Consider the following 223,138-nt stretch of genomic DNA (forward strand, 5'->3'; position numbering starts at 1 on the left):
TGACTTCGACAAGCCGGTGCTGCTGGCGTGGGCGGCGGAGGACCATGTCTTCCCGCTGTCCCACGCCCGCGGCTACGCCGAGACGCTCGGGGCCCCGCTGCACACCATCGAGGACAGCTACACCTATCTGTCCGAGGACCAGCCCGAGCGCCTCGCCCAGGTGCTGCGCGCCTGGCTCGACTCGCCCGACGCCAAGCCAAGTTGACGCATCGTCAGCGCACCGGGATGTCGACCGGCGCGCCGAGCAGCGGCAGCACCAGCTCGCAGTCGGGCCGGTGCGCGGTGGCCGGGTCCAGGGCGTTGAGGATGAGCTGGAAGGCGACCGGGTCGTAGGAGATGGCGCCGTGCTCGGCGAGGTCGGCGGGGCAGATGTCCTGGATGGTGAAGTTGTTCACCTTCGCGCCCGGTCCGGCCTTGAGGTACTGGTGGTCGTAGGGGGTGACCACCTCGTCGAGCCGGGTGACGATGTTGGTGTACTCCACGCCGGGCCGGGTGTCGCCGAGCCGGTCGAGTTCGTAGTTGAAGCGGTCGCCCTGGGTGACCTCCTCGATGGCCCGGCCGGTGATCGGGCGGGTGGCGCGCATGACGCCGAGTTCCTTCACCAGCAGCCCGGGGCCGAGGAACGTGGTGCCGTGGTTGCCGGGCGAGAGGGCGATGAGCCGGCGGACCTTGTTGCGGGCCGGGTTTCGGGGGTCGGCGCCGCCCTCCCAGTTGATGTACCAGCGCGGCAGCGCGCCGCCGCCCTGCGAGTGGCCGACCAGGTCGACCTGGCGGGCCCCGGTGGCGGCCCGGACCCGTTCGACGTACCGGGCCAACTGGCGTGCGGAGAACGGGATGTGGCGGGTGGCCTTGAAGATCTCTCCGGGCGGGGCGCCGAGGTTGGGGGTGAAGACGCAGTAGCCGTGCCGCTTGAGGACGGGCGAGAGGTAGTTCCAGTTGTCGAAGGCGTTCTCGTAGGTGCCGTGGATGAGGATCACCGGGCGCGGGTGGCGCGGGGTGGGGCGGCAGTGCCAGTCGTCGGCGCCGGGCGGCGGGGCGTCGGGGTGCGGGACGGAGGCGACAACGGCCAGCGGGAAGGTGGTGATCCCCGGGCCTGAGGTGACCGGGCCGGTGGGCGGCAACAGCGCGCGGCGCGCGTCCGGCGTGGCCCGGTGACCGGCCGACGGTTCCGGCGCGGCCGGCTGGGCGGCGGCGGACGGCACCGTGGCGCAGGTCAGCGCGGTCGCCGCGGCGACGCAGACCGCCGAGACGAGCGAACGCACCGAGCGCCGGCGGGGCGTACGTCCGGCGGTGGGGCGACGGTGGGATGTCAGGGCACGCTGCCTTTCCATGGGCACGCTGCCTTTCCGTGAGGTGGGCGACACAACGGCCTTGCGGCGACGGCCATTTGACCGCCTCGCCTTCCTCGATCTTCATAACATCGCCCGTTTTAACCTCATTTCACCTTCTTTATTGCACTCATTCGGAGTAGGCAGCCAGTTCCCGGATCGTCCCCCGTGCGCCTCCAATGGGTGAGCCGTCGGCTGATTCCACTATTGCGCTCCGATCCCGTCGCATAAGAGCATGATCGGGCCAATCCATGGATCAGCAGGGAGAAGTCCAGTCCTATGCGGGACACCATCAGACGCCGCAGGTGGGTACGGGCGGTACTGCCCGCCGCGGCGCTCAGCGCCGCGCTGCCGTTCGTCGTGTCGCCCACGGCGACGGCATCGGTTCCGGCCGCCTCACACGGGGCGGCCGACACCCGCTCCGCCGACGCCCGGCAGATACACGCGTTGCAGAACCAGGAAGTGCTCGACCGGATCGCCGGTCAGATCACCGAGGGCCTCCCGGAGGCCGAACGGGCCCGGATCCCCGGGTTCTCCGAACTCCAGGTGGACCCCGACGCCAACAAGCTGCGGCTGTACTGGAAGGGCGCCCTGCCTCAGCGGGTCCGCGCCCTCCTCGCCCACCTGCCGCACGGGGTCACCGTCGAGGTGCACCAGGCCCGTTACTCCAAGGCCGAACTCCACGCGGCCCGGCAGAAGTTGCTGCCGGACGGCAAGCCGCAGCCGCTGCGGCTCGCCGCGGTCTCCGCGCCACTGCGCATCACCAGCATCGGGCTCGCCCCCGACGGCAGCGGTCTGCAGATCGGCTACGACCATGCGCCCGGCTCGGGGATGCAGGACTTCGCGGCCCCGCTCACCGAGTCGGCCCGGCCGGACCGTCCGAACGCCGTCAAGGCGCTCACCGACGTGCTCACCGGGGTGCACACCATCCCGGTCCGCCAGCCGATCAGCATCGACCTGGCCGGCTCCCGGCCGCACGACAAGTCGCCGTGGACCGGCGGCGCCGCGCTCAACATCCCCGGTGGCGGCATTTGCTCGGCCGGGTTCAGCGTCAAGGACCGCAAGGGGTCCTACCTGCTCGCCGCCGCCTACCACTGCGGCAGCGGCAGCAAGTCGCAGTGGCGGACCTGGTGGGGCAACCAGCTCATCGGCACCACCGACCGGACGCAGATGAGCGCCACCGACGACGTGCTCGCCATCCGGCCGGCGTCCAAGCGCACCCGCGGCTACCTGTACGACGGCCCGGCCAGCCGCACCGACGGCTACGCCAAGCCGATCGTCGGCTACGGCCACAACAACGTCGGTGACTACGTGTGCACCGACGGCGCCAACGGCGGCGTCCACTGCGGCGTGCGGATCGCCCAGACCGACATCGGGGTCACCGGCCCCAACGGGGTCTACCGCCCCGACGTCGACCTGGCGTACGCCACCTCCTCGACCCCCGGCGGGGTGGCGGCGGTCAACGGCGACAGCGGCGGGCCGGTCTTCGCCAGCGTCCGCAACCACACCGCGGACGAGGCCCGCGGCATGATCACCGCGCTGGCCCGGACGGTCTCCTGCCCGGCCCAGTACAACAAGAAGACCGTCCTGGACGGCACCCGGCGCACCCCGTGGTGCCTGGCCGGGGTCTACTACGTGCCGATCTCCAAGACGCTCAACGACATGCACTGGACCCTGGTCACCAAGTGACCCCGGGCGAGCCGGGGTTCCGGTGAGCCGACGGCCCGGCGGGCCGACGTTCCTGACGGGGCGTCAGCTCGCCGGGCCGTCGTCCGAGACGGGCCCGGCGGCCTGGCGCAACGCGTCCAGCAGCGGCCGGATCAGCGGATGCTCCTCGGCACCGCGGCGTACCGCGGCGAAGACCCGGCGGGTGGCCACCACCCCGTCCACCGGACGCACCACCACCCCGTCCAGCAGCACCCCGCGCAGCGCGGAGCGGGGCACCAGCGCGACGCCGGCGCCGCTGCCGGCCAGCGCCGCCACGGCCCGGAAGTCGTCCGAGGAGTGCTCCAGACGCGGCTGGAACCCCGCGTACTCGCAGGCCAGCATCACCACGTCGTGGCAGGGGTTGCCCGGGTAGGGGCCGATCCACGACTCGTCGGCGAGGTCGGCGACGGCCACCCGTTCCGCGCCGGCCAGCCGGTGGCCGACCGGGAGGACCGCGTCGAACGGTTCGGCGTACAGCGGGATGCGGGTCAGCCGCTGGTCGTCCTCGCGGGGGCCGCCGCGGTATTCGACGGCCACCGCCAGATCGGCCTGGCCGTCGAGGACCATCGGCAGGCTCTCGTCGCCCTCCACGTCACGTACCCGCACGCTGATGCCGGGCGAGGTGCGGGCCAGCCGGGTCAGCGCGGGGGCGAGCACCAGCACGATGCCGGTGGCGAAGCAGGCCACGGTCAGCTCGCCGGCGTCCCCGAAGGCGTAGGCGGCCAGCTCGGCCTCGGCGCGTTCCAGCTGGGCGAGGACGGCGTTGGCGTGCTTGAGCAGTATCTCGCCGGCCTGGGTGAGCCGGATGCCCCGGCTGTGGCGTTCCAGCAGCCGGTGGCGGGTCTCCGCCTCCAGCGCGGCGAGCTGCTGGGAGACCGCGGAGGGGGTCAGGTAGAGCGCGGCGGCTGCGGCGGTCACCGTCCGGTGGTCCGCCACCGCCCGCAGTATTCGCAGCCGTCGCGCATCGATCACCCGGTCATCCTGCCAAAGCCTGCCGCGCGGCGACGAACGCGGCCACCGCCTTCTCCACGTCCTCGGTGGAGTGGGCGGCCGACAGCTGGACCCGGATCCGGGCCTGGCCGCGCGGCACCACGGGGTAGGAGAAGCCGATGACGTAGACGCCCTGCTCCAGCAGCAGCTCGGCCATCCGCCCGGCCGTCGCCGCGTCACCGATCATCACCGGGGCGATCGGGTGGTCGCCGGGGAGGATCTCGAAGCCCTCCTCGGTCATCCGGGAGCGGAACAGCGCGGTGTTCTCGGCCAGCCGCTCCCGCAGCCCGGCCGAGGTCTCCAGCAGGTCGAGCACCTTCAGCGAGGCGGCGGCGATCACCGGGGCGAGCGAGTTGGAGAACAGGTACGGCCGGGAACGCTGGCGCAGCAGCGCGACGATCTCGGCGCGGGCCGCCACGTAGCCGCCGGAGGCGCCGCCCAGCGCCTTGCCGAGGGTTCCGGTGACGATGTCGACGCGGTCGGTGACGCCGTGCAGTTCGGGGGTGCCGCGTCCGCCGGGGCCGACGAAGCCGACGGCGTGCGAGTCGTCGACCATCACCATGGCGTCGTACCGGTCGGCCAGGTCGCAGATCTCCCGCAGCGGTGCCACGTAGCCGTGCATGGAGAAGACACCGTCGGTGACGATCAGCCGGCGGCGGGCGTCGGACGCCTCCTTCAGCCGCTCCTCCAGCTCGGTCAGGTCGCAGTTGGCGTAGCGCAGCCGGCGGGCCTTGGACAGCCGGATGCCGTCGATGATGCTGGCGTGGTTGAGGGCGTCGGAGATGACCGCGTCGCGTTCGTCGAGGAGGGTCTCGAAGACACCGCCGTTGGCGTCGAAGCACGAGCTGTACAGGATGGTGTCCTCGGTGCCGAGGAACCGCGACAGCCGCGCCTCCAGCTCCTTGTGCACCTCCTGGGTGCCGCAGATGAAGCGCACCGAGGCCATGCCGTACCCCCACCGGTCCAGCGCCTCCTTGGCGGCGGCGGTCACCTCGGGGTGGTCGGCGAGGCCCAGGTAGTTGTTGGCGCAGAAGTTGAGCACCTCGCCGGGCCGGCCGCCCCCGGTGACCGTGACGGCGGCGCTCTGCGGGGTGCCGATGACCCGCTCGGGCTTGTGCAGTCCGGCGGTGCGGATCTCGTCGAGGGTGGCGCGCAGGTCCTGGCGCACGGAGTCGAACATCTGGGGGTTCTCCCGGGGTACGTGGGCGGTCGGGGCGGTGGTGCGCGGCGGGGTCAGGCGGTCCAGTCGAGGATGACCTTGCCGCAGCGTCCGCCGGCGGCGTCGTCGAAGGCGGCGTCGAAGTCGCGGTACGAGTAGCGGCCGGTGATCACCGGGCTGAGGTCGAGGCCCCCTTCGAGCAGCACGGACATCGCGTACCAGGTCTCGAACATCTCCCGGCCGTAGATGCCCTTGAGGGTGATCATGGAGGTGACGATCCGGGCCATGTCGACCGGGAACTCCTCGGAGGGCAGGCCCAGCATGGCGATCCGGCCGCCGTGCGTCATGTTGGCGATCATGTCGCGCAACGCCTCGGGGCGGCCGGACATCTCCAGGCCGATGTCGAACCCCTCGCGCAGTCCGAGGCGGCGCTTGCCGTCCTCGATGGATTCCCGGGCGACGTTGACGGCGAGGCTCACCCCGACCTTTTCGGCGAGTTCCAGCCGGTAGTCGCTGACGTCGGTGATGGCGACGTTGCGGGCGCCGGCGTGCCGGGCGACGGCGGCGGCCATGATGCCGATCGGGCCCGCCCCGGTGATCAGCACGTCCTCGCCGACCAGCGGGAAGGAGAGCGCGGTGTGCACCGCGTTGCCGAACGGGTCGAAGATGGCCGCGGTGTCCAGGTCGACCGGGCCCCGGTGCACCCACACGTTGGAGGCGGGCAGCACCACGTACTCGGCGAAGGCACCGTCGCGTCCCACGCCCAGCCCGATGGTGTTGCGGCACAGGTGGCGGCGGCCGGCCAGGCAGTTGCGGCACTTGCCGCACACCAGGTGGCCCTCGCCGCTGACCAGGTCGCCCACCGCGATGTCGGCCACGTCGGCGCCGGTCGCGGCGACCTCGCCGACGAACTCGTGGCCGACCACCAGCGGTGTGGTCACCGTCTGCCGGGCCCAGCCGTCGTAGGCGCGGATGTGCAGATCGGTGCCGCATATCCCCGTGCGCAGCACCTTGATCAGTACGTCGCCGGGGCCGGGGGACGGCTCGGGGACGTCCGTCAGCCACAGTCCCGGTTCTGCCTTCGCCTTGACGAGCGCCTTCACGGCTGCGCCTCCTGGGGTGCGGTGGGCGGGCCGTGCCGGGCCGCGTGGTCGACGCGACGCGGGCAGGCCGGGGAAGCCCCGCACGGCGCACCGGGCGGGCGCCTGGTGATCACCGCACCGGGACAACAGCAATGTGCCCACTGCCGGGCGCCACGTCCATCGAGGTTTTCTTAACCGCGGCCACAGACCGGCTTCACGCGGGTCACGTGCCTGGTCCGGGCCGGGCCGTCGGTCAACCGGCGACCAGCGGCCGGTAGCCGTGGTCCGGCGGCGCGGACCACCGGGTCCAGGAAGTGTTCCGGGCGCCGCCGGCAGGCGGTCCGGAGACCGTCGGTGAAGTCGTGCGGAACGGGGAACGGCAGCACGGTGTGGGCGCCCAGCGCCTCGACCAGCCACAGCCGGGGCAGGTGCTCCGGGTCCCAGGTGAAGACGCCCCGCCGACGGGCGACGCGGCGCGGTTCACGCGGGCCCCGCCGCGGGTCCGTCCGGTGGTGGACGGTGAGGACGGCCATCGCGGCGTCGAACGTGCCGTCCGCGAACGGCAGTTGCTCGGCGCGCGCCTCGACCTTGCGGTCCCCGGGGTGCTGCTGGAGCAGCACGGCGGACGGGTCGACGGCGGTGACCTCGGCGTCCGCCGGTTCGTACGAGCCCGCGCCGGCGCCGACGCTCACCACGGTGCCGCCCCGGCCGGCGCGCGGCCGATCAGCGCGGCCGACCAGGGGCCGGGACGGCGTACCCGGTGGTAGCCGATCCCGACGCGGTCGTGGACGGCGGGGGCTTCCCCGGCGGAGGCGGAGTTCATGGACCGCGTTCCGGCGGAGCCGGGCGGCGGGCCGGAAGGGCGGCGCCGGCTCAACCGGCCGGCGCCGAGCGGCAGTCGGGGGTGTGACCGGTGGGGCCGGTGGGGCCGCCGTGAGGCGGTGAACACCGGGCGGCCCGCTCGCGTACCGGGGTGCGTAGGATCGGAGAAGACTGTCCAGAACCGTCCAGACCGGACGTGCCGGTTCCCGGCGGTCGGTCGGCGCCGTTCGGGGAGGGCCGGTACGGGAAGTGAGGTCCCGATGCGCATCCTCACCGAGCGTCTACGCGCTTCCCCCGAGGCCCGCGCCGCCCCGTCCGGGCGGGGGCGGCCCACCGCGGCCGACTGCGGTCTGCTGCTGATCCGGCTCGTGTTCGGCCTGCTGATGGCGGGGCACGGCGCCCAGAAGCTCTTCGGCCTCTTCGGCGGCCAGGGGCTCTCCGCCGTCGCCAAGGGATTCGCCGCGCTGGGCTACCGCCCGGGCATGGTGTACGCGGTGCTCGGCGGCGCCTCGGAGTTCCTCGGCGGCCTCGGCCTGGCGCTGGGGCTGCTCACCCCGCTCGCGGCGGCGGCGCTGATCGGGGTGATGATCAACGCCATGGTCACCGTGACCGCGGCGCACGGGCTGTGGGATTTCCAGGGCGGCGTGGAGTACAACGTGTGCATCGCCGCGGTGGCGCTGGCGGTCGCCGCGATCGGGCCGGGCGGGCTCGCGGTGGACCGGTGGTTCCGCTGGGGGCGCGGCGGTTGGCCGCAGGCCGCGGTGGCGTTGCTGCTGGGCGGGGTGGGGGCGGCGGTGGTGCTGGCGCTGTAGGAGGGCGTCCGCCGCTGCACCGAACTCGTCGCCGGCTTGAACTCGCCGCCGAGGAGGGCCGTCCGGCGCCGGACGCGGCGACGGTGCGCGACGCGGTGGCCGAGGCGTTCGGGGCGGTCCCGGCCGGGTGAACGAAAAACGATTCGGCAGATGAAGAAAAACGGTTCGGCATCCCGGAATTCACCCGAACCAGTTTCCCTCGGCACGGTTGAGAACCGGATTTCCGGTAACGCGGCTCGTTCGTCCCGTGCCGTGCCGCACAATGTCCCTGCCGAGCCGGGCCCCGGCCCGGTCGGTGAAATCGGCGGCGGTCACCGGGGATTCGGTCACCGAAGGGGGACGGTCGGTCGCGGTGCATCCGAACGACGGCGTGCGCGTGTCCGCGGAACACCCCGGACGCGACGGGTTCGACGAGGTCTTCTGCGAACTGCTGCCCCGGCTCTACCGGCGGGCCGCGATGCTCGCCGGGGAGAGCGCGCAGGACGTGGTGCACGAGACCTACCTGCGGCTCGCCGCTCGCCCGGAACGCCTCACCGCCCACCCGGTGCCGTACGCGTACGCGTTCCGGGCGCTGGTGAGCACCATCCGCGACGACGCGCGCCGGCGCCGCCGGCAGGTGCTCACCGGGCAGCCGCCGGAGGTGCCGAGCGGCGGCGGGGTGCTGGAATTGCGCGAAGCGGAATGGCAGGTCCGCTGGCTGTTGCGGCAATTGACGCTGAAACAGGCCGCCGCGGTGGTGCTGGTCGATCTGGACGCGCATACGATCGACGAGGCCGCCGAAATTCTCGGCGTCCACCGCGGCACCATTTCCCGGGCCCGCGCCCGTGCGCTGGACGCCCTCCGTACCCTCACCAAGGACCCGACCGCATGAGGCAGGACGCTGCGCATCCGGACGGCGACCCCGCCGCGCCGTTGAGGTCGCTGCTGCGACGCGCCGAGGAGTCCATCGAGGTGCCGGACGGGCTGTGGGAGCGGATCGCCGCGCCCGCCGCCCGTCCGGCCCCGGCGCCCGGCGCGCGACGGACGGCCCGCCGGTGGCCGCGGCTGCCGGTCGTCGTGGCGGCCTGCGTCGCCGCGCTCGTCGTCACGGGTGCCGCGCTGCTGACCACGATCGTCCTGCGCCCCTCCGCCCGGCACGCGCTGCCCGCCGAGGGGCACCACGCGGTGGCGCTCACCGTGTACAACGCGGAGCCGGCGTGCCGCCCGCTGCGCACCCTGGAGTGCTCGCTGGCCGTGCTCCCCGATCCGTACGCCCCCTGGGGCGGCCGGCGTACGGTGGGCCGGGTGTGGCACGGGGACCGCGTCACCGCCGACTGCGTGGTGGCCGACGCCACCTTGGTCACCGACGAGGCGGGGGTCACCTCGCAGCGCTGGTACCACGTCACGCTCTCCGACGGCACCGTGGGCTGGCTGCCGGGAGTACGCACCCGCAACACCACCGAGGTGCCGCAGTGCCCGGCCGCCTCCGGTTCCCCCGGCTGAGGCGGCCGGGCGCCTCCGTGCTCAGGCGCAGCCGCGTTCGCCGGTGGTCTTCTTGAGCTGGTTGATCGCGGTCATGGCGTTGGGCCAGCCCGCGTAGAAGGCCAGGTGGGTGATGGCCTCGGACAGCTCCGCCACGCTCAGCCCGTTGTCCAGGGCGACGCCGAGGTGGTGGCCGAGCTGCTCGCCGCGGTAGAGCGCGGTCAGCGCGCTCACCGTGACCAGGCTCCGGTCACGCGGTGAAAGGCCGGGACGCTCCCAGACGTCGCCGAAGAGCACGTCGTCGGTGAGGTCGACGAGCTTGGGGGCGATCGTCCTCAGTTCCCCGGGGGCGGACTGCTTGGGCATGGGGTGACTCCTTCGCGGTGCGGGGGTGGTCGGTGCCGGGGTCAGGGCTTGAGCAGCGCCTTGACGGCACGGCGTTCGTCCATGGCCCGGTAGCCGTCGGCGACCTGGTCCAGGGGGAGGGTGAGGTCGAAGACCTTGCCCGGGTCGATCCGGCCGGCCAGCACGCGGTCGATGAGGCCGGGTCGAGCGCAGGGCCTGCCGCACGGCCTGGGCGGTGCCGACGCACTCCAGCACGCTGTCGGCGCCGATGCCGCCGGTCAGGTCCTTGATCCTGGCGACGCCCTCGTCGCCGCGCTCGGTGACGATGTCGGTGGCGCCGAACTCCCGGGCCAGTTCCTGGCGGGGTTCGTGGCGGCTCATGGCGATGATCCGCTCCGCGCCCATCTCCTTGGCGGCGATCACCGCGCACAGGCCGACCGCGCCGTCGCCGACCACCACGACGGTCGAGCCGGGCCGCACCTCGGCGGCGTCGGCGGCCCACCAGCCGGTGCCCATCACGTCGGAGACGGCCAGCAGGCCCGGCCAGAACCCCTCGTCCGGCACCTCGTCGGTGGCGACCAGGGTGCCCTGGGCGTTGGGGATGCGGACGTGGTCGGCCTGGCAGGTGCTCATGAAGTCGCGGTGCAGGCAGTTGGACGGGAAGCCGTTGCGGCAGTTGGCGCACGTGTTGTCGGAGGTGGCGAACGAGCCCACGACGAACTGCTCGGGCTTGACGGTGGTGACCTCCGAGCCGACCTCCTCGACGAAGCCGACGTACTCGTGCCCCATCGGATGCGGATCGCCGATCGGCTCCAGGCCGCGCCAGGGCCACAGGTCGGAGCCGCACACACAGGTGACGGCGGTGCGTATGACGGCGTCGGTGGGGTGGAGGATCTTCGGGTCGTCCAGCGTCTCGAAGCGGACATCGCCGGGGGCGTGGATGACTGCGCCGCGCATGAGAGGGGTTCCTTCGCGTGCCGAGGCGCCCGGCAAGAGGTGCCGTCGCCGAGTGCGGGGGGCGGACCGGTCGCGGAGGACCGGGGGCGGGCCGTCCGCCCGGTCCGCGTGCACGGTCGGGCGGGGAACGCCACGTCGTCCAGGCAACCCGCTCCCGGCGCGCGCAGCGAGTCACCGGCGAGAGGTGTACCGGCAGTACATCCCTCCGGGCGGGCACGGGACGTACCGTCGGAGGTGTGGACAACCGAGCCGAGGTCCGCGAGTTCCTCACCTCGCGGCGAGCCAAGATCACCCCGGAGCGGGCGGGCCTGCCCTCGGGCACCTGCCGCCGCGTGCCCGGCCTGCGCCGCAGCGAGGTCGCCGCCCTCGCCGACATGAGCGTGGAGTACTACGCCAAGCTGGAGCGCGGCAGCCTCGCGGGCGTCTCCCCGGCCGTCCTGGAAGCCCTCGCCCACGCCCTCCAGCTCGACGACGCCGAGCGCGCCCACCTGCTCAACCTGGCGCAGGCCGCCGACGGCTCCCAGGCCCTCACCCGTCCCCGCCGCCGCGCCACCCGGCAGTGGACGCCCCACCGCAGCCTGCAGTGGACCCTGGACGCCATCACCGCCGGGCCCGCCTTCGTCCGCGACGGCCACATGGACATCCTCGCCACCAACCAGCTCGCCCGTGCCTTCTTCGCCGACGTCTACGCCACCCGCGGCAACGAGGCCAACCTCGCCCGGTTCCAGTTCCCTCGACCCCGCCTCCCGCCGCTTCTACCCCGACTGGGACCAGGCCGCCGACGTCACCGTCGCCATCCTGCGCACCGAGGCCGGCCGCAACCCCCACGACAAGGACCTCCACGACCTCGTCGGCGAGTTGTCCACCCGCAGCGACGACTTCCGCACCCGCTGGGGCGCCCACAACGTCCGCCGTCACCGCACCGGCACCAAGCGCTTCCACCACCAGGCCGTCGGCGACCTCACCCTCGCCTACGAAGGGCTGGAGATGGCCGCCGAACCCGGGCTCACCCTCACCGTCTACACCGCCGAGCCCGGCTCCCCCTCCGAGGAGGGCCTGCGCCTGCTGGCCTCCTGTGCCGCGACGCGGGAAGCCGCCGCCTGCGTCCCCGGTACGTCCCCGGCCGGCTGACCGTTCCCGCGCGGACGCGGCCGGCGCCGTTCACCCCGGCGCCGGCCGCGTCCTCCCCCGTTCCCCCGTATCCCCCGTATCCCCCCGGTCAGTGGCTCATCGGTTGGTCCACAGCACCCAGAACACCCTGCCGTTGGCGCACTGGTACTGGTCCCACGCGCCGCGGCCGATGCCCTGCTGGCCGGCGCTGTTGCAGCCGTCGAACGTCCAGTACTTGTCGCGCAGCACCCAGCCGGCCGGCGGGTCCTGCGGTGCCGCGTGAGCGGGCGTGGCCAGGACGGCGAGCCCGGCGGTGAGCGCGCCCGCGGTCACCACGGCGACCCTGGAGACGAGTGCTCGTGTCATCGGTTTCCTCCCGTTGATGGCGGCACGGCCCCGATCCACGTCCCGCGGCGGCGCCCTGTGCCGTTGTCGCCCCCTACACGCACCGGACGGGGTCGCCGTATGACACGGGCGGCAAGATTTTTTCCCGACGCCGTGGTCAGTCCCGGCAGACCGTTCCGGCGGCCGGGGCGTCGGTGGTGACGAGGTAGTCGGCTTCGAGCTCGCGGGCGCAGGAGGAGTGGTAGAGGGCGGTGTGGCCGTCGCCGTCGTAGGTGAGGAGGCGGCTGCCGTCGATGTGGGCGGCGAGGGAGCGGGCCCAGGCGTAGGGGGTGGACGGGTCGTAGGTGTTGCCGACCACGAGGATGGTGGGGACGCCGCTGATGTGTTGCGGGCGTGGCGGGTTGGCCGCCTTGCCGGGCCAGCCGGCGCACCCGGTGGTCCAGCTCCAGAACTCCGAGTAGCGCCACATGTGCGGGGCCGCCCGCTCGACGGCCGCCATCCGGTCGCGCAGGTCGGCGTAGCCGCGCAGGGCGGGCGGGAAGTCCTGGCAGCCGATCGCCCGGTACGCGGTGTAGCCGGGGTCCGTGGCGGGGAGCGCCTGGTCGAGGAGGGCGGGGTCGGAGGGGGTGCGTTCGGCGGCGGCGAGGGCGGTGGCGAGGTGGGGCCACAGGAAGCGCAGCGCGAGGTGGTTGTAGGCGGCCGAGGTGACCTCGGCGGCGGAGACCCGGCGGCCGAGGGTGTGGTCGGTCACCTCGCCGCGGTCGGCCCGGGCGAGCAGGGCGTCGAAGTCACCGGCGATGTCGCGGTCGTGCAGCGGGCAGTCGGCGGTACCCCGGCACCAGGCGGCGAACCGGCCGAACTCCCGCTCGATCGCGGCCGATTCCTCCACCGCCTGCCGCGCCATCGAACGGCTGTGGTCGACGGCCCCGTCCAGCACCATCGCCCGCACCCGGCCCGGGAACAACTCCGCGTAGGCGGCGCCCAGTTCCGTTCCGTAGGAGACCCCGAGCCAGGAGATTTCAGGGGCGCCGAGGGCGGCGCGGACGGCGTCGATGTCGCGGGCGGCGCTGACGGTGTCCACGTGGCCGATGAGGGGGCCGGTGGCCTTGGCGCAGTCGAGGCCGTGGGCGCGGCTGTCGGCCACCATGCGCCGGTACTGCGCCGGGTCGGCCGGGAGGGTGGGCGTGGCGGGGTCGTAGACCGGGGTGGAGCAGCGGACCGGGGTGCTCTCCCCGACGCCGCGCGGGTCGAGTCCGATGATGTCGAAGTGCTCACGCAGTGGCTTCAGGTCCGGGATGCCGAGGAGCATCCCGCCCTGGGCGACGACCGCGGTGCCGGAGCCGCCCGGGCCGCCGGGGTTGACCAGCAGCGGACCGACCCGGTGCGCCGGATCGGTGGCCGGCAGCCGGTCGAGGGCGAGCTTGATCTTCGGCCCGTCCGGACGCGACCGGTCCAGCGGCACGTCGAGCGTGGCGCACTCCAGGGACGCCGGGGTCTGCGCGGTGTGGCAGTCGTGCCAGGCGAGTGCGGGCGGGGTGCCGGCGGCGGCAGCGGGCGCGACGGCTACGGCGGCCCCCGTCGCGGCGGCGGAGAGCACGGCGTTCGCGGCCAGGGCCAGGGAGATCGACGGTCGGCGTTTCAAAGGGCCTCCAGGGCACGGCACTTCGCGGAGGTGTCCGCGTGGCCACCATCGTGCCGGTCGGCCGGTGGCGACACGTCGTCCCGCGGAGGGAGCCGTCCCGGAGATCACCCTGTGGTCTCCCGTAGGGGACGCGCCGGTCAGAGGATGGGGCGCCCCCCGGTGACGGCGACGCGCGCCCCGGAGACGTAACTCGCCTCCGACGAGGCGAGTTACGTCTCCGGGGCGCGCGTCGGCGGGCTGGCCGGGGCGGCCCAGCGGGACGCCCTTGCCGAACTCGGCCACCTGTTCCGGCGGCATGGTGGCCGGGATCAGCGGGGTCCAGATGGGGCCGGGTGCGACGCTGTTGGCCTGGATGCCGCGGTCGGCGAGGAGCTGGGCGAGGGCGGCGGTCGTGTTGGCGACGCCGGCCTTGGTCACGTCGTAGGGCAGCAGCGTCGGCACCGGGCGGAAACGGATCACCGCGCCCGGCGCGGCCGGGTCAGCCGGAGGCCGCCAGGGCGAGGGCCGTCCGGATCGCGGCCTCCACCGGGGAGAGCGGGCCGTCGGTGCGGTACGGGTCGCAGGGGACGGCCGGGTGCAGCGGCGGCTGGGCCATGAAACGGGGGCGGGTGCCGTGGTGCGGCTGCGCGGCGTGGACGAGGAAGGGGTGGCACAGGTAGACGTCCCCGGGGCGGCCGGTGGCCCGGACCACCGGGCGGTGCGCGCTGACGCGTTCGACCTCCGCGGCGATCTCGAAGATCGACACCCCGGCCTCGCCGTACCGGTTCAGCACCGGCGGCACGTCGAGGTGGGAGCCGACCCGGATTCGGGTGGGCGCGTCCGCCTCGCCGGTCTCGGTGAACAGCAGGAGCATCAGCAGCGCCCGGTCGCGCGAGCGGACGTTGGCGTGGAACCCCCGGGCGCCGTCCGGCAGGTAGCTCCCCTCGATGTGCCACCCCGCGTCGTCCGGTTCCTCGGGGTGCGGGAACCGCAACGGGAACGTGCCGAGCGAGCCGCGCGCCACCCAGCGTCCCGGGCCCACCAGCCGGTCGAACGCGGCGTGCAGCACCGGGGTGTTGGCGGCCCGGACGAAGGGTTCCTGGGCCATGTCGTGCACCCGGACCACCGGCCGCGTCCAGGTGGCCGGGTCGTCCGGGTCGTACCCGGTCTCGGCCCACAGCAGGGCGGCGCATTCGCGCGCGGTGGCCTCGTCGAAGGCACCGGTCAGCTTCACGAAGCCGTCCCGCAGGAACCGTTCGGTCGTCTCGTCGTCCACCCCGGCATTGTCTCCGGGGCGCGCGCGGGGCGCCGGTGGTTTTCCGTGTCACACCCCGTCAGCGGGCCTTCGTGCAACCTGTTCCGATGTGGCGTCCCGCACCGCGGAACCGGACGGTGGCCGGTGTCCGGGACCCGTAGACTCGGCCACCGACCCGAGCCCCGGCGCCGCGCGGGGGCAGCCGTCTGGAAGGACAGCGTTCACCGTGAGTGGTACAGAACGATCCGACGCGCCGATCTACGCCCGGCTGGTGCAGGAGCGCGGCGACGTCCCCGCCGAGGTACGTCGGACCGCCGAGCAGACCCTGCGGGAGCTGGGGCGGGCGATGGACTTCCGCACCGGGCGCGGCCCGCTCGGTTACCGGTAGCCGCGCCGCCGTCGGGCCCCGAGGGGTTCCGGCGGCCCGGGCGGGCGGTGGCCGGTGGTGCCCGGGGGCCCCTTGTCGCGTCGGGGACGCCCACGGGATATCTTGATGTCAAGCAAAGTGCAGACGTGGAGCGGAGCACCCGGTGACTGACTCGACCATCATCTATACGCACACCGACGAGGCCCCGGCCCTGGCGACCTATTCGTTCCTGCCGGTGGTCGAGGCGTACGCCTCGAAGGCCGGGGTCACCGTGGAGACCCGTGACATCTCCCTAGCCGGGCGGATCCTCGCCGTCTTCCCCGAGTACCTGGAAGAGGGCCAGCGTATCGATGACGCGCTCGCCGAGCTCGGCGAGCTGGCCAAGACGCCCGGCGCCAACATCATCAAGCTGCCGAACATCTCGGCGTCGATCCCACAGCTGAAGGCGGCCGTCGCCGAGCTGCGGGAGCAGGGCTACGCGCTGCCGGAGTACCCGGACGACCCGAAGACCGACGAGGAGCGGGAGATCCGCGCCCGTTACGACAAGGTCAAGGGCAGCGCCGTCAACCCCGTGCTGCGGGAAGGTAATTCGGACCGCCGGGCGCCCGCCTCGGTGAAGAACTACGCCAAGACCCACCCGCACCGCATGGGCGCCTGGACGGCCGACTCCAAGACCAACGTCGCCCACATGACCGGTGACGACTTCCGCTCCACCGAGAAGTCCGCGGTCGTGGCCGAGGCCGGTTCGCTGCGGATCGAGCTGGCCGGGGACGACGGCACCACCACCGTGCTGCGCGAGTCGGTGCCGGTGCTGGCCGGCGAGGTGGTGGACGCCTCGGTGATGCGGGTGGCGGCGCTGCGGGAGTTCCTGGCCGCGCAGGTGGCCCGGGCCAAGGCCGAGGGCGTGCTGTTCTCGGTGCACCTGAAGGCCACCATGATGAAGGTCTCCGACCCGATCGTCTTCGGCCACGTGGTGCGTGCCTTCTTCCCGAAGACCTTCGCCAAGTACGGCGAGGTGCTGGCGTCGGCCGGGCTCACCCCCAACGACGGCCTGGGCGGCATCTTCAAGGGCCTGGAAGGGCTGCCGGAGGGTGCCGAGATCAAGGCGTCCTTCGACGCGGAGCTGGGCGAGGGCCCGGCGCTGGCCATGGTCGACTCCGACCGCGGCATCACCAACCTGCACGTACCCAGCGATGTCATCGTGGACGCCTCGATGCCGGCCATGATCCGTACCTCCGGCCACATGTGGGGGCCGGACGGCAAGGAGGCCGACACCCTCGCGGTGCTCCCGGACAGCAGCTACGCCGGTGTCTACCAGGCCGTGATCGACGACTGCCGGGCCAACGGCGCCTTCGACCCGGCCACCATGGGCTCGGTGCCCAACGTCGGCCTGATGGCGCAGAAGGCCGAGGAGTACGGCAGCCACGACAAGACCTTCGAGATCCCCACCACCGGTACGGTACGGGTGGTCGACGAGGCGGGCGAGGTGGTGCTCCAGCAGACCGTGAGCGCCGGTGACATCTTCCGCATGTGCCAGACCAAGGACCTGCCGGTCCGCGACTGGGTCAAGCTCGCCGTCACCCGCGCCCGGGCCACCGGCGACCCGGCGGTCTTCTGGCTGGACGAGACCCGCGCGCACGACGCCCAGCTGATCACCAAGGTCGAGGCGTACCTGGCGGAGCACGACACCGAGGGCCTGGACATCCGCGTCATGTCCCCGGTGGAGGCCACCAAGTTCTCCCTGGAGCGCATCCGCCGCGGTGAGAACACCATCTCGGTCACCGGCAACGTGCTGCGTGACTACCTCACCGACCTCTTCCCCATCCTGGAGCTGGGCACCAGCGCCAAGATGCTGTCGATCGTGCCGCTGATGGCGGGCGGCGGCCTGTTCGAGACCGGGGCCGGCGGCTCCGCGCCCAAGCACGTCCAGCAGCTGGTCAAGGAGAACTACCTGCGCTGGGACTCGCTCGGTGAGTTCTTCGCGCTGGTGCCGTCGCTGGAGCAGTACGCCAAGACCACCGGCAACACCCGCGCCCAGGTGCTGGCCGACACCCTCGATCGCGCCACCGCGACCTTCCTCGACGAGGACAAGTCGCCGACCCGCCGCATCGGCGGCATCGACAACCGCGGCAGCCACTTCTACCTGGCCATGTACTGGGCGCAGGAGCTGGCCCGGCAGACCGAGGACGCGCAGCTCGCCGAGGCCTTCGCCGACCTGGCGCGGACCCTCACCGAGCAGGAGTCCACCATCGTCGACGAGCTCAACGCCGTCCAGGGCGAGCCGGCCGACATCGGCGGCTACTACAAGCCCGACCCGGCCAAGGCCGCCGCGGTGATGCGTCCCTCGGAGACCTTCAACCGCGCGATCGCGTCGCTCTCCTGACGCATCGCCACCTTTTCCAGCACGCCGCCCCGGCCGGACCCCCGGCCGGGGCGGCGCCGTTCGCCCGGCCCGACGGCCCGAGTTAAGGAGCATCGCCTTGGCGGAGGAGACGGCCTACGGGCCGATGACGGTACCGGTCACCACCGAACGGCTCGTGCTGCGGCCGTTCACCCGTGACGACGTGGACGACATGTACGCCTACCAGGGGCTGCCGGGCGTGGCCAAGTACCTCTACCGGCCGCCGCGCACCCGGGAGCGGTGCGCCGAGGTCGTCGCCGAGCTGGCGGACGGCCCGGTGCGCTGGCAGGAGGTGGACGACTCCGTGGTGCTCGCGGTCTGCCGGCGCGGCGAGCCCGGGGTCGTCGGCGAGGTGATGGTCAAGCTGGCCAACGTACGCGCCGGGCAGACCGAGATCGGCTGGGTCTTCAACCCGGCCCACGGCGGCCGGGGTTACGCCACCGAAGCGGCCCGCGCGCTCGCCGCGCTCGCCTTCGACCGGCTCGGCACCCACCGCCTCTTCGCCCGCCTCGACGCGGAGAACACCGCGTCGGCCCGGGTGTGCGAACGGCTGGGGATGCGCAAGGAGGCCCATCTGGTCGAGAGCGACCTGCGTGGCGACGAGTGGGGCAGCGAGCTGGTGTACGCGGCGCTCGCGCACGAGCTGATCCGCTGACCCTCCCCGGTCCGGCACCGCGTTTCGGCACGCGTGCGCCGGGTACCCGGGGCCGGTGCTGCTGCGACTGCCCGGGGTCTACCCCCCGCAACGCGATACCTGGCTGCTGGTCAGGGCGCTGCGCGCCGCCGCGCCGCCGCCCGGGGCCCGGGTGCTGGACGTGTGTTCCGGCACCGGAGCGCTGGCGCTGGCCGCCGCCGCGGCCGGGGCGGGCCCGGTCACCGCGGTGGACGTCTCGCGGCGGGCGGTGTGGGCCGCCCGGGCCAACGCGGCGCTGCGGGGCAGACGGGTACGGGTGCTCCGGGGCGATCTGCTCACCCCGGTCGGCGGTGAGCTGTTCGACGTGATCGTGGCCAACCCGCCGTACGTGGCGGCGGGCGCCCCCTTTCCGGCCCGGGGCGCCGCCCGTGGCTGGGACGCGGGCGCCGACGGCCGCGCCGTGCTCGACCGCATCTGCCGCCGCGCCCCGGCCCTGCTCGCCCCGGACGGCACCCTGCTGCTGGTGCACTCGGCGCTTAGCGGCACCGGACGCACCCTGGCGATGCTGCGGTGCCGTGGGCTGAAGGCGGCGGTGGTGGACCGGGCGACGGTGCCGTTCGGCCCGGTGATGCGTTCCCGGGCGCCCTGGCTGCGGGAACGCGGCCTGATCGACGCCGGGACGCGGACGGAGGAACTGGTGGTGATCCGTGCCGACCGGCCCGCACGACGCTGACGACCACACCGGCGAGGAGCGCCCGGACGGCCGGGAACCGCGCCGGATCACCGTGGTCCGCGACGGCCCCCTCCTGGTGGAAGGCCCGGTCGAGGTCGTCCTGCCGGACGGCACCACGGCGTCCTCCGACCGCTTCCTCGTCGCCATCTGCACCTGCCGCCGCAGCCGCGCCTACCCCTGGTGCGACACCAGCCACCGCCGCCGCGCCCGCTGAGCCCGCCGGGGTTACGCGGGCGGCCCGGCCGCACCCCTCAACTCGCCCCCGGCAAGGGCTCCCGCAGCGACGTCACCCCTCGGCGCCAGTGGTCCAACAGGTGCCCGCCCAGCCGTTCCTCCAGCACGTTGGTGGCCTGGATGCCGAAGACGACGTCGGCGGCGAGGTCGGGCTCGTCGGTGAGGAGGCCGCCGATGACTTCGTGGCGCATGACCTGTTCGTGGACGGCGTCCGCCTCGATGTGTTCGCGGTAGAAGCGGCGGCACGGTTCGGGCGCGGCGAGCCGGTCGAGGGCGCGGACGAGTCGCCGGGCGCTGGGGGCCGTGGTGATCTCGGCGGCCGTGAAGTGGCCGACGAGGGCGCCGCGGAGCGCGCGGTGCAGTCCGAGGCAGGACATCAGGTTGACCGGGGCCAGCGCGACCGCCGGGGCCACGGGGACGTACCCGCCGTAGCCGGGGTCGAGGCCGGCGGCGGCCAGCAGGTCGGCGAAGAGCGTGGCGTGCACCCGTTCCGCGCGTCCGCCGCCGTACTCGTCGAACTCCACGGCCACCAGCGCCGCCTTGGCCCGGCCGCGCAGCCGCGGGATGACCCAGGCGTGCGGGTCGGCCTCCTTGAGGTGGTAGACGGAGCGGTGCGCGAAGAACTCCCGCAGGTGTTCCCAGGTCCCCTCGCCGACGAGGTGGTGGCTGACGCCGGTGCCCTCCACGGGTTCGGTCAGCAGCGCGGACAGCTCGCCGTCCAGGTCGGTGCCGCCCGCCACCTCGTCGCGCAGCGCGCGCAGGAAGACGTCCTCCAACGCGCCGCGCAGGCGCAGCAGTTCGGGGTCCCACTCCCAGGCCGGGTCGGTGCCGGCGAACCCCCGGTAGTGGAGTTCGTAGCACAGGTGCAGGGCAAGCTGGAGGTCGTCGCCGTACGGGTCGGCGCGGGCGGCCTCGTCGCAGGGGAGCGGGCCGGCCGGGGGCGGCCGGCGCAGCGCCGCGGTGATCGCCGCCGACACCGGTCCGCGCGGGGCCGGCGGTGCCGGGACGGCGCGCGGGGTGGCGGGGGCGGCGGTGGTGGTCATGGTCCCTCCCGGGTCCGTCGGGTGCGGTGCCGGTACGGGTGCGTTCCGGCGGCCCGTCCGGCACGTCCTCCGTTGCGGGTACCCGGTTCCGCGCGGTTCTCCCGTCCGCCCGCACCATGGGCTTACCGTGGGTAACATCCATCACCGCGAGCCCGGGAGGAACGTCCGATGCCCGAACCGTCCGCCGCACCGCCGAGGATTGCGCCGCTGCTGCCCGACCTGTGGGAGCCGGGGTTGCGCGACCGGTTCACCGAGGGCGTCGGCGAACCGCCCGTACCGGTCACCGCTCGACCGCTGGGCGACCGCGCATCCGCTGCCCGGCGACCCGGGCTGAACCGTCACGCCGGACGCGCCGCGCGAAGGCCGGCCGCCGGGACCGCCGGCCCGTGCCGGTCGGGCGCGGCGGGGGCCGGCAGACGGTGGCGCAGGAAGGACGCCAGGCCGCCGGAGGCCGAGCGGGCGTACCGCGTGGCGGTCCAGCGCAGCAGCACCGACCCGGCCGGCCCGCCGCCCCCGAGGCCGCACAGCAGCACCAGGTCGTCCTCGGACAGCAGCCCCTCGCGGTGGACCTTGTCCAGGGTGAGCGGGATGGACGCCGAACCGGTGTTGCCGTGCCGGCTCAGGGCGAGGTGCAGATAACCGGCGTCCAGGCCCAGCCGCGGCCACACCGCGTCCAGCAGCGCGCCGTCGCACTGCTGCGGGACGAAGTGGCGCACCTCGTGGGGGCGGCGCCCGGACGTGCGCAGCGCCCGCTCCACCGCCTGCCGCAGCCGCCGGACGGCCACCGCGCGTCCGCCCGGCCCGGCCGTGGTCAGGTAACCGGCGTTCTCGTGCGGCGCGCGGTCCTCCGGCGCCGGCTCGGCCACCGCGCCGGATCCGTCCGCGCACCCCGACAGCACGGTGGCGAGGGTGCCCTGGCCCGCGGGGACCCGGCCGAGCACCACCGCTCCGGCGCCGTCGCCGAGGAGCGCCGCGCCGCGCGGATCGGCCGGGCCGGCCAGGCGGGAGCAGACGTCGGCGCCGACCACGAGCGCGTAGGACCCGGCCGGTTCGCCGCGCAGCATCCGTTCGGCGGCGGCGTAACCGCACAGGAATCCGCCGCCGGTGGCGTTGACGTCGAAGGCGACGGCCCGCCGGGCGCCGATCAGCCGGCCCACCACGGCGGCGGTGGCCGGCTGCGGGTGGTCGGAGGTGCAGGTCGCCACCACCAGGCAGGACAGCTGGCCGGCGGCGAGTCCGGCCTGCTCGATCGCGCGCTCGGCGGCGACCGCGGCCAGGTCCGACGTCGCTTCGTAGGGCGCCGCCCGGCGCCGTTCGCGGACGCCGGTCGTCCGCTCGATCCACTCGGCCGTCACCCCGGTGCGGGCGGCGATCTCGTCGTTGCCCACGACGGCGTCGGGCAGATGGGAACCGGTGCTGACGATGCCGATGGGGAGCCGGGTGTCCATGGTGTTACCTCCAGGCTGCGGGACGGCTCGGACGACGGGGAACCTCCCTCGTGCCGGACTGGCGCTTCCAGACCTCCACCCTGGCGCACCGACGCTGAGGCCCCGCTGAACGTCCCTGAAGGCGGCTTCAGAAAACCTGTGCCAGGCTGTTGTCCATGCGGCTGCTGATCGTCGAGGACGAGCGGCGCCTGGCCGTGACGCTGGCCAGGGGCCTGGTGGCGGACGGTTTCGCGGTGGACGTCGCGCACGACGGGGTGCAGGGGCTGCACATGGCGGCGACCGGCACGTACGACCTGGTGGTCCTGGACCTGATGCTGCCCGGCATGAGCGGCTACCGGGTCTGCGCCCGGCTGCGGGTCGACGGCGACACCACGCCGATCCTGATGCTCACCGCCAAGGACGGCGAGTACGACGAGGCGGAGGGGCTGGACACCGGCGCCGACGACTACCTGACGAAGCCGTTCTCCTACGTGGTGCTGCTGGCCAGGATCCGGGCGCTGCTGCGGCGCCGTACCCGGGGCGGCACCCCGGTGCTGCGGCTGGGCACGCTGACCGTGGACCCGGCGGCCCGGCGCTGCTTCCGGGAGGACCGCGAGGTGCCGCTGACCGCCAAGGAGTTCGCGGTGCTGGAGCATCTGGCGGTCCACGCCGGCCAGGTGGTCTCCAAGGCCGAGATCCTCGACCACGTGTGGGACTTCGCCTACGACGGCGACCCCAACATCGTCGAGGTGTACATCAGCGCGCTGCGCCGGAAGATCGACGCGCCGTTCGGCCGCCGGTCGATCACCACGGCGCGCGGCGCCGGGTACCGGCTGGCGGCCGACGGTGGCTGACCGCCGCGCCGGGCGGGAGCGGCGGCGCGCGCCGCGCTGGCGGGGCTCGGTACGGGCCCGTACCACCGCGGCTTCCACGCTGGTGGTGGCGGTGGCGCTGGTGGGCGCCGGCGGCGCGGTGCTGGCGGTGCTCCACCGCAACCTGGTGGACGCCACCAGCCTCCAGGCGGAGGTGACCGCCCGCGAGGTGGCCACCCAGATCACCAACGGCGCGGAGTTCTCCTCGCTCGCGCTGCCCAACGCCGAGAACCAGCCGGTGCAGGTGGTCAAGTCGGACGGCACGGTGCTGGCGGCCGGGCCCCGGCTGCGCGGGGCGCCGCCGTTCGCCGGCTTCGCGCCCGCGCCGCGCCAGCCGCGCCGCCCCGCCGACCCGGACGACCGGGTGTACGTGCCCGGTTCGGCCGCCACCACGGTGCGCTTCGACACGGTGCGGTTCCGGTTGCCGGGGGTCGCCGACGCCCGCCCGTACCGGGTGGCGGCGGTGTACGCGGCCACCGCGCGCGACCACATCGTCACCGTGTACGCCGGTGCCTCGCTCAACACCGAGCGGCAGGCGATCACCAGTGCGCGCAACGTGATGATGCTGGGGCTGCTGCCGCTGATCGCGGTGATCGCGCTGGCGAGCTGGCTGGTGACGCGGCGCGCGCTGCGTCCGGTGGAGGCGATCCGGGCGGAGCTGGCGGAGATCATGAAGGGTGACCTGTCGCGCCGGGTGCCGCAGCCGGACGCCCGGGACGAGGTGGCCCGGCTGGCGGCCACCACCAACGCCACGCTGGCCGCGCTGGAGGAGTCCGCCGGGCGGCAGCGGCGCTTCATCGCCGACGCCTCGCACGAACTGCGCAGCCCCATCACCAGCCTGCGCACCCAGCTGGAGGTGGCCCGCGCCCATCCGGAACTGCTGGAGATCGGCGGTCTGATCGACGACACGCTGCGGCTCGAACGCCTCGCCTCCGACCTGCTGTTGCTGGCCCGGCTCGACGCCGGTGAGCCGCCCCGGACGGAACGGGTGGACCTGGCCGCGCTCGTCCGCGAGGAGCTGGCGCACCGGGCCGCCGACCGCGTCCCGGTGACCGCCGCGCTGCCCGGCCGGCCCACCGCGGTCACCGGCAACCGGGCCCAACTCGCCCACGTTCTCGGCAACTTGGTCGACAACGCCCAGCGCCACGCCGTCTCCGCGGTCACCGTCACCGTGCGCCGCGCCGACGACCGGGTGACCCTGGAGGTCGCCGACGACGGTCCCGGCGTGCCCGCCGCCGACCGGGAACGCATCTTCGAGCGCTTCGTCCGCCTCGACGACGCCCGCAGCCGCGACGACGGCGGCTCCGGACTGGGCCTGGCCATCGTCCGCAACCTGACACACCGTCACCTCGGCACCATCGAGGTGACCGAAGCCCCCGGCGGCGGCGCCCGCTTCGTGACGACGCTCCCGGCGGCCCCCGGCTGACGGCGCCGCGACGCGGGGCGGCCCCGGCCCAGCGCACCGGGGCGCTCCCGCCCGCCCAGGCCACGGTGCGGGCGATCAGCGCTCGCCCGGGAAGACCAGCCGGGCGAGGCCGCGGCGGCGGGGCACCGAAGTCGATCAGCGCGGCGGTGAACCGGTTCCAGGCGAGTACATCGGTGTCGCGCATGGACGGCAGCGCCGCCCGCCACCTGTGACGCATCCGTCGCCGCCGTTCCCTGGGCAGGTTGTGCAACTCGTTGCATAATCGCTGCGACGACACACGGAGGTCACGCCGCGATGAGCGCCTACCCGCATCTGTTCACCCCGCTCGACCTGGGGTTCACCACCTTGCCCAACCGCGTGCTGATGGGGTCCATGCACGTCGGCCTGGAGGAGGCCGAGGGCGGCTTCGAGCGGATGGCGGCGTTCTACGCGGCCCGGGCCAGGGGCGGAGCCGGCCTCATCGTCACCGGCGGCATCGCCCCCAACGACCGGGGCCGCCCCTACCCCGGCGGTGCCAAGCTCACCACCGGGGCGGAGGCCGAGGAGCACACCCGGGTCACCGCCGCCGTACACCGCGAGGGCGGCCGGATCGCCCTGCAGATCCTGCACTTCGGCCGCTACGCCTACCACCCGGATCTGGTCGCCCCCAGCGCCCTCCAGGCCCCGATCAGCCCGCACGTCCCGCACGCCCTCACCGACGACGAGGTCGAGGAGACCATCGAGGACTTCGTGCGCACCGCGGAACTCGCCCGCCTCGCCGGTTACGACGGCGTGGAGATCATGGGCTCCGAGGGCTACCTGATCAACGAGTTCATCGCCGCCGCCACCAACCACCGCACCGACCGCTGGGGCGGTTGCTACGAAAACCGCGTCCGCTTCCCGGTCGAGATCGTCCGCCGGGTACGCGAGCGGGTCGGCCCCGACTTCATCGTCATCTACCGGCTCTCCATGCTCGACCTGGTGCCCGGCGGCTCGACGCTGGAGGAGGTGGTCGCCCTCGCCAAGGAGATCGAGGCGGCCGGGGCCACCATCATCAACACCGGCATCGGCTGGCACGAGGCCCGTATCCCCACCATCGCCACCTCGGTGCCGCGCGGTGCCTTCGCCTGGGTGACCCGCGAACTCATGGGCGCCGTCTCCGTACCGCTGGTCGCCACCAACCGCATCAACACCCCCGAGAAGGCCGAGGAGTTGCTGGCCTCCGGCCACGCCGACCTGATCTCCATGGCCCGCCCGATGCTGGCCGACCCCGACTTCGTGGCCAAGGCGCGGGCCGGCCGCGCCGGGACCATCAACACCTGCATCGGCTGCAACCAGGCGTGCCTGGACCACACCTTCAGCGGGCGGATCACCTCCTGCCTGGTCAACCCGCGGGCCTGCCACGAGACCGAGCTGGTGCTCTCCCCCACCCGGCACGCCCGCCGCGTCGCCGTCGTCGGCGCCGGACCCGCCGGGCTGGCCTGCGCGGTCTCCGCCGCCGAACGCGGTCACCACGTCACCCTCTACGACGCCGCCGACGCCATCGGCGGACAACTGCGGGTGGCCGCCCGGATCCCCGGCAAGGGCGAGTTCCACGAGACGCTGCGCTACTTCCGCGTCCAGCTGGAGGAGCACGGCGTCGAGGTACGCCTCGGCCACCGGGTGACGCCGGAGGCCTTCGCCCCCGGTGAGTACGACGACATCGTGGTCGCCACCGGGGTCACCCCGCGCGTCCCGGAGATCGACGGCATCGGCCACCCCAGCGTCACCGGCTACCTCGACGTGCTGGGCGGACGGGTGCGGGCCGGCCGGCGGGTGGCGGTCATCGGCGCCGGCGGCATCGGCTTCGACGTCGCCGAATACCTCACCGACCCCGGTGACGCGGCGAGCGAGGACCCGGCGGCGTACTTCCGGCGGTGGGGCGTGGACCCGCGGTACCGCGCCCCGGGCGGCCTGGGCCGCCCCGACCACCCCGCCGTCCCGCGCGCCGTCCACCTGCTCCAGCGCAAGCCCGGCAAGGTCGGCGCGGGCCTGGGCAAGACCACCGGCTGGATCCACCGCACCGAACTGCGCCACCGCGGCGTCACCACCCTCGCCGGGGTCACCTACCGCCGCATCGACGACGAGGGGCTGCACATCACCGTCGACGGCGAGGACCACACCCTCGCGGTCGACACCGTCGTGGTCTGCGCCGGCCAGGAACCCGACCGCGCCCTCTTCGACGCGCTACGGACCGCCGGCCACCGCGTCCACCTCATCGGCGGCGCCGACATCGCCGCCGAACTCGACGCCAAGCGCGCCATCGACCAGGGCACCCGGCTGGCCGCCACCCTCTGACCCGGCCGTCACGCGGCGGCCCGGTGCCGCCGCGTGATCCAGCACGCACCATGTCGTCCTGGACACACCGTCATCGCCACGCGGGACCGGGCGGTCCAGGGCTCGGCAGTCCTCACCGTCGCCGGCCACCCGCCACACCGACGTGGGCAAGCCCGACAAGAAGGAACTGCGCCGTCGCGCCATGGCCGAGGTCTGAGTAGCGCTCCTCGTTGAGGAACGCGTACGCGACGCGTCCGGGACGCGGCCCGGTCCGGCGTTCATGCCGTCACGGTGACGGGGTGCGGCGGGCGGCGAGGACTCCTGCGTACCGTTCGGCCGTACGGTGCGAAGGCCGCCGCGTCGGAGCAGTTCGAGCAGCGTGTCGGTGAACTGCGCGGTGGTGGCGGTGCCGCCAAGGGCCACGGCCGGGCGAGGGCCTGTCCCGGCACCCCGCTGCCAAGGCGCAGCGCCCCCGCGCCCTCCAAGCCCATCGCCATGATCCACACCGGGCGTTGCCGTCGAGTCGTCCGACCGCCCTGGCACGCGACGGGGGCGCCGCCTCCGGGCGGGCGGCGGCCGTCCGGCGGCACGACCTAGGATGCGCACCATGTCACTCCCGCACGCGATCCTCACCGCCCTGCTGGAAAAGCCGTCGTCGGGGCTGGAGCTGACGCGCAGGTTCGACAAGTCGATCGGCTACTTCTGGTCGGCCACGCACCAGCAGATCTACCGGGAGCTGGGACGCCTGGAGCAGGCGGGGCTCATCCGGGCCCTGCCCACCGCGCAGCCGGCCCGCGGGCAGAAGAAGGAGTACGAGGTCCTGCCCGCGGGCCGCGCCGAACTCACCGCCTGGGCCACCGCCGGCCAGGACCCCAAACCCATGCGCGACGCCCTGCTGCTGCGCATCCGCGCCGCCGCCGTCGTCGGCACCGAGGGCCTCGACGCCGAACTCCACCGCCACCTCGACCTCCACCGCCGCCAGCTGGGCCACTACCGCGAGATCGAGCAACGCGACTTCCCGCCGGAACGCCAGGCACCCGAGGACCGCCTGCGCCACCTCGTCCTGCGCGGCGGCATCGAACTCGAACGCTTCTGGATCGGCTGGCTGCAAGAGGCGATCAGCACCCTGCGGGAGAACTGACCGACCGGGGAAATCCGCGTTTTCTGTTATCCGCACCGGTCCCGCGGGGTCTCCCTGAACGACGAACGTACGCACCGCACCCACGGGTTGCGACCGGGAGCGAGGAGACCCCATGACGCCGGAACACGAAGCCACGGTCATCGCGACCGCGCGGGCGGGGGACGAGCGGGCGCGCGACGAACTGGTCGCCGCCTACCTGCCGCTCGTCTACAACATCGTCGGACGCGCGCTGCACGGCCACGCCGACGTCGACGACGTGGTCCAGGAGACCATGCTCCGCGCCCTGGACGGGCTGGCCGGACTGCGCGACCCGCGGCGCTTCCGGGCCTGGCTGGTGGCGGTGACCATGAACCAGATACGCCGGCACCATCGCGGCAAACAGGCCGCCGCCGCCCGCACCGGGATCGAGGAACTGGCCGAACTGCCCGATCCCGGCGCCGACTTCGCCGACCTCACCATCATGCGGCTGGGGCTGGCCGGACAGCGCCGGGAGGTCGCCGAGGCGACCCGGTGGCTGGACGACGACGACCGGGCGCTGCTGTCGCTGTGGTGGCTGGAGGCGGCCGGGGAGCTGACCCGCGCGGAGGTGGCCGCCGCGCTGAAGCTGCCCGCGCCGTGCGTCGCGGTACGGGTGCAGCGGATGAAGGCGCAACTGGAGACCGCCCGGCTGGTGGTGCGCGCGCTCTCCGCCTCCGCCCGCTGCCGGCGGCTGGAGCCGGTGGTGGCCCGGTGGGACGGTGTGCCCTCCGCCCTGTGGCGCAAGCGCATAGCCCGGCACGTACGGGACTGCCGCACCTGCTCGGGCCGGCGCCGCGGCCTGATACCCGCGCAGAGTCTGCTCGCCGGCCTCGCCCTGGTGCCGCCGCTGCTCGCCGCCGCGGGCCGGCCGGACCCGGACGCGGCGACGGTGGCGGCGTCGTTCCGGACGGACGGGGCCGGCGCCCCGGCGGGGTCCCGGCACGCGGCGCGCGGACCCCGGACGGGCGGCAGGCGGCCCGGTGGCCACCGCCGTCCCGCCGTCCGGCCGCGCGCCGCCCAACTGCTGGCCGGCGGCGCCGCGGTGACGGCCGCGGCCACCGTGATGTCCGTGGCCATCAGCTCCTCCGACGCCGCCCGGCCCACCACCACCGCCGCCCCGGCCGCCGCCCAGCCGCTCCAGGCCAGGTCGGCGCCGCTGCCGGTGCCGGCCACCGCCACGCCGTCCCACCCGGCCGCCCACCGTTCCGTACCCGCGCCCGCGACGCACCGGCCGGCCCCGTCCCGTACCGTCGTACGCCCCGTGCCCCGGCCCGCCGCCACCGCGTCGGCGGCACCGGTGCCCACCGCGTCGCCGACGCAGGGCTCCGGCCCGGTCGAGCAGGTGCTCGCGCTGATGAACCGGGCCCGCGCCGAGCAGGGGCTGCCGCCCTACACCCTCTCCCCCGGCCTCAACCGCAGCGCGGCGGCGCACAACACCGTGATGGGAAGCGGCTGCGGGCTGTCCCACCAGTGCCCCGGCGAACCGCCGCTGGGCGACCGGGAGACGGCCCAGGGCGTCCACTGGGGCGCCGCGGGCGAGAACATCGGACGGGCCACGGCCGGCCCGGACGACCAGCAGATCGCCACCGCCGCCGTCGGCCTCACCCAGGACATGCTCGACGAGCGCCCGCCGGACGACGGCCACCGCCGCAACATCCTGAGCGCCACCTTCACCCACGTCGGCATCGCCGTGCACCGCGACCCCGACGGCACCGTGTGGCTCACCCAGGACTTCTCGGACTGAACCGGACCGGTCACCGGCCGGACGGCAGCACCCGTTCCAGCGCCTGCCAGCCGCTGTCGCGGTCGCGTTCGGCCTGCTCGGCCCGGCCGCCGCCGCGCAGCCCGAACAGGCGCTTGGCGATCAGCAGATAGACCACCACGGCGATGTTGATCACCAGGGTGAGGATCTTGGTGGCGCTGACCCGTCCGGTCAGCTCGTAGACCTCCGGGACCAGCAGGATCACGGTGGCCACGAACGTCAGGTACTCCGCCCAGCGCTGGGCGAACCACAGCCCGACGGCCTCCACGCCCTCCAGCACGGCGTACCCGGCGAAGACCGCGCCGATCACCCACAGCGTCGAGGCGTGCGCGGCGAACGCCTTGTCCAGGTCGCCCAGGAAGCCGTGCCCGGAGGTGCCGCCGGTGCCGCCGACGCCGTGCTGGACGGCGTCCAGGATCCGGTAGTAGGGCCCCCGCAACCGGGCCCGGTCGTCGACGAAGAGCAGCACGGAGCCGGCGAGCACGCCCAGCACGAGGAAGTGCACCAGCCGGTCGAGGGCGATGAGCCGCAGCACGTACCGGTCGCGCAGCGGTTTGCCGCGCAGGGGCACGGTGACCTCGTCCCGGCCGGGCGGGAATTCCCGCTCCGGGTGCTCCGGCGGGCGCAGCGGCAGCCAGGCGTCGCAACGCAGACAGCGGTGCCAGCGCAGCCCGTCGCCCTCGCGGACCAGCGGCGCGTCCTCGGGGCGCACCCGGGCCGCGCCGGTGCCCGCCAGGTGGTGGCCGTGCAGGCCGCAACCGATCAGTTCGTAAGCGATCCGGCGATGGCGCGGCGGGGCGCCGGGCGGGTTGCGCGGTTCGCTGTCGGACGCCATTGCTGCCTCCGGTGAGGGTGGGTGTACGGTCCCGCGTCCTTGCGTGTGCCCAGTGTGCGCCGAAGCGTGCGTCCTCGGAGGACGAGTCGGGGGTGAGCTGGGGGTGAGCCGGGGGGGGTGAGCTGGGGTGTGAGCGCTCACAACGTTGTGGCGCGTGCCCGGCGTGCCCGACGAAGCGGGCGTTCGGGGGTGCGAGGCGCGATGTGAGCGCTCACAAGGTTCGTTTGCGTGCCCGGTGCACTGTGCAGCGCGCTCCCGACTGTGAGCGCTCACAACCGGACCGCTTTTGAACGGAGCGCTCCGCTCCGATAAGCTCCGGCCACCACGAACTCCGGAGGGGACATGACCGACACTCCCACCGCCCTGGTCACCGGCGGCAGCCGCGGCATCGGTGCCGCCACCGCCCGTCACCTCGCCGCCCGCGGCTACCGGGTGGCCGTCAACTACTTCAGCAACCGCGCCGCCGCCGACCAGGTGGTCAAGGAGATAACGGCCGACGGCGGCAGCGCCTTCGCCGTCCGCGGTGACGTACGAGACGACGACGAGGCCGCCGAACTCGTCCGCCGGGCCGCCGAGGGCGGACGGCTGGACGTGCTGGTGTGCAACGCCGCCGCCGCGCACTTCACCCCGACCCCGCTGCGCGACCTGCCGTGGGAGGACTTCCGCGGCAAGGTCACCGACGAACTGGCCGCCGTCTACCCGCTCACCCAGCACGCCCTCGCCGTCATGTCCGGACAGGGGTACGGGCAGATCGTCTACGTCTCCAGCCTGCTCGCCGAGGGGCCGTCCGCGCCCGGGATGATCGCGCACGGCACCGCCAAGGCGGCCCTGAACACCTTCGCCCAGTTCGTCGCCTGCGAGGCCGGCCCGCTGGGCGTCAACGTCAACGTGGTCTCCCCCGGCTACGTCCGCACCGAGGCCAGCGCCGGCATCCCGGCCGAGGTCCAGCGGCGGATCGCGGAACGCACCCCCTTGGGCCGGGTCGCCGAACCGGACGACGTGGCCCGGGCCATCGGGCTGCTCGTCGGCTCCGACGCCGGCTTCGTCACCGGCACCGTGCTCCGGGTCGACGGCGGCGCCGGCGCCTCCCGGATGTGAGCGCTCCCATGGACGACGGCGCGCGCGGCGGCGCCCCCCGGGGACGACGCCGGGAGGCGGACCGCAACGACGTACGGCTGATGCGGGCGGCCCGCGCCGCCTTCGCCGAACTCGGCTGGGACGCACCGGTGTCGGAGATCGCCCGGCGGGCCGGCATCGGCATGGGCAGCCTCTACCGCCGCTACCCCAGCAAGGAGGCGCTCGCGCAACGCATGCGCGTCCTGGCCATGGACCGCCTCACCGAGCAGGCCACCGCCGCGAGCGCCCGCCATCCGGACCCGTGGACGGCGTTCACCGCGTTCCTGCGGGACGCGGTGTCGGACCAGGAGCCCGGCGGTCCGCTGTTGCGGCTGCTCGGCGGCCGGCTGCCGTCCACCGGTGAAGTGGCCGCCGCCGCGGCCCGGTTGCGGTCGGCGCTGGACGCGCTGGTGGCCGCGGCGCACGAGGCGGACGCGCTCCGCCGCGACGTTGGCCCGGCCGACGTCCCGCTGCTGCTGGAACTGCTCTCGCTGCGGATCCCGGCCGGTGCGGAACGTTCGGCGGAGCTGCGCTCCCGTTACCTGGAACTCGTCCTCGACGGCCTGCGCGCCCCCGCCTCCGGCGACCCGCTGACCGGGCCGGCCCCCGAGTGGCGTGAACTCCACGCGATGTGGAACGCGTTGTGAGCCAACTCAGGCTCCGCGGCGCCGAGTTGGGGCCGTCAGCACCAACAGGGCGTCATGCCACTGAATCGTTTCCGCTCGTTGCCTTCCCATGACGGAATCACAACATTCGGCGTGCAGTGTGGTCGTCGACCGGATGTCGTCGCGTGCCCCGGAACGTTGCGTACGACCGGGGCGCGAACGAAAGGACTTGATCACATGCGTCGTCTGCTGACTGCCGCCGCCGTCGCCAGTGCCGTCGCCGCCACCGGCCTCCTCGGCGCGGGAGCAGCCACCGCGGCCGTTACCGCACCGCACACCGGTGCCGCCGCGTGCCAGCCCGGGACGCTCAAGGCCGCCGTGGACCCGAGCGGCCCCGAGCAGGCGGGCATGAACCACCAGGGCACGCTGCTGCGCCTGACCAACACCGGCACGACCACCTGTGCCTTCAGCGGTTACGCCGGCCTGGCGCTGGAGGGCGCCGGACACTCCGCGATACCGACCACCGTCCGGCACGGCAGCACCTACTTCGCCCAGGACCCGGGCGTGCGCCAGGTCACCTTGCGGCCCGGCGCCTCGGCCTGGGCCGACCTGGTGTGGACCCACGTCGGCCAGGACACCGTCCACGCCAAGTACCTGCAGATCTCCCCGACCGGCAGCAACGCGCACAGCACCGTCGCCTTCGCCCAGGACCTCGACGGCGGCCGGCTGTCCGTGACCGCCTGGTCGGCCAGTAAGCCCGCCATCGGCTGACCCGCGACTCGCCTGGTCCGTCCCGGCGGCCCGGGGCGGATCAGGCCAGCGTCTCTCCGCCGTCCACGGTGATCACCTGGCCGGTGACGTAGTTGTTGGCCATGAGGAACAGGGCCGCTGCGGCGGCTTCCTCGGCGGTGCCGAACCGGCCGAGGGGGGCGCCGGATCCGGCGGCGGCGACCGCCTCGTCCGAGTCCAGCCCCGGCAGCGACCGCAGCAGCGGGGTGTCGATCCGCCCGAAGCGGACAGCGTTCACCCGCAGCCGCGACGGGGCCAGTTCCACCGCGAGCGCCTTTGTGAGCGTTTCCACGGCGCCGACGACCGACAGCGGGACGGCCATCCCGGGTATCGGACGGACCACGAGGATCCCCGAGCTGAACGTGAGCGAGCCGCCCGCGGGGAGCCGCTTCGCCGCCGCGCGGGCGACGGCGAAGGCCGCCCACAGTCGGGAGTCCACGTTCGTGCGGACGTCCTCGGCGGTCAGCTCGGTCAGCGCGCCGGCACCGCTGATGCCGCCCGCGGTGACGAACACATGGTCGACCTCGCCGACCCGCTCGAAGACCTCGGCGAGCACCCGCTCGTCTCCCCCGTCGCCGCGGACGCCCACCACGGCGTCCTCGCCGCCCTCGGATCCCGCGCCGCGCACCCGCGAGACGGCGGCCTCCAGCCGGTCGGCGTCCCGCCCGACCAGTACGACCCGGGCGCCCACCGACCGCAGCAGGACACCGGCGGCCAGCCCGATGCCCGAGCTGCCGCCGATGAGTACGGCGGTCCTGCCGGACAGCCCGCTCGGCAGCGGCGAACGAACGGGGACGGGGACGGGGGCAGGGACGGGTACGGGGGCAGGGGTCGCGGCGCTCATGGGCGGGCCTTTCGACAAGGTGAGCCGGACGACGGCATGGAGCGGCCCGTCGGCTCAAATAAACCAGATGGTTGATTTATTGCTCCCTCGATACTGCCCCTCGCCCGGCAGCGTGTCAACCGGGTGGTTTAATTCATGCCATGGCCTACGACGCGGAAGACACCAGGCGGCGGATCTTCGAGGCCGCCGCCGCCGAGTTCGCCGAGCACGGCCTCGCCGGGGCCAGGGTCGACCGGATCGCCACCGCCGCCGACGCCAACAAGCAGGCGATCTACCTGTACTACGGCAACAAGGAGAAGCTGTTCGCCGCCGTCCTGCGGGCCAAGCTGGAGGAGATCCGCGTCTCCGTCCGCCTCGACCCCGACGCCGTGGCCGAGTCCGCCGGGCAGATCTTCGACTGGTACCAGCAACACCCCGAGTTGATCCGGCTGTTGCTGTGGGAGTCGCTGGAGGGGGGCGGCGGACTCGACGAGATCGAACGGGAACGCCGCGTGGGCTTCCGCGAGAAGGTGGACCACCTCCTCGACGGCGGCGTGGCCCGCCACCTCCCCGCCGACGCGCGCGTCCACGCCACCCAGGACCTGCTCTTCACCATCATGGGGCTGATCGCCTGGAACTTCGCCGTCCCCAGGATGTGCCGCGTCGTCCTGGACGAGGAGTCCGACCACGCCGCCCTGGCCCGCCGCCGCCGCACGGTGGTCGAAGCCGTCCGCACCCTCGCCGCCGCCCCGCCCCCGTAGCCTTGCCGACGCGTCCACGCACCACATACAACTGGCCGCATGCCACTGCACTGGAAGCTCGTCGTCGACAGCGCCGACGCCCCCTCCCTCGCCGACTTCTGGGCCGCCGCCCTCGGTTACGAGGTCGAGGACCCGAGCCCCCTCATCGAGCGCCTGCTCGCCGCCGGCCACCTCGCACCGGACGTGGTCGCCGAACACCACGGCCGCAGGATCTTCCGCGGCTACGCCGCCGTCCGCCACCCCGACGACCCCTACGACGAGATCAGCGGCACCGGCCACGGCCGACGCCTGCTCTTCCAGAACGTGCCCGAGGGCAAATCCGGCAAGAACCGCCTCCACCTCGACATCCACAGCGAACCCGGCACCCGCGACGCACTCGTGGCCCGGCTGGAGACCCTCGGCGCCACCCGCGACCGCGAGGTCGACCAGGGCCCCGCCGGCCACTGGTGGATCATGCGGGACCCGGAGGGCAACGAATTCTGCGTGGCGTAACGGTCCGGCTCCACGCCGTCCGCGTGGAGCCGGTCGAGGATGCGTTCCAGCGCGTCCCCGACCGTCGCGTCCCGGCGCGGGGATCGCGCGCCACCGGCGCGGGGTCGCCTCGCGGGGTCAGGCGAGGGCGGCGACCAGCAGGGCGAAGGCGGCGATGATGACGGCGACGCGGACGTAGTGGAAGCGGTCCCAGCGGTTCATCTGCTCCTTCCAGTCGGCGGGCCGGTTCTCGGGGGTCCACGTCTTGCCGCGGTTGTTGATCGGGACGAGCAGCAGGACCGACATGATCACGCTGAGGAGCAGCAGCGCGCCGGCGGTGACGATGAGGCCGGTGCCGTGGTGGGTACGTCCGGCGATGGCCCAGACCGCGACGAGGACGAGCGAGGTGATGTACCAGACCGGCATCACGGCTCCGAGCATCCGGCCCCCGTGGGCGCGGCCGAGTTGGCCGCTGTCACCGGGGAGTGCGTCGAGGATCCGGTTGATGACGAAGGCGACGGAGAACTCCACCCCCACCATCACGCCGACGACCACGGTGGTGAACACCTCAAGTGCGCTGAGCATGATGACCCCTCCTGGGACCTAGCATCGCTAGATGATGAGGCAAAGCTAGCCTGCCGCTGCTTGATTGTCTAGCGGTGCTAGGATCAAGCCATGTCGGTACAGGAACGCAAGCGACGCGAACGGGCGGAGCGCGAACGCCTCATCGTGGCGACAGCCCGCGAACTCGCCGAGCAGCAGGGCTGGGACGCGGTCACCACCCGCCGGCTCGCCGAGCGCATCGAATACAGCCAGCCCGTCCTCTACAGCCACTTCCGCGGCAAACGCGAGATCATCGGCGCCGTCGCCCTCGAAGGCGCCACCGAGATGGCCGTGGCGCTCCGGGTCGCCACCTCCGCCGCGGACGGCCCCCGCGCCCGGGTCACCGCCCTCGCCCGCACCTACCTCGACTTCGCCACTCGCAACCCGGCGGTCTACGACGCCCTGTTCCAACTCGACGGCGGCCTGCCCTTCGCGAACGAGGACACCCCCGAACCCCTGAAGGACGCCTTCGCCGCCCTGCTGGAAAGCCTCTCCGAGGTCGCCGGCGACGGCGTCCACCCCGGACTCTTCACCGAGGTGTTCTGGGCGGCCCTCCACGGCCTGGCCACCCTGACCCGAGCAGGACGGCTCCCCCCGGAGGACGCCGAGCGCCGACTGGAACTACTGGTGGACCGGCTCGCCATCGTCTGACACACCACCCCACCGCCGGGCACGCGGCCGGGGCCCCGGACCCCGGTCTACCGCGCCCCCATGGACGCCCGCCGCTTTCCGCGGGAGAGGCGGACACCCCGTCGGACATGACTCGTTGAGCGCGCACACGAGCGGAGTCGGCACCGGGGCTCAGCCGGCCTTCCGGTACTCCGCCCAGCGCCGGGACGCGTCGAAGACCGTGGCCGTCCATGGGTCCGGGTCCACCCCGGCGATTTCCTCCCACAGATTCGCGGTCGCCAGCGCGAAGGCCGTGACGGCTTCCGGCGCTGCTGTCCTCCATGCCGGAACACGTGCCGCCCACTCCTCCGCCGACCGGGGCTCTTGCTTGCCCGCCGCCATGAGCCACACGACCCAATGGGCGGCGTCCAGCCATGCCGCGCCCTTGGATGCCCACGCCCAGTCAACGAGATAGGCGGGACCGTTCACGAGGACGTTCTCGTTGTTGAGGTCCGTGTGAAGCAGGGAGTCACCCGCGAAGTGCGCAACGTCCGTGGGCTTGGCCGCGTACGCCGCGAGGCGCTGTTCCGCGTGCCGCAACTCGATGGGCGGGCAAGGGACTTCCCCCAGTCGGCAGAGCAGATCAGCCACCTTCGGCAGATCCGGTGAACCTGCCGAGTAGTCGGCGTGATGGCCGTCCAGGGCTTCGAAGCCCAGGAGGACCCATCCGGCGTCTTCCACCTGCCACAAAAGCGCGGGCGCGATACCGCGAAGGTACGGGTTGACTTCGGCTTCCCGGTGCTGGGTCCACACCCGCCCGTGGTCGGCTCTCAGACCTTTGATGAAGAAGGACCCGTCAGCGGTCGAGATCCGCGCCGCGATCTGACTGTTGTAGCCCTGGATTACCATCTCGGTCCTGAGAATCTCCCCGGCGTGAGATTGGACGCCGACGAGCACGGCGGGCGGTAGATCATCGAACGACATTCGCTCAGTTGCCACGGCGCCCAGACTCTCATACAGCGGCCCGTGCGGGTCCCGCGGCGCAATCGCGCCACGGAGCCCGCACGGAGCCCCACAGGTGTACCGACGCGGTTACCGGTACGGGTTGTCGTCGTTGCACCCCGGCGTGGTGCCCTCGGTCAGCGACTCGACGTCGTCCACGATGACCAGTCCGGCGGGCTCCGCGAGCTTCGGCCGTTCGGCCGGGGCCGGAACCAGACTCAGCGCGGGACGGGAGTGGGTGATCACCACTGCTGCAGCGCTCATGTGATGTGGTCTCCGTTTCCGTGTTGGCAGTAAGTGTTCAATGGTGCCTTCGCTTCCTGGTACGCCTTGGCGAGTGGACGGCATACCCGGCACGTTGCCGAGAGCCGACAGCCGCTACAGCCACCGGAGCGAAGCATTTCGGCATCTGCGATCGCGGGCAGACGCAGGAGGCCGTCAAGTCCCTCAGCCATGAGGTTGACGGGGTTCTCTCGACCTACCTTGCACATGGTGGCGAACCCGTGGGGGTCCACGTGAAAGAAGGCATGACCCGCCGGACAGCCTTTGAAGACTGTGGACTTGTCCAGGAATCCCGGAGCCTGGGCAGCCAGTGGTTCAGGTTTACCGTCGTATGTCGGGGAAATGTTCGCGTACTCGGTGTACGTGTACGCGTACTCCTCGGCAAGGTCCCGCATGGCTTCCACTTCGTGCGCGTTGTGCTTGGTGACGATCAACGCCAGTTCGAGCGGCACTCCGGCCTCTTTGGCGGCCTTGATGAGCATTCCCAGCCCGTAGGCCGTCCGATAAGAATGTGCGAAGTCCCGGTCGATGGTGGGCTCACCCCCCGTGAACTGGAGCCACAGGACTCCGGCGTCACGAAGCATGAAGAGCAGCCGATCCTTTTCTTCCCGCGACAGGCCTTCAAACTTCCGTTCGGCAAGGTAGCGGTGCTCACAGTTGAAGTTGCAGCCCTTGTTGATCTCCCACGTCGCCCGACTGTAATTCAATGAGGTGAGCGGACGAACCAGAACGGTCCTCTCTGTCGGGCACCCGGCGAGGTCGATCCCCCATGCCTGCCGTGCCGCGTCGACCAGCCACCCCGGCACCGTCTGCCTGTCGGCCACGGCATCGGAGAGTTCTTTGTACATGATGTGCGGAATGTGCATCCCTTTACGTGCACCGGGACGCGCGACGATGAACTTGTCACCCTGCGGGCTGGCGATTGCCTGGTACACAAGGCGGCCTCCGACGCGTGTGGCTCCTGGCCCTGCAACAGCGGCGGGACTTGCGAGCTTTAAGCAGCTTCAGAATGCGGGAAGTTGATGTCCAGTGGCCTGTCCGGAACCGAACGCAGGGCTTGCGCGGTTGCACCGGGAGACCGGGTGGCCATATCTCAAGAACAGTGCGGCCCGAGACCTCTTCGAGCGATGGAGTCTGGTAACCCCGGCCAGGCTGATTCCCCGTTGAACACGCGGATGTCCGTACCAGGATCTACCGCGCCCCCATGGACGCCCGCCACCTCCCTCGGGAGAGGTGGACAACCCCGTCGGGCGTCAACCGGACCCGCGCGCCGAGCAACGGCAGCGCGCCTTCCGCGTTGAGTCGGTTGCGGATGCGTTCCAGGGCGTCCCAGAGTCGTTGCGGGCCGCTTTGGTGCACTTCGGGCGGGTCGGTGCGCTCGGCGGAGGCGCGTGCCCATGAGCCGTCGGGGTGGGCCAGGTAGGCGGTGCGTTGGTGTCCGTTGGTCTCGTAGTCCAACTCGACGCCGGGGAGGGTGACTTCAAGCATGGAGCGGAGTTCCCACGCGTTGCCCACGTCCACCACGGGGTAGCGGCCGGTGCTGGTGTGTTCTCCGTGGGCTTGGCGGGCGAGGGTGAGCAGGTCGGTGAGGGCGGGCGGGTGGTCGGCGCCGGACCGGGTGGGCATGAAGCCGGCCATGTCCCGTTCCACCTGGCCGATCACGTCCCCGTGGCGGTCCTTCCAACCGGTGATGATCAGGGACGTGCGCGCGAGGGTCGTCGCGATCCGGCCTCCGTAGGCCAGCGCGCCGACCACTGGCCGGAGCCCCGGGCCGGGGGTGAGCGCGACCGTGGACACGATGCGGTCGTACGTTCCGGGGACCTCCCTGGTGGCGTCCGCGGTGATCAGTGTCGGGTAGCAGTGCATGTCGGCGAGGCGTTCCCCGGCCGCGCGGACGAGGTACGGGTCCACGTCCAGGCTGGTCACGCACGCGTCGCCGAGCCGGTAACAGGCGTACGCGGCGAGCCCGCCGGCCCCCGTGCCCAGGTCGAGGAGGGAGAGTCCGTCGCCGAGTCGGCCGTGCCGCAGCATGCGCACGACCAGGCTCGGCAGCGTGGCGGACGACGTGGGCCGTCCCTCGGGACGGTCGTCGGGTTCGGCCTGGTCGGCGTGGAGCGGGCCCACCCTGGTGACCAACGAGCGGTCCGCGTAGGCCGCTTCCGCCCACGCCTCCGGGTCGCTCGGCCCGTCACGGAGTTCCCACGCCCCGGAGCCGTCCCGTTCCCACCAGCGCGGGACCAGCTCGTGACGGGGAACGTCGGCGACGGGGACGAGCCACCGGGAATCGGGGTCGGTCACCTGGTCCGCGAGCGCGTTCGCTCGGCTGTGCCAATCCATGATGCCTTGCTTTCTTCGTAAGTCTTCGTAAGTGGGGTCACACGCTTCGGTGTTGGCGGGAGCGCACGTTGCGCCGACGCCGCGAAAGGCACAACCGTGCGCGGCTCACAGGCACTCGCCCCGGCTGCGGGCGTTGGCGCGTCGGGTCTCGGCGCGCATCCGTTGTTCGGGGCTGGCCGGGCGCACGTCCTCGGGGGCGACGGTCCACTCGATCCCGCCCGTGACGGGGCGCAGGGACCACAGCCCGCACCACTCGCCACGGAACTCGCCGACACGGTTGTGAGCGTCCACCAGGAGTATGCCGACGGGCGGCAGGCTCCGGGGTTCCTGGCGCTCCACGGGGTCGTTCTCACCGGACACGGCCACTCCTCTCCGTAGCGGTTCGACTACCGGGGTGGTTCAGCGTGACCGATACGTGGGCATCCTTCAAATTGTCAGGGGAGAACGAAAGAACGGGGGGAACGCCCTGTGAACCGCAAGGAGTTGAACCCGGAGGCTTCGCCACAGGCGGCCTACGGCGCGCGTCTGCGCAGCTTGCGCGAGGCGCGCGGCTGGACCCAGGAAGAGCTGGCCTCCCGGTTGGAATATTCCAGCGTGCATATTTCGGCGGTGGAAACTGGTCGGAAGCCTCCGACTCTCCGATTCTCGCGTAGTGCGGACCAGGCCTTCGGCCTGACGGGTTCAGCAGACGCGTTCGAACGCTACTACCGCGAGCTCAAGCACGGTGCGTTGCTGGAGGGGTTCCCGGAGTACGTCAAGTGCGAGGGCCGGGCGGTGGAGATCCGGGTCTTCGAGATCGGGATCATCCCGGGACTGTTGCAAACCCCGGAGTACGCACGGGTGCTGGCCGACAGTGCCATGCGCCGGGGAGCCATCACCCCCGAACAGGCGGAGGAACGGGTCTCGCTCCTGACCGAGCGGCAGGCAGCACTGGTACGGGACCGGCCGCCGATGGTCTTCGTGACCATGGACGAAAGCTGCATCCGCCGCCCCGTCGGCGGACCCGCTGTCATGGACGCCCAACTCGCTCGCCTGGTGGAGTTCGCTCAACTGCCCAACACACTGCTCCAGGTGGCACCGTACGAGATGGGCGAGCGCCGCACGTTCAACCTGCCCGTCTACCTGCTGACGCTGCCGGACCGATCGGTGATCTGCTACGCCGAATCGCAGGCACAGGGAAACCTGGACCGAGAAACTACATCCGTGGTGCCCATGTTGACGGCCTATCATCAACTACAGGCCGAAGCGCTGTCGCAGGCGGCGTCCGTGGCGATGATCGAGCAGGTACGAAAGGGCATCTCGTGACGACCGAATCCCCCCGCTGGTTCAAGTCCTCCCACAGCGACAACGGCGGCGACTGCGTCGAGGTCGCCACCAACCTCGTCGCCTCGCGCGGCGTGGTCCCCGTCCGTGACTCCAAGGACCCGAGCGGAGCGGTGCTGCGCTTCCCGGCCGACGCGTTCGCCTCCTTCGTGGCGGGCGTGAAGGACGGCGAGTTCGGCACCATCTGACCCGTCCGGTACCTCGTCGGCGGCGAAGGCCCCGCCACGTTCCCGTACCCGGGAAGCACGGCGGGGCCTTGGGCCGCCTCGCGGGCCGTAGGCGAACGCGTTCAGTGCACGCAGAACTCGTTGCCCTCGGGGTCCCGCATCAGGACGGAGAAGGAACCGGAGTCCTCCGCGTCCGCCAGGCAGGAGCGGGTGGCGCCCGCGGACTCCAGGCGGGCCACCTCGGCGAGCACGCGCTCCTTGCGGGTGGCGAACGGGACGCCGCGTCCTCCGCTCACGCCGAGGTCGAGGTGGAGCCGGTTCTTGACGGCCTTCGCCTCGGGCGCCTGCTGGAACCAGATGCGCGGGCCGGCGCCGTCCGGATCGACGACGGAGTCGCTGCAGTCGCCGACGCCCAGTTCCTCCTCCGGGGCGCCCTGGTCGAGCCAGTACGCGCGCCAGGTGGCGAACGGGGCGGGCGGTGGCTCGACGTGGTATCCCAGCGCGGTGGCCCAGAACGCCGCGAGCCGTTCGGGCTCGGCGCAGTCAACGGTCAGTTGGAGCGTGGGACGGGTGGTCACCGGCCAACCGTACTGTCCGTGTGGGCGCCGGGCCGGGGCGTCAGACGGCCACCTCGCCACGGAGCGTCCGCAGGGCCGCGCCGCCTCCGTCCAGTACCGGGTCGCCATGCCCGAAGCACAGGACGTCGGCGCCGAGGTCGGCGAGGGAACGGACCGAGTCGACCAGGCGGTCGCGGTCGGTGTTGAAGACCCCGAGCATCGGACGTCCCTCGGCGCCGGCCAGGGTGTCGCCGGTGAACAGCACGTCGGCGCGCGGTAGATGGAGAGCGATGCTGCCGTCGGTGTGACCGGGGACGGGCACCACGCGGGCGCCGCCGCCGAAGTCGAGTACGTCGCCCGCGTCCACCTCCTCGTCCACCGGAACGGGGTATTTCAGGCGCTGCGGCGGCACGTCCGGCATGCCCCGGGTGACCTGGTCGAACAACGGCCGTTCCCAGTCAGTGAGTACGGGACGCTGCTGGGGTGACGCGCCGCGCAGCACGGGTGCCTCCAGCCGGTGGGCGATCACGGTGGCGCCCCACGCGCGGATCTCGGCCGCCGAGCCGCTGTGGTCGGCGTGGCAGTGGGTCAGGACGAGACTGCGGACGGCCTCGGGCTCGTGGCCCCGTTCCCGCAGGGCCGCCGCGATGGCCGGGGCGGAACCGGGCGGTCCGCAGTCGACGAGGGTGAGGGAGCCGGCGTCGTCCCACAGATACGCCTGACCCACCGTGAAACGGAACATGTGCAGACATGGCAGCAACTCAACGGTTTCCACCGGAAAACCGTAGGTAGGCGCACGGATGCGAAACGCCCGGAACGCCCCGGGTGTCACGCGGGCGGCGAACGGATCACCCGTGGGCGTCAGCCACCCGTTCGACGCGGGAACAGGGGTGCCCGGCCGCCGCACACCGGCCATGGACTCTCACCGCTTGGTCGCCACGTAGATGTGGTAGCGCCAGGTCTCCTGGTGGCGGTACATCTCGACCCCGCTCATCGCGTTGACCAGCGCGTCGCCGTGGCCGACCGCGCGGGCCAGCCCGTAGGGGACGCTGCCGAGCACGCTGAAGGCACGCAGCATCGGCAGGACGTTGGGGGTGGCGTCCTGCACCGACTCCACGGCGAAGCCGGCGTCGTCCAGCAGTTGTTCCAGCCGGCCATGGGTGAGCATGAGCATGGCCGGCATGGCGGAGAGTTCGCAGACCCGGCGCAGCACCGTGTAGGCGGCGGGCGTCAACCGCCCTTCCGGCGTGCTCGAATACTCCAGCATGCCGAGCCTGCCGCGCGGTCGCAGCACCCGGTGGAACTCCGCCAGCGCCCGCTTGGGGTCGGCGGAGTGGACGAAGGACTCCATGGTGTAGAGGCCGTCGAAGGAGGCGTCCGGGAAGGGCAGCTCGTGGTAGTCGGCGGAGAGGAACCGGGTGCGTCCGCCCCCGCCGGGCGCGTCGGCCGAACGGCGCCGGGCGATGGCGATGTCGGAGGCGATGCCGTCGACCCCGGTGACCTCGGCGCCGGTGACCCGCGCCACGGTACGTGCCACGTCGCCCACGCCGCACCCCGCGTCCAGCACCCGGGACCCCGGCGGCAGCGCCAGCTTCCGCGCCGCGATCACCTCCATCCGCCGCATGGCCAGGGTGAACCGCCACGGCGACTCGCCCGGTTCGTACCAGCCGAAGTGGCGCGTCCGGCTCAGCAGCATCGCGTACCCCAGCCGCGAGCCGAGCCTCGCGTAGTAGGGCGCGACGCATCGCCGGTAGTGCCCGTCGCTCGACTCGCTCATGGCCGCCGCCTCACTCATCGTTGGGCCGGGGGTTCTTACGACGGGAACGAACGAACCTTCGTCCGCGTAACGCCCGGCGCGCGGCGGCGTCGGGCGGGGCCGGGGTGCCGAGTGGTACGGGGCCGTGGCGTGCCCCGTACGGGACCGCCGGTGATCCCCGCCGGGACCAGCGGCTTATGACATCTGTCAACTCCTGGGGTGCCAGCGGCTCCACCGCGTGGTGTGACATCTGTCCCGGGAAATCGATGACGGACGGCTCTGCCACCCCGGGGGTCGGGTGCGGCAGGCTGATCACATCGGCGGAGGACGGGCACGGCGGGGCCGGGCCGTGATCGTCGTCTCGCCGAGCCGGCGAGGCGGCCCCTCTCCGGACCGGTCGGGGGACGGTCCGGAGAGGGGGCGCCGCCGGGGCGGGCCGTGGTGTGGGGGCCCTGGGGCGTGCGGGGTCCCGGGCGGCGGCCCGTGATGTGGACGGACCTGAAAACGGACCTGGAATCAGTGAAGGGTGGTGAACGCCTGTGTGTCGAAGGGCCGCAGTTCGTCGATGCGGCCGGTGAGGACCTTCGCGGCCCACTCCGGGTCGGCGAGCAGGGCGCGTCCGATGGCGATCACGTCGAACTCGTCCCGCTCCATGCGGTCCAGGAGTTCGTCGATCCCGGCGACCCCGGCCCGCTCGCCCTGGAACGCCTTGATGAACTCGTTGTCCAGGCCGACGGAGCCGACGCTGATCGTCGCCTTGCCGGTGAGCTTCCTGGCCCAGCCGGCGAGGTTGAGGTCGGAGCCGTCGAACTCGGGCAGCCAGTAGCGCCGGGTGGAGCAGTGGAAGGCGTCGACGCCCGCCTCGGCGAGCGGGGTGAGAACGGCTTCCAGCTCCTGCGGCGTCGTGGCGAGCCGGGCCTGGTAGTCACCGCTCTTCCACTGGGACATGCGGAAGACGATCGGGAACTCCGGCGAGACGGCCCGGCGGCACGCGGCCACGATCTCGGCGGCGAAGCGGGTACGGGAGAGGAGGTCGCCACCGTAGGCGTCGTCACGGCGGTTGGTGTGGGCCCAGAGGAACTGGTCGATGAGGTAACCGTGGGCACCGTGCAGTTCGATGCCGTCGAAGCCCCGTTCCTCGGCCGCCGCGGCGGCGGAGGCGAAGGCCGCGATGACGTCGTCCACGTCCTCCAGGGTCATCGCGTGGCCGGGCTCGGAGTCGTCCAGCGGTATCCCGGAGGGGCCGACGCGCGGGGCCTCCGGCACCGGCGGGGCACCGGCGGTGCGGGCCATGCCGACGTGCCACAGCTGCGGGAAGATCCGTCCGCCGGCGCGATGGACGGCCTCGGCCACCGCGGCCCAGCCGGCCAGGGCGTCGTCACCGTGGAACCGCGGCACCCGGTCGCTGGTTCCGGCCGACGCGTGGTCGACGTAGGTGCCCTCGGTGATGATCAGCCCGACGTCGCCCGCGGCCCGTCGCGCGTAGTACTCGGCCACGTCGGCGCCCGGTACGCCGCCGGGTGAGAACTGGCGGGTCATCGGGGCCATCGCCAACCGGTTGGGGAGTGTGAGCTTCCCCACGGCGACCGGACGGCTCAGCACGTCGTGGGCACGCGTCGCCGCACTGCTGGAATTCACCATGTTCACCTTCTCTTGACAACGGCCGCACCGTCGGATGCGGCTGTCGCGTGCCAACCACCGGGCACCGTGTGCGATTCCCGGTGCGCGCGGAGACAAGGGTCACCCCGCCGGGTCCGGCCCGGCCCGGCGCTCACCGGTCGCCGAGTGACATCCACTGTTCGGGCCGGGGCAGCGGTACGAAGCCCGCCTTGGCGTAGACACCGTGCGCGTCCTGGGTGGCCAGCAGGAGGCGGCGGATGCCGTGGGGCGCGAGGTGGTCGCGGACGGCGGTGGCGAGGGCGGTGCCCAGTCCCTTGCCGCGGGCGTCGGGCGCGATGTAGACGTCGCACAGCCAGCCGAAGGTGGCCTCGTCGGTGATCACCCGGGCGTAGCCGACCTGGGCGCCCGAAACGCTGTCGTAGACGCCGAAGTTGAGCGAGCCGGCGATGGCCCGGTCCTGCTTCTCGCGGCTGCGTCCGCGGGCCCAGTAGGCGTCCTCGGAGAGCCAGCGGTGGACCAGGGCGACGTCGAGGCGGGCGGGGTCGGTGGATATCTCGTAGCCGTCAGGCAGTTGTCCGTCCATGGCGACATCCAAGCAGAGGCGGACGGCGGCCCACCGGCCGTGGGACTCCGGGGGGGCGCCGGGGGGAATCCGTGGGAAAGGCAACGGGCCGGAGGCGGCAGCCCCCGGCCCGTTCCCTCCCGCCCGGGCGTCCCGGCCCGGCGGGTTTCAGCGGCTCGACGCGGCGCGCGGCGAGACCGCCGGGACCGTCTGGACGTCGGCCGCCTTCACGTAGGCGATGCGGTGGTCGTAGCGGATCGAGTAGTAGGTGGTGGTCCCGGTGACCAGGGTGCGGTCGCCGGGCGCGCTGCCGTCGATGTTGATCGCGTTGTAGAAGTCACCGGTCACCGGGGTGGCGTCGGCGACATACACCTGGCCGGCCGGGATGGAGTACTTCGTCAGCGCGGTGACCGGCTGCGGCTGGATGGTGCTCGGGTAGGCGGAGGCGTCGGGGTACGCCCGTCCGTACACCGGGATCGAGGTCGCCCCGGCGCGGGGGGTGATCAGTTGTTGGCCGCCGCCGCTCACCGGCACGGTGTACGCGCCGCCCGGGTTGGCGAACCACGCCTTCCGGCCGCCGTACCAGATGGCCGTCCAGTCGCCCTGCTGGTCGGCGACGACGAAGGAGGTGCCGGTGACGGCCTTGTCGGACCAGTCGGCGGCGTCCGTGGTGCCGGCCGAGCCGTCGGGGTGCAGGTACGCGTCGGTGAGCAGCGGGGCGGTGTCCGACGGGGCGGTGCGCAGGTAGACGAAGTTCGCGGGCTGCGCGGGCACCTGGGTGCAGGACTTGGTGCAGTCGGTGACCACCGGCTCGTTGGCCGTGGTGAACGGCACGTCGAGCCGGACGCGTTCGCCCGCGGTGAGCGGGGCGCCGGCCGGGTCGTCCGCCCCCGGTGCGCCGAGCAGCGCCATGTAGTGGTTCCAGTCCCAGAACGGACCGGGGTCCCAGTGCATGCCGGCCACGTAGGCGTCGAGCGGGCCGGGGACGTCGTCGTGGCCGATGACGTGCTCGCGGTCGAGCGGGACGCCGAAGCGGGCGGCGAGGTACTTCACCAGCGCCGCGGAGGACTGGTACTCGGACTCGGTGTACCAGCTCGCGCCGGAGATGGCGTACCCCTCGTGCTCGACGCCGATCGAGTGCATGTTGAGGTACTTGTTGCCGGCGTGCCACGGCATGTCGGCGGTGGGCACCATCTGGGTGACCAGGCCGTCGTTGGACCGGATCAGGTAGTGCGTGCTGGACGCGGCCGTCGGGTCCTGGAACTGCTGGACCGACCCGTCGTAGCCGCCCTCGGTGTCGTGGATGACGATGTAGCGGATGGCGTCGCCGTCGGCGGGGCGGTTGGCGATGTCGTAGTCGCCGTACTTCGACTTGTCGTTGGGGTCGGTCTGCGCGTACGCGGCGGGCACGAAGTCGCAGGCCAGGCCGGACGGGCATTCGGGGGTCGGGGTGGGGTCGGCGGGGGCCTTCGCCGCCATGGCGCGCTTGGCCGTGTGGCCGGAGCCGGCCGCCGGGGGCGTGGTGCGTTCGACGGTGAGGTGCGGCCGGGCGGGCAGGGTCAGGGTCTGGCCGTCGTCGGTGGTGCGGGCACGGCCCTGGCGTATGGAGTCGTAGACGCGGTCGGCGAACTGCCGGGCGCCGGCGGTGTCGGGCGACTGGCTGTAGCGGGCGATCGCGGCGTACCAGCGGCCGGGGTCGGCGGGCAGCGCGCCGGCCGCCTGCCGTTCGTACCGCGCGAGCAGGGCGGCGCCGCCCCGGACGGACTGCCGTGTGTCGGTGCGCAGTTCGGCGGCGGGCCGGCCGATGAGCCGGGCGGCCTCGTCGAGGGTGTGCAGCGCCGGGTCGGTGGTGCGTACCGCGTCCACCGCCGCCAGCGCCGCCTTGGACGGGTGCGCCGGGCGCTGTCCGCCGTCGCCGCGTCCGTCGAGGTCACGCGTCTTCTCGGCGGCCGACGGCCGGGCGAGGTCGCCGGGGTCGACGTGGGTCAGCCCCATCACGTTGTAGTTTCCGGTGGTCGACGGCCGCCCCTGGTGCGCGTCCCAGCGGCTCTCCTGGTAGGAGACCGCCAGCAGGACGTCGAGCGGTACGTGGAACTCCTCGGCCGCGGCGGCGAATTGGTCGCGCAACGCCGTCGGCACCGCCCCGGGACGTCCCTGGGACGCGGTGCCCGACGCGACACCGACCGACCCCGCCACCGCCGCCACCACCAGCGCCGCCACCGCACTCCACGTGACCGGCGGCCTCCGCCGTGCTTTTCGTGTCAATGCCTTGCCTCAGCCCTTCCCGGCGCGCCGCGCCCGCTGGGCGCGGAGTCCGACGGATGCGAAGCGGCCCGGCGGTAGCCCGGCACCGCGTGGAATCCACCGACCCTAGCAGCACCCCGGCCGCCGGAACGGGGCCGGTGACCACGGGGGTCCGGCGGAACGCCACGGGAACGCACCACGCGGAGGCCGGCATCACCGCGGGCATCGGCGGCGCATTCCAGAGGTTGCTGACGCAACGTCAGTTAGCTGGACTCCTCGTACCGCAGCCGGCGCACCCTCGACGGGGCCGGGCCGACCGATTCGCGGGCGACGAAGGTGGTGCGCAGGGTGTGGCGGCGTGGTGGGGTGTCGGCGCCCTCGATGCGGCGCAGCAGGGTGCGGGCGGCGAGTCCGCCGAGTTCCTGCGCGGGCTGGCTGACCACGCTGAGCCGGGGGCGGATCAGCGTGGTCCACTCGGCGTCGTCGAACCCGATGACCGAGACGTCGCCGGGGATCCGCGCGGCGAGGTCGCGCAGCGCGTCCAGGGCGCCCAGGGTGGCGACGTTGTCGGTGGTGAACAGGGCGGTCGGCCGGGCGGGTCCGGTCATCAGGTCGAGCACCGCGGCGCGGGCGCCGCAGCGGCGGTAGCCGGCGTGCCGGATGAGTTCGCCGGAGCGCGGGACGCCCGCGGCGCGCAGCGCCTGCTGGTAGCCGGTGACGCGTTCGGTGGTGGTCCACACGTCGCCGCCGGTGGCGGGCTGGTCGGGGTCGCCGGTGTCGGGCGCGGAGGTGATGGTGGCGATGCGGGTGTGTCCGTGGCCGGTGAGGCGGGTGACGGCGGCGCGGGCGGCGCCGCGGTTGTCGGCCACCACGCTGTCCAGGGCGGCCCCGCGGAGCGCGCGGTCGAGCAGCACCACGGGGACCCCGGTGGCGACGGCCCGGTCGAGGTGGTCGTGGCGGGCGGTGGAGGGGGTGACGACCAGCCCGTCCACCCGCCGTTCGATGAAGAGCTGGACGGCCGCCCGCTCCTTCTCACCGTCCTCGTCGCTGTTGGCGAGGATCACCTGGAGGCCGGCTTCCACGGCCACGTCGGTGATGCCGCGTACGGCGCGGGCGAAGTAGGCGTTCTCCACGTCGGCGACGACCACGCCGAGGGTGTTGGTGCGTCCGCTGATCATGCTGCGGGCCACCGCGTTGGTGCTGTACCCCAGTTCGGCGGCGGCGGCCAGCACGCGCTCCCGGGTGGCCGGGCTCGCCGAGCCGTAACCGCCCAGCACCCGGGCGGCGGTGGCCTGGCCGACCCCGGCGTGACGTGCGACGTCGGGGATGGTGACGCGGCGCGGCGACCGTGCGGAGGGGGGCATGACGGCCATTGAACCACCCTGCGGCCCGGCTCGTCGTCTCCGGACCATTGACGTACGCCACGGGGGCGGGGGTAGGGTGCGGCGCGATTGGTAACGTTACCAATCTCCGCCGCCCGAACCCTCGGAGGTAGCACGGATGGCAGAGAGCAGACCGCCGTCGGGGCCGGAGCCGGTCCCGGCCATCGCGCTCGTCGACGTCGTCAAGGAGTACGCCACCGGGCGTGCCGCGCCGGCCGTGCGCGGGGTGAACCTGTCGATCGGCGAGGGGGAGTTCTTCTCGCTGCTGGGCCCCTCCGGCTGCGGCAAGACCACCACGCTGCGCATGATCGCCGGGTTCGAGGAACCCACCGGCGGACGCATCGAGCTGTACGGCGAGAACATGGTCGGCGTCCCCGCCAACAAGCGGGACGTGAACATGGTCTTCCAGTCCTACGCCCTCTTCCCGCACCTGTCGGTCGCCGACAACGTCGCCTTCGGGCTGCGCAGGCGGCGCGTGCCCAAGGAGGAGATCCGGCAGCGCGTCGGACGGATGCTGGAGACCGTCGAACTCGCCGACAAGGCCGACCGCCGGCCCCGGCAGCTCTCCGGCGGCCAGCAGCAGCGGGTGGCGCTCGCCCGGGCACTGGTCAACCGTCCGCGCGCCCTGCTCCTCGACGAACCGCTCGGCGCCCTCGACCTCAAACTGCGCCAGTCCATGCAGCTCGAACTCAAGCGCATCCAGCGCGAGGTCGGCATCACCTTCATCTACGTCACCCACGACCAGGCCGAGGCGCTGACCATGTCGGACCGCATCGCGGTGATGAACGACGGACGGGTGGAGCAGGTCGGCCCGCCCCGCGAGGTCTACGAGCGTCCCGCCAGCGCCTTCGTGGCCGGCTTCATCGGCACCTCCAACGTGCTGCGCGGACGCCTCACCGCCGTCGAGGCCGGCACCGGGGTCCTCGACCTCGGCGGCGGCGAGGTGGTCACCGTCGCGGTCCCCGGCGGTCTGCGACCGGGCGGCGAGGCGGAGGTCACGGTACGCCCGGAGAAGATCACGCTGACCACCGCACCGCAGGGGTCCGGCAGCCGGCTGCGCGGCACCGTGACGGAGGTCGTCTACCTCGGCACCTCCACCAGCTACACGGTACGCACCGGATCCGGCGCCGAGCTGACCGTCTTCCGCCCCAACGACGACCGGTCCGCGCTCGCCCCGGACCGCGGCGACGAGGTCTGGCTCGGCTGGCCCACCGCCCACTCCTACCTGCTCACCGGGGCCGCACACCCCGCCACCGACCCCCTCACCCCGCTGACGTGAGGTCGCAGACCATGGCCGACCCCTCCGCCGTCCCGCGTCCCGCCCGGCGTGCCCTGCTGCGTACCGCGTTCGGCGGTGCCTCGGCGCTCGCCCTGGCCGCCTGCGGGGTGCCCGGCGCCCGCAAGCCCGTGCCCTCCACCCCGGCGCAGATCGCCTCGGCGGTCCGCTCCTACTGGTCGGGCAGGCGTAGGGCCGGGCTGCTGGACATCGCCAACTACACCCAGTACATCGACGTCTCCCCCACCAACCAGGACGACCACCCGACGCTCGACGCCTTCACCCGGGAGACCGGCATCAAGGTCGTCTACAACGAACTGATCGACGACGACGCCTCCTGGTTCGGCAAGGTGGTGCCGGAACTCGCCTCCGGGCAGGGCATCGGCCACGACCTGATGGTGGTCGGCGGCGACACCTACCTCACCAAGTACATCGAGCTGGGCTACCTGGTGCCGCTGGACCACCGCAGGCTGCCCAACTTCGCCGCGCACGGCGGCGCCGTCTTCAAGAACTCGCCGTTCGACCCCGGCAACGTCTACACCGTGCCGTGGCAGTCCGGGATGACCGGCATCGGGTACGACCCGGCCAAGGTCGGCCGGCGGATCACCAGTTGGCAGGACCTGCTCGACCCCAGGCTGCACGGCAAGGTCGGGATGTGGAACGACGCGGTGCAGCTCGGCAACGTCGCCCTGCTCGCGGTGGGCGTCGACCCGGAGACCTCCACCCCGGCCGACTGGCGCAAGGCGGCCGGCTGGCTGCGCGGGCAGCGCGAGTCCGGTGTGGTGCGCTCCTACAGCACCGCCACCTACCAGTCCTCGCTGCAACGCGGCGACCTGTGGGCGTCGCTGGTGTATTCCGGCGATGTCTTCCAGGCCAACCGCGGCGGCTCCCACCTGGAGTTCGTCATCCCCGAGGAGGGCGGCCTGATCTGGACGGACAACCTGTGCATCCCGTCCTCGGCGGCACACCCGGTGGACGCCCTCACGTACATGGACTACGTCTACCGGCCCGAGGTCGCCGCCCGCATCACCGAGACCGTGCAGTTCGTCTGCCCGGTACCGGCCGCGCAGCGGGTCATCGCCGACCGGGCGGCGGCGGCCACCGGCACCGAACGCACGCTGCTGACCGCGCTGAGCACCAGTGCGCTGGTCTTCCCCACCCAGGCCGACAAGGCGAAACTGCGCCGCCTGCGGGTGCTCGACGAATCGGAGGAGAAGCGGTGGAACGCCCTGTTCGAACCGATCTACCAGGCGTGAGACGCCGCCGGTGGCCCGGGGCCGCGCTCGCCCCCTATCTGCTGGTGCTCCCCGGCTGGCTGTGGCTGGCCGCCTTCTTCGTCGCGCCGGTGCTGGTGATGGTCTCGCTGTCGTTGCAGACCGGTGACTTCATCGAGGGCTTCCGGCAGACGTTCCACTTCGGCACCTACGCCGACGTGGTCCGCGCCTACCACGTCCAGTTGCTGCGTTCGCTGCTGTACGGGGCGGTGGCCACGGTGTGCTGTGCGGTGATCGCCTATCCGGTGGCGTACTGGATCGCGTTCCGGGGCGGCCGGCACAAGTCGGCGTACCTGTTCGCGGTGTTGCTGCCGTTCTTCGTGTCGTTCGTGATCCGCACCCAGTCGTGGAACGTGGTGCTGGCCGACAACGGGGTGCTGCTCGGGCCGCTGAAGCGCCTCGGGGTGCTGCCGGGCGACTTCCACGTCCTCGCCACGCCGTACGCGGTGATCGGCGGGCTGGCCTACAACTTCCTGCCGTTCATGGTGCTGCCGGTGTACGTGGCGCTGGAGCGGCTCGATCCCCGGCTGACCGAGGCGGCGGCCGATCTGTACGCCGGGCGGGTGCAGGGTTTCCTGCGGGTGGTGCTGCCGTTGTCGCTGCCGGGGGTCTTCGCCGGGGTGCTGCTCACCTTCGTGCCGGCCTCCGCCGACTACGTCAACGCCAGCATCCTGGGCGGCCCGTCGGCCACGATGGTCGGCAACGTCATCCAGACCGAGTACTTCACCAACCTCGACTACCCGGGCGCCGCGGCGCTGTCGTTCGTGCTGATGGCGGCGTTGCTGCTGGCGGTGTTCGGGTACGCCCGGGCGCTGGGCACCCGGGACGTGCTGGAGGCGGCGGCGCGATGACCACGTACCCCGTACGACGGCGGCGGGCACCGGGCTTGCGGGTCTACACCTGGCTGGTGCTGGCCTGGCTGCTGCTGCCGATCGCCGTGATGATCCTGTTCGGCTTCAACCACACCCGCGGCAAGGTGAACTTCACCTGGCAGGGGTTCACCCTCACCTGGTACCGGCATCTGTTCGCCATCCCGGATCTGACCGGGGCCCTGGTCAACAGCGTGACCATCGCGCTGATCACCGCGGTGGTCGCCACCGCGCTGGGCACCCCGCTCGGTTACGCGCTGGGCCGCCACCGGTTCCGCGGCCGGGGCTCGGTGGACTTCCTGCTGTTCGCCGCGATCGCGGCGCCGGAGATCGCGCTGGGCGCGGCGCTGCTGTCGTTGTTCATCACGCTGGGCGTGCCGCGCGGCTACTGGACGGTGGTCGTCGCCCACGTGGCGTTCTGCGTGCCGTACGTGAGCATCACGGTGCGGGCGCGGATGGCGGGGCACGATCCGTCGCTGGAGGAGGCCGCGCGTGACCTGGGGGCGGGTCCGTGGACGGCGTTCCGGCTGGTGACGCTGCCGGCGCTGCTGCCGGGGGTGGTCTCCGGGGCGCTGTTGTGTTTCGCGCTGTCCATCGACGACTACGTGGTCACCAGCTTCAACGCCGGCCGCACGGTGACGTTCCCGCTGTGGGTGTACAGCGCCGGGCGCACCGGGGTGCCGCCGCAGGTGAACGTCATGGGCACGCTGATCTTCCTCGGCGGGCTGCTGGTCGCCGGGGTCAACGTGCTGCTCTCCCGGCGCCGTCCGGTCTGACTTCTCCCGTTCCAACCACCCATACCTGTAAGGGAATTCGATGCTGAAGTTCGACGAGTCCGAGTTCGTCCGCCAGATCGCGAGCGCGGTGGCGCTGCGTCCGCGGATCGAGGAGCTGGTCGACCGCCTGGTGGACCAGGGGTTCGACAACCTCTTCCTGGTCGGCGCGGGCGGCACCTACGCCCAGATGTGGCCGTACGAGCACCTGGCCCGGCGCACCTCGACGCTGCCGGTGCGCTCCGCGATCGCGGCGGAGCTGGTGGCCGCGGGTGACGCGGGGCTCGGCGAGCGTTCGGTCGCCGTCTTCACCTCGGTGTCGGGCACCACCGAGGACAGCGTGCGGGCGATCGAGTTCTGCCGGGCCAAGGGCGCGTACACCGTCGGCTTCACCGGCGTGGCCGACTCGCCGGTGGCCCGGGGGGTCGACACCGTGCTGCTCACCGAGCCGAAGACGTGGCCGTTCGACATGCAGTTGCTGCTGTTCATGGGCCGGCTGCTGGCGCGGCGCGGGGAGTTCGAGGGGTACGAGGAGTTCGCCGACGAGTTCGCCGCGATCCCGCGGATCCTGGTGCGGGTGGCGGAGCGGGCGGAGCCGGTGGCGTCCGCGTTCGCCGAGGCCCACAAGGACACCGACTACCACTTCCTGATCGGCGCCGGGAACCTGTGGGGTCTCACCTACCTGTACTCGATGTGCATCCTGGAGGAGATGCAGTGGCTGCGCACCACCCGGGTGCACAGCGCCGAGTTCTTCCACGGCTCGCTGGAGCTGCTGGAGCGTGACACCAGCGTGCTGGTCCTCCAGGGGGAGGACGAGAGCCGTCCGCTCACCGACCGGGCGATCGCCTTCGCCCGCCGGGTCAGCGACGACGTCACCGTCTTCGACACCCGCGACTACCCGCTGGAGGGCATCAGCGAGCGGTTCCGCCCGCTGCTGGCGCCGCTGGTGCTCGACACCGTGCTCGACCGGGTCAGCAAGCACCTCGAACGCGTCCGCGACCACTCGCTCGACCTGCGCCGCTACTACCGGGTCATGGACTACTGAGCGCGTCCGCCGGTGCGCCGGGTCAGCCACAGGAGCAGCCAATGAGAGTCCTCGGCTTCGGTGACAACACCGTCGACCGGTTCGTCGACCGCGGTATCGACTACCCCGGCGGCAACAGCGTCAACGTGGCGGTGTACGCGCGCCGGCTCGGGGCGGACGCGGCCTACCTCGGGGTCTTCGGTGACGACGCCCTCGGCGGCTTCCTGCGCACCGCGATCGCCGCCCAGGGGGTCGCCCTCGACCACTGTGTGGTCCGGCCCGGCGAGACGGGGGTGTCGACGCTGCACGTCCGCGACGGCGACCGGGTCTTCCTCGGCTGGAACGGCGGCGGGGTGACCGTGCGCGAACCGTTCGTGCTGGACGGGGCGGCGCTGTCGTACGCGGCCTCCTTCGACCTGGTGCACTGCGGGGTGTACGCGGGCACCGAGGACGAGTTGCCCAAGCTGGCCGGGGCCGGTCCGCTGGTCACCTTGGACCTGTCCAGCGAGGAGGAGTTCCGTACCCCGGGATACCTCGACCGCGTCTGCCCGTACGCGGATCTGGTGCTGCTGTCGTGTTCGCATCTGGACGAGGCGGCGACCCGGGTGGTGCTGGCCGACGCGGTGGGCCGGGGGGCCGGGCTGGCGCTGGCGACCCGGGGGGTGGAGGGCGCGGTGGTGTACGACGGCCGGGTCACGGTGTCGATGCCCGCCCGCCGGGTGGCCGCGCCGGAACGCGTGGTGGACACCATGGGGTGCGGTGACGCCTTCCTCGCCGGGTTCGCGGTGTCGTTGCTGCGGCGCGGCTGGTCGGCCGGGGGGCGGCCGGATCCGGGCGCGCTCCAGGACGCGTTGCGGGCCGGGACGCGGGAGGCGTACCGGCAGTGTTTCGTGGCGGGTGCGTTCGGGTGCGGCCGGCCGGCCGGGGAGCCGGTGGTGGACGGCGGTTGAGCGGCCGGCACCGTGCCGGGGGCGAGCCGGCCCCGGCACGGTGTCCGCCGTCGTTCCCGGCCGGTTCAGATCTCCAGTTCCTTCTCGATCCTGCGGAGTTGGAGCCGGGCCATCGCCAGGTTGGCGCGGACCTTGTCCAGCGCCAGGTAGAGGAAGAGGCCGGCGCCGGAGCGGTTCCGCAGCAGTCGTATGAGGTGGTACTGGCTGCCGAGGGTGATCAGGATGTCCTCGATCTCGTCCTGGAGACCCAGCATCTCCATGGTGCGCATCTTGGCGCGTACCACGTCGGTGTTGCCCGCGGCGGCCACGGTGAGGTCGAACTGCTTGTCGCCGCCGATCGTGCCGAGCGCCATGCCGCTGGTGTAGTCGACGAGGGCGGCGCCGACGGCCCCCTCGATGGCGGTGACGGCTTCCTTCAGCGCGGCTTCGGTGTTCATGGTGGTGCGCGTCCTTCCGGTCGGTCGGTGGTGCGGTCGGGTACGGATGCGTCAGGCGCCGGTGGGCGGGGGCGGGGTGCGCGGGCCGTCCACCAGCTCGCCGATCCGGGTGCCGGCGCGGCGTCCTTCCAGGTGCATGCGGGCGACGTTGGCACGTGGCCCGGCCAGCACGGTGAGTACGGCGGTGGTGCCCGCGGCGTAGGTGGCGGCGTAGCCCTCCGTGCCGTGGACGAGCAGTTCGCGGAAGGCGCCCGCCCCGGTGGTGCCGGTGAGCCTGCGCCCCACTTCCAGGGCGACCGCGGTGAGCGCGGCCAGGCTCTCCGCCTCGGCGGGGGCGGTGGTGTCGTGGGCGATGAGGAGCCCGTCGGAGCTGGCCGCCAGCGATCCGGTCAGGCCCGGCAGTCGGGCGCGCAGCCGGCGCAGTTCGTCGTGCACGTCGGGTCGGGCGGCCATGAGCTGTCTCCTTCCGGCACGCTGTCTCAGGGCACGCCTCATGACGGCGCGGGGGGCGTGGGGTGGGCGGTCCGGGACGTCACAGTCTCGTCTCCAAAGCGTCACGTAGCCTGCGCAGCAGCGCGGTGTCCGGGTCGCCGGCAACCGCACCGGCCCAGGCGGGGAACGGCGGTGGGGCGGTCGGGTACGGACCGCGGGGGGTGTCGAGGTGTCCCGCGGCGGTGAGCCGGCGCACGTCCACCAGGGTGTGGAACGCCGGGCGGCCCAGCAGCCGGGCGATGGCGGCGGGGGTGCGTACGCCGTCGGCGAGGTCGAGCACCGCGCGCTGGCGTCGGGTGACCGGTGGTGCCTGCGGCAGGGTGCGGCGTACCACGGGCGCGGTGTCGGTCTGCGGCACCGGCCACAGCGCGTCCAGCAGATCACGGCGGCGGCGGGTCTCGCGTTCCAGCGATCCGGCGTCCACCGGGCGTACGGTGCCGAACCAGTGGGCCGCGCCCCGCCGGAAACGGGTGGGCCCGTCCGCCGGGTCGAGCACGAAGTAGGCCGCGTCGTAGATCGCCGCCAGGTGGATCAACTCGGCCTCGCCCAGGGTGAGTTGGCCGGTTTCCACCAGGAAGGGCCCGACCCGGCGGGCGGCGCCGGCCCGGTCGACGGCCCGCCGCCAGTCGTCGGGGGTGAGGCGTCCGCACGCGGTGAGCAGGACGTCCACGCCGGGGGCGGCCGGGCTCTCGGCGTGCACCACGCGACCGCCGTGGAGGTAGAGGGTGCCGGTGTCGCACAGCAGCGCGCCGGTCGCCTCCTCGGCGGCCAGCCGGCGGAGCATCGGGGTGGTGGTGGCGCTCATGCCAGGACCAGGCGTCCGGCGAGTTCCCGCAGCCGGATGCGGGCGAGGGCCAGGTTGCCGGCGCCCCGGTCGAGCCACAGGTAGAGGAAGACACTGCTGTCGAAGCCGGTGTCGACGAAGCGCACCAGGTGGTAGCCGTCGCCGGTGGTCACCACGAGGTCCTCGACGGGCACCTGGTGGGGTGGCGTGGTGGTGGCGGGGGGCGGCGCGAAGACGGTGTTCTCGGCGGCCAGCCGCGCCAGTTCGGCGATCTCGGCGCACCCGGTCTCGTGGTCGGCGCCGGGCGGGTCGCCGTCGGCGCCGAGCGCGAGGCCGCTGGTCCAGTCGATCACCGCGGCACTGCGCGCCCCGGGCACACCCATAGCTTCCCTGACGCACTCGTCGATTCCGGGCACGCGCGAACCCCTCTTCCCTGAAGGCCCGGCAGGGCCGCCGGTCATCCGGAGGTGACAGCGAGACTACGCAACGTCCCCGGCGCGGGGGATGTTTTCGGGCAGGTTCCGCGGGAATATGCGCGCTTCTCCCAAGGGCGTTGATCAGCACGGCAGTTGTGCCGAACGGGCCGATCGTGGGTAACACACCGGTGGAGCCGGTGCGCGGCGTGGCCCGGCTCGGCGAGGGAGGCCGATGATGGGTATCTACGGGCAGGACTGGGCTTCGTACCAGTCGTCGGCGCCGGACACCTCCGGTCTGGGTTTCGTCTTCGTGAAGGTCACCGAGGGGCTGTCCTACGTCAACCCGGAATGGGTGGCGCAGCGGGACCACGCCAAGGCCGCCGGGCTGGTGTGGGGCGCGTACCACTACCCGCACATGGACAACGCGGTGGAGGCCGAGGCCGACTACTTCCTGGCTCAAGTGGCCTGGAAACCGGGGGACATGGCGTGCCTGGACTGGGAGGGGTACGACTCCGCCAACCAGGGCGTCCCGGCGTCCCGGCAACTGGCGTACAAGGAGGCGTGGCTGCGCTACGTGAAGTCGAAGCTGCCGCGGAACCCGGTCGGCATGTACTGCAACACCGACTACTGGCGGACCATCGACACCACCGGTTACTACGGCGACTTCCTGTGGATCGCCACCGCCGGCCGGGGCGCGGGCGACCCCGGGATCCAGGCGTCGTGGCTCTTCCACCAGTACAGCGAGGAGGGCGGCCTCGACCGCGACTACTGCCGCCTCGACAGCACCCAGGCCCTGCGGGACTGGACGCTCTCCTTCCAGCCCGGTCCCACCCCACCCCCCACGGAGGACGACATGCCCCAGTGGCACTCCGGCACCGTCACCCCCGGTGCGCAGCCCACCGTCGCGCTCGTGCCGCACGGCACCGCCTGGTCCGCCGCCGGAAACCGCCGGCTGCACCTGGGGATGGACCGGATCGGCGACCCCGGGGCCCGCGCGACCGTCCGCGTCGCCATCCACGACGGCCGTACCTGGAGCAGCGAGCGCACCGTCGAGGTGTCCGCCGCGGGCGGCACCGTCGACGTCGACCTGTCGCCGGACGTCGTCAAGGTGAGCCTCCAGACGACGGCCGAGGGGGTGGCGTACGCCATCGAGAGCTGGTGACCGTCGGCGTCCCGGTGATCATCGCTCGTTCGGGTGAACTCGGGCGGTGGCTCGGTAGAACGTACCGTGGGGCGAGCACAAACCCGGTATAAGCGGCCCGGTTGGAGCGGCCCCCGTCCCAGGACGGCCGCTCCACCGCATGATCCGCCGCTCCTGCACCACCGAAGGAGCGCCCGTGACCCGACACACCACCAAGCACCGGCAGGTCCCTCCGAGCCGCGACCCGCGATCGCCCGTCGCCGCCCACGACCACGCCATCACCCACCGGTACACCGTCCACTACCCCGAACACGCCCCGCGTGAGAGCGACCCCCACTTCAAGGACTTCGAGGCGTTCCGCCGTCGCACCGAGGCCACCGCGCAGTGCGCGATCGGCGTCCACCGCGGCGACATGAGCGAGTGCGACCTCACCCACCCGCTCGAACTCCACCACAGCCACGTGGAGTTCAGCCTCCAGAACGGCGTCGACCTCGCCTGGCTGGAGCACGACTACCCCGGCATCTCCGACCCCGAACAGATCGGCGCCTGGATCGAATCCGCCGACAACCTCCAGTGGCTCTGCCGCGCCCACCACCGCGGCCCCGGCGGGGTCCACACCGCGACCGCGTCCGACTACGAGGCGCAGAAGTACGTCCGCGGCCTCATCGGTCCCCCGCCCCGGAAGTAGCCCGGGCCGGGCCTGCCTCCGGCGGCGGTGGCGCGGCCGTCACCGGGTCGGCCCGTCCCCGGCGAACTCGGCGATCAAGGCGTGCACCGAGTTGTCGGCGGAGCCGGTCCCCCGGTCCTCGTCGCCGTGCAGGGCGGCGGCCTCGGCGCCGCGGGGGAACATGGCCTGCTCGTACGCGGCGAGCGCGGCCTCGACCTCGCCGGGGTGCGCGGCGAGGGCCGTGGCGAGTTCGGCCGCGTCGAGCATGGCGAGGTTGGCGCCCTCGCCGTTGGGGGCCGCGAGGTGGGCGGCGTCGCCGAGCAGGGTGACGCCCGGCACGCGGTCCCAGCGGTGCCCGGTCGGCAGGGCGTACAGCGGGCGCAGGATCGGCGCGGTGTCGCCGTCGGTGATCAGCGCGGTCAACTCCGGCGCCCAGCCGTCGAATTCCCGCGCGATCCGTGCGGCGGCCGTGGCGCCATCGGTGAAGTCGATGGCGTCGAACCACTCCCGCGGCTCGGTCAGCCCCAGGTACGCGTGGAGCGTGTCGTCCCGCTCCCGGTGGGCGAAGATCTCCCGGCCCTCGGCGGGCACGACCATCGCCCCGCTGCCGACCGTCTTGGAGGCGACCGGGTGCCGGGCGTCGGCGTCGAACAGGTAGGTCTCGACGACCGACTTTCCGGTGTACTCGGGCGTGGCGTCCGACAGCAGCGGGCGTACCCGTGACCAGGCGCCGTCCGCGCCGATCAGCAGGGCCGTGGCGATGGTGCTGCCGTCGGCGAACGTCACCTCGTGGCGGCCCCCGCCGAGCGGGCGGACGCCGGTGACCTTGTGCCCCCACCGGACGGTGCCGGCCGGCAACGAGTCGAGCAGGATCTCCCGCAGCTCGCCGCGCTGCACCTCGGGGCGTCCCCCCGTGCCGTCGTCGGCCTTGTCGAACAGGACGTTCCCGGCCGGGTCGAGGATGCGCATCGCCTGGCGGCCTTCGAGGACGATGCCGCGGAACTCGTCCATCAGATCGGCCGCTTCGAGGGCGATCTGCCCGTTGTAGTCGTGGATGTCGAGCAGTCCGCCCTGCGAACGCGCCGTCGGCGAGGGCTCGGCCTCGTAGACGGTGGCCGCCATTCCGTTGACGTGCAGGACGCGGGCGAGCGTGAGGCCGCCGAGTCCGGCGCCGATGATCGTGATGTCGGTGGTCATGGGGGCTTCCCATCTGATCGCGGACCGCTGGGCGGACGCCCCCGCCGGTCACTTCGCGGTGCCGGTGGCCCGCCGTGGCCGGCCGCCGACGAGATCCACCGTCCCGGCCGCCACCGACAGACCACCGACAGACCGCCGACGGCGCCGACAACCGGCCGACACCGGCCCCTCTCGGCGCGGTCAGGACACCGGCGCGGCCAGGTGACCGCCGTACCCCAGGGGGTGTCCCGCCGACCCGCAACCGTGTGCCCCCGGGCGTTGCACACCGTTCCGCCACCCGACCGTGACGCATAGTGGCCGAAAACGCCCAGCTCGAACAGACCGGAGCGATGCCATGGCCAACATCCCGGACCGGACACTGCGCGGCAAGGCCGCCTTCGTGGGCGGTGCCTCACGCAACCTCGGCGCGCTGATCAGCCGTACGCTCGCCGCCGAGGGCGTCCGGGTCGCCGTGCACTACAACAGCGACTCCTCGGCGGCCCAGGCCCAGCAGGTGGTGGACGACATCACGGCGTCCGGCGGTGATGCCTTCGCGCTCCAGGCCGACCTGACCCGGGTCGATCAGGTGGAGCGCGCCTTCGACCAGGTGGTGGAGCGCTTCGGGCGGCTCGACCACAGCGTCAACACGGCCGGGATGGTGCTGAAGAAGCCGCTGGCCGAGGTGGACGAGGCGGAGTACGACCGGATGTTCGCGGTCAACGCCAAGGCCGCGTTCTTCACCATGCGGGCGGCGGCCCGGCGTATCGAGGACGGCGGGAAGATCGTCACCGTGGTCACCTCGCTGCTGGCCGCCTTCACCGGGCTGTACTCGGTCTACGCGGGCAGCAAGGCACCCGTCGAGCACTTCACCCGGGCGCTGGCCAAGGAGATGTACGGCCGCAACGTCTCGGTGGTCAACATCGCCCCGGGCCCGATGGACACCTCGTTCTTCTACCCCGTGGAGTCGCCGGAGGCGATCGCCTTCCACAAGTCCTCGGCGCTCAACGGGGAGTTGACCCGGATCGAGGACATCGTGCCCTGGGTCGTCTTCCTCCTCACCGACGGCTGGTGGGCCACCGGGCAGACGTTCTTCGTCAACGGCGGTTACACCACGCGCTGACCGGCCGCACCGCCCGCGGGCCCGCCGCCGGGGACGGACCCTTCAGGACCAGACGACCAGTTCGCCGCCGGCCGTGACGCCGAGGAAGCAGGCGAGGGCGATCCGCCGCTGGCCCGGGGCGCCGGGATGGACGACGTGGTAGTTGTTCGCGTTGAACAGCAGGGCGTCGCCGGCGGCCGGGGCCACGGTGACGTACGGGTCGTCGGCGACCGCGGTGGGCTGGAAGCCGTATCCGTGCCGGCGGTTCTCGTCGGCGGGTTCCCAGCGGTGGCGCCACACGGTGGTGGTGCCGCCTTCGCGGGGAGCGGCGAGCCACGCGTTGAAGGCGAGTTGGGCCACGATCTTCTGGTCGAAGAGCCCGCCGCGGTATTCCCGGTTGATGTCGTCGTAGTGGATGAAGGTGCCGTCGTTGACCTCGCGGAGCATGCCGACGAAGGCGGGCCGGCCGCCGATGGTGGCGGGTGCGGGGCGTACGCCCCAGGCCCGGCCGAGGGCGTCCAGCGCCAGTTCCAGCGGGTCGGGTGTCATACCGATCCCAGCCCACTGCCGTCGGGCGGTGTCCGCGTCGTGCCAGTAGCGGTCGGCGTCCAGGGCGAGTTCGGGGGTGCGGTAGTCGTTGAGGGCGGTGCCGAACCGGGCCATCGGGTGGTGCATGCGGTCGAGGTCGAAGCTGACCACGGGCACCCGGTGCAGCGAGGTCAGCATGGTGTCGAGCGCCGGCCGGCCGAAGAACCCCGGCACCCGGACGGTGCCGAGCAGGCCGGCCGCCAGGTCGTCGAGGTGGCGTCGGGTGAAGGCCGCCGCCTCCACCGCCGGAAACGTCGCGTGGTGGTGTGTCGTGCCGGACATCTCGCCTCCGATACCTGAAGTCGAAGTCTCAGCAAGAGGGAACAGAGTACAGCGGCATATTCCGTCGAAGTAAGGACCGGACAGGGCGGTCCGCGCCGCCCGCCGGCGCACCCGCGGGCCCGGGCCCAGCTCGGCCGCCGTGCGGCACCGGAAATCCGGCACGGCTGGGACGCGGGTGACCCGCGGAGTCGGCCGGAAACGATCGGTTTTCCGCCCGGACAGGATGGCCGGAACTTATCTCCGGCAACGCTGGACGTCTCCTGCTGACAGAATTAACACCTGACTCACCGGGGAACCCTGGAGCGGGGGTTGTAGGCGGACCGGAATGTGCCTAGTGTGGTCGCGCACCCCTCGCCAGGCCCCCCTATGATCATTTCAGCCGACCGCATACGCGAGCATCGGAGATTCATCGTGGGCAGTAACCGGCAGGAACTCAAAGACGTGTGCGCACCCCTCGAAAAGGACGACATCCGGCGGTTGTCGCAAGCCTTCCACCGGTTCGGCATCGTCACGGTGACGGAACTGATCGAACCCCATACCCGCAAACTCGTCCGGGCCGAGGCCGACCGCCTCCTCGACCAGTACGCGGAGCGCCGGGATCTGCGGCTGGCGACCACCGACTACACCCGCCGCTCGATGTCGGTGGTGCCCAGCGAGACCATCGCGGCCAACAGCGAGTTGGTGACCGGGCTCTACGCGCACCGGGAACTCCTCGCGCCGCTGGAGGCCATCGCGGGCGAACGTCTGCACCCGTGCCCCAAGGCCGACGAAGAGTTTCTGATAACCCGCCAGGAACAGCGCGGGGACACCCACGGCTGGCACTGGGGCGACTTCAGCTTCGCGCTGATCTGGGTGCTCCAGGCCCCGCCGATCGACGTCGGCGGCCTGCTCCAGTGCGTCCCGCACACCACCTGGGACAAGGCGTCCCCGCAGATCAACCGGTATCTGGTGGAGAACCCCATCGACACCTACCACTTCGAATCGGGTGACGTGTACTTTCTGCGCACCGACACCACCTTGCACCGCACGATTCCGCTGCGCGAGGACACCACCCGCATCATCCTGAACATGACGTGGGCCGGCGAACGCGATCTCAGCAGGAAACTCGCGGCCGACGACCGCTGGTGGGACAACGCCGAAGTGTCGGCGGCACGGGCCATCAAGGACTGACGGCACGAGGGAACGGCGCCAATTCACCGCACAACGTCAGGCGAGCGCGACAGGTGAGGGAAACCAGAATGACCGACCTGAACACCCCGGAATCCACCTCGAAGCCGGTGTGGGAGCACTTCGACCACGTAGAGCCGGGAATTCGGCGGCGCATCGCCGTGGCCGACCCGGAAATCAAGGAATACCTGGACGGAATGCTGGCCCGGATCGCGTCCCACCGCGGCGTCGAGCACCCGTTCCTCAACGCCTACCGCACCACGGCACTCGACCCGGAGCAGGAACGCCACCTGTTCAGCGAGTGCTACTACTTCTTCCGGTACCTCCCCTTCTACATCACGGGGATGGCCGTCAAGACGCGGGACGAGATGATCCTGCGGGAGATCATCCTCAACGTGGCGGACGAGGTCGGCAGCGACCCGACGCACTCCACGCTCTTCGCCGACTTCCTCGCCCGGATCGGCATCGACAAGGAACACCTCGACGGCTACCAGCCGCTGGAGGTCACCCGGCAGCTCAACGACGGCATCCGGCACCTGTACACCGAGACGTCGATCAACAAGGCGCTCGGCGCGCTCTACGCCGACGAGACCATGTCCTCCATCATGGTCTCGAAGATCAACGACGGCCTGCGCAACCAGGGGTACGACGACGACCTGCGCCACTTCTGGCAGCTCCACATCGACGTCGAGGTCGGCCACAGCAACTCCGTCTTCAACGCGATCGCACCGTACGTCGGATCGAAGGCGGCCCGGGCCGAGTTCGAGGAGGGCGTCTTCGAATTCCTCGGACTGGTCGAACGCTACTGGGACGGCGTGCGGGAACTCGTGGGCATCGGCAAGTGAGCGCCGGCTCCCCGGCGGAACCCCGGCCGGTCCCCGGCTCGGTGCATTCGGTCTCCGTGTCCATCCCGGACGTGCGGTCGGTCATCGGCTTCGAATCCGGCGACCCGGCGACGCTGCGCCGCATCGCCTGGGGGTATCCGCGGTTCCGTACCCATCCGTACGTGGCCCGGGTGGCCGCCCTGGTGGCCGGGGCGGTCGGCGGGCGGGCGCAGGACCTGGTGCTCACCCGTTCCGTCCGCGCGGCCGAGGCGGCGGCGGCCTACGCCGGGCTCGCCCCGGGCGCGGTCTTCGAGGCGTCCGGGGTGCGCGGGGTGCGCGTCGCCGAGGACGATCCGGCCCTCGCCGCGGTGCGCGGCCACGTCCAGCACACCGGCGCCCACCTGACCTCCCGCGAGGCCGAGGACGTCCTGCTGGAGGCCGGGCTGATCGAGGCCCGGCAGGCCGAGGAGGCGGTCTCCGAGGAGCCCGCGGAGGCCGTCCGGTCGGCGCTCGCCACCGCGTACGGCGCCGGTGACCCGGCGGACGTGTCGCTCCACAACAGCGGCATGAACGCGGTCGCCGCGGCGGTCGCGGCGGTGACCGACCTCCAGCGCCCGGCCGGCCGCCGCCGGTGGATCCAGCTCGGCTGGATCTTCTTCGACACCATGAGCCTGCTGGACAAGCGGCTCTTCGGCACCGACCACGTCACCGTCCCCGACCCCTTCGACCTCGCGGCGCTGTCCCGGGTCGTCGCCGCGCACCCCGGTCAACTCGCCGGGATCATCGCGGAGTTGCCCAGCAACCCGAGTCTGCGCTGCCCGGACGTCCCGGCGTTGCGTGAGATCGCCGACCGGGCCGGCTGCGCGCTGGTGCTCGACGCCACCATCGCCACCCCACACAACGTCGACGTGCTCGGGTACGCCGACGTGGTCTGCGAGAGCCTGACGAAGTACGCCACCGGCTCGGCCGACGTGCTGATGGGTGCCGCTGTGGTGGGCTCCGCGTCACCGTGGGCGGCCCAGTTGCGGGAGGGGCTGCGGCGCTTCGGCGACGTGCCGTACCACCGGGACGCCGCGCGGGTGGCCGCCCGGATCCGTGACTACGGCGACCGGATGAAGCGGGTGAACGCGGGCGCCGTGGCGCTGGCCGGCTTCCTGGAGCGGCAGTCCGCGGTGCGCGCGGTGAGCTGGCCGTACGATGCCGCGTCGCAGGCCAACTACCGCAAGGTGGAACGCCTTTCGGACGCGCCGGGCGGGCTGCTCATGGTGGATCTGCGGGTGCCCCTGGAGCGGGTCTACGACCGGCTCGCGGTGGCCAAGGGGCCCAGTTTCGGCGCGGAGTTCACCATGGCGTCGCCGCAGATCTTCATCGCCCACTTCGATCTGCTCTCCACCCCCGAGGGGCGGGCCGAGCTGCGGTCGCGCGGGCTCCACCGGGACATGCTGCGGATCTCGGTGGGCGTGGAGGACCCGGAGCTGATCGCCGAGGTCTTCCGGGACGCCTTCGACGGCGCCGGCTGACCGGCGGCCTGAACGTCTGCGCGGGCCGGGCGCACCAGCGCCCGGCCCGCGCAGACGTGCGTTCCCCGGCCCGCCGCGGTCAGGCGCTGGGGTACGGCCCGGTCAGCAACGCCTGCGCCGCCCGCGAGTAGCCGTCCGCGGCCTCGGGGGAACGGGCGAGCGCGGTCAGCTCGACGAAGCCGCAGGCGTTGAGGGCACCGAGGACGTGCAGGGCGACGCCCTCGCCGGTGTCGTGGCGGTACAACAGCCCCTCCGCGCGCAGCCGTTCGACCGCGGTACGCGGGTTGAGCTTGCCGAGGGTCTCCGGTTCCAGCAGCCGTCCGTGGGTGTAGTACACCGGGCGGCCGTCGGCGCCGCGCAGCATGCCGTCCGCCCCGACCCGCGCGCCCACCAGTGCCTCGGCGTAGCGGACGACGTGGCTGGGGCCGACCTTGCGGAGGTTGATCTCGACGGCGAGCAGCCCGCGTTCCCCGGCGACCACGAAGTCGACGCCGAAGGCGCCGCGGTGGCCGAGTCCGGAGAGCACCTCGCCGGTCCGGCGCACCGCGTCGGTGATCTCCGGCCGCCACCGCTCGTCGGCGGGGAAGCGGCAGCCCCAGTACTGGCCGCCGCTGAGCACCTGGTCGTGGCAGGCGACCACGCGTACGGTGCCGTCCCGTTCGATGTGGCCGAGGCCGCTCGGGGAGTCGGTGATCTCCTCCAGGAACTCCTCGACGATGGCACCCTGTTCGGCCAGTTCGCGGCGGAACTCCTCGGCGGGGAGCCGGATCACCTCGGCCGATCCGACCAGGTCGCCGGTGTGCCGGAGTTTGTCGCGGTCGATCAGGACGTTGCCGATGGAGGCGGCCCAGGTGATGGCGTCGAGCTTGACCATGGCGCGCCGCGCGGCGGCCGTGCCGCAGGAGAGCCGGTGGATCGCCTCGACCACCTCCGCCTCGCTGCGCAGCACCTCGGAGGTGCCGCCGGGGACCGCGACCCCGGCGCGTAGGCAGATCTCCTTGCCGCCGCTCTTGCTCCCCCACCGGGCCACGAAGGCATGGTCGCCCTCCTCGGGGGTCGCGCCGGTCCGGCGGCCCAGTTCGTCCGTCGCGGGCGAGGCGGAGAAGTCCACGATGGTCCCCGCGGGCCGCTCGGCGACCGCCCGGCGCAACGTCTCGACCAGTGCCTCGTCCTCCAGGACCAGCGAGTCCAGCGGGCGGGCGGCGCGGGAGGCCGGGGTGAGCAGGGTGAGCCGCCGCCGTACGTCCGCCAGGGCCGGCTCGTCGAACCGGAAGACGTCCCGCAGATGGTAGTCGAGGGTGGCGGGGTCGACGGCCTCCGAGGTGATCACCACCAACCGGGTTCCCGGGTCACGCAGATCTCCGAGGAAACACAGACTGCGTTCGGCCGAGTACCGTAGGTAGGGAACCTCCTCCAGCATGCGGTCCGCGTAGTTGAACGCGTAGATCAGGATCTTCGTCGAACCGGGATCAGTCATATGGAAGCGCTCTGCCTCGTTCATCCGGGTGACAACGCCGGCACCGTACACATCGGATGCCGGACTCAAGGTTATGGGACCCGGTTTGCGAAGAACACCAGTGAACGTCGCCCGTTCGACTGGTTTTGGCCACCGCTTGCCGACCCGTTGTCCGGGGTCGTCGTACGGGGCGGCCGGTGAGGGGCGGCCTGCGGCCGAGCGGCCGTTCACCGCTCGATCCGGGCGCCGCGGATGCCGATGTCCGCCGTGTGAAGCTCTCCAAAGCCGTCTGGGCGCTGGTCCTCACCGTTGTCACCTGGGCTTCGGCCTTCCCCGCGATCCGGGTCGGGCTGGACGGCTACGGGGTCGCCGGGCTCTCGCTGAGCCGGCTCACCGTGGCCTCGGTGGCGTTGGCGATCGCGGCGGGGCCGTTGGGCGTCCGCCGGCCCCGGGCCCGTGACCTGCCGATGATCGCGCTGTGCGGGGCCACCGGCATGTCCGCGTACCAGGTGCTGCTCAACTGGGGCGAGGTGCACGTCCCGGCGGGGACGGCGAGCCTGCTGATCGCCATCGCGCCGGTGTTCAGCGTGCTGTTGGCGGCGGTCTTCCTCGGCGAGCGGATGACGTGGGCGCAGATCGCCGGGAGCGCGGTGGCGATCAGCGGCGCGGCGGTGATCGCGGTGGCCGGCGGGCACGCCCGCTACACCACGTCGGCGTGGGTGGTGCTGGCCGCCGCCGTGGTGCAGGGGGTGTACCACTTCGCCACCAAGCCGCTGCTCGCCCGCTACACCGGGCTGGAGGTCGCCTGCTACGCGATGTGGGCCGGGACGGTCTTCCTGCTGCCGCTCCTCCCCGCGATGGTGCACGGCTTCGCCACGGCGCCGGTGGCGGCCACGGCGTCCACGGTGTACCTGGGGCTGCTGCCGTCGGCGATCGGCTTCGTGTCGTGGGGGTACGCGGTGGCCCGGCTGTCGGTGGCCTCCTCCACCGCCTCGTTGTACCTGGTGCCGCCGGTGGCGCTGGTGGTGGCCTTCGTGTGGCTCGGTGAGGTGCCGCCGCCGCTGGCGCTGGTCGGCGGCGCGCTGGGGATCGCGGGGGTGATGCTCATCAACCGCCGTACGCTCGGCCGCCGTCGGGAGGCGTCAACTCCGGGACGTCGGTAGGACGTCGCACCGTCAGCCGCCACAACGAGGTGACCTCCGCGGCCCGCGCGGCGTGCAGCGGGTCGTCCGGGTCGGCGGCGCGCGGATGGCGTGGCCGGGTGTCGGTCCGGCCGGCCACACGCAACCCGGCCGACGCGATGGCGTCCGTCAGTTCCTGACGGGCCCTCAGCCCGAGGCGTTCGGCCAGGTCGGACAGGACGAGCCAGCCTTCTCCGCCGGGGAGCAGACGCGAGGCGAGGCCGTCGAGGAAGGCGTGGAGCATCGCGCCGCCGGGGTCGTAGACGCCCTGTTCGACGGTGGAGACCGGACGTCCGGGCAGCCAGGGCGGGTTGCACACCACGAGTGCGGCGCGGCCCGGCGGGTAGAGCGCCGGTCCGTGCACCTCGACGCGTCCGGCGAGGCCGAGGCGGGCGACGTTCTCCCGTGCGCAGGCCAGGGCGCGCGGCGCGGCGTCGGTGGCCACCACCCGTTCGACGCCCCGGCGGGCCAGCACGGCGGCGAGCACCCCGGTGCCGGTGCCCAGGTCGAAGGCGGTGCGCGGGCCCGGGCCGCCGGGGGACGGCAGCGGTGCGCGGGCGACCAGGTCGACGTACTCGCCCCGGACGGGTGCGAAGACACCGTAGTGGGGGTGGAGGCGGGCGCCGAGCGCGGGCACCTTCACACCCTTCTCGCGCCACCCCAACGCGCCGAGCACGCCCAGCAGTTCGGTGAGCGACACCACGTACGGTCCCCGGGCCGGGCCGTACGCCTGCGCGCAGGCCCGGCGGACGTCGGGGGCCCGGCGCAGCGCCAGGGTGTGGTCGCCGGCGAGGCGGACCAACAGCATGCCCAGGACGCGGGCGCGGTGGCGGCGGGCCTGGCGGTGCCGGTGGAACGCCCGCGCCGGGTCCGCATCCGGTTCCGGCGTGGGCGCGGCGCGGTCGATCCGCCGGGCCAGGGCGTGCAGCAGTTGACGGGCGTTGTGGTAGTCGCCGCGCCACAACAGCGCGGTGCCGTGGCGGGCGAGCCGGTGGGCGGTCGCCGCCTTCATGCGGTCGTCGGCGAGGACGACGCGTCGCGGTGCCGGGGTGCCGTTCTCCGAGTGCCAGGGCGCGTGGTGCGCGACGCCTTCCTCGGTCCAGGTGATGTGTTCGTTCCGGCGGTCGGTGGACACCGGGTACTCCTCGGGTGCGTGACGTGCGGGGGCACGGAACGCGCTGCGACGAGGAGTGCGTGGGCGGCCCGGGTGGTTCGGCGGATGCGGCTACCGCTCCCGCGTCGCAGCGCGGGAGGAGGCGTCGCCGAGAACCATGCCGAGCGTCACGAGGAACCCTTTCCACGACGATTTTCACTGCGAGCGGTACGTCGTGCGCCAGGCTCGCACGGCGCGTACCCCGGGGGCAAACCACGCCGGGCGCGTCAGCGCGCGACGGCCAGGGCGAGGGAGGCGCAGGCCAGCGCGAGGTAGGCGCCGGGGAAGGCGATGTTGTACAGGACGCGGGCGCGCAGGTGGGCGACGACGGCGCCGGTGAAGAACAGGACGAGTCCGGTGGCGGCGGCGACGCCGAGCGGACGGAGGCCGAGGAGTCCGAGGACGAGCCCCGCGGCGCCGGCCGCCTTGAGCACGGCGAGCCGGGACAGCCAGGAGCGCGGGACGCCGACTTCGGCCGAGTTGGCGAGGACGAACCCGGCCTTGAGGAAACTCGCCACGGCGTCGGTCAGGTTGACGGCGGCGGTGACGAGCGTGACGACCAGGTAGGCGATGGGCATGACGGATCTTCCCCCTTCGGGCCGGACGCACCGGATGCGTCGGCGGGCGGTGCCGTGGTGCACGGCAAGCCTCGTCAGGGGGGCGGGTCGGCGTCCAATACCGTCCTCCATAACCTGATCGCATGGATGTCGACACCGGGTTGCTGCGCTGCTTCGTCGCCGTGGCGCGGGAGGGGAGCCTGACCGGCGCGGCGGAGCGGCTGTACGTCTCGCAGCCGGCGCTGACGAAGCGGATCAGGCAGTTGGAGGCGGGGCTGGGGACGCCGTTGTTCATCCGGTCCCGGGCCGGGATGGCGCTGACCGAGGCGGGGCGGGCGCTGGCGGAGCGCGCGCCGGGGCTGCTGGACGAGTGGGAGCGGACGCTGCGGGAGACCCGGCAGGTGGCGGCGCGTTCGGCGCGGGTGCTGCGGGTGGGTTTCCTGGCCAGCGCGGCCAACGAGGCCACGTCTCGGATCGTGGCGGCGTTCGCCCGCCGCAGACCGGGGTGGCGGGCCGAGATGCGGCAGGCGGCCTGGTCGGACCCGTCCGCCGGGCTCGCCGCCGGTGACGTCGATGTCGCCCTGCTGCGGCTGCCGTTCCCCGGCGAGGACGCGCTGCGGGTGGAGACGCTCTTCACCGAGGCCCGGTGCGTCGCGCTGCCCGCGTCGCACCGCCTGGCCGGCCGTGCGGTGATCCCCTTCCGTGAGCTGTGGGACGAGCCGTTCGTGGCCGCCCCGGAGGAGACCGGCCGCTGGCGCGGCTACTGGCTGGCCGCCGACGAACGCGACGGCCGCCCCGTCACCGTCGGCGCCGTCACCGACCAGCCCGACGAATGGCTCAGCGCCATCGCCAACGGATACGGCATCGCCCTCGCCCCCGAGTCCGCCGCCCGCTTCTACGCCCGCCCCGGCATCGTCTACCGCCCGGTCACCGGCGTCACCCCCAGCCGGGTCGGCGTGGCCTGGTCCCCGGCGGACGACACCAACCCGGTGGTGCGCGATTTCGTCGGCTGCTGCCGCCGGTACGGGGGCGGTGGCGTAGCTTAGGCCGGGCGGGGACCGGCGAACGGCTGCCGCGTTACCACGGACGGGTGGGGCTGCCGCGTCCGGAACGCGGTGCCAACGGATACCGTCGGTACGCGGCGGGCGCGGAGGACGACGTACGACGCATCCGCGCGCTGCCGGCGGCCGGGCTCCCGACCCGGGTGATCCGCCAGGTGCTGCCGTGCACCACGGCCACCAGCGTGCTGCCCTGCCCCGGCGTGCTCGACGCGCTCCATGGTCAACTGCGGGCCCTGGACGAGCGTTCCGCGCGGATCGCGGAGGCCCGGGAGATCCTGCGCCGCACGATCAGAGCGGCGGAGTCCGGGGTGTGACCGGGGGCCGGGCCGTGGGTGGCCGGTTCTCCGCGTGGGCGGGCGGAGCGGGGTGCGGGTCGGTCGAACGGCCTCCCAACTTCTGCTTATGATCCGGGAATGCTGGACTCACGGCACCTTGCGACCTTCCACGAAGTGGTCCGCGTCGGTTCGTACTCGGCGGCGGCGCGGTCCCTCGGGTACACCCAGCCGGCGATCACCCAGCAGATGAAGGCGCTCGAACGGGCCGTCGGCGTACCGCTGTTCACCCGGGTCGGCCGGGGGCTGCGGCTGACCGAGGCGGGGGAGGCGCTCTCCCGGCACGCGGAGGTGATCCTGGGCGATCTGGCGGCGGCGCAGAAGCAGCTCGGCGCGCTGGCGGGCCTGCGTTCCGGACGGGTCCGGGTGTGCGCGTTCCCCAGCGCCAACGCCACCTTGGTGCCGGAGGCGATCGCCCGGCTGCTGGTGGACCATCCGGGGATCCGGGTGGAGCTGCTGGAGGACGAGCCGCCGGAGTCGGTGCACCGGCTGCTGCGCGGCGACTGCGACATCGCCCTGGGGTTCGGCTACCCGGGGCTGCGCACCGAGGTGCCCGACGAGGTGGTCGAGGTGCCGTTGATGGAGGATCTGCTCACCGTGCTGCTGCCGGTGGGCCATCCGCTGGCCCGGCGCCACGCGGTGCCGTTGCGCGAACTGGCCGGTGAGCGCTGGATCGCCGGGTGCCCGCGCTGCCGGGCCAACTTCCTGCACGTGTGCGCCGAGGAGAACTTCACCCCCGACATCGTCTTCACCACCGACGACAACCTCGCGGTACAGTCCCTGGTGACCGTCGGCGCGGGTATTGCGCTGATGCCCGCGCTCGTGCTCTCCTTCCTCTCCCACGCCAAGGTCACCGGGCGCGCGGTGGAGCCGCACGTCCGGCGCCGGGTCTGCGCCCAGGTGCTCCGCGAGCACCTGCGGATCCCGGCGACCGCGCTGGTGCTCGACGCCCTCAAGGAGGTCGCGGCGGCCCGGGACGGCTGCTGACGGCGTGTCGCGCGACCCATAACGGGCGGTTGGCGGGGGCCCAAGAATCCGTCGTTGGACGTGGCGGGCGGGGCGGGCCGACGGTGGCGTCATGACTACCTCCACCGCGTCCGGCGCGGTCGCCGCGAGGACCACCGAACGGATCGAGGCGCTGGTCGCCGGGGTCCGCGAGGTCGTCCGGCGCGGTCTGCCGCCGGAGTCCACCGCCCACCTGGTCGCGGAACTGCTCGCTCCGCTGCTCGGCCGGGCCGGGCTGCTCACCGCCGAACAGTGCGAGGGCGACCCGGAACGCTACCGGCAGCACGTGCTGCACAGCGAACCCGACGGCAGCTTCTCGCTGGTCGCGCTGGTGTGGCTGCCGGGGCAGAGCACCTCGGTGCACGACCACGTCTCGTGGTGCGTCACCGGGGTCCACGAGGGCCAGGAGCACGAGCGGCGCTACCGGCTGCTGACCGACGGGCGCACCTCGTGGCTGGCCCGGGCCGGTGACGTGGTCAACGGGGTCGGCGAGGTGGCCGCGTTCGCCCCGCCCGGCGACATCCACCGGGTACGCAACGGCGGCCCCGGCAAGGCGATCTCGCTGCACGTCTACGGCGCCGACGTGGCCCGGCTGGGCAGCAGCATCCGCCGGGTCTACCAGGTGCCGGAGGGTGAACGGTGACGCGGCCGCGGGAGATCGCCGTGGTGGGCGCGGGGGCGGCCGGGACGCTGACCGCGACCCGGTTGCTGCACCACGCGGCGCTGGAGGGGCACGACGACATCCGCGTCACCCTGATCGGCCCCGGCGCCGAGGGCCGCGGGCTGGCCTTCGGCACCCCGGCCGAGCACCATCTGCTCAACGTCCCGGCGCAGGGCATGAGCGCGCACCGGGACGACCCCGGCCACTTCGTGCGCTGGCTCGACGGCCGGGCCGGCCCGACCGACTTCGTACCGCGCGGGCTGTACGGGCGGTATCTCGGCGAGACGCTGGAGGCGGCGCGCGGCCTGCCCGGCGCGCCCGGCCTGCTGCGGGTTCCCGACCGGGTGACCGGCCTGGCGTACCGGCCGGGCGGCGCGGGGGCCCCGGTGACGCTGCGGCTGGACTCGGGGCGACGGATCGGCGCGGACGCCGTGGTGCTCGCGCTCGGGAACTTCGCGCCGGACCGCTCGTGGGCGCCGCCGCGGCTGCGGGACTGGCCCGGGTTCGTGGCCGACCCGTGGGCGCCGGGCGCGCTGGGCCGGGTGCCGGACGACGGTGACGTGCTGCTGGTCGGCACCGGACTGACCATGGTGGACGTGGCGTTGACGGTGCGCGGGCCCGGGCGGGTGGTGCACGCCGTCTCCCGCCACGGACTCGTTCCGCAGCCGCACGCCGACCACCCGGTGGCGCCGCACGCGGCACCGAGGCTGGACGCCGGGGCGGGGCTGACCGGGCTGCGCCGGGCGGTGCTGCGGCACGTGGCCGGGTGCCGTCGGGCGCACGGCGACTGGCGGTGCGGGGTGGACAGCCTGCGGCCGGTCACCTCGGCGTTGTGGCAGCAGTTGTCCGAGGCCGACCGGGCCCGGTTCCTCCGGGAGGACCTGCGGTTGTGGGAGACCCACCGGCACCGTGTGCCGCCGGTGAGCGCCCGGGCGCTGGCCGCCGCGGTGGACGCCGGGCTGGTCTCGGTGGGCGAGGGCACGATCACCGGGGCCGAGGTCGCCGGTGACGCGATCGAGGTGGCGCTGGCGGACGGCCGGCGGCTGCGGGTGCGTTCGGTGGTCAACTGCACCGGTGCGCAGGGCGACTTGACCCGGGTCGACGATCCGCTGGTGGTCGATCTGCTCGCCTCCGGGCTGGCCACCCCGGCGCCGCTCGGCGGCCTGGTGACCTCTCCCGGCGGCCGGGTGCACCCGGTGGCCCCGTTGTGGACCCTGGGCTCGCTGCGCCGTGGCGCCCTGCTGGAGACCACGGCGATCCCGGAGATCCGGTGCCAGGCCGACGACCTGGCGGGGTCGCTGCTGCGGGAGCGGGCGGCGGTGCCGGTGGCGTGAGGCGGGTACGGGTGGTGTTCCGGGGAGGTCCGGAACACCACCCGACCTGATGTTGTGTCAGTTCTGGTGGGCGCGCTTACGGCGGGTCAGGTAGACCGCACCGCCGCCGAGGACCACCAGGGCAGCGCCCGCCGAGGCGAGCACGGTGGTCTGCGTGGAGTCGCCACCGGTCTCGGCGAGGCTGCCCTTGGGGGTGGTGGAGACCGGGGAGACCACGGGCTTGCCCACCGGGGCGGCGGTGGAGCCGGTCACCGGGCTCACCGAGGGCGCCGGGACGCCGCCGGCCGGGACGGAGGCGCTCGGCTTGGCCGAGGGCGTGGTGGCCGGAGTCGACGGCTTGGCGCTCGGCGACGGCGAGGTGGAGGCGCTCGCCGAGGCGCTGGGCTTGCCGGACGGGGTGCCGGAGGGCGTCGGCGAGGCGCACGGGGCCGCGCCGTTCCAGGCGGTGATCAGGTCGTGCGGGAAGACACCGTCGGGGTAGTGCGGCAGCGGGTTCTGCACGCCGTCGAACTTCTTGCCGTTGTTGTACAGGTCGATCTGGCCGAAGCAGGAGACCGGGTAGGCGCTGACGTCCAGCGTCGCTTGCGTCTTCGCGCTGCTGAGGACGGTGGTGTCCCAGCCGAGGAACTTCTGCTCGCCGGAGGACTCCCAGGTGGCCCCCTGGGTGTTGTAGGCGGCCAGCGACACCGGGTACTGGCAGCCCTCGGTGACCTGGCCGGAAAGGCGTACCTGGAACGTCTTGGGGGCGGTGTCGCCGCCGACCCGGCCCTGGGTCGTCCAGGTCGCGCCGCCGTCGACCGAGTACTCGACGCCGACCTGACCGCACTCGCCGCCCGCGACCCGCTGCGCGGCCTGGGCCCCGGTCGTTCCCGCCACGGATATCGCGACCGCCAGGGCGCTCGCGCCGACGAGGCCGGACAGCTGTCTGCCGAAGGACAGTTGCACTGGGTTGTGCTCCCTGTTGCCTGGACGGCGAAGTGCGCGCGCGGGTACGGCGGGTGAGGGGATCCGTGTGGACGACGGCTCGACCCGCCCCGGCCGGCCTGCGAAGACTTCGCCGCCGAAACGTGATCCACGGCCCGTTGGCCGGGAAGGCGAGTATGAACCCGCCGGTCCGCATGTGTACAGGGCGAACGGTGCCGGGTTGGTGACGTGCGTTCACCTATGAGGTGAACTGTTCCGGAGAATTTGTGTCAGCGGTGTGGGGATGTGCCGGGGACTCGGCGAAGGCACCGGCGGCTGCCGCGCTTCTGGCCGCGCGGCCGGGCAGTCGCGGGTCGGGTGCCGTGCGGAGGAGCACCAGTTGGTGGCAGAGCGGTGCGGTGGCCGCGACGAGCAGGTGCCGGGCGTCGGTGCGCGGGGGCGGTTCGCCACGGTGGACGGCCCGGCCGACGATGACTTCGCAGCAGGCGTACCGGTCCTCCCAGAGCCGTTGTTGGGCCTGGGCGGCCTTCTCGGAGCGGAACGAGGCGGCGATCAGGGCTGCCATGACCGGTGGTTGCGCGGTCAGGGCCGCGAGGATCTCCTCGTTCGGGGCGGCCAGGTCGCCTTCGAGCGAGCCGGTGTCCGGTGACTGCCAGCCGTCGTCGGACGCCGCGTCGAGAACGTCGGCGAGCAAGGCCGCCGACGTCCCCCCAGCGCCGGTGCACCGTGGCGCGGGCGGCGACGGCGTCGGTGGTGAGCCCGTCGTAGCCGTGTTCGCCGAGTTCGGCGACGACTACTTCGCCCTCGGCCTGGTGAGCACCGCCATCGACGCCACCGAGCTGGGGCCCGCCGAACCGGGAAGCGCGAAGCCGCCTTCGCCGACGCCGGACCCGGGCTCGGCGTCGCCCACTTCACCCCGGCCCGCCCGGAGGCGCCGGGAGACACCGCCGCCGTCCCGGGCCCCGACCGCATCCGGATCCGGAGCGCCTACCTCCACACCCCCGTCCTCGATGCGTTCGACGCCATCCTGCACACCCCGACCTCCACCGTCGCCGACGACCTCATGTGAGACGGCCCGACGCCCCTCCCCCACCGCGTCCGGGGCGGGAGATCGGCGGGTGGGGCCAACCGGAACGGGCCGGGTTCCGTCTTCCGGGGCGGAACGCGGTCGTCGCGCCGCCGAGTTGGAGGAGGGCCGCATGACGCGGGGGTACACGGAGCAGGGCGGGCCGGGGCGGCGGAGCGTGCTGGCCGGGCTGGCAGCGGCGTCGTTGGCGCTCACCGGCTGCGGTGAGGTGCGGGCGGCCTCCGCGCGGACCGCGCCACGGCCGTCGCGTCCGGTGGCCGACGGCACCGTGATCATGATCATCCGGCACGGGGAGAAGCCCGACAAGCACCACCCCGGCATCGGCGACGACGGCCGGCCCGACCCCAAGTCGCTCACCGCGCGCGGCTGGCAGCGCGCCCGCGCGCTGCCGTCGCTCTTCGACCCGCCGGCCGGCCACACCCCGCCGCCCGGCATCCACCGCCCCCGTACCGTCTACGCCGCCGCCGACACCGGACCGCACGCGGGTGCGCACCGGATGCGGCAGACCGTGACCCCGCTCGCCCGCCACCTCGGGCTGCCGGTACTCACCACGTACGCCGAGACGCGGGAACGCGCCCTCGCGGCGGCGGCGTCGACGGCCGCCGCTCCGGTGCTGATCTGCTGGGAGCACTCGCGGATCCCGGACATCGTGGCCGCGCTCGGCGCCTCGGACAGCGGCGCGCCGAAGACCTGGCCCGACCGGTTCGACCTGGTGTGGGTCCTCACCCGCCGGTCCGGGGCGTGGTCGTTCCGCGAGGTGGACCAGCATCTGCTGCCGGGTGACCGCTGACCGTCAGGCCGGGCGCGGCGCCGTCCGGGGCCGCCGCACCGGGCGCCAGGTGGCCACCAGGGCGGCGGCGAGCAGCAGTTCGGCGATGTCACCGCCGTAGTACATGACCTCCGCCGCCCCGCGCAGCTGTGCCGCCGGGACGTGGACGCCGGTCCCGTAACCGCCGTACATCAGCTGGGAGATCGTGGCGTGCGCGGCGACCGCCACCCCCAGCACCCCCAGCCGCGCGGGCACCGGCGGGCGTGCCGGAGCCGGGTCGGGACCGGCGATCGCCCAGGCGAACAGGGAGCCGGCGGCCACGAAGTGGGCGTGGAGCAGCGGATGGGCCCACGGCCGCCGCGCGACGGCGTCGTACAGCGGCGTGAAGTACAGCGCGGCCAGCGGGCCGACGGTGAGCAGCAGCGCGGTGACCGGGGCGGCGAGCAGCCGCACCGGACGGCGGTGCAGCAGCCGGGTGAGCCGCCGGGCGTACCGCACCGGCAGCGTCCGCAGCCCCAGGGTGACGGGGGCGCCGAGCACCAGGGCGAGCGGGGCGTACATGCCGAGCAGCATGTGCTGGAGCATGTGGCCGCGGAAGTCGCCGTGGGCGAGCGGGGCGAGGGGCGGGCCGAGGGCGGCGGCGAGCAGCGCGCACCCGGTGAGGAAGGCGCCGGTGCGCCAGGGCGACCAGCCGAGCGCGGGGTTGCGCCGCCGGGCGCGACGCACGGCAAGCAGGTAGCCGGCGGCGGCCGTGAGCGGCACCAGCAGGGCGGGCAGCGAGGCCCAGAGCGCCTCGGGCTGCGGGTGGTGGTGGATCACGCGGCCGGCCTGCCGCCGCGCCGGAGCAGGTCGCCGACGGCCACCAGCACGGCGCCGGCGACCAGGAACGCGATGTCCCACCACAGCTGGTACGGGCCGCCGTGCACATGGTGGATGCCGAGGATCTGATGGTCGAGCAGCCCCTCGACGAGGTTGAACAGCCCCCAGCCGACGAGCACCCAGCCCCACAGCACCCGGGAGGTCCACACCCGCCGCCGGCCGTGGGTGACCCTGGAGTGGAGCACGGCGAGTCCGACGAGCACCGAGAGCCAGCACACGGCGTGGAAGACGCCGTCCCACACGGTGTTCATCCGCAGTCCGGAGACGGTGCGCGGGTCGTAGTAGCGCACGCCGATGTTGTCGGTGTCGGTGCTGCTGAGCATGTGGTGCCACTGGAGCACCTGGTGCAGCAGGATGCCGTCCACGAAGCCGCCGAGGCCCACCCCGAGGAGGATGCCCGGCAGTCGGATCGCGGTGGGTGGGGCGTCGGTCTCCGTCCAGGGGCCGGTGCGGCCCGTGGTGGTGGTCATCGCCTGTCTCTCCGTCCGGTCGGCCGAACCTCCGTCGGAACGGGGTTCCCGCCGACGGCGGTACCCTCACCCGCGCGCCGTGGTTTTCCGCCGATCGGCCGGACCGCGCGGTCAGCGGACCAGCGCGCTCACGCCGAGCCCGACGAGCGCGGCCACCTTGAGGCTCTCGCAGGCCACGTAGTACAGGTGCCCGCTGGACCGGGGCAGTTCCTCGCCGGCGAGCACGCGGTCCGAACGCCGGTTGAGCGGCGGGCGGATCACCGCGAGCTGGACGGCGAGGAGCACGGCCGCCGCCACCGCGCAGGCCACCACCGGCACCCCCGCCGAGCCGGCCACGACCGCCACCACCACGGCCACCGCCAGCACCGCCTCCACCGCGTTGAGCGCGCGGAACACCAGCCTGCCGATGCCCAGTCCGATCGGCACCGTCACCCCGGGGGCGCGGAACTTCAGCGGTGCTTCGAGGAAGGAGATGCCCAGGACCATCCCGAGCCAGACGAAGGCCACCGCGCCGGTGACGGCTGCCGCGGTCGTGTTCATGATGGTGCGTCGCCTTTCGGTGATTATGGGGGACCGCGTTACGCGGCTGCCGCCGGCTCCAGCCGGGCCAGGCAGGTGTCGGGGGTGGCGAACGGTTCCAGCCGGGCCACCCGCACGGGGGCGTCCAGTTCCGCCAACGCGCCGCGCATCAGGCCGAGATGGACCGAGCAGACCAGGGTGGCGCTCTCCTCGGCGAGTTCGAGGAACGGGCAGTGCCGCAGCCGGATCGCCTCCGGGGCCGGGGTGGCGTCGGACGGCTCGGGCTGGAAGCCGAGGCCGGCGAGGAGGGTGGAGAGGCGCGCGGTGGCCTCGGCGGCGGTGGGCCGGTGGTGGGGCGCGGTCCGGTCGACCAGGAAGCGGCCCCAGGTGTGGCCGGCCCGGCGGGCGTCGTCGTGGGCCTCGGGGCCGGCCGCGGCGAGGTGGCCGAGCAGGATGCGGGCGAGCAGTTGGTAGCCGCGCTCGCCGCCGCGGTCCATCCCCGGGCGCGGGGCGTAGACGGTACGCGGACGTCCCCGGCCGGCCGGCGGCTCCACCGTGCTCTCGACGGCGCCGTCGGCCACGAGCGCGTCCAGGTGGAAGCGGACGGTGTTGGCGTGGACGCCGAGCCGGTCGGAGAGTTCGGCGACGCCCAGCGGACCGGGGGCGGCGCGCAGCGCGTCCAGCACCGCGTGGCGGCGCGAGCGGTCCGGTGTGCGGCCCATGGCGATCACTCTCCCGGCGTGCGACGGCCCCGTGCGGGCCGGGTCCGGTGCGTCCGGCCTCGTCACGACCTTTTTCACGAATATTACATGTAATAATTGGGTGAATCCGCGAGGGGCGCGGGAAGAGGGAGAACGCCGTGACGTCGTCCGCCGAGGGCCGGGAGCCGGCCGGATCCGCCGCACCCGTGCCGCCGGTGCCGCCGGTGCCCCGTGTGCTGTGCGACACCCGGGCGCTGACCTCACCCGCCCCCGAGGCCGCCGGCGCGGTGTGGAAACTCGCCGAGTCCGGCCGCCAGCTCGACGCCAACGTCGTCCATCTGCCGGCCGGGCAGCGCGTCGCCCCGCACACCGAGCCCGACCTGGACGTCCTCCTCCACGTGCTGGCCGGCGGCGGCGCCGTGGAGACCGCCGAGGGGCGACTCCCGCTCGCCCCGGGCACGTTGTTGTGGCTGCCGCACGGCGCCGCCCGCGGACTCGTGGCCGGCGAGGCGGGGTTGTCCTACCTGACGGTGCACCGGCGCCGGCCGGGGATGGTCATCGGCCGTCGGCCGTAAGTCCCGCGCGGTCACCGTTGCGTGCGGGCGGCCCGGCGGCGGCGGTAGGCCGCGGCGCGGTCCCGGCCGCCGCAGGCGTCGCTGGAGCACCAGCGGCGCCGGCCGGGGCGGCTGGTGTCCACGAAGAGCAGGGCGCATTCGGGGCTCGCGCACGCCCGGATGCGCCCCGCCTCGGCACCGGCGAAGAGTTCTATCGCGTCCCGGGCGACCGTGCTGAGCGCGGCCCGCTGACCGCCCCGGGCGGGGGGCCGCAACGTGCGGGCGCCGGAACGCAGTACGGGGACGAGCGGCGGGGCCTCGGCGGCGGCGTTGAGCACGGCCTCGTCCGATGGCGCCGCCCGCCGTCCGTCGATCACGCTCCACGCGATGCGGTGGACGGCCTCGCGCACCGTTCGCGCCTCGGCGAGCCCGGCCGGGGTGACCGCGACCGGCTCGTCGAGCAGTCCGGCCTCGCGGTACCAGCGGGCCAGGTCGGCCGGGGTCCGCAGCCGTTCGTGGTTGCCGCGCCAGCGCTCCCCCACCGTGGCGACGAAGGCCAGACTCAGCCGCCCGGAACGGAAGTTGAACCGCGCTTCCTCGGGCGACACGGCGCCCGGCGGTGTTGCCTCGGTGTTCACATCACGAATATAAGTCGTGACGACATCACGGGTATGGGTCGTGACGCGAGGAGGCAGCACGTGACGGACGAACAGACGGCGGAGGGCGACGGCCGCCCGCCCGGCATCCGGATCACCGGGGTGGACCACCTGGTGCTCACCGTGGCCGACGTGGAGCGCACCGTGGACTTCTACCGGCGCGCCCTGGGGATGCGCCCGGTGACCTTCGGCGACGGCCGGCGCGCGCTCGCCTTCGGCCCCAGCAAGATCAACCTCCATCGGGCCGGCCGTGAGATCCGGCCGCACGCCGCCCGCCCCGTCCCCGGCAGCGCCGACCTGTGCCTGGTCACCGACGTCTCCCAGGACCGGGTCCGGGCCCATCTGGACGCCTGCGGGGTGCCGGTGGAGCAGGGCCCGGTGCCGCGTACCGGCGCGCTCGCCCCGGTCACCAGCACGTATCTGCGCGATCCGGACGGCAACCTGATCGAGGTCAGCACCTACGACCAGGCGCGGTGAACCGGCCCGGCGGCACGACTCACGGCGCGCGGTCGGCACCTCGGTCGGCGTCGCGGTCGGCGCGGGCGGCCAGCCAGCGGTCGAGCGTGGCCCGCAGGAACGGCGGCATCGGGTGGTCGTCCAGGCAGGCAGGGTCGACCAGGCGCAGCCGGCGCCCCTCGCCGAGCACCAGGTCCTCGGCGGCGCCCCGGTGGGCGAGCGCGTAGACGGTGACCAGTTGGGGCGGCGGGCCCTCGCGGTCCCAGACCCGTTCCACCAGGGACGGGTCGTCGTCCACGGTGAGCCCGGCGGCGACGAAGAGTTCGCGGCGCAGCGCCTCCGGCGGGCTCTCGCCGGGTTCAACCGGGCCGCCCAGCAGCGACCAGCCGTCCGGCCAGAGCCGGGCGTGCTCGTCGCGTTCGTACAGCAGCAGTTCGCCGGTGTCCGGGTGGTGGACCACGGCCACCACGCTCTCGGTCACCGGGCGCCCGTTGACCAGTTCGACCGCGCCGGCTCCGGCCGCCCGGGCGGCGAGGCAGGTGCGGACCCGGGGGACGAGCCGTTCCGGGAGCACCACGGGGAGTTCGGCCGGGGTGATCAGGCGCAGCGCGGGCGGTGTCCCGTCCGGCCCGGTCAGTCCGGCGAACTCGTCCTCGGTCAGCACGCCGCCGTCGTAGACGTGGATGGACTTGGCGGGCTGCGGTGGCCGGGGGATCCAGTCGGTGGCGAGGAGCCGGCCGCAGGGCTTGCGGATGCCCAGTTCGCGAAGTGCGCGTTCGGCGGCCTGCCGTGGGGTCTCGCCGGTGTCGCGCAGCGCGCCGCCGGGCAGCAGCCAGCGCTGTTCGTCGTGGCTGGGGCGTTTGACGGTGAGCACCCGCCCGGTCTCGTCGGTGACCAGCAGGCTCATCCCGGCCAGCGCCGCCGCCACCCGCACCGGTGGGGAGGCGGACGCCGCCCGGTCGTCGGCCTCCGCGGCGCCGGAGCGGCGGGCGGGCGAGGCGGGGCGCGGGACGAGCGCGGGGCCCGGCGGATCCTGCCGTGAGCGCTCGGCGGCCAGGACCCGCAGCGCGGTCGCGGCGTACGGGGCCAGCCCGTCGGGCAGCGCGTCCCCGGGCCACCACCGCCAGCCGTCGTCCTCGTGCGGGCCGGCCATCGGCGGGGTGCCGGACCAGCGGCGGGCGCGGAAGAACAGGTGGAGCCCGGGCGGACCGTCGGCGTCGGCCGGCAGGTGGAGCACGTGCGCCAGCTCCAGGTCCTCCTCGCCCAGCGCGATGCCGAGCGCCGCGCCGCACTCCCGGGCGGCGCACGCGCGGGCGCGTCCGTCCAGCACGCGCCCGGCCGGCAACCGCCACCGCCCGGCGCCGAACTCCGCGTCCGGCGTCCCACGGCCCAGCAGCACCTCCCCGTCCCGCTCCAGCACCAGGTGGGCGCCGACGACGATCGCATCAGTGGCCAACGCAGCTCCTCGGGACGGCGGTTCCGGCGACGGTCGACCGGACATGCGCCCGGAGAACGTCCGCACCCCCCGCTTCGTCACGGCGCCCCGGTCGGTCCGGCGTTCGAGCCGGCCGAAGAACCGCAGCCAGATGGGCCGTACCGGCCAGCCCGCGCCGCCCGAATCCCCCGTACGGGTGCGCTCAGGGGCGGCCGGGCGGCGCGGTGCTCTCCCGTACCACCAGCTCCGGCAGCGGCAGCCGGACGGTGCGCGGCGGGCCGCCGTCGAGCAGCGCGGTCAGCTCCCGCGCCGCCGTCCGCCCGAACGCGATGGTGTCCCGGGCGAGCGCGGTCAGCCACGGGTGGACCACGCGGCAGAGCACCGAGTCCTCCCAGGCGACGACGGACAGATCGGCGGGGACGCCGACGCCACGGGCCGCGGCGACGGCGACACCGGCGGCGGCCATCACGTCGTTGTCGTAGACGATGGCGGTCGGCGGGTCCGGTTCGTCGAGGACGCGGCGGGTGGCGGCGGCGCCCTGGGCGTCGGAGTAGTCGGTGGTCACCGAGCGGACCCCGGTGAGCCCGAGGCGTTCGGCCTGGGCGCGCAGCGAGGCGACCCGGCGGGCGGTGTGCGCCAGGTCGGGCAGCCCGGCGATGTGGGTGATCCGGCGATGGCCGAGGCCGTGCAGATGGTCCACCACGCGGGCCATCGCCCCGGCGTCGTCGGCGGACACCACGGAGAGCGCGGCGTCGTCGGGGCGTTCCGGCGCCCCGCCGACGAACACGGTGGGCAGCGCCAGGGAGTCCAGCAGTCCGGGCCGGGGGTCGGCGGAACGCGGGTCCACCACCAGGACGCCGTCCACCCGGCGCTCCGCCCACCAGCGGCGGTAGGTGGCGCATTCGGCGTCGAGGTCCTCCACCACCTGGAAGAGCAGGCCGAGTTGGCGTTCGGCGAGAACCTGCTGGATGCCGGAGATCAGCTGGAGGAAGAAGGACTCCACGCCGAGCGTCCCGGCGGGCCGGGCGAGCACCAGGCCGACGGTGCCGGAGCCGACCCCGCTGAGCGCCTTCGCCGCCGAACTCGCCCGCCAGCCGAGCTGTTCGGCCACCCGCCGCACCCGTTCCCGGGTCGCCTCGGAGACCCCCGGCCGGTCGTTGAGGGCGAACGACACGGCGCTCTCGGAGACCCCGGCGCGGCGCGCGATGTCCTTCATGGTCGCCCGCCGGGCCCGTGCGCGCCGTCCGCCCGGCCCCGGGCCGGCGTTGGCGTTCTCCTCGGGTGAAGGGGTGGCCGGCATCGTCGCGCTACTCCGTTCTTCCTTCGGCGACCGATTCGTCCACGGCCGGACTAATGCGCTTGAGCGGAAGCACTGTAAAGCGCTTTAGTCGCCTTCCGCAAGCGTTCGCTCACCCCGCCCCGCCTGCGAACTCGCGCCATCCCACGGGTAATCCGAACGGAATGTGTTGACAAGCCACACACCGTACTGGAGATTGTCCAGCGCACCGCAGCGCCTGACGTCGTCCGCCTCCCCCATCGAAGGACTGAAGCCGAGTATGGCCGCTCAGCACGGCGCGCCGCCCAGCGCGCGTTCACCCCGTTTCGGCGTCAACTACACCCCGTCGAACGGCTGGTTCCACCACTGGCTGGATTTCGATCTGGACGCGGTACGGGCGGATCTGGATTCCGTCGCCGCGCTCGGTTTCGACCATGTGCGGGTGTTCCCGTTGTGGCCGGTGTTCCAGCCGAACCGGACGCTGATCCGGCCGCGCGCGGTCGAGCAGTTGGCGGCGCTGACCGACGCGGCGGGCGAGCGCGGGCTCGACGTCAACGTGGACGGTCTCCAAGGCCACCTGTCCAGCTTCGACTTCCTGCCCGCGTGGACGACGACCTGGCACCGGCGCAACCTGTTCACCGACCCCGACGTCGTCTCCGGGCAGGCGGAATACCTGCGGACGCTGGCCGCCGCCCTCGCGGACCGCCCCAACTTCCTCGGGATGACGGTCGGCAACGAGATCAACCAGTTCTCCGGCCATCCGCACCCCGACCCCGACCGCGTCACCCCCGAGCAGGCCGGCGACTGGCTGCGCCGGATGCTGGACGCCTGCGAGCGCGGCGCCCCCGGGCGGCTCCATCTGCACGCCGAGTACGACGCCGCCTGGTACCTCGACGACCACCCCTTCACCCCGGCGCACAGCGCCCGGATCGGCGCGGTCACCGCCGTCCACTCCTGGGTGTTCAACGGCACCGCGCAGCGCTACGGCACCCGGTCCACCGCCACCGCCCAGCACGCCGCCTACCTGGTGGAGCTGGCCAAGGCGTGGGCCCGCGAGCCACGGCGCCCGGTGTGGCTCCAGGAGGTGGGCGCCCCGGCACCGCACGTCCCGGCCGAGTACGCGGCCGAGTTCGCCACCGCCACCATCGACGCCGTCCTGGACTGCCCCGAGGTGTGGGGGGTCACCTGGTGGTGCTCGCACGACGTGGACCGCCGGCTCGCCGACTTCCCGGAGCTGGAGTACAGCCTCGGGCTGCTCACCCAGGACCGCCGGGTCAAGCCGGCCGGGCGGGCGGTGGCCGAGGCGGTCCGCCGGTGGCGTACCGAAACACCGGCGCCGCGCCCGCGCACCACGGCGCTCGTGGTGGACGTCGGACCCGGCGACCAGGCGCCCGCGCGCTCCGTGTGCGCCCCCGGCGGCGCGGTCTTCGAGGCGTTCATGCGGCTGACCGCGCAGGGCGCGCGCCCCACCACGGTGCTGGCCGAACACGCCACCGATGCCGATCACCTCGCCGCACGCGGCATCACCGAGGTGGTCACACCGCACGACGTCCACTGAGAGTCCACCGTCACCCTCCTCCCCACCAGCGAGCCATCGGAGCACTGTCATGCATGACGACCGCACCCTGGTCGAAGCCCGCCTCAAGCGGGTGCTCGAGGAACGGATCCGCCCCGCCGTGTACCCGGAGTCGGTGCCGTTGGAGGTCGGGATCTGGACCGCGCCCGGCGAGCCGGTGCCGGTGGCCGAAGGGCTCGCCGCGCCGCGCACCCCGATCGCGGTCGGCGCCGCGTGGGGGGCGCCGTGGAGCACGAGTTGGCTCACGGTCTCCGGCACGGTGCCGCAGCGGTGGGCGGGGCGCACCGTGGAGGCCCTGATCGACCTGGGCTTCGACGCCAACATGCCGGGGTTCCAGTGCGAGGGGCTCGTCTACCGGCCGGACGGCACCCCGGTCAAGGGGATCAACCCGCGCAACCAGTGGGTGCCGGTCGGCTCCCCGGCCTTGGGCGGCGAGGAGGTGCTGCTCCACGTCGAGGCCGCCGCCAACCCGGTGATCCTCGACTACCACCCCTTCCTCCCCACCGATCTGGGCGACAAGGAGACCGCGGGCGACGAGCCGCAGTACAAGCTCGCGCGGATGGACCTGGCCGTCCTCGACACCACGGTGTGGGAGCTGGTGCAGGACCTGGAGGTGCTCGGTGAGCTGATGGCCGAGCTGCCGGTGGAGGGCGCCCGGCGCTGGGAGATCCTGCGCGCGGTCGACCGGGCGCTGGACGCGCTCGACCTCCAGGACGTGGGCGCCACCGCCCCGGCCGCCCGGGAGCTGCTGGCCCGGGTCCTCGCCTCCCCCGCGGAGCCGTCGGCGCACCGCGTCACCGCGGTGGGCCACGCGCACATCGACTCGGCGTGGCTGTGGCCGCTGCGCGAGACCGTCCGCAAGGTGGCCCGGACCACCGCCAACATGACCGCGCTCCTGGCCGACCACCCCGAGTTCGTCTACACCATGTCGCAGGCGCAGCAGTACGCCTGGATCAAGGAGCACCGGCCGGAGGTGTACGCCAAGGTCAAGGCGGCGGTGGCCGAGGGGCGCTTCGTACCGGCCGGCGGGATGTGGGTGGAGTCCGACACCAACATGCCCGGCTCGGAGGCGATGGCCCGGCAGTTCGTGCACGGCAAGCGGTTCTTCCTGGAGGAGTTCGGCGTCGAGTGCGAGGAGGCGTGGCTGCCGGACACGTTCGGCTTCGCCGCCGGGCTGCCGCAGATCATCAAGGCGGCCGGGGCCAAGTGGCTGCTGACGCAGAAGATCTCCTGGAGCCAGGTGAACCGGTTCCCGCACCACACGTTCTGGTGGGAGGGGATCGACGGCACCCGGATCTTCACCCACTTCCCGCCGGTGGACACCTACAACTGCTCGGTGTCCGGCAAGGAGATCGCGCACGCCGCGCGGAACTTCAAGGACAAGGGGGTGGCCCGCAACTCGCTGGCGCCGACCGGCTGGGGCGACGGCGGCGGGGGCACCACCCGGGAGATGGTGGCCAAGGCGGCCCGGCTGCGGAACCTGGAGGGCTCGGCGACCGTCGAGTGGGGCCGGCCCGCGGAGTTCTTCGCCGCCGCGCAGGCCGAGTACCCGCAGCCGCCGGTGTGGGTCGGCGAGCTCTACCTGGAGTTGCACCGCGCCACGCTGACCAGCCAGGCCGGCACCAAGCAGGGCAACCGGCGCAGCGAGAACCTGCTGCGCGAGGCCGAGCTGTGGGCCGCCACGGCCGCGGTACGCACCGGCTTCCCGTACCCGTACGAGGAGTTGGACCGGATCTGGAAGACGGTGCTGCTCCACCAGTTCCACGACATCCTGCCGGGCTCGTCGATCGCGTGGGTGCACCGGGAGGCGGAGAAGACGTACGCGGCGGTCGCCGCCGAGCTGGAGTCGGTGATCGGCGCGGCGCAGCGGGCGCTGGCCGGGGCGGCCGACGGCGGCGGTGAGGTGGTCTTCAACGCCGCGCCGCACGAGCGGGGCGGCATCCCGGCCGGCGGCGCCCGCCCGGCCGCGCCGGCGCCCGGCGGCTGCGCCGCGACGGCCCGTGCCGAGGGCGGTTTCCTGCTCGACAACGGCGTGCTGCGGGTCGTGGTGGACGGCCGCGGGCTGGTGGTCTCGGCGTACGACGTCGCGGCCGGTCGGGAGACGCTCGCCCCGGGGACCGCGGCCAACCTGCTCCAGATCCACCCCGACTTCCCCAACATGTGGGACGCGTGGGACGTCGACCAGTTCTACCGCAACAGCGTCACCGACCTGGTGGACGCCGACGAGGTGGCGCTCACCGCCGACGGCCCGGACGCGGTGGCGGTGCGGGTGGTGCGGTCCTTCGGTTCCTCGCGGGCGGTCCAGACGCTGACGCTCCAACCGGGCGCCGCGCGGCTGGAGTTCGACACCGAGGTGGACTGGCACGAGACCGAGAAGTTCCTCAAGGTCGCCTTCCCGCTCGACGTGCACGCCGACCGCTACGCCGCGGAGACCCAGTTCGGCCATCTGTACCGGCCGACCCACACCAACACCAGCTGGGAGGCCGCCAAGTTCGAGGCGTGCAACCACCGCTTCGTCCACGTCGAGGAGCCCGGCTGGGGGGTCGCCGTGGTCACCGCGTCCACCTACGGTCACGACGTGACCCGTACCGTACGCGCCGCGGAGCCGGGCACCACCACCACGGTACGGCTCTCCCTGCTGCGCGCGCCCCGGTTCCCCGACCCCCACACCGACCAGGGCGTCCACCGCTTCCGGTACGCGCTGGTGCCGGGGGCCTCGGTGGGCGACGCGGTGCGCGAGGGGTACCGCGTCGGGCTGCCGGAGCGCCGGGTGCCCGGGGACGCGGTGGTGGCGCCGCTGGTCTCGGTGGACCGGGACGCGGTGGTGCTCAGCGCCGTGAAGCTGGCCGACGACGGGAGCGGGGACGTGGTGGTGCGGGCGTACGAGGCCCATGGCGGCCGGGCCCGGGCCCGGCTCACCGCCGGGTTCACGCTGGCCGGCGCCGTCGAGTGCGACCTGCTGGAACGTCCGCTCGCCCAGGCGGCGGCGCCGGTGGTGGACGGGGACACCGTGGAGCTGACGCTGCGTCCGTTCCAGATCGTCACGTTGCGGCTGTCCCGGCGCGCGGCGTGACCACCGCTCCGCCCGGCCCTTCACGGTGCCGGGCGGAGCCACACCGTGGTGTCCGGGGGCAGCCGGTCACCGTCCAACTCGCCGCTGGCCAGCAGCACTTGGTGACCGGCGGGCAGCCGGTGGCGGCCGGCGGAGAGGTTGACCACGCACCGGGTGGTCCCGCCGCGGGTGAGATCGAGGACGTCGGCGGGGGCGTCGAGCCAGCGCAGCGGGCCGTGGTGCGCGGGGCGCAGGCGCAGGGCGGCGCGGTACAGCTCCAGGGTGGAGCCGGGGTCGCCGTCCTGGACGGAGGCGGCGAGGCGGCGCCAGGCGGGCGGCTGCGGCAGCCAGGGCGGGCCGCCGAAGCCGAGCCAGGGGCCGTCCGGGGTCCACGGCAGGGGGACGCGGCAGCCGTCCCGGCCCCGGTCGGTGCGGCCGGACAGCTCCCAGTTGGGGTCCTCCAGCAGCGCCTCGGGGAGGTCCTCCACCTCCTCCAGGCCCAGTTCCTCGCCCTGGTAGAGGCAGGCACCGCCGGGCAGCGCCAGCATCAGCAAGGCGGCGGCCCGGGCCCGGCGGCGGCCCAGCGCCAGGTCCTCCCAGGCGTCGTCCAGCTCCCCCGACTCCCGTACCGGATGCCACGGCTGGGGGCGGCCGTACCGGGAGACCTGGCGCACCGCGTCGTGGTTGCCGAGCACCCAGGTGGGCGCGGCGCCGACCCGGCCCAACGCCTCCAGCGTGCCGTCGACGGCACGCCGCAGGTGTCCGGCCCGCCACGGCGCGGTGAGGAGGTCGAAGGCGAACACCGAGTGCAGTTCGCCGGGGCGCACGTAGCGGGCGAGGCGTTCGGGGCCGTCCACCCACACCTCGCCGATCAGGAAGCGCGGCGGGGTACGGGTGTCGGCGGCGGCCCGCCAGCGCCGGTGGACGTCGTGCACCTCGTCGCGGTCCCAGTACGGGTGGCGGCCGTCGTCACGCAGTCCGGGGGCCTTGGCGATGGCGTGGGCGACGTCGACGCGCAGACCGTCCACGCCGCGGTCGAACCAGAAGCGCAGCACCTCGTCGAAGGCGGCGGACACGTCGGGGTGGGACCAGTCGAGGTCGGGCTGCTGGGGTCCGAACAGGTGGAGGTACCACTGGCCCGGGGTGCCGTCGGGTTCGGTGACGCGGCTCCACACCGGACGGCCGTAGGCGCCGCGCCAGTCGGTGGGGGGCGCGTCGCCGTGTCCGTCGTGGAAGTGGTAGCGCCGCCGTTCCGGAGAGCCGGGTCCGGCGGCGAGGGCCGCGCGGAACCACGGGTGGTCGGTGGCGGTGTGGTTGGGCACCAGGTCGAGCAGGACGCGCAGGTCCTGCGCGTGGGCCGCCGCCACCAGTTCCTCGGCGTCGGCGAGGGTGCCCAGGAGCGGGTGGACCCCGCGGTGGTCGGTGACGTCGTATCCGCCGTCGGCCCACGGTGAGGGGTACCACGGGCAGATCCACAGCGCGTCCACGCCGAGCGCGGCGAGGTACGGCAGCCGGTCCCGCAGCCCCTTGAGGTCACCGGTGCCGTCACCGTCCCCGTCGGCGAAGCTGCGGGGGTAGACCTGGTAGAGCACGGCCTGGTGCCACCACGGTGCGGACACGTGAACTCCCCTAATGCCGATGGGTGTTGTCGGGCTGGGCCGGGTCGCCGGGGTGCTCGAAGCCGGGGGCCGGGCGGACGGAGCGGGCGCGTTCCAGATCGAGCCGGCGGGCGAAGGCGACCAGGACGGTGGGGTCGGGGCGGTCCGGGCCGGGGGCGGTGAGCGGGGCGTCGGCCACCTCGACGGCGTGCACCACGTGCCAGGTCCCGGCGGCGTACACCGGCGCGCTGTGTTCTCCGGGGGCGAGCGGGCGGGCGGCGTCGGCGAGGGCGAGCGGCAGATCGGCCAGCGTGGTCCAGCCGATCGACGCCGGGCGGGCACCGGCGGCGGCCTGCGGGGTGGCCCCCTCGGCGACCGCCAGCCGCCACCGCCGTACCGCCGGCGCCACCGGGGCCGGCCGCCGCGCCACCGCACCGGCGAACGCGGTGAACAGGGCGCCCACCGCCGGATGCGAGCGCCACGCCGCGGCGTTGACGGAGCCGAGCTGCACCGCGCCGAGCGCGTCGAGCGGCGGCGGCGCGGCCCCGGTGTCCACCCCGGCGCGGCGGGCCAGCCCGGCGCACAACTCCTCGGTGAAGAGCACGTGAGCCGTCCACCGCACGAGCTGGCGGCCCTCCCCGCTGCCCGCCACCGGCAGCGCGGCGGCGCCCGGCCCGTTCCGCAGCGCGGCCAGCCGCCGGTCGAGCCGGTCCCGCCGTACCGGCCTGCCGTGCACCGTGCCGATCACCTCGGCGGTGCGCTGTGCCTGGGCGGCGGCGTGCCCGGCGCTCACCGGTGGCCGACCCGGACCGGCACGGCGGCGCTGTAGTGCACCCGGCCGAACCACATCAGCTTCACCATGGCCCACCAGTGGCCCGGTTCGGCGTCCACCGGCGGCGCGACCTCGAAGGTGATGTCGGTGGCGGCGCCGGGCGCCAGGTGGAACCCGGTGGTGTACGGCCGGATCGCCTCCCAGGTGCCCCAGGGGCTGACCACCATCGCCTCGCCGTCGACGGCGTCCGCGGCGTGGCTGGTGGCGCGGACGGTGAGCCGGGCACGTCCGCCGGGGGCCACGGTGACCTCCTCGGTGACCACGGCGAGGTCGAGGCCGAGGGGGCGGGCGGTGGCCGCGCGGGTGCCCTGGGTCTGCTCGCCGTGGTCGCGTTCGGGGCCGGGCGGCGGCGGGACCACCTCGTCGGCGGGTCCGCCGGGCACCAGCAGGGTGAGGACGTCCTCCACGGTGTCCTCGCCCACGGCCACCGAGACGCGGCCGAAGTGGAGTCCGGGGGCGGCGTCCGGCGGCGCGGTGACGGTCAGCGGGAACCGGGTGTGGCCGCCGGGCGCGAGGCGCAGCGGCCGGGCCCCGGGGTCGGCGCTCCAGCCCGCCGGTACGGTGACGCGGACCGTGGACTCCACGGCGGCGTCGGTGTGGTGGGAGGCGACGGTGACCGAGGCGGTGAGCGCGGTGCCCGCCCCGACGTGGTGCACGACGGGGTCGGCGGTGATGCTGACCGGGAGGAATCCGGCGGGGGCCGGGCCGCGGTTGTGCAGCCAGTAGCGCGCGTAGACCGGCTGGGCGGTCTCGTGTTCGCGGCCGAGCGGCCGGTCGGCCCCGGTTCCGGCCTCGGTTCCGGACCCGGTTCCGGCCTGGGCCGCACCGGCCGGGACGGCGACCACGGTGGCGATCTCGGCGCCGTCGAGCGGCAGCGTGATGTCGCGGCCGTCGAGCACGGACCCGGTGCGCCGCTGTTCCAGCAGGTCGGTGCGGTGGGCGTCGCGCCAGCCGAACGGGGTGGAGACGGTGGCCCGTACCGGGCGGCCGGTGGTCTCCACCAGGCGTACGGTGACCCCGTCGGCGGCGCGGCCGACCGTGGACGCCCCGGTGGCGTACGGGTTTCCGGCCGCCTTGACCGCCTGGACGTGCACCTGGCGTTCCGGGGTGACCCGCAGCAGCGAGTGGGTGGCGGGCAGCGGACCGGGGTGCGCGGCGACCGTCCGGGCGAGCAGCGGCGTGGTGAACTCGGCGCCGCGCGCCACCAGTTGGGCCGCCCGCCAGTCTCCGGCGCCGGAGACCAGCGCGTAGTCGAAGTCGTGCGTCCAGTGCTGGAGTTGGAAGGAGGAGCCGTCCGGGGCGCGGCGCAGCGGCGGGTCGAGCCAGACGCCGGAGGGCCAGCCGGTGCACGACCGCAGCAGGGAGAGCTGGAGGTCCCCGGCGGGGCCGACGGCGAAGCCGGGCAGGCCGCGGCTGAGCAGGCCCACGGTGTGGCCGTCCCACCGGGTCAGCGGCCCGGGGTCGGCGGTGACCGCGTCGGCGGCGCTGCCGGAGGTGAACTCGGCGGCGAGCGCGGCGATCTCGGCGGCCAGCCGTTCCGGGTCGCGGCCGGCGACCAGCAGCGTGGGCAGCGCGGTGACGTCCCGCAGGTCGGCGCCGGCCACCCAGGCGTCCTCCACCGAGGTGCGGCCGGGTACCAGCAGCCGTACCGAGCCGTGCGCGGCGAGCGCGCGGTCGAACTCCTCGGTGTGGCGGGCGCCGGCCGCGGCCAGCACCTCGCGGGCGAGCGGGTTGGTGTCGGGGCCGCCGAGCACGACGCGGATGTCGGGGAGGTTGGAGTCGGTGCGCAGGTGGCCATAGCGGGCGCCGCGGGCGGTGGAGGTGGTGGCGGTGACCCCGGCGCGGGCGAGGGCCACCACGAGGTCGCGGGCGTCGCGGGCGGCGTGTTCCGGCTCGGCGACCACGATCTCGGCGACGGCGAGGGCGGCGTCGCCGAGCGGGGCGCCCTGCGGTGAGCGCAGTCGCAGGTGGGCGGTGCTGCCGAGGGCGAAGAACGTGTTGGCGGGGTTGTCCAGGGTCCACGGTGCCTCGGCGGTGTCCTCCTCGGTGAGCGCGAAGCCGCGGGCCACCACGGCGCCGGCCACCTCGCTGACCGGCCGGGCGCCGGGTACGTCGCAGCCGAAGCGGACCCGCAGCAGCCGGTCGGCGCCGGTGAAGTCCAGTACCCGGGTGCGGAATTCGGCCCGGTCCAGGCCGTGCCACAAGGTGACGCGCTGCTCGTAGCGGACCTCGCCGACGGTGCCGGTGACCACCAGGCGCCGGCCGGCCGGGCTGTGCTCGACGTGGACCGACTCGGCGGCGGTCGCGCCGGAGGTGACCACCCGGCCGGTGGGCAGCAGGTGCCAGGGGCCCTCGCCGAACTGCGGGTGGGCCGGGTACTCGTCGTAGACCCACAGTTCGTTGCCGAGGGCTCCGGGGCGCAGCAGGTCACGGCCGGTCACCAGGTCGCGGACGGCGCTCAGCGCACCGCCACGCGCGGGGTCGGCGGTGATCTCGAAGTGGTCGCCGGCGATCCGCGCCGCGCCGTCCGACTGCCGTTCCCAGTGCGCCGGGGCAGCGTCGTCCTCCCAGGTCAGCCGCCAGGTACGCCAGCCGGTGGGGGGTACGTCGCGGGCCACGAACGCCAGCGTCAGGCAGGTGTCGTCGCCGGCCTCCACGACGCAGGGCACCTCGGCGCCGGTGTCGTCGCACAGGCGGACGCCGCCGGTGGCGGCCCGCCGGGGGACGGTGACGCGCACCAGGTCGGTGCGGTGGAAGGCGAGGGTGTTGGTGACCACGAGGGCGTGGCCGTCGCCGGTGGTGTCCACCCGGTCGAGGAGGGCGGTCAGCGCGGTGTCGCGGACCTCGGCGGCCAGGTCGTGGGCCTCCCGCCAGCCGGTCACCAGGTCGATGTAGACCTGGTCGGACTCCGAGCCGGTGATGGCGTCGTGGTGGGCGCCGTAGGCGAGTTGGCGCCACACCTTGTCCATGGTGGCGTGCGGGTAGCGGCCGGCGCCGAGCAGGTCGGCGAAGGCGGCGAGCTTCTCGGCGTCGGTGGCGGCGGTCTCGGCGGCGCGCTGGGCCTGCTTGGTGTCGATGTACGACACGTCCTTGCCGGTGTAGACGGGGTTCATGTCCCGGCTGATCGGGGTCGGCGCGACGCCCCGGGCGTCCAGCTCGGCGCGGACCGCGGCGAAGAAGTCACGCGGCAGGCCGCACACGAACCGCGGCCACAGGTAGCGGCTGTTCCAGTCGCGGTGGATCTCGGTGACCCACTTGTTGGGCGGGGTGTAGTCGGTGCCCACCGGCAGCAGCGTGTTGCGGGTGGCGGCGGCCGGTTTGACGGCGAGGAAGAGGTCGTACACCTTCTCCTCGGCCTCCGCCAGGGTGGCCGAGGAGTCCATCCACCAGCCGGCCGAGTAGTGGTTGGGCATGTAGTGGGTGAGCACCCCGCGGCCGGACGGCGAGAGCCATTCGAACTCGGCGGGGAACTGCATCACCCCGGCGTCGCCGCCGACCCCGTTCCAGGTGGTGAGGATGGGTCCCCACTGGTGGAACGGCCCGCGGGCCCAGGAACTGCTGGTCAGTCCGGCCTCGGCGACCAGTCCGGGGAACTGCGGGTCGTGGCCGAAGACGTCGAGCTGCCAGGCGGTGCGCGGGTCGGCGCCCATGATGTCGCGCTGGTAGCCGACGCCGTGGACCAGGTTGCGGATGGTGGTCTCGGAGCCGGTGAGGTTGGTGTTGGGCTCGTTGTAGGTGCCGCCCACGATCTCCACCCGGCCGGCCGCGATCAACTGCCGCAGGGTGGCCCGGTGTTCGGGGTGGACGTCCCAGAACGGCTTGAGGTAGTCGACCTCGGCGAGCACGAAGGTGTAGTCGGGGTCGGCGGCGGCCATCTCCAGGTGGGCGCGGACCAGGTTGAACCCGTTGCGTTCCCACACCGGCCGGGTGGTGCCGTCGTTGCCCTGGAGTTCCCAGGTGACGGTGTAGGCGGCCTGGGTGTTCCACCACACCGGGTCGTAGTGGAAGTGCGGGATCATGTACATGGTCCAGCCGGGTTCGGCGACCACGAGTTCGCCGGTGGCCCGTTCTCCGCCGGGCCGGACGCAGACCTCGACCGGGATCCGGGTGCCGACCGGGTGGTCCCCGGTGCCGACGGCGGCTTCGACGGTCACCTCGCCCTCGCCGGCGGGCAGCCGGGCCTCGCCGGTGACGCCGCGCCCGGTGACGGTGACCGTCCCGGGTTCGGCGAGCCGGCGGTCCACGGTGACCCGGACCACCTGGCGGGGGCGGTCCGCGGGGCCGGTGAAGCACTCGGTGGACGTCACGGAGCGGATGGCCGTCTCGGGCATGGTCAACCTTTCACGGCGCCCTCACCGACGCCCTTGAAGAAGTAACGCTGGACGGCGACGAAGAGCACCAGGATCGGCAGCAGGGCGATCATGGCGCCCGCCGCGATGGTGCGCGGATCGACCGAGAAGGTGCTCTGCAGATAGGCCAGGCCCACGGTGAGCGTGAGCTTGTCGGGGCTGTTGAGGACGAGCAGCGGCCACAGGAAGTCGTCCCAGGCGCCGATGAACGACAGGATGGCGATGACGCTGAGGGTGCCGCGGACCGCGGGCAGCCCGATGTGCCACAGCCGCTGCCAGGCGTTGGCGCCGTCGATGGCCGCCGCCGCGTCGAGTTCGGCGGGGATGGCCAGGAACGCGTTGCGCATCAGCAGGACGTTGAGGGCGCCGATCATGCCGGGCAGCGCCACCCCGAGCAGGCTGTCGGCGAGCCCGAGCCGGGTCACCGTCTGGTACTGCGAGATGATGGTGACCTCACCGGGCAGCACCAGGGTGGACAGGAAGAGCCCGTACACCAGCCGGCGCCCGCGGAACTCCAGCCGGGCCAGGGCGAACCCGGCGACCGAGGCGCCCACCACGTTGCCGCCCACCCCGAGCACGGCGACGACCAGCGAGTTGGCGGCGAAGTGCCACACCGGGATGGTGTGCGCCACCTTCTGGTAGTTGTGGAAGGTGGGGTGGGCGGGCAGGAAGCTCGGGTTGGTGGTGAAGACGTCCTCGGCCACGCTCTTCAGCGAGGTCGACAGCTCCCACAGCAGCGGTCCCACGGTGATGGCGAGCACCACCAGCAGCCCGGCGTAACGCGCGGTGATCCCGGCCGGGCCGAGCCGTCCGAAGGTACGCGAACGGCGCCGGGTGACGGGACGGGTGGCCGGCGCGGCCGGCGGGACGGCCTGGTCGCGGGTGATGGTCATGCGTCCGCCTTACGGTTGAGCCGGGCCAGCAGCAGCATCGGGGCGAGGGTGATGAGGAACAGGAGCACGCTGAGCGCGGAGGCGTGGCCGAGGCGGCCGTCGGCGCCGGCCGCGGAGTTCTGGATGAGCATCACCAAGGAGACGTCCTGTCCGCCGACCCCGCCGGTGCTGCCGCCGAGGATGTACAGCTCGGTGAAGACCCGCATCGCGGAGACCGCGACCAGCACCGAGACCAGCACCATGGTGCGGCGTACCCCGGGGACGGTCACCGACACCAGGCGGCGCAGCGGCCCGGCGCCGTCCACCGCCGCGGCCTCGTACAGGTCGCGGCTGACGTTGCCGAGCGCCGACAGGTAGACGATCATGTAGTAGCCGAGCCCCTTCCACACCGTGAGCGCGATGGCGCTGCCCAGCAGCAGCCACCGTCCGGTCAGGAACGGGATGGCGTGGTGCACCAGTCCGGCCTGCTGCGCCAGCCCGTTGACCAGCCCCCGGTCGTCCAGCAGCCACTGCCAGATCACCGCCACCACCACGGCGGAGGCGACCACCGGGAAGTAGAAGACGGTGCGGAAGAAGCCGATGAACGGCAGGTTGCGTTCGACCAGCAGGGCCAGCAGGAGCGGTACCACGGTCAGCAGCGGCACGCACACCACCATGTACAGCACGGTGTTGAGCACCGCGTCGTAGACCTGCGGGTCGTGCCAGATGGCGAGGTAGTTGGCGAGGCCGGTGAAGCGGCCACCGGTGAGGGTCCGTACGTTGGTGAACGACAGCACCCCGGTGTTGAGGGCCGGCCACAGGCCGAAGACCGCCAGCCAGACGAGCGCGGGCACGACCAGCAGCCAGGGGGTGTACCACCGGTGGTATCGCATCGTGGTTTCTCCTTGTCGCGGGGCCGGGTCCGGTACGGGGAAGGGCGCCGGACCCGGCCCGGGTCCGTCAGTCGGCGAGCAGCTGGTTGGCCCGGGCGACGGCGTTGTCCAGCGCCTGGCGTGAGGTCTCCTTGCCGGTAACCGCCTGCGCGATCTGCTGGGCGAGGTAGGTGTCCATGGCCGTGGACCACACCGGCGGGGTGAAGTCCACCGCCTTGCGCATGTCCTGGTAGTCGATGGCCGCCGCCTTCGCCTCCGGACCGCCGTTCCCGCCGGAGTACTTGGGGTCCTTGGCCGCCTCGGCGGTGCCCGGCACGAAGCCCGGGGCGTACGTGATGAAGGCGGCCTGGTTGGCGTTGTCGGTGACGTACCTGGCGAAGGCCAGCGCCAGCGGGAGGTTCTTGCTCTTCGCCGACACCGACACGCCCTGCACGTTGAGCTTGGGGGTGCCGATCGACGGCGACGGGATCATCTGCTTGGCCAGTGAGGGGTTGGTCTGCGCCACCGTCTGGATGCCGTTGCCCTGCCCGGTGGTCCAGGCGACGACCTGCTTGAGGAAGAGCGCGTTGTTGCCCTCGTAGTTCTTGTTGAGCACGTCGGCGGGGAGGTATCCGGCCTGGTACGCCGCGCGGTACTTGTCGAGCATGGCGGCGGCGGCCGGGGTGTTGAAGACGAACTTGGTGCCGTCGGCGTTCATCAGCGCGGTGCCGGTGTTGACGATGTCGCCGAGCCCGGGCGCGCTGCTCATCAGGTAGTCCTTGCCGCCGGAGCGGTCGTGCATCGTCTTCGCCTGGGCGATCAGCTCGTCCAGGGTGGTCGGCGGGTGCTCCGGGTCGAGGCCGTCCTTGAGGAACATCGCCTTGTTCCAGTAGTTCATGTCGGCCCCCAGGTACCAGGGGAAGCCGTAGGTGCCCTTCAACCTCGGGTAGGTGTACGCCTTCAGCGCGCTGGCCACGTACTCCGAGGTGATCCGCGGGTCGTTGCGGCCCAGGTCGAGCAGGCCGCCGGTCTTCGCCACCGAATACGCGATGTCGGGCGGCAGGTTGACCACGTCGGGCAGGCTGTGGCCGACGACCTGGCTGACCACCTTGTCGGCGTAGCCGTCGCCGGGCTGGTCGACCCAGTTGACGTGGGTGCCCGGGTGTTCCCGCTCGAACGACGAGATCAGCGAGGTGAAGTACGGGGTGAACGTGGGGTTCTTGAGCGACCAGGTCTGGAACGTGATGGCCCCCTTGAGCGGGGCGTCGGAGGCCACCACGGGGCCGGAGCCGTCCTTGCCCGCGGTGCCGTCGCCGACCCCGCACCCGGTCGCGGTGACGCCGAGGGCGACGACGGTCGCAGCCGCCGCGAGCGCCCTGTGCCTGCCGATAGGTCTGCCGAACATGGGGCACCCCTCCTGTCGGAGCCGGAAGGCTCACCGTAGCGCCGCGTCTTTTTTCGAAACCGTATGACTAAAGCGGTTTAGTCGCCGGGAACTATGCCCTTACCATGTGCGGGTGTCAAGAGGTCCAACGAGGCACTCTCCACGCTCGATTACTGGGTGGAAGGTTGATGCGATGAGCAGGCCCACGATCGGTGACATCGCCGCCCGGTCCGGCGTCTCCAAGGGCGCGGTGTCGTTCGCCCTCAACGGCCGGCCCGGGGTGAGCGACTCGACCCGGGCCCGGATTCTGCGGGTGGCCGAGCAGATGGGCTGGCGCCCGCACAGCGCGGCCCGGGCGCTCGGTGGCGCCAAGGCCGGCATGGTGGGCCTGGTCTCCGCCCGCCCGGCCCGCACGCTGGGCGTCGAGCCCTTCTACGCCCAGCTCATCTCCGGCCTCCAGGCGGGGCTCTCCGGCCACGGCGTGGGGCTGCAACTGCTGATCGTGGAGTCCATCGAGGCGGAGATCGAGACCTACCGCAGATGGCACTCGGAGCACCACGTGGACGGGGTGGTCCTGTTCGACCTGCGCGCCCGCGACCCCCGGGTGGCCGAACTGGAGCGCTCCGGACTGCCGTGCATCGTGCTGGGCGGGCCGGGCAAGCACGGCTCGCTGCCCAACGTGTGGGCCGACGACCGGGCCGCGATGCTGCGGATCGTGGAATACCTGGCCGCGCTGGGCCACCGCCGCATCGCGCACGTGGCCGGGCTCCCCGACTTCTGGCACACCCAGCGGCGCACCAGGGCGCTGCGGGACGCGGCGCGGCGGCTCGGCCTGACCGACGCCACCTCCTCCCCCACCGACTTCAGCGACGCGGAGGGGGCCACCGTCACCCGTACCCTGCTCTCCCGCCGACCCCGGCCGACCGCGATCGTCTACGACAGCGACATCATGGCGGTGGCCGGGCTCGGGGTGGCGATCGAGATGGGGCTCTCGGTCCCCGGCGACCTGTCGATCGTGGCCTTCGACGACTCGGTGCTCGCCCGGCTGATGCACCCCTCGCTGACCGCGCTGACCAGGGACACCTTCGCGCTGGGCGAGCTGCTGGCGGCGGCCGTGCTGGAGGCGGTGGCCGGCGGTCCGGCGCAACGCAGCGTGCAGGCGCCCACCCCGGAACTGGTGGCCCGGGAGAGCACGGCGCCACCGCGTGAGGTGGCGAGCTAAATCGGTCAAGTAGCCGCCCGCGCCGCCGAGTCGTGTCGCGACGCCTTGACAGCGCCGGGCGGGCGGAGCATAGTCCGGCGATCAGAGCGCCGCGCGGTACGGGTGTTGTCGCGTCAGGGCGCCGCTCGCCGAACGAAGACACCGGGCGGGCGGCGGCCCGTTCCGTACCGCGGACCACATCGCACCGACCGCACCACGCGACCGGTGCCGCCCCGTCGGCGCCCGGGTATCCGTCATCGGCACCGGCTCCGCAACCGCTCCGTCCGTCCCGCCCGGCCGCGGCACGTCCCGTCCCGGCCGGCTTCCGATCCCCGGAGGCATCCCATGCCGATCGCTCCAGGCCGACCGCGGGCGCTGCTGCCCGCCGTGCTGGCCGCCGTGCTGGCGTGCGTCTTCGCCGTCACCGGCACCGCCCGCGCGTCCGCGGCCACCGCCCGCCACGTCGTCGCCTACTACCAGACCCAGTACGTCACCAACGCCGACGGCAGCCAGACCTACGTCTCCCCACGCCCGCTCGGCGGCACCGCCACCGACATCGAGCTGGCCGCCTTCCACCTCAACGGCGACGGCACCATCCACCTCAACGACGACCCGCCGTCCGCCGCCAAGTTCACCACCATGTGGTCCGACCTGGCCGCCCTGCAACGCTCCGGCACCCGGGTGGAGGCCATGCTGGGCGGCGCCGCCCAGGGTTCCTACGCCAACCTGCACGCCAACTTCGGCAAGTACTACGGCCTGCTCCGCACCACCCTGCGCACCTACCACCTGAACGGCATCGACCTCGACATCGAGGAGTCGTTCTCCCTCGCCGACACCAAGCACCTGATCTCGCAACTGCGCGCCGACTTCGGCAGCGGCTTCGTCATCACCCTGGCCCCGGTCGCCACCGACCTGGCCGGCTCCTCCGCCTTCTCCGGCGGCTTCAGCTACGCCTCCCTCGAACAGCAGGCGGGCTCCCAGATCAACTGGTACAATGCCCAGTTCTACTGCGGCTGGGGCGACCTGAGCGATACCTCCTCCTACGACGACGTCGTCGCGGCCGGCTTCTCCGCCAGCCGCGTCGTCGCCGGCACCGTCACCAACCCCGACAACTGCTCCGGCTACGTCTCCCCCGACCAACTCACCTCCACCATCACCTCCCTCGTCTCCTCCTACCCCGACTTCGCCGGCGTCGCCGGCTGGGAATACTTCAACTCCCTCGGCCCCTCCGGCCCGGCGAGCTGGTTCCAGTCGGTGAAGAACGCCATGTCGTAACGCCCGATCCCTGCCGCCCCGACGCCCCGGGACCGGCCGGTGAGGTCCGGTTCCCGGGGGGTCGGGGCGGTCGGCGCGCCCGGTCTACGCACGTTCCCGTCGCGCGGCGATCCCGGGAATCCGGTTCCGGGTACGTCGTCCGTAGACTCCAGGGACTACGCGCCGACCTCGGCCCCACCAGCGGTGACGAACGGGTCGCCGAACTGACCGCCGGGATCGGGTCGTTGACCACCACGGCGTGATGAGAGGTGCACGCATGTCGCAGACCACCGGTGCGCGGTTGTTCCGGGAGGCGTGGATCGCGGGTGTCCGGGCGCATTTTCCGGGTGAGCCGAAACCCGGTTACGTCACGCCGTGGGAGGAGACGCCGGAGTGGGAACGTGAGGCCGCCGGGGCGGTGTACGAACAGGTCCGGCAGTTCCTCGACCTCAGTGGCGGGCACGCCGCGCGGCTCAGCCGTGAGCAGAAGGGCCGGTTCGTGGCGGTCTGCTGGACGGCCCAGATGTACAAGCACTTCGAGGACCCCAAGCCCGCGTACGTGGCCGACTGGCCCGACCTGCCGGGGTGGCAGCGGGAGACCGACACCGACATCTTCGAGGCGATCGAGAAGCACCACGTGTAGGACCGGGCATTCCGGCCCCCCGGTAGGGTGACCGCCATGGCAGCGGGGTGGCGGTACGTCGTCGTGCCGGTGGTGTTGCTGGTCGCGGGGGTGGGGCTGGAGTTCGCGGCGGGGCCGGGGAGCGGGGGCCGGGTCTTCACGTACGAGAGGAAGATCGACGGCAGGCTGTACGTGCGGGCGGGTGGGTGGGTCGGACGGCGGGACGCGGGTGGTGTACGACCCGGCCGGTCCGGACGACGCGGCGGGACTGTGGCATCTGCTGGCGCTGCGGTGGCTCGGGCTCACGATTGCGCTCGGGCTGCTGGGCGTCGGTGCGGCGGGGCTGGTGGCGCGGCTGCCGTTCCGCGCGGCGTCCCGGGCGTGAGGGGCGGACGGAACCCGGCCGGGTTCCGTCCGCGGGGGCGGTCAGGCCCAGCGGTGGGAACGGATCTTGTAGCTGCCGGTCAGGTTGCCCCGGCCGTTGGGCCCGGTGCTGCCGACGCGGTCGCGGAAGTTGGTGGACAGGAAGTATTCCCGCTTCCGCGGACCGTTGTTGAAGACGGAGCGCACGTTGGCGCTGGGCGCCCACGGGCACTTGACGTAGGTGTCGTAGGTCCGCGCCTCCTTCCACTTGCAGATGGAGCCCTCGCCGTTGACCCAGGAGAACTCGCAGAAGTAGCCCTCCGGGCAGCGGTCGTAGCCGCTGGTCGCGGGGGTCGCCGAAGCGGCCGGCGCCACCCCGGTGGCCAGCAGCGCGGTGGCGCCGAACGCCACCATGGCCGCACGCAGGATACGCATGGTCGTCCCTCCTCACATGTCCTGCTTGTCTGACTACTGTGAGTGATGCGGCGAGGAGAGAGGGGCGAAACATCCCGATACGTCGGCACCGTCGATCCGGCCTCGCCGCCAACAGGGCATATGCCAGTGAAATGGGCGTACGTCGCCGCCGAGTTGGCCGGATGGTCGTCCTTCGTGTGGGTGAGCTGGGGGTTCGGGCGTACGGAGGGCGCGTCGTGCGGCGGACGGGGCAGGATGGTGCGATGACCGACCTCTCCCGCGCCCGTTCGTTCGACCGGGCCGCCGCGCGGTACGCGGCGAGCCGCCCCTCGTACCCCTCCGCCGTGTTGGACGCCGTCGAGGCGGACGCCGGGCGTCCGCTCGCGGGGGCCAGGGTCGCCGACGTGGGGGCCGGGACCGGGATCGCCACCGCCCTGTTGCGCGAGCGCGGCGCCGACGTGGTGGCCGTGGAGCCCGGCGCCGGGATGGCGACGCAGTTCCGGGCGGCCCTCCCCGGGCTGCCGGTGGTACGCGGCGACGGCAACGCGCTGCCCATGACCGGCGGTTCGCTCGACCTGATCACCTACGCGCAGTCGTGGCAGTGGACCGACACCACGCGTTCCGTACCGGAGGCGCTGCGCGTCCTGCGTCCGGACGGCGCCCTCGCGGTGTGGTGGAACACGCAGGCGTCCGACGCCCCGTGGATCGCCGAGCAGCACCGGCGCGTCGCGGAGCACTGCGGGGTGGAACCGCCGGCCCGGGAACGCCCCGACGACGCCGAGGCCGTCCGGCTGGCCGGCCTCGACGGGCTGCGCGTGGTCCGCCACCGCATCCCCTGGAGCCGTACCGTCCCCCTCGACACCCACCTGGCCAACCTCGGCAGCCGCTCGGCGTTCCTGGTGCTGGACGAGGGACGCAACCGTGCCTTCTTCGCCGCCGAACGGGAGCGGCTGCGGGCGGTGTTCCCGGACGGGAGGGTGGAGGAGCGGTACGTGGTCGATCTGCTGGTGGCCCGCGGGGCGTGACGTTTCACCGCCGCTCGCCGGCAGGTCCGTCATCGGCGATCCCCGCGTCGTGGGCGAGCAGCCCGGCCTGGGTGCGGTTGACGCACCCCAGCTTGTCGAGCGTGCGGGAGACGTAGCCCTTGACCGTGGCCTCGGAGAGGAACAGCCGGGCGGCGATCTGCGCGTTGGACAGCCCCGCCCCGAGTCCGGCCAGCACCTGGACCTCCCGTTCGGTCAGCGTGCCGACCAGTTCGCGGGCCCGGTCGCGGGCGGTGAGGCCGTCCGTCGACGCCGCGACGAGCCGACGGGCGGCCGACGGCGACAGGACGGTGTGGCCCTGGGCCGCCGTCCGCACCAGCCCGATCAGCTCTTCCGGCGGGGTGGACTTGACCAGGAACCCGGTGGCGCCTGCCCGCAGCGCGCGCAGCACGTACTGGTCGGCGTCGAACGTCGTCAGCACCACGATGCGCGGCGGGTCCGCGAGCGCCGTGATGCGTTCGATGGCGGCGAGCCCGTCCATGCCCGGCATCCGCAGGTCCATCAGGACGACGTCCGGGCGGCTGCGCAGGACCGCCTCGACGCCGGCCGCCCCGTCGTGCGCCTCGCCGACCACCTCGATGTCCTCGGCCGAACCGAGAATGGTCCGCAGGAACACGCAGACCATGGGCTCGTCGTCCACCACCACGACCCGTGCCATGCTCACCCCACCGGTTCCACGGTCGGTACGTACGCGGGCAGCGTCGCCTCGACGCGGAACCCGCCGTCCGGGCCGGGTCCGGCGCGCAGCGTGCCGTGCAACAGCTCGATGCGGTGGCGCAGATGGGCCAGGCCGAGGCCGGATCCGGTGCCGGCGAGGGCGCCGGGTCCGCCGGTCGGCGCGGTGTTGCGCACCGTGAGCCGTATCCGCGCCGGGTCGTACTCGACCCGTACGGTGACCCGCGCGCCGGGCGCGTGCTTGCGCACGTTGGTCAGCGCCTCGCGCAGCACGCGGTAGGCGGTGCGGCCGACCACCGGTGAGGCGAGCGCCGGGTCGCCCACCTCGGTCAGTTCGGTCGGGACGCCTACGGCGGCGGACTCGGCGACGAGGTCCGCGAAGCCCGCGACCGAGGGCGTGCGGTCGCCGTCCGGGGCGGCGCGCAGGATGCCGACGAGGTCCCGGAGTTCGTCGAGGGCCTGGCAGCCGGCGGCGCGCAGTTCCTCCGCGGCCTGCCGGGTCGCCTCGTCCCCGGCCGTCACCCGCAGGGCTCCGGCCTGGAGCACCATCAGGCTCACCCGGTGGGTGACCACGTCGTGCATCTCGCCGGCCAGCCGGGCGCGTTCCTCGGCGCGGGCCTGTTCGGCGAGGAGATGGCGTTCGCGTTCGGCCCGTTCGGCCCGTTCGACCAGCGCCTGGACGAGTCGGCGGCGGGCGTCGAAGTAGAGCGCCAGCAGCGGGCCGAGGGCGGTGCGCAGCAGCCCGACCGTCATGACGCTGACCGACGGGTCCCACGGCCGCATGACGACCAGGGTGCACACGGCCAGGGTGGCGAAGGCGGCCGCGCGGTGGCGCCGGTGGTACAGCGGGGCGTAGGCCGCAGGCACGGTCGAGGCGGGCGCCCACATGGTCCCCGGGTGCGCCGGGGTCAGCGCGCCCCCCGGTGTGATCAGCAGCGTCAGCACGAGGGTGAACGCGCCGAGCACGCCGACCACGGTGATCGGCACGACACGGCGCAGCGCCAGCGAGGCGCAGGCCACCGCCTGTCCGCCCAGCAGGGCCCAGGCGAGCGGGCCCGGGTGCCGCGGCCACCAGCTGCCGCCGACCAGCGTGACACCGGTGTCGAGCAGCACGAAGGTGACCGCGAACGCCACGTCCACCGCGATCGGGTGCCGGCGGTGCCACGGTCCATCGGTCATGCGGCATACCGTAGGCCACCCGCGTCGCCGCTCCGCCCGCCCGGCCGGGATCGCCGACCTCCGTTCCGGGCGGACCCTACGAAAGTCGTATGCCGCCGGGGCGTCACCGGCCTTTCGTCGTCCCCGGAGCCGACCGCCCGCTCTGCCGCACGCCGGACCGGCTGCCGTGGAATGCGGGCATGGAACCCATGAGGAGACGTGACGACGGCCCGCACGGGCGCCCCCACGGGACGCCGGCGGTCGTGGTGGAGGCGCTGCGCAAGAGCTACGGCCCCGTACGGGCGGTGGACGGGGTGGACTTCACCGTGGGGCGCGGGGAGGTCTTCGCACTGCTCGGCCGCAACGGCGCCGGCAAGACCACCACCCTGGAGATCCTGGAGGGGTTCCGCGCCCGGGACGCCGGGCGGGTCGAGGTGCTCGGCCTCGACCCGGGCGACCGGGCCACCGCGCGCGTCCTGCGGGAGCGGACCGGGCTGGTGCTCCAGGATCTCGCGGTGGAGCCGTATCTGACCGTCCGCGAGACGGTCGCCCGCGACGCGGGGTACTACCCGGCGCCGCGCGACGTGGACGAGGTGATCGGCGCGGTCGGCCTCGCCGGGCTGGAGCGCCGGAGGGTCCGCGCGCTCTCCGGCGGGCAGAAGCGGCGCCTGGACCTGGCGCTGGGGCTGGTCGGCGACCCGGACCTGCTCTTCCTGGACGAGCCGACCACCGGGTTCGACCCCAACGCGCGCCGGTCCGCCTGGCGGCTCGTCCGGCGACTGCGCGACGCGGGGACGACGATCCTGCTCACCACGCATTCCATGGCCGAGGCGCAGGCGCTGGCCGACCGGGTCGCGGTGGTCTCCGGCGGACGGATCGTGGCCGAGGGCACCCCGGCGACGCTGGGCGGACGCGACACCGCGCGGGCCCGGATCCGTTTCGAGCCGCCGCCGGGGTGCCCGCCGGCCGAACTGCCGGTGGCCGCCGTGCCGGACGCGGACGGCCTGGTGGCGGTGGACTGCGCGGAGCCGACCGAATCGCTGCACCTGCTGACCGGCTGGGCGCTGCGCCGTGGCACCGTACTGGCCCGGCTGACGGTCGACCGGCCCAGCCTGGAGGACGTCTATCTGCGCCTGACCGGCCCGGACCGCGGCGTTCCGGAACCCGCCCCGGAAGGGGGCGTGCGATGAGCGCCGCACCGCGCCGGGGCGCCGCCCTGCTGTGGCACCAGATCCGCTACGAGCAGCTGACGTTCTGGCGCAACCCGCAGAGCGCGTTCTTCACCTTCGTCTTCCCGGTCGTGGTGATGGCGGTCTTCGGCGCGCTGTTCGGCGGCGTCGGGGCGACGGGGTTCTACTACGGGCGGTCCGCGCTCCAGTACTACACGGCGACCATCGCCGCGGTCTCCGTACTGGGCTCCTGCTACAGCCAGTTGGCGATCGTGCTGTCGGCGCGGCGGCAGCACGGCGTCCTCAAGCGCGTCCGGGCGACTCCGCTGCCGGCCGCGGTGTACGTCGCGGGTCTGCTGGCGCACTGCGTGCTGGTGAGCGTGGTGGACGTGCTGCTGATCGCCGGGGTGGGCCGGCTGTACGGGGTGCCGCTGCCCGCCATTTCGCGGTGGCCGGCGCTCGTCGTGGTGCTGGTGCTCGGCGCGGGCGCCTTCTGCGCGCTGGGGGTGGCGGTGGCCTCGCTGATCCGCGACGCGGAAGCCGCGCCGCCGGTCGTGCAGTTGGTGAGCTTCCCGCTCACCTTCGTCTCCGGGACGTACCTGCCGATCCACTCCGCCGCGCTGAACGCCGTCGCGGGCGCGCTGCCGGTGAAGCCCTTCAACGACGCGCTGCTGACCGCCCTGGCCTCCGGTGGCTCCGGGGTGCCGTGGCGGAGCTGCGGCGTCCTGCTGCTGTGGGCGACGGCCGCCTCGGCGGTGGCGGTCCGCCGCTTCCGCTGGGATCCCCGGCCGGAGTGACCGCGCTCAGGCCAGCTCCTCGATCACCGGTACCAGCCACCGTTCGTACGCCGCCGCGTCGTCCCGCAGGGCGTGGCTGACCAGGACGCGGGCGGCGGCGTACCGCAGGGCGAAGGCGCCGGCCAGCGGCAGCAGGATGACGTGGAGGTCGAACGGCCGCATGGCGCGGCCGAGTTGGACCGCGACCCCGCGGGCGAACCGTCCTTCGGCGCCGCGCCGTTCGCCGTGGGTCACCGCGTGGGCGTGCTCGCGTCCGCGGGCGGTGGTCCACTCCGTGGCGGCGGGGCCGCACTCGCTCAGCAGGGCGCCGAGTTCGGGCGCGTCGAAGCCGGGGTGGGCGCCGTCCGGGGCGTGCAGGGCGGCGTGCCACCAGCGGGCCCACAGCTCGGCCGTGCGGGGCGTCGCCAGGGCGGCGGGGCCGGGGAGCACGGGGACCTCGGGGGCGAGCGCGGGCACGTCGACCCCGGTGCGGGGCGGGCGCAGCCCCGCCGCGTCGCGCACGTACAACCCGGTCACCAGGGTGGTCGGGCTCGCGATCCGTATCTGCCAGCTCGGTGCTCGGGCCCTTCGCACACCTCCATCATCGTCCCGTACGGGCCGCGGGGCCACCGGTTTCCGGGCACCGGGGCGCCTGGCGCGGTACGCCCGGACCGCGCGCCCGGGGAAGGCCGGCGCGGCGTGCTTCGCCTGTCGGATCGCGGGCAGAAGAGAGCCACGCTGCCCGAGGGCCACGCCGCGGCGCCCGCGGTGCGTCCGGTGGAGGGCGGCGGTGGGGGTCCGATCCGCCGGCTACGGGGGACGGCATCGACCGACGGAGGCGATGTGCGGGTGATGGTGAACGATGACGAGGAGTTGACGCGGCGATGGTGCCGGCGCCGGTGGCCGGTGGAGCCGGACGTCCCGGCCGGGGAACATGACCAGGCGGAACGGGACCCCGTCCGGGTGCCGGGCGGACCGGCCGCCGTCGCCGGCCACGACGTGTGGAGCGCCGAGGTCGCGGTGGCCCGGATCTTCCGGATCGCGGCCGAACGGGTGCCCGGGGTACGGACCCGTGGCTGCCGGCTGTACGCGCTCGGCCCGCAGGGCCCGGACGACCACACGCATCCGTGGGACCGGCTGCCCCGCGGATCGCTGCGCGTGGTGCTGGAGTTGGACCTCGCGGCGAGACTGACCGCGAGAGAGGTGGTACCCGCCGTCCGGGAACAGGTGGCGCGCCTGTCCGGACGGCTGCTGCGCGGCATCGACCTGGCCGCCGTCGACCTGCTCGTCGTCGAGCGGACGGACGAGGGGAGCGGGCCGGTCCAGCCGGGCTGAGGTCCCGGCGCCCTCACCGGCGGCGCGCCCGGGGCTCCGGGCCCCGGGCGCGCGTCCGGTGCGGGAAGGCCGGGCGGCAGGCGCCGCGGCGGACGTACTCGGTGACCACCAGGCCGGGCACGCGGGAACGGTCGCAGGGCTCGAAGTCATGCCGCAGGGCACGCCACTTGGCGGCGTCCTGCGGGGTGTCGCCGGGGCCGGGACGGGCGGCGGGGTCGGTGACGGTGATGACCCGGGAGGTGGCGCGCATCCGTTCGCCGATGGCCCCGGCCGGCACCTCGGTGCCCACCAGCGTGCCGGAGGTCACCGCGTCACGGTCGAGCGCGAGGTCGGCCACGCCCCGGTAGTCGCGGGGGAAGGCGACCGCGGACTCCCGGCGTTCGGCGGGGATGAAGAGCACCCCCGCGCCGGGAGCGGCGTACTGGCGCACCACCCGGGCCGCCGCCGCGACGTCGTCGGTCCGGCTCTGCGCGGTACGCAACCGCACCGAGTACGGCAGCAGCGCCAGCGCCGTCGCCGCCACCACCGCCACCGGCCAGCCCCGGGGCACCCCGCGCCGTACCGCGATCCGCCGGACCGCCTCCACCGCGGCGCCCAGCAGCAACGCCAGCCCCACCTCGGCGTAGAACACGTACCGGCCCACGTACACCCGGTCCAGCAGCGACACCAGCAGCAGCGCGGCGGGCGGCACCAGCAGCAGCGGCAGCGCCACCGCGCACAGCCGGCCGATCCCCTTGACGCCCCGGGCCACCAGGGCGCACCCGAGCCCGGTCAGCGCCAGCGTGGCGAACCCCAGCAGGCCGCGCGGGCCCACCGGCGGTATCCACGCCACCTGCGCCGACTGCCGGCAGCTGACGGCGGCCAGCGGGGCCAGCCCGGCCGCGGCCACCGCCACCGCCACCCCCCACGCCCGCAGCGCCCGGAAGGGGGTACGGGTCACCGCCAACGTCACCCCGTGCGCCAGCAGCGCCAGCACCGCGAACTCGTGCAGCAGGCAGGCGACGAGCACGGTGACCGAGTAACCCGCCCAGCGCAGCGGCGAGTTGGCGGCCACCGCCCGCAGCAGCAGATGGGTGGCCGCCACCACGACCGCGCAGACCAGCGCGTAGGAGCGCCCCTCCTGCGCGTACCGCTGCACCTCGGGGATGACCGGGAAGACCAGTCCGGCGGCGAGCCCCACCCGGGGCCCGGCCAGCCGGCGGCCCAGCGCGGCGGTGCCGGTGGCGGCTGCCGCGATCGCCAGCACCGACGGCAGCCGCAGCGCCACCAGTCCGCCCGGGAACACGGTGAACAGGCAGTGCAGCAGCAGGTAGTACAGCCCGTGCACGGCGTCCACCGAGCCGAGCATGTGCCATATCTCGGCGAGGCTGCGCCGCGCGACCTCGTAGGAGGCGGCCTCGTCGCGCCACACGCTGCCGTGCCGGTCGATGCCCCACAGCCCGATCGCCAGCGCCAGCACGGCCGGCGCCGCCCGCGGCCACCACGCCGCGCGCCCCGCACGGCGCGGCGCCGTCCACCGGGTGCCCGGCCCCGCCGTGACCGGCGCCCCCGTCTCCGCCCGCAGCGTCACCATCGGGCACCGTGCGCCTTCTGCGGTCCTGCGTCGGCACGTGGCGGCGGGGGTATGACGGGGCAGGGCATGCGGCTCCGGCTTTCGGTGCGACGGGACGGGCGGGACGCGGGCGACGTGCGGAACGTTTCAGCGGCGCGGGACGGCCCGGCCGGGGCCGGCCGCCGGGGCCGTCAGCCGTTGGCCCCGCGGGCCGCCACCGGCCAGCGGTCCACGACCCCGGTGCCGTCGACGACCACCAGTTCGTCGACGAGGTTGACCGCGGCGCACACGTGGTTGGGCACCACGGCGACCAGCGAGCCGAGCCCTGGTGCCGCCGTCCCCGCCGGGAGGGTGACCGTGGCGTGGTGTTCCGACAGCGCCGTCACCGCGGCGCCGGGGAAGTCCGGGAGGTGGCCGTGGCCGGAGACCCACGGTGTGGTGTCGGCGCCGATGACCTTGCTCCCGGCGTCGAGCACGAAGCGGTCCGGGGCGGGCACGCTGACCACCGTGGCGAGGGCGTACAGCGCGATGTCGGCGGCGGCGCAGGAGCCCATGGCCAGTTGTGCCGCGTCGTTGAACACGTAGACGCCGGGCCGCAGTTCGTCCACCGGGCCGTCCGGCCGCCACCGTCCCGCGGTCGGGGTCGAGCCGCCGCTGACCACCCGGACGTCGAGGCCGGCGGAGCGCAGCGCCTCGGCGGCCTCGCCCAGCGCCCGTTCCTCGTCGCGCGCGGCCCGTTCCCTGGCCTGCGCGTCGTGTCCGTAGCCGTGTCCGGGGAAGGTGAAGACACCGGCGACGTCCAGCCCGGCGTCGGCCGCCGCGCGGGCCACCTCGACCGCGTCGGCGGGGCGCACCCCGGTACGGTGGTGGCCGCTGTCGATCTCCACCAGCAGTTGCACCGGCCGGTCGGCGCCGCGGACCGCCTCGCCCAGGCGTCGCGCGCCGGCCGCGGAGTCGGCGGCCAGCCGCAGCGCGGTGCGGTCCGCCAGCGCGCGCAGCCGGCGTGCCTTGCCCTCGTCGGCCCACAGCGGGTACCCGATGAACAGGTCGTCGGCCCCGGCCGCGGCGAAGACCTCGGCCTCCCCGATCGTGGCCACCGTCAGCCCGGTCGCGCCGGCCGCGAGCTGCCGCCGGGCGATCTGCGGGCATTTGTGGGTCTTGGCGTGCGGGCGCAGCGCGAAACCGGCGGTGCGGCCGGTCTCCGCCATCCGCGCGATGTTGCGTTCCAGCACCTCGACGTCGACCACCAGCGCGGGTGTGGTCACCGTGCCGACCAGCTCGTTCCTCATCCGTGTACCTCCAGCCGCCGAACACGCCCGGCACCCGCGGCGTGGTTCCCGGCGGCCCGGGCCGGCCCGCCACTGTCGTCGTCCATGGGCAGACAGTCTGGCAGCAGGCAGCCGGTACCGCAGCGGCAATACCGCACGGACCGGGGCGGATCACACCCGGCGGCCCGGCGGGGGAAGGCACTCGACGTCCGGGCGGGCGGTGGTTAGCATCACGATCACGGCATCGCGTGTCGGTCACCGACCGGGTGAGGCATGGAGGTGCCCGTGAGTTTGCCTTACGGAGGCATTCCACAGTGTCGGTACAGTTCAACCACACCATCGTTCACGCCAAGGACAACCGTGAGTCCGCCCGGTTCCTGGCGCACATCCTCGGACTCGAGGTCGGGCCGGAATGGGGCCCGTTCGTCCCGGTGGCCACCGCCAACGGCGTCACCCTCGACTTCGCCACCGCCCCGGCCGAGTCGATCGTCCTCCAGCACTACGCGTTCCTCGTCTCGGAGGAGGAGTTCGACGCGGCCTACGACCGCATCCGGGCGGCCGGGATCGACCACTACGCCGATCCGCACCTGAAGCAACCCGGCGAGATCAACCACAACCACGGCGGGCGCGGGGTCTACTTCATGGACCCGGCCGGGCACGGCATGGAGATCATCACCCGTGCCTACGGCAGCCACGAGCGGCCGGAGGCCGGATCTTAACCGGGTGACGGGGACGGGGTCTTCTGTTAGCGTCGCCGGTATGAAGCGCGCTGCCAACGTCACGACGACGCCGAGGAGAGTCCCGGCGCGCTGACCGTTGTCTTGAGTCGAAGCCCCGGGGCGGGTGCCCCGGGGCTTCGCCGTGTGGTCATCCGCCCTCCGTCCGTGAGGAGACCACCGTGTACGACCACCGCAAGCTCGGCCGCGAACTCGGCCTGTTCGACACCGACCCGCTGATCGGCGCGGGCCTGCCCTACTGGCTGCCGGACGGCGCGGTGATCCGCCACACCCTGGAGGAGTACATCCGCGACGTCGAGCGCCGGGCCGGCTACCGCCACGTGTACTCACCGGTGCTGGGCAAACGCGAGCTGTACGAGATCTCCGGGCACTGGTCGCACTACGCCGACGACATGTATCCGCCGATGGACCTCGGCGGCGAGCAGATGGTGCTGCGGCCCAGCCTGTGCCCGCACCACGCGTTGATCTACCGTTCCCGGGCCCGCAGCTACCGTGAACTGCCGTTGCGCGTCGCCGAGTTGGGCGGCATGTTCCGTTCCGAGCTGTCGGGCGTGCTGGGCGGGCTCACCCGGGTGCGGGCGATCCAGCTCAACGACGCGCATATCTTCTGCTCGCTGGAGCAGGTGGCCGACGAGGCCCGTTCGGCGCTGGAACTGATCGCCCGGGCCTACCGCGACCTGGGCATCCACGCCGCCCGCTACCGCCTGTCGCTGCCGGACGAGGGCGGGAAGTACGTCGCCGACCCCGCGATGTGGCGGCGTGCCTCCGCCCTGCTCACCGAGGTGCTCGACGCCTCCGGCGTGCGGTACGAGGCGGTGCGGGGCGAAGCGGCGTTCTACGGCCCGAAGATCGACGTCCAGATCGCCGACGGGGCCGGGCGGGAGGCCACCTTGTCCACCGTCCAGGTCGATCTGCACCAGCCGGCCCGCTTCGACCTGCGCTACGTGGGCGCGGACGGCGGCAGGCACCGGCCGGTCATGGTGCACCGCAGTGTCATCGGCAGCGTGGAGCGGGCCGTGGCCCACCTGGTGGAGGTGTACGGCGGCGCCTTCCCCGGCTGGCTGGCCCCGGTCCAGCTGGTGGCGCTGCCGGTCTCCGAGGCGGAGGTGCCGCGGGCCAGGGCGCTGGTGGAACGCTGCGTCCAACGGGGGCTGCGGGCGGAACTCGTCGGCCCCGAGGACGGCAGCCTGGGCGCCCGGGTGCGTGCCGCCCGGCTCGTTCCGTACCAGGCGGTGATCGGCGCGCGGGAGGCCGCCGGTGACGAGGTGGCGCTGCGGTTGCGGGACGGCCGCCGGCTGCCCGCGCTGCCGGCCGGGCGGGCGGTGGACCGGATCGCCGAGCTGGTGGCGGCGCGCGGCACCGAACTGTGGCCGGACTGACGGCGTTTCGGCCGCGTGTCTTCGCCGCGTGTCTCAACCGCCGGAAGGCAGCGGTTCGCCGCACCGGGGGCAAACGGTGGCCCCCGGCGCGTCGGGGATCCCGCCGCACTCGGGACACACCAGGTGCAGCAGGCAGGCCGGGTCGCCGCCTTCCGGCTCGGGTACGGGACCGGGCGGGCCGGCCGCCGGGCGCCGCGGGGTGAGGGAGGCGAACGCCCGGGTGCGTTCGGTGACGGCCAGCTCGGTCGGCAGGCGCTCGATGGAGGAGGCGCCGAAGAAGCCGACGACGCCCTCGGTGTGCTCCAGCACGTACCGGACGTCCTCCGGCTCGGCGATCGGGCCGCCGTGGCAGAGCACCAGGATCGCCGGGTCGACCCGTTTCGCGGCGTCGTGCATGCGCTGGACGGCCTCGGCGGCCTGGTCGAGGGTGAGGGCGGTGGCGGCGCCGACGGTGCCCTTGGTGGTCAGGCCGACGTGCGGTACGAGGACGTCGGCCCCGGCCCGGGCCATGTCGGCGGCCTGGTCGGGGTCGAAGACGTAGGGCGCGGTGAGCAGGTCACGCTCCCGGGCCAGCCGGATCATGTCGACCTCCAGCCCGTAACCCATGCCGGTCTCCTCCAGGTTGACCCGGAAGGTGCCGTCGTACAGGCCGACCGTCGGGAAGTTCTGCACCCCCGCGAAGCCCATGGCCCGCAACTCGTCCAGGAAACGCCCCATGTCGCGGAAGGGATCGGTCCCGCACACCCCGGCGAGCACCGGCACGTCGCCGATGAGCGGCAGCACCTCCCGCGCCATCTCCACCACGATCGCGTTGGCGTCCCCGTACGGCAGCAACCCCGCCAGCGACCCGCGCCCCGCCATCCGGAACCGCCCCGAGTTGTACACGATCAGCAGATCGGCCCCGCCGGCCACGGCGCACCTGGCGGTCAGCCCGGTGCCCGCCCCGGCGCCGATCACCGGGCGTCCGGCCTCGGCCTTCGCGTGGAGGCGGCGCAGGACGTCGGAACGTTTCATGGGATCTCCTCCGGCCTCGGGGAAACGTGGGTGCGGCGGTTGTCGGTGAGAACGATCACGGTCCGGCACGAGTGCCCGGAGCCGGTTCTCGTACACGCGGCGGGCCCGGCCGATGGTAGTGGTGCGCACGTCCTCGGTCCTGCCGGCCGCCACGGCGGGGCGGCGTCCGCCCTCGGCCCCGCAGATGCGCGCGGTGTCCCCGGGCCGCGCGTTGTCGAGGAGCGCGCGGAACTTCGGACGCGTCGCCTGCCTGTCGTCGAACGATCGTTGCCGACAGGCGAGACGCACGAGGCGTGGTCGCGTGCGGGGCGGGGTGGTTGACTGAACGCCTGATGCCGGAAGACCGCCAGCCCTCGTCGACGCACCCCCGTCCGCACGCGAAGCCGCTGCAAGGTGGCGCGTGGCTGCCCCACGGCTACCGACTCGCCCCCCCCCACTCGCACGCGGTGGGGCAACTCGTCTATGCCGCCGCCGGCACGCTGGCCACCGCCACCGACCGCGGAACCTGGGTCGCCCCGGCCAACCGCGTCACCTGGACGCCCCCGCGCTTCGCGCACTCCCACCGCTTCTACGGCCGGACCGACGTACGCCTCCTCCAGGTCCCGCTCGACCTGTGCGCACAACTCGTGGACCACCCCAGTGTCTTCGCCGTCAGCCCGCTGCTGCGCGAAGCGCTCCTCGCGCTCACCGACAGCCCGGAGCGGCGCCCCGGCGCCCACCGGCGACTGCTCACCGTCGTCGTGGACGAGCTGGTGGACGCCGCCGAGCACTCCCTCCACCTGCCGGAAGGCGACGACGACCGGCTCCGCGCCGCCACTGGCGGAGGTCTTGGCGGGCGACCCGGTCCCGCACAGCGCAGGCGCCTTCTACATCGACGGCCACCCGGTGCCGGTCGATGTGGACGAGGACGACAACGAGAGCCTGTTCTGCCCGCAGCAGGTCCTCGTGCACAACCTCACCGAGGTCTTCCTGCGCGAAGGCGGCGACCTGCGCTACGAAGCCGCCGACGTCACCCTGGCGAACCTCACCGAGGATCACCCCGTCGTGCGCTACCAGGACGCCGACGGAACGGCCCGGGCCGTCGACTGCGACCTCATCGCCGGCTGCGACGGCTTCCACGGCATCTCCCGCCGCAGCATCCCCACCACGGCCCTGACCGAGTACTCCCACGCGTACGGCTACTCCTGGCTCAGCGTCCTGGCCGCCACCCCGACCAGCCCGTCCGGCATGGCGATCCACGAACTGGGCCTGGCCGGCATGATCCCCCGCGGCCCCGGGGCCAGCCGCGTCTACCTCCAGTGCGCGGTCGACGACACCCCCCGAACAGTGGCCCGACGAGCGCGTCTGGAGCGAGCTGGAAGCCCGCTTCGGCACCCCGCCCTCACGCGGCGAGATCCTGTCCAAGCAGATCGTTCCGCTGCGCAGCGTGGTCTTCGACCCGATGAGCCACGGCAAGCTGTACCTCCTCGGCGACGCCGCCCACATCGTCCCGCCGATGAGCGCCAAGGGCATCCACCTCGCCCTGCACGACGCCGAGGTCTTCGCCCGCGCCGTGATCCGCCACGCGACGGAAGGCGACTCCCGTCTCCTCGACACCTACTCGGAGACCTGCCTGCCGCACATCTGGAACTACCAGGCGTTCGCCACATGGATCACCGACACCATGCACAACGCCGGATCCGCCCTTCCCGAGGGCGATTTCAAGAAGCGGATCGCCCGTGCCGAACTCCAGCGCCAGTTCGCCTCGGAGTCGGCGAACAAGCTGTTCAGCGAGCTCACCGCGGGAACCAACTAGTGCCCACCCGCGTTGGGGGTGCTTCCGCGGCGCGATCGGATCGTGGTCCACGTCGGCCGGGGAACGGAACCCCAGCGGCGATGTGGAGCGCTGTGCCAGCCGACCGCGATCCGTCTTCACCGACAACCGCTGTGGCGACGTTCCCCTGGGCCGTCCTCGGACGGGACGGGGGCCGCCGTGATCAGCTCGTGCAACCGGTCGGCGGCGGCCAGGGCGAACTCCGGGGCGTTGAGGTGGGCGTCGATCTCACGCAGCACGACGTGGCTGCCTCGGAGTACGGTACGCAGCGCCGCCAGGCCCGCCGCGTCCGCCTCCGGGTCGTGGAACGGCGCCCCCTCGGCGTCCACGGCCGACACCCCGCGCAACGGCCACCACACCTCCGCCGCCCCCCGCGCACCGGCCAGCCGCCGCCCGATCTCCGCGCCGACGCGGGCCATCTCCTCGGCGGTGGTACGCATCAGGGTCACGGTCGGATTGTGCGCGAGCAACCGCCGTCCGGCGAAGCGTTCCGGTACCGTCCCCGGCGGCCCGAAGTTGACCATGTCGAGCGCTCCCGGCGCGACCACCTGCGGGATCCCGGCCGCCCCGGCCGCGGTGAGCCGCCCCGGCCCGGCGCTCAACACCCCGCCCACCGCCTCGTCGGCCAACTCCGTCGTGGTCAGATCCAGCACCCCCGCGAAGACCCCCTCCCCCACCAGCCTCTCCAACGCCCTCCCCCCGGCCCCCGTCGCATGGAACACCACCACCTCGTACCCCAACCCCTCCAACCGCCCCCGAGCCGCCTCCACCGCCGACGTCGTCACGCCGAACATGGACGCGGCGACAACGCGGCTGCCGCCGGGGGCGGATGGCGCGCCGGACGCGAGCGGGACGGGCGCGGCGGAGTCGCCAGTTACCGGCGGGGCGCCGGAGGCAGGGGGCGCGCCCGGCACAGGCGTCGCGGCGGGCGCAGGAGAGGCAAGCGGACCACCAGAGGTGGAGTCGGGCCCGTCACCGGAAACGGACGCCGCGGCCAGAGCGCCGGAGGCAGGACTCAGCGGGACGGACCCGGCGGAGCCGCCAGTTACCGGCGGGACGCCGGAGGCAGGGGGCAGCGGGGCGCTGGGAGGGCCAACTGGGCCGGCGCCAACGGGGGACGTGGCATCCGGGGCGTCAGAAGCAGAGCGCGACGTGGCGTCGGGCGAGCCGACGCCGTCGGTGGCGGCAGGGGGCGAGGCAGGCGCGGCCGGGGTGGGGTGGGCCATGGCGGCGGTGGCGGATACGGCGTTGGCGAGGATGCGGCGGGAGATGGGGTCGAGGCCGGCGATGTCGGTCACGCTGTAGGTGAGGGTGAGGTCGCAGTCGCCCACGTAGGGGCTGACGTCGCCGGAGGCCATCGTGCTGACGAGGAGTTTGGGGACGCCGATCGGCAGGGCGCGCATGGCGTGGGCGGCGATGGCGGAGCCGCAGCTGCCGCCGGCCGCGAGGATCGCGTCGAGGCGGCCGGCGCGGTACAGGCCGAGGACGACGGAGGCGGCGCCGCGGGCCATGGCGGCGATGGCGGCGCCTCGGTCGCCGGCCGCGCGCAACGCGCGCAGTTCGCAGCCGGCGGCCCGCGCGACCTCCTCCGCGCCGACGTCCGGGACGGGAACGTCCCTGCCGGAAGCGAGGATTCCGGTGTCGACGAGGACGACGTCGCAGCCGTGGGCGCGCAACCGGTCCCGCATCCAGGCGTACACGGCGCCCTTGGTGTCCAACGTTCCGACCAGCACGACGGTCGCCATGCCCTCACGCCCCTTCAGGCACTCCGGTCCCCCGATCGTCCCGCAGGCCGCAGGCGTGGGCAACGTGCCGTCCGCGTGTCCGGAGGGCGCCGGTCAGGCGGGAGGGGACTCGCGCACGAGCCCGGTCAACGGGGCGTCGGTGTGCCAGCCGAGCGTTTCGTAGAGGGCGCGGCCGGCCCGCGTCGCGCCGAGCACACCGGTGGTGGCCCCGGTCTCGGCGGCGGCGTTGGCCAAGGTGCGCATGACGACACCGCCCAGGCCCTTGCGGCGGTGCGCGGGGGCGGTCTCCACCTGGTCGACGACGGCCGCCGTGGCGCCCGGTGGCCGGGCGATCCGGCCGCGCGCCGCGAACGCCCCGTCTGCGGCGAAGACACAGGCCTGGACGACGCCACCCCGGGCCCAGGTGCGCAACCGGTAACCGTCGGGCACGGTCACCGGCGCGGGGCTCAGCGCGGTCGACATCAGGAAGCACGGATCGTCGAAGCGCCACCCGGGGCCGACGGCGGGGGCCACCTCCTCGGCGGGGAGGAAGACCTTGAGCCAGGTGCCGGGGGCGGTGACGTTCTCGGTGAGCTTGCGTATCAGCGGCCGGTCGGTCTCGGTGAGCACATGGCGGGTCACCTGGTCGGGAAGTCCGACGTCGACCGTGTACCCCCACGGTTCCGGCCGAGGGGGCGCCGCGCCCCGCGAGACGACCCAGTCCTCGATCCAGTCCCGCACGATCCCGGCGTCCACGACACCCTCCGTTGGTAATAGGTTATTATGGACTTCGATCATTACGTACCTCGTTCCGCGCGGACATCCGGGGTGCCGTCGACAACACCGTCAGCCGAGGGTCCTCCGGTGCGGCACGGTAGGGTCGGGACCATGGCGGGCACGGGAGAGGACCCCGGGACGGGCACGGACGCGGCGTCCGGCGCGACCCGCGGCCCGGCCGGCGGCGCCGGGTCCGCGACCCCCTCGGCCCCCCGATCCGCCGCACCCTCCGGTGCCACCTCCCCCGCCTGGCGCGCGATCGGCCTGATCTGGCGCCAGGAGACGCCACTCCTGGAATGGGCCGCGCCCGCCGCACCGGCCGCATCCCCTACGCCGGCGGCACCCACCTCCCCTACCCTCGCGCACGCCACCGTACGGACGAGCCCGCTACCCCTCGGTGCCGAACCCGCCTTCACCGTCGGCGCCGACCGCCGGTGCGTCGGGGTGTGGCGGGCCGGACGCCGGGTGCCCTGTCCGGCCGGCGCTCCCGTCCCGGCGCGGACCCGGGGCGCCCAGTGCGCGACGTGCACCGCGCTCGACCGTTCGTCGTCCATCGCCGCCGACACCCGGCCCGACGATCCGCGGGCCTTCGCCGTCTACCTCGCCCATCACGGCAGCGTGGTCAAGGTGGGCATCACGGCCGAAGAACGCGGCAGCACACGGCTGTTGGAGCAGGGCGCGCTCTCCTCCACCGTCGTCTCGACCGGGACCCTGATGGCCGCGCGCCGCAGCGAACACCTGCTGACCACCGCGCTCGGCCTCCCCGACCGGGTCGCCGCGCAACGCAAACGCACCGCCCGCGCGCGACCCGGCACCCCCGGCGAACGCGCCGCCGAACTGCTCGCCACCGCCGAACGCGTCCACGCCCTCCCCGCTTGGCCGCCCATCGGCCAGACGCCCCGCGAACCGCACGTCACCGACCACACCACCGCCTACGGGCTCCCTCCCTCCGGACTCGTTCCCACCGCCGCCGTCCAACCTCTGGAACCGGGGCAGACCGTCACCGGGCGCCTCGCCTGCCGCATCGGCTCGGACCTCTATCTGGACACCGCCGCAGGGCTGGTGCTGCTGGACACCCGGCTGCTGGCCGGCTGGGCGCTGCACCCCGCGCCGGGCGACGCCGCTTTCACCGCCGGGCTGGAACCGCTCGACGACCCCCGCGAACCGCAGGCGCTCTTCTGAACCCGGCGCCTCGCGGCCCACCGGACGGCCGGGCCGCGACGGCACAGGGGTCGGTCCCCAACCGTGCGCTACGGGATCAGCGCGCCGTGAGGCGGGCGACCGCGTCCGCCCGGTCCGGTCCGGAGGTGACCAGCCACTGCGGCAGGTTGACGACGGTCGGCGCGACGAGCGACGGCTTGTTCGCCTGCTGCTTGCCCGTCTTCGCGGGGCCGCACAGTGCGCGTACCGCGAAGTCAACGAGGGCCTGGTCGATCGGGCTGGGCAGGACGTGACCGCTGGCGTCGAGCTTCTCGTACTTCATCAGGTTGTAGCCGACCGCCACCTGGCGGCTGCCGTCACCGCTGGACAGTGCGAGCGTCCCAGCACCGAAGACCGCGCCGTCGTGTCCCCAGAAGGTGCCGCACGGCAGCTCCCTGCTGTAGAGGCCCAGGCCGTACCGCATCAACTCGTTGCCCTCGGCGGCCACCGGCGTCATCATCTGCGTGAGCTGGGCGCGCGGTATCAGGCGTCCTTGGAGCAGGGCGCGGTAGAAGGTGTCCAGGTCCGAGGTGGTGGATATCACCGCGCCGGCCGTCCACCCCCAGGACATGTCGTAGGTGCTGTAGTCGCGCGGCGGGTCGATCAGCCCGTACAGCGACTCGTACATCTTGGGGTGCGGGCCGCTGATGTAGGGGGTGCGGGGGAAGTAGGTGTGGTGGAGGCCGGCCCGCTCGATGACGTTGTGGGTGATGTAGCGCACCGGGTCCTGTCCGGTGAGCCGGCCCAGGAGCAGGCCCGCGATGATGTAGTCGGTGTTGGAGTACACGAAGCGCTGGCCGGGGGCACCGGTGGCAGGCGCGTCGAGTCCGTAACGCACCAGCTGCGCCGGGGAGATGTGGCGGAAGCGGTCCTCGTCGATGCTGGCCGGGGAGAGCTTGGTCAGCGAGGGGAAGGCGCCGGCCACGTAGTCGCCGATGCCGCCGGTGTGGCTGAGGATCATGCGTACGGTGACCTGGTCGCCGCGCTTGCCGGGTATCAGCCCGGGCAGGTAGCGGGAGATCGGCGCGTCGAGGGTGAGCCGGCCCGCGGCCACCTGCTGGAGCAGCGCCACGGAGGTCATGGACTTGGTGATGCTGCCGATCCGTTGCCGCATGTCGGGGGTAACCGGCCGGCCCGTGTCGCGGTCGGCGACCCCGGCGGCCCCGCGCCAGGTGGTCTTGCCGTCGCGCACGGTGGCGTAGATGCCGTACATCCCGGCGTCGTGCACGGCCTCCAGGGACTTGGCGAGCCCCGCCGCGTCGATCCCCGGGTGCTGTGCGGCGGTGATGGCCGTGTCGGGGCGGGGTGCCGCCTGGGCCGTCTGCGGGGTGACGCCCGCCGCCGTGACCGCGGCCAGGCAGGCGACGGCCGCCGCCCACCTTCGCCCGCGTGCGGCGGACGTTCCCTTTTGCCGAAGACGCGTTGAACGCATGGTGTGGTGACCTGCTTCCGATCGATGAACGGTGGAACGATCAATGCCGCGATTCTTCTCGGCGCCGTGCTCCGCCGAATCGTGCGCGAGGACGAGCCGTACTCCCTCACCCGGCGGATCGCCTACGGCATCCGGTCAGGTGGCCGGAGCCGCCCCTCGCGGCCGGGACGGGTGCGCCGGGTGGCACGGAAGTCTCAGAGGGTCCTGAGAAGTTGCCCTGTCAGGCTGTGCTCCCCGCGCCGGGAGGCGGGCGGTGTCCGCCGTGGTGGATCTCCCTTCCGCGCGGGGTCCGCCGTCCCAGGACGGACGGGCCAGTGTCGGCCGACCTCCGTGGAGAGGACTTTCATGAGCCCCACCGTCGTGGGCGGGCTTCCCGCGCATGTGCTCTTCGTGCATCTCGTCGTCGTCCTGGTGCCGTTGACCGCGCTGGCGTTGGTGGTCTGCGCGGCGTAGCCGGTCTGGGGGCGGCGGCTCGGGGTGGTGCTGCCGTTGTTCGCCCTGGTGACGTTGGTCTCGGTGCCGCTGACCACGCACGCGGGTGAGTGGCTGGAGCGTCACGTGGGCCGGGATCCCCTGGTGCGGCGTCACGCCGAACTCGGGGACGGTCTGCTGCCGTGGGCGCTGGGCCTGTTCGTGCTCGCCGTGGTCGTGTGGTGGGCGGGCCGGCGGCATACGCCGGACGGTGCCGGGGCGTCGGGGCCGGCCTGGATCTCCTCGTGGCCTGCCCGGGCGCTGGCGGTCGTCCTCTGCCTTCTGGTCGCCGCCGGATCCGTGGTGGACGTGTACCGCATCGGCGACTCCGGAGCCCGCGCCGCGTGGCACGACAGTTTCTCCAACTCCCCCTCGGGCAGCGGCGACTGAGCGGCGTCCGCCAGGCGTCACCGTGCCGTGGCGTCGATCCCCAGGGCGCGGAAGGCTATGCGCTGGTCGAACCAGAGCAGCGCGACGGTGACCACGGCCATCGAGGCGGCCATCACCAGGTGTCCGGCGGACGAGGTGATCTGGAGACCTATCGCGCCGAGCAGCAGGTGGACCCCGACCCGCAGGGCGATCAGGCCGATGGCGATCTTGCGGGTACGGGAGTTCTTCAGCATGGCGCGGACGAGCTTGGCGCGGCGGCCCAGGACCGTGAAGCCCACCGCGATGTTGAGCGCGACCAGCGCCAGCACCACCGTCCAGGCGCCGTGCCAGGCGTGCCACAGGTCGTAGACCGCGCCCATCGTCCCCTCGAAGGCGAAGAACCACACCGGCAGCGGCCTGATGCCGTCCGTCCCCGGGGGCCGGCGCGGGTGCCGGCTGCTCCGGAGCGGCGTCCACCGCTTCGGCCGCCGGTACCGAAACCCGCTGCGCCACCGTGCCGTTCATCTCCGTACGCCCCCTGAAATCCGGATGCCGTGGTCACCGCTGCGGTGACGTTCTTCATCCTTCCGCGGCTCGCGGATCCCCGGCAGAGCCTGCCGTCATCAACCTCGCAGGACAAATGTCATACCCGGCCCTGACAAAAATCACCGTGCCGTGGTGACACCAGTTCCACCCCAGCACACCGGACCATGGCGAGCGACCACACCGCACCCCAGGGCGGAGACCCCATCATGGGGGCATGACAAGTCCCAGCAGAAGAGCAGAGTTCTTCATCGGACCCGAGGGGGACCCCCGGGTGACGACGCGGACCGTCGGTGACGAGCGGAGCATGCTCGTCGATTTCCTCGCGGCTCAGCGGGGGACACTGGAGATGAAGTGCGCGGGGCTGGGCGCCGAGTTGTCGCGGCGTTCGGTGGCGCCGTCGACGTTGTCGCTGCTGGGGCTGGTCCGTCACCTCGCCGATGTGGAACGCCGGTGGTTCCGGCAGGTCATGGCCGGTGAGCAGGCGCCGCCACGGTTCGCCTCGGCGTCCGACGCCGACCACGACTTCCACGGTGCGGTGGCCGATCCGGCGGTGGTCGCCGCGGCGTGGGAGGCGTGGCGCGAGGAGGTGGCGTTCGCCGAACGGTTCGTCGCCGACGCGCCCGACCTGGAGGTCACGGGGGACGACTCGTGGCGCGGAACGGTGTCGTTGCGCTGGGTGGTGCTCCACATGATCGAGGAGTACGCGCGCCACAACGGCCACGCGGATCTGCTGCGGGAACGGATCGACGGCGCGGTGGGGTTGTAGGCGCCGACGGCGCGATCCCGCCTGCCCGGGGCGGACCCCGGCGCCGTCCGGCGTCCGCCCCGCCACCCCGCCCCAACCCCACCCCCACCCTGCCCGGCCAACGCCCCGGCCCAGCCCGGACGCCCCCACGACAACCCCGCACCCAACCCCCCACTCCGCCAACCCCGTTCCTTCTGTACCTACTAGTATGTACACTACTTCGCCATGACAACCCTTCCGGACACCGGACACCGTCCGCACGCCCCAACCACCCCGCCCACCAGGGCCTCCGCCGCTCCCCCGGCGCGTACCCGGCCGGCGCTGGCCGCGGTCTGCCTGGGCCTGTTCATGATCCTGCTGGACGGCAGCGCGCTGAACGTGGCGTTGCCCGCGGTCGAGCGGGACGTGCACGGTTCGATCGCGGTGTTGCAATGGGTGGTGAACAGCTACACCATCCCGTTGGCGAGTGTGCTGCTCACCGCGGGCTCCATCGCGGACCGTTGGGGGGCGCGGCGGTTGTTCGCCGCGTCGCTCGCCGCGTTCACGGCGGCCTCGGTGGTGTGCGGGCTCAGCCCCGACCTGACCGTCCTGGTCGTCGCGCGGGCGGCGCAGGGTGTCGCGGCGGGCGGGTTGCTGCCCACCACGCTGACGATCATCGCCCGCACCTTCCCCGACCCGGTGGAACGCGCCAGGGCGATCACGGCGTGGGGCGCCACCGGTGGACTCGCCCTGGTGGCCGGGCCGATCGGCGGCGGGGTGCTCACCGACGTGTGGGGCTGGCGGGCCATCTTCCTGCTGAACGTGCCCGTCGGCCTGGTCACGCTGTATCTGGCGCTGCGCTACACCGCGGAGACCGCGCGCCGGGCCGCCAGGGCCGATCTGCCCGGCCAGGTGACCGCGGTCGTGGCGCTGGCCGCCCTGGTGGCCTGGCTCATCGAGGGCGGTCCGCTCGGCTGGACGGCGCCGGTGCCGCTGGCACTGCTGGCCGTCGCCGTGGCGGCGGCGGTCGGGTTCGTCGTCGTCGAGCTGCGGTCGGCCCATCCGATGCTGCCGCCGGCCATCTTCCGCCGGGCCGCGTTCACCGCGTCGGTCGCGGCCGGTTTCGCGCTCCAATTCGGCGGCTACGGGCTCCAGTTCATGCTGGCGCTCCACCTCCAGCGGAGCTGGGGGCTGGGGGCGTCGGCGACGGGGGTGTACCTGCTGCCGTTCTCGGCCGCCTGGGTATTCGGGACGATCGTGGTCAACCGCCGTCTGGTGGGCCGTGGTCCGCGGTTCCTGCTGTGGACGGGGGCGGCGGTGTCGTTCGCGGGGGCGTTGCTGTTGCTCGCCATGACGGGGCCGGGCGCCTGGCCGTGGGAGGTGGTGGGCACCGCGCTCGCCGGGCTGGGCTGCGGTGTCTTCTCCCCCAGCCTCAACGCCTCGGCGTTGCAGGCCGTGGACCCGGCGTACGCCGGTCTGGGGTCGGCGGTGCTCAACACCGCGCGGCAGGTGGGCATGGCGCTGGGGGTCGCGCTGCTCGGTACGTTCGTGGCGCTGCCGGACGCGCTGCTCGGGCTGCGGATCGACGTGGCGCTGGTGGCGTCGTGCTTCCTCGCCGTCGTCGTGCTGAGCCTGCGCTACCTCCCGCGGGGGATCGCGGCACGCCGCTGACCGGGGCCGGATCGCGTACGGAATACGACGCCGGGCGGCGGGTACCCGAGGCTCACGTGGGCGTTCAGGGGTCCGTACGCCACCGGCCGCGCGGCGCGTACGTGGCCGGGGCGGGCGGCCGGCCGTGCTGGGAGGTGGGCGGTGTCCGTGGCCAAGTGGCTGGGCGCGTTGGGGCTGGCCGCGGCCGGCGTGGGCGGGGTGTGGGCGGCGCGGCGGCTGCCGGTCGCGGCGGAGGTGTCGCGTACCGCGAGGGCCGTGGCGGCGGACGGGCTGCGGCGGATGCGTCTCCCGCGCGGTGCCGTCGGCCCCCACGCCTCGGGCCCCCGGGTCAGCCGTCCCCGTGGCCTGCCACGCCGTGCGCCCGCCGCCGTACCGCGCCCCGCTTCCGTGGCCGGGGTCTGCCTGGGCGCGCTGGCCCGCTGGGACGGGCACGCCGTACCGTCGTGCCACGGTACGGATCCGCGACGGGCGGCCCGGCTCGCCAAGGCGGCGCTGACCGCAGCGCTCGGCGGGTACGCGGCGCTGACGGCGTTCGGCAACGTCACCGATCCGGCGCCCAACCGGGAGTTCGTGCGCCACGTGCTCACCATGGACGACCGCGCGCCGGAACTGGCGGAACTGAGCCGGAACGGCTCCCGGGCGATCCACCGGCCGTGGGTGTGGCGGGCGGCCTACGGATGCGTCATCGGCGGTGAGGCGCTGGTCGGCGGGTTGTGCCTGGTGTCGTCGTGGCGGCAGGTCCGGGCGGCGGGCGCGGCGCACGACCACTTCGCACGGGCCGCCTCGACCGGGATCGCCGGGGCGGCGGGCGCCTTGCTGCTGTGGTTCCTCGGCTTCCAGACGGTGGGCGGCGAGTGGTTCGGCATGTGGATGAACCAGCACTGGAACGGCCTGGACAGCGCGGCCCGGGTGTGTGGTTACGCCGGTGTGGTGCTGCTGTTGTTGTGTCTGCCGGAGGAGGCGGACGTGCCGGGTCGTGCGGTACGGGAGGTCCGCCGGCCGTCCAGGTGAGGTCACGCGGTGCGCGTGGTCCCACCGGCTGTGAACGCCGCGCTCCCGGGCGCCGGTCGTCCCACCCGGTCAGGGGCGCAGCACGATCCGGCCGCGTACGGAGGCGTCGGCGAGCAGGCGGTGGGCGTGGGCCGCTTCGGAGAGCGGGAGGCGGTCGGTGACGCGGGGGCGCCAGGTGGTGGTGCGCAGCAGGTGGGGGACGGCGGTCGCGGCGGTGGCGAGGTCGGCGGTGGTGGCGTTGCTGATGGCGAAGCCGACGATGCGGGCGTCGCGGGTGTAGAGGGCGCCGACCGGCAGGCCCACGATGTCGTGCAGCCCGGCCATCAGCACCATGCGTCCGCCGTGCGCCAACAGCGGTACGGCGACGGCTGGTTGGCCGTGGCCGGAGGTGTCGAGGTGGACGTGGTAGCCGTCGGGCGCGGCGGTACGGAGGCGTTCGGGGAGGTCGGTGCCGTGGTAGTCGTAGACGTCGGCGGCGCCCCACGCGCGGACCCGGTCGAAGTCGTCCGGGCGTGCGGTGGCCACCACGCGTGCCCCGGCCGCGTTCGCCAGCGCGACGGCGGCCGAGCCGACGTTTCCGGCGGCGCCGCCGACGTACACCGTCTGCCCGGCGCGCAGCCTGCCGTGCCGGAAGAGCGCGAGCCAGGCGGTGGCGGCGGGGTGCGCGGCGGCGACCAGTTCCTCCGGGTCGACGTCCGGGGGCGCGGGGTAGAGGCGGTCGGCGGCCACGGTCGCGTACTCGGCGAAGGAGCCCTGGCGTCCGCCGTGTCCGAGGCTGTTGCACCACACCGCCTGGCCCGGGGTGAAGCCCACGGCGCCGGGGCCGGTGGCGGCCACCTCGCCGACCAGGTCGCGCCCGATGACGAACGGCGCGGGTATCGGCGTGCGATAGGCGCCGGAACGCACCAGGGCGTCCACCGGGTCGACGGCCACCGCGCGCACCCGGACCAGGACGTCGGTGGGGCCGGTGGCGGGCAGTGGCAACTCGCCGTAGCGGATGGCGTCCGGCGGTCCGGGCTCGGTGACGTAGGCCGCGCGCATCGTGGCGGGGAGGGAAATCCGCGCTCCCGTGGGTGGCTGGGGGACGGGGTGGTCGGCCACGATAGTGCGCGGACCGGCGGGTGGCGGGCAGCGCGGCGCCATGGGCATGTCGGATCGGCCCCGGCGGTGCGGTGCTTCAGCGGTACTTCAACGGTGCTTCAGCTGACGGGGCGTCGCCCGCGTGGTGCACCATGGTCGGGTGCCGATCATCCGACGAACGCCACTGTCGCCCGTGGACACCGACGACCCGCTGCTCGCTCTGGCCCTGGAGGACCTGGCCTGGTACGAGCGACAACGCGACCGGGCCCGCCGGTGGCACTGGGCCACCGAGTTGAGCGCCCTGGTCACCGGGGGCACCACGGTGGTGGCCGCCGGCATCCAGGCACCGGCGGCGGTCACCGCCACCATCGCCGGGGCCACCGTCTTCATCGGCGGCTTCCGCCAGGTCTTCAACCACGCGGAGCGCCACGTCGTGGCGGCCGAGGCGTGGTCCCGGCTGCGCCAGGCGGTCCGCCGCTACCAGTTGGTGCCCGAACCCCGGCGCGGCGCCGAGGTACGCCAGCGCCTGCTGGACGAGGTGGAGGCGGTGGGGTCGGCGGAGTTGGAGAACTGGGCCGCCGGCCGCCGGAGCAGGCAGTCCGCCACGCCGTCCGGCCCGCCCTCGGTGCTGGACGCGCGGTGAACGCCCTTACGGCATAGGCGAATCGGCCCCGTCGGCACCTCAGCGTGGCGGTGACCAGATGTACGGCGTCGTGGTGGTCACCGCCGTGAACCCCAGGCGGCGCAGGATGGGCGCGCTGTCGTCGGAGGCGTCCACCTGGAGGTAGCGGACGCCGCGCTCCACGGCGAGCCGGGCCCGGGCGGCGACGAGCGCGCGGTAGACGCCCCGGCCGCGCCACTCGGGGAGCGTCGATCCGCCCCACAGCGAGGCGAACGGGGTGCCCGCCCGGTGGACCAGCCAGGCGGCGCAGACCGGGTGCCCGCCGGCCTCCGCGACCAGGACGGCGATCTCCTCCGGGGCGACCGCCACCCGGCCGATCAGATCCTCCGCGAGCCAGCCGAGGTCGAGGCCCCACACGGCGGACTCCAGGGCGGCGACGCGGCGCATGTCGGCGTCGGCGGTCACGCGGCGCAGTACGACACCGGGCGGCGGCACCGGTTCCGTGGCCATCCGCTCGGCGCGGCCGATCAGCACGGTTTCCTCGTCCTCGGGCTCGAAGCCCGCGGCACGCAGCCGGTCCGGCAGGTCGGCCGGCAGGTCGTGGCCGCGGGTCTTCCACTCCACCGCCTCCCCACGGGCGGCGAAGTAGTCGCGCTGCCGTGCGATCAGCCGGTCCAGCTCGGCACCGCGCAACCCGGTGTCGCGCGGCGCGGTGACCAGGCCGCGCGGCCGGCCGACGATCCGCAGCACCGGCCCGTCCCACTCGTGGCGCACGTCCGCGGGCGGGGTGGGCGGGGCTCCACGCATGTGCTCGTCGTAGGCCGCGAGCAGGGTTTCGGCTTCGTTCACAGTTCCGCAGCCTACGACCGGGGCGCAACCGGTTTTCTCCCGTGCCCGGGTCCGTGCCTCCCGGCGTACGGCTCAGACAGCGTTGGGTAAGTGATCAACTCCGGGGTGTGCTGCCCTCGCGGTGATCTTCGCGGTCGGGGTCGGCGGAGATCACCGCCATGTGTGTCTGTTCGTGCAAGCCTTCCAGCGACTCGTCGTTGACGGACGCTCAGTGGGCGGTGATCGGGCCGCTGCTGGCGGAGCGGGATCCGTGCCGGGGCGGCCGTCCGCTGGAGTTCCCTCGCCGGCTGGTCGTGGACACCGTGCTGTACGCGCTGGTCAGCGGGTGTGCGTGGCGACTGGTTCGGCATGATCTGGTGCCGTGGGACGCGGCCTGCCGGTGGTTTCTTGCCTGGACTGTGGACGGGACCTGGGGCCGGGTCCACGACGCGTTGCGCGAGCGGGTCCGGGCGGCGGACGACCGGGACCCGCAGCCTTCGGCGGCGGTGTCGCACTCGCCGTCGGCCCGCAGCCACCAGGGCGGGCAGGCGATCGGCCACGACGCGGGCAAGCGTGTCCGGGGCCGCAAGCGGCACCTGCTCGTGGATACCTGCGGACGTGTGCTGCGTACGGTCGTGCACCCGGCCTCGATGCGCCATGGGTGGAGTCTGCTGCGCCTGCGGCCGGGCGGTCCCCTGGCTGACGGGGGCCGGCAAGCGGCTGACCGGCCCAGTCTCAACCGCGGTTTCGGGACAGCCCTTTGTTCCAGCCGCGCTGGGTGGCCTTCAGCCGGGCTCGCAGCGGCTGTCGCCGGGCCGGCACTCGTCAAACCGGTGACGGGATCAGCGCGCCGCTCGCGCGGGTGCTCGCCGCCCTGCCCGGCTGGTCCCCGGTGCCACCGCCCGGCAGCCGGTAGGCTGCGGAAGGCAGCGCGGGGGCGTCCAGAGTGGGGGAGTTGAGCCGCATGTCCCAGGAGGCGCGGGAGCGGATGGGCCTCACCGAGCCCTCCGCCGGGGAGCGGGAGCTGCGCACGCGGATGCTGGACCAGCAGCGGGCCCTGAACCGAGCCCTCGCCGAGGCCGCCCGACGCCACCGCCGCGGCCATCCCTTACCGGTGGCCGTCGACCCGGCGCGGCTGTACCCGGTGCTGCTGCCCGCCGGCGAGGAGGCGAGGGCGATCGACCCGGATGCCCCTTCGCCCACCCCGGCCCTGCGGGAGGTGCTCTGCCTGCGCTGCGAGTACGGGTTCCAGGTGCTCAACCGGGCGGACCTCACCCGTCACGGGCACGAGCCCATGCTGCGCGGCCGGGCCCTGGACAACCTCGCCGCGCTGCCCGCCGAAGGGCAGCTGATCCTCAAGGTCCGCGACGGGTACTGGCACCACGTCAGCGCAGTGAGCCCGCTGACGAGCAGTCACCTGCTCGAACTGCCCCACTACTACGAGCGGTTCAGCGGCGGCAAGAAGCTCCCGCCGGAGGGCGCCCTGGTCGTCGTCCCCGCGCCCCAGCAGATCCTCCTCTCCAGCCTCGAGCGGCCGTTCAGCTACCACATCCTCCCCGACCTGGCGGAGTACGAGCCCAGCCAGTGGGGCCAGCCGCTCGACCCGCTCTCGCCGCACGTCTACTGGTGGCTCGACGGGCGGCTCATCGAGGTCACCAAGCGGCGCGAGAACGGCGAGCTGCGCGTCGACCTCCCGGACGACCTTCGTTACCTGATCGACCGGCTGGTCGCCCCGCCCGACGTGCGGCTGATGCACTACCAGTTCGGGCACCGCACGATTCCCGATCTGGCCGTGGAGGCGGAGGGGAAGCGTGAAGAGGTCTTCAGCAAGGAGTTCGGGCTCGGCCTCCTCGGGCTCTGGCGCAGCGAGCACGGGCGGCCGCAGTACGCACCGAACCCCCTCCCCGTCGACGGACTACGGGCGGAGCTGGCCTGGCTCGACAACCGCCACCGACTGCTGCTCTTCGCCTTTCCCAAGCCGCTCCACGACAAGGAGGTCTTCTTCACCGCGCTCGCCCGCCGGGACGGAGTGGGTGAGCTGCGCTACTTCCTCCTCGAGCACAACGTGGTGGACGGCGAACAGAAGCCCCGGCTGACCGAGCGGCGGCTGGGGAGTTGGGAGGAGGTCGAGCTCCGGGTCGGAGTCAAGGCCACCAAGCGGGCTTTCTTCAACGCGATCGCCCTCCAGTTCCTCACCGAGCGCGGCCCCGGCCGGCTCCTCCGCCGATTCTTCCGCTGACCCGGGGGTACGAGCCCGTGCCGGACCGCGTCCTACTGATCGGCCTCGACGACACCCTGATCCCCGACGGCGCGGTGGACACGGTGATCGGCGCCGTCCGGGCAGTCCGGCGGGCCGGCCCGTGGCGGGCGGACCCGGAGCTCCTGCCGCTCAGTTCCTGGGAGGCGCTCAGGCCGGCCTTCGAGGTGATCCCGCTGCCGGCGGAGGCCCGGCCGGCGCCGGCCGGGCACGATCGCCGGGCCTGGCGGGCGGTCCTCGCCGCGATCGATCCTGACGCTTCCTCAGGCGCCCACCGTGCCGTCGATGCCTTCGCGCAGGAAGTCGGCGTGGCCGTTGTGGCGGGCGTATTCGAGCAGGACGTGGAGCATGACCATGCGCAAGGAGACCTCGGCGTCGTCCCAGCGGGGCTGGCGGCCGGTGATGTCGAGGGAGGCGGCGGCGCGTTCGATGCGGCGGGAGTGCTCGACCTCGGCCCGCCAGGCGGCGAAGGCTTCGGAGCGGGTGGAGTCCGCGCTGTCGTAGGCGGCTTGGAAGTCGCCCTCGTCGGACCAGACCAGCGGGACGTCCTCACCGTTGATCGCGCGGCGGAACCAGGCGCGTTCCACCTCGGCCATGTGGCGCACCAGGCCGAGCAGGGAGAGCGTGGAGGGCGGCATCGACCGGGTGCGCAGTTCCTCGTCGGTGAGGCCTTCGCACTTCATGGCGAGGGTGGCCCGGTGGAAGTCGAGGAAGGCGCGCAGCATCTCGCGTTCGTCCGCGATGACGGGCGGGCCGATACGTTCGACACCGGCGCTTTCGTCGTCGGTGCGTTCTTCGGTGGTGCGTTCTTCGGTGGTGCGTTCTTCGGTGGTGCGTTGGGTGGTCACTGTGGTGTCGTTCCTTCCCCGTTCCGGCCGCCGGGGTGTCCGGGCGGCGGGGCATCACCCTACGGCGTGGGTCGCGGCCGTGTCGTGAGGTGTGCCTGGGCCGCCTTGCGGAAGGCGGAGACCAGCGGCCTGCGGTCGCCGGCCCGGGTGACCAGGACGACGTGGGCCGGGTCGACACCGCGCAGGGGGACCGTGGTGAGGTCGGGGCGCAGGCCGTGTTCGGCGAGGCCGGCCGGGACGATGGCCACCGCCTGCCCGGCGGCGACGACTTCGAGCTTGTCCTCGACGACCTGGACCAACGGGCCGTCGGGGGCCGGGCTTCCGTCGGGCCGGGGATCGATGCGCCAGTAGGCGTTCCAGGCGGGGTCGGGCGACCGGGGCATCGGCTCGTCGGCGATGTCGTCGAGGGTGACGGACTCCCGGCCGGCCAGCCGGTGGCCGACCGGGAGCAGCAGCACCCGGGGCTCGGAGTGGAGGACGGTCACCTGGAACTGGTCGGTGGGGAACGGCAGTCGGGTCACCACGGCGTCCACCCGGTGCCCGAGCAGGGCCGCGCGGGCCTCGTTCCAGCGCAGGTGGAGGGTGTGCACCTCGGCCTCCGGGTGGCGGTCCCGCAGTTCGCGCACGGCCGGGGTGACGATGAGGTCGGTGACGTGGCCGATGGTGATGCGTCCGGAGCGGACGGCGGCCCGGGCCTCGGCCGCCGCCTCGGTGGCCGAGCGCAGCAGTGCCTTCGCGCGCGGCAGGAACGCCGCCCCGGCCTCGGTGAGCCGGGTGCCCTGCGGGGTGCGGTCCAACAGGCGCACCCGCATCTGTTCTTCGAGCCGCTGGATCTGCCGGCTCAGCGACGGCTGCGCGAGATGGAGGGCGGCGGCGGCACGGCCGAAGTGCAGGTGTTCGGCGACCACGGTGAAGTACCGCACCACACGCAGATCCAGGTCCGCCGGCGGGAGGGACGATTCGGGCACCTCTCGACTGTAGCCGCTGAAACCGCACCGACGACACCCCCTCGTACCATCGCCACCTGTGGTCATGTCTGATCGGTATCGCCCGTTGCGGAACAGGCCTTGGACGTCACGCGTCCGTTGCCCGCACTGTGGAGACACCCCGCTCGGCGGCGCTCGTCCGTACCTGGCGAGGCACCCGTGACCTGCGGCGTTATGCCACTCCGCCGCCGCGTCGGGCCACCCGGCGGAACGGCGGGGTACGCGGTGCCTTCGTCCGGCGCCGTGCCGGGTTCCGGACGGACCGGTATCCCATCGGTCCGCCACATTTACCGAGGTGATTGACTCATGCGCGTATTCGTCACCGGTGCGACCGGATTTGTCGGGAGTGCGGTCGTCCGCGAACTGCTCGACGCGGGGCACGAGGTCGTCGGCCTGGCGCGTTCCGCAGCCGCCGAGGCGTCGCTGGCGGCGGCCGGGGCGCGGGCACACCCGGGCGCGCTCGACGACCCGGTGAGTCTGCGCGACGGCGCGAAGGCGGCTGACGGGGTGATCCACACGGCGTTCGTCCACGACTTCTCGGACTACTCCGGTGCCGCCCACACCGATCTGCGCGCCGTCGAGACGCTCGGCGCCGCGCTCGCCGGATCCGGCCGGCCCCTCGTCGTCACCTCCGCGATCGCCGTGCTCACGGCGGGCCGGATCGGCACGGAGGACGACGCCCCCGACCCCACCGCGCTCTCCGCGCCCCGCATCCCCTCGGAACGGGCGGCGCTCGCGGCGGCCGAGAACGGGGTACGCGCCTCGGTGGTACGGCTGCCGCCGTCGGTGCACGGCGCCGGCGACCGCGCCTTCGTACCGACGCTCATCGGCATCGCCCGCGCCACGGGCGTTTCCGGGTACCCGGGCGACGGGTCCAACCGCTGGGCAGCCGTGCACCGTTGGGACGCCGCGCGTCTGTACCGGCTGGCCCTGGAGTCGGCCCCGGCCGGTTCCCGGCTGCACGCGGTCGCCGAGGAGGGCGTTCCGCTGCGGGAGATCGCCGAGGCCGTCGGTGGTCGTCTCGGGCTGCCCGCGCTCCCCGTGGCGGCCGAGGAGGCGGAGGGCCACTTCGGCTGGCTGACCCCGTTCGTCTCGGCCGATACCGCGGCCTCGGCGGCGCTGACCGCGCGGCGGCTGGGGTGGCGCCCGGAGGGGCCGGGGCTGGTCGCGGACCTGGCGGTGGGTGGGTACGTCAACGGATAGACAGGGGCGGGCGGCCGGACGGGGACGGCCCGCAGGGCTCAGTTGTGTCACATCGTGGGCAACCGGCGGCGAAAAGCGGGCTCGGCCCCCTGGTCGTCCGCTTACCGTGGGGCCATGATCCAGACCAACGTGCTGGGCGAGTATCTGCGCGCCCGGCGTGATCTGTTACGTCCGGAGGACGTCGGACTGCCTTCGGGCGGCCGACGCCGCGTGCCCGGACTGCGCAGGGAGGAAGTGGCGTTGCTGGCCGGGATTTCCTCCGAGTACTACCTGCGCCTGGAACAGGGGCGCGACCAGCACCCCTCCGCCCAGGTGCTCCAGGCGCTGGCCCGGGTACTGATGCTCGACGCGGACGCCACCGCACAGCTGACCCGCCTCGCCCGCCCCCGGCCGCGCCGCCCGCACCGGCGCTCCCCGGAACGCGTCGGCGACGGCCTGCGACGCCTGGTGATGGGCCACACCACGATGCCCGCCTTCGTCCACGGCCGCTACCTCGACGTCCTCGCCGCCAACCCGATGGCCACCGCGCTCTCCCCCAGTCTGCGGCCCGGTGCCAACCTGCTGCGGGCGGTCTTCCTCGACGCCGGGTTCCGCGCCCTGCACGACGACTGGCGGCGCGCGGCGGGCGACGCGGTGGCCGCGGTACGCCGGCTGGCCGGGCCGGAGACGCTGGACGCCCGACTGACCGAGCTGGTCGGCGAGTTGGCGGTGCGCAGCGAGGAGTTCCGCCGGTGGTGGGCGCGTCCGGAGGTACGGATGCGCAACGGCGGCGTGGTACGGATGCGGCACCCGCAGGTCGGTCCGCTGGAGCTGGACTGCCAGCGGCTGGCGGCCATGGGCGCCGAGGGACAGGTGCTCGTGGTGTATCACGCCGCGCCCGGCGGTGACTCGGCCCAGCGGTTGAGCCTGTTGGCCCATCTGGCGGCGGGGGACGCGCCCGTGGCGGCGGCGAGCGCGGGCCCCGCCGGCCCGTCCGCGCCGCACGTCTGACCACGTCATCCGGTGCCTGCCGGGTGACCGGCGGCCCGGCCGCTCGTCTACCATGAGCCCTTCGTCCCGCGGTACGGCCTGGTCCCGTACCCGCCAGGGGTGGGGCGGACAGCGCGGCGTGGTAAGGAGTCACCGGTGGCGGGCGGATCCCCCGACAGCTCGGAACGGAACGTTTCTGCGGAAACGGCCCCGGAACCCAACGCGCCGACCGCGCCCGACACCGGTGCCGACACCGGCGCCGCGAGCCGGCCCACCGACGCCTCCGCCGACGAGCCGCCCTCCGAGGAGAACGCCGAGCCCGCCCCCGACCCCATGCCGGAACCGGACTCCGGCACCGGCACGCCCTCGGAACCGGAGCCCGAGGCCGAGGCCGAGCCGGAACCCGAGGCCGGGACCGACGACGCCCCGGAACCGGACGTCGAAGCCGACGCCGACGCCGACGCCGAAGACACCTCGGCCCCGGACGCCGACACCGAAGACACCCCCGACCCGGACACCGACACCAACACCGAGGACGCCTCGACGCCCGAACCCACACCCGCAGCCGACCCCGAACCCGAACCCAATTCCACCCCCGAACCCGAACCCACCAGCCACTTCGTCCCCCTCAAACCGCTCGACGAGCCCCGCGGGGAGCGGGTGGCCGAGCCGGTCGGGGCGGAGGACGAGGGGCGGCCGGCGCCCGAGCCGCTGGGATTGTTCGCCGATGTCACGGTGGTGTCGGCGGCGGCGCGGTGGCGGGCGGCGGCGCGGCGGCCGTTGGTCTGGGCGCCGTTGGTCGTGGTGCTGGTGGTGATGGTGGCGTTCGTGGTGGCGCGGGTGACGCGTCCGCTGCCGGCGCCGGTGCTGTCGCAGGAGGTGGCGAAGGGGTACACCTTCCCGGGGTCGTACCGGGTGCCGTGGCCGGCCGGGGGCCAGGGGGCGGCCGAGGTCGTCGGGGTGGGCTCGCTGGGCGGTACGGGCGCGGGGACGCCGGTGCCCACCGCGAGCACCGCCAAGGTGATGACGGCCTACGTCGTCCTCAAGGACCACCCGTTGCGCGGTGGCGACCAGGGACCGCGGATCACGGTGGACGAACTCGCGGAGAAGCAGGCGACCGCCCCCGGCGAGTCCACGGTGTATCTGACGAAGGGTCAGGTCTTCACCGAGTACCAGATGCTCCAGATGCTGATGCTCAACTCCGGCAACAACGTCGCCCGGTTGCTGGCCCGTTGGGACGGCGGCGGTGACCAGCGCGCGTTCGTCGCGAAGATGAACGCCGAGGCGAAGGCGTTGGGCATGGCCGACACGGTCTACACCGACCCCAGCGGTCTGGACGCCACCACCAGGAGCACCCCCGCCGACCAGGTGAGGCTGGCCGGAGAAGTCATGCGCGACGACGTCTTCCGGCGGATCGTCGCCACCACGGACGCCACGGTCGACGGGTTGGCCCAGCCGTTGTCCAACACCAACACGCTGTTGCGGCAGGACCCCGGCGTGAAGGGCATCAAGACCGGCAACAGCAGCGCGGCGCACGGTGCGTTCGTGTGGGCCGCCTACCGGACGGTCGCGGGCCGGCCCTGGCTCGTCCTGGGCGCGCTGATGGAACAGCGCTCACCGTTGAAGGGCGTCGACTCCACCGAGGACCTGCGGACCGCGCTGGCCAACAGCAAGGCGGTCATCGACAGCATCGGCGACCACCTCACCGCCGCGACCGTGGTCAAGAAGGGCCAGGTCGTCGGAGACCTCGACGACGGGATGGGCGGCCGGGTCGCCGTGGTGGCCGCGTCGGACCTCACCGTGGCGGGCTGGCCCGGCCTGGAGCTGCGGGTCTCGGTGGACGCCGGCCGCGTCCCGCTGCCGCACTCCGCCAAGGCCGGCACCCGCGTCGGCACCATCACCGTGGGCACCGGATCCGCCGCCCACCGGGTACCCGCCCAACTCGCCGCCGACCTGCACGCCCCGTCCTTCGGCACCCGGCTCTTCGGGACCGGCTGACCCCCAGGCCCTGTCGTCAAATCCCGCCTGCCCCGCGGCGCGCGGCGCGGGAACACCTGTGGCCGGCCGGGGCGTCCCAACCGGCCACGGGTGCGGGGTGACTACTTGAGGGCGGCGACGGCCGCGTCGTAGTCGGGCTCCTCGGTGATCTCGCCGACCAGGCCGGCGTGGAGCACCGTGTCGTTCTCGTCGAGCACGACGACGGCACGGGCGGCGAGGCCGGCCAGCGGGCCGGTCTCCATGGCCACGCCGTAGTCGGTGAGGAAGTCACGGCCGCGCATGGTGGAGAGGGTGACCACGTTCTCCAGGCCCTCGGCGCCGCAGAAGCGGGCCTGCGCGAACGGCAGGTCGGCGGAGACGCAGAGCACCACGGTGTTCTCCAGGGCCGCCGCCAGCTCGTTGAACTTGCGGACCGAGGCGGCGCAGACCCCGGTGTCCACGCTCGGGAAGATGTTGACCACCTTGCGCTTGCCGGCGAAGTCGGCGAGCGAGACGTCCGCGAGGTCCTTGCCGACCAGACGGAACCCGGGGGCGGTCCGGCCGGGCTCGGGGAAGGTGCCGCCGACGGTGACCGGGTTGCCCTTGAAGCTGACGTCGGACATGGGGTAATCGCCTCCTGACGAGTGCGCTGGACCAGGACACCGGCCGTCCGCAGCGCTCGGACGGCTGTCGTGATCCTATCCGCGCGGGGCCCGCCGTCACCGTTCCGCCCGGACCGGGCGGCCGGAAGCCTGCCTGACGGGTCGTCAGGTCGCCGGAGTCCCGAACCAGCGGGAGAGCGCCTCCGGCAACTGGTGCACCGGCCTTTCCGTGGCGTCGGTGGCGGCGGCCCAGGCGACGAAGCCGTCGGGGCGTATCAGCAGCGCCGCGAGGTCCGGCCGGGCGGGGCAACTGGCGGTGACGGCGTCCACCCGGTCACCGTAGCCGTCGGCGAGGGCCTTGACGGCGGGGTCGCCGGTGAGGTCGAGCAGCAGGCCCCGGCCGCCGTGCAGCAGGTCGGCGAGGCGGCGGCCGTCGGCCAGTTCGAGGTCGGGGGCGCTCGCGCCGGTCAGCGGGTGGTCGCCGGGCAGGTCGTAGCGCTGCCAGACGCCGGAGATCCTGCGGGTGAAGTAGGAGGCGCCGGTGGTCGTCGCCACCAGGTCGCCGACGACCCGGCGCAGCGCGTCGGCACGCGGCTCGGGACGCATCAGCAGGATCTGCGCCCGCGTCCACTCCAGCACCCAGGCGCCGATGGGGTGGCGTTCTGCGGTGTAGGTGTCGAGGAGGGACGGCTCGGCCCGGCCGCGTACCACGGCGGCGAGCTTCCAGCCGAGGTTCAGCGCGTCGCCGATGCCGAGGTTGAGCCCCTGGCCGCCGAAGGGCGAGTGGACGTGGGCGGCGTCCCCGGCGAGCAGCACTCGGCCCCGGCGGTAGGAGGTGACCTGGCGGGCGTTGTCGGTGAAGCGGGTGGCGGTGTGCACCGCGGTGACGGTGACGTCCGCCCCGGAGACCCGGCGCAGGCTGGTCTCCAGTTCCGCGGCGGTGACGGGGGTGTTGCGGTCGGCCGGCGGGCCGTCGAACTCGACGGTGAGGATGCGGCCGGGCAGCGGCCCGTACGCGTAGACGCCGGTGTCGGTGCGGTTCCAGCCGGTGTTGAGCGCCTCGGCGCCGGTGAGGTCGACGAGCGCCTGGTGGCCGGTGATCAGCGGGTCGGTGCCGGGGAAGTCGAACCCGGCGAGCTTGCGGACGAGGCTGCGTCCGCCGTCGCAGCCGACGAGCCAGCCGGACCGGATCGCGCCGGCCGGACCGCCGTCGGAGGCGGCCAGGTGGACGGTGACCCCGTCGGCGTCCTCGTCGAACCCGGTGAGTTCGACGCCGCGGCGCACGGTGACCCCGAGTCCGGCGGCGCGGGCGGCGAGTATGCGCTCGATCTCCTGCTGGGGTACGAGGCCGACCTCGCCGGCCGGGCCGACGTCGGCGAAGGCCGGGTCGTCGGGGTCGACCAGGTCGGCGCGGAGCATCAGGCCGGCGAAGTGGCCGGCGAACCGCGGTGCCATCCGCACCGGTTCGCCCTTGTCGGGGGCGGCTTCCCGGCGGTCGCGGACGAAGGCGTCGAACCCTTCGAACGTGCGCCGCTGCGCCTCGGCGAGTCGGGGCAGCAGGCCGCGCCGGTCCAGGGCCTGCGCGGTCGGGATGTTGATCGACCCCGCCTTGATCGTGGGGTCCGGTTCGGTCAGCCGCTCCACCACGACCACCCGGGCGCCCCCGAGGGCGAGTTCGCAGGCGGTCATCAGTCCGGCCGGGCCGGCGCCGGCCACCGTCACGTCGTAGTCCATGCGACTCACTATAGTCACTAAAACTATGTGGTCGATATAATTTCCTCATGAGTGAGGGACGACACGACCCCGGGCGCCCCGCGGAGCGGACACCGGGCGGGAAGAAGCCGACGCTGCGCGAACGCAAGAAGCGCGAGACCCGGCAGCGGATCTCCGACGTGGCCACCGAGCTGATCGTCGAGCGCGGCTTCGACAACGTCACCGTGGCCCAGATCGCCGAGGCCGCCGACGTCTCGGCGATGACCGTCTTCAACCACTTCCCGCGCAAGGAGGACCTGTTCATCGACCGGATCCCGGAGGCGATCGAGCTGTTCACCGGCGCGGTACGCGACCGCGCGCCGGACGAGGGTCCGCTGGCCGCGCTGCGCCGCCTGGCGTGCGACCTGGCCGAGCGGCACCACCCGCTCGGCGCGGTCGACGACGACTTCCCCGACTTCTGGCGGATCGTCCTCGCCTCCCCCGCGCTGCGCGCCCGGGCCCGGGAGGCCGTCGAGGAGCTGGAGACCGCGCTGGCCACCGCGATCGCGGAGACCACCGGCCAGGCCCCCGGCTCGCCCGCCCCCGGCCTCGTCGCGGCCCTCGTCGTCGCCGCCTACCGCACGGTCTACCTGGCCACCGCCGGCCGGCTGCTCGCCGGTGAGCGCGCCGCCGACCTCGCCGACGACCACCGCGCCCGGATGCACGCCGCGTTCGACGCCCTGGAGCACGGCCTGCCCGCGCTGTAGCCGCCCGGCGCACCGCCTCATCCGTTCGGCCCAGCCCCGTTGCGCGTCCCCGGACCCCGCCGCGACCTGCCGGTTCGCCCGTCCCCGCGGCGTTCCGGCGGCCCGGACCCGGGTGCCGGGCGGCGGGCGGGACGGCAGGGTGGGCGCGGGGTTGCCGCCGGGGCGTCCGGGCGGTGTGCCCGCGGACGGCGGAGGAAGGCAGGGCCGGCATGAGGCTTGTCGTCGATCTCAACCGCTGCCAGGCGTACGCCCAGTGCGTCTTCCTGGCGCCGGAGGTCTTCTCGCTCCACGGCGAGGAGGCGCTGCTGTACGAGCCGCGGGTGGCCGAGTCCCGCCGGGAGGACGTACTGCGGGCCGCCGCGGCCTGTCCGGTGCAGGCGATCCTCGTCGACCCCGCGCGGCGGCCGGAGGAGGCGGGCTCCGATGGCCGGTGACGACGCCGTACGGGCGCTCCGCCGCGACGGCCGCATCGTGATCGTCGGCGCCTCGCTGGCCGGGCTGCGCGCCGCCGAGCAGTTGCGCGACGAGGGGTTCACCGGCTCGCTGACCGTGATCGGCGACGAGCCGTACGAGCCGTACGACCGGCCGCCGCTCTCCAAGCAGGTGCTGCTCGGCCGGGTGCGCCCGGAGGACACCGGGCTGCCCCGGCGGCGTCCGGTGGACGCCCACTGGCGGCTCGGGGTGGCCGCCACCGGCCTGGACCTGGACGGCAAGCGGGTGCTGCTCGCCGACGGTGACGCGGTGGAGTTCGACCGGCTGCTGATCGCCACCGGGGTCCGCTCCCGCCCCTGGCCGCACGAGACCGAGGCCGCGCTCGACGGGGTGCACGTGCTGCGTACCCGGGACGACGCGGCGCGGCTGACCCGGCGGCTGGCCGGACGGCCGCGCCGGGTGCTGGTCATCGGGGCCGGTTTCACCGGTTCGGAGATCGCCTCGGCGTGCCGGGAACGCGGGGTGGCGGTCACCGTGGCGGAGCGCGGCGCGGCCCCGCTGGTGGGGGCGCTCGGCGGGGTGGTCGGCGCGGTCGCCGCGGACCTCCAGCGCGACCACGGGGTCGACCTGCGCTGCGGGATCATGGTGACCGCGCTGGAGGGCGACCCGGCCGGGCGGCTGCGCCGGGCCCATCTGTCGGACGGCACGGTGCTCGACGTGGACGTGGCCGTGGTGGCCCTCGGCGCAGTGCGCAACACCGCGTGGCTGGCCGGGTCGGGGCTGGCGGCGGGTCCGCGCGGCATCGCCTGCGACGCCGGCTGCCGCGCCTTCGACGTGCACGGCATCGTCACCGACGACGTCTTCGCCGCCGGTGACGTGGCCCGCACCCCGCATCCGCTCTTCGGCTACCAGTTCATCTCGCTGGAGCACTGGGGCAACGCGGTGGAGCAGGCCGCGATCGCGGCGCACAACATGGTGAGCCCGGGCCCGGAGCGCCGGCCGCACCTGTGGATGCCGGCGTTCTGGTCCTCGCAGTTCGGGGTGAACATCAAGTCGGTCGGGGTGCCCTCGATGGCCGACGAACTCCTCGTCACCCAGGGCTCGTTGGCCGAGCGCCGGTTCGTCGCCGCGTACGGGTACCGGGGGCGGGTGATCGCGGCGGTCGGCTTCGACCACGCCAAGTGGATGGGGTTCTACGCCAAGCTCATCGAGGAGGCGGCGCCGTTCCCGCCGGAGTTCCCCGCCGTGGACCGGCGGCCGGAGGGGCTGCGGCCGGTGCCGGCCGGCTTCCCCGACCCGGCGCTGCCCACGCACGGCGCCAGCGTCACCCTGACCGGTCACTCGCCCAGCGAGCGGCGGGTCGTCTTCACCCCGTCCCGGGCCTGACCGACCATCCGAGGAGTCCGTCCCCATGCCGTCCTCCAGCCCGGTGCAGCGGATCACCGACTACGCCAACCGCGCCGACCCGTACCCGGTGTACGCCGGGCTGCGCCACACCCCGGTGGTGCGCGACGAGGAGACCGGGATCTTCCTGGTGACCACCTACTGGGCGGTGCGCGAGCTGCTGCACGACCCGAGGATCAGCTCCGACGCCCGCAATCTGGCGCCCGGCGCCAACCCGTTGCTCGCCTCGGACACCGAGGAGTCCACCCTGCCGCCCAGCTTCATCCGGCTCGATCCGCCCGACCACGACCGGCTGCGGCGGCTGGCGATGCGTCCGTTCGGCCCGCCGCACAGCCCCCGGCGGATCCACGACATGCGGGGCGAGCTCTCCCGGATCGTCACCGGACTGGTCGACGGCCTGGCCGGGCGGGGCGAGTTCGACGTGGTGGACGACTTCGCCTACCCGTTCCCGGTGACGGTGATCTGCCGGCTGCTGGGGGTGCCCAAGGAGGACGAGCCGCGTTTCCGCGGGCTGGTGGACGCCGTGGTGGCCGGGCTGTCACCGGCCGAGGACGCGGCCGAGCAGCGGCGTTCGGTGCGACGCAGCCGCCTGGAGCTGGGCCAGTACCTGGCCGGGCTGATCGAGGAGCACCAGCGCCACCCCGGCGACGACATGCTCTCCCAACTCGCCACCGACGAGGGGCCGGAGGGACGGCTGTCGCTGGTCGAGCTGATCAGCACCGCGGTGCTGCTGCTGATCGCCGGCCACGAGACCACCGTCAACCTGATCACCAACGGCATGCTCACCCTGCTGCGCCACCCCGAGGAACTGCGACGGTTGCGCGAGGACCCGGGGACGGCCCCGGGGCTGGTGGAGGAGTTGCTGCGGTACGAACCCCCGGTGCACGTGCTGCCGCAGCGCACCACGCTGGCCGAGATCGAGCTGGCCGGCACGGTGATCCCCAAGGGGGCCGCGGTGTGGCTGCTGCTCGCCTCGGCCAACCGGGACGCGGAACGCTTCGCCGACCCCGACCGCTTCGACCCGGCGCGCCCCGACAACCAGCACCTGGGGTTCGGCTTCGGGGTGCACGCCTGCTTCGGCGCGCCGCTGGCCCGGCTGGAGGCGCAGACCGCGCTCAGCGAGCTGGTCCGGCGGCTGGAGAACCCGCGGTTGGCGGAGGACCCGCCGCCGTACCGGCCGAGTCCGGTGCTGCGGGGGCCGCGCCATCTGCGGGTGGCTTTCGACGGGTTGGCGGGGTAGCGGGGCCCCGTTCGCGGGGTAGCGGGGCCCCGTTCGCGGGGTAGCGGGGCCCCGTTCGCGGGGTGGCCGGGCGCCCCGCGCGGCCATGACGGGGTCATGTCGCATGACGGTGGCCTTGACAACCGGATGATGACGGGGACACGACAAAGAATCTCCGGGGCGGCCCTTGTCCTCTCACGGTGGCCGTGCATCAATGACAGGGCCCCGGTTGGCTGACTGCCCGTCAGCGAAGGGCCCCGACCACGCGTTCCCGCCGAGCCGTTCGTCCGGCGGGAGGAGCGGCCCCCTCGCGGTACCACGGCTCGTGACGCATCCGCACGGCAGTCGGCGTCGCCGGTCCCTGCACCCCCGTGAACCGGAAGGGATCCCGTCATGCGATCAGGCACCTTAGGCATCGGCGCGGCGCTCGGCGTCGGCGCCATCGCGTTGGCCATGGCACCGCTCGCCGCCGCGGCGGCGCCCGCGGTGACACCGACCACGGCCACCATCTCCTTCGACTGCGGCGCGTACGGCTCCGGTTCGGCGACGCTGACCGCCACCCAGGACGGCACCTCGGCCACCATCTCCCTGTCCACCTCGGCGATCACCGCGCCCATCCCCATCTCGGCGGGCTCGGTCAGCTCGGTGCTGACGATGACCAACGCCGACTCGAGCACGGTGACCTTCAGCGGCGACTCCAACCCCGACATCCCGGCCGGCTCCGCGGTCTCCACCGGCCCGCTGGCCGGCACCGTGCAGTCCGGGGACAGCCTCCAGGCCAGCTCGCTCCAGGTCACCGTCTTCGGCGTGACGGCCACCTGTACGGCCACCTCGGCGCAGTCCCCCGGCCCGTTCGTGTTCTGACGGGCGCCTTCCCGGGCCCTGACGCCCGAGGTCACCGGCCGCCCGGACCGTCGCGCGCGACGCGCCCGGTCCGGGTGGCCGCCGCCTCGTCCTGGGACGTACCGACCGATCGCCCGCCCCTGTCGCCGGGGCCGGGCTCACAGGGTGGGGTAGTCGGTGTACCCCTTGTCGTCGCCGCCGTAGTAGGTCGCCCGGTCCGGTGTGTTGTAGGGTCCGCCGGCGCGCAGGCGGGCGGGGAGGTCGGGGTTGGCGAGGAAGAGCGCGCCGAACGACAGCATGTCGGCGGTGCCGTCCTCGACGAGTGACAGGGTGTCTTCGCCGGTGAAGCCCGGGGTGGCGGGGGCGGCGGGGTTGAGGATGAAGGTGCCGTGGAACTCCTTGCGCAGGACGTCGGTCAGGTCGCGGGAGCCTTCGACGAGGTGCAGATAGGCCAGGCCGAGGTCGTCGAGCCGGCGGACCAGGTGGGTGGAGACGGGCTCGGCGTCGGGCTCGTGGGTTCCGTTGTACGGGGTCCCGGGCGAGAGGCGCATCCCCGTCCGCCGCGCGCCGATGGCGGCGGAGACGGCCGCGGCCACCTCCACGGCGAACCGGGCGCGGCCCTCCACCGAGCCGCCCCACTCGTCGGTGCGCAGGTTGGTGTTGGGGGCGAGGAACTGGTGGATCAAGTAGCCGTAGGCGCCGTGCAGTCGACGCCGTCGAACCCCGCGTCGACGGCGTTGCGCGCGGCGGTGACGAAATCCGCGATCGTCTCACGCACTTCCCGCGAGGTCAGTTCACGCGGGGTGCGGAAGTCCCGCATCCCGTCCTTGGTGAACACCTGGCCGGGCGCGGCGACGGCCGACGGCGCGACGTGCGCCAGGCCGTCGGGCAGGAGGGCGGGGTCGCCGACCCTGCCGACGTGGGAGAGCTGGGCGAAGATCGTCCCGCCCTCGGCGTGCACGGCCTCGGTGACCCGGCGCCAGGCGGCGACCTGCCGCGCGGTGTGCAGCCCCGGGGTGTCCGGGAACCCCTGACCGACCACGGAGACCTGTGAGGACTCGGTGATGATCAAGCCCGCCGTGGCGCGTTGCGCGTAGTACTCGGCCATGGAGTCGGTGGCCGTGTTACCCGGTCCGTACGCCCGGGCACGTCCCATCGCGGGCATGACGATGCGGTTGCGCAGGCGGGTCCCCGCGAGGTCGATCGGGTCGAAAGCACTGGTCACAGCGGCTCCTCTCGGCTGCGGCGGGCACGGGTGCGGCACACCGCCAGCAATCATTGGTCGGCCAACGGGTCTCCCGCCTGCACCGGCTGTCCGGCAGCCGGCTGCTGCGCCCCACCAGCCTCTGCTCCGGCCAGGAGTTCATGATGATGGCCCTGTGGGACGCGGGCCCGGTGCGCCAGTCCGAGCTGACGAAGATGCTCGACCTCGACCCGTCCACCGTGGCCCTGATGCTGCGGCGACTGGAGCAGAGCGGGCACGTCACACGCGAACGCGACCCGCACGACCGGCGGGTCCTGCTGGTCGAGGCATCGGCGGAGAGCTACGCCCTGCGCCCCCACGTCGCCAAGGCGTGGGGGCAGTTGAAGGAGCAGACGCTGAAGGGTCTGGACGAGGCCGAACGCGAGGAGTTCGCGCGGATCCTGTCGAAGGTGGAGAGGAACCTGGCGCAGCGGCCCGACACCCGGTGAGCGCCCAGGAGTTGGCACCGGCCGCAGCCGCCGTCACGTCACGGCGTCGGCGACCATCGAGGCGGCCACGGCCAGCAGGACCACCGCGAAGACGCGCTGCAACCGGGGCCCGGCGACCTTCGCGGCCACGCGCTTGCCGTCCCAGGCGCCCAGGATCGCGGCGGCGATGAACGGGCCGATCACCGCCCAGTCGAGCGAGGCGGCGGCGCCGCGGCGAGTGGCCAGCGAAGCCAGGGAGTTGGCGGTGATGACCAGCAGGCTGGTACCGACCGCCGCCTCCATCTCGAAGGCCAGGACGGTGACCAGGGCGGGGACGGCGAGGAAGCCGCCGCCCACACCGAGCAGCCCGGTCAGCGTGCCCAGTCCGGCACCGACCCCGGCCGCCCTGCCCGGCCGCACCTCACCGCTTCCACGGCGGGCGGTGCCGGCGGGCCGCAGCATGGTGACGGCGCACAGCACGGCTGTCATGGCGAAGGCGATGGTGAGGACGGCTTGGGGCACGTGGGCGGTGAGGGCTCCGGCGGCAGCCGCCGGGAGGATCCCGGCGGCTGCGAACGCCGCTCCGGCCTTCCACCGCACCGTCCCGGCCCGGGCGTGCGCGTACAGCGCGGTCACGGAGGTGACGGTGACGATGATCAGGCTGGCGGTGGTCGCCGCGGCGGGGGTGAAGCCGAGCAGGTAGATCAGCGCGGGCACCGCCAGCACACTTCCGCCGCCGCCGAGCGCGCCGAGCGCCAGGCCCACGACGGCCCCCGCGATCAGGGCCAGGATCAGCGCGGTCACGACATCCGCCCACGGTGCCGACCGCCGCCGGCCGCGTGGAGCCGGACGGCACGCCGCACGCCGTGCCGACGCCGCTCGCCCGGTATCGCGCCGGGGCCTATCGGCGCGAGGGCGAAGCGCTGCGCGCCGTGGAGCGTGCGGCCCGCCACTCGGGGGTCGTCCGGACGTCCGGCGGCAACGGTGGGGCCGTCGACGACTCGGGAGGGATGGGCCTGTTCGAGGGCCGGGCGGCCGGAACCGTGGCGGGAGGACAGGGGGAACATCGCGTGCCTTCTGTGCGGGTGGGGCGGGGGTTCACGGCCGGGTGACGCGCAGGCCCGCGTCGGCGGCGGCCTCGAAGGCGTCGTCGACGGCGACGACCTTCCGTCCGGCCGCGTCCAGCAGGGAGGCGGCGATCGCCGCGCGCATACCACCGGCGCAGTGCACCCACACCGTGCCGTCCGGCACCTCGCCGGAGCGGCCGTGCAGTTCGTGGAGCGGGATGTGCGCCGAGCCCTCGACGAAGCCGCCCGCGCGCTCGGAATCCCGGCGCACGTCGAGCACCACCACGTCCTCGCCGCGTTCGTACGCGTCGGCGAGGTCGGCGAAGCGGGCCCGGGGGAACGAGGCGAGGTGTTCGCCCTCGCGGACCCAGGTGACGGGATCCCCGGTGGCGGCGGCGGTCGGGCGGTCGATGCCGACCCGGGCCAACTCCCGCTGCGCGGCGGCGATCCGCTCGGGGGTCTCGGCGAGCAGGGTGACCGGCTTGCCCCACGGGATCAACCAGGCCAGATAGGTGGCCAGTTTGCCGGTGCCCTCGAAGTTGAACGACCCGGCGACATGGCCGGCCGCGAAGGCGACCCGGCTGCGCAGGTCCACCACCCACTCGCCCGCCGCCAGCCGTTCGGCGATCCGCGCGGCGTCGGCGGGTTCGGGCGGGGTCAGGTCGACCGGCACGGGGCCGGCGGCGTTGGCCGGGCCCATGTGCGTGTAGTAGGCGGGGACGTCCTCCAGTCCGGCCAGGATCCGTTCGACGAAGGTGTCCACGTCCAGGGTGAGGGCGTCGTTGCCGGCGCGTTCCCTGCCGATCGTGGTCGCGTCGCCCTCGGCCTGCGAGGAGGAGCAGAAGCTGCCGAAGCCGTGCGTGGGCAGCACGGGCACCTCGTCGTCGAGGGTTGCCGCCAGCCGGTGGGCGGAGGCGTGCTGCGCGCGGGCCAGGTGCTCGGTCAGCCGCGGGTCCACCAGGTCCGGACGTCCCACGGTGCCGATCAGCAGCGAGCCGCCGGTGAAGGCCGCCACCGCGCGGCCGCCCTCCTCCAGCGCGTACGAGGTGTGGTGCGGGGTGTGGCCGGGGGTGGCGATCGCCCGCAGCACCAGGTCCTCGTCCACCTCGCGGATGTCGCCGTCGGTGACGGGGGTGCGGGCGAAGGAGACGTGGGCGTCGGCGGGGACCAGGTAGCGGGCGCCGGTCAGGCGGGCCAGTTCCAGCCCGCCGGTGACGTAGTCGTTGTGCAGGTGCGTCTCGGCCACGTAGGCGATGCGCACCCCTCGCCGGGCGGCGAGGGCGATCACCTGGTCGACGTCGCGCGGCGGATCGATGGCGACCGCCGCCTTTCGGCCGCCGGCCAGGTAACTGCGGTTGCCCAGGCCCTCGAACTCCAGGGTGTCGATGAAGAACACGGGGTGGCTCCTTACGTTGTAGGTGGGTTGGTTTCCTTTCCGGGAAGGTCCGGCTCAGCGGGCGGCGGTTCCGGCGCCGTCGCCGTCGTCCACCGCGTCCTGGCGGCCGGGGCGGGTGACCGGCAGCCCTGCCGCCTCCCATGCCGCGAGGCCGCCCGCCACGTTGTGGACAAAGGACCGGCCCGCGCGGATCGCCTGCTCGCCGGCCCGCACACTGCGCGCGCCCGTGCGGCAGATGAAGGCCAGCGGGCCGCCGGGCAGTTCGGACAGCGAGGCCGGCAACGTGCCGAGCGCGGTGTGGACGGCGCCGGCCGGGTGACGCGCTGCCCATTCGTCGTCCTCGCGGACATCGACCAGCGTGAGTTCCCCGGCCACGACGCGGCGGTGCGCCTCGGCCGGGGACAGGTCGGCGGGCGTGCGGGCGTCGTGCCGTGTGGCGGGCAGCACCGTCCGGATCGCCTCGTAGTTCGAGGCGTGGGCGACGGCTATCGTCTGCCCCATCATCGGGCAGACGTCCATCGCCTCCTCCCAGTGCGCGGTGGACTCCCATTCCGCCACGTTGACCAGGGCGAACCTGCTGCCCGGGACGATCGTGCGGAACATGTACGTGCGGATGAAACCGGGTTGGGCCGCCATCACCTCGGCGGCGGCCTGCCAGGCGTCGAGATACGCCTCTTCCCTCTCCTCGTCGATCTCGATCGGAATGATCACGACGTGCCGGTTGTCCATCTGCCGCCCCTTCTGCCAGGTAACGCGCTTGCGAACCGCAGGTACCAACTCCTCGCCAGGAGTCGGTACTTGCTGAGACGCAGCCTGCGCGCACGCGCTCAGGAGCGGCAATCAACCTTGCTGAAACAGCAAATCAGACCGCGGCCGACAGCTCCCCGGCCCCGGTGCCGTCACGCCGTAATTCGGCTGCGCCCGCCCGACGGCGCCGTTACCCTGGCCGCATGTCTACACCCCGGATTTCCTAGCTGAGGACCCGCTTCCACGCCACCCGTGTGTCCTTGAGCTGTTCCGGAGTGTCATCACATGATCACCGTTCGCGGTGTCGACGTGCGTGTCGGCGCGCGTCTGTTGTTGTCCGATCTGTCGTTCCATGTCGCCCCGGGTGACCGTGTCGGTCTGGTGGGCCGTAACGGTGCCGGGAAGACGACGTTGCTCGACGTGCTGGCGGGCCGGTCGCGTCCGGCGGCGGGCGAGGTGCGGGCCACCGGGTCCGTGGGTCATCTGCCGCAGGATTCCCGGGCGGCCGATCCCGCGGTGACGGTCACCGACCGCGTCCTGTCGGCCCGGGGACTCGACCGGGCTGTCAAGGAGTTGCGCGCGGCCGAGGAGCGGATGGCCGCCGCTCCGGCCGGTGCGGCGCAGCGCCGGGCCATGGCGGCGTACGTGCGCGCGGAGGCCGCGTTCCAGGCCGCCGGGGGCTATCCGGCCGAGGCGGAGGCGGCCCGGGTCGCGGCCGGGCTCGGGCTGCCGCAGCGGGTGCTGGACCAGCCGCTCGGCACCCTCTCCGGCGGTCAGCGCCGCCGGGTGGAGCTGGCCCGCATCCTCTTCGCCGACCACGGCACGCTGCTGCTGGACGAGCCCACCAACCACCTGGACGCCGACTCCGTCGCCTGGCTGCACACCTTCCTGGCCAGCCGTTCCGGCGGCCTGGTGATCGTCAGCCACGACACCGGGCTGCTGGCGCGGACCGTCAACCGGGTCTTCCACCTCGACCCGCGGCGCGCCGTGATCGACGTCCACAACACCGGCTGGGACGCCTACCTCGCCCAGCGCGCCGCCGACGACCGGCGCCGCGCCCGGATGCGGGCCAACGCCGAACGCAAGGCCGCCGCGCTCCACGCCCAGGCCGACCGGGCACGGGCCAACGTGGCCACCGCGGTGGCCGCCAGGAACATGGCCCGCCGCGCCGACCGCATGCTGGCCGAGACCGAACCGGTGCGCCGCGCCGAGCGGACCGCCCGGATCCGGCTGCCCGAACCCGTACCGTGCGGCCGGATCCCGCTGGGCGCGGTCGCCCTCACCAAGTCCTACGGCGACCACCGGGTGCTCGACGGCGTCGACCTCGCCGTGGACCGCGGCAGCCGGCTGGTCGTCCTGGGCCACAACGGCGCCGGCAAGACGACCCTGCTGCGTCTGCTGGCCGGCCACGAGACCCCCGACTCCGGCCGGGTGGTCGCCGGTCCGGGGCTGCGCCTGGGCTACTTCGCGCAGGAGCACGAGACGCTGCGGGCGGACCGTACGGTGCGGGAGAACCTGGCGGTGGCCGCGCCGCGCCTGAGCGACCACGAGGTGCGGCAGGTGCTCGGCGCGTTCCTGTTCTCCGGGGACGACGCGGGGAAGCCTGCCGGGGTGCTCTCCGGCGGCGAGAAGACCCGGCTGGTGCTGGCCGGGCTGGTGCACTCCGGGGCCAACGTGCTGCTGCTGGACGAGCCGACCAACAACCTCGACCCGGCCTCCCGGGACGAGGTGCTGGCGGCGATGGCCGGCTATCCGGGGGCGATCGTGCTGGTCAGCCACGACCCGGGGGCGATCGGGGCGCTGCGCCCGGACCGGGTGCTGCTGCTGCCGGGCGCCGACGAGGACGTGTGGAGCGAGGACTACCTGGAGCTGGTGCGGCCGGCCTGACCGGTCGGTGCGGGCGGCCGTCCCCGGTGGACGGCCGCCCGTCAGGCCGGTTTGCGGGCCTCGATCAGGAACCGGGTCGAGTGGGCCACGAAGGGTCCGTCGCGCTCGATGCGTTCGTGCAGCTCGCGCAGCCGGTCGCGGTGGCGCTCCACGGTGAACCCGGGGACCATCCAGATCACCTTGCGCAGGAAGTAGACGACGGCGCCGACGTCGAAGAACTCGGTACGCAGCCGTTCGAAGCGCAGATCGACGACGCGCAGCCCGGCCGCCTCGGCCGCGGCGCGTTCGTCGTCGGGGTGGCGGGCGCGGCGGACCTCCTCCGGCTGCGGTCCGAGGAAGAACTCGACCAGCTCGAACACGCTGGAATGGCCGACGTGTTGGGCGAGGTAGGTGCCGCCGGGACGCAGCACGCGGGCGATCTCGGACCACCACGCGGTGACCGGGTGCCTGCTGGTGACCAGGTCGAACGCCTCGTCCGCGAAGGGCAGCGGGGGTTCGTCGGGGTCGGCGACGACGATCGCGCCGCGCGGGTGGAGCAGCTCGGTGGCCTTGGCGACGTTGGGCGGCCAGGACTCGGTGGCGACCATGGCCGGCGGCAGCCGGGCGGCGCCGGCCAGCACCTCCCCGCCTCCGGTCTGGACGTCCAGCGCCGCCGACACGGTCGCCAGCCGGTCGCTCATCAGCTGCTGGTACCCCCACGACGGCCGTTCCTCGGTGGCCCGCCCGTCCAGCCAGGAGAAGTCCCACCCGGCGACGGAGACCTCCTCGGCCTCCGCCAGCAGCTCCTCGAAGGTTCGTGACATAACGGCATCATCGCCGCGAATCGCCGGAACCGGCAACCGAATACCGGCCGGGCCCGCCCGCCGCCGTACTCACGGCGCGTCCGCCGCGTCGTACCCGTACCGCACCGGTCCGGTGTCCGCCCCCGGGGCGCGGCGGTAGAGATACGTCGTCCTCCCGGCCGTCCCGGCCGCCTCGACGGGGCGGGGCTGCGTCACCTCGATGACCGGTGGCCGGCCCACCACCTTGACCCGCAGCCCGTCGGCGGGGCCTCCGTGCAGGACCGCCGTCTCCCACCCCGTGCCGTCTTCTCCCGCCATAGGCAGCACTCTAGGCAGGGCGCCGGCCCTGGCAGGGGTGGGAAACCGGCCAACGGGCCGACGGCGGCGTGCGGGTCAGGCCAGGGCGCGCGGCACCACCGCGGTCATCTCCTCCGAAGTGGCCGGTGCGCGGCGGGGGTTGCGTTCCTCGTGGGTGATGCGGCCGGCCGCGTCGCTCAGTTTGACCAGGACGGCGACGAGCAGCCAGTTGGCGAGGGTGGAGGAGCCGCCCTTGGCGAGGAACGGCAGCGCCTTGCCGGTGAGCGGCAGCAGCCCGGTCACGCCGCCGGTGACCACGAAGACCTGGAGGGCGATGGTGGCGGAGAGCCCGACCGCCAGCAGCTTGCCGAACGGGTCGGTGAGCACCAGGGCGGTGCGCAGGCCGCGTTCGACCAGCAGCAGGTAGAGCAGCAGCACGGCGAAGACCCCGGCGAGCCCGAGTTCCTCGCCGACCGTGGTGAGGATGAAGTCGGTCCGCCCCGCGAAGCCGATCAGGTAGGGGTGGCCCTGGCCGAGGCCGGTGCCGGTCACGCCGCCGCTGCCGAAGCTGAAGAGCGCCTGCGCGGCCTGGTCGGAGATGAGCCCCGGCGGGCGGCGGTCCGGCGGCAGGAAGATGTCCATCGGGTGCAGCCAGGCGACCACGCGTCCGCGCACGTGCGGCGCGAGCGAGCCGACCACCCCGGCGCCGACGGTCGCCATCACCAGGCCGAGCACCACCCAGCTGGTGCGTTCGGTGGCCACGTACAGCATCACGATGAACACCCCGAAGAAGATCAGCGAGGTGCCCAGGTCGTTCTCGAAGATCAGCACCATCAGGCTGATCGCCCAGACCACCAGGATCGGGCCGACGTTGCGTCCGCGCGGCAGGTTCATCCCCCACACCCGGCGGCCGGCCAGCGCCAGCGCGTCGCGGTTGGCCATCAGGTAGCCGGCGAAGAAGATGGCGATGGCGATCTTCACGAACTCGTCCGGCTCCAGGGAGAGCGGCCCGAGGAAGATCCACCGCTTGGCGCCGAAGGTGTCGCCGGGGAAGAACGCCGGGGCCAGCAGCAGCACCAGCGCGCCGGACATGGTCACGTACGAGTAGCGCTGGAGCACCCGGTGGTGTTTGAGCGCCACGGTGACCACGATGAAGGCGACACCGGCGATGGCGAACCACATCGTCTGCCCGGGGGCGTCCGGCCGGCCCGGCGAGGAGTGCGGGTACTCGGCCTTGTACGAGATGTCGAGCCGGGCGATGAGCATCAGGCCGAGCGCGGAGAGCAGCACCGCCAGCGGGAGGATCAGCGGGTCGGCGTAGGGGGCGAAGCGGCGCACGGCCAGGTGGGCCAGGAGCGCCAGGGCGCCGAGTCCGCCGCCGGTGGCGAACAGCGAGCCGGGCACCGTGCCGTTCAGCGCCAGCGTCGCCCCGGCATAGCCGAACATGCCCAGCGCCAGGGCCCCGACTATGAGCACCAGCTCGGTGTTCCTGCGACGTGTCACGGTGGACACCTCAAAGCACCATCCTCACTGCGCGGTGGCCGCGCGTCGTCCGGCAGGGGCGTTCGCCGCGGTCACGTACGTTTCCCCCGTGGTCGCCGCATTGTTGCATGATTGCGCAATCTTCCGGGGCGACGGGTGACCGTTACGGCACGCGGTCGCGGGGCCGCGCCGCGCATTGCATCGGTGAGTTATATAATTAAGAAATGTATTCTTCGTCGACGCCCGACGAGCAGCGGATCGAGCGCGCCGCCAGAGGCCTGCTCAGCGGCATCAACCGGCTCTCCCGCACCCTGTTCCAGACCGGCGACTTCGGCCTGCCACGCAGCGCCGCGACGGCGCTCGACGCGCTGGAGGACCACCCGCGCCGGGTCACCGAGCTGACCTCGTACACCGGGCTGACCCAGCCCCGGGTCACCGTGGTCCTCCAGGAACTGGAGGAGCGCGGGCTGGTGGAACGCCGGCGGTGCGCCGAGGACCGGCGGGCGATCATGGCCCACATCACCCCGCGCGGCCGGGAACTGCTGGAGCAGGCCCGGCAGCGGATGGCCGCGGCGCTGCTCGACGCGCTGCGGGCAGGCGTCGACGATCCCGAGCACACCGTGGCAGTCGCCCGTGAAGCCGTCTGCACCCTGCTGAACGCGTTGGAACCGGAGGCCAGTTGACCACGCCCGCGACCCGAACCGCCGCGACGACCGCCGCCCCCGGGCGGCCCGGCCCGTCCGCCCGCCCGCTCACCCCCCGCCGCGTCGGCGGGCCGAGACGCTGGTGGGACTGGGTGCTCGCGGCCGACCCGGGTCTCGGCCACCTCCAGGCCGGGTGGCGCGCGCTGGTCTCGATGTCGGTGTCGCTGGCCGTCGGGTACGCGATGTCCCACGTGGTGCAGGTACCCGCCATGCTCGCCATGATGGTCGGCGGCATGATGGGCATGATGAGCTCCTTCGCGGTGGCCGAGAACACCGCGCCGCGACTGGCCAAGGCCATCTTGTGGATGCCGGTGCCCTACTCCGCCGCGCTCCCCGTCGCCGCCTGGCTCCACCCGGACCGCACGCTCGAACTGAGCCTGATGGTGGTGGCACTCGCGGTCGCGTTCTTCCTCGTCCGGTTCGGCACGCTGGGGCTGCTGGCCGGGATGATGATGTTCAACGCCTTCATGGTCGGGGTCATGGCGAACGTGCCGCTGGCGTTGTGCGGGTGGCTCTTCGTGGTCGCCGTGGTGACCTCGGCGGCCGTGCTCGCCGCGCGGCTGCTGCTGTGCTACCCCCGGCCGCGGGCCGATCTGCTGCGCACCCAGCGGGCGTTCGTGGTCGAGGCGCGCCGGGTCGCCGACGCCGCCGCCACCGCCCTCGACCCGGACGCCGACCAGCAGGTGGCGGTGGCCCGGATGCGGCGCGCGCTGCGCCGGCTCAACGTCACCACGGTCACCATCGACGGCTGCCTCGCCCAGCCCGAGGTGGCCGCCGACCCCGAGGTCGCCGAGCTGCTGCACCAGTACCTCTTCGACGCCGAACTCGCCCTCCAGGGCATCGGCCAGGCGGTCCGCCGGATGACCACCCGGCACGTGCCGACGAGCCTGCGGGAGGCCATGGTGGTCGGCCTGGTCGTCGCCCGCGACACGCATCTGGGCGAGGCCGACGCGCTGCGCCCGGCCGCCGAGCTGATCCGCCGCCAGGCCGCGCAGGCCCCCGCCGCCGTCAGCGCCGACGAGGCCGAGGTACGCGCCCTGGCCCGCCGGGTCGGCGACCTCCTCGACTCCCTCGCGGACGCCCTCGCCCACTGGCTGGGCCTGGGCTGGAACTCCTCCACCGCCCGCGCCAAGGTGCCCTTCCAGCCCACCGTCGCGCTGGAACGCAACCGTCCGGCCGGCACCGGACCGGCCGCGCGGCGCCTGGCCGACCAGGGCGGCAGCGGCTGGCGGCGCGCGGTGCCGTACCTGCGCGCCCCGCTGCACGCCGGGATCGCCGCCGCGATCGTCTGCCCGATCGCCGACGCCCTCAACGCCCAGCGCTTCTACTGGGGCCTGATCGGCGTCATGATCACCCTGTTCGGCACCAACACCACCCACGAACGACTGCGCAAGCTGGGCCACCGCGTCGTCGGCACCGTCGTCGGCGCGGTGATCGGCATCACGCTGCTGCGGCTGATCGGCCCCGGACACGTCTACTGGACGCTGCTGGTCATCGTGGCCGGGCTGACCTTCGGCTCCTGGGGCATCCAACGCCAGTACGCGTACTGGGTGGTGGGCCTGGTCACCGCGCTGGTGCAGCTGTACGGGCTCACCACGCCGTACCCGAAGATGGACTGGCTGCTCACCGAGCGCCTGATGGACAACGCGCTGGGCATCGTGGTGGCCACGGCCTGCGCCGCCGTCGTCTTCCCGGTGTCCACCCGGAAGGTCGCGCGGGAGGCGGAACGCGGCTACCTGGCCGCCCTGGAGCAGTTGGTCACCCAGGTCGCCGAGCGCTGGCGGGACCCGGAGGCCCCGGTCCGGCTGCGCGGCGCCGCCCGCGCGGTCGACGCGGCGCTGCTCCAGGTGCGGAGCGTGGTCCGGCCGCTGGTGCGGATGCCCGGGGTCCGCGGACGTGCCGGGGACAACCTGCTGGCGCTGCTGGGTACCGCCACCCGGCACGCCCACGAGCTGGCCGTGGCGGCCGACGTCGACATCGACCTCGCACCGCCGCTGCGCGCCCGGATGGAACGCGTCACCGAGGTCCTCACCGAGTCGCTGCGCGCCCTGGACCGCCAGGTGGCCTGCGGGGAACGCGGCGGCACCTGGGTGCGGGTGAGCCCGGCCGTCCACGAACTGGAGTCGGCGCTGCACGGCCCGGCCGGCCCCCGGGCGGACCGGCTGCGCACCGCGCTACGTGAACTGGCCGCGCTGGACGAGGTGTTGGCCGGACTCGCCGACACCCGGGGGGATGACGACCACCACCGTGCCGGTCACCCCGGCGACCCCGGCCCCCGCGTCCGCCCCGGCCGCCGGCGCCCCGAGCAGCCCGGCGGCCCGCCGGACGCACGCCGCGCTCGCCGCCTGGGCCGCCCACACCCGGGGCGGCGCCCGGCCCGCGCCCCGTACCACCGGCTCCCCCGCCACGGCCGGCCAGGCGTCCGGCGCCCGCGCGACGTCCACCGTCGGCGGCACCCTGAGCTGCCCGCGCCACCCGGACGGCTGCGAGGCGTGGATCACCGTGGTCACCGACCGCGGCAACCGCCGGCCCCCGGTGCGGGCGGTCGGCGGCCGTTACCGTATCCCCGGGCTGGCACCGGGCGGCTACACCCTGATCGCCTCCAGCGCGGCGCACGCGCCGCGCGCCGAGTTCCTGCTGGTGGACCGGGCCGGGGACGACGTACGGCACGACATCACGCTGGACCCGGTCGGCTGACGGGTCACGACGCCGACGCCCCGCCGTCGGCCGCGCGGAGCCGGGCGACCACCAACTCGGCGTCCGCCCGGCCGAGTTCGACGCCGAAGACGTCCCGGCACACCTCGGGGACCTCGTGCGGGGCCAGTTCCCGTACGGTCGCGGGGTGCGGGGAGTGCGGGCGCGTGGTGGTCAGCGTGCGGCCGTCGAGCTGTTCGAGGCGGTCCGGGAAGAGGCGCTGGAGGAACGGACGGCGGTTGAACGGCGAGTGGTCGCCGGTGGCGACGAAGTGGTTGCCCATGGCGTAGTCGGCCGGGTACTGCGGGTCCAGGGTGAAGGTGTGGCGGACCATCCAGCCGCCGTCGGGGCCGGGCTGGTGGAGCGCCCAGCCACGGGCACCCGGGGTGACCTCCTGCTCGCGCAGCAGCAGCCGCCAGCCGTCGGCCTCGCTGCCGGCGCCGTCCACCAGCTCCAGCGGCTCCAGCGGACTGGCGCCGAAGCCCACGTCGCTCAGCCAGCGGCCCCCGTCGGCCTCCACCACCAGCATCGCGTGGGTGGCCGGACGGATCTTGTCCGAACCCATCAGGACCCGCCCCTGCACCCCGGTGAAGCGGAAGCCGAGGCGTTCCAGGGCGGCGGCGTGGAGCAGCACGTGCTCGAAGCAGTAGCCGCCCCGGCCCCGGCGCACCAGCTTGTCCTGGATGTCACCGAGGTCCAGGGAGACCCGGCCGCGCAGGATCACGTCCAGGTTGTCCCAGCGCAGGGTGAGCACGTGGGCCCGGTGCAGCGCCCGCAACGTCGCCAGGCCCGGGGTGCGGTCGCCGTCGTACCCCAGGCGGTCCAGGTAGGCGTCCAGGTCGAGTCGCTCGCCGTTCCACATGGGGTTTCCGTACCGCCTCGTCACTGTCCGGGTGTCGCTGTCCGGAGGGTGGACAACAGGGGCCCCGGGTCCGTTATTCCCCCGTCCTCACCACACACCGGGCACCAGCCGCCGGGTCCGGGCGGCGTACGAGCGGTACTCCTCGCCCAGCGCGTCGAGCAGCATCCGCTCCTCCACGCGGATCCGGTACCCCACCGCGACCAACGCGCACACCGCGAACAGCAGCCAGGAAGCGCCGTTGCCCAGCAGCACGGCGAAGGCCGACCCGGCCAGCAGCAGACCGCTGTACGCCGGGTGCCGCACCCACCGGTAAGGGCCCGAGGTGACCACCCGGTGGCCCTGCTGGATGTGCACCGTGCCCCGGAAGAACCGGCCCAGCGCCACGATCGCCCACAGCCGCAACGCGATCCCGGCCCACGCCACCACCAGCACCGTCACCCGCAGCACCGGTCCGTGCGCCGGATACGACACCGCGGGCACCGCGTCCCCGACCGGCCCGGCGAGGGCGACCCCGCCGCCGATGAGCACGGCGAACAGCGCGAAACTGAGCCACTCGGTGCGCTCGGTACGCGCGCTGTGCCGCCACTGGCGGGCCTGGAGCAGGAACTCCGCGGCCACCCAGACCCACAACGTCCAGGTGAGGGCGGTGTCCACGACATGACGCATGGGACGGACCTCCACGGCTGCGCTGCGCGCCCCGCGCACCTCGTCGCGGGGCGTCCTCGCCCCCCACGATGGCACCGCCGCCGGGTGGAGCGGCTCCACCCGTGGCTGGAGGCCCGGGTGGAGACTTCGGCCGGGCCCGTCACTTGCGGTCGATGCGCCCCAGCGGTTCACCGGCCGCGGTCAGGGTGCGACGGACGGCGGGCCACGCGTCGTCGAGGCCCACCGCGGTCCGCAGATACGCCAAGGTGGCGCGCTGGACGAGGGCGACGCGCTCGGGGCTTTCGTCGGTGGTCCGCGTGTCGTGGGCGCCCTGGATGCCGCCGAGTCCGTGTTCCGCGCCGAACAGGGTCAGCAGGTCGGTGGCGCCCGGACTCAGGTGGTAGCCGTCGGTGAACCAGTCGGGGCCCCGCACCGTCAGCGGGGACTGGTCCCGGTCACCGGCGACCACCAGGCTCGGTGCCTTCAGTTCGGCGAAGTCCGGGTTCATGAACGGGAAGTGCTCGGCCGCGAGCGGGCTCAGGTCGGCGCCGCCGGTTCCGGGCAGACAGAGCAGCACGGCCGCCCTGACGCGAGGGTCGGCCATGCTCGCACCGGGGGTGCCGTCGGCGTCGAGGACCCGTGCGCCCACGAGTGTGCTGGCGGTCTGCGCACCCCACGAGTGCCCGGCGACCGCGACGCGGTCGTGGTCGACGCGTCCGGCCAGCCCCGGCACCTCGGCTTCGACGGTGCCGAGCTGGTCCAGGACGCCGGTCAGATCGTCGGCCCTGATCCGCCATGTGCGCGGCGCGCGCGGGTCGTCGGGCGGCAGGCCCAGCGAGTCGAGGTGGGTCGGCTGCACGACGACGAACCCGTGCGAGGCCCAGAAGCCGGCCAGGGGCGCGTAGTCGTCCATGGTCAGCGTCGCGCCGTGCGAGAAGAGGACGACGGGCAGGTCACGTCCGGTCGTCGGCGCCGTGACCCGTACCTGCAGGTCGTGGCCGCGGCCGGGGGCGGGGAGGGTGACCGGCCGGACGGCGACGGTCGGGGAGGCGGGGGCGTCCGTGGTGGTGTCGTACATGAGGTGACGACCTTTCTGGACGGGCGTCGGGGCCCGTGCGGCGCGGTGAGCTGCCATACTGGAAATACGGAGCATCGCTCCGCATCACGAGACCACGATACGGAGCGACGTTCCGTTTCACAAGCAGGGGGTGTCCTCGATGTCCATGGACGAAACGCCGCCGCCCTCCACCGGCCGACGCAAGCGGTCCGACGTCCGCCGGAACGAGCAGATGCTCCTGGACGCCGCCGCGGCCGTGTTCGTCCGTGCGGGGGTGGACGCCCCCGTACGGGAGATCGCCGCCGAGGCCGGGCTCGGCATGGGCACCATCTACCGTCACTTCCCCACCCGGGCGGACCTGGTGGTCGCGGTCTTCCGGCACCAACTCGGCGCGCTCGCCGCCGCCGCGGACACTCCCCCCGCCGCCGACACCCCGTACGAGGCCCTGCGGCTGTGGGTCCACCAGTTCGCCGACTTCCTGGTGACCAAGCACGGCCTGGCCGAGGCGATGCGTTCGGACCAGGCCGGGTTCGAGAGCCTGCACGCCGAGTTCGTCGAGCGCCTGCTGCCCGTACTGGAGCAGTTGCTGACGGCGTCCGCCGCCGCCGGCCACACCCGCGCGGACGTACGCGCCTACGACCTCATGCTCGCCATCGGCAACCTGTGCATCGGGGTCGGCACCTTCCCCGACTACCAGGCCCGTCACATGATCGACCTGCTGCTCGCCGGCCTCGCGCGGCGTTAGCGCACCTTCGCCACGTCCGCCACGATCCGGTCGACCACCTGCCACGTGTCGTGCCGGAAGTAGAAGTGGTCGCCGGGGCTGAGCCGCAACCCCAGGTAGCGCTCGGTGTGGCCGGCCCATTCGGCGAGCCGCTCGGGCCGTACGACGATGTCCTGTTCGCCGCCGAAGACGGTGACCGGCACCGGGAGCTTCGGGGTGCCGGGGGCCGGCCGCCAGGTCTCGGCGAGCCGGAAGTCGTTGCGCAGCAGCGGTTCGAGCATGGCCCACCAGCCCGGGTCGGCGAGCACCTCCGGCGGGGTGCCGCCCATCGCGCCGACCACGCGGCGCAGTTCGTCGTCGGACAGCAGATGGCGCTGGACGACGTCCTGGTGCCCGTCGGCACGGGGCGCCCCGCGCGCCGAGAGCCCCAGCCACACCGGGAGCGGCAGCCCCTCGGCCATCAGCCGCAATGTCAGCTCGTAACCGAGCAGGGCGCCCATGCTGTGCCCGAACACCGCGAACGGCCGGTCGAGCCAGGGCCGCAGATCCTCCAGGAAGAACGTGACGACCTGCTCCGCGGTGGGCAGCACCGGCAGGTCGGCCAGCCTCCCCCGCCCCGGCGCCTCCAGCAGGCACACCTCCCAGTCGGCCGGGAACAGCGCCGGCCAGTCGCGGTACGCCAGATGCGATCCCCCCGCGTGGTGCAACAGGAAGATCCGCAACGCCGCATCCGGCACCGGCCGCGGACACACCACGGAACGCCTCTGGACCACTTGAGTCTTCACGCCGCCCATCCAACACACCCCCGCCGCCGCTGATCAACCGCCTTCCGCCGGCGGACCGTCGGGTGTGGGCAAGGCAACATGGGTCCGCCGTGGCGCGCTGTCCACGCCGATGCCGCGGATTGGCCCCCGTCCCGCCGGGGCAGGACGATGGGCGCGGGGCGGCGAGGGCGACGGAGGGCGATTTGTGCAGGCGTGGGGCATGGCAGCCGTCGGTGTCGCCGGTGTGGCGGCGGGCGGGATCAACGCGGTGGTCGGGTCGGGGACGCTGATCACGTTTCCCACGCTGCTGGCGCTGGGGTGTCCGCCGGTGGCGGCCAATGTGGCCAACAACATCGGGTTGGTGCCGGGGGTGATCGGCGCGGTCCACGGGTACCGGCGGGAGTTGGCCGGGCAGCGGCGCAGGGCGGTGCGGTTCGGTGTGGCGTCGCTGGTGGGCGGGGTGGCCGGGGCGCTGCTGTTGCTCCGGTTGCCCGCCGGGACGTTCAAGGCCGTGGTGCCGGTGCTGATCGTCATCGCCTGCGTGCTCGTCCTCCTCCAGCCCCGGCTCAACCGCTGGACGGCCCGCCGCCAGGGCGAGGGCGGGGCCGACGGCGGCGTACCGCTGTGGCTCGGCGTGCTGTGCACCGGGGTGTACGGCGGCTACTTCGGGGCCGCGCAAGGCGTCCTGCTGATGGGGTTGCTGGGCAGCTTCCTGCGGGACCACGTGCAGCGGCTGAACGCGGTGAAGAACGTCCTGACGGCGACCGTCAACGGCGTGGCGGCCGTGGTCTTCGTCCTGACCACCCGGGTGGACTGGCCGGTGGCCGGGGTGATCGCGGCCGGGTCGACGGTCGGCGGGGTGGTGGGCGCCCGGATCGGCCGCAGGCTCCCGCCGAACGTGCTGCGCGGCGTGATCTTCGTGGTCGGCGTGACCGCGGCCGTGGTGACGATCGTCCGCTGACCCACGGGCGCGGGCCGTGCCGTCGTGCTCTTTCCCACGGCCCGCCCGGACCATAAGGTCCGGCACATGCTGAGGCATATCGAATTCGAGCGGCTGCACAACTTCCGCGACATGGGCGGCTACCGCACCTCGGACGGCCGCCGGGTGCGCCGGCAACGGCTGTACCGGTCGGACTCGCTGGGCAAGCTCCAGGGCGAGGACTGGCAGCGCTACCTGGCGCTCGGCGTGCGTACGGTGATCGACCTGCGGTATCCGTGGGAGATAGCGGCCCGTGGCCGGGTCCCCGACTACCAGGGGCTCGAGTACCACAACCTGAGCATCGAGCACCGCCCCTACGACCAGGCGGAGATCGACCCCGGGGTCGATCCGTGGCGGTATCTGGCCGACCGCTTCGCCGAGGTGGCCGCGGACGGCACCGCCGAGATCCGGCAGGCGCTGGAGACGGTCGCCGCCGCCCCGCCGGCCCCGGTGGTGATCCACTGCGCCTCCGGCAAGGACCGCACCGGGCTGCTCGCCGCACTGCTGCTCGCCCTGCTCGGGGTCGGTGAGGACGACATCCTGGCGGACTTCGCCCTCACCGAACTGGCCAGTGAGCGCCTGGTCGCCGACTGGCGCACCGCCAACCCCGAACGCACCCTGAAATGGCCCGCGTTCGGCCGCGCCCCGGCCAAGGTGATGCGGCTCGTCCTGGACGACCTGGCCGCCGTCTACGGCTCCGTCCACGACTACGCCGTCAAGGAGGCCGGGGTCCGCGAGGAGGTGATCGAGACGTTGCGCGCCCGCTACCTGGTCCGCGAGTGAGCGCCACCGGGCCGGCGGGGACGGACCCCGCCGGCGTACCGGGCGGTCACCCGGCGACGAGCGCCAACGCCTCGGCCTCCAGCAGCAGTCCGGGCCGGAAGAGCGCCGCCACCTGCACGGCGCTGCTGGCGGGCGGACGCGTGGTGTCCACGAACTCGTCCCGCGCCGCGCGGATCGCGGGCAGGTGGGCCACGTCGGTGACGAAGTAGGTGAGCTTGACGACGTCGTCGAAGGTGGCACCGGCGGCGGCCAGAGCGCGGCGCAGGTTCTCGAAGACCTGACGGGCCTGGGCGGCGGGGTCGTCCGCGCCGACGATCTCGCCGTGCGCGTCGAGCGCCACCTGCCCGGAGACCACGACCAGCCGCCCGGTGCCGGTGACCACGTGCGCGTACCCGTTGCCCGGGGCGATGCCCTCCGGTGCCGTGATGTGGGTGATGCGTTGCTCGTTCATGACGGGCATCCTCGTGCATGGCCGACGACCGCCGCGGCCGGGGGCCTCGTTCACCCGAACGGAGTAGCCGACGTACGGTGACGCGCGCCGCGTTGGTGCCGCCGTGTCAAAGGTGGAGCATCGGCGAGGCCGCCGCCGGGCATGGTTCTCCTGCGGCGCCGTCCTCCTCGCCGCAGCCGCGGTCGCCGCCGCCCGGGCCGGAGCGCGCCCGGGCGAGCAGCGCCTCGGTCTCCGGCCGGGCCTGGAGCGACGGCAGCAGCAGCCGCCACAGATCGGCGAGGCGGTCCTCGATCGCGTCCCGGCCGTCGAGCGCGTCGGAGACGGTGTGCAGTCCGAAGAAGGCGCACACGATGCCGTGCGCGGCGCTCGCCGGCTCGATGTGCGCCGCCAGTTCCCCCTGCTCCCGCGCCCGGCGCAACGCGCGCCGCACCACGTCCACCCAGCCGACGAACGGCACCGGCAGCGGGGCGTCGATGGCCTTGCGCTCGGCCCACAGCCGGGATCCGGCGCTGACCACGATGTCGTCCCGGAACGCCCGGGCCACCTCGAAGCTCAGCCCGACCAGCCGGTCCAGGGCGGGCCGGCCGGTGGTGGCCGCGTACCGCTCCACCAGCGCGGGCCAGGTGGCGAAGTGCGCCTCGACGATGGCCAGGGCGAGGTTCTCCTTGTTGCCGTAGTGGAAGTAGATGGCGCCGCTGGTGCGTCCGCTACGCTCGCTGATGTCACTGATGCTGGTGCCCGCGTACCCTCGTTCGTTGAACAGTTCCGCCGCCGCCAGCAGTACGGCCCTGCGTGTGGTCTCCGCCCGCTCCTGCACCTGTCTCCCCGCTTGCTCGGTGTTCCGCCTGAATGGGGGAATCTAGCGGTTCGGCACGCCTTCGCCGGGTGTGCGCATGCATGTCGGACCAAGTTGATATCTCCTGTTCGTATGGATGGCCGCAACGGCATCGCGCAGGCGCCGCTGAGCTGGTCCCGGACGGTCGCGCGGGAACTGGTGCACCGGGTCTCGGTGGCGGAGGTGCTCCTGACCGACGTACGGGCGCTGGGCGGGGACCGGTTCGTCGCGGCGGCGCAGTGGCCGCGTTCCCATCCGACGTTCACCCGCGGCGCGGACGACCTGCACAGCCCGTTGCTGCTGGTGGAAACGGTGCGGCAGCTCGGCATCTACATCCCGCTGCTGCACTACTCCGTGCCGTCCGACGCCCACTTCGTCATCCGGGACGTCGCCTTCGAACTCGACCCGGAGGCGGAGCCGCGGGCCGGTTACGGCGCCACCGAGATCACCTGTGCCGTGACGGTCCGCGCGCTGCGCCCGATGGCGCCCGCGACGGCGCCCGGCGCATCCGCCGGAGCGCGTACGACGGCGAACACACCGACGGAGGCACGCGGACACACCATGGCGCGCGGAACACTCCGCGCTCCGGAGCGCACCCCCTCACCCGGGCGCGCACACCCCGTCCCGGGCAACGGCGCACACCCCGCCACCCCGCCCCTGGCCGCGCTCCGGATGCAGGTACGGTTCCAGGCCGGGAACCGTACCTTCGCCCGCGCGGACGGCGGCGCCCGATTCATCGACCCCGAGCGTTACCGCGAGATGCGCCGCTTCTCCGCCCCCGCACACCAAGTGGACCCAGCCTCCCGGCGGCTGGCCTCCGCGCACCGGCTCTCCCCCGCCCCCGACCGCCACCACGGCCCCGGCCACCCCGCCTCCCCGGCCGCCCACACCACGCACCGGGTACGCCGTGCCGTGCTGCGCGAGAGCGTGCTGCAGAACCACGCCCGCCCCTCCCCCGACCTGGTCGGCGTGGCCACCCCGCACGACGTGATGCTGGCGTTCACCGGCGCCGACGGCGGGCTGCGGGTGGATCCGGCGGACGCCCGGCACCCGTTCTTCTTCGACCACGGCAGCGACCACGTGCCCGGGATGGCGCTGCTGGAGGCGGGGCGCCAGGCGGTCGCGGTACGCAGCAACGGGCTGCTGCGGCGGCCGGTGGCGGGGCGGATGCGGGCGCTGCGGTTCACCGAGTCCGACCCGGCCGCGCTGGTGGAGACCGGGTTGCGCGGCCCCCGTTCCCTGTTCCGGATCCGGCAGGGTGGCGTGGTCACGGTGATCGGCACCCTGCGGTACGCGTCGCGCTGACGGCCGGTCCGTTCCGTTCCGTGCCGACACCGCTCCGTTGCCGCCCGGTGGCCGTTTCCGCACCCGCTGACGGACCGCCAGGCCACCTTGTGTCACCCAAAGGGCGGTATTGACTACCCTCTGTGCCGGACGTAACGTATCGATCGTTATGTTCCGGGCGAAGGCGACTGTGCCCACCGGAGTTTGCTGTGCCTGCCGGAGTCGGCATCCGGAAAGGCGCGAACCCCCGCCTCGTGGCATCCCCTGCTGACCGCACTTGCGTGCCACCCGGCACCGACGCCGAGCCGGACACTCCTACCAGAGGAACGGCAGACGCATGACAGCAGAACGCATCCTCGAATCCACCCCCGCCGCCGTCGTCTTCGACTGCGACGGCACCCTGATGGACACCGAACGGCACTGGGAGGACGCCCGCGAACTGGTGCTCCGCAGCTACGGCTTCGAGGCCGACGCGGAGTTCGCCGAGCGCAGCAGAGGCCTGCACTACGCCGACTGCGGCCGGCTGATGGCCGAAGCGTCGGGCCACCCCGAACTCGCCGCCGAGATGACCGGCCGGCTGCTGGAGATGTTCCGCAAGCTGGTCGCCGACGACCCGGTCACCATGCCGGGCGCGGTGGAGTTCGTCCACCGCACCGCCGAGTTCGCGCCGCTCGCCGTGGCCAGCAACTGCCCGCGTGACGTGGTGGACTCCTCACTCGCCCACGCCGGGCTGCGCCAGCTCTTCCGCCACATCGTCGTCCCCGAGGGCGACATGGCGCCCAAGCCGCGCCCCGACGTCTACCTCACCGCCGCCCGCCTGCTGGGCGCCGAACCGGCCGAGTGCCTGGCCGTGGAGGACTCCGACTGCGGTGTGCGCGCCGCCGTCGCCGCCGGACTGCGGGTACTGCGGGTCGGCCCCCGCCCGCCCACGGAAGACAGCGGCGACGCCGACCTGTGGGTCCCCAGCCTCGACCACAGCAAGCTGCTGGCCTGGGCGGACAGCCGCCCCTCCCGGCGCACCCTGCGGCACCCCGCCCCCACCCCCGGCCCCGCGACCTACCGGGCCACCGGATGACCCGGACCCCGGGGCCGCGTCCCGTGAAGAAACGGTACGGCCCGCGAACCGTCCAACACACCCAAGAACTGATGTTGTGTCAGTTCTGAACGGCGGGCTGCGCACCCCGCGGCACGAACGGGGCCAGCGACGCCACCGGCCGCCCGGCCGAGGCGAACAGCAGCCCCACACCGACCGCACCCGGATCGGGCACCCCCACCGCACGGTCGCCGAGGTAACTCGCCCGGCCCCGGCGCGCCCGCAACCGGGCGGTACGCAGCACCCCCTCCCACGCCCCGTCGGCCGCGGCCCGCAACGCGCACCCCGGCGGTGCCTGCGCCCCGCTGCGCTGAAGGCGTTCGACGGCCGGGGTGAGCGCGTCCACCAGCGTCTTGTCGCCGGGCACCGCCTCGCCGACCCGCTGCACGGCCGCCAGCCCGGCCGCCGTACCCGCCGTCAGCGCGGCGGTGGTCAGCCGCGGACCCACGTCCGCGGCGGCCACCGCCAACTCCTGGAGCACCAGCCCGAACAGCGGCCCGCTCGTGCCGCCCACGTCGTCCAGGAAGACCCCGGCCGCCGCCTCCAGCGGCGCCGCCGCGGGCCACTGCCCCGACGGCACCGGCAGCGCGTCGAGCGCGGCCACCACCGAGGAGAGCCCCGTCGTCAGATTGATGCCGAAGTCACCGTCGCCCACCTGCTGGTCCAGCGCGGTCAGTTCGGCCCGCGTCGCCTCCGCCGAGGCCGCGAACCGCCGCATCCACCCCGCCGTGAAACCACCGTCGAACTCCATGCGACCACCACCTCATCCCGTCGGCGCCGGGCCCACCGGTCCGGGGCACGGTCACAACTCGGAGCCCGCTCGGCCCCGCCCCTCACGGCTCCAGCCCCGAATACCAGGCCGCGGTACGGGCCGGGGCGTCGAACAACTCGATCGTCCGGTCGTCCCCGGCCAGCAACGACAGCGAGAAACCCCGCATGTCCAGCGCGGTGGTGAAGTCACCCACCTTGCTGCGCGCAACCGTCACCCCGCGCTCCGACAGCACCCGCGCCACCTCGTGGAAGACCGCGTACAACTCCAGCCGGGTCACCGCCCCCAGACTGTTGACCAGCACCACCAACGGGGTGTCCGGCGTCGGCGCCAACGCGTCCAGCAGCGCCCCCGCCATCCGCTCCAGCAGCTCGCGCAGGGGCTCCTGGCCGATCGAACGGTCCGCCCGCTCACCGTGGATGCCCACCCCGTACTCCAGCACCCCGGGCGGCAGGGTGAACGCCGGCTCGCCCGTGGTCGGCGAGGTGTGTGCCCGGGAGGCCACCGCGATCGTCCGGCACCGTGAGGTCAGCGAGGCGCCCAGCGCCGCCAGGTCCTCCAGACCGCCGCCCTTGTCGGCAGCCGCCCCGAGGACCTTCTCGATCAGCACGGTCGCCGCCGTCCCCCGCCGTCCCACCGCGATGTCCTCCGACTGTGAGGCCAGGTCGTCGTCGACGAGCACCCGGGCGCACGGTATGCCGCGGTGCGCGAGGCGTTCCGCCGCGATACCGAAGTTGATGCGGTCACCGGTGTAGTTCTTGACGATGTGCAACACACCGTCGGGCCCGGCCACCTCGCAGGACGCCTCGAAGATCTGCCTGTTGTGCGGCGAGGCGAAGATCCTGCCCGGACACGCCGCGTCCAGCATCCCCTCACCGACGAACCCCAGGTGCATCGGCTCGTGCCCCGAACCGCCCCCGGACACCAGCCCCACCCGCCGCGACGCCGATCGTCGCCGCGCGTACACATACCCCTGCCGGGCATCGTGCACCACAAGTTCGTGATGGGCCTCGGCGAACCCCGCCAAGGCATCGTCCACCAGGGGATCTGTGGCATTCGCGAAGTACGGGCCCATGGCGGCTCCTGAAGGTACGTGGCGTCCGGACAGCGGAAGCCATACCTCTCTCCCGCAACACATCCTCCGGCCGTCCCGGCCCACCGGCAACTCGCTCACCCCCCGCCCCACCGGAGCCCGGCCCCGTCCATAACACATCCCTCCGCCCCACGCACCCGGCCGGACCCCCGGTGACCCCGGATCACCGCGCCGAGGCGGCCGGACGCCCGGCACGCAGCGCCGCCCGGACCCGGTCCGCCTGGCGGGCGTAACGGTCGGGCTCGGACGCGTCCGTGGCCGTGGCGGCGCGCTGTGCGGTGATCCGCGCCTCCAGCAGGTGGCGGGCGGTACGGGACCGGGCGGCGTCGGCCTGCCGCTGGGCTTCGGCGAGCGCCTGCGCCCGGCGTACCCCGGGGGCGCGCAGGGCGGTCTCGTACGCCCGGCGGGCCTCCGCTTCCGCCTCCGGCGCGCGGGCCAGCAGCGCCAGCGCCGTCCGGCGGTACTCCGCCGCGGCCAGCTCCGCGGTGAGCCGCGCCTGGACGGCGAGCCCTTCCGGGGTGCCGCCGGCCGCGGCCATCGCGGCGCATTCGCGCTCGATGCGGGCGCGCAGGTTGGCCTCGGTCAACTCGGCGGTACGCCGCCCGGCCGCGCTGTCGCCCGGCTCGGTGGAGGCCGCCACGACCAGGGCGACGGCCCGTTCCACCACCGCGTGCACCGCGCGGCGCCCGGTGCACGCCGCACACCGGCCCGCCGACCGTTCGGCGCCGCAGTCCGCGCAGGCGAGCGCCTGCCGGGCCCGTTCGGCGGCCTCGGCCTCCGCCCTGCGCCGCGCCGCCTCCGCCTCACGCGCCGCCCGCCGCCGAAGGTCCTGCTCCCGGCGTACGGCGGCCTGCCGCGCGTCCTGCCGGGTACGGGCGGCCAGGCGGCGTTCGGTCTCGGCGCGGCGCTCCGGCTCGGGGGCGTGCGCCATGCCCGCGGTGACCTCCTCGGCGACCACGCGCCGTAGCGTGCGCCGGTCGGCGACCCGCAGCGCGCAAGCCGGGCACGTCGCGCCGGTGTCCATGCGCACCCCGTCGTCGCACCGGACGTCCCCGCATGCGCCCCGACGCGGCAGCCCGCGCCCCAGCAGCCACCCCACCGGGTCCGCCACCGCCTGGGGCCCGCCCTGCTCGCACAGCCGCCGGGTCAGCCGCTCGGCCAGCATCCGCGCGGCCGGATCCACCCCGGTCACCCCCGCGATCCGGGCCAGCTCGTCCCGCGCCGCCCGGGCCACCCGGATCCGGGCCCCCGCCCGGTCCAGCCGCGCCCACACCGCCGCCACCGGCGCCAGCGCCTCCCGCAGATCCCTCGGCGGCGCCGACACCGCGAAAGCGGCCAGCGGATCGGCGCCACGCGAGCGTTCGGCACGGGCGGCGGGGATCTGTGGCCGTTCCCCGCGCAGCGGGCGTCCGGCACCACGCCGGACGGAACGCTTCCCGACGGGCTTGACCCCGGCGGCACGGGCCCCCTCGCGCGCATCCGCGCGCTCCGGCCGACCACCGGACCCCCGACCGGCTACGCCGGAAAAGCGGGAACGAACGGTGACATGTGGCGAAACCTGGGTTGGTGAAGGGTGGTTGGGGTGAAGTGGGACAGCAGCGGGGTGCTCTGGAACCTCGCTGTCCGAATGCTGTGAGACCACCCCGATCCCATGGGCGGTACGGGTTCCGTCGGCCCCCTCCGCACCGGGTCCCCCGGGTGCAGCAGCGGGGCTGCGGAGTTCGGCACGGTCGGCGAGGTCGTCGAAGGACGCCTGCGCCCAGCCGTCGCCCGCCAACTCCCCGTTCTCCTCGGCCTGATGAGCTTCCTGAGCGCCATCGGGACCACCGTCGTGACCGTGACGGCAGCAGTCGCAGAGGATCACCCGATCGGGGGAGGGCTGCGTTTCCTCCTCGTTGACGGAGGAGACCTCGGAGGCCGGGAACATCTCGTCGAACTCGTCGTCGTCCTCGAACGGTTCGTCCCACGAGGACTCGTCCGCCGAACCGTCGCCGCTCCGCCCGTTGGCCGCCGCGACCGCGGGGACCACCAGCCGGGTCTTGCCGAAGAGCCCGGAACTGGTCTTCACCGGCACGGTGACGACGGCCTCCAGCCGCTTGAGCCGGGCCAGCACCTTGCTGCCGCCGGAGATCGAACACCCCAGGGCCCGGGCCACCGTCGCCGCCGCGCGCCCCCGTCCGTCCGGCAGCGAGCCGCCCACCAGCCGCACCCGCCCGTCCGAGCCGGCCTGGAGCACCAGCAGCAGCAGCGCGAGCCGGTCCGTGGCCGCCCCCCTCCCCCGCTGCCCCGCCAGCAGCCCGGCGGGCGTCGCGCCCTTGCCCCACCCCGGTGCGAACAGCGCCTCCAACAGGCGCAGCAACGTGACCAGTTCCTTCTTGGACAGCGCCAGCGGATGGCCGACGTCACCACGGCGCCGGGCCTGCCACAACGGCATGACCACGCACTCCAGCCCGGTGGTACGCCCGGAATCCGTCCTGGTGGTACGCCGGGTCACCGCCCGGGACTCCTTGAGGGAGGGCAGCACGGTGTGGTCGACCATCGACTCCGACATCCCGATCCAGCGCCCGAGTTCACCGGCGCGGATACGGGTGCGGCAGGTCCGGTGATCGGCCTTGGCCATCAGCACCACGGCACTGAGCCGGGCCGCATCCGTCAACCCGACGAGCGGCTGTTCATCCAGCAGGGTCCGTACGGCGGTGTAGAGGCGCCGACGCATCCCGGGCCCGAGGTGCAACGGATCCCCAGGACCCCGCATCGGAGCGGGTCCGGCCTGGTCAGCGGCGGTACGAGCACGCTGCCGGGGAGCACGGGAACGGGGTGGACGGACGGTCGCAGGCGCGTCGTCTGCGGTGGGTGGGGTCGACTCCGGTGGCGCGCCATCACCTGTTTGAGGCAAGAGTGAGCCGACCCTTGTGCGGGTAGCTATGATTTACTCCGGTAAGTGAGACAGAGGGGGAGGCCCCTCCACCTAGCTCGGAACTCTGAATGGCATGGGAACCAGATGAAGGCCGCGTAGGGTGGAAACGACCTTCAGTCAGAGCTGGACGACGAGTTCAGTAGAGGCTGGATGTCACCTCCTTCTCGACAACGCGAGTGGCCCGGGAGTGCAGATCCCGGGCCACTCCGCGTTTCGCGGCTGTGTCTGTGGCCCCGCTGCACCGACTGGGGCTGAGCCCAGGGGAAGGCCGCGGGTAAGACATCGCTGAGTCGGTCGCTGGACCAGCCGCCCCGCGGGCGTGACCCGTCCGATCGGTGAGCACCTGCCCGGTCAGGCCGCAGACTTGGGGTTCTGCGGACGACGGCGGCGGTGCTTGAGATTCGCTATGGCGTCCGGAAGCTCGGAGACCCACAACCCGACCGGGATCCTGAAGGCCACCCGTCCACCGAGGTGCTCCAGATCGAAGGCGGCCCGCTTCGCCGGGGTGGTGACCAGGTGGACGGAGTCCTCCAGCACCCACAGCGCCGTGTCCGGCGTGGTGTTGGGGTCCGAGGCCGCCTCCCGGGCGGCCTCCACCGCGCTGGACTGCCACAGCTCCAGCTCCTGGCGTGCGCTGCGCGGCCGGCGTACCCCGGGCCAGACGATCTGGGACACGAACGCATAGACGCGCAGCGCCACCACGGAGTCCTCGAAATGCGGCTCGTAGAGGACGCCCTGGTCGCGCGCCTTCCAAGCCCACGACTCGCTCAGACCGGCCGCGATGGCGACGGCGCTGGTGCTGAGTTGATTGCTGGTCAGCGACATGGTTTCGCATCTCCGATGAGCAAGGTGTCGATCGTGATGCACACCATAGCGCAAATTGGCCGAGCGTTTCTTGGGTCACTAGACGTTCGGCGTGTCATTTCCGCCGCAACGTTTCTGCGAACGCCCGATTTCTAGGGGTTGTTGACGCGAAGTTCGTGCCTTCGTTAGGTCGCACGCTCTAGTGTCGCAGAGATCGTGAGATCGCTCGAATGCTCGTCAGTTTGTGTGCGTGTTCGTGCTGGTGTTGGTTCTAGCGTTGCAACAACCGTTGTAGTTGGTGTTGTAGTAAGCGTTGCAGATGGCGTTGTATGGAACGTTGTAGAGGGCGTTGCAGCCGTTCTGTCATAGAGGGGTCATGAAAAACGGGTGGGGCGGGTGGTTCCGGCGTCGATGTGCCGGAACCACCCGCCCCACCCGTGGAAGGACGACAACTCCCCCGGTGATCGAGGGGAGGGATCCCCCGGTGGCTTCAGGGGAGGAGGACGGGGGTCAGGTGCCCGTACCGGGCCCCGCCTTGCGGACGCGTTGCGGTCGCTGGAGCGGACCCTCCTCGTCCATCGCCTGGAGGAAGCGTTCGATGACGGCCGAGACCACAGAGGTGCCCCGCCGCCCGAACCCGGCTTCCTGCAAAGCCAGGTTGAGACTGGAGATGAAGGCGAGCACCTGCTCCCCCACCCGGTACGTCGACGGCTGGGTCCGTTCCAGGTCCCACATCCGGTCGTCCTCGAAGGCCCGCGCCATGGCGATCTGCTCTTCGATGTCCTCCGGCACGTGACGCAGCGCGGCATCCACGTAATGCCCCAGCGCCAGCCCGGAGTTGCCGGTGGTACGGCGATCCGCGTTCACCCGGTTCTTCAGCGCGGCCAGGACGTCCGGCGCGATCCGGAAGCCGTACCCCTGCCAACGCGTCGGATGCATCTTGGCGTCCGCGTAACTGGCGAACACCGCGGCATGGGCCCAGGACTGCCCCGGCCCACCACGGCCGGCGCCGCCGGAACCACTCCTGGCGGACGGACTCGGCGCGACGGAGTGGGAGGGCGCGGATGCCGAAGCCGTCGGCGCGGCCGTGCCGGGGACGGAATCGTCCCGGCGGGGTGCCGGTGCCGAGGCACCGTTGCGCTTGGCGGACTCCTTCGGACCGGTGTCCTTGCTCAGGTGCTTCGCGTTGGTGGACGTGTCGGTGTCGGTGTCGGTGTCGGTGTCCGCGTGGTCCGCGGTGTCGGCCGTGACGTTGTTCCGCTGAGCCGGTTCCGCGGTATCGGTCCGGGGCCTGCGCGGACGCGGCGCCGTCGTGGCACCGGGTGCGGGTACGCCGAGGCGGGCCGCCGGGTTCGGTGCTGCGGAGGCGGGCGCGGCCTGCGACAAGGGCGCGTCGTCGTACGTCGGCGGAGGCTGCGACGCGGGTACCGGTCTCGCCGCGGTGGCGGGGGGCGGCACAGGGGCGTCGTGCTCGTCGGCGGGGACGACGGTGTCGGACACGGGGTTCGGCCTGGGCGTGACCGGCGCGGGTGACTCGGGCGCCGGGACCTGGCTTTCGTCACCCGGGATCGTCGTGGCATCGGTCGTCGGCCCGGTGGGGACCGGCGCTGACGGCGGCGGCCCCGCGGGGTCGTCGGCGACCGGCCGCGGAGCGGTGGGTACGGTGCCACCGCCGCCGAGGAACGAACGGCTGGCCACGTCATCGGCACCGGCGATGAGACCCTGTACGAGAGCGGAGCCGGTGGGTTTGAAGTGGTTGGGGGCTCGCTTCTTCGCCTTGCCGGTCGCCTTGCCGCCCTGCCGTGAGCTGGACGGAGAGGACTTGTCGGTCACCGGAGGCCCTCACCGTCGATACGGTCCGGCGTCTCCCACTTCTGCGGAGGCTGCTCCATACGCCCGAGGATCTGCCACATCAGCTCGCCGTACATCTTGCCCGGAGGGTGGCTGGCGAAGCGGAGCACCGAGGGAACCCCGTGCGCGAACGAGTCGCTGATGCGCTCGTCACGGCGGATGTCGGTGAGGAAGGGCGCCAGCTTGGCGTCGAGCATGCCGTTGCGGATGTTGACCTCTTGGGCCTTCCACTTCGACGGCGGGTTGGAACGGTTGAGCACGGCCCCCAGGTACTGCGGGTCGCACTCGCCCCCCGTACGGTCCTTCACATAGCTGACCGTGCCTCGGGTGGCCACGGCGCCCTTGAGCGCGGGGTATTCGGGCACACAGACGGTGATCACATAGTCGCCGGCGGCGAGGGCGGTGGCGGAGAGGGAGGAGACCGCGGGCGGAGTGTCGATGAGGACGTAGTCGAAGTGGTCCTGGAGTTCAAGGAGCATGCGCCGCAGGACCGGGGTCGACTGATACCCCTTCTTATGGATGAGGTCCTGCGCGGCCGTCATCGTCGATTCCTCGGAAGCCAGCAGGTGGAGGGTGCCCGCGTCCTCCCAATCGGCGAGGAGATCGCTGCGGTCGTACCAGATGCTCTCCAGCGGCATCCGCATCCCCTGGAGACGAGCCTGGAGAACCCAGCCCAAAGAGCGGGCGAGCTGGTCCTCTCCTGCTAGGTTGACCCCGAGCGCCGTGCCCGCTTGTGCCTGGGGATCCAGGTCGACAACGAGGACGCGCGCTCCCCCGAGGGTCAGCGCGGCAGCTAGGTTGACCGTGGTGCTGGTCTTGCCGACCCCTCCCTTCTGCGTTGCGACCGCGATGACTCTCATCGCCTGTTCGCCCCTCTCCACTCAAGTCAGTTGCCAGCGCGAAGCGCGTGTCACCAGGGCATGAACCAGGGCAATTCCCCGAGCCAAGCCGGAGGAAACGGGCCGTTTGGCCGCTTCGTCCTCTCTCGGCGCCGCGGAACCTTCCCCTCCACACTCTAGTGACACGGGATCTTCGCGCATGACCATAACAGGGTTGACGCCGGCGGGAGGCAAGACGCGCGGCATTGCGACACGCGAACCGAGCTGACTCTCCCCCAGCCCGCCCCCGGGTCTTTGTCAGGAGGGGGTGCGCGCGGGCGTGGCTTGGTTGCTTGGGAGGAGGGTTGGCGGGGCGGGCTGGTGGGTGGGGTCGTGGGTTCGTGGGTCGTGGGTTAGTGGGGTCATGGGTTGGGTTCGGTTGGTTTGGGCGGGTGTGAGGGGTGGATGCGTGGGTGGGTGTGCTGAGTGGGGGTGCGCGTCCGGCGCCTTTGGTGAGGCCAATGTCGTTGTGGGTGCGGCTGGGGTGAGTGCTGGCGGGGCGGAGTGGTCGGAGGGGCCGGCTTCGATCCGGGTTGCGGTCGGGCGGATGGGGTGGGTGGTTCGAAGTGAGGTCTGGCTGAGGCGCGGGGGCGACGGTGAGCGCGGGGTGGGTTCGCTGATGGCGTGATCGAGGGTTGGGTGGTCCGATCGTGTGCGCGGTGGTGCGGTGGTGCGGTGGTGCGGTGGTGCGGTGGTCCGTGGGTGGGTTCGGCGGTTGGACCGGGGGTGGGTTCGGACGTGGGTGGGTGCGTTGGATCGGTGGGTGGAGTGTGGGTGGGTGCGTGAGCGCGTGGGTGTGTTGGACCGGTGGTTCGGCGGTTCGGCGGTTCGATCGTGGGTTGGTGAGTTGGGGTGTGAGTTTGCGGGTTGGTGGGTGTGCGGGGTTGTTCGTTCGGTGGTTTGGGCGTTCGCGGGTGGGATGGTGTGTGGGTGCGTTGGACGGATCGTTCGTGTGGTGGGTAGTGCGTTGGTTCGGTGGTGCGTGTGTTGGCTGGAGTGTGGGTTAGCGCGAGCGATCGTTAGTTGGTTCGTTTGTTTGCGGGAGCGTAAGTGAGAGTGTTGGTTTTGTTGTTTGGTGTGGCGTAAGTTTCGTCGTTCGTTGCAGCGTTGCAGGTTACGTAGTTGTAGTCGTAGCTCATTGCGTTGTATTGGTCGTTGTGCTTTCCGTTGCTATTTACGTTGCAGCCATCGTTGTGTCTCTCGTTGCAGGCGCGGAGGCTCGGCGGCCGTCCTGTTGTTGTAGCTTTCGTTGCATCCATCGTTGCAGCGATTAATGCTGGGCTGTCGGCGCGGAGCGTGCGGTGCTGTGTTGGGCGGTCGGGCCGCTCCAGGTTTGTAGCTGGCAGAGGCTCATCGTTGTACCCTTCGTTGCAGCGAGTGTTGTATGCCCAGGTCAACACGGTTTCGCCGTTCAGGTCGGCTCTTGAGATTGACGTGAAGGGGTTGTCGGCCGTCGGAGGGCGCTCAGGACGGGCGCGTTCCACGGCTTGCCTCAGTGCGGATGTCCTGACGCCCGTCGCATGCCGTCGTTGCCGGCTGGTGGTTGAGCGGGGGTAGGGACGTTGCCCGAAGAGGCTCGCCGCGGTGCACCCTGAGTTCTGAGCTGCACTGATCTTCGTGGAGTCCTTGAAGCCTGGGTTACGATCCAGGCGTAAGGAGAACCACCTGCAGTGCCAGCACCACGTAAGTACCCCGATGAACTCCGCGAGCGCGCCGTCCGCGAGGTCCGCTCGACCGGCCGCCCAGTGACGCATGTCGCCCGCGACCTCGGCATCCACAAGGAGGCCCTGCGGTCATGGGTTCGCCAGGCCGAGGCCGACGCCGGCGAGCGCGACGACCGCCTGACCAGCTCCGAGCTGGAGGAGCTGAAGCAACTCCGGAAAGAGAATGCCGAGTTGAGGCGGGCCAACGAGATTCTCAAGGCCGCCAGCGTGTTTTTTGCCCAGGAGATCGACCGTCCCCGGACGAGGCCGAGCAGGTGATCGACCACCTGCGAGACAAGGGCCTCGGGGTCGATCCCGTCTGCCGGGTGCTGGGCTTGTCTCCCTCGACGTACTTCGCGCGCAAGACGCGACCGAAGTCCGCCCGCCGGTTGCGTGATGAAGAGCTGATTCCGCTGGTCACAGCCGCGTGGGAGGACTCCGGCCGCACCTACGGCGCCCGCCGGGTCACCCGCGCGCTGGTCCGCGCCGGCCACGCGGTGGCCCGCTGCACGGTCGAGCGGCTGATGCGGGAGCTCGGGATCGAGGGCGTCATCCGCGGGCAACGTCGTCGCACCACGGTCCCCGAGCCGACCGCGCCGCGTCCGCCGGATCTGGTCAACCGGCGGTTCACCGCCGAGCGGCCGAACCAGCTGTGGTTGGCGGACCTGACCTACATCCGCACGTGGTCGGGCTGGGTCTACGTGGCGTTCGTCCTGGACGCGTACTCCCGCCGGATCGTGGGCTGGCAGGCCGCCACCCACATGCGCACGGACCTGCCGCTGGACGCACTGGAGATGGCGCTGTGGCGGCAGCAGATCAAGAAGGACGCCGGCCTCATTCATCACAGCGACCGCGGGTCGCAATACGTGTCCATTCGCTATACGGAGCGATTGGCCGAGGCCGGCGCCTCCGCGTCCGTGGGCTCCGTCGCCGATTCGTACGACAACGCGATGGCCGAGGCCTTGAATGGCACATTCAAGGCCGAACTGATCGAGCATCAGGGCCCGTGGCGGGACTTCGACGAAGTCGAGCGGGCCGTCTTCCAGTGGGTCGCGTGGTACAACGGTGAACGACTCCACTCCGCCCTCGGCTACCTGCCACCCGACGAGTACGAACAGGCGTACTGGGCGAGACCGGAGCAAGTCCCACAGACCGCTTGATCACACGATCGCGGACTCTACGAAAGTCGGGGCAGCTCATTCTGGCCAGGAAGACAGTGGCGGCCAGGGCGAGGACGCCGGCCACGCAGAGCTGTACTCGGTAGTCGAGGAGCGCGACCATGCCTGTCCCCAACAGCAGGGCGAGGCCGGTCGGGGCGAACATGAGGGTGTTGGCAGTGGCCGTGACCCGGCCCAGGAGTTCGTTGGGCGTTTGCCGTTGCAGCGCGGTCACCGATGCGACGAGGGGGCAGGGAAGTCCCAGCCCTATGGCTACGTGTCCGATGAGGACCACTGGCAGCCACGGTGTCGTGCGGGCCAGGATGCCGATGGCGAAGACGGACAGGCCCGCTGCGGCGAAGACCCGCTCGGGTATGCGCCGGAGGAACGCTCCTGCGGCGATCCCGATGAGAACGGAACCGAGCCCTTGCGCCCACAACAGCGCTCCGGCAAACGTTGGCGGGCGGTGCAACCCGGTGTCCAGGAGCGCGAACGTCGCCGTGCTGCTGAGGCTGGAGGCCGCCATCGCCGTTCCGCCCGCGACCACCAGCTTCCGTAGGAGGCGTTGACGCCACAGAAAGCGACCTCCCGCGACGGCGTCCTTTCGCCACGATCCGTTCTGGCGAAGCTTCGGGGCCGGCTCCCGCCTTCGTACCCGGACGCATACGAACGCCGCCGCGGCGAAGAGGAAGGTGATGGAGTCCAGCAGCGCGACGGCGGAGCCGCCCAGCGCGCTGAAGAGTCCGGCCCCGGCCAGCGGGGCCAGGAGCTTCATGCTCTCCACTGCGGTACGCACCAAGCCGTTGAGGTCACCTCGCAGCTCGTCGGGGACAGCGGAGGTCATAAGTGCCGTCTCGGCCGACTCGGTAAGTACGGCACCTGTACCCACCAAGATCAGTACGGCGAAGAGCAACCAGATCTGCCGGCTCGAGTGAAGCACCAACGGTGTGGTCAGCGCGGCGGCCAGGGCCAGATTGGTGCCGACGAGCAATCGCCGTCGTGGAAACCGGTCCGCCACCGCACCGATCAACGGCCCGGTCAGCGTGGGAAACCAGACGCAGAAGCCGGTGAAGGCGGCCAGACTGTCGGAGCCGCTGAGCGCCTTCACCCAGATTCCGGCGGCCAACGACATCGCCGAGTCGCCGAATCCGGAGACCACCACCCCGCCCAAGTAGAACGCCGCATCGCGGTTTCGCAAGACCCGCACCACGCCCCAGGCCATCCCCTCACCACCCCCTTCGCGGTGGCGTCACACTACCTCCAACGATTTGCTTGGAGGTAGCCCTCCCGCTCGACCACGTCATGCGCTTAACTGACGCCGTGAGCGACACCGACCCCGTACTCCGAGCCCTCGCCCACCCTCTGCGGCTGCGCATGCTGACCCTCCTGTGGCCAGGGCCGATGTCCGCCGCCGAACTCGCACGCGAACTCGACATCTCCCACGCGCTGGCCAGCCAGCATCTACGGCGACTCGACGCGGTCGGCCTGGTCGAACTCGTCGAGGAACGGATGCGGCGGGGCGGACGGGAGCGCCGCTACCGAACCGTTCACGGCTCGCCACTCTCCGACCAGACCGAGGGCGCGCCGCTACTGGCCGAGACCCTCGCCCACACCCTGCGCCAACGTGCCGCCCGCCGCGCCCCGCACAGCGCCGGCGTCACCGTCGACGCCGAACTCTGGCTCGACCCCGAGACCTGGGACGCCGCACGGCAACGCCTCGCCGACCTCGCCGCCGACCTCCACGAAGCCGCGCGCCCGCCTCGTACACCGGGGACGGTACCGATCGGCCTGAGCATGATGGCGTTCCGGATGCGGGACGAACCGTCCGAGACGCGGAGCGAAGCAGAGCTGACATGACGGAAGGCGGGATCCGGCATGGCGGAGAGCTGGTCCCGGTACGACGGAATGTCGGTCCCGACGTGACGGAGGTCCGTTCCGGCACGACGAGGGATGGGCCCCGGCATGACGGAGGGTCGCTTCCGGCACCCGACGAAAGCCGGGCCTCAGCATGACGAAACGTCCCGGCATGACGAGGGATCCCCGGCATGACAAGGGTCCCGGCACGACGAAGGGCGGGACGCCAACCCACTGGCATCCCGCCCCACCACTCACGGCCAACCCATAACCCGGTTATGGCCCGACCGCCTGCACCCCTATTCGTCCAACGCGTCGATCAGCGCCTCTGCCAACGCCTGCGACTCCTCACGATCCAGCACCTCCAGGATCGCCTTGGCGAACGCCGGGATGTCATGCCAATCGGCCATGGTCAGCGCCGCCCCCCGCCGCTCGCGCTGCGCCGGCACCTCTGCCGCCACGTCGTCGTACGGCTCACCTTGCTCGTCCTCGCCGCACTGCTCGAACTCCTCGGCCCTTGGCGACTGCGCCGCCGTCCCCGTGGCCGCGCCGGAATCCGCCCACTCCCCGACACTCGCCGACGACCTCATGACGCCCTCACTCATAACCGGGTTATAGGTCGCCGAGTCGTCCTGCCCCATAACCGGGTTATAAATCGGGGCTTCTCCGTGGGTCCCCTGCGTTCCCGGTCGCTGCTGAACGGAACGGTAAGCGGCCAGCGTCGCCATGGCCATGTCGCTGCTATGCGCATGCTCGTCCTCGGGAACCGAGGGGGCAACAGCCAGCGCGGGCGTCACGGGCTCCGGGGGCGTCGGCGGTTCCAGGCTGCGCTGGTACGCGTCGACCTGGTCCTCGGTCGGCATGCGGGCGAAGGCGCGAGCGTCCTTCACCCCGAGTACGCCGGTGACGACGAGTTCCTGAAGCTCCGGTACGAGCTTGCGCAGCAGGAGCATCTGGGAGATGTACGGCTGCGTGCGGCCGATCGCCTTGGCGACCTTCGCCTGCGACAGGCCCTTGCCGATCGGCGGCTTCTCCGTCAGCCGGTACAGCGCTTCGGCCTGCTGGATGGGGTTGAGATTCTGCCGCAGCCCGTTCTCGGCGAGAGCCCAGAGCAGCGGATCACGTGCGCCGGCGTCATCGATGAACCCCGGCACGTCCGTCCGCTTGGCGATCCTCGCCGCGTGGACCCGGCGGTGGCCGGCGAGCAGAACGTACTTGGCGTCGGCGATGACGGCCCGGTGCTCGGGGTGGTGCCTCAGAAACGCTTCCGCGTTGCATACGGAGATCGGGCTCGTCACGCCGATCTCCGAAATGCTCTCGACGAGGCTGCGGAACTCATCGTCGCTCTCGTCGATCTCGCCGCGCGGGTTCTCCGGATTGTCGGTGATCTCGGCGAGGGGAAGGTGGACGTCGGACTTGGGCGGCGCTTCGGTCGCCTCCTCCAGCGGCTCGCCGTCGAGCATGTCGGCGAGATTGACGCGGCGGCTCACTGCGAAGCTCCGTTCAGCGCGATCTCCAGCGCCAGCTTGTCGAAGTCCTGGCGTCCCTGCAGCGCGACCCGGTTGGCCGGGTACTGGGTGACGACGACACCCTCGGCGGACGCCCGGGCATGCAGCTTGTAGTGGCGGATCACCGTACGGGCCAGGTGACCGCAGCTCTTCTCCACGAACTCCTGCGTCTGCTTCAGGTCCACGTCCCCGTCGCGCGGATCCCAGTTGTTGATGACCACGGTGTACGGCAACTTCCGCGGTTCGACCACCCGCTTGATGGTCCGCAGGGTCGGCTTGAAGCCGAGAGGCTCGGGCTCGATCGGCAGGATCACGGAGTCCGCGTTGTCGAGCACGGCCCGCAGGATCTCCGCGGCCCTGCCGTCCCCGAGCGGATCCGCTGACGAGTCGTCCTCTGACAGGTCCAGCCAACCCGGGGTGTCCACGAAGATGTGACGCACCCCCTTGACCTTGCTCAGCCGATTCAGACCGTCGAGGTCCTTGTGGGCCTGAGTGAAGAGGAACGGGAGTTCATCGCCCACGCGATCGGCCCACCAGGAGGTGGAGCCCTGCGGGTCGACCGAGACGGCGAGGACCGACGGGGTGCCGTCCGGCTGGGTGCCGATTGCTTCGGCGGTCACGGCGGCGAGATTCACGGTCAGCGTGGACTTGCCCACGCCGCCCTTCTGGTTCAGGACAACATGCACGTGTGCCATGGGTTCCGTCTACTTCCCAATGGTGCTGGTACTTCGGACGCACACAGCATTCCAGATGATCGCTTCTGACCTGGAATCGCCTCGCTGTCATATGCCGTGACCCATAACCCGGTTATGGGTGGGAGGTGCGTCGCGTACCTGGCGGTTGCCTTCGGGGGTCGGGTTGTGGCCGGTGGCTCCGTGCGTGTCTGGCGGCGTGTTCGCGTTGGCTGCCGCGGTGTTCGGGGGCGCCTCGTGGGGGAGGGGGCGGGGTGCGCCCATGCAGGTCTTGAGGCGAAGTTACCTGCTGCGGCGTCGTCGCGTCCGATCGCGGACGTCTGTCGATGTGCTTGCGGCTGTCTGCTCCGCCGCTCCGCTTGCGGTGGGTGGTGACCGTCGCGGTGGTTGAGGAACATAGACGGGGCGTGCTGGCAACGTGGTGTGGTGGTGTGCGGTGTGGGTGGTCGGCGAGAGCTGGGCAGTGGGTGCCGTGTGTGCTGCCGCTGCTGCGTGGTGCGTGCCGCAGGTACACGCTTCGTACAGCGGACCGCGTACCGGGTGCTGTCCTCCGCATTTCCGCCGCTTTCCTGGCAACCAAGCTGCTGACGTTTCAGGCTGAGTCGGGCGGGGCCCGTTGAGGAGGGGCGGGCCGGGTAACCAGCCCGGGCCGTGGACACCTGACGCCCGTGCCGCCGGTCGACGAGTCGGCCGACGGCCGAGGTGGCGGCGGCTCCGGTGGCTCAGTGGCTGACTTGGTACGACCGGCGCGTCGAGTACGGCTTCCTGATCACTGTGCTCACGATGCCTCCGCATCGGTGTCGGTAGGGTCGTTGCTCGTGGCGGGTGAGGCCTTCGGCGAGTGATGCTGAGGGGAGGCGGGAGCTAGTGAACTGGTCAGTGGACCCTGGGAGGAACTGTCGAGGGCGGAGGGATGGAACTGGGGGAGGACACGGGGGCGATGGGGACAATGAGTGAGGGTAGGGTCGGCCGGGGGTCGGCCATAACCCGGTTATAGGTAGCCGGGGAACAGGTTGGCCGCCGAGGTGGCGCCGGAGGTCGCCTGGCCGACCAGTGCGGTCAGCGGTGGTGGGTACGAGAGTTCGGATGGTTCCGGGGGCTGAGGGCGGGGCGGTGGATATAACCGGGTTATGGCTCGGTGAGCGCGTTGTGGTTGGGAGATCGCGTTCTTGCGTGGCGACTCGTTGCGGAGGACAGGCCATGCCGGGTGAAGGGGCTGTCCACTCGTGTGCGATGACCTTGCCTCAGTCCGGCGTGATGCGGCTGGCGTCACTACGCACGGCTCAGGGAGTTGAGGCGATCAGGATGCTCTGCGAGCGATCTGTAGGAGCGCGTCGAAGCGGAGGCCACCGAGGCTGTCGGCGCCGTCCCGGGTGAATGCTGTCAACAGCACACGGCGTGGCGCAACGGCCACGGCGAGCGCCTGTCGACCACCAAGGCCGACGACCTGGACCTGGAGATGTTCCACGCCGTGATCACGACGCGCTACTTCGGTGCTCACGGGCACGTTCCGCTGTGCGTGGCCCTGCGTCGGCCGCAGTGGCGGGCATCCTGCTCACCGCGCTGGCGGGCAGCGCGCGGATCACGCAGTTGCACGCGACCGCCCGCAAGCACCGCCGGGCCGACCCCAGGGCTGTGAACGCCGAAGCCAAGGACTCGTCGAAGGCCCGGCGGTAGCCCGGACTACCGGGAGCTCGCCACAGGGTGCGACTTGTAGAAGGACTCCTCCAGGTAGGCGGCCTCGTGCGGCTGGTAGGGCTCCTCCAGGTAGGCGGCCTCGTCCTCGTCGAGTTCGACATCTACCGCGGCGACCGCGTCGGCCAGCTGGGCCGGCTTGGTGACCCCGACGATGGGCGAAGTCACCACCGGGTTGCGCATGACCCAGGCGAGGGCGACCTGGGCCGGGGACAGACCCCGCTTGCCCGCGATCTCGTGGACGCGCTCGGCCACTGCCTGGTCCCCGTCGCGGTAGAGGATTTCGCTGCCCTTGTCGGTCTCGGCACGCGCCGTGGCGGTGTCCCGGGCCCGCGTCAGCCTGCCCCGCGCCAGCGGGCTCCACGGGATCACGCCGATGCCCTGGTCGACGCAGAGCGGGAGCATCTCCCGCTCTGCTTCTCGGTGGATGAGGTTGTAGTGGTCCTGCATCGACACGAACCGGGTCCAGCCGTTCAGGTCAGCCAGGTACAGGGCCTTGGCGAACTGCCAGGCGTACATGGAAGAGGCTCCGATGTAGCGGACCTTGCCGGATTTGACCGCGTCGTGCAGTGCCTCGAGGGTTTCCTCGATCGGGGTGTCGTAGTCCCAGCGGTGGATCTGGTACAGGTCGATGTAGTCGGTCCCCAGTCGCTTCAGGGAGGCGTCGAGCTCGGCGAAGATCGCCTTGCGGGACAGCCCGGCGCCGTTCGGGCCGGGGCGCATCCGCATCCAGACCTTGGTGGAGAGAACGACCTCCTCGCGCCGGGTGAAGTCCTTGACCGCCTGGCCGACGATCTCCTCGCTGCTTCCGGCGCTGTACCCATTGGCCGTGTCGAGGAAGTTGATGCCGCTCTCGAGGGCCTGCTTGATGATGACCCGGCTGGCGTCCGCGCCCAGCGACCAGGGCTCGCCGCCCCGGCCCGGCTCGCCGAAGCTCATGCAGCCGAGGGCGATGGCGGAGACTTCCAGCCCGGTCGTGCCGAGTTTGATGTATCGCATGCGTCCGAACCTAGGAGTTGACGTGCGCTCTAACGCAATACGTCTCACTCCGGGATTCGGAGGCGTGGGGCATGTGTGCCTTGTCAGGTTTCGATCGTTTCGGCCAGACGTACCGGAGAACCCAGTGGTAGCGAGTAACAAACTGTCCACTCTCGGCCGAGCGCGTGGGGGACTACTCAGCTTGACTCTGTCGGGGATCTTGGTTGCCGTCCTCTCAGCTGACGGCTCGCCAGGAACGTAGGCGCGGGATGCCTTGCTGGTCGAGGTGGTCCTGGAAGGCTGTCGGCGGTCGTGGGGGCGCGCTTTCGCCGGGGGCCTGCTTGCTGAGGCGTTCGACGTTGACGGCGATGGCGGTGAGTACGTGCTGTAGGTGTGCCTTGGCCTGCCCGCGGTAGCGGCAGTGGCGCATGCCATGGCCGTGGGCGAACTCGCAGATGGTGCCCTCGATTCCGGAGCGGACCGCATATCGCTTGTGCCAGGCCGGATCCTGCTGGTCGGCGCGGTTGCGCAACTGCAGTTCGAGCAGCTCGTGCGGAGGGAAGCCCACGGAGCGGTGGGCGTCGCGGGAACTGGTGCACTTGGCCCGGACCGGGCAGGGCTGGCACTGGCTCTTGGTGAAGCGGGCGATGATCAGTGGAGCGGCGGTCGGTGAGGAGGTCGGGTAGGGGCCGTGCCAGCCGGCGCTGACCTGGCCCTGCGGGCAGGTGACCTCCTTGCGGTCGAAGTCGATCCGGAAGTCGTCGCGGGCGAAGCCCTCGCCGCGGCGGTGCTGGCGGGTGGGGTTGCCCGGCAGTGGCCCGACGACGGTGACACGGTGTCCACGCTGGGCCTGTTCCAGGTGGGGCAGGGAGGTGTAGCCGCCGTCGACCAGATGCTCGTCGGGCAGCAGGCTCCGCCGCTCCAGCCGGCTGTGGATGCCGGGCAGGACCTCGGTGTCGGCGCTGGTCGCCGGCATAGTGGCCACGTCAGTGATCACATTGGGTCCGTCGTCGGAGCAGGTCTCGGTCACATGGGCGAGGAACCCCGTCCAGCGGGTGACCTGCCCGCGGCGTGCGTAGCGGGCCGTCGGGTCGTAGGGCGAGACGATCCGCTGGGCCGAGGGCGGCAGGCCGCTGGCGTCGTCATCGTCGCGCCAGCGCAGGCGCCCGACGGGGTCCCAGTAGTAGTTCTGCACCAGGATCTGCCGCAGGACCTGGACTTGGGGCCTGCCGAGCAGGGAGGGGTGGTTGCGGCCGAGGTGTTCGAGCAGGCGGCGGGCGTCGTCGCCGGTGGTGTTGATCCGGGTCTTGGGCCGGGTGGGGTTCTTGCCCAGGCGCACCGGTCGGCCGTAGCGGCGGCCCCAGTCCTCGCCGACCAGGCCGTCCAGCGCGTGGTCGGCGGTGCGGGCGAGTTCTTCCAGGGCCGCGCGCACGGCCTCGGTGACCAGTTCGAGGCGGGTCAGGTCGCGGACGGTGGCCAGGACGTGGGTGGAGTCCGTGCGCTGGGTGGTGCGCTCTCGGACCAGGCCAGCCCCTTTCAGTCGTGCCAGGGCGAGGTCGAGGAGGCGGTCCGCCCGGCCGTCCTGGAGCAGGCGGTCGCGGAAGTCGGTCAGCACGCTGTGGTGGAAGCCGGGGTCGTCCAGTTCGAGGCCAAGGGCGTATTTGAAGTCGATGCGGCAGCGCACGGCCTCGGCGGCATCGCGGTCGGACAGGCCCAGCACGAACTGCAGCACGCTCACCGTGGCCAACTGGGCCGGCGACAGCCCGGGCCTGCCGTCGCGCGGGTACCAGTCGGCGAAGTCCTCGTCCCGCCACAGGCCGTCGAGACGGTCACGCACCCACATCGCCGTCGTACCAACGGGGTTGCTGGCCCGCGCCATCCTCGCTGTCAAATCCGGGACCTCGGCACCCGGACGGGGACGGACCGACATCTCGCACTCCTCGGACATCTCGCGATCATCATGCACCCGCGAGACTGGCGCACCACCATGATCACCCGCAGCCGAACACCAAGATCCCCGACAGAGTCAAGCTCAGCCCCTGACGGCAAACCTCCTCGCGGGCCCGTCGCCACGACCGATCGTCGCTCGATCACTAAGAGGTTCCGCTGGTCCGGGCGGCGGTATCGCGGCGCTCGTGACGGCGCCCCTACCTGCGGGATCTCTACGTTACCGGCGTCAGCGACGACGCTTTCCGGGCCGGTCGTGCGGACGTGTGTGGGTAAGCGCGTCTGCCCGTTGCATGAAGACGCCGATGGCCCCGCGCCGGTGAGTACGCCGGAGCCGGAAGCGGACGAAGCAGCCGCGGACGAGGCTGCCCTTGCCCGATTCCAGCACGTTACGCATAGCCGGTGGGAGGCTGCGAGACTTCCGAAACCATGTCGCCGGCGTGCCGTGATGTTGGCAGGAAGCACACCGACCTGCCCACGATGAAACCCTTCCGCCTGACCGGGCCCCTGGGGCTTCTCCCTCCCGGGCGAATCACCGAGCCATCCCAGGGCGCGGGCGAAGTCCTCGCATGATCCGAATGCTCCGCCCGGTGCCTGACATCGCTTGCCGACGCCGACGAGTCCGCTTCAGTGGTGGTGGCCGTGTCGCCCGAGGGCCTGCACGGGCGTCGCGCCGGGGCGGGTCCACTGCGGCACGGGGCGGCTGGTCGGGCCCCAGGTGGCATTCCCGTCCGCGTCTGTTCGCCAGTACCAACAGGCTTGGCGGCCTTGGGACGGATACCCCTCGCGGCCATCGCCGATCACCGGTCGGCCCTCGGGGTGGTCCTCCCAATCCTCGCCGCGGCCGTTGGGCGTCATGTCGAGCAGGCCCATGGACCCGTTGACCGGCTCGTTGCCACGGCCCGTCGTCGAGTAAGTGAGGAATACGCGGGCGCCGGCGCGCAGGAAACAGACGATGTGCCCCATGTTGCGGCCGACCGGCGCCTCCACGCCCCGTACCGAGTACCAGGGCTGGGCATATCCCATGAACTCGACGTAGGGAGCCACCTCGTCCCACGGACCCGAGGTCAGGACGGCGAACGAGACGCCCCGCGCGTTGAGGTAGGCCGCGTCCTTCATGTGCCAGACCGTGGTGGTGCAACCTTCGCACTGCCCCTGATGGGGCGTGCCGTCGTACCACATGTGTTTGTAGGCCACGAGCTCGTCGCGACCCTCGAACAGGTCCAGGAACGGTACCGGGCCGTCGGCTCCGACGACCTCGACCGTTCCGTCCAGCTCCACCATCGGGAGTCGGCGGCGGGCGGCGGCGATGGCGTCGCCCTCACGGGTGTGGGCCTTCTCGCGGACCAGGAGCTCGTCTCGGGCGGCCTGCCAGGTGGCCAGGTCAACGATGGGCGGATGGCCGGGCAGGGCCGCGGTCGGGTCGTCCGGTGCAGCTGTCATGCTGTCCTCCGTGGTGTCTCGTGCTGGCAGCGTCGTATGACGCCGTACGACGGTCACTACTACAGACTCCCGACATGCCAGAAACTCATCGCGGCAGGAGTTTTGGGTTCCGTCCGCCGAGTCCGCACGGGCCAGGTTCCGCTGACGAGTGCACGCCCCAGGCCGCCCAACGTGCCAGGTGCCCTGACGAAGCCGACGGCATCCCACGCCATCGAGGTCCGCTTGGGCGCCTCGCCCACGACCCCGAGCCGACACAGGCCAAGCCAAGGGCCAGGCGGCGCAACCCCGTCGCAGCAGCAACGCGCTGCCCTAGCGAACGCACCGGACAAGGCCAGACACCCGGCACCGCTGCTGAGGGCAAGCACCGCACAGCCGAAGGGCAGAGGCGACGCTCGGCGTGTGAGCCGACGACGAGGCGGAACAACGGAGCGCCGAGCCTCGGCTTGATGGGATCCCCAGGCGGCGCTTGGTGTACGGCACGGCAGACAAGCGGTTGTCGCCGTAGGCCATAACCCGGTTATAGGTCGAGCGGGGGCAAGCCCGGGCACCGTGTCGCTGCGGCTACCCATAACCCGGTTATAACTGAGCCGTTCGCCATCGTTGATGACGGGGTAGGTCGGCGTGCGTGGGCCGGGGAGGAGGCGTCGTCGCGCCTAGGCATCGGTTGCTATGGCTTTGCCGGTGAGCGGTTGCTGCTCTGCGATAGGGGAGGCACTCCGCGGGGATGTCGGCGGGCGGTCTTGAGGCATCGAGACGGGTTGGTGGCCGAGCACAACGAACGCGATCGTCTTCGTGGCCGAGCCGCAGTTGGGTACGCGCCGAAACTGGTTGGCGGTGGTCGTTCCGGACGGTGCGTTTGACCAACGACCCATGCCCAAAGGGCCGGCTCGTCTGACGGGGTGGTCGCAAGTGGCGGAACTGCGATTCACGGATTCGTGGGTCGCCCGAACCGGTGACAGGATGTCGCGCGAACGTCGCCGAGCCCCTACCGTACTTTCCCGGAAGGGCGTTCACGTCGGAAGTCATACTCAGGCCACCGGGCGCCCTTCCGCCATGCCCGCTGGCAGCGGCCAAGAGCGCTCCCTCACGCGTGGACCTCCAACTTTCCAGGAGCAGCACGCGTCGCCGGTCGGTTCAACTCCCCACGTCCCGAACGTTGGACGCGGTGCGCAGCTTCCACCGAGCGCCCACGCCCCAGGCGGCAGCGAGTAAGCCGTTTGGTATCCCCGCGCGGAAGTCCTACGGTCGTGGCGTGGCGGGACATCCGAAGTGAGGTGGCTGGCAGAGCGCTCGGTCGAGGCACTGAGCGAGGCGTTGCGGGGCGCGGCTCCGCAGCTCAGCGGATATCCGGTGACGGTCCCCGCGCCGACGGGAGGGGTGACCCGCTGTGGCGCAAGACCAGTACGGTCGCCCGTGGCCAGTTTGTGGTGAAGTTCGCATGGTCGCGTCCTGCCGTGCTTCGCTTGGCGCGGGAGAGCGGGGTTCTGGCCGCGCTGTCGTGCGCACCGGCGGTTCCGATCCTGCCCGAGGTCGTCGTCGGCAGTACCGATCCTTTGTTCCTGGTCACCAGGCTCGTGCCCGGAACGTCCTTGTTCCAGGTCGTCGATCCGATGGACTCGGACCAGGTTGGCAGGCAACTGGCGCAGTTCTTGGCGGCCCTGCACGCTCCGTCGGCCTTGGCGCGCGCCCGAGCCGCTTTCGGATCGCTACCCGACGCCCAACTCCCACCCGGACCGCCGCAGTCCTGCACGAGCGGCTGGCGCGACGGATCCGGCCGACGCAGCGCCGTACCGTTACTCGCTGGTGCGACTGGGCCGATGCTGCGCTGGCGTCCTCCGGTCCGATCGTGCTGGCGCACGGTGACCTGCATGGCGACGACCAGGTGTGGCACCGCCACGAACTCCGGCTGGCGGTGGACTTCGAGGCCGTCGGGGTCGCCGAGCCCGAGTATGACTTGCGGGGCTTTTCCGACCCCTGGATGGGACCGGGCGTGGCGCTGCTGACCGCTGTCATGCCTCACTACCAGCAGATCACCGGACAGCAGCTCTCCATGGAACGGGCGATGGCCTGGCATCCGCGGAACACCCTCAACGACGTGCTGTGGCGCAGCGAAGTCGGCATTCCCCTGCCGGATCAGCGGACACCATCGGAGTGGGCGGACGACCCGCTTCACCGCGCTCGGCCTCGATCCTGAGGCGCCACCGTAACCACTCACACAGCCGCCGACTTGCGCCGAAGACAGGAGATCCTGAACGAGCCCTGCTCAACGTACGCGCATCACGAGCGGCACGAACGTCCGCTCCAACTAAAGAAATTGGCGAGCGACCACAACCAGATCACACCCAGAAGCTAGAAGCGCCCCACCCCCTCCGAAAGTCAGTCGGACGTCCGACGCAGCACGAGACAGACGAAGCCGAAACTGTCCCGGTAGCCGTGCAGCCACTCGGACCGACGCGTGGTGGCCGTCTCAAGCACCTGCGGGCTGTCCGGATCGGTCGGGTTGTCCAGAGCCCAGGCTGCCAGCGACCCCCAGCAGGCCCACTCGTAATCGTCCAGTTCGCTCCGCGTGCTGACATGTCCCTGAACCGGAGTCCATCCGTCGGCCACGACCCGGTCCACGGTGGTCGCCAGGTCGGCGAAGTCACCCAGGATCTCGATGGTCTCCGGGGTCGGCTCACGTTCCCAGAATCCGTCACCGATGAGCACCCGCCCGCCCGGAGCCAGATGCCGGCGCGCCGCCGCGAGCGTGGGGAGCAGGCCACCGAAGGCATGTGTGGCTCCGACACTGAGCACCAGATCGAACGGTTGTGGTGAGGAGAAGTCCGCCGCTTCCCGGTGGTGGAGCACGAGGCGCTCCTGGACGCCGAGGCTGGTTGCGGCCTGGCGAGCCTGAGTCAGGGAACCCTCGGAGATGTCGACGCCTTCGGCCCGGAGCCGGGGGTACGTGGCCAGTGCGCGCAACAGCCATTCAGCGCTGCCGCAGCCGAGGTCGAGTACGCGTTCGTCACCCCGAGGGAGGCCGTGCTCCAGCAGGCGGCGTACCGAATCATCGCCGAGCGGGGCCTTGATCGGATGGTCGGCATGGGAGAGCGCGGAGATCTGTTCTCGATTCACCCGCGCAGCGTGACAGCGCGGGAGTCCGGGTGCATCTCGTTTTCTACGTCAGGCTCTCAACTCACCCTAAGGGCTGTCCCGTAACTGCTGGTCACGGGTGAGATGATCTTGCTGTGTCTGGTGTGATCACGGCGTCTGAGCCCTCCTGGATAGCCCCGTTCACTGGGCTGAGCCCGCGCCAGTTCGGCAAGCTGATCACCGCGCTCCGGCGTGAGGGTGTGGACCCGGTGCGCAAGGGTCGGCCATGGAGCCTGCCGCTGGAGGACCGCGTGCTCCTGATCGCCGCGTACTGGCGGACGAACCTGACCCTGCGTCAACTGGCCCCGCTGTTCGGGGTGTCCAAGTCGGCGGCCGACCGCATCATCGACCACCTCGGGCCCGCGCTCGCGCTCCAGCAGCGCAAGCGGTTCCGCAAGGACACCGTGCTCCTCATGGACGGCACCCTCGTTCCCACCCGTGACCACACCATCGCCGAGCAGTCCAAGAACTACCGGTACTCCACCAACCACCAGGTCGTCATCGACGCCGACACCCGGCTCGTCGTCGCGGTCGGCCGACCAGTCGCAGGCAACCGCAACGACTGCAAGGCGTGGGAGCTGTCCGGCGCGAAAGACGCCGTCGGCAAGACCACGGTCATCGCAGATGGCGGCTACCGGGGCACCGGCCTGGTCATCCCGCACCGCCGCGAGAAGGGCCAGACCGAACTCCCGGAATGGAAGGAGGAGCACAACGCCTCCCACCGCAAAGTCCGCGCCCGTGTAGAGCACGTCTTCGCCCGGATGAAGGGCTGGAAGATCCTTCGCGACTGCCGGCTGAAGGGCGACGGCGTCCAGCACGCCATGCTCGGCATCGCCCGCCTGCACAACCTCGTCCTTGCCGGGTGACGCAGAAACCAGCAGGCCACCAGACCCGTCAGAGATCATTTACGGGACAGCCCTTAGGAAAGCACCACTTGATCAGCAACACAGCCGAGCGCGAGCGGAAGCGAAATCGAGAGGGACGCCAAGATTCATGGCGGCACGAGGCGGATGCCGTCGACCGACGAGCCTCCCAACGGTACCCCGGCGGCGTGATGATGAAGCTGCCGGCGACCGAGCAAGCGGACAGGACTCGAGCCACCGGCTCCATGGCGGAGCGACACAACCAGGAGCCGGCGAACACCGTGCCGAAGCCCCCCACGGGCGCCAGCCCCCGCCCGACCGCCATGACCAGCCGACAGCAGCTGCCCCGACTCCGCTTCGCGCAACTGCTCTGGCGCGCCGCCAGGTCAGCTCGGCAGGGGCATAACCGGGTTATGGGTAGCCGGGGTATAACCCGGTAATGGATGGGGGAGGTTTGTAGGCCTCTCAGCGACGAGCGGGACACCGCTCGCGATTGGCGGTCCGATAGCGTCCTGGAGCGGACACAACTCCCTGGAGGCTGACAGGCCTTGGCCACTCGGCGTGGCATGGTGAGGAAGGTGCCGACCGAGGCAACTCTCGGCCCCCCTCGAACGTCCCGGATCAGCGGAGCCGCCGGAACGTCCAGCCAGTGAGTTGCCACCAACTTGAAGTACCAGTCGACCGGGTGAGGAAGGCGTGACGTGGCTCGTCGGTCGCCGTGTCGTCTTCCCGCCACTTCAGCATGAGACGAGTACGACTCGGTGGCGGGGCCTGGAGCGTGCGGGTACGGACACGCCCGGGGCCCCGGTGCCGCCGGGTGTGTGCTACTGCTTGCTGACTCGGTCCTGGAGCACCTCGCCGAGGATGAAGAAGGCGTTGAGCGCGGCGGGGAATCCGGCGAAGACGGCCATCTGCGTGATCGTTTCGGTGATCTCTTCCTTGGTGTTTCCCGTGTTGAGGGCGCTGTCGATATGTGTCTTCAGCTGAAGGGGGGCGGTGCCCATCGCGGTCAGACCGGCCACGGTCAGCAGTTCACGGGTCTTGACGCTCAGACCGGGCCGGGTGAACACGTCACCGAGGGTGAACTCGATGAGCAGGTCGGCGAAGCTCGGGGCGATGACTTCGAGAGCGTCGAACGACGCCTCGCCGGCAGAGTCCTGGTGCAGGTTGTTGTAGTAGGCGATGCCCCGCTGGTAGCGCTCGCTCTTGTCCTGGATCTGATCCGTCATGTCGATTCCTTCGCTCTTGCCTGGCCGCGCCACGGGGAGGGCACGGCTGTTGTACGGGGGGCACGCCTTCGCTTTGCGCCCGCACGCCACTACGCTAAAACCTGACGTTGACGTGAGATGCAAGTCGAAGAGGGAGAGGGGTGGAGTCGCCATGCGTATTGGAGAGCTGGCCAGGCGCTCGGGAGTGAGCGTCCGCGCCCTGCGCTACTACGAGGAGCAGAAGCTTCTGGAGTCGGCCAGGACATCCGGAAACCAGCGGGACTATGCCGAAGGCGCAGTGAGCCGCGTGCAGCTCATCCAGCAGCTCTACGCCGCCGGCCTGTCGAGCGGAACGATCGTCGATCTCCTGCCCTGCGTGACCACCGGTCTGGCAACCCAGGAGATGCTCGACCAACTCATCACCGAACGTGATCACATCGTTACGCGTATCGACGAATTGGGGCAGGCCAAGGAGAAGCTCGACCGAGTGATCGAACAGGTCATCGCGGCTGGCGTCGTCACCGGAGACGCTTCTACGACGGTGGCCGGCGAATGACGCCGCGCCTAAAGTCCTGCCGCCAACAGAAAAGACAGCGACCTGTCTGCCTGGCCCGCCTTCTTCCCACAACTGCGAGCTGGACTCATAGGCGATGTCCGCCCGGCGGGGGCGAGCGCCAGTGGCGCGGAACCAAGGAATCCGCCAGCAATCTGAACAGCGATCCAGTAGGCCCGGCGCCTACCACGCGGCCACCGGTCACCTGATGAGTGGAAGAGCTGCCACCTCACGCGCGATGGTTGAGCGCATCCACCGACAACGTTGCATTCGGCACGAGCACAGTCCAGCCCGCACTCCACCTCGTTCCCGAGCAGCGTGCCCACACCAGGCGAACTCGCCGCCCGCACCCGCCCGATCGAGCGGAACGAAGTAAACGCGACCGAGGAGCGGCGATCCCCGCAGCGCCCGCTCCGGCGTCACACCACATCACGCAGATCAGCACCCGCGACCCAGCACCCGCAACCCCGCACCCGTGGACGCCCATGCGAGGATGACGCCATGCTGTCTCGATTACCGTTCGGGGAGACGCTGCGCGCCGAGCTGGGTACGCCGGGCCGCGTCCGCAGGCTGGCCAGCAGTCCGAGATCACGGGTGTGGCAGGCCGAGCTGTCGGGCACCCGGGTCGTGGTCAAGCAACTCATCGAGGGCCCGGAGGCAGCCGACAGGTATGCCCGGGAGGTGACGGCGTTGCGCCTCGCATCCCGGGTGGAGCCGCCCGTGGTGCCCGCGCTGCTCGGTACGGATCCGCACGAACGCGTCATCGTGCTCGAGCACTTGGAGCAGAGGAAGCCGCCCGACGACTGGGTGATCGGCTACGCCTCGTCACTGGCCCGGCTCCACGCCGCCACCGGGGCGGACGCCAAGGGCACGCTCCCTGACTGGACCGGCCCGACCCAGGCCGACGCCAAATCCTTCCTCTCGCTCGCTCATGCGCTCGGCGTGGCGGTGCCGGCAGGCGTACGAACCGAACTCGACGGCCTCCTCGCGCGCCTGGCGCACGCCCCCGGTCACTCTCTGCTACATGGCGACCCTTGCCCGGGCAACGACATGCACACCACCGACGGCGTCCGGTTCATCGACTTCGAACAGGCAACGCTGGGCAACGGACTGGTGGAACTCGCCTACCTACGCATCGGCTTCCCGACCTGCTGGTGCGCCACATCACCCGACCCGGCCCTACTCAACGCCGCCGAATCCACCTACCGAACGGCTTGGCGCGACGCGACAGGCACCGACGTCCAGGGCGATCTGACCGACGCCTGCGCGGGCTGGCTGCTCCAAGGCGACGCACTGGTCGAGCGGGCCCACCGGAGGACGACCGACCACTTGGCCCGCCTCCCTGACCGGGATTGGCGATGGGGTACGGCCACCGCCCGGCAGCGGCTCGTCCACCGTCTCGGCGTCGTCGGCGTGATGGCCTCCTCCGGCAGCGGAGAGCTGAAGGGGCTGGCGCGACTCGCCACATCGATGCGCGACACCATGCTCACCCGCTGGCCGGCACTCAAACCGCTCCCGCGACGCAGACCCTAGCGGAACGCAGAACGCAGAACGCAGAACGCGCAATGCGGGACGCGGAACCCGGACCACGCAACAGGCACCCCGCAACAGGCACCCCGCAACCCAACCACCGTGACCTGGGACCATCAGTGGATGGCGGACAACCATCCGAAGATCAAGGACATCACCATCGACTGTGCCGACCCCGAACGGCTGGCCTCGTTCTGGTCACAGCTCCTGGGCCGACCCGTCGCGGCGAGAATCGGGCCGTACGTATGGCTCGCCCGGGGCGACGGACCGGGGGTGGGCTTCCAGAGGGTCACCGAGGCCAAGACCGGCAAGAACCGCGTCCACCTCGACCTCGCCTCACCGGATCCCGCAGCTGAACAGCACCGGATCGAAAGGCTCGGCGGACACCTGCTCCAGCAGTACGCGGCAGGAGGCTTCCTCGTCATGGCCGATCCGGAGGGCAACGAGTTCTGCGTCATCCCCGAGGATCCGTTCGACGTGGACGACGAGGGGCACGCGAGCTACTTGACCGGGCCCGGCACGACCGCACAGAGGGTGATCACGCCACCGCGCGGTTGAGCCGGAACGGGCGCCCGGGCAGCGAGGCGACGAATCCGACGCGAACCCGTCGACCACACCACCGTATCGGCGGCATATCACGTCACCGGGACGAAGTCCGGCATCGTCGGCACACTAGGATCGCCCCTCATGGACATAGCCGTATACCTCCTCATCGCCCTGACCTTGACGCTGGCCGCGACCGTCGAGCGCAAGGTCGGCCGGGTGGAACGGAAGGTCGCTCAGGTGGAGCGCAAACTCGACCTGATCATGGCGCACTTGGGCGTCGAGGCGCCGGAGCCCGAACTGAGCCGGGTACGGGCGTTGCTCGCCGAGGGCAAGAAGATCGAGGCGATCAAGGCGTACCGGGAGATCACGGACGCGGACCTGAAGGAAGCCAAGGACGCCGTGGACCGGATGGCCGAATCGCCGAGCTGAGCGTCCCTGACCCCGGGGAAATCAGTGCAGTGGTCGACGCCGAGCCGGCTGAGGCCGATCGGGAAACCCGTCCAGCCGCTCGCCCTCGGCCACGGAGTGACCGTACGGCGTGACGACCGGGACTACGTCGTGCGCGTCAGCACCGTCCCCCGGCCCATCGCACCGCCAACTCCCCCTCCACCGCCAGCCGTTCAACCGCGGCCAAGCCGTTCCAGCCCCGCCACCGGCCCCGCCGCGAGCACGAAACCCGGTCCAGCCTGCTCGCGCCAGTCGGACCAAAACCTCGCCCAGCGCCAACCGCCGCACCGGCGATTCCCGAGACCGGTCAGCAGCCGCTCGTCAGCGGAGCCCACGCACGGCCCACCACGGGATCAAACGGTGAGCACGACCTTGCCCTGGAGGTGACCGCTGTCGAGCAGGCGGTGCGCGTCGGCGACGCGCTCGAACGGGAACGTCTCCTGCACGTGGACCCGGAGCCTGCCCTGTTCGACGAGTTGGACGAGGCCGCGCAGGGCGACCGGGTCGGGGTCGACCCCGATGCCGCTGAAGCGCATGCCGGCCGCCTCGTACCTGGCGGCGAGGTCCGCGTCCTCGTCGGCGACCGCCGTCACCAGGTGACCGCCTGGGCGGAGCACCTTCAGCGAGCGCTCGACGGTGTCGCCGCCGATCGTGTCGAGCACGACGTCGACGTCCCGGACCGCCTCGGCGAAGTCGACCGCCGTGTAGTCGATCACCTCGTCGGCGCCCAACCCCTCGACGAACGTCCGCTTGCTCCCACCGGCTGTCGCGATCACGTACGCGCCGAGCGCCTTCGCGATCTGGATCGCCACGTGGCCGACCCCGCCACCACCGCCGTGGATCAGGACGCGGTCGCCCTCGGCCACGCCGCCGAGATCGACGAGGCCCTGCCACGCCGTCAGCCCCACGATCGGCAGCGCCGACGCCTCGACGTGCGACAGTGACGCCGGCTTGCGTGCCAGGTGCAACGCCGGTGCCGACACGACCTCGGCGTACGCGCTCGCCGCCCGCGGGAACAGCGGCATGCCGAACACCTCGTCGCCGGGCCTGAACCGCCAGGTCCCCGATGCGTCCTCGACCACGCCGCTGATGTCCCAGCCGAGGACGAACGGCGGCCGTCCGAGCAGCGGGAACTCGCCGGCGCGCAGGCGTGCCTCCAGCGGGTTGAGCCCGATCGCCTTGACGCGGACGAGGACCTCGGTCGGGAGGGGCCGGGGCTGCGGCGCGTCCACGATGGTGAGTACCTCGGGGCCGCCGAGCGTGTGCTGGGTGATGACTCGCATGACTCTCCTGACGTGGGAGTGGGGAGAGCACCCAGGCTAGGTTTCCGACAGGAACCGGCAGGTACCTTTGGCGCCATGAGTGGTTTCGGGCCCGGCGACCCCTTTCTCGCCGACTGTCCGGCGCGTCTGGCGGTCGAGCTGATCGCCGACAAGTGGACGGTGGTCGTGCTCTACGGCCTCAGCAAGGGCCCGGTGCGCCATGGCGAGTTGATCGAGCTGATCGGTGGCATCTCCCGCAAGGTGCTCACCCAGACGCTCCGACGGCTCCAGGCGCACGGACTCGTCCGCCGCCACGCCTACGCCGAGGTGCCACCTCGTGTCGAGTACGAGCTGACCCCGCTCGGGGCGACGCTGATCGAGCCGATCCATATGCTGACCGAGTGGGCGAGGGAGCACGGCGACGCGGTGCTCGACGCGTTGGACGCCGATCCCGAGCCGGTCGCCCGTGGCAACTGACGCCCCCGCCGAGGCACCCCGGCGATCCCGGCGCGGCGCAAGGTCCCGGACATGACCGAAGCCCCTACCGCTGCCACTGGTACAGCCCGTCCCGTTCGAGGATGCGCACCGCCTGGACGTCCCGTTCGATCTCGGTCTGGTCGTCCGCGACGAGGATGAGCGCGCCGGGGGAGGTGAGGAGTCCGGGGGTCCGGTGGAGGCGGGAGCCGGGGACGAGGTGGCCGACGGTGCCGGTGATGGTGGGCAGGGAGAGGATCTGCTGGAGGACGGCGGTGTTGAGGAAGCCGCCGCGGTCGGTGGCGAGGACGATACGGCAGGTGTATTTGGGGGCGCGGGTCGGCCGGTCCATGAGGGAGAGGGGATCGAGGAGGGCGGCGACGGCGTCGCGGGCGTGGTAGCTGCCGGTGGCCCAGAGCAGGGCGACGGGGTCGATGCCGCTGTCGGGACGGGGCTCGGTGGTGAGCAGCAGGGGGCCGTCGTCGGTGAGGACGATCTCGGAGTGGGCGGCTCCGTAGGCGATGCCGAGCGCGGTGAGGGCACGTGACACGTGGTCGGTGAGGACGCCGGCGACGGCGGAGCCGGGCGGCAGCAGATCGGCCCGGCCGCAGAGCATCACCCCGGCGCGCCCCATCCGGTGCTCCGCCCAGATCTCGGTCACCCGGTGATGACCGGCGTAGCTGACGGTGTTGACCAGGTAACGCGCCCCGGTGACCTCCGCGCGCAGCAGGAGGGGTGTGCCGGCGAGGGCGGGGTGGCCGGGGGCCTCCGGGGTGTCCTCGGGCGGGGCGAAGGGGGAGCCGCGCATCGCCTGCCAGGCGCGGACGAGGTCGTCGTGGTCGGTGCAGACGCGTTCGCCGGAGTCCCGGGCCGCGCTGTGCGAGGCGGATCCGAGTGTGTAGGGGCGGCGGCCGTTGCGGGCGGCCCACGCGACGGCTTCCTCCAGGTCGTCGGTGCAGAGTGTGGGGACGACGGGGACGCCGGCGTCGGCCAGGGTGTCGCGGGCGGCGGCGCGGTCGCGGCGGGCGTCGCCGGTGGGTACGGGGTTGCCGGGCAGGCCGAGGTGATGGGCGAGGGCGGCGGCGAGGGGGACGCCGAGTTCGCTGCCGGCGACCACGGCCTGGACGTCGCGTTGGCGTAATGCCTCGGCCGTGCGGGCCACGTCACCGTGGTCCTCGACGACGTGCAGGAAGTCGTCGTGGTGCACCCGGTGCTTGGGCGGGAGGGTGGTGTACGGCGGGGTGACGGCGATGCTCGACCAGCCGCGGCGGCGGAACTCGGTGGCGTAGAACCGTCCGGTGCCGAACGGGGCGACGATGGCGGCCACGCCACGACGCGCCCTCAACTCGGGGGGTATGGCGTCGGGTTGGCGTGGATCGGGGTGCGACACGGACGGTCTCCTCGAAGCGGTCGGCGCGGCGGCGAGCGGTCGGCGGTACGGGGCGGTGACGGGTGGCGTGGTCACCGGTCCGAGCGGGGCCCGCACGTCGGCGTACGGGCACCGGGCATGGCGCGCTCCCCCTGAACACCGGCCCCCCGGACACCAGCACCCCCCGAACACCAGCCCCCGAGCCCCGTCCCCACCGCCTCGGCCGGTACCCGGATCTCTATCGGGTCCGGGCGCGCGGGCGCCACGAAGCGGGGACCGGCGGGTTCATGCAAGGAGGTTTCATGAAGAACGATTCCACGCCGTCACCATATTGGCGTGTCTGTTCGCGTGGTGCGTCGGAATGGCGAATGACAGCGGTGTGGAACGTGGACGAGTGGTCACTACATGGGGTGTGTGTGGTGGCGCTGTGCGGGGCGTGGAGATCAGATATGGGTCGGCGGGAACGACGGTGGGAAGGGATGGTGATCAACCCCTCGCCCGGCGGCGGTGGTTGGCCGTCCGATCGACGTAAGCAGAGTGCTCCGGAACCTCGGGGCCGTAATCCTCCCGGGAGGACGTGTGGACCTTCGTATGGCGGGTCGGACCGCGGTGGTCACCGGTGCCAGCCGAGGGATCGGGCTGGCCGTGGTGCGTACCCTGATCCGCGAGGGCCTTCGGGTGGTGGGCGCCGCGCGGACGATTTCCCCGGAACTCGGCGAGACCGGTGCCATTCCGGTCGCGGTCGATCTGACCGTGGCCGAGAACTGTACGTATCTCATTGAGCGGGCGGTGGCGGAACTCGGTGGGATCGATCTGCTGGTGAACAACGCGGGCGTCGGAGAAGTATTCGCCCGGGCCGGTTTTCTCTCGGCGGACGACGAAACGTGGCAGCGTTCGTGGGCGCTCAATTTCTTCGCGCCGGTGCGGCTGATCCGGGCGGCGCTGCCGACGTTGCTGGAGCGCCGGGGACGGGTGGTGAACGTGTCCTCCATCGGCGCCCGGTTGGCCACCGGCCCGGTGGACTACGCCGCGGCGAAGGCGGCGCTCAACACCCTGGGCAAGGCGCTGGCGGAGGAGTTCGGCCCGCGGGGCGTCCGGATCAACACCGTCTCGCCCGGGCCCACCCGTACCACCGCCTGGGACGGGCCGTGCAGTTACGGAGCCCAGCAGGCGAAGCTGCACGGCGCGGACGTGCGGGAGTACATCGCCACGGTGCCGGACGAGAGCGGCATGATCACCGGGCGGCTGATCGAGCCGGAAGAGGTCGCCGCGCTGATCGCGTTCGTCGCCTCCGACGTGGCGAGCAGCATGCAGGGCACCGACTACGTCATCGACGGCGGGGCCGTCAAGACGGTGTGACACGCGGGGCGGGCCCGGGGGAGGCCGGACGCTTCCCCGGGCCGGCCGGACACCCGTCTCACCGGGCCGGCTTCCAGTTGAGTAACAGCAGCGTGGCACCGCTGCCGTGGGGGTTGAGGACGTTGATGCGGACCCAGCCGACCTCGCCGGTGGTGCCGTGGGCGAAGGGGCGCAGGTCGCCGTCGGTGTGGGCGTACAGGGGGAGTTTGCCGCGGTAGAGGGGGCCGATGTCGGGGTCGGCGGCGAGTTCCTCGTCGAGCTGGGCGAGGGTGGGGTCGTCGGGGTGGCGGACGAACGTGGCACGGGCCACCGACAGGGCGCGGGGTGCCCAGACCTCCCAGAACTGGGGGAGCCAGGCGTGCACGGCGCCGTTCTCCGGGGCCTTGCGGACCTTCTCGTTCAGCAGCATCCAGCGCAGGAAGTTGAAGTCGTCGGGGATGCCGGCCAGGAGCGCTTCGGCGTGCGCGTTGTACATCCGGGGCGGCATCAGGTTCCAGCAGTGGTCCTGGATGTAGGCCGGGCCCTGGTAGAGGTCGAGCACGTCGCGGTAGCCGTCCGGCACGGTGACCGGCTGGTACTGCGGGCGGGGGCGGCAGGCGTAGACGCGCAGGAATTCGTACTGGCGGGCCGTGAGGCCGAGGAGTTCGGCGATCTGGAGGAGGCGTTCCTCGGGGGCGTTGGAGATCAGGCCGCGTTCGAGTTCGGCGTACCAGGTGCCGTCCCGGAGGCCGAGGAGGCGGCCGACCTCCAGTTGGGTCAGCCCCTTGGCGCGGCGGCCCCGGCCCGGCAGGTGGCGCGGGACCTCGCTGGGGTACTTGGCCTCGAAGACCGACCGGTCCACGCGTTCGCGGGCCTGGCCGAGGAAGGCCAGCTTCTCGCGCCGCTCCTCCTGCGTCGGTGTCAGCCTCCGGAGCGCCACCGCGCCCACGGGTCTGCCGCGTCGACCGTTTCCCATGCGCCCACCCCTCCAGCGAGAATCCACGACGTGTGATCGCGTGTTGTGTCAAAAAGTGAACGATGCCTGTTGAATCATGAATAATAGGGAACGAAAGTCCCCGGAAAAGCGCCCTCTGTCCCAACTCCCGGGCCCCGGGGCACAATCGGAGCTTCGACCAGCCGACCAGGGTCCGGCGTGCGGCTGGGAAGGGGGGACGAGCCGTGCGGGTCCGCTGCCGTGAGCAGAGGCGGGCGGCCGACCACACGGTGCCGCGGTCACCGCGTACCGTCCCGCCCATGTCGTGTGGCCGGCCCCCGAGAAGGCGTACTCGTACATGACCTCCCGCACCCCGGTCACCCCCGACGACTGTGCCGACGGGCCGCGGCGTCGCGCCGCCGCCCACCCTCAACCCGTCGGCGCCGGGCCCCTGTTGCCCCTAACGATCCGGATCAGGTATCCGACTCCCGGAACCGCGAAGACGGTTCCCGCGCACAACACCGCCCCGGACAAAACCGCCGCAACCGGGACGACCCCGACACCTCCGGTGTGCGTCGGCCCCACCCCCCTCTCCCGCTTCCTGCGCACCCACCGCCGACGCGCCGGGCTCACCCAGGAGACCCTCGCCCGCCGGCTCGACGTCAGCACCCGCACCGTCAGCAACTGGGAACGCGGCCGGCACGGCGTGGACCCGGACCGCGTGGCGGACCTCGGCCACGCGCTCGGTCTCACGCCGGACGAACACGACCGATTACGCCTGCTCGTCCCCGCCGCCCCGGACCGCGCCGCCGACCCCGGCCCCGGCCCCGTACGGCCGGTGCCCCCACCCCACCTCGTCGCCCGCTTCACCGACGAATGGCGCCGCGGCTTCCACGATGTCGCCATGCCCGCCTACCTGCGCGACCCGGCCTGGCACATCCTCGCCTGCAACCCGGCGTTCACCAGCGCCTTCGCCACCGCCGCCGCCATGCCGCACGCCATGCCCTGGGAGAACTTCGCCCGCTTCGTGTGCCTCCACCCCGACGCCCCCCGGGTGCTCCACGACTGGTACGACGGGTGGCTCGTGCCCGTCCTCGGCGAGATCGCCGACGGGCTGCGGACCGGAACGGACCAGGCGGCGCCGCGCCGGCTGCTGGCGGAGCTGACGGGCCGGCCCGCGGTGGCCCGTGCCTGGACACGGGTCGCGGCGGCGGCGCGGCGGGCGGCGCCACCGCCGCGCAGACCGCTGAGCCACCCCGATCCGCGCGTCGGCAACGTCCTGGTGCACGTCAGCTCCATGGAACCGGAGGGCCTGCACGGCTACCGCAGCGTGTTCTGGCGGCTGGAGCCCAGGGAGCCGGCGCCGACGCGGCCGGGGTCGCGCGGCTGATCCGGTCACGCACCCGGCAGCAGCAACGTGACCGAACGCAGACCCCGCGCCAGCCCCGGCACCGGGACGGACTCGATGACATGGACACCGACGACGCCGAGGTCGGGGTGGCGGATCCGGCGGGGCCGGCCGTCACCGTGCAGCAGGTTCTCCGGACGGCCGGGCCAGATGGGCAGGTCGTCGACGAAGGCCCGCTTGGTGATCTCGTCGGCCTCCAGATCGACGGCGATGCGCCGCAGTTCGGCCGCGTCGGGGTAGCGCAGCAACGCCACCGACAACTGCGCCAGCGCCGGCAGCAGCCAGCGGTCGTACCAGTCCACCAGCATCTCGCGGGCGCCGGGGTGGAAGGCGACGAACCGCAGCGGGTTGTGCAGCGGGCTGCAACTGGGCTTCGGCGCCGAGGCGATCATGTCGGCCATGAGCAGTTCGTACGCCTCGTTGTAGAGGACGACGTTCCGCTCGACGTCGGTCAGGCAGGTGGGGTCGCTCTGCCGGTCGATCCAGAGCTTGCAGCCCGCCAGGTGCGGGGCGAGGTCGTGGAGGGAGGACGAGGCGGGCACCGGCGGGCCGGAGTGGTCGGCGAGCCAGTAGAGCAACGCCTCCTCCTGCGGCCCGAGGTCGAGGCGGCGACGCAGTTCGTCGATGCGCTTGCGGTTGGGGACGGTGCTGCCGCGTTCCCAGTTGATGACGGTGTGCTCACTGGCCCGTACCAACGCGGCGAACCGGCGCTGCGGAAGCTTCATCCGGTGCCGGACGGCGGTGATGAAGGCGCCCCAGCCCTGCGGAGGGCGCCCTTCCACGTCGTCGTCCACGCCGTCTCCTTCGCGGTTGCCCGGTATTGACGTCGTCACTGCGCGATCCTGACCTCGGGGGCGGTGTTGAGACGCGGGAGCAGGGCCGGCACCGCGAGACCGGGGAGCAGGTACCGCCACAGGACGGTGACGCGTCCCAGCAGATCGGCGCGGTTGTTGATGGCCTGCGAGAGCACCTGGATGCCGGTGAAGGCGCCGACGATCAGCGCGGTGACCTCCTCCGGGTCGACGCCCGGCAGCAGTTCGCCGTGATGCTCCGCCTCCCGCAGCAGCCGCAGCACCACGGCGTGCGAGCTGACGTAGGGGGAGGCGTCCGGCTTGCGGTACGACGCCTGCTCCACGGCGAGCCGTACCGCGCCGCGCAGCACCGGATCGTGGCGCAGCCGGTCGCCGAAGGACATGGTGAGGTCGATCGCGGCCTGGAGCCGCAGTTCCCGCTCGGGCGGGACGAGCGCCTCGTCCTGGGCGGCGACGACGGCGTCCGCGATCGCCTCCTTGGAGGGGAAGTGGAAGTACAGGGCGCCCCTGGTCACCCCGCTGCGGTCGATGATCTCGTTGGTGGTGGCCGCGGCGAACCCCATCTCGTCGAAGACCGCCCCGGCCGCCTCGACGATCAGGCGGCGGGTCCTGAGCGCCCGCTCCTGCTGTGCCATCTCGTTACCACCCGCAGTTGACACCGACTCGGTCCAGGTCACGGCTGGCCCGGCGGGCTGGGCGCCACTTCGGTGCCAGTTTCACCGCACCGCCGGGGCGCCTGGTCCGGGGCAGGCAGGTCGCCGCAGGTGACGCAATGAGAATCAGCAAATAGTACAGCCAACGTCACCGTTGGGCGCCAGGCTCCGGGACCGCCGGAATACCACCGGGCCGCCGAACACGGGGCGTTCACGCCACCGGCCACCACCCCCCGCCCCCGGCCCGTCGGACGACGGGAGCCCGGGGGTGGTGTCCGGTGGCGTGAACGCCCGTACCGGAAGGACCCCGCGCCCTGCGTGGTACCGGCGACGCCGTGCCACGCCACCGCCCGCGAGCTGGTCGCCGACGGCCTCGGCGCCGCCGCGGGGTGGGGCGTTCAGCCGTGTCGGCGAGGGGCGTTCAGCCGTGTCGGCGCACCACCTGGCCGGCCAGCGACCAGTACCCGCGCAGGCGGTCCAGGTACGACTGCGCCGCCGGGCCGAGGTGCGCGCCGCGCGCGAACGCCGCCATGTTCCCGGGGCCGGCGTTGTACCCCAGGGCCAGCAGCTCGTCCCGGGTGTAGGTACCCGACCGCGCGTCCGGCAGATCGCGGGCGAGATCGTGCAGGTACCAGGCCGCGGCCTCGATCGCCAGCGACGGGTCGTCCGGCAGTTCCTGCCAGCCGCGACCGGCGAAGTCGCGTCCGCGCTTGGTCTCGTCGAACGCCGCCTTGTGCATGTTGGCGATGCCGAACGCCGCGTCGGGCTTCATCCGCTGCCACGCCCGCTCCCACGCCGGATCGTGCGGCTTGTACGACTCGTTGTACAGGATCGCCATCAGCAGCTGCGGATGGATCCCGGCCTGGTCGGCGTACTTGACCACCTGCTTGGCGAAGCGCGACGGATCCTGGTTGCCGGCCGCCATGCCGCTGGGCGTGGGGGCCGGGGTGCCCGGGGCCGACGCCGACGGGGACGCCGACGCGCCCGTCCGGTCCGCACCCGGCCCGCTTCCGTGGCCGTTCCCGTGGCCGCCCTGCGTCACCGCGCATCCGGCCACGATCGCCACGCCCGCCACGGCAAGCCACCACCGGGACTTCCGCGTCTGTGCCACCACGTTCCTCCGCCCGCCTGCCGCCGGCCACGACTCCTTGAAAGATACGGCGGGGGGCGGGCCGGGGGTGCGGGGCGGTGGTGGATTGTGGCAGAGCCGTCATGGTGCGGGGGCCGACGAGGGGCGGGGGGCCGAGGAGGGGTCGGGGCGGTCGTGGGGCGGCGGGGGTTCGTGTGCGGCGGCGGGGGGACGTCGGCGGTGGCAGGGGGACGTCGGCGGTGGCGGCAGGCGGGCTCCGCCTGGGGGCGCGATTCACCCGTACGTGCGATGCAGAGAAAATCGAACAAGTGATTCAATCTGGATGTGAGCACATACGCCTTCCCCGACGACCTGCTGCAAGCCCAGCGTGACTGGTACGCCACGTACCGTGCGCTCGCGGCCACCGAACGTCCAGCCGAGACCACCGTCCTGCGCCGTCGGCTCCAACGGCTCTCCGTCCGCATCAGCACCCATCCCTACTGGGCCGACCTCGGCGGCAGCGCCCCCGCCGCCCGGGTCGCGCTGAAGCAGGCGACATGGGAATGACCACCGCCCCCGTCGGCCTCCCGCCGCCTCGCCGTCCTCCGTTACGAAATGCCGTACCGGGTCGAGCCGGTCCCGCCCGTGACGAGGTGGGTGGCCGCGTCCGCAGGCGTGATCCGCTGCGGGGGTCCGCTCCGCCGGGAGTCGTGGCGGGGGCACCTCCGGCATCGGTTGCTCCGCGCCACGTTGGCGGCACCGCAGTTGATGGCGGTCAGCACGGTGGTGCGCCGCGGCAGCACGCGGGTCAGGAGCAGCTTCCCCGCCGCGCCGGTCGGCGTGGGGCCGACGTTGGCGAGCCGGGGGTTCTCCATCGCCCACAGCAGGTTGTTGTCGGGGAGGTGATAGGTGTCGTCCCTCACGGCCTGGTCGGCGGGGGAGGGCGTTCCGATGCGGGAGCCCACCACGCCTGGCAGCGTCCCTAGACGGCGACCTGGGGCTGTGCGGGGGCGAGGTACTGGACGGTGGTCGCTTCGGCGTGCGGGGCGAGCAGGGCGCGTAGTTCCTCCGCGGTGGCCTTGACCAGGTGGCCGTCGCGGGTGGCGTGGAGGGTTTCGAGGATGAAGGCGACGCGGACGGAGTCCTCGGTGACGCGGGTGCGGTGGGCGTCGCGGTGGTTCCAGTGGCGGGTCAGGACGCCGGTGGCGTCGGCGTAGACGATCTCGCCGGGCTTGGGGTGCTCGACGGTGCCCGGTTCGCCGAGCGGGGTGAAGGACTCGGTGCCGTCCGCGTGACGGATGTGGACGTCGCCGGTGACCTGGTCCAGGTCGAAGGCGCCGGCGGGCAGGGCGTGGCGGACGGAGACGGCGTTGTAGGAGTCGACGGCCGGGTTGATACGTGGCAGGGCGCCCTTCTTGGCCAGGCGGCGGCCGAGGGCGTCGACGCTGGGGCGAACGCGGCGCGGGTTGGTGCCGAAGGAACGGTAGGCGGTGTGCCACGCCGCGATACGGGGGTCACTCTCGTCGGCGGGCTGCCAGGCGCCGTCGGCGAGTTGCCGCTCCAACTCCGCCACGGCGGTGTCGGTCTCCGGCCAGGGCTGGTGGCCGCGCAGGCCGGTCGCGGTGACCAGGGCGATGAGGGTGCCTGGGAAGGCGTCGGCGACGGCGGGGGAGAGGTGGAAGGAGGCCATGGGGAGGGAGCCCTTCGTGGTGCGGGTGGGTCGAGGGGGGCCGGTCGGGGGCGCGCTGCCCTGGTGAGGCTGCCGGAGACGGCGGTGCGAGAGCTATGGGCTCGCGGTCGCCTGGGACCAGCGGTTCAGGTAAGGGCGAGGAGGCTGACGGCGACGGCGGCGGTGCCGAGTCCGACGAGTTGGCCGCGGTGGATGCGCTCGGCGAGCACGCCGCGGGCGAGCAGGACGGTGCCGGCCGGGTAGAGGGCGGTGATCAGGGCGACCACGGTGAGGTCTCCGCTGCGGGCGGCGAGCAGGAAGAGCAGGTTCGCCAGCGAGTCCAGCACACCCGCGGTCGCCGAGATCGCATACGCGGGTTTCTCGGAGCCGAGCCTGCGACGCATGATCCCGGCTGCCGTCAAGGTCACGGCCGAGGAGACCGCCCGGCCGATGATGAGAGGGGCCACGCCGCTGTCGGTGGGCGCCTGGTGCAGGAAGATCAGTTGAAGGGCGATGGCGGCGCCCGCCCCGAAGGCCAGCAGCAGCGCGGTCCGCGAGGGACGCGCCGACCCCGCCCCGTGCCCGGCGCTGACCAGTACCACCGCCGCCAGCGCCAACGGCAGACCCACCAGCCCGGCCGCCGTCAGCCGCTCGCCCTGGAGCAGCCCCACGCCCACGGGAAGCGCGGCGGACACCAGCGCGGTCACCGGCGACAGCACGTTCATCGGGCCGATCGCCAGCGTCCTGTACAGCAACGCGAACGCGGCGGCCGACGCGACCCCCGACGCGGCACCCCAGCCGAGAGCCGCCGGGCCGAACGAGGCGCCGAGCACGGGCCACAGCACCAGTTCGACCCCGAGAGAGGCCGGGGCGGCGACCATCACGGTCCGCAGCACGTGAGCCTTACGGGCACCGAGGCCCCCCAGGAAGTCGGCGCATCCGTAGGCGAGTGAGCTGCCCAGGGCCAGGAGCAGAGCGAGCACGGCACATCCCTTACCATTCAGTGGAACGACTGAACCGTACAACGGATCGACCGGAAGTTGTCAATCGAACGACCGGGCGGTGCAATGAAGTGGTCCACTGGTGAGGATGGTGATCGGATGGCCGAGACAGAGGCGGCCCTACGGACGCTCGCGCACAACGTCCGGGCGGCCCGTACCCGGGCGGGCCTGTCCCTGGACGAACTCGGCCGCCGCGCCAAGGTCAGCAAGGGCGCCCTGGTCGCACTGGAGAAAGCGCAGGGCAACCCCAACTTCGCCACGCTCGTCCGGCTGGCCGACACCCTCGGCATCTCGGTCTCCGCCCTGCTCGAAGGGGCGCCCGAGGGCCGGGTCCGCGTCGTGAGCGCCGACACGGTCGCTCCGCTGTGGGCCGGGGAACAGGGCGGTGAGGCCCGTCTCATGCTGACCACCTCGGGCCCGGCCCCCGTCGAGGTCTGGCGCTGGCGCCTGGAGCCCGGCGAGGAATACCCCAGCCACCCCCACCAGGCCGGAGTCGTGGAAACCGTCAGCGTCACCGCCGGCCGCATGACCCTCGTCGTGGACGGCACCGAGTACCCCCTCGACGCCGGACAGACCGCCACGTTCGACGCCGACGCCCCGCACACCTACCGCGGCGCCGGCACCGCCACCTGCCACCTGATCATGACCGTCCACCTGCCGCCCGGCCCCGCCCCCGCCTCCTGACCGCCGCCGAGCCCGTGTCGTGCCCGGTGTCCGGGGACGCGGCCCGGGCCCGTTCGGTCAGCACGCTCGTCGGCCCTGGGTCCGGTCCTCCTCGGTGCCCATGCCGGGGGGCTCGGGCGGTCTTGGCGGCGGGCCGCCCGTCTGCTGTTGGGCGTGAACGTCCGGTACCTTCGCCCTCCATCGGGCTCGACCCTCCCCGACCCTGACGCGGAACCCGTCCTCCGCACGCCCCTCGCCCCCGCCATGCCCCGCACCGGCTCCGTTCCTCACGACGCCGGGGCCACCTCCGCACGGCACACCGGGCACCGTTCCCTGCCGTCCCACTGATCCCAGCCGAAATCCCCCGGCGACAACGGCTGTCCCTCCAACTCCGTACGCACCGCCGCGCGATACGCCCACACCGCGCGCAAATAGGGGTGGTACACCTCGTGAAAGGCGGCCGAATCCTTCCCGGCCCCCGCCGCGACCACGCTGCGCAGCGCCCGCAACCCCTCGTACATGGCCTGCCCCGCACCGGCGACACTCGTCGACGCGTCGATGAACAACCTCTCGCGCACCTCGTAGATCGCCGCGTCGGACAAGGCCGCGCGCGTCGCCGCCTCCAAGTCCGCCTCGGCCTCCGGCGCTTGGGCTATCTCCCGCAACCTGGTGTGGCACAACCCCGCGGCCGTGATGAACTCGATGTACACCGCCCGCCGCCGTGTCTCCAGCCCGCGTTCGTCGTCATGACGATTGCGCAACCGGTCCGCCAACACCGTGCCGGACATCGCGACGACGCCGCCACTCACCGTCGCCACGAGGGTCCCCCAGTCCACGCCCGCCTCCCGTCACGCTCACCACGCAGCCGTGGCCGAGCCTACTGGCCGTGCCCGACGACCCGTTCCGTTCCGCCCACCCATAACCCGGTTATGGGCCACCCGGCCGGTTTTCCGGCGGGGCGACTCCCGCGAGACGCCGCCGAAGCCCATGCGCCGTACCGGCCCACACTCACAGCAGCACCACGCACCCCCGTTGCCGCAACGCCTGGATCCAGGGCGGCAGTTGGTCGAGCTTCGTCCACCGGAGGTCGAGTTTCTCCAGGGAGGGGAGCGTGGCGAGGGTGTCCGGGAGGTGGCGGAGGTGGGTGGCGCGGAGGTCGAGGTGGCGGAGGCGGTGGAGGGTGCCGAGGGTGTCGGGGAGGTGGCGGAGGGGGTTGTTGCGGAGGTCGAGGTGGCGGAGGTCGTGCAGGTCGCCGAGGGTGTGAGGGAGGACGGTGAGGTGGTTGTCGGCGAGGTGGAGTTCGCGGAGGCGGGTGAGGCGGCCGAGGGTGGAGGGGAGGGTGGCGAGGTGGTTGTCGTAGAGCCGGAGTTCGCGGAGGGCGGCCATGTCGCCGAGGGTGTCGGGAAGGGTGGTGAGGTGGTTGTGGGTGAGGTTGAGGTAGTCGAGCCCGGTGAGGCGGCCCAGGGAGGCGGGGACGGAGGTGAAGCCGTTGTCGCTGAGGTAGAGGTAGTCGGTGAGGTTGGGTAGGTCGCCGAGGGCGTCGGGGATGTGGTGCAGCCGGTTGTGGCCGAGGTCGAGCATCCGTAGGTCGGTGAGGTCGCCGAGGCGTGGGGGGAGGGCGGTGAGGAGGTTTTCGGCGAGGTTGAGCGAGCGGAGGGTGGTCAGGCGGCAGAGGGAGTCGGGAACGCGGGTGAGGCGGTTGCCGCCGAGGCTGAGGTGACGGAGGGCGGGGGCGTCGCCCAAGGCGTCGGGTACGTGGGTGAGTTGGTTGGCGTAGAGCGAGAGGGTTGCCAGCGCGGGGAGGGCGGCGACCTCGGCGGGGAGATGGGGGAGCGCGTTGCCGTCGAGGTCGATGCGGCGCAGTGCGGTCATCCGGGCGAGGCCGGTGGGCCAACGGGTGAGTCCGGCCCGGGGGCGGACGAGGTCCCGGGTCTCGGTGGCGTTCGGGGCGGCCCGGGGGACATCGCTCATGCGCCGGACCTTACCGGCCGGGCCGGTTCGTAGGGTGAGGTGTGGGCAGCAGGGCCGGGCGTGTGACGTGCTCGTGGTGGTGTCGGGGACGAAGGGCCCCGAGGCGTATTCCTCGGGGCCGGGAGCGGGGCCGTTACGTGGGCAGGTCAGGTCACCCGTGCAGGTACACGATGCCCAGCTTCGTCAGTTGCCACAGTTGTCCGGCCGCGCCGGTGTCGGGCTGGAGGACGGTGACGGGGTTGCCGGAGGGGTCGGTGGTGGAGCCGGTGCCGAGGGTGGCGACCATGGCGGGGTCCTGGGAGTCGGCGAGTTTGTAGTGGCCGTCTCCGGCGGGTTGGAGGAGCCAGTGTTGGTTGGCGCCGCCGTCGCAGGACCATTGTTCGAGGGGGGTGTCGGCGGTGGTGGCGCCGCCCTTGGCGTCCAGGCACATGGCGCGGTTGCCGCTGACGTCGAGTTCGTAGGTGCCGCCGGGTTTGGCCTCCAGGACGAAGGACTGGTTGAGGCCGCCGTCGGCGGGATAGGTGATGGCGGGGCGGCCGTTGGTGCTGTCGCCGTAGGAGCCGCCGCCGGAGAGGTCGAGCACCTGGCCGGTGGCCTGGTTGGTCAGTTGGTACCAGGCGCCGTCCTCGGGGACGTCCTGGAACGGCTGGCCGGGGGTGAGGGGTTCGATGGTGGTGCCGTCGGCCTGGTCGAGGGTGCAGTAGGCCTCGCGTTGGTCGGGACGGGCGTAGAACTGGCCGAGGCAGGCGCCTTCGCCCTGGTAGCCGGCGACCCGTAGGTGGAAGGACTGCCGGATCTCGTTCTCGCACAGGTCGAGGATGCCGATGGAGTAGTCGCAGCCGTTGCGGGTCTTCTCGCCCAGGTCGATGACGTCGCCGTTGGTGTATTCGTACGGCGAGGTGGTCATCTCGGCGCAGACCTCGTGGCCGTAGGAGACCCGGCGCTGGTCGAGGAAGCGGACGCCGGGGATCGCCTCGGCCGCCGTGCGCAGGGTGTCGTCGAGCTGTCCGACCACCCAGTTGTGGCCCCAGGCAAGGTCTTCGGGGAACGCGGGACAGCCGTTCGCCACCTTGCCGGCGTAGGTGTTGGTGCGGATGTCCGGGGTGATGGGGGTGAAGTAGGACTGGAGCACGAGTTGGTAGTCGCCGTCGGCGTAACCGGCGGTGCGCATGGTCTGCCGTACGTCGGTGAGCGCCGCCTCGACCTTGGGCAGGACGGCCTTGGCGCGGGCGGTGATGGCGGCGCTGCCGATGGTGTCGCGGCACCCTTGGGACTTGGGCACCGGGAAGTACTGGCCCAGGCAGGTCTCCATGATGCCGCTGAAGTCGAAGTCGTCGTTGGCGCCGATGGTGACGACGACCATCTTGACCTGGTACTGGGCCGCGGTGGCGGCGAGTTGGGCGTCCTGCTTGGGCTCGCCGAAGTCGCCGCTGCCGGTGCCGGTGGTACGGGCGAGCGCCGGATCGCTGACCAGGTCGCCGGTCTGGGCGCCGGAGCAGGCCAGGTCGACGCCGGTGACGCCGGGGAGTCCGGTGTCGAAGATCTCGGACCGGGGGTGGCGGTGGCAGTAGTCGGCCGGACCGTCGGTGCCGGCCACGTAGCCGTCGTTGGTGTCGGTGCCGGCGCCTTCGCCGGATATCGCGCTGTCGCCGAGGGCCACGATGGCCGGGGTCCGGGCGGCGGCGGAGGTGGCGGCGGTCGCCGGTGAGGCGGTGAGGGCGAATGCCGCGGTGAGGCACGCCGCGCCGAGCGCGACGGCGGTCGACAATGCTGATCTGGGCACGCGTTGCTCCTGTGAACGCAGGGACCCGCCGCGGGTGGGGGAGCGGCGGTACGGCGGAACGGCGTGGATCGGTCCAGAGGCTAGATACCGTCAGGTAACAAAACAAGAGCAAGGCTCATGTTTTCTGCGGACGGGGAACGGCGCCGGGGCTCCGACGCGGGCCGGCCCCGTAAGCCGGCCGAGGCGAGGGCCGGAACGGGCCAGGGCCGAGCCCCCGAACCGACGCCCGCTCGGCCGCGCCCCGGCTCGGGGCCACACCACACTCGGGACCGCCGCCGGAGCGGGCCGAGCGCGGGAGCCGCAAGCCGGGCGCGCCCCCATGCCACGGGCCCGCGCACGGGACACGGAACGGGACCGGGGTCGGGGGTTCCGGATCCGGCCACCGAGCCGCACGGCCGCCGTCCGGGCCGCCGACCAGCCCCCACACCAAAGGGACCCGAGCGCAAGCCCCCGACCGACGCCCGCGCGCACGGCGGGTCCCCCCTCCGCCGCCGCCCCCTCGCCCTGACGTCCACGTCAACCCCTACCGTGATCCCACGACGCACGCGAGCGGCACGGCGGACGGACGGGAACGGACGGGAAACGGATCGGGAAGGGGTCTGCATCCATGCGCATCGGTGAGCTGGCCGAACGGGCGGGGACGACGACGCGGGCCCTGCGTTACTACGAGTCGCGCGGGTTGTTGACGGCCCGCCGCGACGGCAGTGGGTACCGCAGGTACGACGAGGCCGACCTGCGGGTGTTGCGGCAGATCAGGCTGCTCCAGGACTTCGGTTTCGAGCTGGAGGAGACGCGGCCGTTCGTGGAGTGCCTGCGGGCCGGCAATCCGGCCGGTGACACCTGCCCGACCTCGATCGAGGTGTACCGCCGCAAGCTCGCCGAACTCGACGCCTGCATCACGGAGTTGACCGGCGTCCGGGACACCATCAGGGAACGCCTGGCCCGGGCCGAGGGCACCCCGGCCGCCCCGGAGGACGACGCGGGACGACCGGCGCCGCGCTGCGAGCTGTTCCCGCACGGCAGCTGACGCGACCGCATCAGCAAAGACAACGCAGACAGGAGAGCCACGATGACACGCACCCACGCGGTACCGGAGGTCACCGACGCCGACTTCGCCGAGGAGGTGCTGGCGGCGGAGGGGCCGGTGCTGGTGAAGTTCACGGCGGACTGGTGCGCCCCGTGCCGGCAGCTCGCACCGGTGCTGAGCGAGATCGCGGCGGAGGAGAGCGGACGCCTCAAGGTCGTCCAGGTGAACGTCGACAGCAGCCCCGGCACACCGGCCGCGTACGGCGTGCTGGCGACGCCGACCCTGATGGTCTTCCGGGCGGGGGAGCCGGTGCGGCAGCTGGTCGGCGCCCGGGCGAAGCGGCGGTTGCTGGCGGAGATCGCGGACGTGCTCCCCGCGCGTCCCTGACCGCGCGGCCGGTACGGGCCCGTACGTCCCGGCGACGGCCGCGCGCCCGGACACGTTGCCGACCCGCCACTCCGCCAGGTGAACGCGGCCACCCCTGGGTGTGATCGGCGGGTTCGGGCGGCAGCGGCACGGGCAGGGCTGCCGCGACGCACCGCACGAGGCAGGGGAGACCGCTCGGTGAGCACACGCGATCTGGACGCCGCCGGCCTGACCGAGCCGCATCTGCGCGCCGCGTACGCCGGCGCGGCCCGGTACCTGAGCCGGCGCAACTCGGCCGCGTACCCCGTGACGCGCTGCCTGCTCCCGCCCGGCAAACGCCCGTACTGGGACGCCATCCTGGCGTTCTCCACCTACGTCGACGACCTGGTCGACGACCCCGGGGCCGCGCCCGAGTGCCGGGTCGCCCGCTACGAGGGGTACGAGCGCGCGTTCTTCCGGCTGCTGGACGGGGACGACCCGTGGGACGGCGACGGTGACGGGGTGCCCCGGCAGCGTGACGGTTCCGGGGTTGCGGCGGCCGAGGACGGGCGGCACTTCGCCCGCGCCTTCGCCCATTTCGTGCGGACCTGGGACATCCCGGCCGACTCCGTACGGCAGTTCATGGCCACCATCCGCACCGATCTGTGGGTCACCGAGTACCCGACCTTCCGGGACCTGGAGCGCTACATCCACGGGGTGTGCGCGCAGGGGTCGCTGTGGGGGAACGCGTTGCTGGAGCCGCGCGGGGAGGAGGCGGCGGGGAAGTCGGCGGCCGTGAGCTTCGGGTTGCAGCTCACCGACTACCTGCGTGACCTGCACGAAGACCTGACGGTGGGCCGGTTGTACGTGCCGTTGGAGGACCTGGAGCGGTTCGGGCTGGAACGCGGGGAGCTCCAGGCGGCGGCGGAGGAACGGCGGATGACGGAGCCGTTGCGGGACCTCGTACGGTTCCAGGTGGAGCGGGCCCGGGCGTTCTTCGACGACGCGGCCGACTGGTGGCGGCTGGTGGACCCGGCGTCGTGCGAACTGCCGCGGCAGTACGTGCGGTTGGGCCGCAACTCGCTGGAGCAGATCGCCCGCGCCGACCACGACATCTTCCGGGGCCGCCCGCCGCACCACCTGGCCAACACGGTGTGGGCGGCGGGCGGGCTGTACTGGGGGTATCTGCGCACCACCGGGCGGCGGTGCGCGCGCCGGGTCACCGGGTGTAGCTCGGGCGGTTGTTGAGCCGTTCGACATCGCTGCCGGTGGCGCTCCGGTAGGCGTCGGTGATGCGGGCCAGTTCCCTCGGGCCCCAGCCGTGCGAACGCTGCATGGTGCGGTTGGCGTGCACCACGTCGGCGGTGGCGGCGCGACGGGCCTCCTCGTAGCGGGCGAGGCCGGCCGGTATGTCGTCGGCGGCGGCCAGTTCGAAGGCGAGGACGCGGGCGTCGACGATCGCCTGGGAGCCGCCGTTGGCGCCCACCGGGTACATGGGGTGGGCGGCGTCGCCGAGCAGTGTCACCCGGCCCTCGCCCCAGGAGGGCAGTGGGTCGCGGTCGACCATGGGGTATTCCAGGATCTCGGTGGCGCCGGCGAGCATGGTGGGCACGTCGAGCCAGTCGAGCGACCAGTGGGCGTAGTACGGCAGGACGTCCGCCAGGTCTCCGGCGCGGTTCCAGGCGGCGGCTCCGTCCACCGGTCCGGGGTCGGCGACCCGTACCTGGCAGACCCAGTTGATGCGGTCGCGGCCGATGGGGTAGGCGACGAGTTCGGCGGTGCCGTCGCGCACGATGGCCATCGAGCGGCCGGTGAGGAAGGGGGCGGCCCGGGTGGTGCCGCGCCACATCCGCACCCCCGACCACAGTAGCGGGCCGTCGTCGGGGTGGAGCCGGGCGCGTACCGCCGAGTGGATGCCGTCGGCGCCGATCAGGGCGGTGGCGTCGGTGGGTGTGACGGTGCCGGTGGCCCGGTCCTGGAGCTGGACGCGGACGGTGTCGCCGGCCGGGGTGAAGCCGGTCAGGCGGGTGCCGGTGCGGACGGCGTGCGGGCCGAGCCGGTCGCGGACGGCGGCGAGGAGGAGCAGTTGCAACTCGCCGCGGTGGATGGAGTATTGCGGCCAGCGGTAGCCGCGGGCGACGCCGCGGGGTTCGCGGAAGGCGACGGTGCCGTGGTGGTCGGCGTAGACGATCTCGGTGGTGGCCACGCCGGTCGTGGCGAGGGCGGGGCCGAGGCCGAGTTCGGTCAGTTCGCGTACCGCGTGCGGCAGGAGGTTGATGCCGACCCCGAGCGGGCGGATCTCCCGGGCGCTCTCCACCACGGTGGCGTCGACGCCCGCGGCGTGCAGGCTCAGGGCGGCGGTGAGGCCGCCGATCCCGGCTCCGGCGATGAGGACCGTCATGGTCAGCCCCGCACTTCGGGACGGTCCATGATCCGCAGCCAGGTGCCGTCCGGCTGGCGGCGGGCGACCTGGACCCGGCCGCCGGTGCCGTCGGCGGGACGGGTGGAGGTCAGCGCCAGGTCGCCGTAGCACACGGTGGGCAGCGGCTCCTCGATCTGGAAGGGGAGCGTGGTGTGCTCCAGCATCCGTTCGCACACGGCGCGGATCGCCTCGCGGCCGACGGTGGCCGAACCCGGCGGGTAGGCGAGCACGGCGTCGGGAGCGTACAGCTCGGCCAGCCCCTCGGCGTCCCGGGCGTTGGCCCGCTCGACGAAGAGCCGGGCCAGGTCTTCGGGGGTGCGGGCGGGTTCACGGTGCGTGGTCGTCTGCGTGGACGTCTGCGTGGTCATCTCGGCTCCTCGGATCGGTGGGTGGTGGCGGGGCGTTTCCCTCGTCCCCGCGGCACTTCCAACTCTCGGCCGATTCCGGTCAGAAGTCCAAGAGATGGTTTGTCTAGGTACTAGAATCATTGGTTATGGAACTGCGCCAGCTCGAATACTTCGTGACGGTCGCCGAGGAGCGGAACTTCACCCGGGCCGCGGAGAAGCTGCACGTCGCCCAGCCCGGGGTGAGCGCGCAGATCCGCAGGCTGGAACGGGAGTTGGGGCAGGAGTTGCTGGACCGCTCGGGGCGTGCGGTGCGGCTCACCGAGGTCGGGGCGGCCGTCCTGCCGTACGCGCGGGCGGCGCTGGCCGCGGTGGACGGCGCCCGGCTCGCCGTGGACGAGCTGACCGGCCTGCTGCGCGGCCACGTCGCCGTGGGCACCGTCACCTCGCACAGCGTCGATCTGCCGGGGTTGCTCGCCGACTTCCACGACGACCACCCCGGGGTGGAGATCACCTTGGGGGAGGGGGCCAGCGACGACCTCCTGGAGGGGGTGCGTTCCGGACGGCTGGACGCGGCCGTGGTCAGCGTCGGCCGCACCACCCCGCCCGGCGTCGAGCTGCTCGTCCTCACCGACCAGCCGATCGTCGCCGCCGTCAGCCACGACCACGAGCTGGCGGTGCACCGGTCCATCTCGCTGGACACGCTGCGCGGCCGTCCGCTGATCAGCCTGCCGCGCGGCACCGGGCTGCGCTCGCGGCTGGACGAGGCGTGCGCCGCCGCCGGGTTCACCCCGCGCATCGCGTTCGAGGCCGGGGTGCCGGAGGTGCTCGCCCAGCTCGCCGCGCGCGGCCTGGGCGCCGCCATCCTGCCCGGCGCGTTCGCCGAGGCCCGGTCGGACGTGCTGCGCGTGCTGCCGATCACCCGCCCGTCGCTGCGCGGCCGGCTCGCCTTCGCGTGGCGAGCGGAGGGCCCGGTCAGCCCGGCGGCCCGTGTGCTGGTGGCCCGGGCGCGGAAGATGCTCGGCGGAGCGTGAGCCGGGGGGCTGCGCCGGGCGTGGCTGCCCCCGGCCGGGCCGACCGGACGTGCCGCGCCGGGGCCAACCCCCGCGGGTTACAGCGGCTTGGCGAGGATCAGCTCGCGGCGGCCGTCGGGGAGGAGGTCGCCGGGCTCGGCGGTGGGGGTGAAGGCGTGCCGGGCGTAGAGGGCGAGGGCCGCGGTGTTGTCCGGGGCGACCGCGAGGCGCAGCGTGGGGGCGCCGTTGTCGGCCGCCCAGCGCTCCACCGCACGTATCAGCGCGTCGCCGACACCGAGGCCGCGGGCGGCCGGGGCCACCCAGAGCGAGATCAGCTCGGCGTGGCCGTGCGGCGCGGGGATGCCGCCGGCCATGCCGACGTGGTCGCCGTCGGCCAGGGCGAGGAGGTTGTACGAGCCGGGGACGGACAGCCGGCCGCGCCAGCGTTCCTCGCGGTCGCCGTCACCCTGCCAGTCGGCGAGCCGGGAGCCGAACGCGTACGGGGCCTCGGTGAGCGCGTCGAGCCGCAGGCGGCGCCACAGCCGCCAGTCGTCGGGGGTGAGGGCAAGGATTTCGATCATCTGAATGATGGTTTCGTCCGAAGGGGCCGTTCCGCAAGCGAATTTCGAACGGCGTGCGCCCGTAGCGCGCCGGGCGTGCGGACCGGACGGCCTGAAAAGGATGTTTGGCGCGAAAAAAGCGCGAAGTGCCGTGTACGGCAAGGGCGTTGACCTGGGGCGGCGGAGGTGAGTGGAAACGTTTCTGCGCAGCTGCCATGAATCCGTACACATCAATTCGCATGATGATAATAAAAGTTGTTCGAGGGGTCTCCTGACGCCTTTTCGTCGTTCCCGTCAGCGCCGCTGACACGGCAATGACCCGCCCCTACCTTCGTCCGCGTGAACGCTCATTCTCCACGCCCTCTCGGGCGCCGCGGATTCATAGGCGCCACCGCCGCCCTGGCCGCCGGAGCCGCCACCGGCACCGGCCTCGCCACCGGTCCCGACCTGGCCTGGGCCGCCCGTACCGCCGAGCGCGCCGGGGACCTCGGCGTCGACCTCGCCCGCAAACTCCTGCTGGTCGGCGCCGGCGGGGAGGACCTCAAACTCCGCTACCTCGACACCCTCATCGACCACGGCCTGCCGAAAACCACCAAGCCCAAGAAGGTGCTCGTGGTCGGCGCCGGAATCGCCGGGCTCACCGCGGCCATGCTGCTGCGCGACGCCGGACACCACGTCGTCGTCCTGGAGGCCAACGCCAACCGCACCGGGGGACGCATCAAGACCTTCCGGGGCGTCTTCTCCGACCGGGCGCTGCACGCCGAGGCCGGCGCCATGCGACTGCCCGACTTCCACCCGCTGGTATTGGCGCTCGCCGACAAACTCGGCATCCGCCGACGGCTGTTCTACAACGCGGACGTGGCACCCGGTGCCCTGGGCACCGGCCGGACGCCGCCGGTCGTCTACCACTCGTTCACCGGCCGCACCTGGACCAACGGCGCACCCACCGACTTCCAGGCGCCCACGGCCACCGGGCGCACCCTCATCCAGGTCAACGGGGTACGGGTGACCCGGGGCGGGTACGCCGCGGCGCCCGGCGCCGTCAACCGTTCCTTCGGCGCCGCCGTGGACACCACCATGTCGGCGGCGGTGGACCAGGCCCTGGCCCCGGTGACCGTCCCGTCGACCTGGCCGATCGAGAAGCAGATCGCCGCCTGGGCCAAGGTGATCCACGACTTCGACGACTACTCCACGCACCGCTACCTCGTCGAGCACGCCGGCTGGGACCTGGCCCGGGTGCAGGCGGCCGGCACCCTGGAGAACCTCACCTCCCGGCTGCACTACTCCCTCATCCCCGCCCTGATGGACCGAGCCATCATCAACCCCGGCTCCCGCTACTGGGAACTGGCCGACGGCACGGCCGCCCTCACCGACGCCCTGACCGCCCGGCTGCGCGGCGCCATCCGCTACGACCGCCGGATGACCAGGCTGGTGCAGACGGCCGGCGGGGTACGGATCGAGACCACCGCGGAGTCCGGCGGCGAGGAATCCTGCGACGGCGCGCCCATCCCGCCCACCGAGACCTTCGAGGCCGACTACGCCATCGTCACGGCGCCCTTCTCGGCCGTCCGCTTCTGCCAGTTCGAGCCGGCGCTCTCCTACCCGAAGCGGCGCGCCGTCACCGAACTGCACTACGACAGCGCGACCAAGGTGCTGCTGGAGTTCAAGCGCCGCTTCTGGGAGCGCGGGGCGGGCGGTTTCACCGGGGGCGGCTGCGTCTCCGACAGCCCCAACCGCTTCACGTACTTCCCCTCCGCCGTGGAGGGTTCCCCGGGCGGTGTCGTCTTGGCCTCCTACACCTGGTCGGACGACGCGATGCGCTGGGACTCCCTCACCCCGGGGGAACGGTACGCGTTCGCGCTCGACAACCTCGAGCGGATGTTCGGCCGCGTGGTGCGGGACGAGTTCACCGGTCACGGCGCCACCCAGTCGTGGACCAGGGCCCGTTACGCGCTCGGCGAGGCGGTGATCTTCACCCCGGGACAGCTCCACGAACACCACCCGGCCACCCGGACCGTGGAGGGCCGGGTGCACTTCGCCGGCGAACACACCAGCCTCAAACCCGCCTGGATCGAGGGCGCGTTGGAGAGCGCGGTCCGCGTCGGCCTCGAAGTGCACGGGCGCTGAGGGGCGCGATGGCCGCCACACCGGCACGTGTCCCCAGGGTGTGGCGGACCGTGGCGGCGGTGGCGGCGGGTGTCGTCCTCGCGCTCGCCACGCCGCCGTCCGTCGCGGCGCACCCCCGGCCGGACCCGGGCGGCCGGGTCGCCGTGGGGTGCCACGACGACGGCTGCGGGGTGTCGGTGGTGGCGTGCGGCCCCGGCGGCGCGGTGGTGGTGTCGGTGACCGAGGACGGGGTGCGGGTGGCCGCGACGGCACGCCGGTGCGGCCACCGGCCGCCGCCTCCGGACGAGCCGTGTCCGTCGCGGCCCACCCCGCCGCCGTCCCCGAGCCCGCCGGAGAAGCCCCCGCCGCACCCGCCGCCCGCCAGGCCCCGTCCGCCGCACCGTCCGCCCGCGCCGCCGTCGCACGTCCCGCGCCGCCCGGCCCGTCCCGTCCATTCGGTCATCCCCGTTCCCGCGCCCGCCGCGGCGCCGCCCGTCCGCGTACCGGCCCGCCCGTCCGCGCCGCCGTCCGTCCAGGCCCTGCCCTCGCCGCTGCCCGGCACGCCCTACCAGCGGGACGACGATCCGGCCCGTTGGTGGCTGCTGACGATCGCGGTGGTGCTGGTGCCGGCGATCCTCGCGGCGGCGTACCCCTGGCACGGCGGACGCCGCAGGTGAGCACGGCCCCGGCGGGCGTGGCCACCGCGTCCCGTACCGCCTGACCCACCCAGCACTTGGAGCGCCATGTACCTGGTCAGTTTCGCCGCCACGCTCGGCGGTGTGGTCTTCGCCGCCGTACTGGGCCGGCTGCTCGGCCGCGGGCAGCGGGCCACGGCGGGCGAGTACAACGGGCAGGCGCTCTCGCTCATCGGCGGGGTGCTGCTCAGCTCGTTCATTTTGCTGACGGGTTTTCAGGTGGCGGGCAGCTGGTCGGCGTTGAGCACCGCGCGGGCGCGTACCTACGACGAGGCCCGCGCGCTGACCGACGTCTACTGGGCGGCCGGGGGACTGGCCGCGCCCGACCGGGACCGGCTGCGCGGACTGCTGAAGAACTACACCCGGCAGGTGGAGCGGCGGGAGTTCCCGGCCCTGGCCGCCGGTCACACCAGCCCGCAGGCGTGGCAGGCGCTGGACGCGGTGCGCGGGGCGCTCGACACCGCGCCGGCGACGACCCCGGCCCGCCAGTCGGCCAAGTCGGCGGCCCAGTCCAACCTGGCCACCGTCTACCAGACCCGTACCGACCGGGCGGCGCAGGTCAAGGCAGGGATGCCGTTGATCACCTGGATCGCGCTGCTGGTGGCGGGGGCCTTCCTGATCGCCTTCCCGGCTGTCCTCGGGCTCACCGCCTCCGTGCGCAACCTGGTCGCGCTGTGCTTCGTCGGCGCCGCGGTGGCCTTCGCCGTCTGCCTCACCGCGCAGCTCAACCACGCCTTCCAGCCGCCGTACGCGGTGCGGCCGACCGCCTATCTCTTCGCCGAGGCCCGGTTCCGGCAGATCGACGGCTGAGCCCCCCCCGGTTGTCGGTGGGGCGTACTACGGTGGACCGCGAACGACCCGGCACGCAGCCGAAGGACGCCCGGTTCCCCGCCGCCTGGAACGAGGACCATCCCCATGAAGATCCTGATCAGCCACGACCGCTGCCAGGGCGCCGGTCAGTGCGCCCTCAACGCCCCCGCGCTCTTCGACCAGTCCGAGGACGACGGCACCGTCATCCTCCGCACCGAGCAGCCCCCGCCCGAGCAGCACGACGCCGCCCGCCTGGCCGCCGGCCTCTGCCCGAACGCGGTGATCGGCATAGCCGAGGACGACTGACCCGGCAGGCGTGGAGAACCCCGCCTGTCCGCGCGGCCTTTACCGGCTTCAGCTTCCGATTTCCACTACCGATTTCCCCTGCCCGATACCGGTTTCCCCTGCCGACTTCGACCCGGCGGATCGGAAGACATCAGCCGGGGGACGCTGTCGAGCGCGAACCGTACAGGTCCGGAAGGCCCGGCGCCGAGCCGTCCGCCGTGTCCGCCAGGAAGTCCCGGTTGACGTCGATCAGGCGATCAAGCGCTTCTCTGGCGGCGGTCAGGCTGTCGATCGTGGCGGAAAGACGGGTGCGCTCCTGATTCATCGCGGTCAAGGCTTGCTCAGCTCTTTCCGCATTGGGCTCCGTCATGCAGGGAACCAGCTGGGCGATGGTTCTGCTGGACATTCCGGCGGCCAGGAACGTCTGAATCAGCGCGACCCGCTCGACGTGGGCGTCGCCGTAGCACCGCTGGCCGCCGGCGGACCTCGTGCTGACCAGCAGGCCCTGCTGCTCGTAGTAGCGCAGTGACCGACGGCTCGCTCCTGTCCGGACGGACAGTTCACGGATCCGCATCTCGACTCCCCGTGTGCGCTGGGTCACGGCGACTTGCCCCTGACATCGATGTGAGCGTTTAGGTTGACGCCATGGCTCACGACCCGCTGTCGGAGGGATCCGGGCACCGACCTCGGACGCCCGCCGGCGCGGAAGGAGAAACATCATGCTCAAGTTCGCTTTCCTGATCAACCGTATCGACGGAATGACCTTCGAGGAATTCGTCGGGTATCACCGGGACCGTCACGCACCGTTGTTCACGTCGATTCCGGAAGCACGGCAGTACGTGAAGAAGTACACCGTCTCGCACCCGGTACCCGCTGAAGGCTACCCGAGCCCCGCCTACGACGGCCTCACCGAGATCTGGTTCGAGAGCTGGGCGGATCACGACGCCTTCTTCACGTCCGGCAATTACCGGGAGT

At 72.8% G+C, this 223,138-nt stretch carries 209 protein-coding genes and 12 pseudogenes (2 of these 221 only partly in view); 108 read left to right on the forward strand and 113 right to left on the reverse strand.

What is annotated here, in order from left to right:
- A protein-coding gene (locus tag SCATT_RS30355) for an alpha/beta fold hydrolase (RefSeq protein ID WP_078590544.1) crosses the window boundary here: on the forward strand, window positions 1-205 show its end. Its footprint begins 770 nt before the window's first position; 205 of the gene's 975 nt are visible here — the last part of the coding sequence; the start codon falls outside the window, past its left edge; it ends in the stop codon at window positions 203-205.
- A 7-nt stretch (window positions 206-212) separates the two neighbouring features.
- On the opposite strand, the gene SCATT_RS30360 is transcribed toward SCATT_RS30355, so the two are convergent.
- A complete protein-coding gene (locus SCATT_RS30360; protein WP_014151566.1) occupies window positions 213-1,262 on the reverse strand; it encodes an esterase/lipase family protein in 1,050 nt (349 codons plus the stop codon).
- Between the two features lie 345 nt (window positions 1,263-1,607).
- Between SCATT_RS30360 and SCATT_RS30365 the strand changes: the two genes are divergently transcribed.
- Window positions 1,608-3,017, forward strand: coding sequence for a S1 family peptidase (locus SCATT_RS30365; protein WP_014151564.1), 1,410 nt, complete (start codon window positions 1,608-1,610; stop codon window positions 3,015-3,017).
- 63 nt (window positions 3,018-3,080) lie between these two features.
- Here SCATT_RS30365 and SCATT_RS30370 read toward each other — a convergent pair whose 3' ends face one another.
- The 5 genes from SCATT_RS30370 to SCATT_RS40475 form a co-directional block, all read right to left on the reverse strand.
- Complete coding sequence (locus tag SCATT_RS30370; RefSeq protein WP_014151563.1) at window positions 3,081-4,007, reverse strand: LysR family transcriptional regulator; 927 nt, start codon at window positions 4,005-4,007, stop codon at window positions 3,081-3,083.
- A 4-nt stretch (window positions 4,008-4,011) separates the two neighbouring features.
- Window positions 4,012-5,205 (reverse strand): glycine C-acetyltransferase, encoded by a 1,194-nt coding sequence (locus tag SCATT_RS30375; RefSeq protein WP_014151562.1) that lies wholly within the window; start codon window positions 5,203-5,205, stop codon window positions 4,012-4,014.
- A 53-nt stretch (window positions 5,206-5,258) separates the two neighbouring features.
- Window positions 5,259-6,287, reverse strand: a complete 1,029-nt coding sequence (gene tdh / locus SCATT_RS30380; RefSeq protein ID WP_014151561.1) for an L-threonine 3-dehydrogenase — start codon at window positions 6,285-6,287, stop codon at window positions 5,259-5,261.
- 170 nt (window positions 6,288-6,457) lie between these two features.
- The gene (locus tag SCATT_RS30385) at window positions 6,458-6,958 is read right to left on the reverse strand and encodes a methyltransferase domain-containing protein (RefSeq protein ID WP_014151560.1); all 501 of its coding nucleotides are present in this window, start codon (window positions 6,956-6,958) and stop codon (window positions 6,458-6,460) included.
- Window positions 6,955-7,089, reverse strand: a complete 135-nt coding sequence (locus SCATT_RS40475; protein WP_014626832.1) for a hypothetical protein — start codon at window positions 7,087-7,089, stop codon at window positions 6,955-6,957. The genes SCATT_RS30385 and SCATT_RS40475 overlap by 4 nt, the downstream gene beginning before the upstream one ends.
- A 259-nt stretch (window positions 7,090-7,348) precedes the next feature.
- On the opposite strand from SCATT_RS40475, the gene SCATT_RS30390 reads away from it, so the two are divergent.
- From SCATT_RS30390 to SCATT_RS30400, 3 genes are all read left to right on the forward strand, one after another.
- Window positions 7,349-7,900 carry a DoxX family protein gene (locus SCATT_RS30390; RefSeq protein ID WP_014151559.1) on the forward strand — a complete coding sequence of 184 codons (552 nt, stop codon included), beginning with the start codon at window positions 7,349-7,351 and terminating at the stop codon, window positions 7,898-7,900.
- A gap of 376 nt (window positions 7,901-8,276) precedes the next feature.
- Window positions 8,277-8,771: an RNA polymerase sigma factor gene (locus SCATT_RS30395; protein ID WP_231904922.1), complete on the forward strand. Its 495-nt coding sequence runs from the start codon at window positions 8,277-8,279 to the stop codon at window positions 8,769-8,771.
- A complete protein-coding gene (locus SCATT_RS30400; protein ID WP_014151557.1) occupies window positions 8,768-9,382 on the forward strand; it encodes a hypothetical protein in 615 nt (204 codons plus the stop codon). The genes SCATT_RS30395 and SCATT_RS30400 overlap by 4 nt, the downstream gene beginning before the upstream one ends.
- 21 nt (window positions 9,383-9,403) lie before the next feature.
- Here SCATT_RS30400 and SCATT_RS37120 read toward each other — a convergent pair whose 3' ends face one another.
- Together SCATT_RS37120 and SCATT_RS30405 are read right to left on the reverse strand one after the other, a co-directional pair.
- Complete coding sequence (locus SCATT_RS37120) at window positions 9,404-9,727, reverse strand: carboxymuconolactone decarboxylase family protein (RefSeq protein WP_078590542.1); 324 nt, start codon at window positions 9,725-9,727, stop codon at window positions 9,404-9,406.
- A 41-nt stretch (window positions 9,728-9,768) separates the two neighbouring features.
- Window positions 9,769-10,663: pseudogene (locus SCATT_RS30405) on the reverse strand (zinc-binding dehydrogenase).
- 236 nt (window positions 10,664-10,899) lie between these two features.
- On the opposite strand from SCATT_RS30405, the pseudogene SCATT_RS30410 reads away from it, so the two are divergent.
- A pseudogene (locus SCATT_RS30410) lies at window positions 10,900-11,794 on the forward strand (helix-turn-helix transcriptional regulator).
- 96 nt (window positions 11,795-11,890) lie between these two features.
- Here the strand turns inward: SCATT_RS30410 and SCATT_RS30415 are convergent.
- From SCATT_RS30415 to SCATT_RS30425, 4 genes and pseudogenes are all read right to left on the reverse strand, one after another.
- A complete protein-coding gene (locus tag SCATT_RS30415) occupies window positions 11,891-12,139 on the reverse strand; it encodes a hypothetical protein (RefSeq protein WP_014151554.1) in 249 nt (82 codons plus the stop codon).
- 136 nt (window positions 12,140-12,275) lie between these two features.
- Window positions 12,276-13,760 (reverse strand): alpha/beta hydrolase, encoded by a 1,485-nt coding sequence (locus tag SCATT_RS30420; protein ID WP_014151553.1) that lies wholly within the window; start codon window positions 13,758-13,760, stop codon window positions 12,276-12,278.
- A 137-nt stretch (window positions 13,761-13,897) separates the two neighbouring features.
- Window positions 13,898-14,204 (reverse strand): annotated as a pseudogene (locus SCATT_RS38245) (SDR family oxidoreductase); the annotation flags it as partial.
- Between the two features lie 34 nt (window positions 14,205-14,238).
- Window positions 14,239-15,015: a phytanoyl-CoA dioxygenase family protein gene (locus SCATT_RS30425; protein WP_014151552.1), complete on the reverse strand. Its 777-nt coding sequence runs from the start codon at window positions 15,013-15,015 to the stop codon at window positions 14,239-14,241.
- A gap of 205 nt (window positions 15,016-15,220) precedes the next feature.
- On the opposite strand from SCATT_RS30425, the gene SCATT_RS39135 reads away from it, so the two are divergent.
- The 5 genes from SCATT_RS39135 to SCATT_RS30445 all read left to right on the forward strand — a co-directional run bounded on the left by SCATT_RS39135 (window position 15,221) and on the right by SCATT_RS30445 (window position 19,343).
- Window positions 15,221-15,382 carry a hypothetical protein gene (locus SCATT_RS39135; protein WP_014151551.1) on the forward strand — a complete coding sequence of 54 codons (162 nt, stop codon included), beginning with the start codon at window positions 15,221-15,223 and terminating at the stop codon, window positions 15,380-15,382.
- 142 nt (window positions 15,383-15,524) lie between these two features.
- A complete protein-coding gene (locus SCATT_RS30430; protein WP_014151550.1) occupies window positions 15,525-17,744 on the forward strand; it encodes an NADP-dependent isocitrate dehydrogenase in 2,220 nt (739 codons plus the stop codon).
- A 97-nt stretch (window positions 17,745-17,841) separates the two neighbouring features.
- The gene (locus SCATT_RS30435; RefSeq protein WP_014151549.1) at window positions 17,842-18,417 is read left to right on the forward strand and encodes a GNAT family N-acetyltransferase; all 576 of its coding nucleotides are present in this window, start codon (window positions 17,842-17,844) and stop codon (window positions 18,415-18,417) included.
- 55 nt (window positions 18,418-18,472) lie between these two features.
- On the forward strand, window positions 18,473-19,129 hold the full coding sequence (locus SCATT_RS30440) for a HemK2/MTQ2 family protein methyltransferase (RefSeq protein WP_014151548.1): 657 nt from the start codon (window positions 18,473-18,475) through the stop codon (window positions 19,127-19,129).
- The gene (locus tag SCATT_RS30445) at window positions 19,104-19,343 is read left to right on the forward strand and encodes a CDGSH iron-sulfur domain-containing protein (RefSeq protein WP_014151547.1); all 240 of its coding nucleotides are present in this window, start codon (window positions 19,104-19,106) and stop codon (window positions 19,341-19,343) included. The genes SCATT_RS30440 and SCATT_RS30445 overlap by 26 nt, the downstream gene beginning before the upstream one ends.
- Window positions 19,344-19,380: 37 nt before the next feature.
- On the opposite strand, the gene SCATT_RS30450 is transcribed toward SCATT_RS30445, so the two are convergent.
- Together SCATT_RS30450 and SCATT_RS30455 are read right to left on the reverse strand one after the other, a co-directional pair.
- The gene (locus SCATT_RS30450) at window positions 19,381-20,406 is read right to left on the reverse strand and encodes an iron-containing redox enzyme family protein (RefSeq protein ID WP_014151546.1); all 1,026 of its coding nucleotides are present in this window, start codon (window positions 20,404-20,406) and stop codon (window positions 19,381-19,383) included.
- A 338-nt stretch (window positions 20,407-20,744) separates the two neighbouring features.
- Window positions 20,745-21,854 carry a 3-oxoacyl-ACP synthase III family protein gene (locus SCATT_RS30455; RefSeq protein ID WP_014151545.1) on the reverse strand — a complete coding sequence of 370 codons (1,110 nt, stop codon included), beginning with the start codon at window positions 21,852-21,854 and terminating at the stop codon, window positions 20,745-20,747.
- 155 nt (window positions 21,855-22,009) lie between these two features.
- Between SCATT_RS30455 and SCATT_RS30460 the strand changes: the two genes are divergently transcribed.
- The 5 genes from SCATT_RS30460 (at window position 22,010) to SCATT_RS30480 (ending at window position 29,329) form a co-directional block, all read left to right on the forward strand.
- Window positions 22,010-22,687, forward strand: a complete 678-nt coding sequence (locus SCATT_RS30460; protein WP_014151544.1) for a response regulator transcription factor — start codon at window positions 22,010-22,012, stop codon at window positions 22,685-22,687.
- Window positions 22,680-24,131: a sensor histidine kinase gene (locus SCATT_RS30465; protein ID WP_014151543.1), complete on the forward strand. Its 1,452-nt coding sequence runs from the start codon at window positions 22,680-22,682 to the stop codon at window positions 24,129-24,131. Before SCATT_RS30460 ends, SCATT_RS30465 begins: the two co-directional genes overlap by 8 nt.
- 294 nt (window positions 24,132-24,425) lie before the next feature.
- Complete coding sequence (locus SCATT_RS30470) at window positions 24,426-26,447, forward strand: NADPH-dependent 2,4-dienoyl-CoA reductase (protein ID WP_014151542.1); 2,022 nt, start codon at window positions 24,426-24,428, stop codon at window positions 26,445-26,447.
- Window positions 26,448-27,033: 586 nt separating this feature from the next.
- Window positions 27,034-27,567 carry a PadR family transcriptional regulator gene (locus SCATT_RS30475; protein WP_014151541.1) on the forward strand — a complete coding sequence of 178 codons (534 nt, stop codon included), beginning with the start codon at window positions 27,034-27,036 and terminating at the stop codon, window positions 27,565-27,567.
- A gap of 112 nt (window positions 27,568-27,679) precedes the next feature.
- A complete protein-coding gene (locus tag SCATT_RS30480) occupies window positions 27,680-29,329 on the forward strand; it encodes a sigma-70 family RNA polymerase sigma factor (protein WP_014151540.1) in 1,650 nt (549 codons plus the stop codon).
- 10 nt (window positions 29,330-29,339) lie between these two features.
- On the opposite strand, the gene SCATT_RS30485 is transcribed toward SCATT_RS30480, so the two are convergent.
- Complete coding sequence (locus SCATT_RS30485; protein WP_014151539.1) at window positions 29,340-30,182, reverse strand: DUF2127 domain-containing protein; 843 nt, start codon at window positions 30,180-30,182, stop codon at window positions 29,340-29,342.
- Window positions 30,183-30,524: 342 nt separating this feature from the next.
- On the opposite strand from SCATT_RS30485, the gene SCATT_RS30490 reads away from it, so the two are divergent.
- The 3 genes from SCATT_RS30490 to SCATT_RS30500 all read left to right on the forward strand — a co-directional run bounded on the left by SCATT_RS30490 (window position 30,525) and on the right by SCATT_RS30500 (window position 32,674).
- On the forward strand, window positions 30,525-31,280 hold the full coding sequence (locus tag SCATT_RS30490) for an SDR family oxidoreductase (protein ID WP_014151538.1): 756 nt from the start codon (window positions 30,525-30,527) through the stop codon (window positions 31,278-31,280).
- Window positions 31,281-31,288: 8 nt separating this feature from the next.
- Window positions 31,289-31,945 carry a TetR/AcrR family transcriptional regulator gene (locus SCATT_RS30495; protein WP_014151537.1) on the forward strand — a complete coding sequence of 219 codons (657 nt, stop codon included), beginning with the start codon at window positions 31,289-31,291 and terminating at the stop codon, window positions 31,943-31,945.
- A 195-nt stretch (window positions 31,946-32,140) separates the two neighbouring features.
- Window positions 32,141-32,674, forward strand: a complete 534-nt coding sequence (locus SCATT_RS30500) for a DUF4232 domain-containing protein (protein WP_014151536.1) — start codon at window positions 32,141-32,143, stop codon at window positions 32,672-32,674.
- A 40-nt stretch (window positions 32,675-32,714) separates the two neighbouring features.
- Here SCATT_RS30500 and SCATT_RS30505 read toward each other — a convergent pair whose 3' ends face one another.
- Window positions 32,715-33,536 carry an SDR family oxidoreductase gene (locus SCATT_RS30505; protein ID WP_014151535.1) on the reverse strand — a complete coding sequence of 274 codons (822 nt, stop codon included), beginning with the start codon at window positions 33,534-33,536 and terminating at the stop codon, window positions 32,715-32,717.
- Between the two features lie 140 nt (window positions 33,537-33,676).
- On the opposite strand from SCATT_RS30505, the gene SCATT_RS30510 reads away from it, so the two are divergent.
- Both SCATT_RS30510 and SCATT_RS30515 read left to right on the forward strand, forming a co-directional pair.
- A complete protein-coding gene (locus SCATT_RS30510) occupies window positions 33,677-34,276 on the forward strand; it encodes a TetR family transcriptional regulator (protein WP_014151534.1) in 600 nt (199 codons plus the stop codon).
- 39 nt (window positions 34,277-34,315) lie between these two features.
- Window positions 34,316-34,768, forward strand: a complete 453-nt coding sequence (locus tag SCATT_RS30515; RefSeq protein WP_014151533.1) for a VOC family protein — start codon at window positions 34,316-34,318, stop codon at window positions 34,766-34,768.
- Window positions 34,769-34,885: 117 nt separating this feature from the next.
- On the opposite strand, the gene SCATT_RS30520 is transcribed toward SCATT_RS30515, so the two are convergent.
- Complete coding sequence (locus SCATT_RS30520; protein WP_014151532.1) at window positions 34,886-35,332, reverse strand: DUF1772 domain-containing protein; 447 nt, start codon at window positions 35,330-35,332, stop codon at window positions 34,886-34,888.
- A gap of 90 nt (window positions 35,333-35,422) precedes the next feature.
- On the opposite strand from SCATT_RS30520, the gene SCATT_RS30525 reads away from it, so the two are divergent.
- Window positions 35,423-36,001: a TetR/AcrR family transcriptional regulator gene (locus SCATT_RS30525; protein ID WP_014151531.1), complete on the forward strand. Its 579-nt coding sequence runs from the start codon at window positions 35,423-35,425 to the stop codon at window positions 35,999-36,001.
- Between the two features lie 150 nt (window positions 36,002-36,151).
- Here the strand turns inward: SCATT_RS30525 and SCATT_RS30530 are convergent, their stop codons facing one another.
- The 5 genes from SCATT_RS30530 to SCATT_RS30545 all read right to left on the reverse strand — a co-directional run bounded on the left by SCATT_RS30530 (window position 36,152) and on the right by SCATT_RS30545 (window position 39,940).
- Window positions 36,152-36,958, reverse strand: a complete 807-nt coding sequence (locus SCATT_RS30530; RefSeq protein ID WP_014626841.1) for a hypothetical protein — start codon at window positions 36,956-36,958, stop codon at window positions 36,152-36,154.
- A gap of 93 nt (window positions 36,959-37,051) precedes the next feature.
- A complete protein-coding gene (locus tag SCATT_RS38725) occupies window positions 37,052-37,225 on the reverse strand; it encodes a hypothetical protein (protein ID WP_157894789.1) in 174 nt (57 codons plus the stop codon).
- Window positions 37,222-38,178, reverse strand: coding sequence for a radical SAM protein (locus SCATT_RS30535; protein ID WP_014151528.1), 957 nt, complete (start codon window positions 38,176-38,178; stop codon window positions 37,222-37,224). Before SCATT_RS30535 ends, SCATT_RS38725 begins: the two co-directional genes overlap by 4 nt.
- Window positions 38,179-38,434: 256 nt before the next feature.
- On the reverse strand, window positions 38,435-39,580 hold the full coding sequence (locus SCATT_RS30540; RefSeq protein ID WP_014151527.1) for a methyltransferase domain-containing protein: 1,146 nt from the start codon (window positions 39,578-39,580) through the stop codon (window positions 38,435-38,437).
- Window positions 39,581-39,685: 105 nt separating this feature from the next.
- Entirely contained in the window at window positions 39,686-39,940 is a 255-nt protein-coding gene (locus SCATT_RS30545) for a hypothetical protein (protein WP_014151526.1), read from the reverse strand.
- Window positions 39,941-40,048: 108 nt separating this feature from the next.
- Here SCATT_RS30545 and SCATT_RS30550 point away from each other — a divergent pair, with 108 nt between their 5' ends.
- Both SCATT_RS30550 and SCATT_RS30555 read left to right on the forward strand, forming a co-directional pair.
- The gene (locus SCATT_RS30550; RefSeq protein WP_014151525.1) at window positions 40,049-40,885 is read left to right on the forward strand and encodes a helix-turn-helix domain-containing protein; all 837 of its coding nucleotides are present in this window, start codon (window positions 40,049-40,051) and stop codon (window positions 40,883-40,885) included.
- Complete coding sequence (locus tag SCATT_RS30555) at window positions 40,882-41,091, forward strand: DUF397 domain-containing protein (RefSeq protein ID WP_014626843.1); 210 nt, start codon at window positions 40,882-40,884, stop codon at window positions 41,089-41,091. Before SCATT_RS30550 ends, SCATT_RS30555 begins: the two co-directional genes overlap by 4 nt.
- 101 nt (window positions 41,092-41,192) lie before the next feature.
- On the opposite strand, the gene SCATT_RS30560 is transcribed toward SCATT_RS30555, so the two are convergent.
- The 7 genes from SCATT_RS30560 to SCATT_RS30590 all read right to left on the reverse strand — a co-directional run bounded on the left by SCATT_RS30560 (window position 41,193) and on the right by SCATT_RS30590 (window position 49,173).
- Window positions 41,193-41,648: a VOC family protein gene (locus SCATT_RS30560; protein WP_014151522.1), complete on the reverse strand. Its 456-nt coding sequence runs from the start codon at window positions 41,646-41,648 to the stop codon at window positions 41,193-41,195.
- Between the two features lie 40 nt (window positions 41,649-41,688).
- Window positions 41,689-42,369 (reverse strand): MBL fold metallo-hydrolase, encoded by a 681-nt coding sequence (locus SCATT_RS30565; RefSeq protein ID WP_014151521.1) that lies wholly within the window; start codon window positions 42,367-42,369, stop codon window positions 41,689-41,691.
- A gap of 180 nt (window positions 42,370-42,549) precedes the next feature.
- Window positions 42,550-43,404 carry a class I SAM-dependent methyltransferase gene (locus tag SCATT_RS30570; RefSeq protein WP_014151520.1) on the reverse strand — a complete coding sequence of 285 codons (855 nt, stop codon included), beginning with the start codon at window positions 43,402-43,404 and terminating at the stop codon, window positions 42,550-42,552.
- A gap of 495 nt (window positions 43,405-43,899) precedes the next feature.
- Complete coding sequence (locus SCATT_RS30575; RefSeq protein ID WP_014151518.1) at window positions 43,900-45,024, reverse strand: NADH:flavin oxidoreductase; 1,125 nt, start codon at window positions 45,022-45,024, stop codon at window positions 43,900-43,902.
- A gap of 130 nt (window positions 45,025-45,154) precedes the next feature.
- Complete coding sequence (locus SCATT_RS30580; protein WP_014151516.1) at window positions 45,155-45,586, reverse strand: GNAT family N-acetyltransferase; 432 nt, start codon at window positions 45,584-45,586, stop codon at window positions 45,155-45,157.
- 147 nt (window positions 45,587-45,733) lie between these two features.
- A complete protein-coding gene (locus SCATT_RS30585) occupies window positions 45,734-47,785 on the reverse strand; it encodes an N-acetylmuramoyl-L-alanine amidase (RefSeq protein WP_014151515.1) in 2,052 nt (683 codons plus the stop codon).
- 287 nt (window positions 47,786-48,072) lie between these two features.
- Window positions 48,073-49,173: a LacI family DNA-binding transcriptional regulator gene (locus SCATT_RS30590; protein ID WP_041824040.1), complete on the reverse strand. Its 1,101-nt coding sequence runs from the start codon at window positions 49,171-49,173 to the stop codon at window positions 48,073-48,075.
- A 136-nt stretch (window positions 49,174-49,309) separates the two neighbouring features.
- Here SCATT_RS30590 and SCATT_RS30595 point away from each other — a divergent pair, with 136 nt between their 5' ends.
- Genes SCATT_RS30595 through SCATT_RS30620 form a run of 6 tightly spaced genes read left to right on the forward strand, consistent with a single transcriptional unit; the run spans window position 49,310 to window position 55,357 of the window.
- Entirely contained in the window at window positions 49,310-50,470 is a 1,161-nt protein-coding gene (locus SCATT_RS30595) for an ABC transporter ATP-binding protein (RefSeq protein ID WP_014151513.1), read from the forward strand.
- Window positions 50,471-50,481: 11 nt separating this feature from the next.
- The gene (locus SCATT_RS30600; RefSeq protein WP_014626846.1) at window positions 50,482-51,723 is read left to right on the forward strand and encodes a polyamine ABC transporter substrate-binding protein; all 1,242 of its coding nucleotides are present in this window, start codon (window positions 50,482-50,484) and stop codon (window positions 51,721-51,723) included.
- Entirely contained in the window at window positions 51,720-52,592 is an 873-nt protein-coding gene (locus tag SCATT_RS30605) for an ABC transporter permease (RefSeq protein WP_014151511.1), read from the forward strand. The genes SCATT_RS30600 and SCATT_RS30605 overlap by 4 nt, the downstream gene beginning before the upstream one ends.
- Window positions 52,589-53,386, forward strand: a complete 798-nt coding sequence (locus SCATT_RS30610; protein WP_014151510.1) for an ABC transporter permease — start codon at window positions 52,589-52,591, stop codon at window positions 53,384-53,386. Before SCATT_RS30605 ends, SCATT_RS30610 begins: the two co-directional genes overlap by 4 nt.
- A gap of 40 nt (window positions 53,387-53,426) precedes the next feature.
- Window positions 53,427-54,428, forward strand: a complete 1,002-nt coding sequence (locus tag SCATT_RS30615; RefSeq protein ID WP_014151509.1) for an SIS domain-containing protein — start codon at window positions 53,427-53,429, stop codon at window positions 54,426-54,428.
- Window positions 54,429-54,469: 41 nt separating this feature from the next.
- Window positions 54,470-55,357 (forward strand): PfkB family carbohydrate kinase, encoded by an 888-nt coding sequence (locus SCATT_RS30620; RefSeq protein WP_014151508.1) that lies wholly within the window; start codon window positions 54,470-54,472, stop codon window positions 55,355-55,357.
- A gap of 65 nt (window positions 55,358-55,422) precedes the next feature.
- Here the strand turns inward: SCATT_RS30620 and SCATT_RS30625 are convergent, their stop codons facing one another.
- The 4 genes from SCATT_RS30625 to SCATT_RS30640 all read right to left on the reverse strand — a co-directional run bounded on the left by SCATT_RS30625 (window position 55,423) and on the right by SCATT_RS30640 (window position 57,486).
- Complete coding sequence (locus SCATT_RS30625; RefSeq protein ID WP_014151507.1) at window positions 55,423-55,794, reverse strand: hypothetical protein; 372 nt, start codon at window positions 55,792-55,794, stop codon at window positions 55,423-55,425.
- Window positions 55,795-55,845: 51 nt separating this feature from the next.
- On the reverse strand, window positions 55,846-56,247 hold the full coding sequence (locus SCATT_RS30630) for a roadblock/LC7 domain-containing protein (RefSeq protein ID WP_014151506.1): 402 nt from the start codon (window positions 56,245-56,247) through the stop codon (window positions 55,846-55,848).
- 79 nt (window positions 56,248-56,326) lie between these two features.
- The gene (locus SCATT_RS30635) at window positions 56,327-57,091 is read right to left on the reverse strand and encodes a hypothetical protein (RefSeq protein WP_014151505.1); all 765 of its coding nucleotides are present in this window, start codon (window positions 57,089-57,091) and stop codon (window positions 56,327-56,329) included.
- A complete protein-coding gene (locus SCATT_RS30640) occupies window positions 57,088-57,486 on the reverse strand; it encodes a roadblock/LC7 domain-containing protein (RefSeq protein WP_041823680.1) in 399 nt (132 codons plus the stop codon). Before SCATT_RS30640 ends, SCATT_RS30635 begins: the two co-directional genes overlap by 4 nt.
- A 232-nt stretch (window positions 57,487-57,718) precedes the next feature.
- On the opposite strand from SCATT_RS30640, the gene SCATT_RS30645 reads away from it, so the two are divergent.
- Window positions 57,719-58,648 (forward strand): glycoside hydrolase family 25 protein, encoded by a 930-nt coding sequence (locus SCATT_RS30645; protein WP_231904920.1) that lies wholly within the window; start codon window positions 57,719-57,721, stop codon window positions 58,646-58,648.
- A 175-nt stretch (window positions 58,649-58,823) separates the two neighbouring features.
- Window positions 58,824-59,315 carry a hypothetical protein gene (locus SCATT_RS30650; protein WP_014151502.1) on the forward strand — a complete coding sequence of 164 codons (492 nt, stop codon included), beginning with the start codon at window positions 58,824-58,826 and terminating at the stop codon, window positions 59,313-59,315.
- A 39-nt stretch (window positions 59,316-59,354) separates the two neighbouring features.
- On the opposite strand, the gene SCATT_RS30655 is transcribed toward SCATT_RS30650, so the two are convergent.
- On the reverse strand, window positions 59,355-60,491 hold the full coding sequence (locus tag SCATT_RS30655) for an FAD-dependent oxidoreductase (protein WP_014151501.1): 1,137 nt from the start codon (window positions 60,489-60,491) through the stop codon (window positions 59,355-59,357).
- A gap of 334 nt (window positions 60,492-60,825) precedes the next feature.
- Between SCATT_RS30655 and SCATT_RS30660 the strand changes: the two genes are divergently transcribed.
- Complete coding sequence (locus SCATT_RS30660) at window positions 60,826-61,590, forward strand: SDR family oxidoreductase (protein WP_014151499.1); 765 nt, start codon at window positions 60,826-60,828, stop codon at window positions 61,588-61,590.
- A 42-nt stretch (window positions 61,591-61,632) separates the two neighbouring features.
- Here the strand turns inward: SCATT_RS30660 and besE are convergent, their stop codons facing one another.
- On the reverse strand, window positions 61,633-62,439 hold the full coding sequence (gene besE, locus SCATT_RS30665; RefSeq protein WP_014151498.1) for an L-gamma-glutamyl-L-propargylglycine hydroxylase BesE: 807 nt from the start codon (window positions 62,437-62,439) through the stop codon (window positions 61,633-61,635).
- A 441-nt stretch (window positions 62,440-62,880) separates the two neighbouring features.
- Here besE and besD point away from each other — a divergent pair, with 441 nt between their 5' ends.
- From besD to besB, 3 genes are all read left to right on the forward strand, one after another.
- Complete coding sequence (besD, locus tag SCATT_RS30670) at window positions 62,881-63,609, forward strand: L-lysine 4-chlorinase BesD (RefSeq protein ID WP_014626850.1); 729 nt, start codon at window positions 62,881-62,883, stop codon at window positions 63,607-63,609.
- 68 nt (window positions 63,610-63,677) lie between these two features.
- Window positions 63,678-64,451 (forward strand): 4-chloro-allylglycine synthase BesC, encoded by a 774-nt coding sequence (besC, locus tag SCATT_RS30675; RefSeq protein WP_014151496.1) that lies wholly within the window; start codon window positions 63,678-63,680, stop codon window positions 64,449-64,451.
- A complete protein-coding gene (gene besB / locus SCATT_RS30680) occupies window positions 64,448-65,950 on the forward strand; it encodes an L-2-amino-4-chloropent-4-enoate dechlorinase/desaturase BesB (RefSeq protein WP_042507713.1) in 1,503 nt (500 codons plus the stop codon). Before besC ends, besB begins: the two co-directional genes overlap by 4 nt.
- A gap of 79 nt (window positions 65,951-66,029) precedes the next feature.
- On the opposite strand, the gene besA is transcribed toward besB, so the two are convergent.
- Window positions 66,030-67,451 carry an L-propargylglycine--L-glutamate ligase BesA gene (gene besA, locus SCATT_RS30685; protein WP_157894788.1) on the reverse strand — a complete coding sequence of 474 codons (1,422 nt, stop codon included), beginning with the start codon at window positions 67,449-67,451 and terminating at the stop codon, window positions 66,030-66,032.
- 224 nt (window positions 67,452-67,675) lie between these two features.
- Between besA and SCATT_RS30690 the strand changes: the two genes are divergently transcribed.
- On the forward strand, window positions 67,676-68,569 hold the full coding sequence (locus tag SCATT_RS30690) for a DMT family transporter (RefSeq protein WP_014151493.1): 894 nt from the start codon (window positions 67,676-67,678) through the stop codon (window positions 68,567-68,569).
- On the opposite strand, the gene SCATT_RS30695 is transcribed toward SCATT_RS30690, so the two are convergent.
- Complete coding sequence (locus SCATT_RS30695; protein ID WP_014151492.1) at window positions 68,514-69,722, reverse strand: N5-glutamine methyltransferase family protein; 1,209 nt, start codon at window positions 69,720-69,722, stop codon at window positions 68,514-68,516. The genes SCATT_RS30690 and SCATT_RS30695 overlap by 56 nt on opposite strands.
- Before the next feature lie 245 nt (window positions 69,723-69,967).
- Window positions 69,968-70,318, reverse strand: coding sequence for a DoxX family protein (locus SCATT_RS30700; protein WP_014151491.1), 351 nt, complete (start codon window positions 70,316-70,318; stop codon window positions 69,968-69,970).
- 122 nt (window positions 70,319-70,440) lie between these two features.
- Between SCATT_RS30700 and SCATT_RS30705 the strand changes: the two genes are divergently transcribed.
- The 5 genes from SCATT_RS30705 (at window position 70,441) to SCATT_RS30725 (ending at window position 74,690) form a co-directional block, all read left to right on the forward strand.
- Window positions 70,441-71,343: a LysR family transcriptional regulator gene (locus tag SCATT_RS30705; protein ID WP_014151490.1), complete on the forward strand. Its 903-nt coding sequence runs from the start codon at window positions 70,441-70,443 to the stop codon at window positions 71,341-71,343.
- A gap of 44 nt (window positions 71,344-71,387) precedes the next feature.
- A complete protein-coding gene (locus SCATT_RS30710; RefSeq protein ID WP_014151489.1) occupies window positions 71,388-71,672 on the forward strand; it encodes a MerR family transcriptional regulator in 285 nt (94 codons plus the stop codon).
- A gap of 99 nt (window positions 71,673-71,771) precedes the next feature.
- Entirely contained in the window at window positions 71,772-72,677 is a 906-nt protein-coding gene (locus SCATT_RS30715; RefSeq protein WP_014151488.1) for a LysR family transcriptional regulator, read from the forward strand.
- Between the two features lie 91 nt (window positions 72,678-72,768).
- Window positions 72,769-73,338, forward strand: a complete 570-nt coding sequence (locus SCATT_RS30720) for a cysteine dioxygenase family protein (RefSeq protein WP_014151487.1) — start codon at window positions 72,769-72,771, stop codon at window positions 73,336-73,338.
- The gene (locus tag SCATT_RS30725; RefSeq protein ID WP_014151486.1) at window positions 73,335-74,690 is read left to right on the forward strand and encodes an FAD/NAD(P)-binding protein; all 1,356 of its coding nucleotides are present in this window, start codon (window positions 73,335-73,337) and stop codon (window positions 74,688-74,690) included. The genes SCATT_RS30720 and SCATT_RS30725 overlap by 4 nt, the downstream gene beginning before the upstream one ends.
- 57 nt (window positions 74,691-74,747) lie before the next feature.
- Here the strand turns inward: SCATT_RS30725 and SCATT_RS30730 are convergent, their stop codons facing one another.
- Both SCATT_RS30730 and SCATT_RS30735 read right to left on the reverse strand, forming a co-directional pair.
- Window positions 74,748-75,635, reverse strand: a complete 888-nt coding sequence (locus SCATT_RS30730) for an LAETG motif-containing sortase-dependent surface protein (protein ID WP_014151485.1) — start codon at window positions 75,633-75,635, stop codon at window positions 74,748-74,750.
- Between the two features lie 217 nt (window positions 75,636-75,852).
- Window positions 75,853-76,414, reverse strand: a pseudogene (locus SCATT_RS30735) (TetR-like C-terminal domain-containing protein); the annotation flags it as partial.
- 399 nt (window positions 76,415-76,813) lie between these two features.
- Here SCATT_RS30735 and SCATT_RS30745 point away from each other — a divergent pair.
- On the forward strand, window positions 76,814-77,491 hold the full coding sequence (locus tag SCATT_RS30745; RefSeq protein WP_014151483.1) for a hypothetical protein: 678 nt from the start codon (window positions 76,814-76,816) through the stop codon (window positions 77,489-77,491).
- A 3-nt stretch (window positions 77,492-77,494) separates the two neighbouring features.
- Here the strand turns inward: SCATT_RS30745 and SCATT_RS30750 are convergent, their stop codons facing one another.
- The 4 genes from SCATT_RS30750 to SCATT_RS30765 form a co-directional block, all read right to left on the reverse strand.
- Window positions 77,495-78,289, reverse strand: a complete 795-nt coding sequence (locus tag SCATT_RS30750; RefSeq protein WP_014151482.1) for a cytochrome c oxidase assembly protein — start codon at window positions 78,287-78,289, stop codon at window positions 77,495-77,497.
- Window positions 78,286-78,819, reverse strand: coding sequence for a DUF2243 domain-containing protein (locus SCATT_RS30755; protein ID WP_014151481.1), 534 nt, complete (start codon window positions 78,817-78,819; stop codon window positions 78,286-78,288). The genes SCATT_RS30750 and SCATT_RS30755 overlap by 4 nt, the downstream gene beginning before the upstream one ends.
- Before the next feature lie 111 nt (window positions 78,820-78,930).
- Window positions 78,931-79,359, reverse strand: a complete 429-nt coding sequence (locus tag SCATT_RS38840; protein WP_014151480.1) for a hypothetical protein — start codon at window positions 79,357-79,359, stop codon at window positions 78,931-78,933.
- Between the two features lie 38 nt (window positions 79,360-79,397).
- A complete protein-coding gene (locus SCATT_RS30765) occupies window positions 79,398-80,060 on the reverse strand; it encodes a helix-turn-helix transcriptional regulator (RefSeq protein ID WP_014151479.1) in 663 nt (220 codons plus the stop codon).
- A 137-nt stretch (window positions 80,061-80,197) separates the two neighbouring features.
- Between SCATT_RS30765 and SCATT_RS30770 the strand changes: the two genes are divergently transcribed.
- Window positions 80,198-80,614: a cupin domain-containing protein gene (locus tag SCATT_RS30770; RefSeq protein WP_014151478.1), complete on the forward strand. Its 417-nt coding sequence runs from the start codon at window positions 80,198-80,200 to the stop codon at window positions 80,612-80,614.
- Between the two features lie 11 nt (window positions 80,615-80,625).
- Here SCATT_RS30770 and SCATT_RS30775 read toward each other — a convergent pair whose 3' ends face one another.
- On the reverse strand, window positions 80,626-81,231 hold the full coding sequence (locus tag SCATT_RS30775) for a CGNR zinc finger domain-containing protein (RefSeq protein WP_014626855.1): 606 nt from the start codon (window positions 81,229-81,231) through the stop codon (window positions 80,626-80,628).
- Between the two features lie 105 nt (window positions 81,232-81,336).
- Between SCATT_RS30775 and SCATT_RS30780 the strand changes: the two genes are divergently transcribed.
- Entirely contained in the window at window positions 81,337-81,726 is a 390-nt protein-coding gene (locus SCATT_RS30780) for a VOC family protein (protein ID WP_041824026.1), read from the forward strand.
- A 19-nt stretch (window positions 81,727-81,745) separates the two neighbouring features.
- Here the strand turns inward: SCATT_RS30780 and SCATT_RS30785 are convergent, their stop codons facing one another.
- Window positions 81,746-83,161, reverse strand: coding sequence for an NUDIX domain-containing protein (locus SCATT_RS30785; RefSeq protein WP_014151475.1), 1,416 nt, complete (start codon window positions 83,159-83,161; stop codon window positions 81,746-81,748).
- Window positions 83,162-83,342: 181 nt separating this feature from the next.
- Window positions 83,343-84,440, reverse strand: coding sequence for a LacI family DNA-binding transcriptional regulator (locus SCATT_RS30790; protein ID WP_014151474.1), 1,098 nt, complete (start codon window positions 84,438-84,440; stop codon window positions 83,343-83,345).
- A gap of 256 nt (window positions 84,441-84,696) precedes the next feature.
- Here SCATT_RS30790 and SCATT_RS30795 point away from each other — a divergent pair, with 256 nt between their 5' ends.
- The gene (locus tag SCATT_RS30795; protein WP_014151473.1) at window positions 84,697-85,974 is read left to right on the forward strand and encodes a glycoside hydrolase 5 family protein; all 1,278 of its coding nucleotides are present in this window, start codon (window positions 84,697-84,699) and stop codon (window positions 85,972-85,974) included.
- Between the two features lie 49 nt (window positions 85,975-86,023).
- The gene (locus tag SCATT_RS30800) at window positions 86,024-89,065 is read left to right on the forward strand and encodes a glycoside hydrolase family 38 N-terminal domain-containing protein (RefSeq protein ID WP_014151472.1); all 3,042 of its coding nucleotides are present in this window, start codon (window positions 86,024-86,026) and stop codon (window positions 89,063-89,065) included.
- A gap of 20 nt (window positions 89,066-89,085) precedes the next feature.
- Here the strand turns inward: SCATT_RS30800 and SCATT_RS30805 are convergent, their stop codons facing one another.
- The 6 genes from SCATT_RS30805 to SCATT_RS30830 form a co-directional block, all read right to left on the reverse strand.
- Window positions 89,086-90,663: a glycoside hydrolase family 13 protein gene (locus SCATT_RS30805; RefSeq protein ID WP_014151471.1), complete on the reverse strand. Its 1,578-nt coding sequence runs from the start codon at window positions 90,661-90,663 to the stop codon at window positions 89,086-89,088.
- A 10-nt stretch (window positions 90,664-90,673) separates the two neighbouring features.
- Window positions 90,674-91,435 (reverse strand): DUF7158 domain-containing protein, encoded by a 762-nt coding sequence (locus SCATT_RS30810; RefSeq protein WP_014151470.1) that lies wholly within the window; start codon window positions 91,433-91,435, stop codon window positions 90,674-90,676.
- Window positions 91,432-95,805, reverse strand: a complete 4,374-nt coding sequence (locus SCATT_RS30815; RefSeq protein ID WP_014626857.1) for a glycoside hydrolase family 38 N-terminal domain-containing protein — start codon at window positions 95,803-95,805, stop codon at window positions 91,432-91,434. Before SCATT_RS30815 ends, SCATT_RS30810 begins: the two co-directional genes overlap by 4 nt.
- 2 nt (window positions 95,806-95,807) lie before the next feature.
- Window positions 95,808-96,716, reverse strand: a complete 909-nt coding sequence (locus SCATT_RS30820) for a carbohydrate ABC transporter permease (protein WP_014151468.1) — start codon at window positions 96,714-96,716, stop codon at window positions 95,808-95,810.
- The gene (locus SCATT_RS30825; RefSeq protein ID WP_014151467.1) at window positions 96,713-97,588 is read right to left on the reverse strand and encodes a carbohydrate ABC transporter permease; all 876 of its coding nucleotides are present in this window, start codon (window positions 97,586-97,588) and stop codon (window positions 96,713-96,715) included. Before SCATT_RS30825 ends, SCATT_RS30820 begins: the two co-directional genes overlap by 4 nt.
- Window positions 97,589-97,655: 67 nt before the next feature.
- Window positions 97,656-98,972: an extracellular solute-binding protein gene (locus SCATT_RS30830; RefSeq protein WP_014151466.1), complete on the reverse strand. Its 1,317-nt coding sequence runs from the start codon at window positions 98,970-98,972 to the stop codon at window positions 97,656-97,658.
- 172 nt (window positions 98,973-99,144) lie between these two features.
- On the opposite strand from SCATT_RS30830, the gene SCATT_RS30835 reads away from it, so the two are divergent.
- The 4 genes from SCATT_RS30835 (at window position 99,145) to SCATT_RS30850 (ending at window position 102,413) form a co-directional block, all read left to right on the forward strand.
- A complete protein-coding gene (locus SCATT_RS30835; protein WP_014151465.1) occupies window positions 99,145-100,173 on the forward strand; it encodes a LacI family DNA-binding transcriptional regulator in 1,029 nt (342 codons plus the stop codon).
- Between the two features lie 324 nt (window positions 100,174-100,497).
- Window positions 100,498-101,427, forward strand: a complete 930-nt coding sequence (locus tag SCATT_RS30840) for a glycoside hydrolase family 18 protein (RefSeq protein WP_014151464.1) — start codon at window positions 100,498-100,500, stop codon at window positions 101,425-101,427.
- Window positions 101,428-101,683: 256 nt separating this feature from the next.
- Complete coding sequence (locus SCATT_RS30845; protein WP_014151463.1) at window positions 101,684-102,049, forward strand: hypothetical protein; 366 nt, start codon at window positions 101,684-101,686, stop codon at window positions 102,047-102,049.
- 181 nt (window positions 102,050-102,230) lie between these two features.
- Complete coding sequence (locus SCATT_RS30850; RefSeq protein ID WP_014151462.1) at window positions 102,231-102,413, forward strand: hypothetical protein; 183 nt, start codon at window positions 102,231-102,233, stop codon at window positions 102,411-102,413.
- Between the two features lie 41 nt (window positions 102,414-102,454).
- Here SCATT_RS30850 and SCATT_RS30855 read toward each other — a convergent pair whose 3' ends face one another.
- Window positions 102,455-102,826, reverse strand: coding sequence for a peptidase inhibitor family I36 protein (locus SCATT_RS30855; protein ID WP_014151461.1), 372 nt, complete (start codon window positions 102,824-102,826; stop codon window positions 102,455-102,457).
- A 242-nt stretch (window positions 102,827-103,068) separates the two neighbouring features.
- Here SCATT_RS30855 and SCATT_RS30860 point away from each other — a divergent pair, with 242 nt between their 5' ends.
- Complete coding sequence (locus SCATT_RS30860; RefSeq protein WP_014151460.1) at window positions 103,069-103,830, forward strand: methyltransferase domain-containing protein; 762 nt, start codon at window positions 103,069-103,071, stop codon at window positions 103,828-103,830.
- A gap of 4 nt (window positions 103,831-103,834) precedes the next feature.
- Here the strand turns inward: SCATT_RS30860 and SCATT_RS30865 are convergent, their stop codons facing one another.
- Window positions 103,835-104,506 carry a response regulator gene (locus SCATT_RS30865; protein ID WP_041823674.1) on the reverse strand — a complete coding sequence of 224 codons (672 nt, stop codon included), beginning with the start codon at window positions 104,504-104,506 and terminating at the stop codon, window positions 103,835-103,837.
- 2 nt (window positions 104,507-104,508) lie between these two features.
- Window positions 104,509-105,702 carry a sensor histidine kinase gene (locus tag SCATT_RS30870; RefSeq protein WP_014151458.1) on the reverse strand — a complete coding sequence of 398 codons (1,194 nt, stop codon included), beginning with the start codon at window positions 105,700-105,702 and terminating at the stop codon, window positions 104,509-104,511.
- A 188-nt stretch (window positions 105,703-105,890) separates the two neighbouring features.
- Here SCATT_RS30870 and SCATT_RS30875 point away from each other — a divergent pair, with 188 nt between their 5' ends.
- On the forward strand, window positions 105,891-106,871 hold the full coding sequence (locus SCATT_RS30875) for an ABC transporter ATP-binding protein (RefSeq protein ID WP_014151457.1): 981 nt from the start codon (window positions 105,891-105,893) through the stop codon (window positions 106,869-106,871).
- Window positions 106,868-107,647: an ABC transporter permease gene (locus tag SCATT_RS30880; protein WP_014151456.1), complete on the forward strand. Its 780-nt coding sequence runs from the start codon at window positions 106,868-106,870 to the stop codon at window positions 107,645-107,647. The genes SCATT_RS30875 and SCATT_RS30880 overlap by 4 nt, the downstream gene beginning before the upstream one ends.
- Before the next feature lie 6 nt (window positions 107,648-107,653).
- Here the strand turns inward: SCATT_RS30880 and SCATT_RS30885 are convergent, their stop codons facing one another.
- Window positions 107,654-108,220 (reverse strand): hypothetical protein, encoded by a 567-nt coding sequence (locus SCATT_RS30885; protein ID WP_014151455.1) that lies wholly within the window; start codon window positions 108,218-108,220, stop codon window positions 107,654-107,656.
- A gap of 258 nt (window positions 108,221-108,478) precedes the next feature.
- Here SCATT_RS30885 and SCATT_RS30890 point away from each other — a divergent pair, with 258 nt between their 5' ends.
- A complete protein-coding gene (locus SCATT_RS30890; protein ID WP_231904918.1) occupies window positions 108,479-108,961 on the forward strand; it encodes a hypothetical protein in 483 nt (160 codons plus the stop codon).
- A gap of 13 nt (window positions 108,962-108,974) precedes the next feature.
- Here SCATT_RS30890 and SCATT_RS30895 read toward each other — a convergent pair whose 3' ends face one another.
- A complete protein-coding gene (locus SCATT_RS30895) occupies window positions 108,975-110,534 on the reverse strand; it encodes a glycosyltransferase family 39 protein (protein ID WP_014151453.1) in 1,560 nt (519 codons plus the stop codon).
- A gap of 170 nt (window positions 110,535-110,704) precedes the next feature.
- Window positions 110,705-111,802: an alanine racemase gene (locus SCATT_RS30900; RefSeq protein ID WP_014151452.1), complete on the reverse strand. Its 1,098-nt coding sequence runs from the start codon at window positions 111,800-111,802 to the stop codon at window positions 110,705-110,707.
- Between the two features lie 293 nt (window positions 111,803-112,095).
- Between SCATT_RS30900 and SCATT_RS30905 the strand changes: the two genes are divergently transcribed.
- Complete coding sequence (locus SCATT_RS30905; protein WP_014151451.1) at window positions 112,096-112,500, forward strand: VOC family protein; 405 nt, start codon at window positions 112,096-112,098, stop codon at window positions 112,498-112,500.
- A 113-nt stretch (window positions 112,501-112,613) separates the two neighbouring features.
- Window positions 112,614-113,897: pseudogene (thrS, locus tag SCATT_RS30910) on the forward strand (threonine--tRNA ligase); the annotation flags it as partial.
- A gap of 198 nt (window positions 113,898-114,095) precedes the next feature.
- Here thrS and SCATT_RS30915 read toward each other — a convergent pair.
- Window positions 114,096-114,911: pseudogene (locus tag SCATT_RS30915) on the reverse strand (phosphoenolpyruvate hydrolase family protein); the annotation flags it as partial.
- 332 nt (window positions 114,912-115,243) lie between these two features.
- Here SCATT_RS30915 and SCATT_RS39920 point away from each other — a divergent pair.
- Window positions 115,244-115,729: pseudogene (locus tag SCATT_RS39920) on the forward strand (hypothetical protein); the annotation flags it as partial.
- A pseudogene (locus SCATT_RS39925) lies at window positions 115,728-116,706 on the forward strand (FAD-dependent monooxygenase); the annotation flags it as partial. The pseudogenes SCATT_RS39920 and SCATT_RS39925, both read left to right, overlap by 2 nt.
- Before the next feature lie 116 nt (window positions 116,707-116,822).
- Here the strand turns inward: SCATT_RS39925 and SCATT_RS30925 are convergent.
- Both SCATT_RS30925 and SCATT_RS30930 read right to left on the reverse strand, forming a co-directional pair.
- Window positions 116,823-118,469, reverse strand: coding sequence for a Tm-1-like ATP-binding domain-containing protein (locus tag SCATT_RS30925; protein WP_014151446.1), 1,647 nt, complete (start codon window positions 118,467-118,469; stop codon window positions 116,823-116,825).
- A 93-nt stretch (window positions 118,470-118,562) separates the two neighbouring features.
- Window positions 118,563-119,204 (reverse strand): GNAT family N-acetyltransferase, encoded by a 642-nt coding sequence (locus SCATT_RS30930; protein ID WP_014151445.1) that lies wholly within the window; start codon window positions 119,202-119,204, stop codon window positions 118,563-118,565.
- A gap of 132 nt (window positions 119,205-119,336) precedes the next feature.
- Here SCATT_RS30930 and SCATT_RS30935 point away from each other — a divergent pair, with 132 nt between their 5' ends.
- Window positions 119,337-120,407 (forward strand): DUF2797 domain-containing protein, encoded by a 1,071-nt coding sequence (locus SCATT_RS30935; protein ID WP_014151444.1) that lies wholly within the window; start codon window positions 119,337-119,339, stop codon window positions 120,405-120,407.
- A gap of 76 nt (window positions 120,408-120,483) precedes the next feature.
- Here SCATT_RS30935 and SCATT_RS30940 read toward each other — a convergent pair whose 3' ends face one another.
- Window positions 120,484-121,857 carry a serine hydrolase domain-containing protein gene (locus tag SCATT_RS30940; RefSeq protein WP_014151443.1) on the reverse strand — a complete coding sequence of 458 codons (1,374 nt, stop codon included), beginning with the start codon at window positions 121,855-121,857 and terminating at the stop codon, window positions 120,484-120,486.
- A gap of 477 nt (window positions 121,858-122,334) precedes the next feature.
- Between SCATT_RS30940 and SCATT_RS30945 the strand changes: the two genes are divergently transcribed.
- Window positions 122,335-122,718 carry a DUF2231 domain-containing protein gene (locus SCATT_RS30945; RefSeq protein ID WP_014151441.1) on the forward strand — a complete coding sequence of 128 codons (384 nt, stop codon included), beginning with the start codon at window positions 122,335-122,337 and terminating at the stop codon, window positions 122,716-122,718.
- Between the two features lie 17 nt (window positions 122,719-122,735).
- Here the strand turns inward: SCATT_RS30945 and SCATT_RS30950 are convergent, their stop codons facing one another.
- Window positions 122,736-123,104 (reverse strand): hypothetical protein, encoded by a 369-nt coding sequence (locus SCATT_RS30950; RefSeq protein ID WP_014151440.1) that lies wholly within the window; start codon window positions 123,102-123,104, stop codon window positions 122,736-122,738.
- Window positions 123,105-123,457: 353 nt separating this feature from the next.
- On the opposite strand from SCATT_RS30950, the gene SCATT_RS30955 reads away from it, so the two are divergent.
- The 3 genes from SCATT_RS30955 to SCATT_RS30965 all read left to right on the forward strand — a co-directional run bounded on the left by SCATT_RS30955 (window position 123,458) and on the right by SCATT_RS30965 (window position 126,649).
- On the forward strand, window positions 123,458-124,009 hold the full coding sequence (locus SCATT_RS30955; protein ID WP_042507714.1) for a DinB family protein: 552 nt from the start codon (window positions 123,458-123,460) through the stop codon (window positions 124,007-124,009).
- A gap of 204 nt (window positions 124,010-124,213) precedes the next feature.
- Window positions 124,214-125,638, forward strand: a complete 1,425-nt coding sequence (locus SCATT_RS30960) for an MFS transporter (protein ID WP_014151438.1) — start codon at window positions 124,214-124,216, stop codon at window positions 125,636-125,638.
- Between the two features lie 141 nt (window positions 125,639-125,779).
- The gene (locus SCATT_RS30965) at window positions 125,780-126,649 is read left to right on the forward strand and encodes a DUF2165 domain-containing protein (protein ID WP_231904916.1); all 870 of its coding nucleotides are present in this window, start codon (window positions 125,780-125,782) and stop codon (window positions 126,647-126,649) included.
- A 69-nt stretch (window positions 126,650-126,718) separates the two neighbouring features.
- Here the strand turns inward: SCATT_RS30965 and SCATT_RS30970 are convergent, their stop codons facing one another.
- The gene (locus SCATT_RS30970; RefSeq protein WP_014151436.1) at window positions 126,719-127,690 is read right to left on the reverse strand and encodes an NADPH:quinone reductase; all 972 of its coding nucleotides are present in this window, start codon (window positions 127,688-127,690) and stop codon (window positions 126,719-126,721) included.
- Window positions 127,691-127,922: 232 nt separating this feature from the next.
- On the opposite strand from SCATT_RS30970, the gene SCATT_RS30975 reads away from it, so the two are divergent.
- Window positions 127,923-128,372, forward strand: a complete 450-nt coding sequence (locus SCATT_RS30975) for an SLATT domain-containing protein (RefSeq protein ID WP_014151435.1) — start codon at window positions 127,923-127,925, stop codon at window positions 128,370-128,372.
- A 39-nt stretch (window positions 128,373-128,411) separates the two neighbouring features.
- Here the strand turns inward: SCATT_RS30975 and SCATT_RS30980 are convergent, their stop codons facing one another.
- Window positions 128,412-129,200: a GNAT family N-acetyltransferase gene (locus tag SCATT_RS30980; RefSeq protein WP_014151434.1), complete on the reverse strand. Its 789-nt coding sequence runs from the start codon at window positions 129,198-129,200 to the stop codon at window positions 128,412-128,414.
- Between the two features lie 158 nt (window positions 129,201-129,358).
- Here SCATT_RS30980 and SCATT_RS40820 point away from each other — a divergent pair, with 158 nt between their 5' ends.
- Entirely contained in the window at window positions 129,359-130,138 is a 780-nt protein-coding gene (locus tag SCATT_RS40820) for an IS5/IS1182 family transposase (RefSeq protein ID WP_014151433.1), read from the forward strand.
- A gap of 5 nt (window positions 130,139-130,143) precedes the next feature.
- On the forward strand, window positions 130,144-131,418 hold the full coding sequence (locus tag SCATT_RS30985) for a hypothetical protein (protein ID WP_014151432.1): 1,275 nt from the start codon (window positions 130,144-130,146) through the stop codon (window positions 131,416-131,418).
- 281 nt (window positions 131,419-131,699) lie between these two features.
- Here SCATT_RS30985 and SCATT_RS30990 read toward each other — a convergent pair whose 3' ends face one another.
- Together SCATT_RS30990 and SCATT_RS30995 are read right to left on the reverse strand one after the other, a co-directional pair.
- Window positions 131,700-132,161 carry a DinB family protein gene (locus SCATT_RS30990; RefSeq protein ID WP_042507773.1) on the reverse strand — a complete coding sequence of 154 codons (462 nt, stop codon included), beginning with the start codon at window positions 132,159-132,161 and terminating at the stop codon, window positions 131,700-131,702.
- A gap of 182 nt (window positions 132,162-132,343) precedes the next feature.
- Window positions 132,344-133,252 carry a LysR family transcriptional regulator gene (locus tag SCATT_RS30995; protein ID WP_014151430.1) on the reverse strand — a complete coding sequence of 303 codons (909 nt, stop codon included), beginning with the start codon at window positions 133,250-133,252 and terminating at the stop codon, window positions 132,344-132,346.
- Window positions 133,253-133,576: 324 nt separating this feature from the next.
- Between SCATT_RS30995 and SCATT_RS31000 the strand changes: the two genes are divergently transcribed.
- The 3 genes from SCATT_RS31000 (at window position 133,577) to SCATT_RS40480 (ending at window position 137,440) form a co-directional block, all read left to right on the forward strand.
- Complete coding sequence (locus tag SCATT_RS31000; RefSeq protein WP_014151429.1) at window positions 133,577-134,473, forward strand: SDR family oxidoreductase; 897 nt, start codon at window positions 133,577-133,579, stop codon at window positions 134,471-134,473.
- Between the two features lie 114 nt (window positions 134,474-134,587).
- Window positions 134,588-135,463, forward strand: a complete 876-nt coding sequence (locus tag SCATT_RS31005; protein ID WP_014151428.1) for a helix-turn-helix domain-containing protein — start codon at window positions 134,588-134,590, stop codon at window positions 135,461-135,463.
- Window positions 135,464-135,598: 135 nt separating this feature from the next.
- The gene (locus SCATT_RS40480; protein ID WP_014151427.1) at window positions 135,599-137,440 is read left to right on the forward strand and encodes a serine hydrolase; all 1,842 of its coding nucleotides are present in this window, start codon (window positions 135,599-135,601) and stop codon (window positions 137,438-137,440) included.
- A 101-nt stretch (window positions 137,441-137,541) separates the two neighbouring features.
- On the opposite strand, the gene tpx is transcribed toward SCATT_RS40480, so the two are convergent.
- The gene (tpx, locus tag SCATT_RS31015) at window positions 137,542-138,042 is read right to left on the reverse strand and encodes a thiol peroxidase (protein WP_014151426.1); all 501 of its coding nucleotides are present in this window, start codon (window positions 138,040-138,042) and stop codon (window positions 137,542-137,544) included.
- A gap of 144 nt (window positions 138,043-138,186) precedes the next feature.
- Entirely contained in the window at window positions 138,187-139,755 is a 1,569-nt protein-coding gene (locus SCATT_RS31020) for an FAD-dependent monooxygenase (RefSeq protein ID WP_014151425.1), read from the reverse strand.
- Window positions 139,756-139,802: 47 nt separating this feature from the next.
- On the opposite strand from SCATT_RS31020, the gene SCATT_RS31025 reads away from it, so the two are divergent.
- From SCATT_RS31025 to SCATT_RS31045, 5 genes are all read left to right on the forward strand, one after another.
- Window positions 139,803-140,480, forward strand: a complete 678-nt coding sequence (locus SCATT_RS31025) for a TetR/AcrR family transcriptional regulator (protein WP_014151424.1) — start codon at window positions 139,803-139,805, stop codon at window positions 140,478-140,480.
- Window positions 140,481-140,689: 209 nt separating this feature from the next.
- Window positions 140,690-140,914: a ferredoxin gene (locus SCATT_RS31030; RefSeq protein ID WP_014151423.1), complete on the forward strand. Its 225-nt coding sequence runs from the start codon at window positions 140,690-140,692 to the stop codon at window positions 140,912-140,914.
- Window positions 140,904-142,298 carry an NAD(P)/FAD-dependent oxidoreductase gene (locus SCATT_RS31035; RefSeq protein WP_014151422.1) on the forward strand — a complete coding sequence of 465 codons (1,395 nt, stop codon included), beginning with the start codon at window positions 140,904-140,906 and terminating at the stop codon, window positions 142,296-142,298. Before SCATT_RS31030 ends, SCATT_RS31035 begins: the two co-directional genes overlap by 11 nt.
- Before the next feature lie 25 nt (window positions 142,299-142,323).
- Window positions 142,324-143,556 carry a cytochrome P450 gene (locus tag SCATT_RS31040; protein ID WP_014151421.1) on the forward strand — a complete coding sequence of 411 codons (1,233 nt, stop codon included), beginning with the start codon at window positions 142,324-142,326 and terminating at the stop codon, window positions 143,554-143,556.
- A gap of 372 nt (window positions 143,557-143,928) precedes the next feature.
- Entirely contained in the window at window positions 143,929-144,399 is a 471-nt protein-coding gene (locus SCATT_RS31045; RefSeq protein WP_014151420.1) for a hypothetical protein, read from the forward strand.
- A gap of 137 nt (window positions 144,400-144,536) precedes the next feature.
- On the opposite strand, the pseudogene SCATT_RS31050 reads toward SCATT_RS31045, so the two are convergent.
- Window positions 144,537-145,603, reverse strand: a pseudogene (locus SCATT_RS31050) (alkene reductase).
- Between the two features lie 53 nt (window positions 145,604-145,656).
- Between SCATT_RS31050 and SCATT_RS31055 the strand changes: the two are divergent.
- On the forward strand, window positions 145,657-146,070 hold the full coding sequence (locus SCATT_RS31055) for a MarR family winged helix-turn-helix transcriptional regulator (RefSeq protein ID WP_014151417.1): 414 nt from the start codon (window positions 145,657-145,659) through the stop codon (window positions 146,068-146,070).
- A gap of 33 nt (window positions 146,071-146,103) precedes the next feature.
- Here the strand turns inward: SCATT_RS31055 and SCATT_RS31060 are convergent, their stop codons facing one another.
- The 3 genes from SCATT_RS31060 to SCATT_RS31075 all read right to left on the reverse strand — a co-directional run bounded on the left by SCATT_RS31060 (window position 146,104) and on the right by SCATT_RS31075 (window position 149,241).
- Window positions 146,104-146,853 carry a sulfite exporter TauE/SafE family protein gene (locus SCATT_RS31060; protein WP_014151416.1) on the reverse strand — a complete coding sequence of 250 codons (750 nt, stop codon included), beginning with the start codon at window positions 146,851-146,853 and terminating at the stop codon, window positions 146,104-146,106.
- 294 nt (window positions 146,854-147,147) lie between these two features.
- The gene (locus tag SCATT_RS31070) at window positions 147,148-148,512 is read right to left on the reverse strand and encodes a rhodanese-like domain-containing protein (RefSeq protein ID WP_014151415.1); all 1,365 of its coding nucleotides are present in this window, start codon (window positions 148,510-148,512) and stop codon (window positions 147,148-147,150) included.
- A 54-nt stretch (window positions 148,513-148,566) separates the two neighbouring features.
- A complete protein-coding gene (locus SCATT_RS31075; protein WP_014151414.1) occupies window positions 148,567-149,241 on the reverse strand; it encodes a rhodanese-like domain-containing protein in 675 nt (224 codons plus the stop codon).
- A 303-nt stretch (window positions 149,242-149,544) separates the two neighbouring features.
- On the opposite strand from SCATT_RS31075, the gene SCATT_RS31080 reads away from it, so the two are divergent.
- Window positions 149,545-151,146 carry an ABC-F family ATP-binding cassette domain-containing protein gene (locus SCATT_RS31080; protein WP_014151413.1) on the forward strand — a complete coding sequence of 534 codons (1,602 nt, stop codon included), beginning with the start codon at window positions 149,545-149,547 and terminating at the stop codon, window positions 151,144-151,146.
- A gap of 41 nt (window positions 151,147-151,187) precedes the next feature.
- On the opposite strand, the gene SCATT_RS31085 is transcribed toward SCATT_RS31080, so the two are convergent.
- The 3 genes from SCATT_RS31085 to SCATT_RS31095 all read right to left on the reverse strand — a co-directional run bounded on the left by SCATT_RS31085 (window position 151,188) and on the right by SCATT_RS31095 (window position 153,671).
- Window positions 151,188-151,949, reverse strand: coding sequence for a class I SAM-dependent methyltransferase (locus tag SCATT_RS31085; RefSeq protein WP_014151412.1), 762 nt, complete (start codon window positions 151,947-151,949; stop codon window positions 151,188-151,190).
- A 69-nt stretch (window positions 151,950-152,018) separates the two neighbouring features.
- Window positions 152,019-152,246 carry a hypothetical protein gene (locus SCATT_RS31090; RefSeq protein ID WP_014151411.1) on the reverse strand — a complete coding sequence of 76 codons (228 nt, stop codon included), beginning with the start codon at window positions 152,244-152,246 and terminating at the stop codon, window positions 152,019-152,021.
- A 75-nt stretch (window positions 152,247-152,321) separates the two neighbouring features.
- The gene (locus SCATT_RS31095; protein WP_078590570.1) at window positions 152,322-153,671 is read right to left on the reverse strand and encodes an FtsW/RodA/SpoVE family cell cycle protein; all 1,350 of its coding nucleotides are present in this window, start codon (window positions 153,669-153,671) and stop codon (window positions 152,322-152,324) included.
- Window positions 153,672-153,931: 260 nt separating this feature from the next.
- Between SCATT_RS31095 and SCATT_RS31100 the strand changes: the two genes are divergently transcribed.
- Complete coding sequence (locus SCATT_RS31100) at window positions 153,932-154,390, forward strand: MarR family winged helix-turn-helix transcriptional regulator (protein ID WP_014151409.1); 459 nt, start codon at window positions 153,932-153,934, stop codon at window positions 154,388-154,390.
- Between the two features lie 1,367 nt (window positions 154,391-155,757).
- Window positions 155,758-156,021, forward strand: a pseudogene (locus SCATT_RS39935) (FUSC family protein); the annotation flags it as partial.
- Between the two features lie 1,091 nt (window positions 156,022-157,112).
- On the opposite strand, the gene SCATT_RS37170 reads toward SCATT_RS39935, so the two are convergent.
- The 3 genes from SCATT_RS37170 to SCATT_RS31115 all read right to left on the reverse strand — a co-directional run bounded on the left by SCATT_RS37170 (window position 157,113) and on the right by SCATT_RS31115 (window position 159,690).
- The gene (locus SCATT_RS37170) at window positions 157,113-157,967 is read right to left on the reverse strand and encodes an arylamine N-acetyltransferase family protein (RefSeq protein ID WP_014151407.1); all 855 of its coding nucleotides are present in this window, start codon (window positions 157,965-157,967) and stop codon (window positions 157,113-157,115) included.
- An 87-nt stretch (window positions 157,968-158,054) separates the two neighbouring features.
- Entirely contained in the window at window positions 158,055-158,633 is a 579-nt protein-coding gene (locus tag SCATT_RS40485; RefSeq protein WP_014151406.1) for a methyltransferase family protein, read from the reverse strand.
- A 139-nt stretch (window positions 158,634-158,772) separates the two neighbouring features.
- Window positions 158,773-159,690, reverse strand: a complete 918-nt coding sequence (locus tag SCATT_RS31115; protein ID WP_014151405.1) for an alpha/beta hydrolase family protein — start codon at window positions 159,688-159,690, stop codon at window positions 158,773-158,775.
- Between the two features lie 139 nt (window positions 159,691-159,829).
- Between SCATT_RS31115 and SCATT_RS31120 the strand changes: the two genes are divergently transcribed.
- Window positions 159,830-160,414: a TetR/AcrR family transcriptional regulator gene (locus tag SCATT_RS31120; protein ID WP_014151404.1), complete on the forward strand. Its 585-nt coding sequence runs from the start codon at window positions 159,830-159,832 to the stop codon at window positions 160,412-160,414.
- Here SCATT_RS31120 and SCATT_RS31125 read toward each other — a convergent pair.
- Complete coding sequence (locus SCATT_RS31125; protein ID WP_231904913.1) at window positions 160,411-161,178, reverse strand: thioesterase II family protein; 768 nt, start codon at window positions 161,176-161,178, stop codon at window positions 160,411-160,413. The two genes, SCATT_RS31120 and SCATT_RS31125, sit on opposite strands and share 4 nt — an antisense overlap.
- A gap of 184 nt (window positions 161,179-161,362) precedes the next feature.
- On the opposite strand from SCATT_RS31125, the gene SCATT_RS31130 reads away from it, so the two are divergent.
- On the forward strand, window positions 161,363-162,118 hold the full coding sequence (locus SCATT_RS31130; RefSeq protein ID WP_014151402.1) for a sulfite exporter TauE/SafE family protein: 756 nt from the start codon (window positions 161,363-161,365) through the stop codon (window positions 162,116-162,118).
- Between the two features lie 66 nt (window positions 162,119-162,184).
- The gene (locus SCATT_RS31135; protein ID WP_014151401.1) at window positions 162,185-162,919 is read left to right on the forward strand and encodes a tyrosine-protein phosphatase; all 735 of its coding nucleotides are present in this window, start codon (window positions 162,185-162,187) and stop codon (window positions 162,917-162,919) included.
- A gap of 46 nt (window positions 162,920-162,965) precedes the next feature.
- On the opposite strand, the gene SCATT_RS31140 is transcribed toward SCATT_RS31135, so the two are convergent.
- Together SCATT_RS31140 and SCATT_RS31145 are read right to left on the reverse strand one after the other, a co-directional pair.
- Window positions 162,966-163,370, reverse strand: coding sequence for a RidA family protein (locus SCATT_RS31140; RefSeq protein WP_014151400.1), 405 nt, complete (start codon window positions 163,368-163,370; stop codon window positions 162,966-162,968).
- A gap of 106 nt (window positions 163,371-163,476) precedes the next feature.
- Window positions 163,477-164,187 carry a ScbR family autoregulator-binding transcription factor gene (locus SCATT_RS31145; protein ID WP_014151399.1) on the reverse strand — a complete coding sequence of 237 codons (711 nt, stop codon included), beginning with the start codon at window positions 164,185-164,187 and terminating at the stop codon, window positions 163,477-163,479.
- Window positions 164,188-164,298: 111 nt separating this feature from the next.
- Here SCATT_RS31145 and SCATT_RS31150 point away from each other — a divergent pair, with 111 nt between their 5' ends.
- Window positions 164,299-165,510: an AfsA-related hotdog domain-containing protein gene (locus tag SCATT_RS31150; RefSeq protein ID WP_014151398.1), complete on the forward strand. Its 1,212-nt coding sequence runs from the start codon at window positions 164,299-164,301 to the stop codon at window positions 165,508-165,510.
- 316 nt (window positions 165,511-165,826) lie between these two features.
- Window positions 165,827-166,564 (forward strand): HAD family hydrolase, encoded by a 738-nt coding sequence (locus SCATT_RS31155; RefSeq protein ID WP_014151397.1) that lies wholly within the window; start codon window positions 165,827-165,829, stop codon window positions 166,562-166,564.
- A 79-nt stretch (window positions 166,565-166,643) separates the two neighbouring features.
- Here the strand turns inward: SCATT_RS31155 and dhaL are convergent, their stop codons facing one another.
- From dhaL to SCATT_RS31185, 6 genes are all read right to left on the reverse strand, one after another.
- Complete coding sequence (dhaL, locus tag SCATT_RS31160; protein ID WP_014151396.1) at window positions 166,644-167,333, reverse strand: dihydroxyacetone kinase subunit DhaL; 690 nt, start codon at window positions 167,331-167,333, stop codon at window positions 166,644-166,646.
- Window positions 167,334-167,415: 82 nt separating this feature from the next.
- On the reverse strand, window positions 167,416-168,426 hold the full coding sequence (locus tag SCATT_RS31165; protein WP_014151395.1) for a dihydroxyacetone kinase subunit DhaK: 1,011 nt from the start codon (window positions 168,424-168,426) through the stop codon (window positions 167,416-167,418).
- Window positions 168,427-168,607: 181 nt separating this feature from the next.
- A complete protein-coding gene (locus SCATT_RS37790) occupies window positions 168,608-171,064 on the reverse strand; it encodes a hypothetical protein (protein ID WP_231904912.1) in 2,457 nt (818 codons plus the stop codon).
- Between the two features lie 648 nt (window positions 171,065-171,712).
- Complete coding sequence (locus SCATT_RS31175) at window positions 171,713-172,186, reverse strand: hypothetical protein (protein WP_014151393.1); 474 nt, start codon at window positions 172,184-172,186, stop codon at window positions 171,713-171,715.
- Between the two features lie 489 nt (window positions 172,187-172,675).
- On the reverse strand, window positions 172,676-173,665 hold the full coding sequence (locus SCATT_RS31180) for a hypothetical protein (protein ID WP_158693800.1): 990 nt from the start codon (window positions 173,663-173,665) through the stop codon (window positions 172,676-172,678).
- 329 nt (window positions 173,666-173,994) lie between these two features.
- The gene (locus tag SCATT_RS31185) at window positions 173,995-174,876 is read right to left on the reverse strand and encodes a ParA family protein (protein WP_041823663.1); all 882 of its coding nucleotides are present in this window, start codon (window positions 174,874-174,876) and stop codon (window positions 173,995-173,997) included.
- 1,688 nt (window positions 174,877-176,564) lie between these two features.
- Here SCATT_RS31185 and SCATT_RS39950 point away from each other — a divergent pair.
- Both SCATT_RS39950 and SCATT_RS31195 read left to right on the forward strand, forming a co-directional pair.
- A complete protein-coding gene (locus SCATT_RS39950) occupies window positions 176,565-176,876 on the forward strand; it encodes a transposase (RefSeq protein ID WP_014142134.1) in 312 nt (103 codons plus the stop codon).
- Window positions 176,801-177,655, forward strand: a pseudogene (locus SCATT_RS31195) (IS3 family transposase); the annotation flags it as partial. The gene SCATT_RS39950 and the pseudogene SCATT_RS31195, both read left to right, overlap by 76 nt.
- Here the strand turns inward: SCATT_RS31195 and SCATT_RS37205 are convergent.
- On the reverse strand, window positions 177,573-178,976 hold the full coding sequence (locus tag SCATT_RS37205) for an MFS transporter (protein ID WP_014151387.1): 1,404 nt from the start codon (window positions 178,974-178,976) through the stop codon (window positions 177,573-177,575). The pseudogene SCATT_RS31195 and the gene SCATT_RS37205 sit on opposite strands and share 83 nt — an antisense overlap.
- Window positions 178,977-179,074: 98 nt before the next feature.
- Here SCATT_RS37205 and SCATT_RS31200 point away from each other — a divergent pair, with 98 nt between their 5' ends.
- Complete coding sequence (locus SCATT_RS31200) at window positions 179,075-179,611, forward strand: ArsR/SmtB family transcription factor (protein ID WP_014151386.1); 537 nt, start codon at window positions 179,075-179,077, stop codon at window positions 179,609-179,611.
- Between the two features lie 296 nt (window positions 179,612-179,907).
- Here SCATT_RS31200 and SCATT_RS31205 read toward each other — a convergent pair whose 3' ends face one another.
- A complete protein-coding gene (locus SCATT_RS31205) occupies window positions 179,908-181,098 on the reverse strand; it encodes a ParB/RepB/Spo0J family partition protein (protein ID WP_014151385.1) in 1,191 nt (396 codons plus the stop codon).
- A complete protein-coding gene (locus tag SCATT_RS31210) occupies window positions 181,095-181,811 on the reverse strand; it encodes a ParA family protein (protein ID WP_014151384.1) in 717 nt (238 codons plus the stop codon). Before SCATT_RS31210 ends, SCATT_RS31205 begins: the two co-directional genes overlap by 4 nt.
- A 1,536-nt stretch (window positions 181,812-183,347) precedes the next feature.
- Between SCATT_RS31210 and SCATT_RS38735 the strand changes: the two genes are divergently transcribed.
- Window positions 183,348-183,485 carry a hypothetical protein gene (locus SCATT_RS38735; protein WP_014626886.1) on the forward strand — a complete coding sequence of 46 codons (138 nt, stop codon included), beginning with the start codon at window positions 183,348-183,350 and terminating at the stop codon, window positions 183,483-183,485.
- A gap of 6 nt (window positions 183,486-183,491) precedes the next feature.
- On the opposite strand, the gene SCATT_RS31215 is transcribed toward SCATT_RS38735, so the two are convergent.
- From SCATT_RS31215 to SCATT_RS31225, 3 genes are all read right to left on the reverse strand, one after another.
- Window positions 183,492-184,502, reverse strand: coding sequence for an aldo/keto reductase (locus SCATT_RS31215; RefSeq protein WP_014151379.1), 1,011 nt, complete (start codon window positions 184,500-184,502; stop codon window positions 183,492-183,494).
- Window positions 184,503-184,716: 214 nt separating this feature from the next.
- Window positions 184,717-186,324 (reverse strand): IS1182 family transposase, encoded by a 1,608-nt coding sequence (locus SCATT_RS31220; RefSeq protein ID WP_239013427.1) that lies wholly within the window; start codon window positions 186,322-186,324, stop codon window positions 184,717-184,719.
- Window positions 186,325-187,055: 731 nt separating this feature from the next.
- Entirely contained in the window at window positions 187,056-187,871 is an 816-nt protein-coding gene (locus SCATT_RS31225; protein ID WP_014151375.1) for a DUF899 family protein, read from the reverse strand.
- Window positions 187,872-189,325: 1,454 nt separating this feature from the next.
- Between SCATT_RS31225 and SCATT_RS37225 the strand changes: the two are divergent.
- Window positions 189,326-190,065: pseudogene (locus tag SCATT_RS37225) on the forward strand (phosphotransferase).
- 182 nt (window positions 190,066-190,247) lie between these two features.
- Here SCATT_RS37225 and SCATT_RS31235 read toward each other — a convergent pair.
- The gene (locus SCATT_RS31235) at window positions 190,248-190,985 is read right to left on the reverse strand and encodes an SAM-dependent methyltransferase (protein ID WP_014151373.1); all 738 of its coding nucleotides are present in this window, start codon (window positions 190,983-190,985) and stop codon (window positions 190,248-190,250) included.
- A gap of 113 nt (window positions 190,986-191,098) precedes the next feature.
- Between SCATT_RS31235 and SCATT_RS31240 the strand changes: the two genes are divergently transcribed.
- Window positions 191,099-191,869, forward strand: coding sequence for an IS5/IS1182 family transposase (locus tag SCATT_RS31240; RefSeq protein WP_014151372.1), 771 nt, complete (start codon window positions 191,099-191,101; stop codon window positions 191,867-191,869).
- Between the two features lie 821 nt (window positions 191,870-192,690).
- Here SCATT_RS31240 and SCATT_RS31250 read toward each other — a convergent pair.
- Complete coding sequence (locus SCATT_RS31250) at window positions 192,691-193,095, reverse strand: carboxymuconolactone decarboxylase family protein (RefSeq protein WP_014151370.1); 405 nt, start codon at window positions 193,093-193,095, stop codon at window positions 192,691-192,693.
- A 151-nt stretch (window positions 193,096-193,246) separates the two neighbouring features.
- Here SCATT_RS31250 and SCATT_RS31255 point away from each other — a divergent pair, with 151 nt between their 5' ends.
- The 4 genes from SCATT_RS31255 to SCATT_RS31270 all read left to right on the forward strand — a co-directional run bounded on the left by SCATT_RS31255 (window position 193,247) and on the right by SCATT_RS31270 (window position 196,132).
- Entirely contained in the window at window positions 193,247-193,630 is a 384-nt protein-coding gene (locus SCATT_RS31255) for a MerR family transcriptional regulator (protein ID WP_014151369.1), read from the forward strand.
- A gap of 498 nt (window positions 193,631-194,128) precedes the next feature.
- Window positions 194,129-195,160, forward strand: coding sequence for an aminoglycoside phosphotransferase family protein (locus tag SCATT_RS31260; RefSeq protein WP_014151368.1), 1,032 nt, complete (start codon window positions 194,129-194,131; stop codon window positions 195,158-195,160).
- A gap of 120 nt (window positions 195,161-195,280) precedes the next feature.
- On the forward strand, window positions 195,281-195,715 hold the full coding sequence (locus tag SCATT_RS31265) for a VOC family protein (protein ID WP_014151367.1): 435 nt from the start codon (window positions 195,281-195,283) through the stop codon (window positions 195,713-195,715).
- A gap of 129 nt (window positions 195,716-195,844) precedes the next feature.
- Entirely contained in the window at window positions 195,845-196,132 is a 288-nt protein-coding gene (locus SCATT_RS31270) for a ribosomal protein L7/L12 (RefSeq protein WP_014151366.1), read from the forward strand.
- Window positions 196,133-196,503: 371 nt separating this feature from the next.
- Here the strand turns inward: SCATT_RS31270 and SCATT_RS31275 are convergent, their stop codons facing one another.
- Complete coding sequence (locus SCATT_RS31275) at window positions 196,504-197,433, reverse strand: NADP-dependent oxidoreductase (RefSeq protein WP_014151365.1); 930 nt, start codon at window positions 197,431-197,433, stop codon at window positions 196,504-196,506.
- Window positions 197,434-197,508: 75 nt separating this feature from the next.
- Between SCATT_RS31275 and SCATT_RS31280 the strand changes: the two genes are divergently transcribed.
- Window positions 197,509-197,889 (forward strand): winged helix-turn-helix transcriptional regulator, encoded by a 381-nt coding sequence (locus SCATT_RS31280; protein ID WP_014151364.1) that lies wholly within the window; start codon window positions 197,509-197,511, stop codon window positions 197,887-197,889.
- A 64-nt stretch (window positions 197,890-197,953) separates the two neighbouring features.
- Here the strand turns inward: SCATT_RS31280 and SCATT_RS31285 are convergent, their stop codons facing one another.
- A complete protein-coding gene (locus SCATT_RS31285) occupies window positions 197,954-199,276 on the reverse strand; it encodes an ATP-grasp domain-containing protein (RefSeq protein WP_014626896.1) in 1,323 nt (440 codons plus the stop codon).
- Window positions 199,277-199,846: 570 nt separating this feature from the next.
- On the opposite strand from SCATT_RS31285, the gene SCATT_RS31290 reads away from it, so the two are divergent.
- Window positions 199,847-200,614, forward strand: a complete 768-nt coding sequence (locus SCATT_RS31290; RefSeq protein WP_014151361.1) for an SDR family NAD(P)-dependent oxidoreductase — start codon at window positions 199,847-199,849, stop codon at window positions 200,612-200,614.
- 58 nt (window positions 200,615-200,672) lie between these two features.
- Here SCATT_RS31290 and SCATT_RS31295 read toward each other — a convergent pair whose 3' ends face one another.
- Window positions 200,673-201,569: a helix-turn-helix domain-containing protein gene (locus SCATT_RS31295; protein ID WP_014151360.1), complete on the reverse strand. Its 897-nt coding sequence runs from the start codon at window positions 201,567-201,569 to the stop codon at window positions 200,673-200,675.
- Between the two features lie 526 nt (window positions 201,570-202,095).
- On the opposite strand from SCATT_RS31295, the gene SCATT_RS31300 reads away from it, so the two are divergent.
- Window positions 202,096-202,917, forward strand: coding sequence for a helix-turn-helix domain-containing protein (locus tag SCATT_RS31300; RefSeq protein ID WP_014151359.1), 822 nt, complete (start codon window positions 202,096-202,098; stop codon window positions 202,915-202,917).
- 5 nt (window positions 202,918-202,922) lie between these two features.
- Here the strand turns inward: SCATT_RS31300 and SCATT_RS31305 are convergent, their stop codons facing one another.
- From SCATT_RS31305 to SCATT_RS31315, 3 genes are all read right to left on the reverse strand, one after another.
- Complete coding sequence (locus SCATT_RS31305; RefSeq protein ID WP_014151358.1) at window positions 202,923-203,729, reverse strand: MmyB family transcriptional regulator; 807 nt, start codon at window positions 203,727-203,729, stop codon at window positions 202,923-202,925.
- Between the two features lie 35 nt (window positions 203,730-203,764).
- Entirely contained in the window at window positions 203,765-204,382 is a 618-nt protein-coding gene (locus SCATT_RS31310; RefSeq protein WP_014151357.1) for a ScbR family autoregulator-binding transcription factor, read from the reverse strand.
- A 439-nt stretch (window positions 204,383-204,821) separates the two neighbouring features.
- The gene (locus SCATT_RS31315) at window positions 204,822-205,511 is read right to left on the reverse strand and encodes a transglycosylase SLT domain-containing protein (RefSeq protein ID WP_231904911.1); all 690 of its coding nucleotides are present in this window, start codon (window positions 205,509-205,511) and stop codon (window positions 204,822-204,824) included.
- A gap of 303 nt (window positions 205,512-205,814) precedes the next feature.
- Between SCATT_RS31315 and SCATT_RS31320 the strand changes: the two genes are divergently transcribed.
- Complete coding sequence (locus SCATT_RS31320; protein WP_014151354.1) at window positions 205,815-206,036, forward strand: hypothetical protein; 222 nt, start codon at window positions 205,815-205,817, stop codon at window positions 206,034-206,036.
- A gap of 41 nt (window positions 206,037-206,077) precedes the next feature.
- Here SCATT_RS31320 and SCATT_RS31325 read toward each other — a convergent pair whose 3' ends face one another.
- The 3 genes from SCATT_RS31325 to SCATT_RS31335 form a co-directional block, all read right to left on the reverse strand.
- A complete protein-coding gene (locus tag SCATT_RS31325; RefSeq protein ID WP_014151353.1) occupies window positions 206,078-206,437 on the reverse strand; it encodes a hypothetical protein in 360 nt (119 codons plus the stop codon).
- Window positions 206,438-206,451: 14 nt separating this feature from the next.
- Window positions 206,452-207,159, reverse strand: coding sequence for a B3/B4 domain-containing protein (locus tag SCATT_RS31330; RefSeq protein ID WP_014151352.1), 708 nt, complete (start codon window positions 207,157-207,159; stop codon window positions 206,452-206,454).
- Between the two features lie 125 nt (window positions 207,160-207,284).
- Window positions 207,285-208,121, reverse strand: coding sequence for an EamA family transporter (locus SCATT_RS31335; protein WP_014151351.1), 837 nt, complete (start codon window positions 208,119-208,121; stop codon window positions 207,285-207,287).
- Between the two features lie 117 nt (window positions 208,122-208,238).
- Between SCATT_RS31335 and SCATT_RS31340 the strand changes: the two genes are divergently transcribed.
- Complete coding sequence (locus tag SCATT_RS31340; RefSeq protein ID WP_014151350.1) at window positions 208,239-208,823, forward strand: helix-turn-helix domain-containing protein; 585 nt, start codon at window positions 208,239-208,241, stop codon at window positions 208,821-208,823.
- A gap of 266 nt (window positions 208,824-209,089) precedes the next feature.
- Here SCATT_RS31340 and SCATT_RS31345 read toward each other — a convergent pair whose 3' ends face one another.
- The 3 genes from SCATT_RS31345 to SCATT_RS31355 form a co-directional block, all read right to left on the reverse strand.
- Window positions 209,090-209,638 carry a hypothetical protein gene (locus SCATT_RS31345; protein ID WP_014151349.1) on the reverse strand — a complete coding sequence of 183 codons (549 nt, stop codon included), beginning with the start codon at window positions 209,636-209,638 and terminating at the stop codon, window positions 209,090-209,092.
- Between the two features lie 172 nt (window positions 209,639-209,810).
- Window positions 209,811-210,773 (reverse strand): leucine-rich repeat domain-containing protein, encoded by a 963-nt coding sequence (locus tag SCATT_RS31350; RefSeq protein WP_014151348.1) that lies wholly within the window; start codon window positions 210,771-210,773, stop codon window positions 209,811-209,813.
- A 151-nt stretch (window positions 210,774-210,924) separates the two neighbouring features.
- Window positions 210,925-212,556, reverse strand: a complete 1,632-nt coding sequence (locus SCATT_RS31355) for an RICIN domain-containing protein (protein WP_014626898.1) — start codon at window positions 212,554-212,556, stop codon at window positions 210,925-210,927.
- A 607-nt stretch (window positions 212,557-213,163) separates the two neighbouring features.
- On the opposite strand from SCATT_RS31355, the gene SCATT_RS31360 reads away from it, so the two are divergent.
- The 3 genes from SCATT_RS31360 to SCATT_RS31370 all read left to right on the forward strand — a co-directional run bounded on the left by SCATT_RS31360 (window position 213,164) and on the right by SCATT_RS31370 (window position 215,176).
- Entirely contained in the window at window positions 213,164-213,583 is a 420-nt protein-coding gene (locus SCATT_RS31360; protein ID WP_014151345.1) for a MerR family transcriptional regulator, read from the forward strand.
- Between the two features lie 42 nt (window positions 213,584-213,625).
- Window positions 213,626-213,970 carry a thioredoxin family protein gene (locus SCATT_RS31365; protein ID WP_014151344.1) on the forward strand — a complete coding sequence of 115 codons (345 nt, stop codon included), beginning with the start codon at window positions 213,626-213,628 and terminating at the stop codon, window positions 213,968-213,970.
- A gap of 177 nt (window positions 213,971-214,147) precedes the next feature.
- Window positions 214,148-215,176, forward strand: a complete 1,029-nt coding sequence (locus SCATT_RS31370) for a squalene/phytoene synthase family protein (RefSeq protein ID WP_014151343.1) — start codon at window positions 214,148-214,150, stop codon at window positions 215,174-215,176.
- Here the strand turns inward: SCATT_RS31370 and SCATT_RS31375 are convergent.
- Both SCATT_RS31375 and SCATT_RS31380 read right to left on the reverse strand, forming a co-directional pair.
- Window positions 215,148-216,329, reverse strand: coding sequence for a flavin-dependent oxidoreductase (locus tag SCATT_RS31375; protein ID WP_014151342.1), 1,182 nt, complete (start codon window positions 216,327-216,329; stop codon window positions 215,148-215,150). The genes SCATT_RS31370 and SCATT_RS31375 overlap by 29 nt on opposite strands.
- 2 nt (window positions 216,330-216,331) lie before the next feature.
- On the reverse strand, window positions 216,332-216,718 hold the full coding sequence (locus SCATT_RS31380; RefSeq protein ID WP_014151341.1) for a YybH family protein: 387 nt from the start codon (window positions 216,716-216,718) through the stop codon (window positions 216,332-216,334).
- A gap of 125 nt (window positions 216,719-216,843) precedes the next feature.
- Here SCATT_RS31380 and SCATT_RS31385 point away from each other — a divergent pair, with 125 nt between their 5' ends.
- Window positions 216,844-217,728 (forward strand): LysR family transcriptional regulator, encoded by an 885-nt coding sequence (locus tag SCATT_RS31385; protein WP_014151340.1) that lies wholly within the window; start codon window positions 216,844-216,846, stop codon window positions 217,726-217,728.
- 77 nt (window positions 217,729-217,805) lie between these two features.
- Here SCATT_RS31385 and SCATT_RS31390 read toward each other — a convergent pair whose 3' ends face one another.
- The gene (locus tag SCATT_RS31390) at window positions 217,806-218,288 is read right to left on the reverse strand and encodes a GNAT family N-acetyltransferase (protein WP_014151339.1); all 483 of its coding nucleotides are present in this window, start codon (window positions 218,286-218,288) and stop codon (window positions 217,806-217,808) included.
- Between the two features lie 318 nt (window positions 218,289-218,606).
- Between SCATT_RS31390 and SCATT_RS31395 the strand changes: the two genes are divergently transcribed.
- From SCATT_RS31395 to SCATT_RS31410, 4 genes are all read left to right on the forward strand, one after another.
- Window positions 218,607-220,394, forward strand: a complete 1,788-nt coding sequence (locus tag SCATT_RS31395) for a flavin monoamine oxidase family protein (protein WP_014151338.1) — start codon at window positions 218,607-218,609, stop codon at window positions 220,392-220,394.
- Window positions 220,395-220,402: 8 nt separating this feature from the next.
- Window positions 220,403-221,050, forward strand: coding sequence for a hypothetical protein (locus SCATT_RS31400; RefSeq protein WP_014151337.1), 648 nt, complete (start codon window positions 220,403-220,405; stop codon window positions 221,048-221,050).
- A gap of 66 nt (window positions 221,051-221,116) precedes the next feature.
- Window positions 221,117-221,878, forward strand: a complete 762-nt coding sequence (locus SCATT_RS31405; RefSeq protein WP_014151336.1) for a bestrophin-like domain — start codon at window positions 221,117-221,119, stop codon at window positions 221,876-221,878.
- 105 nt (window positions 221,879-221,983) lie between these two features.
- A complete protein-coding gene (locus SCATT_RS31410) occupies window positions 221,984-222,184 on the forward strand; it encodes a ferredoxin (RefSeq protein WP_014151335.1) in 201 nt (66 codons plus the stop codon).
- Between the two features lie 130 nt (window positions 222,185-222,314).
- Here the strand turns inward: SCATT_RS31410 and SCATT_RS31415 are convergent, their stop codons facing one another.
- Window positions 222,315-222,737, reverse strand: a complete 423-nt coding sequence (locus SCATT_RS31415; protein WP_014151334.1) for a MerR family transcriptional regulator — start codon at window positions 222,735-222,737, stop codon at window positions 222,315-222,317.
- A gap of 145 nt (window positions 222,738-222,882) precedes the next feature.
- Here SCATT_RS31415 and SCATT_RS31420 point away from each other — a divergent pair, with 145 nt between their 5' ends.
- A protein-coding gene (locus SCATT_RS31420; protein WP_014151333.1) for an EthD domain-containing protein crosses the window boundary here: on the forward strand, window positions 222,883-223,138 show its 5' portion. 80 nt of this gene lie beyond the right edge of the window; 256 of the gene's 336 nt are visible here — the first part of the coding sequence; it begins with the start codon at window positions 222,883-222,885; its stop codon lies beyond the right edge, outside the window.

The sequence above is a fragment of the Streptantibioticus cattleyicolor NRRL 8057 = DSM 46488 genome, assembly GCF_000240165.1.
Classification (GTDB): domain Bacteria; phylum Actinomycetota; class Actinomycetes; order Streptomycetales; family Streptomycetaceae; genus Streptantibioticus; species Streptantibioticus cattleyicolor.

What these genes read in the sequence shown, in the direction of transcription:
- SCATT_RS31220 (WP_239013427.1), bottom strand. Translation starts at nt 186,324, where the DNA reads ATGTGGGTGCGTGACCGTCTCGACGGCCTGTGGCGGGACGAGGACTTC.
- SCATT_RS31085 (WP_014151412.1), bottom strand. Translation starts at nt 151,949, where the DNA reads ATGTCACGAACCTTCGAGGAGCTGCTGGCGGAGGCCGAGGAGGTCTCC.
- SCATT_RS30625 (WP_014151507.1), bottom strand. Translation starts at nt 55,794, where the DNA reads ATGAACACCGAAGCCGCGCTGAAGGAAGCCGTCACCGCCATCGAGGGG.
- dhaL (WP_014151396.1), bottom strand. Translation starts at nt 167,333, where the DNA reads ATGGAGTTCGACGGTGGTTTCACGGCGGGGTGGATGCGGCGGTTCGCG.
- SCATT_RS31090 (WP_014151411.1), bottom strand. Translation starts at nt 152,246, where the DNA reads ATGGCGGGAGAAGACGGCACGGGGTGGGAGACGGCGGTCCTGCACGGA.
- SCATT_RS31025 (WP_014151424.1), top strand. Translation starts at nt 139,803, where the DNA reads ATGAGTGAGGGACGACACGACCCCGGGCGCCCCGCGGAGCGGACACCG.
- SCATT_RS30630 (WP_014151506.1), bottom strand. Translation starts at nt 56,247, where the DNA reads ATGGCCGCCCGACCCGACGTGCACGACGAACTGCGCCGGCTGCGCGCC.
- SCATT_RS31415 (WP_014151334.1), bottom strand. Translation starts at nt 222,737, where the DNA reads ATGCGGATCCGTGAACTGTCCGTCCGGACAGGAGCGAGCCGTCGGTCA.
- SCATT_RS30600 (WP_014626846.1), top strand. Translation starts at nt 50,482, where the DNA reads ATGGCCGACCCCTCCGCCGTCCCGCGTCCCGCCCGGCGTGCCCTGCTG.
- SCATT_RS31270 (WP_014151366.1), top strand. Translation starts at nt 195,845, where the DNA reads ATGGACATAGCCGTATACCTCCTCATCGCCCTGACCTTGACGCTGGCC.
- SCATT_RS31280 (WP_014151364.1), top strand. Translation starts at nt 197,509, where the DNA reads ATGAGTGGTTTCGGGCCCGGCGACCCCTTTCTCGCCGACTGTCCGGCG.
- SCATT_RS37205 (WP_014151387.1), bottom strand. Translation starts at nt 178,976, where the DNA reads ATGGCCTGGGGCGTGGTGCGGGTCTTGCGAAACCGCGATGCGGCGTTC.
- SCATT_RS31255 (WP_014151369.1), top strand. Translation starts at nt 193,247, where the DNA reads ATGCGTATTGGAGAGCTGGCCAGGCGCTCGGGAGTGAGCGTCCGCGCC.
- SCATT_RS31350 (WP_014151348.1), bottom strand. Translation starts at nt 210,773, where the DNA reads ATGAGCGATGTCCCCCGGGCCGCCCCGAACGCCACCGAGACCCGGGAC.
- SCATT_RS30660 (WP_014151499.1), top strand. Translation starts at nt 60,826, where the DNA reads ATGGCCAACATCCCGGACCGGACACTGCGCGGCAAGGCCGCCTTCGTG.
- SCATT_RS30840 (WP_014151464.1), top strand. Translation starts at nt 100,498, where the DNA reads ATGCCGATCGCTCCAGGCCGACCGCGGGCGCTGCTGCCCGCCGTGCTG.
- SCATT_RS31390 (WP_014151339.1), bottom strand. Translation starts at nt 218,288, where the DNA reads ATGATCGAAATCCTTGCCCTCACCCCCGACGACTGGCGGCTGTGGCGC.
- SCATT_RS31365 (WP_014151344.1), top strand. Translation starts at nt 213,626, where the DNA reads ATGACACGCACCCACGCGGTACCGGAGGTCACCGACGCCGACTTCGCC.
- SCATT_RS38840 (WP_014151480.1), bottom strand. Translation starts at nt 79,359, where the DNA reads ATGAACACGACCGCGGCAGCCGTCACCGGCGCGGTGGCCTTCGTCTGG.
- SCATT_RS30700 (WP_014151491.1), bottom strand. Translation starts at nt 70,318, where the DNA reads ATGCCCATCGCCTACCTGGTCGTCACGCTCGTCACCGCCGCCGTCAAC.
- SCATT_RS31265 (WP_014151367.1), top strand. Translation starts at nt 195,281, where the DNA reads ATGGCGGACAACCATCCGAAGATCAAGGACATCACCATCGACTGTGCC.
- SCATT_RS31260 (WP_014151368.1), top strand. Translation starts at nt 194,129, where the DNA reads ATGCTGTCTCGATTACCGTTCGGGGAGACGCTGCGCGCCGAGCTGGGT.
- SCATT_RS31210 (WP_014151384.1), bottom strand. Translation starts at nt 181,811, where the DNA reads ATGGCACACGTGCATGTTGTCCTGAACCAGAAGGGCGGCGTGGGCAAG.
- SCATT_RS30595 (WP_014151513.1), top strand. Translation starts at nt 49,310, where the DNA reads ATGGCAGAGAGCAGACCGCCGTCGGGGCCGGAGCCGGTCCCGGCCATC.
- SCATT_RS30375 (WP_014151562.1), bottom strand. Translation starts at nt 5,205, where the DNA reads ATGTTCGACTCCGTGCGCCAGGACCTGCGCGCCACCCTCGACGAGATC.
- SCATT_RS30855 (WP_014151461.1), bottom strand. Translation starts at nt 102,826, where the DNA reads ATGCGTATCCTGCGTGCGGCCATGGTGGCGTTCGGCGCCACCGCGCTG.
- SCATT_RS30390 (WP_014151559.1), top strand. Translation starts at nt 7,349, where the DNA reads ATGCGCATCCTCACCGAGCGTCTACGCGCTTCCCCCGAGGCCCGCGCC.
- SCATT_RS30820 (WP_014151468.1), bottom strand. Translation starts at nt 96,716, where the DNA reads ATGACCATCACCCGCGACCAGGCCGTCCCGCCGGCCGCGCCGGCCACC.
- SCATT_RS30865 (WP_041823674.1), bottom strand. Translation starts at nt 104,506, where the DNA reads ATGGCACGGGTCGTGGTGGTGGACGACGAGCCCATGGTCTGCGTGTTC.
- SCATT_RS31005 (WP_014151428.1), top strand. Translation starts at nt 134,588, where the DNA reads ATGATCCAGACCAACGTGCTGGGCGAGTATCTGCGCGCCCGGCGTGAT.
- SCATT_RS31250 (WP_014151370.1), bottom strand. Translation starts at nt 193,095, where the DNA reads ATGACGGATCAGATCCAGGACAAGAGCGAGCGCTACCAGCGGGGCATC.
- SCATT_RS30655 (WP_014151501.1), bottom strand. Translation starts at nt 60,491, where the DNA reads ATGACCACCGACATCACGATCATCGGCGCCGGACTCGGCGGCCTCACG.
- SCATT_RS31020 (WP_014151425.1), bottom strand. Translation starts at nt 139,755, where the DNA reads ATGGACTACGACGTGACGGTGGCCGGCGCCGGCCCGGCCGGACTGATG.
- SCATT_RS30505 (WP_014151535.1), bottom strand. Translation starts at nt 33,536, where the DNA reads ATGAGCGCCGCGACCCCTGCCCCCGTACCCGTCCCTGCCCCCGTCCCC.
- SCATT_RS31100 (WP_014151409.1), top strand. Translation starts at nt 153,932, where the DNA reads ATGTATTCTTCGTCGACGCCCGACGAGCAGCGGATCGAGCGCGCCGCC.
- SCATT_RS30870 (WP_014151458.1), bottom strand. Translation starts at nt 105,702, where the DNA reads ATGACCGATGGACCGTGGCACCGCCGGCACCCGATCGCGGTGGACGTG.
- SCATT_RS31215 (WP_014151379.1), bottom strand. Translation starts at nt 184,502, where the DNA reads ATGCGATACATCAAACTCGGCACGACCGGGCTGGAAGTCTCCGCCATC.
- SCATT_RS30455 (WP_014151545.1), bottom strand. Translation starts at nt 21,854, where the DNA reads ATGGACACCCGGCTCCCCATCGGCATCGTCAGCACCGGTTCCCATCTG.
- SCATT_RS31035 (WP_014151422.1), top strand. Translation starts at nt 140,904, where the DNA reads ATGGCCGGTGACGACGCCGTACGGGCGCTCCGCCGCGACGGCCGCATC.
- SCATT_RS31040 (WP_014151421.1), top strand. Translation starts at nt 142,324, where the DNA reads ATGCCGTCCTCCAGCCCGGTGCAGCGGATCACCGACTACGCCAACCGC.
- SCATT_RS30470 (WP_014151542.1), top strand. Translation starts at nt 24,426, where the DNA reads ATGAGCGCCTACCCGCATCTGTTCACCCCGCTCGACCTGGGGTTCACC.
- tpx (WP_014151426.1), bottom strand. Translation starts at nt 138,042, where the DNA reads ATGTCCGACGTCAGCTTCAAGGGCAACCCGGTCACCGTCGGCGGCACC.
- SCATT_RS30705 (WP_014151490.1), top strand. Translation starts at nt 70,441, where the DNA reads ATGGATGTCGACACCGGGTTGCTGCGCTGCTTCGTCGCCGTGGCGCGG.
- SCATT_RS30895 (WP_014151453.1), bottom strand. Translation starts at nt 110,534, where the DNA reads ATGGTGACGCTGCGGGCGGAGACGGGGGCGCCGGTCACGGCGGGGCCG.
- SCATT_RS30765 (WP_014151479.1), bottom strand. Translation starts at nt 80,060, where the DNA reads ATGGGCCGCACACCGGACCGCTCGCGCCGCCACGCGGTGCTGGACGCG.
- SCATT_RS30985 (WP_014151432.1), top strand. Translation starts at nt 130,144, where the DNA reads ATGTCCCAGGAGGCGCGGGAGCGGATGGGCCTCACCGAGCCCTCCGCC.
- SCATT_RS30955 (WP_042507714.1), top strand. Translation starts at nt 123,458, where the DNA reads ATGACAAGTCCCAGCAGAAGAGCAGAGTTCTTCATCGGACCCGAGGGG.
- SCATT_RS30845 (WP_014151463.1), top strand. Translation starts at nt 101,684, where the DNA reads ATGTCGCAGACCACCGGTGCGCGGTTGTTCCGGGAGGCGTGGATCGCG.
- SCATT_RS31360 (WP_014151345.1), top strand. Translation starts at nt 213,164, where the DNA reads ATGCGCATCGGTGAGCTGGCCGAACGGGCGGGGACGACGACGCGGGCC.
- SCATT_RS30875 (WP_014151457.1), top strand. Translation starts at nt 105,891, where the DNA reads ATGAGGAGACGTGACGACGGCCCGCACGGGCGCCCCCACGGGACGCCG.
- SCATT_RS30620 (WP_014151508.1), top strand. Translation starts at nt 54,470, where the DNA reads ATGAGAGTCCTCGGCTTCGGTGACAACACCGTCGACCGGTTCGTCGAC.
- SCATT_RS30940 (WP_014151443.1), bottom strand. Translation starts at nt 121,857, where the DNA reads ATGCGTTCAACGCGTCTTCGGCAAAAGGGAACGTCCGCCGCACGCGGG.
- SCATT_RS30715 (WP_014151488.1), top strand. Translation starts at nt 71,772, where the DNA reads ATGCTGGACTCACGGCACCTTGCGACCTTCCACGAAGTGGTCCGCGTC.
- SCATT_RS30745 (WP_014151483.1), top strand. Translation starts at nt 76,814, where the DNA reads ATGACGCGGGGGTACACGGAGCAGGGCGGGCCGGGGCGGCGGAGCGTG.
- SCATT_RS31045 (WP_014151420.1), top strand. Translation starts at nt 143,929, where the DNA reads ATGCGATCAGGCACCTTAGGCATCGGCGCGGCGCTCGGCGTCGGCGCC.
- SCATT_RS31290 (WP_014151361.1), top strand. Translation starts at nt 199,847, where the DNA reads ATGGCGGGTCGGACCGCGGTGGTCACCGGTGCCAGCCGAGGGATCGGG.
- SCATT_RS37170 (WP_014151407.1), bottom strand. Translation starts at nt 157,967, where the DNA reads ATGTGGAACGGCGAGCGACTCGACCTGGACGCCTACCTGGACCGCCTG.
- SCATT_RS30925 (WP_014151446.1), bottom strand. Translation starts at nt 118,469, where the DNA reads ATGGCGACCGTCGTGCTGGTCGGAACGTTGGACACCAAGGGCGCCGTG.
- SCATT_RS31175 (WP_014151393.1), bottom strand. Translation starts at nt 172,186, where the DNA reads ATGTCGCTGACCAGCAATCAACTCAGCACCAGCGCCGTCGCCATCGCG.
- SCATT_RS30825 (WP_014151467.1), bottom strand. Translation starts at nt 97,588, where the DNA reads ATGCGATACCACCGGTGGTACACCCCCTGGCTGCTGGTCGTGCCCGCG.
- SCATT_RS30475 (WP_014151541.1), top strand. Translation starts at nt 27,034, where the DNA reads ATGTCACTCCCGCACGCGATCCTCACCGCCCTGCTGGAAAAGCCGTCG.
- SCATT_RS30450 (WP_014151546.1), bottom strand. Translation starts at nt 20,406, where the DNA reads ATGACCACCACCGCCGCCCCCGCCACCCCGCGCGCCGTCCCGGCACCG.
- SCATT_RS30525 (WP_014151531.1), top strand. Translation starts at nt 35,423, where the DNA reads ATGTCGGTACAGGAACGCAAGCGACGCGAACGGGCGGAGCGCGAACGC.
- SCATT_RS30500 (WP_014151536.1), top strand. Translation starts at nt 32,141, where the DNA reads ATGCGTCGTCTGCTGACTGCCGCCGCCGTCGCCAGTGCCGTCGCCGCC.
- SCATT_RS30645 (WP_231904920.1), top strand. Translation starts at nt 57,719, where the DNA reads ATGATGGGTATCTACGGGCAGGACTGGGCTTCGTACCAGTCGTCGGCG.
- SCATT_RS30365 (WP_014151564.1), top strand. Translation starts at nt 1,608, where the DNA reads ATGCGGGACACCATCAGACGCCGCAGGTGGGTACGGGCGGTACTGCCC.
- SCATT_RS31330 (WP_014151352.1), bottom strand. Translation starts at nt 207,159, where the DNA reads ATGGCCTCCTTCCACCTCTCCCCCGCCGTCGCCGACGCCTTCCCAGGC.
- SCATT_RS30830 (WP_014151466.1), bottom strand. Translation starts at nt 98,972, where the DNA reads ATGTTCGGCAGACCTATCGGCAGGCACAGGGCGCTCGCGGCGGCTGCG.
- SCATT_RS31340 (WP_014151350.1), top strand. Translation starts at nt 208,239, where the DNA reads ATGGCCGAGACAGAGGCGGCCCTACGGACGCTCGCGCACAACGTCCGG.
- SCATT_RS31080 (WP_014151413.1), top strand. Translation starts at nt 149,545, where the DNA reads ATGATCACCGTTCGCGGTGTCGACGTGCGTGTCGGCGCGCGTCTGTTG.
- SCATT_RS31385 (WP_014151340.1), top strand. Translation starts at nt 216,844, where the DNA reads ATGGAACTGCGCCAGCTCGAATACTTCGTGACGGTCGCCGAGGAGCGG.
- SCATT_RS30510 (WP_014151534.1), top strand. Translation starts at nt 33,677, where the DNA reads ATGGCCTACGACGCGGAAGACACCAGGCGGCGGATCTTCGAGGCCGCC.
- SCATT_RS30795 (WP_014151473.1), top strand. Translation starts at nt 84,697, where the DNA reads ATGGCCGCTCAGCACGGCGCGCCGCCCAGCGCGCGTTCACCCCGTTTC.
- SCATT_RS31225 (WP_014151375.1), bottom strand. Translation starts at nt 187,871, where the DNA reads ATGACAGCTGCACCGGACGACCCGACCGCGGCCCTGCCCGGCCATCCG.
- SCATT_RS30580 (WP_014151516.1), bottom strand. Translation starts at nt 45,586, where the DNA reads ATGGACGGACAACTGCCTGACGGCTACGAGATATCCACCGACCCCGCC.
- SCATT_RS30485 (WP_014151539.1), bottom strand. Translation starts at nt 30,182, where the DNA reads ATGGCGTCCGACAGCGAACCGCGCAACCCGCCCGGCGCCCCGCCGCGC.
- SCATT_RS30520 (WP_014151532.1), bottom strand. Translation starts at nt 35,332, where the DNA reads ATGCTCAGCGCACTTGAGGTGTTCACCACCGTGGTCGTCGGCGTGATG.
- SCATT_RS30490 (WP_014151538.1), top strand. Translation starts at nt 30,525, where the DNA reads ATGACCGACACTCCCACCGCCCTGGTCACCGGCGGCAGCCGCGGCATC.
- SCATT_RS30540 (WP_014151527.1), bottom strand. Translation starts at nt 39,580, where the DNA reads ATGGATTGGCACAGCCGAGCGAACGCGCTCGCGGACCAGGTGACCGAC.
- SCATT_RS31115 (WP_014151405.1), bottom strand. Translation starts at nt 159,690, where the DNA reads ATGTACGACACCACCACGGACGCCCCCGCCTCCCCGACCGTCGCCGTC.
- SCATT_RS30935 (WP_014151444.1), top strand. Translation starts at nt 119,337, where the DNA reads ATGGCGGGCACGGGAGAGGACCCCGGGACGGGCACGGACGCGGCGTCC.
- SCATT_RS30790 (WP_014151474.1), bottom strand. Translation starts at nt 84,440, where the DNA reads ATGCCGGCCACCCCTTCACCCGAGGAGAACGCCAACGCCGGCCCGGGG.
- SCATT_RS30960 (WP_014151438.1), top strand. Translation starts at nt 124,214, where the DNA reads ATGACAACCCTTCCGGACACCGGACACCGTCCGCACGCCCCAACCACC.
- SCATT_RS30860 (WP_014151460.1), top strand. Translation starts at nt 103,069, where the DNA reads ATGACCGACCTCTCCCGCGCCCGTTCGTTCGACCGGGCCGCCGCGCGG.
- SCATT_RS31150 (WP_014151398.1), top strand. Translation starts at nt 164,299, where the DNA reads ATGGATGGCCGCAACGGCATCGCGCAGGCGCCGCTGAGCTGGTCCCGG.
- SCATT_RS30880 (WP_014151456.1), top strand. Translation starts at nt 106,868, where the DNA reads ATGAGCGCCGCACCGCGCCGGGGCGCCGCCCTGCTGTGGCACCAGATC.
- SCATT_RS40820 (WP_014151433.1), top strand. Translation starts at nt 129,359, where the DNA reads ATGTGTGTCTGTTCGTGCAAGCCTTCCAGCGACTCGTCGTTGACGGAC.
- SCATT_RS31165 (WP_014151395.1), bottom strand. Translation starts at nt 168,426, where the DNA reads ATGGGCCCGTACTTCGCGAATGCCACAGATCCCCTGGTGGACGATGCC.
- SCATT_RS31095 (WP_078590570.1), bottom strand. Translation starts at nt 153,671, where the DNA reads ATGTTCGGCTATGCCGGGGCGACGCTGGCGCTGAACGGCACGGTGCCC.
- SCATT_RS31075 (WP_014151414.1), bottom strand. Translation starts at nt 149,241, where the DNA reads ATGGACAACCGGCACGTCGTGATCATTCCGATCGAGATCGACGAGGAG.
- SCATT_RS30970 (WP_014151436.1), bottom strand. Translation starts at nt 127,690, where the DNA reads ATGCGCGCGGCCTACGTCACCGAGCCCGGACCGCCGGACGCCATCCGC.
- SCATT_RS31410 (WP_014151335.1), top strand. Translation starts at nt 221,984, where the DNA reads ATGAAGATCCTGATCAGCCACGACCGCTGCCAGGGCGCCGGTCAGTGC.
- SCATT_RS30495 (WP_014151537.1), top strand. Translation starts at nt 31,289, where the DNA reads ATGGACGACGGCGCGCGCGGCGGCGCCCCCCGGGGACGACGCCGGGAG.
- SCATT_RS30815 (WP_014626857.1), bottom strand. Translation starts at nt 95,805, where the DNA reads ATGCCCGAGACGGCCATCCGCTCCGTGACGTCCACCGAGTGCTTCACC.
- SCATT_RS30400 (WP_014151557.1), top strand. Translation starts at nt 8,768, where the DNA reads ATGAGGCAGGACGCTGCGCATCCGGACGGCGACCCCGCCGCGCCGTTG.
- SCATT_RS31135 (WP_014151401.1), top strand. Translation starts at nt 162,185, where the DNA reads ATGCTGAGGCATATCGAATTCGAGCGGCTGCACAACTTCCGCGACATG.
- SCATT_RS30635 (WP_014151505.1), bottom strand. Translation starts at nt 57,091, where the DNA reads ATGAGCGCCACCACCACCCCGATGCTCCGCCGGCTGGCCGCCGAGGAG.
- SCATT_RS30515 (WP_014151533.1), top strand. Translation starts at nt 34,316, where the DNA reads ATGCCACTGCACTGGAAGCTCGTCGTCGACAGCGCCGACGCCCCCTCC.
- SCATT_RS30990 (WP_042507773.1), bottom strand. Translation starts at nt 132,161, where the DNA reads ATGCTGCGCGCCTTCCTCGACTTCCACCGGGCCACCCTCGCCATGAAG.
- besE (WP_014151498.1), bottom strand. Translation starts at nt 62,439, where the DNA reads ATGTCCGGCACGACACACCACCACGCGACGTTTCCGGCGGTGGAGGCG.
- SCATT_RS30720 (WP_014151487.1), top strand. Translation starts at nt 72,769, where the DNA reads ATGACTACCTCCACCGCGTCCGGCGCGGTCGCCGCGAGGACCACCGAA.
- SCATT_RS37120 (WP_078590542.1), bottom strand. Translation starts at nt 9,727, where the DNA reads ATGCCCAAGCAGTCCGCCCCCGGGGAACTGAGGACGATCGCCCCCAAG.
- SCATT_RS30890 (WP_231904918.1), top strand. Translation starts at nt 108,479, where the DNA reads ATGGTGAACGATGACGAGGAGTTGACGCGGCGATGGTGCCGGCGCCGG.
- SCATT_RS31140 (WP_014151400.1), bottom strand. Translation starts at nt 163,370, where the DNA reads ATGAACGAGCAACGCATCACCCACATCACGGCACCGGAGGGCATCGCC.
- besC (WP_014151496.1), top strand. Translation starts at nt 63,678, where the DNA reads ATGACCGACCTGAACACCCCGGAATCCACCTCGAAGCCGGTGTGGGAG.
- SCATT_RS30615 (WP_014151509.1), top strand. Translation starts at nt 53,427, where the DNA reads ATGCTGAAGTTCGACGAGTCCGAGTTCGTCCGCCAGATCGCGAGCGCG.
- SCATT_RS30460 (WP_014151544.1), top strand. Translation starts at nt 22,010, where the DNA reads ATGCGGCTGCTGATCGTCGAGGACGAGCGGCGCCTGGCCGTGACGCTG.
- SCATT_RS30570 (WP_014151520.1), bottom strand. Translation starts at nt 43,404, where the DNA reads ATGAGCGAGTCGAGCGACGGGCACTACCGGCGATGCGTCGCGCCCTAC.
- SCATT_RS31000 (WP_014151429.1), top strand. Translation starts at nt 133,577, where the DNA reads ATGCGCGTATTCGTCACCGGTGCGACCGGATTTGTCGGGAGTGCGGTC.
- SCATT_RS37790 (WP_231904912.1), bottom strand. Translation starts at nt 171,064, where the DNA reads ATGGCCAAGGCCGATCACCGGACCTGCCGCACCCGTATCCGCGCCGGT.
- SCATT_RS31275 (WP_014151365.1), bottom strand. Translation starts at nt 197,433, where the DNA reads ATGCGAGTCATCACCCAGCACACGCTCGGCGGCCCCGAGGTACTCACC.
- SCATT_RS30590 (WP_041824040.1), bottom strand. Translation starts at nt 49,173, where the DNA reads ATGCCCCCCTCCGCACGGTCGCCGCGCCGCGTCACCATCCCCGACGTC.
- SCATT_RS30575 (WP_014151518.1), bottom strand. Translation starts at nt 45,024, where the DNA reads ATGGTGAATTCCAGCAGTGCGGCGACGCGTGCCCACGACGTGCTGAGC.
- SCATT_RS31185 (WP_041823663.1), bottom strand. Translation starts at nt 174,876, where the DNA reads ATGAGAGTCATCGCGGTCGCAACGCAGAAGGGAGGGGTCGGCAAGACC.
- SCATT_RS31030 (WP_014151423.1), top strand. Translation starts at nt 140,690, where the DNA reads ATGAGGCTTGTCGTCGATCTCAACCGCTGCCAGGCGTACGCCCAGTGC.
- SCATT_RS40475 (WP_014626832.1), bottom strand. Translation starts at nt 7,089, where the DNA reads ATGAACTCCGCCTCCGCCGGGGAAGCCCCCGCCGTCCACGACCGCGTC.
- SCATT_RS30755 (WP_014151481.1), bottom strand. Translation starts at nt 78,819, where the DNA reads ATGACCACCACCACGGGCCGCACCGGCCCCTGGACGGAGACCGACGCC.
- SCATT_RS31155 (WP_014151397.1), top strand. Translation starts at nt 165,827, where the DNA reads ATGACAGCAGAACGCATCCTCGAATCCACCCCCGCCGCCGTCGTCTTC.
- SCATT_RS30800 (WP_014151472.1), top strand. Translation starts at nt 86,024, where the DNA reads ATGCATGACGACCGCACCCTGGTCGAAGCCCGCCTCAAGCGGGTGCTC.
- SCATT_RS30900 (WP_014151452.1), bottom strand. Translation starts at nt 111,802, where the DNA reads ATGAGGAACGAGCTGGTCGGCACGGTGACCACACCCGCGCTGGTGGTC.
- SCATT_RS30835 (WP_014151465.1), top strand. Translation starts at nt 99,145, where the DNA reads ATGAGCAGGCCCACGATCGGTGACATCGCCGCCCGGTCCGGCGTCTCC.
- SCATT_RS31310 (WP_014151357.1), bottom strand. Translation starts at nt 204,382, where the DNA reads ATGGCACAGCAGGAGCGGGCGCTCAGGACCCGCCGCCTGATCGTCGAG.
- SCATT_RS30565 (WP_014151521.1), bottom strand. Translation starts at nt 42,369, where the DNA reads ATGTTCCGTTTCACGGTGGGTCAGGCGTATCTGTGGGACGACGCCGGC.
- SCATT_RS31120 (WP_014151404.1), top strand. Translation starts at nt 159,830, where the DNA reads ATGTCCATGGACGAAACGCCGCCGCCCTCCACCGGCCGACGCAAGCGG.
- besA (WP_157894788.1), bottom strand. Translation starts at nt 67,451, where the DNA reads ATGAACGAGGCAGAGCGCTTCCATATGACTGATCCCGGTTCGACGAAG.
- SCATT_RS38725 (WP_157894789.1), bottom strand. Translation starts at nt 37,225, where the DNA reads ATGAGCGCTGCAGCAGTGGTGATCACCCACTCCCGTCCCGCGCTGAGT.
- SCATT_RS30610 (WP_014151510.1), top strand. Translation starts at nt 52,589, where the DNA reads ATGACCACGTACCCCGTACGACGGCGGCGGGCACCGGGCTTGCGGGTC.
- SCATT_RS31375 (WP_014151342.1), bottom strand. Translation starts at nt 216,329, where the DNA reads ATGACGGTCCTCATCGCCGGAGCCGGGATCGGCGGCCTCACCGCCGCC.
- SCATT_RS31405 (WP_014151336.1), top strand. Translation starts at nt 221,117, where the DNA reads ATGTACCTGGTCAGTTTCGCCGCCACGCTCGGCGGTGTGGTCTTCGCC.
- SCATT_RS31380 (WP_014151341.1), bottom strand. Translation starts at nt 216,718, where the DNA reads ATGACCACGCAGACGTCCACGCAGACGACCACGCACCGTGAACCCGCC.
- SCATT_RS31400 (WP_014151337.1), top strand. Translation starts at nt 220,403, where the DNA reads ATGGCCGCCACACCGGCACGTGTCCCCAGGGTGTGGCGGACCGTGGCG.
- SCATT_RS30415 (WP_014151554.1), bottom strand. Translation starts at nt 12,139, where the DNA reads ATGACACGAGCACTCGTCTCCAGGGTCGCCGTGGTGACCGCGGGCGCG.
- SCATT_RS31295 (WP_014151360.1), bottom strand. Translation starts at nt 201,569, where the DNA reads ATGGGAAACGGTCGACGCGGCAGACCCGTGGGCGCGGTGGCGCTCCGG.
- SCATT_RS40485 (WP_014151406.1), bottom strand. Translation starts at nt 158,633, where the DNA reads ATGCGTCATGTCGTGGACACCGCCCTCACCTGGACGTTGTGGGTCTGG.
- SCATT_RS30480 (WP_014151540.1), top strand. Translation starts at nt 27,680, where the DNA reads ATGACGCCGGAACACGAAGCCACGGTCATCGCGACCGCGCGGGCGGGG.